The organism is Palleniella intestinalis (assembly GCF_013166595.1).
Lineage (GTDB): Bacteria > Bacteroidota > Bacteroidia > Bacteroidales > Bacteroidaceae > Prevotella > Prevotella intestinalis.
Window position 1 is genome coordinate 1 of record NZ_JABKKG010000002.1, and the last position, 230,686, is coordinate 230,686.

Below are 230,686 nucleotides of genomic sequence, written 5' to 3' on the forward strand. Positions count from 1 at the left end.
TTGCATTGCAGGTTAATCTTTAATGGGAAGGTTCCTCCTTCTGTGTATAAGAGAACCCTGTCGCTACGCTCCGGAACCTCTTATACACAGAAGGAGGGGGACTCATATGCAGTCAAGAAATTGCACTTCTATCTTGAATGTATACCATTTATTGCTTTGCGAGAATTGAAAATTTCCTCTTGAGCATACCAAAAGAGTAAAATCCGTAATTCTCGCACACTTCAACAACTACCTGTTTTCCTGAGAGTTACATATTTCACAAAGTACAACGGACACGAAAACAGCACCAAAAGTTACCTTTGCGACAAAAAAAAGGTAACGTACAAACATACAAAAGGTATGAAAACAACAAGTAAAACATTACCTTTCATCATAAAATCTGATACAACCCATCTGCAAACCTGGCAAAACGGGAAAAACAACACACGCCGGTTCGTTAATTTAACCAATTTTGATTATAAAACTCATACCATACAACCGGTCTGCGGAAGCGGAGTTTCGCAAGCGGCGCGTTTCGTCACACCCGTATGCTTCAAAACAGGATGCGAATCAACGAAACGCAACAACAGCAATGACAAATCGCCCATGAGAAACAAATGGTAACCATTTGCCATGCGATTCGTTACCATTCGCATTGCGATTTGTTACTATCTGTCGCACTGACCAAATGCTTTTCATATTGTTTCTTTGTTCCGCAAGATAGCTGCAAATTCGCCAAGACTAACATAAAAAACTTGGGAAAATTCTGCACATTTTTCTTGTCTTTGGGAAAACTTGGGAAATTCGCAACCTTCCTGCACAACCAAACGCTTGCTTCCCAGCACCGTAAAACGATGACTCTTTGTTTATGCCACGTATGGAGAAAAAACGGCATGCACAACACTCGTGCCATAAACCTGCACCGTAAAATACACAGTCTTCAAAAAATCTGAAAATCAGCATTTTGAGCACATCCCCAAAACCGCAGCACGAAACACTGAAAACCTTTCAACCTGAACACTTTTTCCCAAGATTCCCAAGATTCCCAAGTTTTAAATGTACCCATACACCATGCTGTTTCAGTCCCCTATATTATATATACCTATTTAATATATATATTATAAATAAAAAAAATATATAGTCACAGAAAAAACTTGGGAACTTGGGAAAAATCCGGTCGTTTTTTTTGTTTCTTGGGAAACTTGGGATTTTTCCACAACCTGACCGTTACATTTCCACAGAAAACAAAACGCACAGAATCCGCAGCGCAAGGTCACCACCCCGGCATAAAAAAACATCCCAAAGGCAACAAAACGACAGGCAAAGCATTACCTTCGACTGCACAATCCATACAAACCACCTGCAAATCAGACACAAACGGCATAGAAGCATGAATTTAACCAAATTTAACCACAAAACTCTTGCAATTTCAAAAGAGACACAAAGGTATTTTTTTGAGCACAAATATTGAAATCTCCCACCTTATGATTTGCAGATTCCAACATTTTTTAGTAACTTTGCACTCGAATTTCGCATACAGATTTTTAAATGATCAGACTGGACAAACATATCGAAATACTTCTCTTGGACAACGACTGTGTCATTGTTCCCGGGCTTGGTGGCTTCATGGCTCACCATGTATGTGCACGGTATGACGCAGAGACACAGTCTTTTCTACCACCTTTGAGGCAACTTGGGTTCAATTCCCAGCTGCAAATAAACGACTCCCTCCTCGCGCAATCCTATATAGAAGCGTATGACATCAGTTATCCGGAGGCCTTGCGTCGCATCGAAGACGAAGTGACCGAGTTGCAGCAAAAGATACGCAACGAAGGCAAATGCGAGCTCAACGACATCGGAGTGCTCACGCTTAACGAGAATGGGAAAATAGAGTTTGAGCCTTGTGAGGCAGGAATATTGACACCTGAACTTTACGGACTCAACACCATAGACATAGCCCCTCTTCGTACAACAGCAACAGTTGGACAGAGCGAAGAAACTCATGTAGGCATACCTCACCAAGAGCCGAAACCGGCACCTCAGTTGGCTGTAGCACAAGATATTGCAAGACCAGCAGTTGAAGAGAACGAATTGGAGGAGTCTGCAACAGAGCGCACTATATCAATACGCGTCAGCACTCTCAAGCATGTTGGCACTATAGCTGCAACAATCCTCGCACTACTTGTCTTCTCACTGCCTGTAGGACAGACATCCAAACCTACTGTGTCCGAAAGTTACATGGACACAGGGATTCTCTACAATATCCTGCCTAAGCAGATGCGCAATGCTGACAGCGCAGACAAGAGCGTCATGCAGTACGAGGTAAAGCCTGTAAACAAAGAGGAAATGATTGATACAGAATCAATCGAACAGGCATCGGCTCCTGCTGCAGAGACAGAAATTGAACAACAGTTTTTCAGCATTGTACTTGCAAGCCGTGTGCCGGAAGACAATGCCCATGACTTTGTGAAGCAATTAAGAAAACAAGGCTTTGACAAAGCAGAAATGATAACTCGCAAGAATGGGGCAAAAGTCATCTACGGACGCTTCTCTTCCGAGAAAGAGGCTTTGGACTCACTGCGTAACCTACGTAACCAATCCGAACATTTCAACGATGGATGGGTTATGGAGTTCTAACGAAGTGATAGGCAGTGCTTTATGGCTTTAAGCACAGTCATATATGTGTGCCCCGACAGTAGTGTATCACTTTTACTGCTGACACATACTTTTTTATAATCAAAACAAATATTTTTCAGATGAAGCGCGTACGTTGCCCCAAATGCGATAATTACATAATCTTTGACGAGACGAAATACGAGGACGGCCAGCAACTGGTTTTCCAATGCTCGGAATGTGGCAAGCAGTTTGCCATTCGTATGGGAGTGTCCAAACTGCAAAGGACGCAACGTGACGCAAATCCGGAAGAAGAGGCTGAAAAGACTGAATACGGCTCTATTCATGTCATTGAGAATGTGTTCGGATATAAGCAAGTTATCCCACTGCACCTTGGTGATAATATCATAGGAAAGTATGCAAAAGGAAATGACATCCACTGCCCCGTGGAGACAAGCGACCCTTCAATGGATCTTCACCATTGCGTGCTGAACATCTCGCGCAATAAAAAGGGCGAGCTGAAATATATCCTCCGTGACGGTCCGTCAAACACAGGCACCTTTGTTGACAATGACATCCTCGGTGACAGGGAACGACGCGTGATTGACCATGGGACGTTGTTCACATGCGGTGCCACAAGCATTATTCTTCACATAAATGACAATGAAGAATAGATTTTCTATAATTATATTTTCATTGTTGTTGCTCTCCTCCTGCGGAATAGACAACAACATTAAGAAGGGCGAGGCTTTCCTCGCTCTTGGCGAATATTATGACGCAGGAGAACAGTTCAAGAAAGCTTATTCCAAAACTCCGCCAAAAGAGCGTGCAAAGCGTGGTATGCTCGCACTGAAGATGGCTCACTGCTATGAGCGCATCAATGCCTCACAGAAAGCTGTTGGCGCATACCGTAATGCTGTGAGATACAACACCGCAACAATCGACGACCACCTTAGCCTTGGCAGACAGATGCTGAAAGTCGGCGACTACAAAAATGCTGCCATCGAGCTGCAGATGGTTCTCGATTCCATGCCGAACAATGTCTTGGCAAAGAACGGTTTGCTCTCTGCCAAAATGGCACCGCAATGGAAGAAGGAAGGCTCTCGGTACATTGTAAAGAAGCAGGACATTTTCAATTCAAGACGTGCAGACTTTTCACCGATGCTCGCCGGTGACCAATATGACCAGCTTTACTTTACCTCTACACGTAATGACGCTGAAGGAGACGAACTTAGCGGCATTACCGGAACAAAAGCCGGAGATATTTTTGTATCACAAAAAGACGACAAAGGGAAATGGTCAAGACCGGAAGCTGTCACCGGAGGGATAAACACAGAATATGATGAGGGCACATGTTCCTTCTCGCCTGACGGCAGGGAAATGTACATCACCCAGTGTCTCAATGACGGAGAATACCCACGTTATGCACAAATAGCCAAGTCAAACCGCTCTGATGCCGCATGGGGCAAAGCCACTGTCGTTGAACTGACAAAGGACACATTGTCAAGTTTTGCCCACCCCACATTGTCACCGGACGGTAATTGGATTTATTTCGTAAGCGACATGCCGGGAGGACAGGGAGGATTGGACATTTGGCGTGCACGCATTACAGCAGCAGGATTTGGCGGAGTGGAGAACCTCGGGCCACAGATCAACACTCCCGGGAACGAGATGTTCCCGGCATTCCGCCCTAACGGCGATTTTTATTTCTCTTCCGACGGACTGCCGGGAATGGGAGGACTGGACATTTATTATGCCACTACTGACACGAATGGAAAGCTAAAGATTGAGCATCCTGGCTACCCCTTGAACTCCAACGGTGACGATTTCGGCATGACATTTGAAGGATTGCAGAACAAAGGCTACTTCTCATCCAATCGTGCTGACCTTGGACGTGGCTGGGACAAAATTTACTCTTTCGAGAATCCGGAGATAATACAGACTGTAAAGGGCTGGGTATACGAGAATGACGGATATGAACTTCCGAAAGCTCTTGTCTACATGGTAGGCAACGATGGTACTAACCTGAAACTTAATGTAAAAGGGGATGGTTCTTTCGAGCAAAAGATTAATCCGGATGTTGATTATATATTCCTTGCCACTTGCCCGGGATTCCTTAATCATAAAGAGGAACTAAGAGTACAGAAAGTGGAAGAATCTGAGGAATATACCTTACAGTTCCCACTGCCGAACATCGGCATCCCTACACTTATCAATAACATAAACTACGAGTTTGACAAAGCAACACTGACACCGGAGTCCACAGAAGCTCTTGACAAACTTGTGGATTTGCTGAACGAAAATCCAAACATAACGATAGAACTCTCCGCCCATTGCGACTACCGTGGTTCGGATGCGTATAACAAAACCCTGTCACAGAAACGTGCGGAATCGGTATGTTCTTATCTCAAGTCCAAAGGTATTGCAGCTGACCGCCTTTCTCCACGCGGCTACGGCAAGGAGAAACCGAAGGTCATACGCAAGAAACTCACAGAGACATACAAATGGCTGAAAGAGGACGACAAACTCACCCGGGAGTTTATTGAAAAGCTCCCGAAAGACCAGCAGGAGATTGCCAACCAGCTGAACCGACGTACAGAGTTCGTAGTTCTCCGCACAACCTACGGCATGTTTGACGAGAAAGGTAACCTGAAACCTCTTCCAAAGAAAAAGAAAACAGAAGAGAACGGAACTGACACAGAGTTCTTTGACATAGAATGACTTTCGTCTGGAAAAACAATAGCCACAGCTTATAATTTAGGAATAATATAAAAGTGGTGTTCAACATTCTTTCTTAGTGATAGAATTGTTGAACACCACTTCTTTTTATCTGTATATAGTAAGAAAGAATAGATTTGCGAAAATATGCAAGCGCATTGCTCATGGTTTTCCAATTACCAAATGACTACGTTTTTGTATAATTCCCATATTCTACAGTAACTGCCGTGCAAAGTGTGGCGGAGCCACAACCCTTACGGTAACCGCGGGCTTCAGCCCTGCGGGCAGTGAATAGTCCATACATAACGTGTGGCAGCGCCACACTCCTTTATGGTTCATCTTCGCACAAGTGTATGAAAATGGGTTGTTGAGGTTCGTGCTGCCTGTGTGGGTTAGGCATAAAGGAGTGTGGTTCCACCACACAGCGTTTGAGCTGTTTTACAGTCCTCACGGCTGAAGCCGGAGGTTACCGTAAGGGCTGTGGCTCCGCCACACTTTGCATGGAGATGTTGACAATAAGGCAGGAGTGTTTTCGCAAATCAATTTTGTTTGACTATAATCCTTGCATTTGCTATTCACTCAAACAAGCATTATCATACTCGAGCAACTTGCTTTACCCCTTTTACGACACGGAGCTTTTTCATCAGTTGCTCAAGGCGGCTTGTATCATCAATGTTAACGACAATGGTTCCTGCAAAAAGCCCATCATGGCTGTCAATATTGATAGAACGCATCAATATACGCTCTTCCTTTGAGATTACGGACGTGATGTTTGACACAATGCCTATGTCATCATTACCTATCACACGCAGCGTAATGGCATACTGTCCACATCCTTTGCCACTCCACTGTGCATCAACAATACGATAACCGAAACGACGGCGCAGCTCCGGTGCATTAGGGCAGTCACAACGGTGAATCTTTATGCCACCGGAAACAGTGACAAAGCCGAACACATCATCGCCGTAGATAGGACGACAGCAGCTTGCAAGAGTATAATCCAAGCCTTTTTGGCTCTGATCTATTACAAGCACGTCGGAACGTGAGCCCTCTATACCGCTTCTATTTGATGTCGCACCTATGATATATTCGTCAGTCAATTTAAAATCAGCAGCAGAACGATGGTCAGGGTCTGCACGCTCCTCACCGACCAAAGATGTTTGAACCGGTTTTGGATTTTTCAGCAGAGCATATTTTTCTATAACCTCCTGCATGTCAAGTAATCCCTCACCTACCTGACGATAGAACTCCGCAACCTCTTTTATGCCGAGTTTCTTCACAAGCTGCTGTATGACAGCCTCGTCAAAGTCCAGTTTTCTGTTCTTCAACCTGCGCTCCACCATTTCCTTTGTTATGGCGATTTCCTTGACAACAGTCTCCTTCAGTGCAAGCCTTATCTTGGACTTGGCACGTGAGGTGTGGGCAATCTGGAGCCATTCGCGCTTTGGACGCTGCTGTACATTTGTGACGATCTGCACTTGGTCACCGGAACGAAGTTCGTAGCGCATGTTCTGCACTTTGCCATTGACCTTCGCACCTGTACAGTGGCATCCGACTTTGGAATGGATGCAGAAGGCAAAATCAAGAACAGTAGAACCTGCTGCCAACTTAAAGAGGTCGCCCTTTGGAGTAAAAACATATATCTCTTCATCCTTCAGCGATTTCCGGAAGAAATCCATAACCTCCAAATCATCCCCGGCTTCCATTGCAGCGCGAATGGAAGCAAGCCATTCATCCATGCCACCGCCTTCTTTCACTCCTTTGTAGCGCCAATGGGCAGCAAGACCATGCTCGGCAATGTCATCCATACGTTCGGTACGTATCTGAACCTCCACCCACTTGTTTTCCGGACCAAGAACAGTTATGTGCAGTGACTCATAACCATTGGACTTTGGCACTGACAGCCAGTCTCTAAGGCGTTTGGGGTTAGGCTGATACATATCGGTTATGATACTGTAAACCTGCCAGCACTCCATTTTCTCCTTCTCAGGCTTTGAATCAAGGATTATCCTTATGGCAAAAAGGTCATAGACACCCTCAAACGGACACTTCTGCTTCTTCATCTTCTGCCAAATGGAATGAATGGACTTTGTCCTGCCCTTGATATGGAATTTCAGTCCCTGCGCCTCAAGTTTCTCTTGTATAGGCACTATGAAATTCTGTATATAAGCATCACGCTGCTTCTTCGTCTCGTTAAGTTTGTCCTTGATATGGTAGTATGCATCGCTCTCAAGATATTTCAAAGAAAGGTCCTCCAGTTCGGACTTCAACTTGTAAAGTCCGAGTTTGTGCGCCAAGGGAGCATACAGATAGTTTGCTTCCTCAGCAGCCTTTTGCCGCGCATTCGCATCCGGACAGCACTTAAGGTTACGCATAAGATTCACCCTGTCGGCTATCATCACAAGGATTACACGCATGTCCTCTGCAAAAGAAAGCAGAAGATTGCGGAAATTCTCGGACTCTATTGTCGGTGTCTTCTCATAAAGGGACTGAATACGGATTATACCACTAATTATGTCTGACACACCTGCGCCATATTTGTCAAGAATATCCTCCTGTGTGGCATAACCATTAAGGACACTCCTGTAAAGCATTATCGCTATGACTCCGTCACGCTTAAGCCCAATCTCGTCTATGGCAATAACCGCCGTCTGCAACGAGTGCAGGATAGGATTAAGATGAAAGACATCACGCTCCACCCTACCATCCTCCAAAGACTGCAGAACCTGATGGCGTATATTGTGCTCGTCATCCTGATGCAGGAAACAGCCAACCTTCTCCTTCAACTGCTCGAGAAGAATGGCTATTTCCTGCCTTTCTGCTTCTGTAAAACTGAGTTTTTCCTCCATAACATTACAAATTATTTTTTCACGCACCAAACATCGGAAACATTCTTCTTACCATAACAAGCTCTATCATATCTGACATGACTTGCATACAGAAATAGACATGCAATTCCCAACGTTGCTGCGTTTGCGGTACAAAAATAATAAAATTTGTTATTACCCATGTATTTTTTTATTATTTCTTTTTTGATTTAAAATAAATTCACTAATTTTGTAGCAACGATAAAAACCAAACTATGACATGCCTTGTACAAAACAGCAATACCATTGCCATGTTTTATCCCATTGAAATCGTATAATATCTATAAAAACCATAAATCTAAAAAACATGTTATCAGAAAAAGATTTGCAACAACTTGCCTCCAAAGGCATCACACCTGAGAAACTCGAACAGCAACTCAATGAATTCAAGACCGGCTTCCCTTTCCTAAAACTTGAAGGCTCCGCAGTAATCGGAAAAGGAATCGTCGCTCCGTCTACTGACGAAGTAAAGACCTACGTGCAGGCATGGAACGACTATAAGGCGGAAGGAAAGAAGATTGTGAAGTTCGTTCCTGCATCCGGCGCCGCTTCACGAATGTTCAAGGATATGTTCGCTTTTGCTGACGCTGACTATGATGTGCCGACAACAGATTTCGAAAAGAAATACTTCGACAACATCGAAAACTTCGCATTCTACGATGCACTTGACGCACTTCTCAAAGAACAGAAGGGCAAAGGAGTCAAAGAACTTATCGCAGAAGGAGACTATAAGTCTGTTGCAAAAGGCATGCTTGCAAAAGACGGACTCAACTACGGGCAGTTGCCAAAAGGCATGCTGTTGTTCCATAAATACGATGAAGGCGCACGCACTCCTATGGAAGAGCATCTTGTGGAAGGCGCACTCTATGCTGCATCAAACGGCGAAGCGAATGTGCATTTCACTGTCTCCGGCGAGCATCTTGATTTCTTTAAGCAGAAAGTGGCAGACAAGGCTGACTATTATGCTGAGAAATACGGCATAAAGTACGACATCTCATTCTCAGAACAGAAGGCTTCAACAGACACTGTCGCTGCTAATCCTGACGGCACTCCATTCCGCAACGAAGACGGAAGCCTGTTGTTCCGTCCGGGTGGACATGGTGCTCTCATCGAGAATCTCAACGACATCTCTGCCGATGTTATTTTCGTTAAGAACATCGACAATGTAGTACCTGACCGCCTTAAGCCTGAAACAGTGGAATGGAAACAGGTGATTGCAGGTGTACTTGTGACATTGCAGAAGCAGGCATTCGAATATCTCAATATCCTTGACTCAGGAAAGTACGACCACGACAAACTTATTGAAATTGTCAAATTCGTACAGAACGACCTGTGCTGCCGCAAATTGGACATCAAAGAGCTTGAGGATGCAGACCTTGTAATCTATCTCCGCAAGAAACTCAACCGCCCGATGCGAGTGGCAGGCATGGTAAAGAATGTCGGTGAGCCTGGTGGCGGTCCGTTCCTCGCATACAATCAGGACGGAACTTACTCACTGCAAATCCTTGAGTCAAGCCAAATTGACAAGAAGAACGAGCAGTACATGAAGTACTTCTCCGAAGGCACACACTTCAATCCGGTTGACCTCGTTTGCGCAGTGAAGGACTACAAAGGCAACGCTTTCAATCTTCCTGACTATGTTGACCGCACAACAGGCTTCATCTCTTCCAAGTCAAAGAACGGCAAAGAGCTCCAGGCACTTGAACTTCCGGGACTGTGGAACGGCGCAATGTCCGACTGGAACACCGTCTTTGTTGAAGTGCCACTCGGCACTTTCAACCCTGTGAAGACTGTCAATGACCTTCTCCGCGACCAGCACCAGTAAACATCTGCTTTGCTGAATACATAGCAAATAACAACATACAAGAGGCTGTCCGATAATGTTTTGCGTCGGGCAGTCTCTTACTTTATTTGTGCCCTTAGGTTATTATTCCCATCAATAAGCAAACCATAAGCAACTATTGGCATAACAAAAGGTAACGCTTTACATAACAAAGTGTTACCTTTTATTGGCTAAAGTGTTACCTTTTACAGAACAAAGTGCCACACTTTACTTTTTCGTTCCTCAAACTGCATTTAAAAGTGAAAACGCATCGGTAATACAGAAAAATTCTGTACTTTTGCACACGCTAAACTTTTCAAAGAACTTTCTTACCGCAAACTCACATAAACAACATATATCAAAATGAGAAATACAAGTAGTTTTTGCCGATCACTCTTGCGCGGAGCAGGTCAAGTGATGTTCATGGACAATGTAAACACCGGAACATTGTTTCTTGCAGGAATCATAATCGGTTCATGGATGTACGGAACTGTCATTGTGGCTGTTGGCGCAATGGTCGGGCTCATAGCATCAACCATACCGGCATATCTTCTTCGCAAAGGAGAAGAGGATGCAGACCAAGGTCTTTGCGGATACAATGGAGTACTCATCGGATGTGCCCTGCCTACGTTCTTTGGCAGCACTCCATTTATGTGGGCTTCACTCATTATCCTTTCTGCAATCTCCCCGTGGCTCAGAGAATTGATGAATAAGTATCTGAAAAATTTCGGCATCAATGCTCTCACCTTTCCTTTCATTCTGTTGACCTGGCTCTCTTTCTGCTTTGCCTTGCCACCTGTAACTACTGTATCGGCAGAACCTATACAAGACCTGACCGTATCCAATCTTGCAGAAGCATTGATGAATGGTGTTTCCCAAGTCTTCCTCATCAACTCCTATGTCTGTGGCGCTCTCTTCCTTTTAGGATTGCTCATTGCTGATTGGCGTGCAGCGGTATGGTGCACCTTCGGTTCGGCAGCCGGAATGGCAATGGCTTTTGCCTTCCAACAAGACCCAACAGCCATAACAAACGGACTTTACGGTTTCAATCCGGCTCTGACAGCCATTGCCTTGGGAACTGTTTTCCACAAAAGTACAATGGTTACGATTGTCGGAATTATCATAACTTTTTTCATACAAATAGCCCTTGTACACCTGCTCTCACCAATCGGCATTCCGGGACTGACAGCACCGTTTTGCATTGCGACATGGATTATCCAGATAATCACGAGCAAGACTAAATGAGAAAAATAAGGTTTGTACAAAACAATGCGTCAGACCTGATATCCTTATACTACATTTACATAAGTTTACCACAAAATTATGATGACAGAGACAGATCCCAAAAAGACAACTCGTGCCTATGCATTTGAAATGTGGATGCAGGCGCCAATGCCTATGGTCACATTCTTTAAGACATTGAATGTGACACGATTGTACAAATTAAGCAAAAAGCAGAACTTGAAATTCAACATGCTGATGTGCTGGTGTATCGGACGGGCGGCAAGCCAAATAAAGGAGTTTTTCATGCTACCTGTTGACAACAAGCTAATGCTGTTTGACACACTCGCAGTGAATACTATTGTCATGAACAAAGATGGAGAAGTAAGTTCGTGTGATATTCCGTTGTCAGACACTCTGCAAAAGTTCAATGAAGATTACCTCCGACTGACCAAACAGGTACATGACTCATGTACTAACCACGACCTTATGGAGAGTATGGTGATTGGGACTTCCGCATTAGCCCAATATGAAATAGACGGTGCCGTAGGCATGTACAGTGGCGTTTTCAATAATCCTTTTATGATTTGGGGCAAATACAGTCGTGGATTGTTCCGTACAAAATTGACAGTCTCATTCCAATTCCATCACACACAAATGGATGGAGCGCACGCCGCACGCTTCCTGGACTTGCTTCAAAAGGAGATTAACAGTCTATAAAAAATTATTGGTGTCGTCCGGCAAAAAAATCATAATAAGCAATAAAACTCATGTATATCAGCAGTTTACGAGGTTGTCCTTCATAATGGGCTTGTCTTGGAACCCACAGACGCAATTCTCCGCACAGAGATAAAAGTCCCGCAGATTATGCGGATTTTCACGGATATTCTCAACTATTTGTGTCATTTGGTAAAGAACATAAAAAGCAGTAAAGCTCTTGCATATCAACATATATGTCGTTGGCTTGTTCTCGTAAACCTTGCATCAATTTTTCATGACATGAGGTGATATTTATTTTGCCGGACACCAACAAAAAATGCAGGAGTGAATTCTATAAAGAACCACTCCTGCATTTTTTAATATATTTATAACAGTATTAAAATCAATCGTAATCCGTAGGTTTATTACTTTGCATAAGCAACAGAGCGAGTCTCACGGATAACAGTAATCTTCACCTGTCCCGGATATGTCATCTCTGTCTGGATCTTATTTGCGATATCACCGGACAATGCTTCGGTCTCTGCATCGGTCATCTTGTCTGCACCAACAATGACACGAAGTTCGCGACCGGCCTGAATAGCATAGGTCTTTGTTACACCGGGATAAGACATTGCAATAGCTTCAAGGTCATTGAGACGCTTGATGTAAGCCTCCACAATCTCACGGCGAGCACCTGGGCGAGCGCCTGAGATAGCGTCACAAACCTGCACAATCGGAGCAAGGAGGGTCTGCATCTCCATCTCGTCATGGTGAGCACCAATGGCATTACAGATGTCCGGTTTCTCCTTGTATTTCTCTGCAACCTTTGCGCCATAAAGAGCATGCGGCATCTCGTTCTCCTCATCAGGCACTTTACCGATATCGTGAAGGAGACCGGCACGCTTTGCTTTCTTAGGATTAAGTCCTAACTCACTTGCCATGACAGCACAAAGATTGGCTGTCTCACGGGCGTGCTGCAGAAGGTTTTGTCCATAAGAAGAGCGGTACTTCATCTTTCCGACTATACGCACAAGTTCAGGATGCAAGCCATGGATGCCAAGGTCTATTGTTGTACGCTTACCAGTCTCAACAATCTCATTGTCAAGTTGCTTCTTGACCTTAGCCACAACTTCCTCGATACGTGCAGGATGGATTCGACCGTCAGCGACAAGTTGATGCAGGGCGAGACGGCAAACCTCACGACGGATAGGGTCGAATGCAGAGATTACAATAGCCTCCGGTGTGTCGTCAACGACAATTTCCACACCACACGCTGCTTCAAGAGCGCGGATATTGCGGCCTTCACGTCCGATAATACGGCCCTTAACCTCATCATTGTCAATATGGAAGACAGACACACTGTTCTCTATGGCTGTTTCCGTAGCTGTACGCTGGATTGTCTGGATGACAATCTTGCGTGCCTGCTGGTTTGCATTGAGCTTTGCCTCCTCGACAATGTCGTTGATGTATGCCTGCGCGTCAAGGCGTGCCTTGTCCTTCAGAGTCTCAACAAGGCGTGCTTTAGCCTCATCGGCAGAAAGTCCGGAAATCTGCTCAAGCTTGTACAGTTCCTGTTCCTCCATCTTCTGAAGCTCTTCTGCCTTGAGTGCCACCAAGCCACGTTCATTATCAAGCTTTTTCGCCTCATTGTCAAGCTCTTGGCTCTTACGGTTCAAGTCTCCCTGCTGCCGATTAAGCTCCTGCTCACGCTGACGCACACGCTGTTCGCTCTGCTGGAGTTTTTGGTTACGGTGCTGTGTTTCCTTCTCAAGTTCATTTTTCTTGTTGAGAAACTTCGCTTTAACTTCAAGGAGTTTTTTCTCCTTCAATACTTCCGCCTCTTTTTCGGCAGTAGCAATCATCTCACCATACTTGCCTTTGAGGATGTATCGGAAAATGATGTATCCAACGCTTATTCCCACAATCAATGCGGCAACAGCTGTTATAATAATTGGAATTAGCATATTAATTTATATTTATAATAAAAAAAATCGATGTTACTACTCTTCTTTCAGAGCATTATTTATCTCCACGGAGAGTTTCTTGATGGTCTCCAAGAATGGCGTAACATCATTGCGTTTTGCCTCTCGCTCATAACGAAGTGCTATGTCAACAAGAGCCATATAGAGTATCTCTTTCTCACTCTTAAGTCCCTTGTAGTAATTTGTGTAATTACCGACAACTTCCGTTATAAGCAAAGCAAGGTGACGATACATTTCTTCATCCTGACGGTCAATCTTCACCGCCATGTCTGTATCGTATATATGCAATCTTATATTCAGTTTATTCTCTTCAACCATAACTTTATCAATATTTATCACTGTCCGTCTTGCTGTTCAGTAAGCAGGGTTATGCACCTGTCTACGTCACGGATGAGTTTATTGACATGTTTGCGTGCTGTCTCCAAGTCTCCATCGCCGATTTCTATGATACGGGCAGCCTTCAGCATATCATAGTCATGCATGGAAGCATTGGCAAGCACCTCCATCTCCTTGACATATTTCTCCTGAGCGGCAAACTGTCTCTTCATGTCATTAAGTTCCTGCCGCATCTCTTTGTACTTGAGGAGCAACTGCCTAATGAGTAAAGAAAAGTCTTGTATTTCCTGCTCAGAATATGCCATTGGGATAAATATTTATTTTTGCAAATTTTGTCATTTAACACAATTATATTAATCTACCTGTCTGCAAAAGTTCAACTGCACTTATTGGTCCTTTGCCGCAGACTCTTTCTTAGCGAGCATTATAAGTTGGAATGCAAAGGCAGAAATCCACTGTTCAGAGAAGCCAAGCCGCTTTGAAAGATTACGGAGTTCCATCACAGTCTTCATTGTTGCAGGATCATTGTAGTCATTCTTCGTAAAAACCTCATTGACAGTTTTTTCCGTCATAGTACGCAACGTTCCCTTAAAGAACGAAGGAAGGCGCAACTTGAACTTCATGACATTGCCCAAAAGCATCATCAACTCTTGCGTAAGCGTCTGAAACTGCACAAGGTAAACTTGCACATCCTGCATCTTACGGCAGTTTTTCTTTACACTTTGGTCTACCTCTTTATAGAACATTTCATCCAAGCCGTACATGTCTGTAAGCATTTTGCGGCAACGCACACGTTCGCCCACACCAAGTTTGTTGTTCACTGTCGCGACTTTAAGTGTCGACTTGAAAACCCTGAGGTCAGGAAGCATTGCCAGATTGGTTATTCCGGCATTTGCAGCAATAGACGCTTGGAAATAAACCCTTATAAGAGTCATGAAATCTTCCATTCCCGGCTCTTTGTCATCATGTTTCTTTCCAAAAAGTTTATCTAAAAATCCCATTTTTATCTTGTTATTTAAGTGATTCGAGAGCAAAATTAGTCATTTTTTGTGGATTACACAAGAAAAAGAACGCATTTCATTAAAATGGAAGCTAAAAATTTGCCTATTTCCTGTTTTTTATGTAAATTTGCACTGAATTATATTATTGACACATAAACTAACAGCATCTAAAAACATGGCTAATTTTCATAGGGTACATTCAAACAGCAGTACAATAGTTCTGATCGCCATCACACTAATGGACATTGTGTTGGCAAACATCACGTATTGGTGCATTTTTGACATTGAGAAAATTCTTGTCCCACAAGAAATAATAACCGACAGCGTTAGTGGTGCTCTTTATGTAACAATGGCAGCTATAATAAGTTTGTCTTTCTACAGCACAATAATCCATGTCAGACGCATTGACATCACAAGCGTTATCCTACGCGTAACACGCTTGACATTGACACAGACACTTGCGATTATAGTCATATTCCACCTTGCACTTCACAAGCCTGACCATATCTTAAGTTTCGCGGCATCATATGCTATAATATATTTTTCAATAACACTTCTTGCACGTCTGCTTGAACGCATTTTGCTCAACAAGATAAGACGTTCAGGACATAATCTCCGTTCTGTTGTGTTCGTTGGCAGTGACCCAGCAAACCTTGACATATACCTGCAGATGAAGGAATTGTCATCCATCGGCTATGATGTCAAAGGATATTACAGCAACAACGAGATAAAGACTGCACCTGAGCGATTCAAGAAACTTGGCACAAGAAGCGAATTGGTCAAAGCCATGCGTGAAGGATGCACACCATTCACATCGGACACGCTAATGTGCTCTCTGTCCACAACAGACGACAGAGATGATGTTAACACTATCATACATTATTGTGACAAGCATATCATCCAATTCTACCTTGTACCACGAATATACTCAAACCTGAGCCTACACCTCTCGCCGGTAGCATTTGGTGATTACACATTGTTCACGAATCATACGAACAACATCAACCGCCTTGACAACCGCATCATAAAAAGAGCATTCGACTTAGTGTTCTCTTCCATAGCATGCATATTCCTCCTGCCAGTAATACCTGTTGTGTGGGCTTTCATAAGGATACAGAGTCCAGGTCCATTGTTCTTCAAGCAGGAGCGTACCGGTATGGACGGGAAAACATTCCTATTGTACAAGTTCCGTTCTATGCATGTCAACAAGGACGCCGACCGCATTCAGGCGACAAAGGACGACCCAAGAAAATTTGCTTTTGGCAATTTCATGCGCAAAACAAACATTGACGAGTTACCACAGTTCATAAATGTGCTTAAAGGAGACATGAGCATTGTCGGTCCACGCCCACACATGCTTCTGCATACAGAAATGTACTCTGCCGTAATTTCACAATACATGGTACGCCATTTCTCCAAGCCTGGAATCACAGGATGGGCACAAGTGACAGGCTACCGTGGTGAGACAAAAGAGCTGTGGCAGATGGAAGAACGCGTAAAGCGAGACATTTGGTATAACGAGAACTGGTCTTTCAAACTTGACATAGAAATCATATTCAGAACAGCATGGTCTATAATACACCCGGACAAACATGCATATTGATATGTTAGAAATAAAAATTATATAATATAAGGTACATTATTCAAATGAAAGGTATTGTATTAGCCGGAGGCTCCGGCACACGCCTCTATCCTATTACAAAAGGTATCAGCAAACAGCTGATACCGATTTTTGACAAACCGATGATTTATTATCCTATCTCTGTGTTGATGAACGCCGGGATTCGGGAAATTCTCATTATTTCCACCCCACATGACCTCCCTGGGTTCAAGCGCCTGCTTGGTGACGGTCACGACATCGGTGTTGAACTCACATACGCAGAGCAACCATCCCCGGATGGTCTTGCACAAGCATTCATCATCGGTGAACAATTCATAGGCAAAGATAGTGTATGCCTTGTACTTGGCGACAACATATTCCATGGAACCGGTTTCACAAAGGTGCTGGAACAGAGTGTGGAAAATGTCGAAAGAGACGGCAAAGCTACAGTGTTCGGCTATTGGGTCAACGACCCGGAACGCTATGGAGTGGCAGAGTTTGATGCCAACGGTGATTGCCTATCCATAGAAGAGAAACCGAAAGCCCCAAAATCGAACTATGCTGTTGTGGGACTTTATTTCTACCCCAACTCTGTTGTGGAAATAGCAAAGAGCATAAAACCTTCCGCACGCGGAGAACTTGAAATCACAACTGTCAACCAGACATACCTTGAGCAGAAGGCTCTTAAAGTGCAAACACTCCCACGTGGCTTTGCTTGGCTGGACACCGGCACACACGACTCCCTTGCAGAAGCTTCAACATTCATAGAAGTAATCGAAAAGAGACAAGGTCTTAAGATCGCATGCTTGGAAGAAATCGCATTCCGGAACAAATGGATTTCCGCTGACGAACTCCGTACCATCGCTTCCCCTATGGCAAAAAACGATTACGGAAAATATCTCTTAAATCTACTCAAATAAGCTCTCCTATATAAACACATAATAAACCATATGGAAGAAAATACAGTACAAAACCCTACAAACAATATCATTACAGAGGCAGAGGAGAACTCCACGTTTAACCTACAGAGTATACTTGCCATCTTTATCCTCAACTGGCAATGGTTCGTTCTGTCTGTCGTAATATGCTTTGCCGCCGGTATCGTATATATAAAGTATCAGGCACCAATATACCAAACAAATACTAAAATATTCATACAGGACAACAACAGCAAGTCTGCCGGCACCCTTGATGTAGAGAACCTTGGCTTGATTTCAAACTCCAGCGGTCTCAACAATGAAATGGAAATCCTATCATCCCATTCCATTGCTCTCAACGCCGTCAAGAAGCTGAAACTGTACACAACTTACAAAATTGACGGAAAATTCAGAGACCAACTGGTATATGGTAGCCAACCATTCATTGTTGACCTTGATGCAGCCTCTATTGACAAACTTACCTCCCCTATCAGTTTGGAGATAAAGTTTAAGAATGGAAACTACATCATTACAGGTCAATATACAGGTAAAAACCAGCAAGGGCAAGTAGGTCCACATTCTATCAATACCACCATAAACTCCATTCCTGCCCAGATTCCAACTGCAGCCGGCACTATAAGGATTACTAAAAACCCGAACAGTGAATGGAGTTGGGGAAGCAAGTCTTTGCATGTAACAATAAATTCCCCAAAAGCTGTTGCTGACGTATATTCCAAACTAATAGCAGTAGCACCAGTTGGAAAGGCATCATCAATAGTGCTCATCACACTGAATGACGAGTCTCCGAAAAGAGCCATGGACTATCTCAGCCAATTGGTTAAGAGTTATAATGAAGAAGCTAATGCGGACAAGAACACAATTGCAATCCGTACTGAAGAATTCATTAACAGCCGCTTGGAAAAAATAAGTGCAGAACTTGGAGAGACAGAAAGCCAGCTGGAAAACTTCAAACGCCAGAACCAGGTTTTCGAGGTCAATACAAATGCTTCTAACGCGATGTCGCTGACAACAAACTATGAGCAGCAATTGGCAGACATATCCACACAAATCTCTTTGCTCAACAGCATCAAGGATTATATGGGTATGCCACAAAACAAGTACCAGACATTGCCTTCAAATGTAGGACTTAGCGACCAAACAGCATCAGCACTCATAAGCCAATACAACCAGGTGGCACTTGAGCGCAGCCGTCTTATGCGTACCGCAAGCGAGAACAGTCCTACAGTAGCCCCACTCACAGATCAGCTCAACACTCTTACAGCAAGTATCAGCAACGCAATCCAGCAGGCAAAGAAAAACCTGCAGATACAGAATAATGCCTTAAAGTCACAACTTGCAAAATACAATGCGCAGGTACAGGCATCACCTACTCAAGAGCGTATTCTCAACAAAATCGGAAGACAACAGGAAGTCAGCTCCGGATTGTACCTGATGCTCCTCCAAAAGCGTGAGGAGAACTCTATCTCACTTGCTGCAACTGCAAACAAAGGAAAGATAATTGACGAACCGAGCCTTGTAGGAAAGATTGCGCCTAAAGAAAACAATATCATGCTTATGGCAATTGTTCTCGGTATCGCAATACCGTTTGGCATATTACTCCTCATACAGCTGATGCGTTACAAGATATCAGTGCGCGATGATGTTGAGAAACTTACCAAGCTTCCTATCGCCGGTGACATTCCAATCGCAAGTGAGGCAGTCAAGACAAAAGCCGGTATCGTTGTGCATGAGAACACAAACAATATGATTACCGAGGTGTTCCGAAGCCTGCGTACAAACATACTCTTTACCATAAAGGAAACAGAGAAAGTCATCATGGTAACATCAAGTACAGCCGGTGAAGGAAAGACATTCATAGCATCTAACCTTGGAGTAAGCCTTGCGCTCCTTGGCAAGAAAGTTGTCATCGTGGGTCTTGATGTCCGTAAACCACGACTCGCCGAACTCTTCGGAGTAAAGGACAAAGTACACGGCATCACACCGTTGCTTACAAAGAGCATTGTCACTGAACAGGATGTAAAAGGTAATATCCTGAACTCCGGAGTAAACGGAAATCTTGATGTACTCTTTGCCGGTCCTATCCCACCGAACCCGGCAGAGTTGGTGACAAGAGAATCTCTTGACACTGTCTTTGAACACCTCAAGGATCTCTATGACTATATCATTGTGGATACTCCGCCATTTGGTATCGTTACTGACACATTAAGTATTGCCCGTGTCGCTGACGCAACATTATGTGTCTGCCGTGCAGAGTACACTCCAAAGGCAGCCTTCGGTTATATAAACCAATTGGCAACAGAGAAGAAACTCACAAATATGTCCATAGCTATCAACTGTATTGACTTCACAAAGAAAACACACAGTTATACATACGGCTACGGCAAGTATGGAAAATACGGAAGCTATGGCAAGTATGGACATTACGGACACTATGGAAGCTACGGCAATTATGCAAGCAGCCACTACAGTTCTCCGAATGACAATTCCATAAAGAAATAATCCGACACAAACCATACAATATGGTGTCCCTATACAAGGAAAATGTAGAGGGACACCTTTATTTTGGCAGCTGCAGGAAACCAAACTTACTGAAAAGCAAACCACCAACCAGACAAGAGAGAACAAATACATCAGAAACAATATTGACAATCAATCAGTATCTGAAAAAAACATATGACATATGACAATCGCTATCGATTTTGACGGAACAATCGTAACACACGAATACCCCAACATTGGTGAAGAACAGCCTTTTGCAATAGAGACACTGAAGATGCTCATTGCTGACAAGCACCGCCTGATATTATGGACAGTACGTGAGGGAGAACTTCTTGATGAAGCCATACAATGGTGCAGGGAAAGAGGAGTTGAGTTCTGGGCAGTAAACAGAGATTACCCGGAAGAGGAGCGTGAGAAGAACGATATCTATTCACGCAAACTGAAAGTTGACATGTTCATTGATGACCGCAACGTCGGAGGGCTTCCTGATTGGGGAACAATCTACCAGATGATTAAAGAGAACAAGACCTACAACGACATCATGTTCGAGACAACACAAAACGATCCTTATCAGCAAAATCCCAATGATAAGCCCAAGAAAAAATGGTGGCAGTTCTGAACTGTAGAATCAGTTCTAAATTATAGGTGTCCGGTAAAACGCAAAATATATCTCTGATTGTGTACGCAATGGCCGGATATTTCTGTACAGAGAACCGCGTTAGCGGTGGCAAGAGAGTAGCCGTGGGCGTACCCACGGAAGACTTGTAGGAGAAAGTTTTGGCGGTTTTGTTTTTCAACTCAGCCCTTTCCCTATTATGTAACGTTCATGGGAGATACTCAATTTTGAGCATCTCCCATGAACGTTTTTATGAAGCAATTTGATTATTCGATTGTATGCAGACAGCCATAAAGTTACATCGGCTGTGCACGGACACGTGACAGAGTTTCAGGTGTCATCTGCAAATACGATGCAATGAACACCAACGGAGCACGCAAAGCAACCTGTGGCATCAGTTTGCAGAAGCGCACATACCTGCCATGCGCAGTCTCAAATCTTACAAGGTCAGCATGAATCTGGGAATTTATAAGAGATTCCTCAAGGATTTTCCTGTACAAGATTTGAATATTATTATTATGCAGAGCCACATGCTCAAGACTCTTCTTTGGCATAGCGAATATATATGTGTTCTCAAGAGCCGTAAGTTCCTGTTGTGTAGGAATCTCCTCAAACAAACTTTGAATACTCATGCATATTGTACCATCCACCCCGAAATGCTCCGTCACCTCCTTGTTATTCTTAACATAATGTTGACGCACAAGTCCCTGATGTATGTAATATATATATTTACATACTTCACCAGTCGAAAGGATTTTCTTGCCCTTTGGAAAATTCATAGGCACAAGTATATTCTCCAGTTCGTCCAGCTCATCGTGAGTCATGGTACTGTACTTACGCGCCAGTTCACGTGCCACATCTCTGGTAGCAATAATTTGTTGCTTCATAGTGTTAATCCCTGTTAGTTTTAATTTTGTTATTAGTATTCAAACATTGCCATTAGCTCTTATATATATATATTACCTTATGTTTATCATCCATTTGATTTCATGCACAAGCTATTACAACCATTCTCGTTATTCAACAGTGTCAGAATTCTATCAATCAAGCTTCAATACTGCGAGGAAGGCCTTCTGTGGCACCTCCACATTACCAATCTGCTTCATACGCTTCTTTCCTTTCTTCTGCTTCTCCAACAGTTTGCGCTTTCGGGAGACATCTCCGCCATAGCACTTTGCAGTAACATCCTTCCTGACACACTTTATTGTTTCGCGTGCCACGATTTTTGCACCGATAGCTGCCTGAATGGCAATGTCAAACTGCTGACGCGGAATCAGTTCCTTCAGCTTTTCACACATACGCCTTCCCAATCCCACGGCATTGTCCACATGTGTCAAGGCAGAAAGAGCGTCAACACTCTCACCATTCAGCAATATGTCCAACTTAGCAAGTTTTGAAGGCCTGAAGCCATCGATGTGGTAATCAAACGAAGCATATCCCTTCGAGATAGACTTCAGTTTGTCATAGAAATCAATAACTATCTCACCCAATGGAAGATGGAAATGAATCTCTACACGGTTGCCGGATATGTATTCCTGCTTTATGAGTTCGCCACGCTTGTCAAGACAAAGCGTCATTATAGGACCTATATAAGCGGTATCCGTGATTATTGTCGCATATATATAAGGCTCCTCGATATGGTCTATCGACATCAAGTCCGGAAGTCCGGAAGGATTGTGCACCTCTTTCTGCTCGCCATGCTTGTCATACACCATGTACGACACGTTAGGCACAGTGGTGATAACATCCATGTTGAACTCACGGTCAAGGCGTTCCTGCACAATCTCCATGTGGAGAAGCCCGAGGAAGCCGCAACGGAATCCGAAGCCAAGTGCCACGGATGACTCCGGCATGAATGTCAATGATGCATCGTTAAGCTGCAGTTTCTCAAGCGAAGCGCGAAGATTCTCATAATCAGAAGGGTCTATCGGATAGACACCGGCAAAAACCATGGACTTCACTTCCTGGAAACCGGAGATTGCCTTACTGCAAGGATTGTCTATGTGAGTGATAGTGTCACCCACCTGAACCTCCTTTGCATTCTTTATACCGCTTATAATATAACCTACCTCGCCCGTCGTCAGCTGCTTTTTAGGCATCATGTTCATCTTCAATACTCCGACCTCATCAGCCACATATTCCATGCCTGTATTGAAGAACTTCACCTTATCACCTTTCTTTATAGAACCGTTCTCTATCTTGAAATAAGCGATAATTCCACGGAAAGAGTTGAACACTGAGTCGAAAATCAAGGCTTGCAATGGCGCATCCTTATCACCTTCCGGTGCCGGCACACGCTCCACGACAGCGTCAAGCACTTCTTTCACGCCTTCCCCTGTCTTTCCTGATGCCCGGAGTATATCCTCCCTCTTGCATCCTATCAGCTCTATGATTTCATCCTCGACCTCGTCAGGCATAGCTGACGGCATGTCAATCTTGTTGATTACAGGAATAATCTCCAAATCCTGCTCGATAGCCATGTACAGGTTTGAGATTGTCTGTGCCTGAACGCCTTGTGTCGCATCGACAACAAGCAAGGCTCCCTCACAGGCAGCTATCGAACGGCTCACTTCGTAAGAGAAATCGACATGCCCCGGAGTGTCTATCAGATTGAGTACATACTGTCCTTTCTCAAAGTCAGGGTGTTCATTCTCATACCCATACTCCATCTGTATGGCATGGCTCTTGATTGTTATGCCGCGTTCCTGCTCCAAATCCATATCGTCCAACATCTGCCCTTGCGTCACCTCTATGGTTTTTGTATACTCCAGCAGACGGTCTGCCAGTGTGCTTTTACCGTGGTCTATATGGGCTATGATACAGAAATTTCTTATGTGTTTCATATATTTATGTTGGATAATGACAAAATTATGCTGTGTGTCTGAAAAACACGTTCTTACAATCCACCTCGGAAGGACAAAGCCCAATAAGGCGAATAATACACTGCAAATTTACAAATAAAAAATGATTTTTGTCAATCTTATTAATATTTTTTACGAAATAAATTGCGCAAATTGAAATAAAAGACGTAACTTTGCAACCAATTTTGTGGAATGGGTGCTTGGTAACCCCATTTAAATAAAAACAAGAACATGAAAAAAAACAATTCACAGGTGAGCCTGCTCTTTATGCTTTTCAGCATGCTTTTCACCGTATGCCTCATCGCAGCCAACCTTTTCGAGACAAAGCAAATACAGTTTTTCAACCACAGCCAGACGGGAGGGCTCATCATCTTCCCCATCAGCTACATCATCAATGATGTGGTCTGCGAGGTCTGGGGCTACAGCAAGGCACGCATCCTGATATGGCTTGGCTTCCTGATGAACTTCTTCTTCGTCTCAGCAGGAGCATTATGCGACTGGCTTCCCGGTGCAGACTACTGGACAGGCGAAGAAGGATTCCATGCCATCTTCGGCCTTGCCCCACGCATAGCGGCGGCTTCCTTCGCGGCATTCATCTGCGGTTCGTTCGTCAACGCTTATGTCATGTCCAAGATGAAGATTTGGAATCAAGGGCGAAACTTCTCGCTGCGTGCCATTCTCAGCACTGTTTTCGGTGAGAGTGTCGATTCTCTGATATTCTTCCCGCTGGCACTCTACGGAGTTGTCCCTACCGAAGAGTTGCCATGGCTCATGTGCTATCAGGTTCTGTTGAAGACAGGCTATGAAATCATCGTGCTTCCGCTGACAATCCGCATAGTGCGTTGGGTCAAGAGATATGAGAAAGAAGACATCTATGACAACGACATAACTTACAACATATTCAAGGTGTTCTGATAGCGCATTGTATACACTGACATTCCATTCCATATAACAAGGCAAAAACGAAAGGTTACTTTTCACCATGCAAAGTGTTACTGTTGACATCCTAAAAGGTAACACTTCGCAATGTAAAAGGTAGCCTTTCGCAATGCCACTTGACACTATTTTGCAAAACATTAATTATCAAGCATTTATATATTCACCACAAAATATATCCTGAACATGACAGAAACGCTTCTCCACTGTTGCTGCGCACCATGCTCATCAGCCATCATCGAATGGATGATGCAACACGATGTGCGCCCTACCCTGTACTATTGCAACCCGAACATCTACCCAGAAGAGGAATACATGATACGCAAAAACGAACTGACCCGATATGCCAAGGAACTCGGGCTCAGAGTGATTGACGACGACCATCTTCCGGAATGGGAAGGATGGGAACTATACCATAAGGGCTGGCTCGATGCCATCTGCGGACTTGAGCATGAGCCGGAACGCGGCAAACGATGCCTGAAATGTTTCAAAATCCGTTTGCTTCGCGCCGCTGAAATCGCTAAGAAAGAAGGATTTGAGATATTCACCACAACCCTTGCTTCAAGCCGTTGGAAAAGTCTTGACCAGATAAACGAAGCCGGACTGTGGGCAGCCGAACAGGTGAACAATGCTGCAAAAACAGAACAAGAGAAAGTTACCTTTGACACTCACAACTGGCGCAAAGGCGGATTGCAGGAGCGCCGCAACCAACTGCTTAAAGAAATCGGCTTCTACAACCAGCTCTATTGCGGATGCGAGTTCAGCCTTGAAGCCATGAAGAAAAAGTTTGCAGGAAACGAATGCTGCGGAAAAGAGACCCCATCCCAAAGCAATATGCCTGAATAAGAAAGCATTTGCCGGCGTTTTGTATCACAATTCCTGATACAGAACGCCGGCAAATTATTTAACGTGAGTTCGACGAATTTGCTGTATCTGATAAAAAGCGAAACGCTATAAAAAGCACCGTGAAACGGTGTTTTGATAGCGTTTTTCTCCACTCTGCCGGATAGTTGCAAATTCGTCAAACTCACGTTATTTAGAAAGAATAGTTGAATCCGAGGGAAAGATACTCCTTCAACTGGAAATATCCGTAGTCATCATCACGCTTTGTACTATCATCAAACCTTGGATAGACAAAGAGCTTCGTGGAGATGAATCGCGAAACTTGCAACGTCACAGTGTTCTCCCACTCCACCTGACTGCGCTTGTACGACGTAAAACCATAAAGGCGTGTCTGCCATTTCACCATTTTCGAGAACTGCCATGTCAGGTCTGCAGTAAGCGTGGAACCGTAGTCCCACTGCGAGTGCTTGCCCACCTTCACGTCGTCCACCAAATCATGAACACCGTTTCTCAATGCGCAGTCGAGACGGTCATAATATTTCAGGTTGGCAGAAACTGGAGAAATATTGAACGTTCCCGTCAGTTTATTGTTGCACCATGCGACTTTGTAGTCCATACCAAGGGAGAGGTTAAGGTTCAACGGTGAAAGGAAGTCGGAATACACCGTCTCATCATTGTTCTTGAATCCACGCGTGAACTGTGTCTGCGCTATCATCTGCAATGTATAGTACCAACGTTTCGTTGCCTGCACGCCAAGTTTGGATGTAAGACGGATAAGGTCTTCACTGCTTTTGTACTTATGCACAGAATCCTCACGTGACGACTGCATGCCAAGCTTCATTTCCAACTTATTGTCCCACTTCACTTTATCCTTGTCATTATAGTTGGCTTGCAATGTCACAGCTCCAATCATGGCATAGTTCGACTCACCTCCCTTATGCCAGTTGTCTGAGACATAATTCTGGAGGAACTGCAACGAGTAGTCACCAAAGAAAGTCCAGAAATTCGGTCTCACGACAAACAAGTCGACATTTCCTGCACCAACTGACGGCTCGGCATTGTCATTCTCCGTAGGCTTGAACACTTCGTCATCCTCAGCCTGATGCGTGAAATCAACATCCTTGCGCACAGGAGCTGTCGGCGAGAAAACTATCCCGCCATCTTTGCGCAACTTGCCTTCACTGTCCCTGACGAGTTCAGGATGTGCAAGATAAGTCCTCATCATCAGAGTGTCATAGGACATGGCAAGAGAGTCTTTGCCGTCCAAGGCAAAAATACGGTGGGCGACATCATAATAGTATGTCACCGGAAAGAGCTTCCTTTGGGCACAGACATCGGCACAAAGAAGCATCAGCAGCAGGAAAAGGAATTGTTTTTTGTACATTTATTCAAAATTATGAGTGCAAAGGTACTAATTTTAATTAATATTAGAGAATTAAGAATTGAGTTTTTTGGATAATTAGTTCTATTTTTGTAAATTTGCACGAATTTTATCTTATAGATAATGGAAGGCAGCATGCCGTAACGTTAAAATGATAATGCTGTGCACAGACAAAGGTTTTCATGGTGGACGGCATGGATATTTTCTGAAACAATAAAAAACAATCAAAAATAACAATGGACAAAAACACTATCACAGGATTTGTGCTTATTGCGGCTGTGCTCATCGGTTTCGGATGGTACAACCAGCCTTCGGCGGAACAGATTGCCGAGGCAGCACGACAGGATTCTATCGCAAAGGTTGAGAAGCTGAAAGCAGAAAACCTCAAGAAAGCGGCTGACGCAGCGGCACTGAAAGCAAAGGAGGTTGCGGACAGCGACACAACGGCTCTGTTCTACAAAGCCCTCCACGGCACAGCCAAGGATGTCACCCTGAAGAACAGCAAACTCGAGCTTACTCTCTCCACACAGGGGGCTGTTGTAAGAAAGGCCGTCATCAAGAATTTCAAGGACAAGGACGGCAACAAGGATGTCACTCTCTTTGAGGGCAAGGACCAGCAGCTGAAATACATGTTTGAGGGCAAAGAGCAGAACATCAACACTGCAGAACTGTTCTTCACACCTTCACAGGTGACAGACAGCACAGTGACATTCACTGCCGAAGCAGCTCCGGGCAAGGAGATTGTCATAGCTTACCAGCTTGGCAAAGACTATCTGCTCCACTCACAGCTCCGTGTCATCGGCATGTCGGGAATGTTCTCTCCTTCAACGAAATATATGGACATCGAATGGACAGAGCGTTGCAAGCAGCAGGAGAAAGGCTTTATTTTTGAGAACCGCTATGCTTCTCTGACATATCATTTCACAGACGGCGGCACTGACTATCTCAACGAGACCAGCGAGAAAGTCGACGAGCCTATTGAGGAGGCTACAGACTGGGTGGCATTCAAGAACCAGTTCTTCTCTGCTGTGATGATTGCACGTGACAATTATCAGGAGAACGCACTCATGTCAAGCGTCCCGCACGAGAAGGGCGGCGGTTATCTCAAGGATTATACAGCACGCCTGAAGACACAGTTTGACCCGACCGGAACACGCGCTTCCGAATTTGAGTTCTACTATGGGCCAAATGATTTCCGCCTGCTTCAGGATGTTGAGAAGGAATCCACTTTCGACAAAGACCTCGAACTGGAGCGACTTGTCTACCTCGGATGGCCACTCTTCCGCATCATCAACCGCTGGTTCACACTCTATGTCTTTGACTGGCTCACAGCACTCAACATACCAATGGGTATTGTGATCATCCTTATCACTCTGATTCTCAAAGCCATCACTTTCCCTATGGTGAAGAAGAGCTACATGTCCTCTGCAAAGATGCGTGTGCTGCGCCCTATCCTGAATGAGAAGACAAAGCACCTCAACAAGCCTGAGGACCAGATGAAGAAGCAGCAGGAAATGATGCTCCTCCAGCAGAAATACGGAGTGAGCATGATGTCAGGCTGTCTTCCTATGCTCATACAGATGCCTATCTGGATTGCGATGTTCAACTTTGTCCCTAACGCCATACAGCTTCGCGGACAGTCATTCCTGTGGATAGACGACCTTTCCACTTATGACCCAATCATCGAATGGCATACCAACCTGTGGCTTATCGGCGACCACCTTTCGCTGACATGTATCCTCTTCTGTATCGCAAACCTTGTCTACTCTTGGTTTACAATGCAGCAACAGAAGGACCAGATGATTGGCACTCCGGAACAAATGCAGTCTATGAAGATGATGCAGTACATGATGTTCCTCATGCCACTGATGTTCTTCTTCATGTTCAACGACTACTCTTCCGGCTTGAACTTCTACTATTTCGTGTCACTGTTCTGCTCCGCAGTAATCATGTTCGTGCTCCGCAAGACAACCGACGACGAGAAACTTCTTGAAAGACTTCAGGCAAAATACAAGGAGAATGAGGCTAATCCGAAGAAACTCGGCGGACTTGCCGGCAGACTGCAGAAGATGCAGGAGCAGCAGGCAGAACTCGAGCGCAAACGCCAGGAATTAAGAAACAAACGAATGGGAAAATGATAAAGACATTAATCACAGCAGCATTGTTTGCCATGACAGCGACAACAGCAAACGCAGACATCATAGGAAAGGTGGATGCCAAGACTTTGGGGACAAAGGTCATGACACCGGAGGCATTGTGGGCTATGGGCAGAATCTCTGCCTCTGCTCCCTCCCCTGACGGCAAATGGGTTGTCTATCAAGTGGGCTACTATTCCGTAAAGGAGAACAAAAGCCACCATGTGCTGTACATAATCAGTACTGACGGTGGCAATGCAACGCTCCTCACAGTATCTGCAGACAACGAGACCGACCCGGCATGGATTGAGGGAGGAAAGCGAATTGCGTTCCTTTCCAACAATGGTGGCAGTTCACAGCTTTGGTCAATGAACCCTGACGGCACTGACCGCAAGAAACTGACAAACGACAAACTTGACATCGAAGGTTACAAGTTCTCCCCTGACGGAAACAAGGTTATACTTGTAAAGTCTCTGCCTTACAATGACATCATACAGCCTAAGCACAAGGATTTGCCAAAGGCTTCCGGCATGGTCATCGATGACCTCAACTACCGTCATTGGGATCATTATGTGACTTCCAATGCACATCCGTTTGTTGCTGATGTCATTGCCCGGCAGACTATCGGCGAAGGCAAGGACATCCTTGAAGGAGAGCCTTACGAGTGTCCAATGGCACCATTCGGAGGTGTGGAGCAACTCAACTGGAGCCCTGACTCAAAATCCATCGCATATACATGCAGGAAAAAGACAGGACGCGACTATGCCATCTCCACAGACTCAGACATCTACCTTTATGACACAACAACGGGCACAACAAAGAACCTGTGCAAGTCTGCGGGATTCAAGCAGCCGGAGGTTGATGCCACAAAGACAATGGCGACACAGGAGATAAACTCCGAAAAATATGCTGATGAGAACATGGGATATGACACAAACCCTGCATTCTCTCCTAACGGCAAATACGTTGCATGGCAGTCCATGGCACGCGACGGATATGAGTCCGACCGCAACCGACTCTGCATCCTTGAACTTGCCACCGGCAAGAAAAGCTATGTCACAGAATCATTTGATTCCAATGTGGATGATTTCTGCTGGAACGCTGACTCACGCACATTATATTATATAGGTGTATGGCACGGATGTGTAAACCTGTACAGGACAGACCTCAACGGTAAGGTTGTGCAACTCACAGATGACAAGATGGACTTCGGCTCTGTCAAGATGATAAAGTCAAGACTTCTCATGAACCGCCACAGCATGTCACAAGGTGACGAGCTTTACATCGTCACTCCGGGCAAGAACATCAAGTCAACGGCTATCTGCCAGTTGACACACGAGAACACAGATTTCTACAAACAGCTGGAATTCGGTGAGGTTGAGCCACGCTGGTCAAAGACGACCGACGGAAAGGACATGCTTTCATGGATTATCCTTCCTCCGAACTTTGACCCGAACAAGAAGTACCCAACACTGCTGTTCTGCGAGGGTGGTCCTCAAAGCCCTGTCAGCCAGTTCTGGTCTTACCGTTGGAACTTCCAGATTATGGCAGCAAACGGCTATATCATCGTAGCTCCAAACCGTCGCGGTCTGCCGGGATTCGGTCAGGAATGGCTGGAGGAAATCTCCGGTGACTGGACAGGTCAGTGCATGAAAGACTATCTCACTGCCATTGATGACGCCTGCACACTGCCGTACGTTGACAAAGACCGTCTCGGCTGTGTGGGAGCAAGTTTCGGAGGATTCTCTGTCTATTGGCTTGCAGGTCATCATGACAAGCGTTTCAAAGCGTTCATTTCACATGACGGAGCTTTCAACCTTGAGTCCATGTACACTGACACAGAGGAAGCCTGGTTCTCAAACTGGGAGTATGACGACGCACCTTGGAACCGCGACATGACAGCACGCGCAAAAAGGACTTACAACAATTCCCCTCACAAGTTTGTAGACAAATGGGACACACCTATCCTCTGCATACAAGGCGAGATGGACTATCGCATCAACACAAATCAGGGACTTGGCGCATTCAACGCTGCACGCATGCGCGGCATTCCAGCCCAACTGCTTGTTTTCCCTGACGAGAATCACTGGGTACTTAAACCACAGAACGGCATTCTTTGGCAGAGAACATTCTTTGGTTGGTTAAACAAATGGTTAAAAGATTAATTGAACAATGGAAAATACAGAAGAGAAAAAGGAGTCATTGAACTTCATCGAACAGATAGTAAAGAAAGACCTTGCAGAAGGAAAGAACGGCGGACGCTTACAGACTCGCTTCCCGCCGGAGCCAAACGGCTACCTGCACATCGGTCACGCCAAAGCAATTGCCATGGATTTCGGTGTGGCACAGAAATTCGGCGGTGTATGCAATCTCCGTATGGATGACACAAATCCGCAGAAAGAGGATACCGAATACGTTGAGGCTATAAAGAGAGACATCGAATGGCTCGGCTTCAAATGGGGAAAACTTGTTTATGCTTCTGATTATTTCCAGGAGCTGTGGGACTTTGCCGTATGGTGCATAAAGACCGGCAAGGCTTATGTTGACGAGCAGTCCGCCGAGACTATCGCTGCGCAGAAAGGCACACCGACAACTCCGGGTACAAACTCTCCTTTCCGTGACCGCCCTGTGGAGGAAAGCCTGAAACTCTTTGAAGAGATGAACAGCGGCAATATGGAACCGGGCAAAATGGTGCTGCGTGCAAAGATAGACATGACATCACCAAACATGCACTTCCGCGACCCGTTCATGTACCGTGTGCTCAACATGGAGCACTGGCGCACAGGAAACAAGTGGAATGCCTACCCTATGTATGATTTCACTCACGGACAGTCAGACTATCTTGAAGGCGTGACACACTCAATCTGTACACTTGAGTTTGTTCCTCACCGTGACCTCTACGACCTCTTCGTCACTTGGATTAAGGAATGGAAGGGCGAGACCGACAACATCGAGGACAACCGCCCACGCCAGTTTGAGTTCAACAAACTGAATCTCAACTACACTCTGATGTCAAAGCGCAACCTCCTTATCCTTACAAAAGAAGGTGTCGTGAACGGATGGGACGACCCTCGCATGCCGACAATCTGCGGTATACGACGCCGTGGCTACTCTCCTGAATCAATACTTAAATTCATTGACTCCATCGGATATACAACATTCGACGCTCTCAATGACATAAAACTCATGGAAGCTGCCGCACGTGCAGACCTTAACGAGCGTGCCACACGAGTGTCCTGCGTACTCGACCCGGTGAAAGTCATCATCGAAAACTATCCTGAAGGACAGTCCGAAGAGTTGGAAGTAGTGAACAATCCGGAGCGTCCGGAGGACGGCACACACACAATAACATTCTCACGTGAGCTTTGGATAGAGCGCGACGACTTCAAGGCTGAGCCGGACAAAAAATTCTTCCGTATGTACCCTGGCAAGGAAACACGACTGAAAGGTGCGTATATCCTCAACTGCACAGGTTTCAAGGCAAACGAGAACGGCGATGTTGAAGAGATTTACTGCACTTATGACCCTGATTCCAAGGCTGGCACTCCGGGTGCAGACCGCAAGGTAAAAGGTACAATCCACTGGGTAAGCTGCGCACATTGCGTACCGGCAGAAGTTCGCAACTATGAGTGCCTGTGGACTTGTGAGAATCCGCGTGATGCAATCAAGCTGTACGAGAAAGAGAACGGCGTGCGTGGCATCGATGCAATGCGTCCGTTCATCAACCCGAACTCACTCAGCATCAACAAGAATGCCTACATCGAGAAGTTCGCACAGGGACTCCCGGCACTGTCATACTTGCAGTTTAACCGTATCGGCTACTTTAATGTCGACACAGACTCCACCGCAGAACATCTTGTGTTCAACTCAACAGTAGGACTTAAGGAGAACAAGAGAAAGTAATCCATAACTTATACAATCAGAAACATTTCATACTATGACTGAAATATTCGGATTTCTCTTAGACCAGTTGAACTATCTCAATGTGTTCATCCTGATGACCATTGAGAGCACGTTCATCCCATTCCCTTCCGAGATTGTCCTCCCTCCGGCAGCATACAACGCCCATGCGACAGGTGAGCAGAATGTATTTCTTCTCATCCTTGTCGCTACGGCAGGCGCGGACACCGGTGCGGCAATAAACTATTTCCTGTCACTCTATCTTGGCAGACCGATGATTTACGCTTTTGCCAACAGCAAATGGGGACATCGCTGCCTACTCAACGAAGAGAAGATACAGAAAGCAGAAAAATACTTTGACGAGCATGGAGTGTTCGCCACACTTACTGGACGACTCGTTCCCGTAGTGCGCCAGCTCATCTCCATTCCTGCAGGACTTGCAAGGATGAACTTCTTCAAGTTTATCCTCTTCACCACCATCGGAGCAGGAATATGGAACTGCATTCTCGCCGGTATAGGATGGTACCTGCAGACTATCGTGCCAAAGGACCAGCTTATGGACAAAGTCAATGAGTACAGTGAACATATCAAGATAGCAATCCTCGGCATCATTGTCATTGCCGCTTGCTATTTCATGGTTAAGAAGCTGCTCAAAAAGAAAAACTAAAACCAATAACTTATGAACAACCTGTCAAATCTCAACCCGAAAGATTTCAAGACAGAAATCAACGGAAAGAAAACCGAGCTGTATATCCTGCGCAATGTCAAAGGATATGAGTGTGCCATAACAAATTATGGCGGAGCCATCGTCTCACTCATGGTTCCTGACAAAGAAGGTCAGATAGCCGATGTCATACAGGGACACGACAACATCAAGGATGTCATCAACTCTGCCGAACCTTATCTCTCAACACTCATCGGACGCTTTGGCAACCGCATCTGCAAAGGTCGTTTCACACTCAATGGCAAGGATTACCAGCTTGCCATAAACAACGGACCAAACGCTCTCCACGGCGGACCGACCGGCTACCATGCACAAGTGTGGGACGCCATACAGATGAACGAACAGACTCTTGTCCTCAAACTCAATTCTCCATACGGAGACGAGGGATTCACAGGAGAGATGAGCATCACTGTCGAGTACACATGGACTGACGACAATGAGCTGATACTGGATTACATGGCGACAACAAACAAGAAGACAATCGTCAATCTCACGCACCACGCTTTCTTCTCCCTTGCCGGTGTCGCTAACCCTACACCGACAATCGACGACCTTCTCTGTGAGGTGAACGCTGACTTCTATCTCCCTACCGACGAGACATCCATCCCTACCGGAGAGATTCTCAAAGTCGAGGGCACACCGTTCGACTTCCGCACACAGAAGCCTGTCGGACAGGACATCGACGCTGACGATGAACAGATAAAGTACGGCAACGGCTACGACCACTGCTTCGTGCTCAACAAGAAGGAAGTCGGAGAGCTCTCTTTTGCTGCACGCATCGTCGAACCGAACAGCGGAAGAACAATGGAGTGCTGGACAACAGAACCGGGAGTGCAGATGTACACCGACAACTATGCCACAGGCTATGCCATACAGCACGGATGCACAGCACCGCGCCGCTCGGCCATCTGCTTTGAGGCACAGCATTTCCCTGACTCACCAAACCGCCCGTATTTCCCACCGGTGGTACTCAACCCGGGTGAGGAGTACACACAGCGTACCGTCTACAAGTTCGGAACACTGTAAGAAAACAAACATAACATGGACAAAAGCTGCCATAAGTTTATTTGGCATCTTTTGTCCATTTCAAGAACTACAATATTCACTAACAAAACATCACCTAACTTTTGAAACTTATGGAAATAGATTACATCAGAAGCCGCTTCATCAAGCATTTTGACGGACAAACAGGCAACATCTACGCATCACCGGGACGCATCAACCTCATCGGTGAGCATACTGACTATAATGGAGGATTCGTATTCCCGGGCGCAGTAAACTACTGCATCATGGCGGAAGTCCGCCCAAACGGCACAAACAAGGTACTCGCCTACTCCATCGACCTGAAGGATCGCGTAGAATTTGACATCGACGACCCTAAAGGACCAAGCGCAACTTGGGCACGATTCATTTACGGCATGTGTCGTGAGATGAAAGCGCTCGGCGTGGATGTGAAAGGCTTCAACACAGCCTTCGCAGGCGACATCCCACTCGGTGCCGGCATGTCCTCTTCTGCTGCTCTCGAAAGCTGCTTTGCCTACGCACTCAACGACCTGTTCGGCGACAACAAAGTATCAAAGTGGGACATGGTACTTGCCGGACAGGCAACAGAGCACAAATACATCGGATGCAACTGTGGCATCATGGACCAGTTTGCCAGTGTGTTCGGACAGGAAGGCAAGCTCATGCGCCTTGACTGCGACAGCCGTGAGTTTGAATATTTCCCATTCAACCCTGAAAAGGCAGGATACAAGGTTGTGCTTCTCAACTCACGAGTAAAGCACGAACTTAGCGGCAGCCCATACAACGACCGCCGTAACTCTTGCGAGAATGTGGTGAAAGCCGTAAACGAGAAATTCACGGAACTCAATGCAAAAACTCTCCGCAACTGCACATGGGAGCATCTTGACGCTGTCCGCGACATCGTCTCTGCCGAGGACATCAAGCGCGCCACCTTCGTGCTTGGCGAAAAAGACCGCGTCCTCGGAGTGTGCGACGCTTTGGAGAAAGGTGACTACGAGGAAGTGGGACGACTCATGTACCTCACACACGACGGACTGTCCAAAGAGTACGAGGTCAGCTGCGAGGAACTCGACTATCTCAACGACATAGCACGTGAGTGTGGCGTGACCGGCAGCCGCATCATGGGCGGTGGCTTCGGAGGCTGCACAATAAACCTCCTGAAGACAGACCTTTATGACAACTTCATAAAGACAGCAAAGGAGAAATTCTCCGCAAAATACGGACATGAGCCTGTCGTCATCGACGTTGTCATTGGCAACGGCTCACGGAAAGTATGCTAAGAATCAGCAGAACCACAGCCTGTCAAGATGCAAAAGCACATCTTCGGCTGGTCATATAAAACCGGAAACTTCGCCTGCAACAGCAACATTGCAGGCGAAGTTTTTTTTCACGAACAATGCACACCGCCCAAGACACCCCCTCGCAGACAATGCATTAAGTCTGCGCAATGTTTATTGATGCTTTACCATAAAATGGCATGTTTTTAGTTAAGAAACCATAATTATGACCGCGTAAATTCGCAGATCTTATTATTTCTTATTACCTTTGCACTCGCTTTTGAGAAAGCAACGTATGGCAAGCTATTGCAGCAAGTCATTTCCACACGGGCGAGTCTCATACGACCAGCTCCCTCGGAACTCCCCCAGGGCTTGATCGCAGCAAGGGTACTTGGTTGTAGCGGTGCGATGTGAGTAGCTCGTCCACCCGCCTCTTTAGCTCAGTTGGCCAGAGCACGTGATTTGTAATCTCGGGGTCGTTGGTTCGAATCCGACAAGAGGCTCACAAAAAGGAATCATCTCTGCGAGGTGATTCCTTTTTTAGTTAAAGATACACCACTATTCACATACAAAAAAGAGAAACATTTTGCTAACAAAGCCAGAATACATACAGCTTAAGGCGTACGCGCGCCTGCATGGCACCATCATGGGACTGCTGTGGATTGCCAGTTTTGCGTGCTTCGTGGGAAGCATCTCCGAGCCGTTCCTGTCCTTCTTATTCAATTTCACCATCATCTTCATCCCATTCCTCGCAGCTTCCTTCGTGCGCCACTACCGCGACAGAGTGTTGGGAGGAATGCTCAGTTTCCGACGCGCCTACTGCTACTCACTGCTGATTTTCTTCTATGCAACGCTGCTGCTTGCCATAGCACAGTGGGCATACTTTGAGTTCCTTGACCAGGGCAGGATGCTCGCAAGCATGACAAGGACAATAGGCACGCCGGAATTCGCACCAGTTCTTGAAGCATACAAAGTGTCCAAAGAGGAAGTCCTTGCACAGCTGCACATCCTCTCCGAGACACGCCCGATAGACTTTGCATTCACGTTCATGTGGATGAACATCTTTTTCGGTGTAATCCTCAGCTGGTTCATCGCACTGTTCACCAAAAGAAGCGTGGCAAGAACCAACTAACAGTAACACAGCCTTTGCCGTGAGCAAGAATGAATCCTCTCCTCTTAAAGGTACGGCACAAAAAAACATAACAAGAAAATGAATCTTTCCGTCATCATACCACTCTTCAACGAAGAAGAGTCACTACCGGAACTGCATGCGTGGATAGCTCGTGTATGCAACGAAAACAAATTGTCCTATGAAGTGATATTCGTCAACGACGGGTCGACAGACCGTTCATGGGATGTCATCGAGCGGCTTGCCGCCAACAACCCTGAGGTGCGCGGCATAAAGTTCCGCCGCAACTACGGCAAATCTCCTGCCCTCTTCTGCGGATTCGACCGGGCAGAAGGCGATGTGGTCATAACCATGGATGCCGACTTGCAGGATTCCCCTGACGAGATACCGGAACTCTACCGCATGATAAAGGAGGAAGGCTACGACCTTGTCAGCGGATTCAAGATGAACCGCTCAAAGGGCGACCCGCTGTCCAAAACCATCCCGACAAAGCTCTTCAACGCCACCGCACGGAAAGTGTCAGGCATACACAACCTCCACGACTTCAACTGCGGACTGAAGGCGTACCGCAAGGAGGTGGTGAAGAACATTGAGGTTTACGGCGAAATGCACCGCTACATCCCTTACCTCGCCAAGAATGCCGGCTTCACAAGAATAGGCGAAAAACTCGTGCATCATCAGGCGCGCAAATACGGCACATCAAAGTTCATGGGCTGGAACCGCTTTGTCAACGGCTACCTCGACCTTATGACACTGTGGTTTCTCTCAGCCTTCGGCCGCAAGCCGATGCACGTGTTCGGATTCCTCGGCTCCCTGATGTTCTTCATAGGATTCGTAGCAGTTGTGTTGCTTGGCGCCGACAAACTTTACTGCCTCTCGGCAGGCATTCCGCAGCGGCTCATCACCGACTCGCCTTATTTCTTCATCTCCCTGACAATGATGATTATCGGCACACAGCTTTTCCTTGCCGGATTCTTAGGCGACCTCATCTCCCGCACATCGCAGGGACGCAATGACTACCTGATAGAGAAAACTGTATAAGCGGCCGTGCCGTACAGCGGAACTTCCATAAACAAAAACAAACCCGTGAAAAGGAAACTTCTCATATTCTTGACAGCACTCTCCGCACTCACTGCAATAGCACAGACGACGGAGGAGGCTACAGACAAAAAAGCTCCCTTCCTCGAAAGCATTTCCGTGGGCATCGACCTCATGGGACCGATAAGGCGCGCGATGAGTGACCGAGGGGAATACCAGGCCACTGTACAAGCCCACATAAAGGGATTGTTCCTGCCTACCGTAGAGGTGGGCTACGGCACAGCGGACAGATACGACGCCGACACGTACACTTCCTACAAGACAAAAGCTCCGTTCGGACGCATAGGATGCGACTTCAACATCCTGAAAAACCGCCACGACGACTATCGGCTGACTGTCGGCATGCGCTACGGCATAACGTCCTTTGACTACGATACGACACTGCCAAACGACGAAGAGCACACATCCTTCACAACCACTGCCGAAAAATGCACACTGCAGTGGGCGGAAATCGTCTTCGGTGCCGATGCGAAAGTGTGGGGAGCGCTCCACATGGGATGGTCACTGCGCTACCGCCGCAAACTGAGCTGCTCTGACTACACAAACATCCCGCTCTACGCACCGGGCTACGGACGAGGCACGGAATCATCACGCTGGATGGCATTGTACAACATAAGCATGCAATTCTGACATTACAGACCATAAAAACCTAAGCAAAACATTGGACAAGAACAAACGACTCCTATGGCAGCTGCCGGCGCTCGCACTCCTCATCGTCGGCACAGTCATCATCATACGACAGCAGCAGACCATGCCTTATCAGCACGATAAAGGCATGGTCTTCGGCACATTCTACAGCATAACCTACCAGCACGACAAAAACCTGAAGAAAGAGATAGAGGCTGAACTCCGGAAAGTGGACAACTCACTTTCCACCTTCAACAAACGCTCCGTAATCTCTGCCATAAACCGCAACGAACGTGTGGCAATAGACCAAATGTTCCTCAACGTGTTCGACCTTGCGAAACAAATAAGCAAAGACACCGACGGGGCGTTCGACATAACCGTGGCGCCATTGGTCAACGCGTGGGGATTCGGCTTCAAGAACGACTGCCCGCCTACAAAAGAGACAATCGACTCACTGCGCCGGTTCGTGGGCTTCGAGAAAGTATCACTCATAGGGAAAAGCATCAGGAAAAGCAACCCTGACATAATGCTTGACTGCTCCGCCATAGCGAAGGGCTACGGCTCGGATGTCGTGGCACGCTACCTGACCGCCTTGGGAATAAAGAACTTCATGGTGGAAATAGGCGGCGAGATTGTCGCAAAAGGCATCTCACCGAAACGCCTGCCGTGGAAAATCGGCGTGGAGAAGCCTGTCGACGACTCACTCGCACAGAAGAAAGAACTGCAGACCGTGCTCGACATAACAGACATTGCCATGGCGACATCCGGCAATTACCGCAACTTCTACTACAAGGACGGAAAGAAATACGCACACACCATCGACCCAAAGACGGGCTATCCCGTACAGCACAGCATACTCTCCGCCACCGTCCTGTGCAAAGAATGCGCACGCGCCGATGCCTACGCGACATCATTCATGGTCATGGGACTGGAGAAGGCAAAGGCGGTGCTTGCACGCCACAGCGACATGAAGGCGTACATCATCTATGACGACAACGGCAAATACAAGGTGTGGAAATCCGAGGGACTTTGACTTTTAGTTAACAGCGCAAAATGCTGACAGCACTGACAATATATGACAAACTCAGGGAGTTGCCCCTCTTCCAAGGAATGAGTGGCAGCGACTTTCAGGACATCGTGGCACGTGTCCGCTTTGGCTTCCGGCGTTACTCGCGAAACACGATAGTGGCAAACAGCGGCGACCGCTGCGACGGCCTGCTCTTCCTGCTTGACGGGGAAGTGGAAATGATCTCCACCTCCGCCAACCGCTCCTACCGTGTGACAGAGTTCATCATGACGCCCGAAGTCCTCGAGCCGGAACGCGCGTTCGGGCTGCAGCAACATTACCTGCGCACATACAGGGCGCGCTCAATATGCCATGTCCTGCACATCGGCAAGGACGACACTCTGCTCCTCTCGTCCGAATTCATGGTCTTCCGCCTGAACATTCTGAACATCATCTCCACACAGTCACAACGGTTCCAAAAGGAATTATGGCGGCACTATCCTGCAAATGACAATGAAAGGGTGATGCGATTCCTCTACGCACACTGCACGAGGAAAACAGGGAAAAAAATCTTCCACATAAAGATGAGACAGCTGGCTGCTGAGACAGGGATGACGCGAAACGAAGTCTCCAAAGCTCTCAATGACCTTGAATCGGCAGGAAAGCTTCTGCTGCAGCGCGGAATCATAAACATCCCAAAAATGGAAGCCATTTGGTTATAAAAACTACTGTTCTCCTTTTGGTGACACTTTACCACATAAAACGCAACCATTATGACAGCAAAAGGTCACGAGTCCTCATGTGAATCGTGACCTTTTGTTTTTGCAAATAATCGGTATCATACCTTTGCAAATAATGATGCAATTATCTCATCGCCCAATAAGTGCCGCCGTTGACAGCCATGCGCACATCATGGACACCCTGCTCATTGAGAGACACATCCATTTGGTTGCCGTCAGGCAATGTCGCCTTTATCGTGCCGTCAGCGTTGAAGCGGAAAAGCTCCGTACGCTTGCCGTCCTCGAGCTGCGACCACGAATCCTCCGCCTTGTCATAGACAAAGACGACAACCTCGCCGTCAGGCTTCGTAATCTCGTACCCGTCCTTCAGCGTCTTCACGGCATAGTACCTTCCGTCCTCGCCCATTACTTTCTTGGTCTTGCCAACATTGCTTGCAAGCGGATTGCTGCCGGACCAGAACTCTATGGTGTTGAAAAGCAGCACATCGGCCACTCCGGCAATGACATAGACAGGAGAGGTAAGTATGAAAATCACCTCATTAAGGAACTTGTTCTTCGTGGCACGCTGGTTCCATGAAGAATACTTGTTGAACAGTGTGAACGAACCAAGGCATGAGCTGAACAGCAAAAGGGAAGCCATGGCAATAGAAGCGAGTTTTAATGTCTTGTGTCTCATAATTTCCTGAATATAAATTGTTTGTGTTACTATGTCATTTACTCAAAACGCTGCAGGCATACCACGGCAGCTGCTTCATGACGGACGGCGGTTTATTCACCGTCATCCTGTGTGCTTGGCGCAAAGCTTCTTACAATCTTCTTGCGCTCCGCGTCAATCTTCACGCGTGATGCCGTATCCCAACTGAAGCGCACATCCTGCCCCAACTCAGCGCGACTGAATTGTCCGGAAGGGAGGGTAAGCAGCTTGGCCTGCTTCACTGCCGAGCCGATCTTTGCCTGCGCACGCACGTCACCTGTGTTCGGGTCAATGTCAGCGATCTTCTTGAATCCGTTGCTGCGGACAGAGATTTTGAAGATTGCGAGGTCGTCAATCTTTACAGACCTGCCGTTAAGCAGCTGCTCCCTGACACATTTCACAAAGTCGATGAGTATTCCCTCGATAGTTCCCGAAGAAAACGGACTGTTGTGCTCTGCCATGTGCATTGCCATTTCATGGATGTTCAAGGTCTCTTTCGGAACCGGGCGCACATACCATAACTTTTCTGTAGTCTCTTCCATGCTGTTAGCCTGATACCATGTGAGTTCAACCATAATTATAAGAATTTAGGGGTTAATAAAAAAAGTTTTTGTGAACTCCAAAATCACGCTTCCAAAGGTACGTGTTTTTTTTGACAATACGCAATTTTTCACCGACTTTTTTCGCGGATTTAACATTGTTTTTCAAAAATCATAGCGATTTGTCGCGGATTTGTCATGTATTTTGTGTTATATGTTTCATACTGTGCAATTTTTTTCCTACGCTGTGAAAATTTTATCGAATGATGTAAGAGATTTGTAGCACGATGTAAGAGGTTTGCTACACGCTGTAAGATGTTTGTAAAAACGCTGTCAGAGATTTGTAAAACGCTGTGGAAATTTTATAATACACTGTCAAAAAAAATTATTGTTGCACGGTAAAATTACCCAAGTTGTTGTAAAATAAAATTCCTATAGCAACTGTTTCGCATCAGATGTGGAGGAGCCACAGCCCTTATGGTAACCGCCTGCTTCAGCCGTGCGGATTAGAGACTATCGCCATTAGTTGTGTGGCAGAGCCACACTCCTTTCTGTCTCAATTCATTGCACATATAAGTCATTATATTTTGTGTTATATGTTCCACGCCGTGCAATTTTTTTTCCACGCCGCCGAAATTTTGTTCCACGCCGCCGAAGCTTCTGTTCCACGCTGCCGAAATTTTGCAGCGCGCCGCCGAAATTTTACAGCGCGCCGCCAGAGATTTGTAGCACGCCGCCAGAGATTTGTCACACGCTTTCATAGGTTTGTCACACGCTGCCAGAAATTTGTCATACAATGTCAGAGATTTATCGCACATTGCCGAAATATATCAAAGTAAGTTCTACGGAATTTCAACTACTAAGCTGATTTTTAATTTTTGCCACAGCACCGTGAAACGGTGGCTCTTCGTTAACCCTGTATGCAGCTTGCTGCATGCAGGGTAATATGTGCGCATGGGCAGCACCGTAAGACGGTGCCTCACACTGAACGATGATTATTGGAGAACATTTATACTATGAGGCACCGTCTTACGGTGCAGGATTGTGAGATGAGTTAACCGCCAATGTCGCTATGCTCCATAGGCGGTTAACAAAGAGTCACCGTTTCACGGTGCTTTAATAGCGTATTTTGTTTCAACGAATAATTGGTATTTCGTCAAACTCATGTTATATTATATCGTACTTACGGTATATCATATCAAACTTACTGTATACCATATCAAACTCACAGTATACCATATCAAACTTACTGTATACAATATCAAACTTACTGTATACCATATCAAACTTACTGTATACAATATCAAACTTACTGTATACAATATCAAACTTGCAGTATACCATATCAAACTTACTGTATACCATGTCAAACTTACTGTATACCATATCAAACTCACAGTATACCATATCAAACTTACAGTATGCCATGTCAAACTTACTGTATATCACGCTGCACTAAAACATTATCCAACACAGCTAAAATGAAATTCTCACGTTGTTTTGCCGGCTTACGAACTGCTTCATGCACAGGAGCATCGTCAGCGGTTATCTTTACAGAGCAGGGAAATAGAATGCACGGAAAGCTCACTATTATCACAGCTAACGTTGCATCTGCCGCAAGTGCGGTGGCGGAAATGCAATGGAAGCCCCCATATAATATAATGTACGCGCGTACATTATATTATATGGGGGCTTCCCACTTATCCCTGCGCCATGGCCCAGTGAGACGCGGCATGCCTGTTGCCGGCCTACTGTGCGAGGAGGCGTGCGAGTACAAAGAAGAAGTCCGAAAGGCGGTTGATGTATGCGAGGACATTTTCATCAAGTTCCACCCCACTGTCGGCAAGGCGCAGGATGCTGCGCTCTGCACGGCGGCAGACTGTACGGCAGATGTGCGCTTGCGAAGAAAGAACCGTGCCGCCGGGGATTATGAACGAGCGCAACGGTGGCAGCTGCTTGTCCATGGCGTCAATGGCTTTTTCAACCGCGAGGACCATTTCCGCTGTCACGATGCACGAAGGATGCAGCGCGGTGGTGCTTGTGTCGGTGGCAAGATAGCCGCCGACGGCAAACAGTTCTTGCTGCACGGTGGCAAGCGTGTCCAAGATGCCGGGAGCGTTCTCCCCTTCCGTGCTGTCCTTGCACAAGGCGGCAAGCATGCCGATGTGTGAGTTCAGTTCGTCGATGGTGCCGTAGCTTTCGAGCCTGTCACAGCATTTCGGCACTCTTTTGCCTCCGACAAGCGATGTTGTGCCTTTGTCTCCTGTTTTTGTATAAATCATAAGCGTTGGTTTTGTTACTCGGATGATTCGGACAATCCGAATGATTAGGATTTACCTGTATCAGTTGCCGTTAAAGAAGATGTAGAGTCCTACCATGACAGCCACGAGGGCTATCCATGAGACGATGACGCTCTTTGAGGTCTTTTCGTCAACCTTCCTCATTGCTTTTGCCTCAATGGCAGTCTTGTCGAAAAGGCTGACCACGATCATCATGACGATGAGCACGCAGAAGAGGATGAAGGAGAGCATCATGAAGTGCATGGCCTCGGTTGCACCGGGGATGATCCAAAGGTAGCATACTCCTGTGGAGATGCAGAAGATGGTGCCGAGGGAGAGCACAAGGTTTGCCGCAAGGGTTGTGCAGCGTTTCCAGAAGACTCCCATGACGAACACGGCAGCCATTGGAGGTGCGATGAACGAGAGGACGGACTGGAATACGTTGAAAAGGTCCATGCCCTTGATGTTGTCGACAGCTATGGTGATGACAATGGAAATCAGCGCGCCAAGGATTGTCACGATGTGGCCTGTGCGAGAAATCTCGGCTTGTGTGGCGTTCGGGTTTACGTTCTTGACGTAAATGTCCATTGTGAACACGGTGGATAGTGCGTTCAGCGAGCTGCCTATCGTTGAGACGAGCGCAGCTGTCAGCACTGCCATGACGAGGCCAACCATTCCCATCGGGAAGAGGTGGAGCACAAGTGTCATGTAGGCGTTGTCAGGTTCTATCGTGGCTGCTCCGAAGAATCCTGTGCGTGCGAGTGCAAAGCAGACGATGCCCGGAACGATGTAGATTGCGACGTCGAGAATCTTGAGCCATCCGGTGAGGTTTGTGCCTTTCTGCCCTTCGTTCAGGTCTTTTGCCGCAAGCACCGGCTGCACCATCGACTGGTCGGTGCACCAGAACCAAAGTCCGGAGATTGGGTAGCCGAGGAGAATCGGCAGCCAATAGTAGCCCGGCAGCTCTTCCTCTGAGCGGAAGAGGTTCCAGTACTCCGATGGCACGATGTCCGGGTCGGCAAGTCTGCTTATGCCGTTCATGAAGCCGCCGTCACCGAGTGCGCATATACCGACAACGGTGAGTGTTGCGGAGACGACGATGAGCAGCACCATCTGATAGACATTGGTGTACGCCACGGCCTTAAGACCGCCGAGTATGGTGAAGAATGCGGAGATTGCGAGGAGAATGAGTGCGGAGAGGTACATCGGGATGCCGAAGACTTGTCGTATGAGGACTCCGCCGGCGAAAAGGGTGAGTGCCAGCCATGAGATGAGGACTGTCACGATGGTGTACCATGCGAGGATGCTGCGTGTGGACTGTCCGAAACGGCGTCCCATGAATTCCGGCAAGGTGTTTATCTTCTCACCAAGGTAGCGTGGGGCGAAGACGAAGGCGAGAAGACCAATGAAGATGAAGGCGTACCAGGCGTAGTTGCCTGACACGATGCCTGTTGTGAAGCCTGCCGAGGCAGAGGCGATAAGCATTGAAGGACCGACGTTGGTTCCCCACATGGAAAAGCCGATGTGGTACCATTTCAAGGAACGTGAGGCAAGAAACTTGCCTTGCCCGTCGCCGGACTTGCGGCTTGCCCACAGTCCGATGGCGATGAGGATGACGAAATATCCGACAAGGATAGCCCAATCAAGAAATTGTAAAGATTCGGAAATCATTTGATAGTGTTTTTATTAGGTTTGGTTATTAGATTTTTTGGTGACCCTCGTGCACGGAAAGAAGATGCAGGCAGATTCCGCACCAAAGATGACGGGACCGGCCTGCAACGTGCACAGTATCATAAGTTTGCATTGTAATCGTTCAACGCCTTGAAGAAGCAGTCGACATTGGCGAGAGGAGTGTGTGGCGGAGTGTCGCATCCTGACGACAGCACCACATGAGGGAACTCGCGGGTGCTCTCCAGCAGTTCCATTGTCTGACGGTACATCTCTTCCGGTGTTGACATCTTGAATGCTGACACCGGGTCAAGATTGCCCATGACGAGTATGTCCTCCGGAGTCTCGCGCGCCACTTGCGCAAGGTCGCACTTGTTGCCGAGGTGCAGGCCGTGTGCGCCTGTCATGACCATGGCTTCTGTGCACTGCCCTGTGTTGCCACAGTTGTGCAGCACGATCATGAAATGCTCGTCCTGCAGCCTGTCGATGATGCGTTTGACATAATTGGAGGAGAATGTCTTGCAGTCGTCGTTGGACATCAGCCCCGCCGCCGGCTCCGCCATCAAAACGCCCTCGACACCGGTGGCTTTCAATGCCGCCACGTATTTGAGAATGAACAGCGTGCATTTCTCCAGCAGTTCGTGGGCTGCCTCCGGGTCGCTGTATATCAGCATCATTATTTCCGACATGTCGTACAGACGACCGGCAAGCGAGAACGGTCCGATACATCCGGCAAAGACCGGACGGTCGGAAATCTCACGGTGGGCTATGACATTGGCTTTGATGTACTCCGGCACGCGCGCGGTGTTCAGTGACGGCACCTCAAGGCGGTGGATGTCCTCCACACTGTTGAGCATGTGGCCTGTGACGGAAGGGATTTCATCCTCAGGGAATATCACCTCCGCACCGAAAGCCTCTGCCTCAACGGTAAGGTCCATGATGACGGAGGCTGCATGTGTGGCATAACGGTCTGCAAGATAGCTCACCGCCTTGCCGTGAATCTCTCCGTTGACCACAGCCTCCTTGACAGTATATCCAAGTTCTTCTATGCCGGGATGTGTCATCACCGGTATCGCAACACGGTCAGGACGCGCGATGATGTCCTGCCGCCATTTTATCATATCAATCATAATCCGTTTTTTCCTTTCTAACAAACAATGAGACCATCAGGACATCAGGCGCTTTGCAAGTGCAACGGCCTCATTGGCATTGGAGCTGTAGCCGTCAGCTCCTATCTCTCGTGCAAACTCCTCGGTGACCGGCGCACCGCCTACCATGACTTTCACCTTTTTGCGGATTCCTGCGGCTTCAAGCGCCGCAAGGCACTCTACCATGTAAGTCATTGTGGTAGTGAGCAATGCGGAAAGACAGAGAATGTCTGCTTCATTGTCGACAACTGCCTTGACGAATGTCTCGGCGTCCACATCGATACCGACATTGATGACCTCGAAGCCCGAGCCTTCAAGCATCGATGCCACAAGATTCTTGCCGATGTCGTGAAGGTCGCCCTTGACTGTGCCGATGACAATCTTGCCGGCCGACTGCACGCCTTCCCCACTCGCTTCCATGATTGGTTTCAGGATGCCAAGGGCTGCTTTCATTGCACGGCCTGCCATGAGGAGGTTAGGCACGAAGGCTTTGCCCTCGGAGAAGCGTTGTCCAACAACGGACATTGCCTCAATCATCTGTGTGTTGATGAGTTCCGCCGGATTAGCGCCTGCTTCGACCGCTTTCTTCGTGGCTTCCACGGCAACAGCTTCCTTTCCTGCGATGATAGCGTCTTTCAGCCCCATCTCCGAAGGCTCGGAAGCGACCGGCTTCTCCTTGGCAGGAGTTTCCATTACCGGTTTTGCTGCAACCACCGGCTTATGCTCCCCTGTCACAGAGGCTTCACCGGGACGATGTCCGCTGACAAAGCAGCCTTCAGCAGGATTGACAAGTTCGGCAATCTTGCGGATGTGCTCATGCGTCGTGCCGCAGCATCCACCGATAAGGTTGACAAGATGTCCGTCAATCATTTTCCACATCTGGCGCCGGAACTCCTGCGGTGTCGTAGGATAGTTTCCTTTGGCATCAGGGAAACCTGCGTTAGGGAATGCTATAATATAATAAGGTGTAGCAGCACCGAGTTCAGCGACGACCGCCGTTGTCATTTCGATGTCAGGATTGCAGTTGACTCCCACAGCAATGACATTGTCGTTCTTCAGCTTGCTGAAATATTCGATGATGTTCTGCCCTATCATGTTTTTGCCGTCGGCAGTGGAGAAATTGGCGCTGATTAGTATAGGCACTGTAACCTCCAACTCTTCCATAGCCTTGCCTGCCGCCTCCAGACCGATTTCAAGGTTGACAAGATCAAACACCGTTTCAAAGATAATGCCGTCGACACCGGCCTTGATGAGGGCTGCCGCCTGTTCTTTGTACGACTCGAAAAGTTCTTGCCGCGTTATCTTTGCGCTTTCAGGCATTGACAGCGTCTCTCGTGTCGGCCCTATCTCGCCAAGCACATAGCGTGGCTTCTCAGGATTGGCTATCGTGAACGCATCGGCAAGTCCGCGCGCAAGATTCACCGCTGCGGTGTTGATTTCCACAACTTTGCCTTCCAGTCCGCACGCCTTCAGGGAAACGCTCTGCGCATTGAATGTGTTTGCCGTTATGACATCTGCACCGGCAAGCAGGAACTTGCGGTAAATGTCAGAAATAATTTCCGGATGTTCTACGCACAGATACTCGTTGCTTTTGACATTCTCCAAACCATATTTCTGTATGGAAGTTCCCATGGCGCCGTCAAACACAAGCATGCGGCTTTCCATTGCCTCTGCAAGTGCAGGTTTGCTTATGGCTGAGGATGCAAGAGTCTTGTCGCTTGGCATTACAATCTGCTTTCCACCAATATGGAGAGGACGAAAACGTGCTGCAGGCTTTTTCTCGGCAAAAGTTGTCATGTCGCCTATATGCAGACACTCATCGGCCTTGCGCTCAACCTCTTTTGTTTGGTATTCCTCAACAATACGCAGTGCCTGCTCCACCTCATCCTCATTATGGAAATCCATTTCAAGATGTATGCCGTCACCACCGACATTGTCAAGCAACGGACGAAGCTGTTCCAAAGTCACCCAGCAAGCCATGATACTCTTGCCTCCGGCGATAATCTTCTTGTAAAGGTCATACCATTTTGGATCTCCGCCCTGAGGCTCACCGACACCAGGAGTCCACTGGATAGCATTGAGTTCCTCGATTTCAAGCAGTGCAGGCAGATGGTGCATAGCGCCCACTCCGTCAAGATGATACAGAGTGTAAGGAATCTTTTGACACTGCTCACGCAGATAAGGCTGCACAAAGCGACGGTAATCATCCTCGGAAATCATTGTGGAGATGTCGCTCTGTATCTTTGTCATCTTGCCCGGTGCCCAAGAAGAGAAATAGCAGAAAGCCATTTCGTCACCTTCACGGATTATGTCATACAGCTCGTCAAACACTTTGAAATACACATCGTTGATAAACTGCAACTGTTCTTCCACGACTTCCGGTTGCATCACCGTATCAAGCAACACCTTGTCAGTACCCTTCAGTGCTGCAAGCACATCAAGTCCCTCCATGAGGTCAGGCATTCCCACATAATAATTGCCGTTTGCCTTGCGTTTGCAGGCTTTCAGCAATTCCTTGTGGATACGCAACTGTTCATTGTTCGGGTCAAATGTCAGTTTGTCACTGAAATTCGGGTTTGGATGAATCCATATTGTGTCCTCACCACCCTCTACACGAGAGCCAAGGATTGATGCCAAGGAACCGGGACCAAGCTGGGTGTTGGCAACAGGCAGCATATCAGCCTTGAGACATGAATGCCCGACATACCAATCAAGGAAGCCTGCGCGCCACTCCGGGTCAAACCAACGCTGGTTGCCGTCCTTTGCCTTTGGTGCTCCGGGAAGTCCGAAAGCACCTGTACCATAATTGTTTCGGGCAGCCTCCGTCAGGTGGATTGGCTGTTCCCCCGAATACGGACCATGTGGGGCAACTCCTTCCTGGAAATGCTCCCACATGTTCACAACTATACCCTTATGATTCCACCAATTAACATAATGTTTTTTGGTTTCCTCAAGATTCTCTTTCCAAGTCTTCATTCTTTATGAAAAATATTTTCTAAAAAGATGGGTATGAAAAATCATTTGCTTAATTTCCCTACCCATCTTTTATTTATCATTATAAATATTTCAACAAACAGTCTACATCATTTATGAATATAGACTATTCATGACATTATTATCTTCATATTTACTTATACAGAGGACCGAAGTTCTCACATGCACGGTAGTCCGCACCTTCCTTATCCATGCCGAAAGCATTCCAACAAGCCGGACGGAAAATGTCCTTATCAGCAATATTGTGCATACATACAGGGATGCGAAGCATTGAACAGAGTGTGATAAGGTCAGCACCGACATGACCATAAACAATGGCACCATGATTTGCTCCCCAGTTGTTCATGACTGAATATACATCCTTGAAAGCATCCTTTGAAGGGTCAAGGCGTGGCGCGAACCATGTTGTCGGCCATGTCGGGTCAGTACGCTTGTCAAGCATGTCATTGACATCCTTGTCAAGTTCCACTGTCCATCCCTCTGCAAGCTGAAGGACAGGACCGAGACCTGCCACGATGTTTACGCGGAGCATGGTCATTGGCATGCCACCCTTGGTAAGGAAATGTGAAGAATAACCGCCGCCACGGAAATAGTCACGGTCAGCAGGCATCCAACTTGTAGCGTTCAGACAGTTCTCCATATCCTGCTCCGTAATCTCCCAATGTGGCTTCATTGTAGGATTACCCTCCGCATCTGTCATCGCACCTGTTGCGTCAAGAGTTGTAGCACCGGAGTTAATAAGATGAATAAAGCCATCAGCTGCAGCACCCTCAGGACGCTTTCCGCTCACACGCTCTACTGCTTCCGGGCTCCAATATGTACGGATGTCAGAGAACATTGCTCCCTTGTTTGTAAGGAGATGTCCGAAAAGCATTGACATACCGTTCAGGAAATCATTCTCCGTTGCAAGAATCTTTGACTCACGCGGACCGTTCCAGTCGAAACTTGTGCAGAGCATTGACTCCGGGAAGTCGAAGTTCGGCTTGTAGTCTGTCCACTGGCGCTGTCCCTGCACACCTGCAGCAATAGCATTATGACCAAGAGCCTCTTCCAAATATCCCATTTCCTTCAGTTTGGCAGAGCCGCACATAAGGTCGCGGATAATCATCATGCACTTTACGGTAAACTCCCAGTCAGCATCCTTTTCCTCACGGTTCTTGCCTTTTCCCTTTCCATTGAAAGTTGTCATCGGTGTGCCCGGGAAGAGAGCACGGTCCTCATTATAGTCATGTCCCTCATTGGTCTTGCAGAATTTCTCAACCCACTGCATGGCTTTCTCAAACTCTTCATGGTCATAAATTCCGTAGTCCACACGACGCAGTATCTCTACAAGTGACACATACTCAGTGCGCATGCCAAAATAATTCTGGAGGAAATCTGCATCAACGATTGAACCGGCAATACCCATGCATGTGTTGCCAAGGCTCAGGTAAGATTTTCCACGCATTGTTGCCACAGCCTGTGCTGCACGTGCAAAACGCAGAATCTTCTCTGCCACATCAGCAGGAATAGTATTGTCAGACAAATCCTGGACATCATGCCCATAGATTCCATAAGCAGGAAGCCCCTTCTGTGCATGTGCAGCAAGTACGGCAGCGAGATATACAGCTCCCGGACGCTCTGTTCCGTTAAAGCCCCAGACAGCCTTTGGGTGTGTAGGATCCATGTCCATTGTCTCAGAGCCATAGCACCAGCATGATGTCACAGTGATTGTTGAGCCGACATTCTCACGCTCAAACTTCTCCTGACAAGCTGCAGCCTCTGCGACACGCCCGATAGTTGTGTCAGAAATGACACACTCCACCGGCGAGCCATCACCGTTCTTAAGATTCTCACTTATAAGTTTTGCCACTGCATTAGCAAGTGCCATTGTCTTTTCTTCAAGACTTTCACGAATGCCACCCTGACGAGCATCAATGGTCGGGCGGATTCCAATTTTAGGATAGTTAGCCATAAATATAATAATTTGTATTTGTTTTGCTTTATAATTTAATTTGTCTCAATAACAATGTTTTGTCATTTCTTCTTTACAGGAATGAACAGCACAAGGGCGAAACCTACGATGAATATTGTCATCGTGCCAAGCACAATGGCAAGGTACTCATGCAATCCGGGATTAGGAAGCCCTATCCAGTTCCATGCCGAAATCCATGCTATGACAGCAAAGCCACAGAGCACACCAATGACAGCATGAATGTTCTTGACCTTTGTCGAAAGATAGCCAAGCAGGAACAGTCCAAGCATTCCGCCGGAGAAGATTGATGACAATTTCCACCATGCATCAAGGATACTGTCCACATTCACCAAAGCAAGGGCAACACATATTCCAAGGACTCCGATAAGGACTGAACCGAGCTTCAGAACCATAAGATGCTCCTTGTCACCAATACCCCGGCTATGGTCATGTCCCTTACGGTGAACGTGCTTGCGCATACGCATCCAATAATCCGTCAGAAGGATTGTCGAACATGATGTCACCGAGGTTGCAACCGTTGACATGCCGGCAGCGAACACACTGGCAATGAGCAGACCTGTCAGACCTGTCGGCAATGAGTGAACCATGAAATAAGGAAAGACATAGTCCGTCTTGCCTGCCGCCTCGAAAGCAGCAACTTGTGCATCCGGGAACACTTTATAGTAACTGAACAAGCAGGTGCCTATCAGAAAGAACAATGCTGACACAGGAATATAAAGCCAACCACCGAAAAGTGCAGCGTTCTTTGCCTCACGCTCTGTCTTTGCCGTATGGTAACGCTGAACATAGTTCTGGTCTATGCCATAGTTCTGGAGATTGATGAACACGCCATAAATCAGGCACACCCAGAAAGTTGAGTGTGAAAGGTCAGTCAAGGAGAATGAGCCCAAAGAGAACTTGTTCCTTCCTGCTTCATCAAGTGTGTCCCACCCTATCTGAATAGCCTGCATCGGCCCTTCCGGCATGGAGAACATCAGCACGCCAAGGCATACCAATGCACCACCTATTAATATAAAGCCCTGAATCGCCTCCGTCCATATCACAGCCTTCATACCGCCAAGCATCGAATAGAAGATGATTGCAATGGAGGTTATGATAATTACGGTACGCAAATCCCATCCCATCAGAATGTTCATAGGCATTGCCAGCAGGAAGAGTATGGAACCCATACGCGCTACCTGTGTCAGCAAATAACATGCCGAAGCATAGATTCTTGCCCATGGACCGAAACGCTCTTCAAGAAAAGCGTAGGCCGACACACTGTCATGGTTCCTGTAAAAAGGCACAAACCATTTTGCCGCTATCCAGCAGGCTATGGGTATGCTTATTCCAAAGACAAACGGGTTCCAGTCCGAAGCATAGGCCTTTCCCGGATTTCCAAGATACGAGATACTTGAAACGAATGTGGAGAAAATACTCATTCCCACAACCCATCCGGGAATACTCCTTCCTGCGTTTGTAAATTCCTTGGCACTGGTGTCCTTGCTGTAAAACAAGCTGCCCATCAGGACTATACCGCCTGTAAATACAAGGAAAACTAAAACATCGATTATGTGCATAGCAAAGATTGTAAGGTTAGTTGTGTATGTGTTTTTATAGTTTCAGTTTGCCATGCTCCATATTCAGTTTTGCAAGGGCTATCGTAACCTTGTCACGCTCCGGTTTGTCAAACTTGTAGAAAGGAGAAGCCACAAAGTCGTCATCAATCACGCCAAGCTGCTGGCAAGCGCACTTCAATCCCTTCAGATAGCTTGAACCATGACGGCCAATAGTATATATGGTGCGGCTTATCTGCATAATGATACTCTGCAGCTCCACAAGTTTCTCCACATCCTTTTCCTTTGCTGCATTGTACATTGCAACATACAGTTCAGGGAACATGTTGGCACCACCGTTGACGCCACCGTTAGCACCCATCATCACACATTCGCCTGTCATCTCCTCAGGACCGCAGAACATCATGAAGTCCGGATTGACCTTGCGTGCCTCATACATGACACTCTGGAAATAAACACCATTGGCGGAAGAGTCCTTCAGACCGACAACCTGCTTCATCTTTGCCAGACGGGCAACTGTCTCCGGAGCGAAATTAACCTTCACATGGGATGGCATGTTGTACAGGAACACAGGAAGAGGAAGCTGTGGCACAAGCTCTTCATAGAACTGAGCCAGCTCAGGTTGTCCTGTCGCAAAATAATACGGAGGGGCAGAGACAAGACCGTCTGCTCCGCATTCCTTTGCTATGTTGGCAAGGTTGACAGCCTCAACGATTGACGTTTCTGTGATACATACAAGTATCGGCAGACGACCGTTGTTTATACGGCATGACTCACGAATCATCTGTTCGCGGACACTGAACGACAATGACTGCTCCTCACCTGTCGTGCCAAGGACAAAAAGACCATGGACACCTCCTGCAATGAGATGCTCTATCAGGCGTTCAAGACTTGGGACATCGACGGTCTCGTTATCAACAAGGGGTGTCACAAGGGGTGGTACAATACCGCTTAGCGGTGTTTTCATCAAATCTATCATAATTCAAATAAGTTAGTTATTGTTATAGTTTGATTGCAAAATTAATAATTTTTTCAAAGAAAAACGCATAATCCACGCTAAATTTGTGTTAATTCAAAAAACTTTTGTACTTTTGCAGAGAAATGAGAATAGATATTATAACAGTATTGCCGCAAATGCTTGAACCGTTCATGAACGAAAGCATCTTGGCAAGAGCACAGAAAAAAGGGCTTGTGGAGATACATGTCCACAACCTTCGTGACTATACACTTGATAAATGGAAGCGTGTTGACGACTATCCGTATGGCGGATTCGCGGGCATGGTAATGCAGATAGAGCCTATCGACCGCTGCATCTCCGCCCTGAAGGCTGAGCGCGACTATGACGAAATCATATTCACATCGCCTGACGGAGAACAGTTCAACCAGCATGTCGCCAACGATTTGTCAATGAAGGAGAACATCATCATCCTTGCAGGACATTACAAGGGAATAGACCAGCGAGTGCGTGACCACCTCATCACACGCGAAATCAGTATAGGCGATTTCGTGCTGACAGGCGGAGAACTGCCTGCCGCCGTCATGGCTGACGCTATCGTCAGACTCATCCCCGGCGTAATCGGGGATGAACAGTCTGCCTTCTCTGACTGTTTTCAGGATGACCTGCTGTCCGCCCCTATCTACACACGCCCTGCCGAATACAAAGGCTGGCGAGTGCCGGACATCCTACTGTCGGGGCATGAGGCGAAAATCAAGGAATGGGAAATGGAGCAGGCTATAGCAAGAACAAAAGCCCTACGCCCTGACCTTTTGAAATAATCCTCCACATCAATTTCATGACAAAAAGGCAAAGTGCATATTGTCAAGACATTAAGTATTATCCTTAAAGAAACAATTCACTAAAATCAAAACATAAAACCTATATCAAATGAACCTAATAGAACGCTTTATTAACTATACCAAATTTGACACTCAGTCGTCAGAAGAGTCGCAGACTGTGCCAAGCACGCCGGAAAAGCAGATGGCATTTGCACGTTATCTTAAAGAGGAACTCGAAAATGAAGGCCTTGATGATGTCGAGATGGACGAAATGGGTTATGTCTACGCAACCCTGCCATCAAACATCAAGAAGGAGGTGCCGACTATCGGTTTCATCGCCCACTACGACACTTCTCCTGACTGTTCAGGTGCTAACATCAAGGCACGCATAGTGGAGAACTATGACGGTGGGGACATCGTGCTTTCTGAAGGCATAGTCTCCTCCCCTGCCAAATTCCCGGAGCTGCTGCAGCATAAGGGCGAAGACCTCATTGTGACAGACGGCACAACACTGCTTGGTGCTGATGACAAGGCGGGCATTGCCGAAATCATTCAGGCAATGGTATGGCTCAAAGAGCATCCGGAAGTGAAGCATGGCAGGATTCGTGTCGCCTTCAACCCTGACGAAGAGATTGGTATGGGTGCACACCATTTTGACGTTGAGAAATTCGGATGCGAGTGGGCATACACCATTGACGGCGGGGACCTTGGCGACCTTGAGTACGAGAATTTCAATGCTGCCGGAGCAAAGGTGACAATAAAAGGTGTCAGCGTGCACCCCGGATATGCAAAGGGCAAGATGCTCAATGCCAACATCATAGCAATGGAATTTGCAAACATGATGCCTGCTGACGAACGCCCTGAGACAACAGAGGGGTACGAAGGCTTCTATCATCTCCTGCACATTGACAGCGGCATTGAATGTGCAAAACTTTCATATATCATCCGCGACCATGACCGGCAGAAATTTGAGGACCGCAAGATTTTCATCAAGAAAGTTGGAGATCAGCTGAACGAGAAATATGGCGAAGGGACTGTCACTGTCGATGTCAACGACCAGTACTACAACATGAAGGAGAAGATCGACCCTCAGATGCATGTCATCGACATTGTGCTCCACGCCATGCAGGAATGTGACGTTCCGCCACGCGTGGAACCTATCCGCGGCGGCACTGACGGTGCACAGCTGTCTTTCAAAGGATTGCCATGCCCTAACATATTCGCAGGTGGCGTGAACTTCCATGGTCCTTACGAGTTTGTTTCCTGCCAGGTAATGGAAAAGGCAATGAACACTATCATCAAGATATGTGAGATAACAGCGGAATATAACGACTAATCCTAATGTCCATAATAGCAGGGCTACGAACTCCGTAAAAAAGCATTCACGAAAGGTAACCTTTTGTTCGGCAAAGGGTTACCTTTTGTATAGTGAAAGGTAACATTTCGCCTTGCCAAGTGTTACCTTTTGCAACACATGCCAACGCCTCACCTTTTGAGACCTATCTGCACGAATGTTTCACAACGAGAGGTTACGTTTGATTTTACCTGCCACCGATATAATTTATAAGACACAAGGCTGTCCGGCAAAATTGCCGGACAGCCTTGTGTCTTATAAATACCTTGTATGTAAAAAGCAAACTTTCAGTCAGTTACACCATAGCATACACAATGTCCATGATACTCTTGCCAAGCTTGTCCGCCTCGTCCATGGAATGGGCTTCAGAGTAAACGCGGATTATCGGCTCAGTGTTTGACTTGCGGAGATGCACCCATTTGTCAGGAAAATCGAGCTTAACACCGTCAATATCATTGACTTGCACATCCTTTTCCTTGGCATATTTCTCCTTCACCTGCACCAAGATGGCATCGACATCAGTGTCAGGAGTAAGGTCGATACGGTTCTTAGCTATGAAATATTCAGGGAATGTGGCACGCAATGCGCTTGCTGAAATGCCTTTATGCGCCAATGAAGAAAGGAAAAGTCCTATTCCTGTCAACGCGTCTCTGCCATAATGGCTGTCCGGATAGATTACACCGCCGTTGCCTTCACCTCCTATCACTGCACCGACTTCCTTCATCTTTGTAGTCACATTGACCTCACCTACTGCCGCAGCTGTGTATGTGCCTCCGTGTGCCTCTGTCACATCACGCAGCGCACGTGTGGAAGAAAGGTTGGAAACGGTATTGAGTGCCGGCAACGATGTGCCTTCCTCTTTTGCGTTTTTCTCCATTTCGGAAAGGATGTAGTCAGCGACAGAGACAAGAGTATATTCTTCACCGAACATTTTTCCGTCCTCACAGATAAATGCAAGACGATCGACATCCGGGTCAACAACTATACCCAAGTCATACTTTCCTGTTTTCATTTCGTCCATAATGCCGGTGAGGTTTTTCTCCAATGGTTCCGGATTATGCCGGAAATCGCCGTCAGCCTCCTTATTGAGGAAAGTGTAGCCTACCCCAAGGCGTTCAAGAAGTTTCGGCAGTATGATACCACCCACAGAGTTGATTGAGTCGACACAAACATTGAATTTTGCCTTCTTGACAGCTTCAACGTCAACAAGTTTCAGGTCAAGCACGCTCTGTATATGGCGTTCATCAAAATTTTCTTCTGTGTATTGTCCAAGATTGTCAACATCAGCGTAGTCAAAGGCCTCTGCTTCCGCTATGGAAAGAACCTCATTACCTTCTGTGGCGTTGAGGAATTCGCCATGACGGTTAAGCAGTTTCAAGGCGTTCCAATGGCGGGGATTGTGGGATGCTGTGATGATGATGCCACCGTCTGCATGTGCCATTGTCACAGCAAGTTCCGTTGTTGGTGTTGATGCAAGTCCGATGTTTATAACATCGAATCCCATTCCCATAAGGGTTCCGCACACAACATTCTTCACCATCTCACCGGAAATGCGCGCGTCTCTTCCGACAACAATCCTGTTTGTAGGCGTATACCTCTCCTCTTCCTGTGTGGATTTGCGTATGAGTGTGGCATAAGCCGAGGTGAACTTCACGATGTCAAGAGGATTAAGAGTATCCCCTGCCGGACCGCCGATTGTTCCACGGATACCGGAAATTGATTTTATCAGTGACATAATTTATTCTTTATCTTCTTTGGAATCTTTTCTTTGGTAAGTTATTTCATAATAGCAAGGATAGACACTTGCCGACGCATACTGGTGCCCCTGTGTGGAAGGAACTATGATGCGCACCTTTGCAATCTCTTCGTCCTCAGAGGTTTGCCTGCCGACATTAATGTAGCGCAACGGCACAAGCCAGCCGCTTGGCGCAGCAGTACCATAAGCAGATGTCATGGCTGTTGCATAAAGACTTGTGAAAGAGCCGGTGAAAGAACCGTAAGAATTTGTCACACTAAGTTCTTCCGGTATGAGACTGACGGAATAACGGCTGTCCGTATTCGTCAGCTGAAGGGTGTCTGTCAGGATGTTATACTCATTGAAACGGCACAAAAGCACTGTTGTCTCACCATTCTTCACTTTTTCACCAGGACCTTTACGCACAATCTGCATATAGATGCCTGTGGACTCAAACAGCACAAACTCATTCTTCGCAGTGTCAGTTTTCTCGCCGTTATTTGTGAAATCAGTCTCGGAAATCACACTAATTGGCTTGTTGAAAACAGATTGTGACACTGATGTGTTTCTTGCAAGGAATTCGGAAATAGCTGCATTTTCCTTCTTCTTCATATCAGCGTAGGTCTCGGTGTCATTACAGCTGAACAACGCAAAGACAGCAACTGCGAAACAGAGATTGTAGAGTAGTTTTCTCATTGAATGATTCTATTAATTAAATGTTTATTCTGCAAAAGTAGCAATAATTTGCGAATAAACATTTAGTTATTATGAATTATTAGTATTTAAATTCAGCAATGGCGTGTCTGACAACTTTTTCTGCCTCCTCAAGAGAGCAAAACAACCTGCCACCGGCAGCGTTCAGATGCCCTCCCCCGTTAAAGAATTGTTCAGACATCTTGTTGCATGGGAAATCATCCACCGACCGCAGGCTGACCCATATAAGGTTGTCCTTTTCCGTATCTTCCCGCAATGATATGGAAAGTTTCATGCCACGAATCTGCAATGGCATATTGACAAGACCTTCCGCGTCACCTTTAACGAAATTGAATTTCTTCAGTTCTGCACGTGATAATGTGAAATACGCACTGTGACCGTCATCAGAAACCACGAATTTCTGCAGTATATGCCCCCACAGACGCATTCGATTCACAGAGAAAGTCCAAAATACATTGCGGTAGATTTTGTCTTTGTTTATGCCATACGAAAGGAGTCTGGCTATGACATTATACACCTCCGGGTCAGCACTGTTGTATGTAAACGCACCGGTGTCTGTCATCATTCCGCAATAAACGCACGTGGCAATCTGTTTGTCTATGCAGCATTTACTATCCACATAATCAAAAGTTTGCCACAATCCGTCCTCCTTATCCTTTTCCAATGCTTCTATAACATGGAAAACCATTTGGGATGTGGAGCACATTTCCGGAGCAGACCATGTCCATGCGGTGTTTATGTTCGGTGAAAGATGATGGTCTATCATTATTTTCTGTGCGCCGGACGAAGAGATTGCTTTTGACATCATCTCGCCTGTCCTTTCTACAGTATTGTAGTCAAGGTAGAAGATTATATCGCAAATCTTCAGCATCATCTCTGCTTTTTCCTGATGCTTGTTAAAGCGAATGATTTCCTGTGTGCCGGGAAGCCATTGCAGGAAATCCGGATATGCGTCAGGAATTATTACGGAAACTTCCTTACCCAGCTTTGAAATATACCTTGCAAGGGCAAGCGAAGAGCCAATGGCGTCACCATCAGGGTTGTGGTGGCAGGTTATAACAATATTCTGAGCTCCGTATATAAGTTTGCGGAGCTCAGAAACATATTCAGTTGTCAGTTTGCTTAATGGTGATGTCTGTTTCAAAATTCAAAATATATTTGTTTCTTAGAACAGTTTGTTTGGGTATGTGCCATCAGCAACAAGTGACGCGATTCTTGCCACTGTGTCAGGACGATCCTCAGCGTATGTCACTCCAAACCATTTTGAAGTGGTGTCAAGAACCTTGCATGTCGCTGTACCTTCATTGATGAGTTTGTTCACCATCAAAGGAATGAAGAACTCAGACTTCAGGTTATCGATGTTGGCAGGGTCAGAGAGGAATTCCTTGAAATACTCTTCAGAATATTCGAAATAGTCAGGAGTGAATCCCCACATATTCATAGAAACCGGAGTGTTTTCATCTATTGTTATCCATTCGCCGTCTTCTTTGTTGTCAGCACGGAATGCCACTTCGCCATTGTCCAGTTTTCCGATTTTGGTACGCTCGACACATGTTGTAAGGTTGCCGTTTTCGTCTTTTGAGCAGATGCCACGTGATACTGTTCCATTTTCAGAAAGAGTGTTTCCGACACGGAAACCAACCATAGCGTATTGCCCCTTTGTCCCCTCAGGAAGTTCTGCAAGGAACTTCCCTATAACCTTGAATGCGTCACGGTTATAGAAATCATCGCAGTTGATTACACAGAAAGGTTCTTTGATGACATCCTTACCCATAAGGACAGCATGGTTAGTGCCCCATGGCTTCTGACGTCCTTCAGGGCAAGTGAATCCCTCAGGCAAAGCATCGATGGATTGGAAACAAAGTTCGCACTTCACCTTTCCTTCGTATTTTGAAAGTATCTGTGTGCGGAACTGCTCCTCAAAGTCCTTGCGGATTACCCATACAATCTTTCCGAATCCGGCTTCTATGGCATCGTAGATACTGTAATCCATGATAGTCTCGCCATTAGGGCCGACACCATCTAACTGTTTCAAACCACCGTAACGGCTGCCCATGCCGGCAGCAAGTAGGAATAATGTAGGTTTCATAATTGTATTTGTTTTTGAGTTATTGTCTATTTGTCAACTTGTCTATTTGTTCGGAGATTATGCCTTTCTAAAAGAATCTGACTTCAGCAATGACTTGCGCACCAACTTGTGCATTAAGCCTGTCCTTGAGCTGTGTGCGCATCATACCGAGTTCTGCCCGCATTGCCGGATTCGTAATTTTCACCATTAATGTCTGGTTCTTTATGAATTTCTCTCCGGTATACCTTGCTACAACCGTTCCCGCAACCTCATCCCATGAATTCATAAGGCGACGTTGCAGCAGAGGGGTTTCAAGCCCTTGTGCACGTAGTATTTCCAGAACGATGTCACTGACGACTTTCTCTTTTTTTCGGAACATGCAAGTATGCTTATTTAAATATTGTATATCGTTTGCTAACACTATTGTCATGACACTTTCCCTTCCGTGACATGGAATATCTTGTGGTCAAGTGTGGTATGGCGCAAGATTTCATCCAAATGGTCGCGGTTTGTATCGGTGATGAAGATCTGCCCGAACTGGTTTCCTGCCACAAGTTTGACTATCTGCTCCACACGGGAAGTGTCAAGTTTGTCAAAGATGTCATCAAGCAGGAGCAATGGGGTTGTGTTGCTTGCTGTTTTACGGAGGAAATCGAACTGTGCCAGTTTCATCGCTATCACGAAAGTCTTTGCCTGTCCTTGGCTTCCCTCACGGCGCAGCGGATAGCCGTCTATCGTCATTTCAAGGTCATCCCTATGAACTCCATGCAAAGAGTATCCTACGGCACGGTCTTTATGCCTGTCACGCCTGATTACGTCCAACAACGGTCCGCGCTGGCAATGGGAGACATATTTCAGTCCGACAGTCTCATGATTTCCCGACGTACGACAATATATCTGCTGGAATAGCGGTGTCAGCCGTTCTATAAAATCATTTCTGAATGTGTAAATGCGTTCTCCCTCTCGCGCCATCTCTTCTTCCCAAAGTCCCAAAAGCGCAGCATCCGGCTCGTCCTCCATTTTCAACAGCGCATTACGCTGCTGCAATGCTGTGCCATAGCGTGTCAAAGCATCCATATATTCAGGTTGGCACTGCGCTATAACGACATCCATGAACCGCCTTCTGTACTCACTGCCTCCGTCTATCATCACCGTGTCACCCGGAGACACTATAATAAGAGGTATTAGCCCGATATGCTGCGAAAGGCGTTTGTACTCTTTTTTATTGCGCTTGAAATGCTTGCGTGTTCCACGCTTCATGCCACAATAAACCTGCTCCTCGTTGCCTTTGTCATCCTCATAAATGCCGTCAAGCATGAAAAATTCCTCATCGTGACGAATAATCTGTGAATCGGCAACTGACGAATGGCTCTTGCAGAATGACAAATAATACACGGCATCCAAGATGTTTGTCTTCCCCATGCCGTTGCTGCCAATCAGACAATTAATATTAGGGGACAATTCAAGTGTTGCCTCCTTAATATTCTTATAATTGATAATTGCCAGCTTCTTAAGTCTCATTCTCAAACAAATTTGACGCAAAGTTAACATTTTTCATGGTAAAAAACAAAAAAAGTAGCATTAAATTTCATTATGTGAGATAATTTCACTAATTTTGCGTCCGAATTGTGGTATATTCCCACAAGATACAAACAGAAAAACGCGATTTCCAACTTTCACAACTACAAGACAAGAAAATAAAAAAAACAAACAATATGGAAAAGAAAACCGAACAGCAGGCTCAGCCTACAGAGTCTCTAACAAAAACAGAAGCATTCGTAGTAAAGTACAAGAAAGTAATTGGCATCAGTTTTGTGGCACTTATCGTGGTTGTCGCAGGCGCAATACTTATGAACACTTTCTACTTCCAGCCACGCCAAGATGAGGCAAGCACTGCCATGGCTAAGGCTCAAGACCTTTTCGCTCAGGAGCAGTACGAGAAAGCCCTGAATGGTGAAGGAAACAACCTTGGTTTCCTGAAAATCGCTGACCAGTACAGCTGCACTGACGCTGGCAACCTTGCAAATCTCTATGCAGGACTTTGCTATGCCAACCTCGGCAAGGCTCAGGAGGCAGAAAAATACCTCAGCGATTACTCGACATCAGATGATGCAATGGTCTCTCCTGCAGCAGTCGGCGCACTTGGCAATGTTTATGCAAAGCTCAACAAGATCGACGATGCAATCTCTGCACTGAAGAAAGCCGCAAAGATGGCAGACTCCGAGTCTGAGACAGGACGCAACCAGTCTCTCTCTCCACAGTTCCTCCTCCAGGCAGGTGAGCTTCTTGAGAGCCAAGGCAAGAAGGCTGACGCCCTTGCCATCTACAAGGACATCAAAGCCAACTATATCAACTCTGCCGTATATCGCGAGATAGACAAGTACATCGAACGTTGCGCAGAGTAAGACATGGCTACACGAAATTTCTCCGATTACGACAAATCCAAAGTACCTAATGCCGAAAACATGTGTTTCGGCATTGTGGTTTCTGAGCGTAATCCGGAAATCACCAACGCCCTTCTTGAGGGAACAGTAACAACGCTTGAAGGATTTGATGCCCTTCCCGAGAATATCCATGTGAAACGTGTGCCGGGAACAATGGAACTTGTCTACGGCGCACACCAGATGACACTGAATGACGGATATGACGCTGTCATAGCATTAGGATGTGTGGTGAAAGGCAAAACCCATTCCTTTGACTGCGTAGTAAACAGCGTCACAGCAGGCTTTGCACAACTGAACGCAACAAGTGCAGTACCTGTAATCTTCGGCATCCTTGCCACAGAAACCATGGAAGACGCAAAGGAAAGAGCAGGCGGCGCACTTGGCAACAAAGGCGAAGAATGTGCCGTAGCAGCAATTAAAATGGCTAAATTCTGATGATATTAAAAGAAATATTAGAAAAATACACATTCAGCGAGATTTTCACAGAACTATGTGAAATGATGCCTGATTTGAATCGTAAGCGTCCTGAGATACAGGAGGCTTACGATTTTTTGTTGGCTCAACAGCCTGTGACTTCAAAAAAGAAGATAACATACCAGCTGATAGAAGCACAGGACAGTGACGATTGCTTCGTAGGAGCCGAAGACCGTTGCTTTGAAGCGCAGTGGAACGTGATTATCGGCAAAGAGGTCATCATTGACGATGATGTTGAAATCTCTTTTTTCGAGATAGCATGCAACGCTTTCCTGTGCATACTTCTCATAGGTTTCAAGCCACGCCGCTTCACGGAACTGAACGAAGAACTGTTGGAAATGCTAAGGTAATGTCCGCTTATTGGCAGCCTTAATAAACAAAAACCGAAAAACAAAAACACCACTATGCTAAAAACACATATTATACTATCCCTGGCTTCCATTCTCACCTTTGCCTCTTGCAATGAGAAGCAGGAAAAGCATGACATCATCGTGCCTGCCCCAAAAGTGGAAACAAAGAAAGGCACACAACAGATGAAAGATGTTCGACAGGAGCGCAATGTGAAATGGCTTGGCAAAGACTATTCCGTCTCTGTAATAAGAACTGCTGACAAAAGCCTCCCACTTATAAAAGATGAGAACGGACAAGAATATTATGACAATGCCATAGACGTGAAAGTCCTGCGTGCTGATGGTACAAAAGCCTTCAACAAAAAATTCACGAAGCAAGACTTTATCCCCTATGCCGGCAACAGCAATATCACAAAAAACGGAGTGCTATTGGGCATCGTATTGGACAAAGTGGAAGACAGCAACCTTGTCTTTGCAGTAAGTGTAGGCTATCCTGATGTGCAAAGCGACACCTTTATCCCTCTTGTCATGAAAATCGGCAGAACAGGAAACATGTCAATAGCCTTGGACACACAGATTGACCACAATGCCGAAATCGGCAGCGAAGACGAAGAGGGAGTATGACATTTCCAGACAACAAGATTGAAATTCAACCATAACAAAACAATTCCGGCTGACAGTCATCTTTAAGGACTGTCAGCCGGAATTTTATTAGTATAGCGAAAGCATCATGCTGTCATTTCTTCCTCACAGGGTCACAAGTGACATCAACACCAAGCTTCTTGAAAATCTTACGGTCAACCTCAGACAACATCACAGTGGTATGCACCTGAGCCCCCTCCAGCTTCGGCAGTTGCTCAAGCGCCAAACGGCAACGCTCGTCACGCGCCGTAAGGGCAGAAAGCACTACAAGAACCTCGTCAGTGTGCAGACGCGGATTGCGCCCTTTCAGGTAATTCATCTTTGTATGCTGTATAGGCTCTATCAAATCCTGTGGGATAAGCTTCACCTCTTTCTCCATTCCTGCAAGATATTTCATTGAATTCAGCAGCAGGGCTGCAGAACATCCAAGCAGTTCCGAAGACTTGGCAGTGATTATTGTACCGTCCTCCAACTCTATTGCAGACGATGTGTGTCCGGTCTGCTCCGCCTTCTCCTTAGCCGCAACGGTAGTCGCACGGTAGGCAGAGTTTATCCCTGCCTGCTTGAACAGCAAAGCAATCTTCTGTACCTCACCAGTAACCTCCTTGCCTTCAGCCATAAGGTTGAGGGCAGCATAGTAACGGCGGATAATCTCCTGCTTTGAAGCCTCACAGCAGACATCATTGTCACTGATGCAGTAGCCCACCATGTTCACACCCATGTCCGTAGGCGACTTGTACGGATTCTCGCCATAAATGCCCTCAAAAAGAGCATTAAGGACAGGGAAGATCTCAATGTCGCGGTTATAATTGATAGCCGTCTTTCCATAAGCCTCAAGATGGAACGGGTCAATCATGTTGACATCATTCAAGTCTGCCGTCGCTGCCTCATAGGCTATGTTCACCGGATGCTTCAAAGGAAGATTCCAAACCGGGAAAGTCTCAAACTTGGCATAGCCGGCGGTGATGCCGCGCTTATGCTCATTGTACAGCTGAGAAAGGCATACCGCCATTTTACCGGAGCCCGGTCCGGGAGCTGTAACTATCACAAGAGGACGTGATGTCTCAACATAATCATTCTTGCCGAACCCCTCATCCGATGCTATAAGATCCACATTGTGAGGGTAACCGTCAATGAGGTGGTGCACATACGATGTGACCCCAATCCTCTTCAGGCGGTTGCGGTAGTCGTCAGCAGCACGCTGACCGTTGTAGTGGGTAATGACCACAGAACCAACAACAAAGCCACGGTTCTGGAATTCAGCACGCAAGCGGAGCACATCCTCATCATAGGTTATGCCGAGGTCTGCACGCACCTTGTTCTTTACAATATCTTCCGCTGATATGACGATGACTATCTCCGCCGCACCGCTCAACTGCTGCAACATGCGCAGTTTGGAGTCCGGCTGGAATCCCGGCAGGACGCGTGATGCATGGTGGTCGTCAAAAAGTTTTCCGCCTAACTCAAGATAGAGCTTGTTGCCAAACTGAGCAATCCTTTCCTTGATATGCTCACTCTGTTTTGTAATGTACTTGTCGTTGTCAAATCCGTATTTCATATCTTTATCCTAAAACTAATTTCAATAAATACGGGATACAAAGTTAAGAATTATTGATGAAAAAGCCAAACCTTTGTATGGCTTTTTAAATATTTTTCATTTCAAAGCCAATACCGTAGAGTCTAACAGCAAACGGGAAATCCGGAATATTCTTTTAAGTTTTTCATCCACACATGGCTGTAGTTCAGGAATTTTATGTAAATTTGCAGTGATATGGCTACATTGCAGAAAAACCTGCCATATACCTGCAAAACATTTCTGAAAAACAAGAATTCAATACTTTCAAAAACAAATATACTATGATTAAAGTTGTTATTTTTGACCTTGGTGGTGTCATTGCCAACCTGAAAACAAAAGAATCATTCATGAAATTTGCCGAAATGGGGCTTCCTTTACCAAAGGAAATGCTCACTAATGACGGACCGCTGAACGGTATTCCAAGCGAAATCCCCCTCCTTGACTACATCCACAAAATGGACAAAGGCGAGATGACAGGCAAAGAATTCCTGCATGCCGTGCAACAACAATGCAATCCCGGCACAAGCTACGAGCAGCTACTCCATGCCTATAACGACCTCATCGAGGTTCCCGTCAACAGACTTGCCTTCCTGAAAGAACTGAGGAAACGGCAGCTGCCATCCTCCACACAAGACAACCACACACAGACCTGCGACGAAAACAACCATGGCTCCCAGTCACTGCAAGTGTTCCTGCTCAGCAACATCGGCGACCTCCATTGGGAGGCTTTTAAGGAAATTTGTGCAGGGCTTGGCATGCCTGCAGAGGAATGCTTCGACCGCATGTACTGTTCCTACCAGTTAGGTATGGCAAAGCCTGACCCACGCATCTTCAGGCATCTCATCGAGGACTCCGGCATCAATCCCGCCGAAGCCCTATACATCGATGATTTCACCGCCAACATTGAAGCAGGAAAGGCAGCAGGACTGCAAACACTGCACATTGACGCAAACACTCTGGATGAACATATTGATGCGATACTCCAACGGCTGGAATAAGCATAAAGACCGGTCATGGACATTAGCATGTGGCTTTTATTCTGCATGTTGTCACTGTGCTCTACCACTAATACGATAGGTGCGCGAGCAACCACTGTTGCCTGGAAATCACTGCGGATCACATGTTGTTTTACCCGAAAAACAGTATATTTTCGCACAAAGAAATTGCATGAGTTTTCCAATATTCTATTTATCATAATCGGAAAAACATTGCTTCTCCTGGCAAAAAGCCATGCTTCGCAATGCCAAGAACTGCATTTCACAGTGCAACAAACAACACTTTACATTGTTAAAGACAACGTTTTACATAGCAAAAGCTGACACTTTGCTGTGTAAAACGTTACCATTTATATCATGAAAGGTAACGAAATGCAGTATTTTTTGTTTACTCAAGTACAACAAAGACAATAACACATTGATTTACAACATAGTAACAGAAATATAAATTCATGCGTTTTTCCGGTCCTCCAGTTCAAAAAGAATCTACACGCGATTCTCAGAGGGCAAATACGCCTTAGGTTTTCTAATTTTTTTCTTTTGCCATTGAGAAATAAGAACTGGCAAAAATCGCTGATGCCATCCTCCATGCCGATTGTCAAAATCAGTATGGAGGAAAGTTCTACCGGACAGCCAATAAAAAACAATGCTTCCCCTTATCAACTGACGTGGGAAAGCATTGTCTTATTCTTTCAATACTTGAAAAGGGAAACTTAGTCCTCTGAAGGGATTATAAGTTTGTAGCCTTTTCCATGGATATTGATGATTTCTATCTGTGGATCATCCTTCAAGTGCTTGCGGAGCTTGGTGATGTAGACATCCATTGAGCGTGCATTGAAATAGTTGTCGTCAATCCAGATTGTCTTCAAGGCAAAGTCACGCTGAAGAATCTCGTTAGCATGGCTGCAAAGCAATGCAAGCAGTTCGTTCTCCTTTGTGGTAAGCTTTGTCTGCTTCTCCCCTATCTGCAGAAGCTGCTTCTGGGTGTCGAAGGTAAAGTTTCCGAGTTTGTAGACAGAAGTGTCTTTGTTCTTCTTGCCACGTACACGGCGGAGGATAGCCTCGACACGGAGCACAAGCTCTTCCATTGAGAATGGTTTCGGGATGTAGTCGTCAGCACCGATCTTGAAGCCCTCAATGATGTCTTCCTTCAACTGTTTTGCAGTCAAGAAGATGATAGGCACATCGACATTTGACTGGCGGATTTCCTGGGCAAGAGTGAATCCGTCTTTCTTAGGCATCATCACATCGAGGATGCAGATGTCAAACTTCTGCTTTGTGAAAGCGCGGTAGCCAGCCTCTCCGTCAGGATACAGTTCTGTAGTGAATCCCTTTGCCTGAAGATACTCACGAAGCAGCATACCGAGGTTCTCATCGTCCTCGCACAGCATAATTTTAATGTTCTCGTCCATAATGATTAAGTTTTATGTTAAACAATCTCTGATTAATTATTTTCTTATATTTGTTGTTTATCCGTCTGCTCTATGTTTGCAGACTCTTTGACCGAAGGGTATGTATGACACATGCCATTGGGAATCATACTATTGGTTATTCATCTATAATCGGGAGCTGTATGACAAACGTTGTCCCTTCGCCAAGCACAGACTCAACGCTTATTTTGCCGTTATGGAGCTCCACTATCTTCTTCACATACGCCAGTCCGAGACCGAATCCTTTGACATCATGGCGGTTGCCGGTGTGGGCGCGGTAGAACTTGTCCCAGATTTTCCTAAGCACCTCTTTCTTCATTCCCAGACCTGTGTCACGGATTGAGAGGTAAAGATGGCTCGCATCATTCCATGTGCGAAGATAGATGTAAAGTGGCTGGTCAGGCTTGGAATACTTCACCGCATTGTCCATCAGGTTGAAGATGGCGTTTGTGAAATGTATTTCGTCGACAAGCAGTGCTGAATCTATTGCCTCAATCTCTGTGTAAATCTTGCCTCCTGTATGCTCGACACGCAGTTGGAATGACTGTGCTGCGTTTTCGACCATCTCGTTAAGGTCAAGTTCCTTTGGCTTGAAAATGGCTTTCTGGCGGTCAAACATTGACATTTGAAGCACTTTCTCAACAAGGAAACGCAGACGTTTTGATTCATCCTGCACCACCCTTCCAAGATGAGACATCATCTGTGGCGATTTCGTTACAGCCTCGTCTCCAAGCATTTGCGCTGCAAGGGAGATGCTTGATATAGGCGTTTTCAGCTCATGGGTCATATTGTTGATGAAATCATTCTTTATTTCTGTGAGTTTCTTTTGACGGAACACAATAAAGATTGTGAATATGAACGTGACGAGCAGTATGCAGGAGAATGCCAATGCGGGTATCATGAATCTCACACTTGAGAAGATATAGCTGCCCATATTAGGGAAATGGATATGCACGACACCCATCTTCTGTTGTGGGTCGTTACGGAACAGAATCTGCGAGTAACTGTTTTCCTCACCATCATCCGTATAGTCAGAACAACGGTAGACTTCACGCCCGTCCTGCGTTGTAACACTGAAATGATACAGTATGTTTATGCCATTGTTCATCAATTCAGCTTTCAGATCCTGGTCAAGCAACTTGAAATTGATACGCTCGCGCAATGGTTTGTCTGAAGCACTGTAGAGGAGTGAGTAAACAACCTCGTCAAGCAATGCCTTCTGATATACATAGCGGTTGCGAATCATCTCCTGCATCGCCTTGGACGCCTGTGATATTGTGCCTTTGTCGTTGCGAAGAATCATCGCCTTAGGCATCTGTGAAGGCTTTGTCGTCACTGTGCTCAACTCAAATGAAGAGAACGGCTTGACAGAGGAAAGCGAGTCACGGCGTGCCTTGCGCTCTATCTCATTGATGTCCTTTTCCAGATAACGCAGAGTCTCATTGAATTCAAGATTACGAGATGCCTGATAGAGGGCGCGGTTGACAGACTCGTCGAATTGCTCCTTCTTCATCTTGACCATCTCCTTCATATACATCACCTGTACATAGATGAGTCCGAGAAACGAGATGCCCATTATCACGGCTATAATCCATATCGTTTTTTTCTTCATCGGTTTTCTTTCACATTTAGATGTATGTTTTATTTACGTCTGCAAAGATATGAATAAAAAAACAAACGAGCAACAGACAAGTTAAATTATTTGTCGCTCGTTTGAAATTATTAACAACAAGTACTGTTTATAGTTCTTATTTTGGAATTATAGAAAATACGTTTTAATTAATATGTTCATTATTATCACACATATTACTTCTCTGTGTCCTTTGGGACGATATACCTTTCACCTGTCTGCTTTGCAATAGCCTTGCGTACAGACTCGGTATAGCCGGGACGCTTCACCGTGGCTCCGATACCATGAGGAGTAAGCTCAAACTTTCCGTCCTTTTCCGGCTTTACTGCCATGTCATTGTATTTGACAATAAGGTATACGGCAAGTTCACGCCATTGGCGCAACATGTCTTGCGCTTCACGCACACTGTAATCATTAAGATACTTTTCACATGCCTGCTCGCCTTTCTCTGCAAGGATTCTCTGTGCTTCATCCTCTATAGCTTTCTGCTGGGAGAAATATTTATTATCAAGACGGTCACGCAGTTCTTTGAGAGAAGGGAACATCATGGAGTAGCGAGGATAAACCATATTGCTCACCCAGTTGCATACCCAATAGGCATTGTCCATAGAGAAATGCAGTGCATCGGCACCCGGAGTGTTGTAACATTCAGGCTGTACCGTCATGGAGCAATAGCAGGGAGTGAACGCAACCATATTCGCATCGTCATTGCCGAACCACAAAATGCCGCCAATCTGGCGCGGAAGCCAGGATCGCATCTGTGCAATAAAGGTGAAACCAGACTGCTGTGTGGAAATCGGACGCTCATTAAAATACTCCACACCATCAACCTTGAAAGACAAAGGTGTAGGACGGTAAGGAGCTGCATACAATCCCTGTCCCGGGTCATTGTCGCAGTCAAGACGCAGTGGTGTGCTTTCGTAATGGTCGCGCATTGACGCTTCAAGGTCTTCAACGCCAAGTTTCTGCTTCGCCTTTATCCATAACGGCATGGGGGTTGCATCCTTATCCTTGCCGAGAGCCCAAGGAAGATATTCGTCGAAACCACCTTCTGCCCAACGGTTGAAGAAGGACCAGACACGTGCATCACAATATCTGCGACCGCCGAAATCAGCCGGAGCATAGGCGTCTGCCCATGAGAACTCACTGTCTTTACCTGAGAACCATCCCTTCTCGCGTGCGAATTTCACGACATCTTTTGAATACATAACATTCTTTTTGTCCTTCATGTCGAACCGACGGATACGGCTCTGGTTGGCATGTGCACAGATAGCATCGTCAGGAATGCGCTGGGCAACCCATACAACACCCTTGGAACCCGGTCCCTTGCCTTGCATTTCCATAATCCAAGCCTCATTAGGGTCACATATTGTAAATGTCTCACCCTCTGAATTGAAGCCATATTTCTCAACAAGAGAGGTCATGACCTTTATCGCCTCGCGTGCTGTCTTGGAACGCTGAAGACCTATGTATATAAGGGAACCGTAGTCAATCAGACCGGTAGAGTCGCACATTTCCTCACGTCCTCCATAAGTTGTCTCGGCAATGGTCACCTGCCATTCGTTGATGTTTCCTATTACATTGTATGTCTCCGGAGCTTCAGGTATCTCACCCCAGTACTTGTTTGTGTCCCAGTCGTATATCTTCCTCATCTCTCCAGGCTTATGCTTGCCGGCAGGATAATGGCAGAGTCCGATGAACATTCCATAGGAATCTGCAGAATAGCTGCATAGCACAGAACCGTCCTTGGAGGCTTTCTTGCCAACGATAAGATTAGTACACGAGAATGAAGAGACAGAGGACACTGTCAATAGTGTCAATAAGATTATGTATTTTTTCATCATTATAGAAAATTAAAGGCATAGAAAAACCTATATTTCCCTATGCCTGTATGTATTGTTTAGAAATAGAATCCCAGACCTACACGTGCTCCTATTGTAGAGAATTTGCCATGGTCTTTGAATGATTGGTCATAGTAAATCGCGGGTTCGATTGTGACATTTTTGTTCACAAAGAAAGCATAACCAATCTCGATTTCGGGAACAAGGTCATTATAGTTGTGTGCATGCTTATATTGTGCGTTCAGACCCAAATACAACCCGTTCTGGATAATATAGTATCTTGCCCCAACGCCTAAGGAAAGGACGGTATTGTCGGACGACTCCTTTGTCTGTGTGGAGAGTCCCGCTTTAGCAAGAACCATCCAGTTGTCAACAATGAAGTAACCTGCTTGTGCCGAGACACCGAATTTCAAGCCACTTGCACCATTGTAACTCACACCAAGACCATCCAATGAAGCGTTGGTATAGAATTTTCCTTCTTCAAACTGTGCACTTGCTGTGAGTGCCATTGCCAGTGCTACAAGCACCATACAGATTTTTTTCATAACTTTAAGTTTATAATGAATACTTATAACTTCCTGAATAAAACATGTCAGTCATTATTACAAGATGTAACGTTCTTGTTCCTCCAACGCAGGAAAGCGACAAGAGAAAAAAGTCCCGCAAGCCCGCCTATAAGATATGATGCTTCAGCATTCAGCCCTATTGCCTGTTTGGAGATGAACAGGAATGTCGTGCATACTACTGTCATGAACACCGCCGGAACAAGACTTATAAGGCAGTTCTTTCCTTTCATCGTTAGATACACGGTAATGGCCCATAGTGTGAACACTGACAATGTCTGGTTTGCCCAACCGAAATATTTCCATATAATGTTGAATCCGTCCTTGTTCTCCATCTGCCATACAAGAAGGGCTATGGTAAGAATGAACATCGGAATGCATATATACAGACGCTTCATCACAGGTTTCTGGTCCATACGGAGAAACTCCGCGATAATCAATCGTGCAGAACGGAGTGCCGTATCACCACTTGTTATCGGCGCTGCAACCACACCAAGGACAGCAAGGATGCCGCCTGCCGCACCCAGCCAGCTATTGCACATTATCATTACCACCTCTGCCGCATTGCCGAATATCTGAGTAATGTTTGATCCTTCCTGCAACTGGCGTTCAACAACGGCTATCTGTTCCAGAGCTGTAGCAGCAAGAACATCACGCCATCCGTCAGCATAGAAGAAATAGCTTGCCACCGTTGCCCATACCAAAGCGATGATTCCCTCGGTAATCATTGCACCATAGAATATCGGACGGCACATCTTCTCAGACTTCACACACCGTGCCATGAGTGGTGTCTGTGTGGCATGGAAACCGCTTATGGCACCACAGGCAATAGTGATGAACAGAGCCGGGAACAATGGATCCGGGTCTTTTATGCCAAGTCTTTCAACACCCATGTTGCCAAGACCGTCCCATATTTCAGGCAATGCCGGAAAATGTACAAACAGCATAATCATCAGTCCTATAGCCATGAATATCAATGCAATGGCAAAGATTGGATAAATCTTGCCTATAATCTTATCCACCGGCATCATTGTGGCAATGACATAGTATGTGAATATCACAACTATCCACAGCAGAAGATTATCAAATGCACCGTCATACACATCTCTACAAAGAGTGGCAAGCAGTGAAGCCGGACTGAGAACGAACACCGCACCTACCATAATCAGAAGCAGGACAGAGAAAACAAGCATCACACGCTTTGCTTTTTGTCCAAGATAAAGCCCTATTATCTCAGGGAGACTGCATCCGCCATTGCGCATTGACATCATGCCTGACAGATAATCGTGCATTGCACCGGCAAAAATACAGCCGAAAACAATCCACAGATAGGCGGCAGGACCATACCATATTCCCATTATCGCTCCGAAAATAGGACCTGTACCGGCAATGTTCAGGAACTGAATCATGAATATCTTCCATCCCGGCAACACAATGTAATCAACACCATCGGCTTTTGTAACAGCAGGTGTCGGACGGTCATCCGGACCGAATGTCTTCTCTACAAAACGTCCGTAGACACAGTAGCCGATGACAAGAAGCAATAAACTGAGAATGAATGTTAGCATAAAAACTGTTCCATGTCCCTTTCTTCCCAAGCCTCAGCTATGGCAAGAAAGAGTGCCGCCCCATAACTCGGGGCGGCTGTCTATTATCTGTTTGTTAGTCAATCATGTCACAACCCATATAAGGAACAAGTGCAGCAGGAATCTTTATGCCGTTCTCTGTCTGGTTGTTCTCCAATATGGCGGCAACAATACGTGGAAGAGCGAGTGCCGAACCATTAAGTGTATGGCACAACTCGGTCTTCTTTGTCTCCGCATTGCGATAGCGGCACTTCAGACGGTTTGCCTGATATGTGTCGAAATTAGATACGGAAGACACCTCCAGCCAACGGTGCTGTGCCTCGGAATAAACCTCAAAGTCATAGCAGATGGCTGATGTGAAAGAAGCGTCACCACCACACAGACGCAGTATGCGGTATGGGAGTTCGAGCTTCTTAAGCAGTCCCTCGACATGCTCAAGCATTTCCTTGTGGCTCTCCTTTGAATGCTGTGGAGTATCGATGCGCACAATCTCTATCTTGGAAAACTCATGCAGACGGTTCAGACCACGCACCTCCTTGCCATAAGAGCCGGCCTCACGGCGGAAACACTGTGTGTATGCGCAGTTCTTTATAGGCAAATCCTTCTCGTCAAGGATGACATCACGGTAGATGTTTGTCACAGGAACCTCCGCTGTAGGGATAAGATAGAGGTCATCAAGATTGCAGTGGTACATCTGTCCTTCCTTGTCAGGAAGCTGTCCTGTGCCATATCCTGAAGCCTGATTGACAACTGTCGGAGGCATAATCTCTGTATATCCGGCCTTTCCGGCTTCGGCAAGGAAGAAGTTGATGAGCGCACGCTGCAGACGCGCTCCCTTTCCTATATACACAGGGAAGCCCGCACCGGTAATCTTAACACCAAGGTCAAAGTCTATGAGATTATACTTCTTTGCGAGATCCCAGTGAGGAAGCTTTGCTTCATCCTTCACAGGATTGCAGTCCCAATTGCCTACTTTGTCCTGTCCGATGACGCACTCTTTGAGATTGGACTTCACAACCCAGTTGTCCTCTGCACATGTTCCTTCCGGAACTTCGTCATAAGGAACGTTAGGAATTGTGCACAGATGAGCGTTCAATTCGTCCTGTGCGGCAGCCTTTTTCTGTTCAAGCTCAGCGGCAACAGCCTTCAGCTTTGCAACCTCAGCCTTTGCCTTTTCAGCTTCCTCCTTCATTCCCTGCTTCATCATCTTGCCAATTTCCGCAGCAAATTTCTTGCTTTCCGCTAATGCAGCATCAAGCTGAGTCTGTGCATCACGGCGCGCTTTGTCTATGTTTATAGCCTTATCGACAGCCTCTTTGGCACCTTTGAAGTTCTTTTTCTCAAGACCGCTGACCACGCGGTCATACTCCTCTGTTATTTGTTTTAATGTAAGCATTGTATTTTATGTTAATCTTTCACACCTTATTTATATGTACCATATTATCTAATCCTGATATGCCGGACACCATTCGTCAGGGTCCGGCATATCGGTTAAAGTCCTTTACCGTGGCATTTCTTGAATTTCTTGCCTGAACCGCAAGGACAAAGGTCATTAGGGCGAGGCATCTTGTCACGCACAACAGGAGTATGGTTCACCTGCTGTTGCTGCTGTACAGCCTGACGCATCTGCTGCTGAGTCTCCGACATCTCGTTCTGTCCCGGATTATCAGCGTCATCCTTTGACTCCTGGAAGCGCTGCTGCCTCTCCTCAGGTGCAGCCTCACGAACCTCTTCCCTGTTCTGCTCCGGCAGCTGTCCTCTCATCAGGATGGATGCCATACGGTCATTCATGTCATTAATCATGTTGTCCCACAACTTCACGCTCTCAAGTTTGAAGACGAGAAGCGGGTCTTTCTGCTCATAGCTTGCATTCTGTGAAGAGTGCTTCAGTTCATCAAGCTGACGCAGATTCTCTTTCCATGCATCATCGATGATACGGAGCATTGTTGTCTTCTCAAACTGCTTGACGATGGAAGCACACTCTGTCTCGTAAGCCTCCTTAAGGTCGCAAGGCAACTGATAGACAAATTTGCCGTCAGTGACAGGCACAACGATTCGTGTATAGATATGTCCCTGCTCCTCATACACAGCCTTTATTGTAGGCCAAGCCTGCTCACGGATGCGTGTTGTCTTACGGTTGAATGACTCCATGGCAGCCTGGAAAGCACGCTCCTCCAGTTCTGCAAACTTTCCTGACTTCAGTTCATCCTCTGTGAACGGACATTCCATGGCAAGAACCTTAAGGAACTGCTCACGGCAACCAACGTAATCGTTGTTCTCTGTGATAGATACGACACGATCCCAGATAAGGTTTGCGATGTCCATTCCTATACGCTCGCCCATAAGAGCATGACGGCGCTTCTCATAGATAACGGTACGCTGCTTGTTCATCACGTCATCATATTCCAACAGACGCTTACGTGTTCCGAAATGATTCTCCTCGACCTTCTTCTGCGCACGCTCGATTGCATTGGTAATCATTGAGCTTTCGATACGCTCACCCTCCTTGAATCCGAGACGGTCCATGACAGATGCGATACGCTCGGAAGCAAAAAGACGCATCAGTTTGTCCTCAAGAGAGACATAGAACACGGAAGAACCCGGATCACCCTGACGACCGGCACGACCTCGAAGCTGACGGTCAACACGACGGCTCTCATGGCGTTCCGTACCGATAATTGCCAGACCACCTGCCGCCTTAACCTCTGCAGAGAGCTTGATGTCGGTACCACGACCTGCCATGTTAGTGGCAATGGTCACCGCACCGAGAAGACGCTCCTCCTGCTTGCCGTCGATAGTGACAAGTCCCTTTGTCGACTGACCTGCGAGAGCGACAATGTCCGCCTCCTTCTGATGCAGTTTCGCATTAAGCACCTGATGCGGTATGTTGCGCATTTTGAGCATACGTGAGAGAAGCTCGGATATTTCAACGGATGTAGTACCCACAAGTACCGGGCGTCCTGCCTCACGCATCTCGACAACCTCGTCTATGACTGCATTGTATTTCTCACGCGCTGTCTTATAGACACGGTCTTCAAGGTCAAAGCGCGCGATAGGGCGGTTTGTAGGAATCTCCACAACATCCAGTTTGTAGATGTCCCAGAACTCACCGGCTTCGGTAGACGCTGTACCGGTCATGCCCGCCAGTTTGTGGTACATGCGGAAATAGTTCTGCAAGGTGATTGTGGCGAAAGTCTGTGTAGCAGCCTCCACTCTCACATGCTCCTTTGCCTCGACAGCCTGATGAAGTCCGTCAGACCAGCGGCGTCCTTCCATGATACGGCCTGTCTGCTCGTCGACAATCTTCACTTGTCCGTCTATGACAACATACTCATCATCCTTGTTGAACATGCAGTAAGCCTTAAGGAGCTGCTGCAGTGTGTGCACACGTTCTGACTGTATGGCATAGTATGCCATCATTGCATCCTTCTTCTCCAAACGCTCCTCCTCAGAGAGATTCTTCTCATTCTCCAGTGCAGAAAGCGCAGAAGTTATGTCAGGAATGACAAAGAGGTCTTCCTGCTTGACCTCTCCTGCAAGCCATGCTGTACCCTTGTCGGTAAGGTCACAGGAGTTCATCTTCTCGTCAACAACGAAGAACAGTGGCTCAACAGCCTCAGGCATCCTGCGGTTGTTGTTCTCCATGTAATGCTCTTCGGTCTTCAGCATACCTGCCTTTATACCTTCCTCGGAGAGATATTTGATAAGCGGCTTGTTCTTTGGAAGAGCCTTATAAGAGCGGTACAATGAGAGGAAACCCTCGTCACAGAGCGCATTGCCCTCGTTTTTCTTGCCCTCCTCAAGAAGTTTTGTGCCTTCAGAGATTTTCGCCTTAGCCTCGGCAAGATACTGTGTGGCAAGCTGACGCTGCACATTCACAAGTCGCTCGACAAGTGGCTGGTACTCTTCGAACATCTGGTCATCGCCCTTTGGCACAGGACCGGAAATGATAAGCGGAGTACGCGCGTCGTCGATGAGCACGGAGTCGACCTCATCGACTATGGCATAGTTGTGGCGGCGCTGCACGAGGTCAGACGGAGAGAGTGCCATATTGTCACGCAGGTAGTCGAAACCGAACTCATTGTTCGTACCGAAAGTGATGTCAGCGTTATAAGCCTTGCGGCGCTCGTCAGAGTTTGGCTGATGCTTGTCTATACAGTCAACGGAAAGACCATGGAACTCGTAGAGAGGACCCATCCACTCGGAGTCACGCTTTGCAAGATAATCATTGACAGTGACCACATGCACACCGTTGCCTGTCAGGGCGTTAAGGAACACAGGGAGCGTAGCGACGAGTGTCTTGCCCTCACCGGTAGCCATCTCGGCAATCTTTCCCTGATGAAGCACTGTACCACCGAAGAGCTGCACATCGTAATGCACCATCTCCCATTTCAGGTCGTTTCCGCCCGCTGTCCAATGGTTGTGGTATATAGCCTTGTCACCGTCGATGGTGACAAAGTCGTTAGCCGAATTGGCAGCAAGCTCACGGTCAAAATCTGTGGCAGTGACGATGGTCTCCTCGTTCTCGGCGAAACGGCGTGCAGTCTCCTTCACAATGGAGAATGCGACAGGCATAACTTCGTTAAGTGCCTCCTCGTAAAGGTCAAGCACCTCCTTGTCCAGTTTGTCAATCTCGTTGAAGATTGGCTCACGCTCATCAATAGGAGTCTGCTCTATAGACGCCTTCAACTGCTCTATCTGTTTCTGCTTCTCCACGCCTTTCTCATGGATAAACAACTGGAGTTCCTTTGTCTTGGCGCGGAGCTGGTCGTTGTCCAGCATCCTGACTTCCTCATACGCCACCTTCACCTTCTCGACGTAAGGCTGTATGAGCTTCATATCGCGTGTCGACTTATTACCGAACAGCGACTGCAAAAATTTTGTAAAGTTCATTTTATGTTTTTTGTTTTTATTTCCGTTTCAACTGTTATCTGGCAACATCCATGCCAATATCAACAATTAGGTGCAAAGTTAACAAAAAAAATCCAAACGGCAAAAACGTCAAAAAGGCAAGCATACATAATTAAATATATTTAAGTTAGTTTTATCCGCCTCAATGTTATGCCACGGCGTGAAGCATGCCACACGGCATGCCAAAGTGGCATGTCCCACCGGAAACATCCACCAGAAAACCGCCTCATGACAGTATGCGCAACAAATCCAGCATTCAACAGCAAAACGTAAAGCAAAACACATATTTCGCTTTACCTAAAACCTAACGTATGTTAAACAACGACAGATTTAGCAAAAGGTTACACTTTACCTTGTAAAAGGTAACGAATTACAAGATCAAAGGTAACACTTTGCATGACAAAAGGCAACCTTTCACTTTGTCACCCGATACGCCTTCATTTTCATCCCACAACGGACAAGGACCGAAAGCGCAAGGAGACGCACCGACATGTCTATCCACTGGATGCCGAAACTGTAAACGACAAGCAGGAGGCAGACACAGATTATCTGCACAAGCCACAACCAATGTATCTTTCTTTTGCACCAGAAACGTATCGCACGCACCGCAAACAGCGGGACAAGCGGATTGAACAAAAGTATCTGTGCATTGAGGCTCACCGTCGGATGTTGCGAGAAAAGCATTGCCACCATCACAATGCTGCACAACGCCAAGCCGCCCTCCAAAACTGCATCATACAACCACAGGTATTTGCCTGTGCGCCATTCGGCAAAAGAAACGACCAAAGTCACCACAAGGAGTATGCCGGCACACTGCACAGGGCTCAACGGAAAACCGCCTTCAACAACCTGAACACCGGCTTCAACAACTTCACTTTCATACTTTACAAAACGTCTTTTATTACCATGTTTATCAATAATATACGCACTATTTGCGGAAGAAAGCATTGAATGTGGCAGGAATTGATATTCCGACATACTAAGCTCCTTGTCGGCACCCACACCAAGAAGCATGTCATTGCCAAGTCTCGCCCACTGCCAATCACCGTTCATGTCATGAATCATCGTGCGGAACGTTGTGCCTTTTGGCACCTCACCGCCATAGACAACCTTGCCGTCGATGCAGGACTCCACGATGTCACGCACACGGGTTGTACAGTTGTCATAGAAATAATTGTAACGATAGATCCTGTTTTCGGGCAGCCAATTCTTGTTCAAGGCTGCAAGCACGCGCAGCTTTTCAGAAGCCGTAAGGTTCAGTTCCTGCTGGACGACGCTGCTTCCGTGATACATATACTCACGCTTGAACGCTTCAAAAGGGCACACACCCATCTCATAATCCGTAAGACCGAACACGAAACGGAGCACAAAAAACGGTTTGTCGAAATTGAACATGCCATAGTTCACGGCAATATCCTCACCCGTCCGGCGGTTCTCGACACGCATTGCAGAATGCCCATAAAGGCTGTACACCTCCTGATGCGGCGAGCACGTCAGAAGATAGATGTGGACAGAATCCGGTTCCACCCCACCCTGCGCAAATCCTTTCGCAGGGACAAAAAGCAGCAGAAAAGCTGCCACAAAAATCGCATATAAATGTTTCACGATGCAAAAATAACTTATATTTCTTATAAAACGTGCATTTATATCCAAAAAAAATGGTAAATTTGCAACAAATTTTGATTTTACATCCTAATTTAAAGGATAATTTAATAATATTTATGAAGAATCTACTCCTTCCGTTCCTGCTCCTCGCCCCTTTGGCGGCAATGGCGCAGAGCGGCACAAACTCACCATACAGCCAGTTCGGTGTCGGAACTCTCAACGACCAAGCCACGGGCTTCAACAAGGGCATGAATGGTGTTGCACAGGGCTTCCGCGATGGAAACCAAGTGAACTACGCCAACCCGGCTTCTTACTCGAACGTTGATTCGCTGACATTCATCTTTGATGTCGGCGCGTCACTGCATGTGACAAACTTCAACGAGAACGGCACTAAGCGCAATGCCTACAACTCAAACTTCGACTATGCCGTCATGGGATTCCGTGCGGCGAAAGGCCTTGGCATCAGCGCCGGCATACTGCCATACTCCAATGTTGGCTACAACTACCACACAAACGGCAAGTCTGTCGGTCCTAACGCACCGGACTTTATGACGACATACAATGGCAGTGGCGGCATCAGGCAGTTCTATGTCGGAGCGGGCTGGCAGACACCTTTGAAAGGTTTGTCAATCGGTGCCAACATCGCGTATGTATGGGGAACGCTGTCAAAGAGTGTTACCGAAACATTTGCAGAGACAAGCAACAGTACGACAAACAGGTACTATAACAGTTCGGCAAGAAGTTACAGGCTTGATGTCGGCTTGCAATACGAGGTAAACATCGACAAAAAGAACGCCGTGACTGTCGGCGCATCGTTCACACCGGGACATAATCTCGGTGGAAGTGCAGACATGAGCCAGATACATACCGACAATTCAACGGGCATTGCGGATACAACGCAATATTCAATAGACAAAGGTCTCTTCCTTCCGACACAGATTAATGCCGGTTTGACATACTCCTATGGCAAGAAGCTGAAAGTCGGAGTCGACTACACTCTCCAGCAATGGGGCAAGAAACAGTTCCCTGACCTTGTGCAAGGCGACTATGTTCTTGCCGACAATATCCTGAAAGACAGACACAAGATAACGCTTGGCGGTGAGTTCGTGAACAACATCATGAGCCGAAAGTATCTTGACAGAGTACGCGTGCGCGCCGGAGTGAGCTACGCAACACCTTACACCACAATCAACGGACATGACGGTCCGAAGGAGCTTTCCGCGTCTATCGGTTTCGGTCTTCCTATCACCAACGCTTGGAACAACCGCTCCATACTCAACATTTCTGCACAATGGTGCAACACATCCGCCAACGGTTTCATCAAGGAGAACACTTTCCGCATCAACCTTGGCATAACATTCAACGAACGCTGGTTCATGAAGTGGAAGCTCGACTAACCCAAACAGAGAACATATTGGAAACAAACACGAACGGGCTATGAAGAGGATATTGTATCTGTCTTTGCTCTTCCCTCTTGTTCTAGCTTGCCAAGGCGAGAAAGAACACACGGCAGCTGCCATCTATGACAAGGACTCCGTGTCCATGATGACAAGCTACGGTGTGAACACTCTCATTTCCGACTCCGGCATAATGAAATACAAGATTGTGGCAGAGGAATGGGAGGTGAACACTGTAAGGAATCCGTCGCGGTGGATCTTCCACAAGGGACTCTTTATGGAACAGTTTGACAAGAAATTCCAAATACAAGCCTTCGTGCAATGCGACACAGCCTACTACTACGACCAGAAACGGCTTTGGGAACTCCGTGGAAGAGTTCGCATACGCACCGCTGACAGTCTACATTTTGCCAGTGAAGAGCTTTTTTGGGATCAAGTAAGCCATGAGTTTTACAGCCACTTGTTCTCCAAGGTTATCACTCCGGAAAGAACAATGCAGGGAACGTATTTCCGCAGCAACGAGAACATGACAAAATACATGGTGACAAACTCAAAAGGCTCGTTTGAAAGTGCAGATATGGGAATGGGAGAAGAAGAGAGCGCACCGGCAGACAACAGCGCAACGCCGGCAGACACCACCATGCAGCCAAAGCGTTTGCAGACAGCTCCTACAAAGAGATCCTCCGCACCACAACCCTGAACAGCCACACATACACAACCAACAAAGACATCTACTAAAGTATAATATATTAAGGTGTACACTTTTTTAATCATCGCAATACTTGTTATAATGCTGTGCTCTGCATTCTTTTCAGGAATGGAGATAGCATTTGTGTCCTCCAACAGGATGTTGCTTGAAATGGACAAGGAACGCGATGCCGTAGCAAGCAAACCTCTTGAGATATTCTACAAGCATCCAAACAATTTCGTGTCGACAATGCTTGTCGGCAACAACATTGCACTTGTACTGTACGGCATACTCTTCGCAAAACTGTTTGACGCAACACTTTTCGCCGGTTTTGAACCGGAGATGAGAGTGTTCCTTGACACGATTGCATCAACGCTTGTAGTGTTGTTCACAGGAGAATTCCTGCCAAAGACAATATTCAAAAGCAACCCAAACTATTTGCTTAAGTTCTTTGCCTATCCTGCATTGTTCTTCTATATAATATTGTGGCCAATATCACGGTTTGCAACAATGCTCAGCCGCATTTGTCTCCGCATTGCAGGAATCAAGATTGAAAGCGGACAGCAGGATGATGTCTTCACAAGAGTAGACCTCGACTACCTCGTACAATCGTCAATCGACCACACGGAAACACCGGAACAGCTGGAGACAGAGGTGGAACTGTTCCAGAACGTGCTTGACTTTTCCGACACAAAGGTAAGGGACTGTATGGTTCCGAGAACTGAAATCACTGCTGTTGACGTGGACTGCACACAGGAGGAACTGATGCAGAAATTCATAGAGAGCGGCAAATCCAAGATTATAGTCTACCATGAGGACATCGACCACATCATAGGCTACATACACTCTTCGGAGATGTTCCGCGCCCCTTCCGAATGGAGGAAGCACCTGCGCGAAATGTCTTTTGTGCCTGAAACAATGGCGGCAAAGAAAATGATGCAGATGTTCCTGCAGGAGAAGAAGAGCATCGGCATTGTCGTTGACGAGTTTGGCGGTACTTCTGGCATTGTATGTCTTGAAGACATTGTGGAAGAAATATTCGGCGAGATAGAAGACGAGCATGACAATTCAAAATATATCGCGAAGAAAATCTCGGACAATGAATATGTCCTCTCCGCACGACTTGAGATAGACAAAGTCAATGAAATGTTCCAGTTGGAACTGCCAAAAAGCGACGAATACATGACCATCGGCGGACTGATTCTGCACGAATACCAAAACTTCCCGAAGCTCAACGAAATCGTGAAGATAGACTCCTACTCTTTCAAGATTGTCAAAAACACCATGACAAAGATTGAGCTTGTACGCCTGAAAGTCGATGATGCAAGAAAAGAGCGGTAAACGGTCACCACTCATAACAAGATTAGTCAAATAAAAGGATTTTGGGTTAAGAAATCCTAATTATTGGCAGGAATCACTACGTTCTTACGCAAAAATGAGTAATTTTGCAACGATTTATCGGCCGATATAGCTCAGTTGGTAGAGCAACGCATTCGTAATGCGTGGGTCACGAGTTCGAGTCTCGTTATCGGCTCAACACTAAAAAATCTAAACTAAACATGAAGATTTCACACATTGAGCATTTGGGCATAGCTGTCCAAAGCATTGAGGAAGCACTTCCTTATTTCACAGACGTTCTCGGACTTGAATGCTACGCTACAGAAGTAGTTGAAGACCAGAAAGTAAAAACAGCTTTCCTCCGCTGCGGAGAGGTAAAACTTGAGCTTCTTGAGCCAACATCTCCGGAATCAACAATACAAAAGTGGCTTGACAAAGGCAACAAAGGTGTGCACCATGTTGCATTCTGCGTTGAAGACGGCGTGGCAAACGCTCTCGCCGAGTGCGACAGCAAGGAGATCCGTCTTATTGACAAAGCTCCACGCAAAGGCGCAGAGAGCCTTAACATAGCTTTCCTTCATCCGAAGTCAACTTGCGGAATCCTGACAGAACTCTGCGAGCACTAATAAAACAGAAACTGCCGTTTCCGACATTTGTGCCAGGAGACGGCATATTCTGTTTATATGAAACATTAATCCGAATTAATTTATTTTACTTATAATAAACATTCACAACAATGTCAGTACAGGTAGAAAAAATAAAGGCGCTGATCGAGAAGCGTGAGAAAGCACGCCTCGGTGGTGGCGAGAAAGCCATTGACAAACAGCATCAGCGTGGAAAATATACGGCTCGTGAGCGTATCGACATGCTCCTTGACGATGGCTCTTTTGAAGAGTATGATATGTTCAAACTCCACCGTTGCACAAATTTCGGCATGGAGAAGAAGCAGTTCCTTGGTGATGGTGTCGTTGTAGGCTCAGGCACAATTGACGGACGCCTTGTCTATGTCTTCGCACAGGACTTCACTGTAAACGGCGGTTCGCTCTCTGAGACAATGGCACAGAAAATCTGCAAGGTCATGGACATGGCAATGAAGATGGGTGCGCCATGTATCGGTATCAATGACTCAGGCGGCGCACGTATCCAGGAGGGCATCAACGCTCTTGCAGGATATGCTGAGATTTTCCAGCGTAACATCGAGGCATCAGGCGTTATCCCGCAGATTTCCGGCATCTTCGGTCCTTGTGCCGGTGGTGCAGTCTACTCCCCTGCCCTCACAGACTTCACTCTGATGATGGAGAACACATCATACATGTTCCTCACCGGTCCTGCCGTCGTAAAGAGCGTAACAGGCGAGAACGTTGACGCAGAACACCTTGGAGGCGCAAGTGTGCACTCAACAAAGTCAGGTGTGACACATTTCACAGCGAAGACAGAGGAAGAGGCTCTTGCCATGATTAAGCAGCTCCTCAGCTACCTCCCTTCCAACAATATGGAGGAGGCTCCGCGTGTAGAGTGCAACGATCCGATTGACCGCATGGATGACATCCTCAACGAAATCATACCGGAGAATCCTAACGAGGCATACGATATGTATAAGGTAATCTCGGCAATCACTGACAACGGTGAGTTCTTCGAGGTACAGCCTAAATACGCAAAGAACATCATTGTCGGCTTCGCACGTTTCAACGGTCAGTCTGTTGGTATCGTTGCTAACCAGCCTTCATCCTATGCAGGTGTGCTTGACTGCAACGCATCACGTAAGGGCGCACGCTTTGTACGCTTCTGCGATGCATTCAATATTCCTATCGTTTCCCTCGTTGATGTTCCGGGCTTCCTTCCGGGTACAGGACAGGAATATAACGCTGTCATCCTCCATGGCGCAAAGCTCCTTTACGCTTACGGAGAGGCTTCAGTGCCAAAGATTACTGTCACTCTGCGCAAATCTTACGGCGGTTCTCATATCGTAATGGGATGCAAGCAGTTGAAGACAGACCTTAACTTCGCTTGGCCTTCTGCTGAGATTGCCGTAATGGGTGCTTCCGGTGCTGTTGCCGTTCTCCAGGCTAAGGGCATCAAGCAGATAAAGGAAGAAGGTGGTGATGTTGCTGCATTCATTGCAGAGAAGGAGAAGGAATACTCTGACCTCTTCCAGAACCCATATCAGGCTGCAAAATATGGCTACATTGACGATGTCATCGAGCCACGCAACACACGTTTCCGCATCTGCCGCGGACTTGCACAGCTTGCCACAAAACGTGAGACACGCCCAAGCAAGAAGCACGGATGCATGCCAACATAATGCTTTTCAGTACGAATATTGTACACATATGGACAATGAAGTGAACGTTGCCATTGCTATGGCACTGTATGAGGCTTTCGGATACTCGTCACACGACGAGGAATCCGGAAAACTCACAATCAACAAGAAAAATTCATTATGGAATTTAAATACACAATTAATGGCAAAAAATACGAAGTAACCGTCGGCACTATCGAAGGTGACAATGTAGAAATCACTGTCAACGGAGAGGCATACAACGTAGAACTTGAGCCAAAGCCACAACCAAAGCCACGCCCTGTAGTAAAGGCTCCGGCACCAAAAGCTGCACCGAAAGCCGAACACGAAGGCCCGAACCTTCAGGATGCGCTGAAAGCACCACTGCCTGGCACAATCATTGACATTCTTGTCAAAGAAGGCGACGAAGTAAAGGAGAACCAGCCACTCGTCATTCTGGAAGCAATGAAGATGAACAACAATCTCGTTGCCGAGCGCGATGGCAAAGTGGCAAAAATCTTTGTAGAAGCAGGCGAGGCTGTCATGGAGAACACTCCACTTGTAGCTTTTGAGTAATCATGGCGCAAGAGTCTCTTTTGACAAACACATAGGCAGTCTTGTTTACAGGAACTGCAAGAACAGAACATTCAGCTTTATTATGAAACGACGGTCATACAAAACAACAATGGCCATCGTGCATAATAAAGCTGATTTTTTTCAATCCTGCAGAAAAATCCATCTGCATTGATTTGAAAATATTGGTGTCACGAAACATATACAACACATTATCATTCATATGTTTCAGTTGTGACAAGCCCCTATCCTCGCATACAGCAACAGGATTTAGCTGTAAAGTGTGGCGGAGCCACAATCCTTACGGCCGCCCGGCTTTAGCCGTGCGGCTATAAACAGAGGAGATCACTTTGTGTGGTGGAACCACACTCTTTTATTGTGGGTGTAAGGAATTGAAACAGAAAGGAGTGTGGCGCTGCCACACAACTAATAGAGATCATCTCTAATCCGCACGGCTGAAGCCGGCGGTTACCATAAGGACTGTGGCTTCGCCACATTTTATGCGAAACATTTCCTATGAAAATGTGATTTCACAACAACTTGTGGAGTTTTACCGGACAGCAATATTTCAAATTATTCGTGTCCGGGGAAAAAGATTTTTATCGGATGCGAACAGCTGTTTTTTATTTACAAAAAGCTGGATTTACCAACATCTAAACTTAATTAATTATAAAACATTCGACGTGAATTATTATTTATGAATAATTTTCAGTAACTTTGCGAGGAAATATTTCGCACAAATTTCTATATGGAAGTCAAAAAAATTCTTTTCATCAACACAGAAACCGTCCCATACGTCCCAGAGAACAAATTATCTGCAATGGGAAAGCTCGTTCCGGAGAAGATACAGAGCAACGGATATGAGATCAGAACCTTTATGCCCAAATGGGGCTGTATCAACGAGCGACGCGGCATGTTGCATGAAGTCATCAGGCTTTCCGGCATGAACATCATCATCGATGACACAGACCACCCACTGATAATCAAAGTAGCGTCAATCCCGGTTTCAAGACTGCAAGTGTATTTCATCGACAATGACGACTATTTCACTCGCAAAGGAATCGAGCACGACGAAAATGGCGAGACCTTCTCTGACAACGGAGAGCGTGCCATATTCTTTGCACGAGGCGTGCTTGAAACTGTAAAGAAGCTGCGCTGGACTCCTGATGTGATACATTGCCAGGGTTGGATGTCCTCCATCGTCCCATTGTTTGTCAAAGAAGCGTACAAAGATGAGCCATGCTTCCGCGACTGCAAAATAGTGTCAAGCCTCTACAAGTCCGACATGACCGGCATCATCGGTGAGAATTTCAAGAATTGCCTGACATTCGGAGACGTCACCAAGGACACTCTCAGCAGTTACAATGAGAATTTCGACCTTCAGGAGCTGGAGAAACTTGCCATAGACTATTCTGACGGCATCATTGAAGCAGATTCTGACATAATTCCGGAACTGAAAACCTATGCACAGGAGAAGAACAAACCGTATCTTTCTTATCCCGGCGAAGATTTCATTGAAAGTTACAAGGCATTCTACAACACTCTGTGATCTGTAAAAAAACAAAGGTGTAGTACAAACGAATCAGAGATAAAGGTATTCCAGTAGCTAATTATCGTCATAACCTAATCCAAAAGAACTGATTAGCAAACAAACAATGAAGAAAAAAGGATTTTTCCATTTTCACGCAACTTTCGGCTCATTGCTCGCCGCCCTCCTGCTTGCGACGGCATGTGATGACACAACAGAAACCCTCGGTTCATCCATAACAAACATAGAGGATGTGATGTCAGTCTCTGACGCTGTTTACAAAGTAACATCACAGAGCGTAAGGGTTGACTCTATCATCGCACGCAGTTCCACACGTGCCCTTGGCATCGTGAAAGACCCTGAGACAGGAACTTACATACAGAGCAACCTCCTGACACAATTCCATGTCATTGAGGATGATTACGAATATGATGAAGACTCCGTGGACACTAAGGCATTGTCTTGCGGAATAACTTTCAACTGTAATGCATTCTATGGAGACTCACTGCAGACTATGAAAGCAACGCTTTATGAGTTGAGTATGGATAAGACACTGGAGGAAGGAAAGACATACTACTCCAACCTTGACCCTATCAAGGACGGCTACATACGCAACGACGGGATAAAAGTGTCTAAAGTGTTCTCAATAGTCAACTGTGATGACTCCGACTCTGTACGGCAGGCAAACAATTACAGCAAATTCATATATTTTGAGCTAAACAAAGAATATACCGACACCAAAGGCAACAAATACACAAACTACGGTGAATATCTCTTGACAAAGTATTTTGAGAGCCCTGACAATTTCAAGAACTCTTACAATTTCATTCATCGTGTATGCCCGGGATTCTATATCAAAATGGATAACGGTCTCGGATGTATGGCATATATCAACTCTGCACAGCTCAGTGCCACTTTTCAGTATGGAACAAACAAAGTGACAAAAATATTCCCTATATATGCCACCGATGAGGTTAAGCAGATTACAGAGGTGATAACCGACACAATAACAACAAAGGAGCTTGTCAAAGACAACAACTGCACTTACATCAAGTCACCGACAGGTATTGCCACACTGCTCACACTTCCTGTTGAGGAAATCTGCAAAGGCCATGAGAACGACTCCATCAACTCCGCAAAGGTGACAATGAGATGCTACAGCAGTAACATGGACAACAAGTACACATTCCAAAAGCCTGCTACACTGCTCATGCTGGAAAAGGATTCACTCACATCATTCTTTACGTCCGGAAAGATTGCGGACAACAGAAAAAGCTACGTAGCCACATATTCAAGCTCGTCAAACGGATATACATTCAACAACATCGGACAGTTGGTAAAAACCATATACAAACGACTTCCTGACGATGCAGTTGCACGAGAGGAATACAAAAGGAAACACCCTAATTGGGACAAAGTGCTCCTTGTGCCGGTAACTGCAAACTATACAACGTATAATTCGACAGCAATCCTCAGCAGTGTAACACCTGACACCTCGCTCTCTACAGCAAAACTTGTCGGTGGTCCGAACAACCCTGATGCAATAGAGATAAGCGTTGTTTACAGCAGATACACAAGATAACAAAGACATTATGGCTGACAATTTCTTGGAAAACCACTACGAAGATTATCTGAAGAAAAAAGCCGAATGGCTGCGCAAGAAAAAACATCTTCCAAAAACCAATAGACAATTAGAGCGCCCGGCAGACGAGGCGCTCTAATTGTGTTTTTATACCTTAATGGTATAAGCAACTGATGAAACCGTAGTATGTAATCATAACCATAATCTCCACGAAAACAACATTTTTCTCTAAACACTGTTCCTTTTAACATCGATTTTTACAATTTATTGTTAATAATCCTTATTTTGTCTTTGCAGTCACAATAATTATGCTTACATTTGCAACACGAGATAAATAACATAATTTCATTAACCTAAAACCAAAACTATTATGAAGAAAAAACTACTCATGCTTTGGGCATTTCTTCTGCCTTTTGTAGGTGGCAGTATGTCTGCACAAGAAGTAACATTGGACTTCACCACAAATGGTTGGGGACTACCTGAAGGTTCTTCAAACAAAGGAACAGAAGCCAAACCATTCACTAACGGCACTTACAGTATTACATTGGAAGCACCTGACGGTTATTATTACAACACCTCAGGCTACCTTATGCTTGGCAAGACAAATGCCACACTTACATTACCGGCATTCAATTTCGATGTGGAAAAAATTGAGGTCGTTGGCACCAGTACAGCTTCTCCATCTGTCAAACAAAACATTTATGTAAATGAAACTGCGGTAAGTACAGAAACTACAGGTGCTCAAAATGTTACCAACACATACGCAATCGACGCAAACTACCAAGCGGCAGGCACAGTGTATGTATTGAAAGTGAATTCCAAGCACAACACACAGATTTCCACAATCAATGTCTACAAGAAGGCTGCTGCCGGAGATGTTGCAGCTCCATCCATTACAGGCGATGCAACAGATTTTGGAAAAGCAACAGTAACATTGGCTTGCGCAACAGAAGGTGCAGTTATCCACTACACAACAAATGGTGACGAGCCAACAGCAGAAAGCAAACTTTATACAGAACCATTCGAGGTAACAGCCACAACTACTGTAAAGGCAATCGCCATCAAGGATGAAAAAGCAAGTTCTGTCATCTCAAAAGAAATCGTTGTCAATCCAATCATTACTACTGTTGCAGAACTTAATGCCGTTGCCGACAAGACAGCATTCCGCTTTGACGGTGAAGCTCTTGTAGTTGCAAAGCAAACAAAGTCCGGTAAGAATGGACCACAGAACTATGTATATATCAAGGATGCTACTGGTGCAAGCCTCGTATATGACAATGGTGGCGAGAAGACTGCAGATGTCCTTGTAGGCAAGACCATCAATGGCGGCTGGACAGGCAAGGTTGCTGTATACAACAAACTGTTTGAGGCAGTACCTGATGCAGCACTTAGTATAAAAGAAGGTGATGCTGTTGAGGTTACTTACGAAGCAGCAGACCTTGCTGATGTCAAGGCTGAGAATATGAACAAGGTCGTTACTCTTAAGGGAGTGACATACACAGTTCCAGACGAAAAGAACAATTTCACTATTGCCAAAGGTGAAGAGAATGTTGCCGGATACAACCAGTTCGCCATTGAAATAGCTGCCCCTGCAGAAGGCAAGACATACGACATCATCGGTGTAATAAGCGTATACAACGACAACATCCAGTTCCAGCCTATCACAATCACTCGTACTCCTGAAATCATAGCAGCAACTATCGAGCCGACAGAAGGCGACATCGCTGCAGCAGTAGCAGCAAAGAAAGCAGAGATCGAAGCTTCTGGTGACAAGATGGGTGACATCACTATCAACCTTGCAAAGGATGCAGCATACATTCTTGGTTCTTCTATCGAAACAGCAGGAAGCCTTATCATCAACGGTAATGGTGCTACTATTGACGCAACAGCAAATGCAGCGGCACTCATATCTCTGACAGGTGGCAAAACCGGAGAGAAAGATTACCTGATGATTGACCAAGTCAAGATTGACGGTGTTACAATCAAGGGAATCAAGGGTTCTATACTCTATGACAACAATGTGAAGATTTGTCTTGTTGACCTCACTGTCAACAACTCTGTACTGGAGTTCGCTACAGAAGCAGTTGACAATGAAGCACTCATCTCATTCAAGGCAGGTGGCGCAAAGGACATCAACATCACTAACTCAACATTCTACGGAAACAATGCTGTTGCTAAGTATTTCGTACGCTACAACAACTCTGCACGCCTTGACCGTTATGGATTCGACACAGCGACAGAGCTCATGGTGATGAACTATCAGAACAACACATTCAATGGTCTTCTCAAGGCTGACGGACAGTGGGGCAACTACAGTGCAATTGCAGGACAGAAGTATGTAAAGTTTGACATTAAGAACAACATTTGGTACAACTGCGGAAATGACATCATCCGCCGTATGGCAGGTGGTCGCTTTAACGGCAGCAACCCTATGGAGTTCGCTAACAACACATATTTCAACGAAGGCGTTGACAAGTCTGAAAGCGAAGCCGGTTATGACAAGAGCGGCTCTATCCTTACAACCGACCCAACATTCAAGGACGCTGCTAACGGTGACTTCACTATCGGCGAAAGCACACAGCAGGCTAAGTTCAAGACCGGTGACCCACGCTGGCTTGTTGACTATGTAGAGACAGGCATCTCTAACATCACAACAGAGAATGACATCAACGCTCCTGTATACAACCTTGCAGGTCAGCGCGTGCTCAACAGCACTAAGGGCATTGTCATCAAGAACGGCAAGAAGTACATGGTAAAATAAGCCAGAAAAGCATAGCCGGCTTTAATGGCAACATACAACAAGAGACTACCCTTTTTCGGGTAGTCTCTTTCTTTTATCCTAAAAATAAGTTAAAATACAGGTTCTCCATATTGAGAAATACTATGCTCATACGTTTATATAAGTGTAAGCGTCGTACGAACTTAAACAATCCGCAAAAATAAACAACACTAATAAAGATTCCTATGAGCATAACAAAACATACACTCTGCCTTGCAGCAGCATTGACATTCTCTGCATTCATTCCTCAAACAGTGGACAACTACGCAGTCGCAACAGCTGCCGGTGCAAATAACATGACAGAGAAAAAAATCCCCGTTGGCAATTTCACGGAAGTGACACTGATAGGCCATTACAAAGTAATCTATACACAAGGCAAACCATGTCAGGTAACGATAAGAGCACCAAGAAACACAGACATCATGAAAGACATCAGTGCAGAAGTAAAAAAAGGCGCACTGACTGTTAGCACAAAACAAATCGCCGGTGTCAGAGTAATCAACAACAACCGCAGAGATTCCATTACAGTCTATGTCACCTCTCCAACACTGACAAAAGTAGCACTCATCGGCAGCGGAGACTTCATTTCCAATAAGCCTATCGACGCTGACAGATTGCAGATTGCACTCCACGGCAGTGGCGACATAAAGTTCAATACTATCAGCTGCAACAGCATCAATGCAAGCCTTAACGGCAGTGGAGACATTTCAATGAAAAAGGTGGAGACCGGCACAAAAGCCACCATCACACTTAACGGCTCAGGAGATTTTGATATAGACCGCCTTACAACTGTCAATGCCAGCGTTTCTCTCAATGGTTCCGGAGACATGGACATCAAAAACCTCGAATGCAACAACGCAAGCATCAACCTCAACGGCACCGGTGACATGAAAATCGCAGCCGTAACAACACAGAACGCAAACACACAACTGCATGGCAGCGGCAGTCTCTCCGTCCATCTCCTGCAATGCGAGAATCTTAACTCCGGTATGACAGGAACAGGCGACATAACTTTGTCCGGCACTACAAACACCTATCGCAAAACAAAAAGCAAAATGGGAGACATACACGACAGCAGACTGAAATACAACAGAATCACCAATTCCCAAAACAATAAGAGTGCCAGAACTACAAGAACTCCACATTCTCCAGGAAAAATAGAGGCACAGCCATAAACAGAAAACAAGGAACACCCTGCAGTAGCTCACACGGATAATACTTACCCACAAGGAACAAGAAACAAGCATGAACCAAAAAGAGTTTGAGGAAATAGCCGGTGCCCTGCGACAAGAAGCGTTGAAGACAAGCATGCACTTCCTGCATGCCAACGATGCTGACGATGTCGCACAAGACACTATGCTGAAACTGTGGGCTATACACAACGACCTTCATGGCAAGGAACATGCCATGCGACTTACCGCAACCGTCGCAAAACACCTCACCATCGACACTCTGCGCCATACCCAACGCACCTCAACCATTATGGTCACAATGGATAAGCGCACCGGAGAGGACACCACGGAATGGCAACCACCTGACACAAAAGCTATCTCTCCACACCGCAAACTCGAAATCAAGGAGGACGAACAATGGCTGCTTGAACGCATTGCCGCACTGCCTGACAGAGAAATGCAGGTGATGAGGATGAGACAGACAGAGATGAAGTCCAACGACGAGATAGCAGCCATCATGGGCATAACCTCAGCCTCCGTGGCGACAATGCTGTCATCTGCCCGAAGAAAGATATTCGAAGAACTTAAAAAGCGTAACCGACAATGAAGATAACCGACAAGAACATAGCACAATTCCTACAGAAATACATGGACGGACAGACTTCCGTCGATGAGGAACGCATGCTTGCTGATTACTTCAGAAAGCATGGCGGCCGACCCGCTCCTGAAGGCATTGACAGCGAGGACTGGCAAGTGTACCGTGAAATGTTTGCCATGTTTGAACCCAAACTGCAAGCCGGCAGCCTCCGCAAACGACACCTGATTGCCGCCTCCGTCACCTTTCTGCTTGCTTTCGGCACGTGGCAATGGTTTTACGATGACTCTGCCGTACCACAAACCACCGGCAACACACCGGTCATAGCCTTTGCCGAGACAAGCGACAGCACAGCAACAGAAGCGACAAACGACACACTGAGAATGGAAGTTTCCCCGACCACACTGCCCACAACCAAACCGGTTTTGCGCAAAAGGATTGACAGAAACCGCTATCGCGACACTCCCCCACCTCCACGCACTTATCTGGCACAGGCATCCGAGCCTGCCGACAGCACCACTGCCATTGACCTTGAAGAGGCAGCACGCCAAGCGGACCTGCTGATGAAAGCCGTCTATGTGCAGCAGCAATGTGACATCAACGACATCATGAACCAATATGCCGCCACCGTCGCGAGCATAGACGAGCAAATCGAGGAAGAGGAAGTCTACTACTGACAACACCCATAAGCAATAATAACAAACTGACATGAAACAGATTACAATATTAGCAGCACTCTTAATGACAGCTGCCAATGCCGTAGCGCAAAAGAACATAAACAAGGAAATGGATGCTTTGCTCAACGACAAAAGCATAACGAAAGTCGTGACAAGCAACTATGACGACAGCGACAGAGGCACGTCTATAACGACATACTGCCACTATGCCGAATTGCACATCCCTTCAAAACAGTCGCAGAAGATAAAACGACTGGAAGAGGCATTCGAAGATGACGCCGTCAACGGATACAAATCCTTGTACCAGACTCCACAGATAAGTGCAGAGAAATCCAATGTCGTCTATGGTCCGAACCTTGAACATAGCATCCTTTTCTGTACAAGACCTTCCCACAACTATCGCCTGCTGTTCGTCCATGACAAGAACAATGCCACAAAACGCTATGTCTATGCCATGGTCTGGTATAAGGATGCCGGCGGAACGCGATGCCTGCTCTACCGCATCTATGGCGATAACCCGGCAAAAGTGACAAAACAGCCTACTGTAGTAAAACGCACAATAACCACAACACGTCCCGATGGTTCGTCAACAATGACTATTCTCGATGAGAACGGCATACGCATCATAGGCAGCAACAACAACAGTGTAACCGAAGAAGGCAATCCGGCAGAATACCTCGGTACTTTCTCTATGGTCAACAACACAAGTCCTATCCACAAATTCGGTAACCTCCGCATCGCATTCCTTGAAGCTATCAAGGATCCTGAGCAGAAATCCTTGCAGACTGGTATCGTCATGAACATTGTGGAACTATGCAAGAACCACGGGAAAAAGTTCAGCCAGAACGAGCGCAACACCTGCAAGATAAGCATTAACGAAATGCAGAACATCATGAAAAAGACTAATCCTGACACGTTCCTCAACGGAATGCTTGACGAGGCTTATCAACATTTAGGCAAATAAACACGAAAACTGAAGAACTCTCACGCAAGCCAATAGCTTGCATAACCCAATAGAGATTTTTTTCTTCTCAATCCCGTCTGCTGACGACAGCCCGCGGGACACGCTTTTCATAAATAAGCAAGTGGGCATCGCCGCCCTTCATTTACAGACCGTAAGAGACGGCATCGCTCACTTGCACCTTTATCATTACCAATCAATTATGAACAAATCAATCATATCCGCCCTGCTGATTCTATGTACATTGCCTATCGCAGCACAGACTGCCGGCAAGGAAAAACAGAGCACGACGGACACAACCGGCGTACACTCAAACGTGGAACTCGACGAGGTGGTGGTGAAATCCCAGCGCCAACTGATAAAGAACGAGATTGACCGCACGACCTACAATGTGCAGGCTGACGAGGAATCCAAAGTTAAAACCGTCATGGACATGCTCCGCAAAGTGCCGCTTGTCACTGTCGACGGTCAGGACAACATACAGGTCAACGGCTCTTCCGATTTCAAAATCTTCAAAAACGGCAGACCTGACCCTACCATGACCAAGAACCCGAAGGAGGTTCTCAAAGCCATGCCGGCAACAATGGTGAAGCGCATCGAGGTCATCACCGAACCGGGAGCACGCTATGACGCCGAGGGAATCTCTGCCATCCTCAACATCGTCATGATGGACAACAGCCGTTTCGGTGGCGTTGTCGGCTCCGTAAGCACAGGAATGAATGACCATTACGACCCGCATGCCAACGGATACATAACAGCCCAGACCGGCAAACTCATCCTCTCCGCCAACTACGGCTATCAGCATCAGGGCGAAGCCATGTCCTCTTCCACCTCCGAAAGTGAGACTTACTACAAGGACAGTGGCAACACTATGCACGACACAGGCCGCAGCAACAACAAAGGCGATGTCCATTATGGCAACATCGAAGCAAGCCTTGACCTCGACACGCTGAACCTTCTCACGCTCTCCGTCAGCGGTTTTGCCTATAATATCGGTGTCAACAGCTTCGGCAGCTACCGCATGTCCGACCCTCTCGGCAACACACTCTATGCTTATGACGCCCGGACATGGTCAAACGGAGGCTTCCGTTATCTCGATTTCTCGACACGTTTCGACTATCAGCACAAAACAAAAGTGAAGGACGAAGTGCTGACTTTCTCCTATCTCATGTCATTGGAAAACAACAAAAACCCACTATCTTACGAATACAGCAACGCCATTAATCTGCCTGTCAGCTATACAGGCTACGACTATTTCAGCAAACAGAGATTCGCCGAACATACATTCCAGCTCGACTGGGTGCGTCCGTTTGCAAAGCACCATAAGTTTGAGACCGGCGCGAAATACATCTTCCGACGTAACAAGAGCGACAATTCACAGACATTCTACGGAAATACGCCTCCCACATCCGCCCTCTTCAACCACGACACACATGTCGCCGCACTCTATTTGCAGTATCTCCTGAACCTCGGAAGATGGTCTGCCATGGCAGGACTGCGCTACGAATACAGCCGTGTCAATGTAGATTATCCTGACGGAAGTGCCGAAGGTTTCTCAAAGAACATCTCCGATCTTGTGCCGTCAGCGACAATAAAGTACAAGATTTCCGACTCTGACAACATCAAACTGAGCTACTCCGCAGGCATCAGCCGCCCGGGAATCAGCTACCTGAACCCTGCTGTCACGGAGAGTGTGACAAGCATTTCCTACGGCAACGGCAGCCTTAACAGTTCCAGAAGGCATACCCTCGGACTGACCTACCAGCACACAGGAGCCAAATTCACATACAATGTAGCCCCGTTCCTCCGCTACAGCAACAGTGGCATAGGCAGCATAAAGTACACTGACGGAGACAAAATCGTCAGCACTTATGCCAACAACCTGAAATCCATCTCCTACGGCACAAGGCTCTATGTGCAGTGGACAATCATCGACGGCACAAGCTTCAACATCAACGGACAAGTCGGGAAGAACATCCATGAGAACGAGAACATGCAGCTGAAGATAAGCAAATGGTCAGCCTACTACTATGGCAACCTGCGGCAGAAGCTGCCTTGGAAACTCTTCTTCACACTTGGTGGTGGTGGAAACGTAGGCAAATCACCGAACAGTGTCTATGGATATTACTCCTCAAACTACAATTACTACTACCTTTCCCTTCAGCGTTCATTCCTGAAGGACGACCGCCTGACGGTGAATCTCTCGGCAAGCAACCCGTTCGGAAACAAGTACAGTGACTTCAAGTCGTATGTCACTCAGGGCGACTACTTGTCTGAAAACCACAATTACGGTCCACGCCGCAGCTGCCGCCTGTCCCTCAGCTACCGCTTCGGCAAGTTGAATGCCAGCGTGAAGAAGGCTGACCGCTCAATCAGCAACGATGATGTCGAGGGCGGCGTAAGCAAGAAATAAGCCTTCTCCCCTATTATAAAGAACTCCGTCCCATAACGTGGCATATCGTTATGGGACGGAATTCTTTCTTGTGATTTTCTTTCTGAGTTTTCTAATGTTTTTTCAATCGCAAGGTGGAAAATAACGCTTTTTTTAGCTGAAAATATGCTTCCACGGAGTAAAAGATAAGTTTTTGCTTTGGAAACGGTAACCTTTCACAATGCAGAACGATACGAAAAACACTGCAATTCGTTACCGTTCAGCGTGTTTTTGGTAACCAATTGCAGTGTCTTTATGCATATTTTGCTCTGCTAAAAGTTGCAATTCATTGATTCACAGTTATATAACAAAATACAAAATCCATACGATTTTCCTGACTTTTTTCTGAATTTATTTCTACGCGATTCTCACGAGGCAAAAAAGCGGTGAGTTTTCTAATTCTCGTCCACAACCTGCTGATTCCGTTCCGTCTGCTCTTCCCTCCAATTGACAAGGTAGAGATGTTCCGTGGCACGTGTGAACGCCGTGTACAACCAATGGATGTAGGACGGCGAAAGCATGTCATCGGTCATGTAACCCTGGTCGACATAGACATGCGCCCATTGCCCACCCTGCGCCTTATGGCAAGTGACGGCATAGGCGTACTTTATCTGCAAAGCATTGAAATGCTTGTCCTCCTTCAATGCCTTGAACTTATCCTGCTTGCGTGACATGTCCGCATAATCCTCAAGCACACCGTTAAAGAGCGTTTCCTGCTGCTCGTAGGTCAGTGCAGGAGCCTCACTCTGCAAGGTATCAAGCAGCGTTGTCGCCTGAATCTCCAGCCCGTTATAGTCAGGAAACTCCAGCAGCACATCGGCAAAACGGAAGCCGAAAAGTTCACGACTGTTCCTTACGCGCCGCACCACGCAACGGTCGCCATTGGCAAGGAACGGCGGCAGATTGTCATCCTCCTTCTCTTCCTTTCCCATTTCGGCTTTTATGGTCTCCGTCCAGAAATAGTTGTTCTTCACAATCATCACCGAATCGCCGGATGACAATTCCTCCTCACGGTCAAGCACTTGGTTTCTTATGCCGAGATTGTAGACATTTGCACGCTTGTTGCTGCGCGTTATGACTATCGTCTCGTCCATGCCCACACGGCTGTAGCTCGACCCAAGCGAGTCAATCAGTTCATTTCCCGGACATATTGTTATGTCGGCAAAACCATCAAACCTTATCTTCGGCAGCTGTGTCATGTCATCATGAGTGATAAGGTTGCGCAGCATCGTGGCATTCCACAGTATGCCCGACTCCTGCGATTGGCGCAGCACCTCCGTCAAGTCATAATCGTAGACCGTCAGACCGTAGCCTGCAATGTAGCCGGAAACCAGTGCAGGAGCCTCCTCACAGCCGACAGGCGGCAGCTGTGCAGTGTCGCCTATGAGGACAAGGCGGCAGTTTCTGCCAGAATAGACATAGCGCACAAGGTCGTCAAGCAGGTTGCCTGCCCCGAAAGCCCCACTCACTCCCAACTCCGAAGTGCTGACCATCGAAGCCTCATCAACCATGAAAATTGTGTCCGTATGCATGTTGTCGGCAAGCGTGAACGCATCGGACATGTACGCCCTCTGCCGGTAAATCTTGCGGTGGATGGTGTAGGCATGTGTCGCACCTCCGGCTATTCCCTGCTCGAAAACCTTCGCCGCACGGCCTGTCGGCGCAAGCAGCACAACCTTCTGCTTCATGGCGGTCATGGCACGGACTATGGCGCGGGCGACACTTGTCTTGCCCGTACCGGCAGAGCCGCGCAGCAACATTGCCACATCGGGACTCGCATCAGTCATGAAACGGCTGAAAACCGCCACCGCCATGCCCTGCCCCGCTGTCGGCGAGAAAGGCAGGCAGCTTTCTATCTGGTATGCCCATTCTTGTTCAATCATGATTGCAAAATTACTTAAAATTTATCACTATACCAAAAATTCATGAGTCTTCTTGTGCCATTTGTGGCCAAAAATAAGTACCTTTGCATTTATGAAGCAACCACGAACAATCATACGCATCGGACAACAGTCACTCGCATTCATGTCTCCGGAAGGCATTTATGAGCCTTACACCGTGAAGAGCGGCATGTCCATGGCTGCCAATCTGCGCGAGGCTTTCCGTGACAGTGAGACACTGACGGATGCTGGCGACAGGGTGCAGGTCCTTATTGATGCCAACATATTGCTCATTCCGATGGAGGAATACGATGAGAGCCTGACAGAAATCTTTTACAACCATACTTTCCCGGAAAGCACGACAGCCAACGGACTGAACATCAGTTCCGGAAGGGCTATTGTCAGTCATGTCATGCCGGAGCTAAACTGTGTCGCCGTTTTCGCCATGAACAAGGACTTGAAGATGGTCATCAGCGACCATTTCAGTGACGTTCGCATAGCACCGCTGCTTGCACCGGTATGGCAGCATCTGCACCAGCGCAGCTATGTCGGACAGACAAAGAAGCTGTTTGCGTACTTCCACGACCGCCGTTTGGCAGTGTTTGGGTTCAGCAAGAATCGCTTCCGGTTCATGAACGAGTTCCGGGCGACATCAGTAACCGATGCGGCTTATTTCATACTTTATGTATGGCAGCAGCTTGCAATGAACAACAAGAAGGACGAACTCTACATCGTTGGTGACATACAGGAACCGGATGCGCTGCGCGAAGAGTTGCGCAAGTATGTCAGCAACGTTTTCCCAATCAACCCGTCTGCGGAATTCAACCGTGCTCCGGTGACAAAGATTCCGAACGTGGCGTATGATATTGTGACATTTTCCATGAACGCTTAGGAGACAGAGACAATGAGAATAATAACAGGAATTTACAAAGGCAGGAGGTTTGACATTCCTCGCACGTTCAAGGCAAGGCCTACAACGGACTTTGCAAAGGAGAACATCTTCAATGTCATTCAAGGTTATCTTGACCTTGACGGTGCCCTCGCACTTGACCTTTTCGCCGGCACGGGCAGCATCTCTTTGGAGCTTATTTCAAGAGGATGCCGCCAAGTGGTAAGTGTGGAGGCAGACCGTGACCATGCGAATTTCATACGCCAGTGCTTGCAGAAGCTGGACATCGACACGTGCAGTCTTGTGCGTGGCGATGCGTTCCGTTTCCTTAAGTCCTGCCGTCAGCAGTTTGACTTCATCTTTGCCGACCCACCTTATGCGTTGAAGGAACTGCCTGAGATTCCGGATCTTGTGCTTGGCAAAGGGATTCTTGCCGAGGGCGGAATCTTTGTCTTTGAGCATGGGAAACAGTATGATTTCTCCAACCATCCGCGATTCATGGAGCACCGCTCCTATGGCAGTGTGAATTTCACATTGTTCAGATAACAACAAGGACAGTAATGCCAATATTGTCAGCACTGTCAGTATTGTCGATAATGTTTATCCTGCATATTCCCGATGATTGACAACATTACCACAGCCAAGATTCTTGAAGCAGCAGACATCGTCGATGTCGTGTCAGAGTTCGTCACACTGCGCAAGGCAGGCGCGAACTACAAGGGTCTGTGCCCTTTCCATGACGACAAGACACCGTCGTTCTCGGTGTCGCCTGCACGCAACTACTGCCACTGTTTCTCATGTGGCAAGGGAGGCACGCCGGTGGGCTTCATCATGGAGCATGAGCAGATGACTTACCCCGAGGCATTGCGCTGGCTGGCAAAGAAATACCATATTGAGATAAAGGAGCGCGAACTCACCAATGAAGAGAAACTTCAGGAGAGTGAGCGTGAATCAATGTTCATTGTCAATGAATGGACGGCAAAATACTATCATGACATCCTGCACAATGATGCCGACGGCAGAGCAGTAGGCATGCAGTACTTCCGTTCACGAGGATTCCGTGACGACATAATAGAGAAATTCCGCCTTGGCTTCGCCCTTCCTGACCGCCGGGCCATGCCTCGCGAAGCAATAGCAAAGGGTTACAAGGCGCAGTTCCTATTGAAAACAGGACTGTGCTACTCCAAAAACAACGACAATAATCCGTCTAAAGAAATTGACCCCGAATCACTTGTCGACCGTTTTGCAGGCAGGGCGATATTCCCATGGATAGGAATGAGCGGCAAAGTCGTCGCTTTCGGCGGCAGAAAACTTGACAAGGAGACAAAGGGAGTACAACAGAAATATGTCAATTCCCCGGACTCTGACATTTACCACAAAGACCATGAGCTTTACGGTATCTATCAGGCTAAGAAGCAGATAAGCAAGGAGGACCGTGTGTTCATGGTGGAAGGCTACACGGATGTTATCTCCATGCACCAATGTGGCATAGAGAACGTTGTGGCAAACTCCGGCACGGCGCTGTCCATTCATCAGATTCACATGCTTCACCGCCTTACAAAGAACATCGTACTGCTCTACGACGGTGACGCAGCGGGTATCAAAGCGGCAATGCGAGGTACAGACATGCTGCTCTCGGAAGGCATGAACATCAAGGTGCTCGCCCTCCCTGACGGCGACGACCCTGACTCTTTTGCAAATAAACATACACCGGAGGAGTTCCGGGAGTATGTGGAACGCAACCAGACTGACTTCATCCAGTTCAAGACAGATGTGCTGATGAAGGACGCAACTGACCCGGTGAGACGTTCTGATGTCATCTCCTCTATAATAAAGAGTGTCTCTGTCATCCCTGACCCGATTATCCGTGCAGCATATCTTCAGGATTGTGCGACACGACTCCGCATGGATGAGAAGACCTTGCTCACAAAGATGAACAGGTTTATCAGTGACGACATCAAGGAGCGTGACAAGAGAAGGGAGCGTGAACGGTCTGCCACCACCCAACAAACAGAGCCGACTCAGAACGTGCCTGTCGGCAATGACATTCCGCCGGAAGACCTTCCTGACGAGGCTTTCGCCCCGGCTGCACCAAAGACTCCTGTAAAGAAAAGCAGTGTTTCGGAGTCCATTGAACGCCTGATAATGCAGGCTGTCGTGCGCCATGGCGACAAGATAATCCTTGATGATGTGGAGACAGAGGATGGCGGCACTGTATCATTGAACGTTGCACAGTTTGTCTACTACAACCTGACATCAGAGGATCTGTCGTTCTCCAACCCACTCTACAACAGGATGCTGGAGGAAATCGTCTGCAACGCTGCACAGGAAGAGTTCTGCTCCTCAACGTTTTTCACGAAACATCCCGACATAGAGATAAGCAAGACCGCCACCGATTTGGTCATGGAGCGTTATACTCTCTCAAAAAGTCTTGAACTGAAATACACGAAAGAGGGACTCCGCAGCCATGTCGAAAGACTCCTTTTGGAGTTCCGCCGTGACATTGTGGATGCCAGACTGGATGAGCTGCTCCGGCAGATAAAGGCTTTCGGCAACGATATGGAGAAGGCTTCGGAACTTCTGGCGGAATACAGTGAGCAGAAACAGTTGTCTGCCGCCATAGCGAAACAGCTCGGCAACAACATCAGATAACCAACACTCTGACAAATGTCACACATTTTTTCATATATAGAAGACACAACAATATGGATAATAAACGAACATCAGTGATTATCGCTGACGCAGAATACATTGACAGCGTGGCTTTCAACCTCATTGTCAACTTTGAAAGAATGATAGGCCGCCACATTCCACAGGCGGATATGGCGCAATGGGTTGAGTGCATAGCCATGGATGGCGGCGTGCGCCGTACCAAAGAAAGCGGTGAGGAGCATGCCAACAAAGAGCTTCCCGAATGCAGTGTCATCCTTGTTCATGACAAGAAGAATGACGAAATGAACAATTTCAACCCCGGAAAGTTCACCACCGAACTCAATGGGCAGGCTTTCAAAGGCGACCTCGGAGAGTTTGCCTTCAACGCTGTGTGTGCGGAAGAGGGGATGGAAACCATGTCAAAATATGACATTCTCACAGACATCCTTGCCGCAATGGTCGACGAGCCGCAGGTCAAGAACGTCATGGTCATCCCAGACCTTGACTCAAACGACAACGGAGTGATGGAGCGTCTGCTGCCCGTCCTTCGCCATATAGACCGCGAATGTCCTGAAAAGCGAGTGACATTGTTTGCCATGCAGCCACTCAGCGGTGTCCCTTGCCGCACGGAAATCCTTGGCTACTCCCTTATGGCAGCCCTCGGAATACGCGCCGATGAGATAAAAGACTGACCGTCTGCATATACAATAACCGGCAAGTACTATCCACTTAAGTACATGCCGGTCAATTATTTTACCCTATATAGTTCAAGAAAGCATCAACTTGCTGTGCCAAAGCCTCTTCCTGTTCTTGTGTCAGAATCATGTTGCCATGAGTCCATGCCTCAACTCCCAATACGATTCCGGTCTGCGGTTCCTTCATGACATCCGCATCGATGAACGGCAATGTCAGAAGCTCTGTCAGTCTTGCACGACAGTTGGCTGTAGCCGAACCACCACCGGCACCGCTCAATGCCACTTTCTTCTTGTTGATGGCAAGCGGAGAAGTGTGGTCATCCGCAGCAACGGGACGTGAAAGCCAGTCGATGAGATTCTTCAGATGACCGGGATAACCGGAGTTGTATTCCGGTGAGAATATCCACAATCCGTCAGCTTCCGCTATCTTTCTGCGAACCTCAGCGACAGCGTCGGGAGCAGGAAACTCAATGTCTTGGTTCATCATGGGCAGTCCGGAGTAGTCCAAATATTCCACAACGGCACGTCCGGCAATGAGTTGTTCCGCACGGTTCGCAAGTTTTCTATTGAACGATTCCTTACGCAGTGAACCTATTATGAACAATAGCTTTTTCATTTTTGCACTGCTTTTTCATTATTCAGCATAGAGGCGATAACCTACGCTTCTCATCACTTCAGGAACGGGTCGATGACCGACAGAAGATCAGCCTTTGACATCGCTCCGCTCTGCCGCCATAGCATCTCATTGTTTCGGAACAACATCAGTGTCGGCACCGAACGTATCTGATACTCACCGGCAATGTCACCTTGCTGGTCAACATCCATTTTTATGATACGTATACGGTCGCCAAGCACTTCCTTAACCTGCTCCAGAATCGGATGCATCATCTTACATGGCTGACACCATGTGGCAAAAAAATCTACCAAAACGAGTTGGTTGCCTGAAATTACGTCTTTGAATGTTTCCATACTCGATAAATTTTAATGTTAGTAAAACAATTACATGCCTTGGGTAAATCACATTACCTGTCAGGCTTTGAGTGACTCTTTGTCTGTAGTTCACAGTGCAAAGATACCGCAATTTCCTTGAAATACAATCCCGGCTTAAATGAAAATAATATTTTTTTAGGTAAAATAATACGGGTCACATGGTTGGATATTCCATGTGACCCGTACATAATATTGTCGTTAATTAAATAGCTATCAGCCTTTTACAGTTTGCACTTTACAGCGATTGTAGGATTCCAGTACATCTTAGAGTTGTCTGAATAGAAGCCACTATAGAACTCCATCTCGGTACCGATAGAGATTGGGCACTTCTTGAGTCCCTTGATTGAATTGAGGTTAAACCACAACTGTGGCTCAGAGATGAACACAAGTTTGCCATGGCCGTTAGCCTGCTCGTCACGCCAGAAGTCGAACACACCGGCGAAAGTCAGCGCATCGTGAGCGAAAGTGGTGCTCCATACGCCCGTAAACTGGCAGGATGGGAACGCATGGTTGTAAGTTCCTTTGAAGAACTGCTTATACATGACCTGAAGAGAGAGGGTCTTCTTGTAGTCAGCAGAGTGCATGTTGTAGGCTGCACCAAGGAGGGCTGCCTGCTGATAGCGTGCCGAGAATGATTTCTTTGAGCAGAGACCGCCGTCGTACTCGATATGGGCAGCGAAGCCTTTCTTGCCGATGTTGAACTCACGGCTCAACTCCACATAAGCTCCGGCAGCACCGTCGTTATAGAAATCCATATCAATGAAGTAGAACCATGTACCGAGTCCGTCAGCAGAGAACTGCTCAAATGTGCCGGTAACCTTCGGACGCTCAGCCTGCTCATCAGGATAAACATTGCGACCAAAGTCATAGTGAAGCTGGAGATTACCCTGCGCCATACCAGCAATGGCAGAAAGCAACATGCATGTTGCCAAAACAATCTTTTTCATTTTTTTGTTTGTTAAATACCTATACGTTTATAACGTGAATTATAAAATATGGGTGCAAAATTACAAAAATAATATTAAATATAGAATAAAAAACACGAAAATGTGCAGTAATTCCGATAAAATTGTTAATTTTGCATGAAAAGGCGGATGATTGGCTGAAGCACACATATATATTAATTACTAATGCACGCCAAAAACAAGCTGTGCTAACAAGCCAAAACACTTAACCGCCGGCAACATCAAACTACTAATAATATGAACTACTACGAGATTGGCAAGACAGGCATGAAGGTTTCTGCACTGTCTTTCGGAGCATCATCGCTCGGCAGCGTTTTCCGTGAAACAAAGCTGGAAGAGTCGCTTGACGCTGTATACACAGCAATAGACTGTGGCATGAATTTCATTGATGTCTCTCCATATTATGGGCACTATAAGGCAGAAACCGTGCTCGGTCAGGCATTAAAGAACATCCCACGTGACAAGTATTACCTTTCTACAAAGGTCGGAAGATACGGCGTAGACGGAAAGAACACATGGGATTATTCGGCAGAGCGTGTCACACGCAGCGTGTATGAAAGCTTGGAGCGACTGAACATCGACCATATCGACCTCATCAATGTACACGACATAGAGTTCCAGGGCGACCTTCCTGGCGGCTTGCAGAAGATTGTCGACGAGACTCTCCCTGCACTTGTGAAACTGCGCGACGAGGGTGTTGTGGGTCATGTCGGCATAACAGACCTGCAGCCGGAGAACATCAAGTGGGTCATCGAGCACTGTCCGGAGGGCACAGTGGAGGCAACTTTGTGCTTCTGCCACTATTCCCTGAACGATGAACTGCTGAACGACTACTTTGATTTCTTTGAACAGCACAATGTCGGCATAATCAACGCTTCTCCTTTGTCAATGGGACTCCTCTCTTCACGCGGCGTTCCTGCATGGCATCCTGCACCAAAGTCGCTTGTGGATGCTTGCCAAAAGGCTGTCGCCCATGTCAATGAGAAAGGCTACCCTATCGAGAAACTCGCCATACAGTATGCCATCAGCAACCCTCGCATAGCAACAACACTGTTCTCTTCCGCCAACCCTGCGAACGTGAAGAAGAACTGGGAATATGCCGAAGCTCCAATCGATTGGGAGCTTGTCAAGGAGGTTCAGGACATCATTGGTGACCAGATGCGCGTAAGATGGAAAAATTCATAAGTGAGGCAGAATGCCGTGAGAGATACTATCTGACGGACAAGAAACCCGTAATCATCGATGCCCATTCCCATTTGTGGCTTTGGCAGCATACTGTTGTCAACGGCAAGCGGATAGAACAGTTGCCGAACGGCAGGAGTTCGTTCATGGGCAATGAGGTACAGATGATGAATCCGTGGATGCGTGACAACTACAATTCCGCCGAGAAATTCCTTGCCAACATGGACTTTGCACAGGTTGAAGGAGCGGTTGTGACACAAGAATTCATCGACGGACTGCAGAATGACTATCTCGAGTATGTCGGCAGACGCTGGCAGGACAGGTTCTTCGTGTTCGGAATGTGCGAGTTCCGCAAGCCGGGCTTCCTGATTGAGGCGCAGGTTCTTCTGCGCCGCGGATTCAAAGGCATAAAGCTTCCGGCAGCAAGACTGGTCGATGACCATATCAACATACGGTTCGACACGGAGGAGTTCATGCAGATGTTCCGGCTCATGGAGGAAAATGGCATGGTTCTTGCTATCGAACTTGGTGAAGGAACATGCCAAAACGAGCAGCTGGAGACTGTCATCAAGGAATGCCCTAACCTTAAAATCGTTCTCGGACATTTCTGTATGGTCAACCGAAAAGACTGGCAGAAGCAGATGGCGCTGTGCTCCCACAAGAATGTCTTCACTGACATGGGCGGCATAACGTGGCTGTTCAATGATGAGTACTACCCGTATCCTTCCGCCATCAGCGCCGTAAAGGAAGCTGCGGACTTGGTGGGCATGGACAAAATCCTGTGGGGCTCGGACTATCCGCGCACCATTTCGAACATAACCTACCGCCAATCGTATGACTGGATATTGAAATCCACAGAACTGACCGACACGGAGAAACGCATGATTCTCGGTGAAAACGCAAGGAAAGTGTACGGCTTTGACAATCTGCCGGTATTGCCTTATGTTCCGAGCATGAGCGAGTAGCAGCATTTATCCTGCATTAACAAACCAATAATAAACAATTAAAAATCAGCATATTCACAGAATATCAGAAAGTAAAACATACAAACAACAAAGATGAAAGCAATTCAGATTCCCGGACTTCAGCAAATGGCTGTTGTCGAACTGCCTAAACCGGAGGCAAAGGCAGGTGAGGTACTTCTCAAGATGGAGTATGTAGGTTTTTGCGGTTCAGACTTGAACACATTCCTCGGCCGCAACACTATGGCAAAAGAAAATGTAATTCCGGGCCACGAGATAGGTGCTGTAATAGAAGCTGTCGGTGAGGGCTGTCCTGACACACTGCAGCCGGGCATGGTCGTGACCGTCAACCCATACACAAACTGCGGCCACTGCGCATCATGCCGTAACGGACGCGTGAATGCCTGCCAGCATAACGAGACTCTCGGCGTGCAGCGTGACGGAGCAATGCGCGAGTACATGGCACTCCCTTGGCAGAAGATTATTCCGGTGAAGGGCGTGAACACACGCGACGCCGCTCTCATAGAGCCGATGTCAGTAGGTTTCCACGCTGTCGACCGTGGTCAGGTGACTGACATCGACACTGTTGTCGTGTTCGGCTGCGGCATGGTAGGACTCGGTGCCGTTGTGCGTGCCGTACAGCGCGGCGCAACAGTAATTGCCGTCGACCTTTCTGCCGAGAAACTGCAGATAGCCAAGGATCTTGGCGCAAAGTACGGCATAAACTCCAAGGAGGAGAACCTGCTCGAGAAAGTCATGGAGTACACCGACGGCTACGGTGCTGACTGCGTGATCGAGGCTGTAGGCTCACCAATCACCTACACCGGAGCCATCGACATCGTCAGCTTTACAGGCCGTGTGGTCTGCATAGGCTATGCAAAGAGCGGTGTGGAGTTCCAGACAAAGTACTTCGTACAGAAGGAACTTGACATCCGCGGCTCACGCAACGCCAACCCAAGCGACTTCCGTGCAGTGCAGAAATATCTGGAAAACGCCAACATTCCGATGGACCGCTTCGTGTCAGGAGTCTATACTCCGGAGACAGCAAAGGACGGCATGGAGGCATGGGCGGCAGCACCGGCACAGGTGTTCCGCATCCTCGTGGACTTCAGATAATAAGACTCTCATCCATAGAGAAAAAGGAGAATCCCCCTCAACAATATGGATTTCCCCTTTTTCTCTTCAGATATTATCCGTAATTTCGCAACTATAAAGAAGGTTACGTATAGATTGCGGAGACGGTTACGGTCGTCGTTAACATCAAAGGCGGACGGAGTCTGTCAAGGCAAAAAAGACAGAAAAGTTATGAAAAAGATTACATTCATTGCATTGTCAGTCCTTGTTCTGATAAGCAGTTGCAGCTCCTACACAGCTACAGGAGCCGGTTTCGGCGGAGTCATAGGCTCAGCAATCGGAGGCATTGCCGGTGGCTATCATGGTCGTGATGTAGGCACACTTGTCGGTATGGCAGCAGGTGCGGCAACCGGTGCTGCCATTGAGAATGCCAAAGAACAGCAGTACAGGAATCGTGTGGCTACGGCTGTGGAGAACGACGGTGTCTATTACGACGGCAACAACAATGGCTATGGCTCTTCTTCACGACGTTACGGCACTCCGAATAATGACGCAAAGTCAAGGCGCATAAAGAGATACCATGACAATGTGGAACGCAGAGGAACACACAAATCCACCTACTCCACCAAGGAACACCACAACGGACAAAGCAACGGGTTCCGCCTTGAACCTACGGATGACAGACGTCTGACGGAACAGAATGCGACCACCACGGAGCCGGAGAACGACTCCGGATACTCCAGCACGGCAAAATACGATGACCGTATTGAATTGGAATGATGCATCAAACCAAAAGGTAAAAAGCTGAGGCCATACCCCTCCGCTTTTTGCCTTTTGTTGTTTATATCCAAGCCACAAACCCATTTCGCCCCTGCACTCCTTTTATCTGTCTATCAACCACCTATACACCTGACCAACTATGGAAGACAAATACGAAAACATGATTATCGAGACAGCGGAAAAAGTGTTCAACTCCATGGAACCGCGCGTCTCCCCACGGCAACTGAAACAGCTTCACGACGCTTACGAATTCGCATACAACGCCCACAAGGAGCAACGCAGGAAAAGCGGAGAACCGTACATCATCCACCCAATCTCCGTCGCTCTAATTGCAGCAAAAGAACTGATGCTTGACACAAACTCCGTCACAGCATCATTCCTTCACGACATTGTCGAGGACACTCCGTACACCATCGACGACATACGCGAGCGTTTTGGCGATGATGTCGCCTTCCTTGTCGATGCTGTAACCAAGCGCAAGAAATCAAAATACAAATTCTCCAAGCAGGTAGACAACTACCAGCAACTGCTCTCGTCCATGCAGTTTGACATCCGCGCACTTATGGTGAAAATCGCCGACCGCCTGCATAACATGCGCACACTGTCGTCCATGCGCCCGGACAAACAGATGAAGATTGCCGGTGAGACGGACTATTTCTATGCCCCTTTGGCAAACCGCCTCGGTCTCTTTGATGTAAAGACCGACCTTGAAAACCTTTCATTCAAGTACCGCTGCGGCATGGAATACACAGACATCGTCCTCAAACTTGACAAGGACAAGAAGGACAACAGTGCACGCCTGAAACTCTTTACGGACGACATCGAGGCGATACTCCATGAGGCAGGCATCGATGCAAAGGCCACCGTCTATTGGAGAGCACCATACTCTTTATGGAGACGCATGAAAGCCGCTAACAAGGATTTCATACACCTTGACAACCGGTACTATATCCGCGTGACATTCTCCGGATGCAACGGTAGGGAATTGTCTGAAAAAACAATATGCCTGTACATCTACTCCCTGCTCACAAACAAATACAACGAGAAGCCGGGCTCATTCCAAAACCTCATTGACCAGGGCAAGGAGAACTCCTACAAGTCCATCAATGTCATGCTGTTATCACACGAAGGTATATGGGAGGACGTGCAAATCTGCTCCGACAAAATGGTCGAAGCATCACGGTTCGGATGCATGGCGGAGGTGGCGGAACGCGCCGAGACACGCAACTGCGGAAACAATGTGTCACTGCAGAATGTACGCAAATGGATAGAGAAATTCCGCAAAATCCTTAAAGAGATTGCCGCAGAATCACAGACACAGGGATTTATCGAAAGCATAAAGTCGTCACTTTACTATGATGACGTCCTCGCATTCACACCAAAGGGAGAAGCCATAATACTCCCGAAGGGTTCGACCGCTCTCGACTTCGCATTCGAACTGCACACAGACATCGGACTGCATGCCAAATACGCCCGCATAAACAGCAAACTCATGTCCGTGCGTACTGTGCTCAACCGTGGCGATGTCGTGGAAATCGGAACGGAAGACGATGCACTGCCAAAGGCAGAATGGATGCAATATGTGCAGAGCTACAAGGCGAAACGCAGCCTACGCTCCTATTTCTCCGAAGAACTTGCAAAGCAACAGTACCAGCGATGCACATGCTGCCTGCCACTGCCGGGAGGAGAGACAATCGGATTCCGTGAGGAAGACAACTCCATCACGCTCCACAAACGCAACTGCCCAGAGGCTATACGGCTCGCATCAAAGTTCGGTGACAACATCATTTACATGGAATTCGACGAAAGCCCCGACAGGCAGTATCCTGTGACCATCTACATCAAGGCAATCGACCGCTATCACCTGTTCATCGACATACTGTCGAAAATCACCAACGACCTGCACCTGTTCATCGACTCGCTGAAGACAGAGACCAATGACGACATAACGGACCTCACCGTGACATTCTACGTCCATTCTGTCCGCGAACTCAACTCTGCCATACAATCCCTATACAGCATCCCTGGAGTAGATGAGGTGCGACGAGTGCAGAACCTGTAAATCATAACCTACACCAAGGACAATAATCCATCCGCCACCCTATCATGAGTGGCGGATTTTTAATGCTACTATATTCAAACAAAATTGAATTGCAAAACACACATGCCGTATTGTAAACATTTCCATGCAAAGTGTGGCGGAGCCACAACCCTTACGGTAACCTCCGGCTTTAGCCGTGAGGATTGCAAAGCGGCTCAAACGCTGTGTGGTGGAACCACACTCCCTTATGCCGGAAACACACCATGAATAATGAACTTGCTGATTTCACAAACCAATTCTGTATGACTATAACCTTATATGCACCGCCTGAGATCAGGCAGAAAAATCTCTTGTACAAAAGAAAACTCACAGCGTTCTTGCCCAAAAATACTCGCGTAAAAACAAAAAAGATTCTGTAAGTTGTGAAAATCGTAAAATTTTACAATCTTGCCAACTTTTTGTTACTCAGTATGTTATACATTTGTAAGCATTTCTTGGCATCATCTATTATTGCAAAAGGTTACACTTGACTTTGTGAAGTGTTACCTTTCGTAATATAGAAGGTAACATTTCGCAATGCCAAAAGCTACCTTTCTTGTGCTTTTTGGACAGAAAAGCACAAGAAAACTGCCAATACCGGCATTTTCAAACGCCACAAAAGACTGTTTCAAACAGCTTTCTTCCTATTATGATAAATAGGACATTGGAAAACTCACACATATTTTTCAGAGATTTTTCAACATGCACAACTCCTGTCGCCAACCACAAAAACTGCTATCGGCGGTGCCAAAGCGCGAGTGCAACAATGAAAAACACTTCCGACAGCAAGCATTTTTCAAGACAGAAAAAGCAAACACTGTATGTAATAAGTTTTACAATACGTTGCAAGCACTACATTCATAATACAAAAAAACTCCCACAGCCGTTTGCTTATGGGAGCTTTTATCACAAAGAAACGAGATTCCTCTTACCAGTTGCAATGGACAGACTCACGGATATAGCGATCGTAAATCGCAGCGACACCGTCCATTTGCTCCTGTGTCAGTCCGGGAAGTTCGGCAGCCCTCACATTGGACAGCACTTGCTCACGCTTGCTCGCACCAGGAATGACAGTGCTCACAGCATCGTGCATCAGAATCCAGCGCAACGCATACGGAATAAGGTCATCAGTGTGGAACAACTTCTTCAGCTCCTCCACTGCCAGCAAGCCGAGTTCATAATCCACACCGGAGAAAGTCTCGCCCTTGTCGAACGCCTCACCGTTTCGGTTATAACTGCGATGATCCTCCTTGCCGAACACTGTCTCCTTTGTGTATCTGCCCGTAAGCAGTCCGCTTGCCAAAGGCACACGAGCCAGAATGCCCACATCATTTGCCTTTGCCGCTGGGAACAATTCATCCAATGGTTTCAGGCGGAACATGTTGAAAATCACCTCCATGGCAGAGATTGGATATTCCATGGCCTGCAAGCCTTCGCAAACCTTCTCTATGCTGACACCGTAGTGGCTGATTTTCCCTTTCTGCACCATCCTGTCCATACCCGCAAACAGTTCGTCCTTCCGGTACACGGATGTCGGAGGACAATGGAGAAGCACAAGGTCCAATTGCTCGACGCCCATGCGCTTCAGGCTGCCGTCAACGAACTGCTCCATGTTTTCCGCAGTGTAGCCCTCGGCTGTGTGAGGATTCAATCCTCTGCCGCACTTGGTGACAACAAAGAAGCGGTCCTTGTGGGTTGCAATGAACTTGCCGATAGCAAGCTCACTGTTGCCACCATTGTAAATATCGGCAGTGTCAATCAGGTTGATGCCACTCTCAAGGCTTGCCTCCAGGATTCTTTGCGCTTCCTCCTCGTTGAAAGGCTCGCCCCACTTTGTGCCAAGCTGCCATGTGCCAAGGCCTATTTCGCTGACCATGCGATCTGTTTTGCCAAATCTTCTTTGATTCATAATTTTTTCCTTTATTATTAATGTATGCTGTATTCAGACTTTTCCTTCATCAAAGAGTTTCTCATACAGTGAAAGCGAACGACTGCAGGTCGTCTATCATCTTGCTTTGGATTTCATTCTCATGCCAAGGCATCCCGTCTATCAATGACAGTCTCTTGATGGCTTGGATGCCACGTTCCTTCAGCTCGGATGAGATTGAGCCGGTTATCTTTATCTGCGCAAAAGCAGTGGCGTAAGTGACAATGTCACTTTGAACCATATTCATCTCTGCCATCATGTCTGACGACATTTCTTTAACTACCTCTGCATCAAGAGTGTCTGCCGCGACATACGTCATCCCCAATGCCTCTTCAATGAATTTCCGCGGAAAAGCGTCAAAGTCAAAATCAGGCATTTTCCTTATGTATTCATATATGCTGAACAATGTGTCATGTCCCTCGTCACTACCGAATGGGGCTTCCTCGTCACATTCCGAATAATAGAATTCCTCACGGAAATGCTCGGCAAATCGCGGATGAGAAGTCTTCGGGGTCAGTCCGTACTCTTCATTGTCAAGATACAATCTGTTGGTAAAATCAAAGTTTTCGTCCTCAACATAGCCTTTATTTATCTTTGAGCGGATAATCTTTTCTGCTTCCTTCCGGCACTCTTCCTCTGTGTCAAATTCCTTCAAACCGAATGTTCCGATACTGCCACATCTGCCATAGCCTACAGCAAAACTGCAACCACTATAATCTATCCACCAAAACTTATGTGTCTTGTCGTCTTTATACACAAAACCTCTTTTCATATCGCTCTTGTTTTTTAAAATTAGTTATCATAGGTAATGAAACAACTGTTTCGTTAGAACAAGTACAAAGGTAACAAAAAAAACGGACAAACAATAATTTTGGAAGTCTTTTTATGCCAAAGAATCATATATTATGAGGTTTTCGCCCAAAGGGACTGACAGACACTGCCAAAGTGGCAGACTGTGGCACACTTTATCTGTTGGCACGGTCATTGTAACTTTATAGGCAGCGGGGCATTCTAAAACACAAGCTCACGCAAAAACAAGAACGAAAGTATAAACATTAAAAATATAAAGAAAGGAAACAAATTATGGGAAAGATTATCGGTATTGACCTCGGAACAACAAACTCCTGTGTCTCTGTATTTGAAGGCAACGAGCCTGTCGTTATCGCAAACAGCGAAGGCAAGCGCACAACACCTTCAATTGTAGGCTTCGCGGAGAACGGCGAGCGCAAGGTGGGCGACCCTGCAAAGCGTCAGGCTATCACAAACCCAAAGAACACAGTATACTCTATCAAGCGTTTCATGGGTGAGACTTATGAGCAGTCTGCAAAAGAGGCTGCACGCATGCCTTACTCTGTAGTCAATGAAGGTGGCGTGCCACGCGTTGACATCGACGGCAAGAAATATACTCCACAGGAGATTTCTGCAATAGTTCTTCAGAAAATGAAGAAGACTGCTGAGGATTACCTCGGACAGGAAGTGACAGAGGCTGTCATCACCGTACCGGCTTATTTCTCAGACTCACAGCGTCAGGCTACAAAGGAGGCAGGTCAGATTGCAGGTCTGAACGTTAAGCGTATCGTCAACGAGCCAACAGCAGCAGCTCTTGCTTACGGTGTTGACAAGGCTAACAAGGACATGAAGATTGCTGTGTTCGACCTCGGTGGCGGCACATTCGATATCTCAATCCTTGAGTTCGGCGGCGGTGTGTTTGAGGTTCTCTCAACAAATGGTGACACTCACCTCGGCGGTGATGATTTCGACCATGTAATCATCGAATGGCTTGCCAACGGTTTCAAGGCTGACGAGGGCATCGACCTCACAAAGGATCCAATGGCTATGCAGCGTCTTAAGGAGGCTGCCGAGAAGGCAAAGATTGAGCTTTCAAGCACTACCTCAACAGAAATCAACCTGCCTTACATCTCAGCAGAGGGAGGTGTGCCTAAGCACCTTGTGAAGACTCTCACACGTTCACAGTTCGAGCAGCTGGCTCACTCTCTCATCCAGGCTTGCCTCGTGCCTTGCCAGAACGCAGTGCGCGACGCGAAGATTTCCACTTCCGACATTGACGAGGTTATCCTCGTAGGTGGTTCAAGCCGTATCCCTGCAGTGCAGGAGGTAGTGAAGAACTTCTTCGGCAAAGAGCCTTCAAAGGGCGTCAACCCTGATGAGGTTGTGGCAGTAGGTGCTGCTATCCAGGGTGCTATCCTTGCCGGTGACGCAGGTCAGGACATCGTGCTCCTCGACGTTACACCGTTGACTCTCGGTATCGAGACTATGGGTGGCGTGATGACAAAGCTCATTGACGCTAACTCCACAATCCCTTGCAAGAAGAGCGAAGTGTTCTCTACCGCAGCTGACAACCAGACAGCCGTAACAATCCATGTTCTTCAGGGTGAGCGCCCGATGGCATCACAGAACAAGTCCATCGGTAACTTCAACCTCGAAGGTATCGCACCGGCACGCCGTGGTGTTCCACAGATTGAGGTGACATTCGACATCGATGCCAACGGTATCCTCTCTGTGTCTGCAAAGGACAAGGCGACAGGCAAGGAGCAGTCTATCCGCATCGAAGCTTCATCCGGTCTTTCAAAGGAGGACATCGAGCGCATGAAGGCAGAAGCAGAGGCTAATGCTGACGCAGACAAGAAGGAGCGTGAGAAGATTGACAAGCTCAATCAGGCTGACTCCATGATTTTCCAGACAGAGAACATGCTCAAGGAGCAGGGTGACAAACTTCCTGCTGATGTGAAGTCAGAGATGGAGGCAGCTATCCAGAAGCTCAAGGATGCTCACAAGACTCAGGATGTCGCTGCTATCGACACAGCAATCGCAGAGCTTAACGCTGTCGCACAGAAGATGTACCAGGCCGGTGCTCAGGCAGGTCCACAAGCCGGTCCTGACATGAACGGCGGCTTCAATGGCGGTGCTCAGAACAACAACGCCGGCTCCAACTCTTCTGACGCTCAGGACGCTGATTTTGAGGAGGTGAAGTAAGAGTAATAGCATATAACAACAGAAAAGGAGTATAACATTCTAAGTTACACTCCTTTTCTGTTGTTATATGTAAATAAACACTATATTATCGTTATGCCATATTTTATCTTTATATTAGCAAACAACTACATCAACACAATCAATATAATCGGAGGCTGCATCTGCTGATTGCACCACCTTGATTATCTTGATGTCCGAAGCTATATCCGGAATGAGTGTGCGCTTGATGTTCTCAATGTATGTCACTGTTTCGTTTCCGCAGAATTTTATGTAAGAAAGCTTGTAATTGTAGACTCGTGTGACAACATTCTGCGGCATGTCATCAACGAAAATACCGACACGCTTTACTGAAGATTCTGGAGACGACATAGCGGAATTATCTGCCCTGTCAGGAAGTGTCCCACAATAGGATGGTAATTGTTTAATATACAATGGATTATTCCTGTCAAATACAAGTTCTACAACATCCTGATTCAACTCTGATATATCATGTATGATTCGTGCTTTTCCCATAACTTATACAACTCCATCTGTTTATAAATAAAACTCCTTCATAACCTCCTGATACCACTCACTCCGTGAACCATCGGCATTCAGGAGACAGAATGTCTCTTCAACAAGTTCACAGCGCATTCCTTTCTTGAACACAAGGATGAAACGTTTCGGCTGTTTGCGTGGCACTGTCTTTATGGCATAGCAGTGCTTCATGCTGAACCCTGTTATCAGACATTCGGCTGTGAACCGCTTGAGAGCTTCCACCGGTATGCTTACGGAGAACACTCCACCGTCTTCCAGCAATGAATATGCACCGCTGACAAGGTCATGGAAGGAAAGGCTTGAAGTATGCCGTGCCCTTGTCCTCCCTTCATCCGGATTCTCAAAGCTATCATCATAGTACGGAGGATTGCTCACAATGCAGTCAAAGACAGGCTTTTCCTGCCCATGCCACAAATTCTCGTCAGAAGAAAACTTGCTGAAATCCCCTTTCACAAGCGTTAGTCTGTCAGCAAACGGAGAAGCTGCGAAATTGTCATAAGCATCCAAATATGCATTATCGTCAATTTCTATCGCCGTCACTTGCGCATCAGGAAAACGCTGCGCAAACATCAATGAAACAACACCTGTCCCTGCACCGATGTCAAGCACTCTACTACCACCTTCGCCCAAAGTGCCGAGAAGCACTCCGTCAGTTCCAACCTTCATCGCCGCACGAGGCTGACGGACAGTAAATTGCTTGAATTGAAAATAATCATTACTCATTTAGAATAACAGTTTTGATAAATACGAATGAACAGCAAACCATGCATCGGACAACTGCATTTTAACAGTCTGCTTACTATAAGTAACTATGAAAAGCCTTAATTATTGTAATAATTAAAGAAAACTTTCGATTGTTCTAAGATTTTTTAGTAATTTTGCAAACTCAATAGCCTAAAAATTAAGGACAAAGAAAAAACAACCAACTTACGAATTCTGACAAAGATTATATGAACGAGAACTCACAAATACAAATGATTGCCGACTACGAAGGCGACATCGAGACATTATTTGACATAAATTTTGACGGAGTTATCCCAATCCTTGCCACAAGAAATATCGTGATGTTTCCTGGGGTAATCTGCCCTATCCTTATCGGACGTGAACAGAGTGTCGGTCTCATTGATGCGATGAGAGCGAACCCTAACCGCATATTCGCAGTGTTCTGCCAACGCAATTCCGACGTGGAGATTCCGTCAAAAGAGGATGTGTACACTACCGGAGTATATGCCAAACTGGTGAAAGTCATCGACCTGCCGGGAAACCAAAAGACAGCTATCGTGCAAGGCCTCAGCCGTTGCAAGCTTGATGATTTCTATTACACACCGGCATATTTTGAAGGCAAAGTAAGTGCAATGCCGGAATTGCTGCCGGAAACAAACGACACAGAATTCAGCACTGCAGTAAAGACCATGCGCCGCAGTATGGAGGAGTACATACAGAAAAACGATGAATTCCCTAACGAGTCTGCTTTCGCACTGCAAAACATCTCCAACAACATCCTTGTCACAAATTTCTCTGCAACCAACCTCCCTATTGCCATTACCGAGAAGATGGGACTTCTGGAGACGCAAAGTATCAAGGAGCGCTTGTTCAACCTCCTGAGAATCCTCAGTCGTGAAATACAGTTCCTTGACCTGAAACTCAACATTCAGAACAAGACCCACGAAGACATTGACGAGCAGCAGCGCGAATATTTCCTTCACCAGCAGATGCGCAACATCCGCGAAGAACTCGGTGGCAGCGAAGGCTCGCCTGAAAAAAAAGCACTGAAGGACAAAGCTGCAGCACAGAAATGGACTGAAGAGGTCAAGAAGGTTTTTGAAAGGGAATATGACAAGCTGGATAACTACAATCCTCAGTCTCCTGATTACCAGATTCAGCTGACTTATCTCCAGACATTCGTGTCCCTGCCATGGGGTGAGAAGACCGTCGACAACCTCGACCTGAAGCATGCTGAGAAAGTCCTGAACTCTGACCACTATGCCATGGAGAAGGTTAAGGAGAGAATCCTTGAATTCCTTGCTGTCATGAAGCTCCGTTCCATGGCACGCCAGAACAATGAGGAAATAAGGCACAAGTCACAGATCATCTGCCTCTTCGGCCCTCCGGGAGTAGGAAAGACTTCACTCGGCAAGTCCATTGCCAAAGCTATCAACCGAAAATACGCACGCATCTCTTTGGGCGGAATGCACGACGAGAGCGAGATTCGCGGTCATCGCCGCACATACATCGGAGCTATGCCGGGACGCATCATCAAGGCACTGCAGAAGGTTGGCTCGTCAAATCCTGTGTTCATCCTTGACGAGATTGACAAAGTAACACAGAAGACAATAAACGGCGACCCGACATCCGCACTCCTTGAAGTGCTTGACCCGGAACAAAACTCCACATTCCACGACAATTATCTTGATGTGGACTATGACCTCTCCGACGTGCTGTTCATTTGTACGGCAAACGACCTCGGCACTCTCCCGAAACCATTGCTTGACCGTATGGAAATCATAGAACTCACAGGTTATACCACAGAGGAGAAGTATGAGATTGCAAAGCGTCATCTTGTCAAGCGCGACAAGCAGGACAACGGATTTGCAGGAAAGGCATACAAAGACCTGAAATTTGACAAGAAGGCACTCATCAGAATAATAGAGCAATACACACGCGAAAGCGGTGTGCGCCAGCTTGACCGCCAAATCAACAAGGTGCTGCGCAAACTTGCTGTGGAGATGCTTACCCAAAAAAGCGAAGAGACCGGATTGGAGAAGATACAGGTTGACGACATTGAGAAATATCTCGGCAAACCATTGGTTACACGCGAAATCTATCAGGGCAACAACTACGCCGGAGTCGTTACGGGACTTGCATGGACAAGTGTAGGTGGAGAAATCCTCTTCATCGAGACCTCCCTGTCCAAAGGCAAGGCAGGAAAGCTGACATTGACGGGAAACCTTGGTGATGTCATGAAAGAGTCTGCCGTTCTCGCACTCGAATACTGTAAGGCTCACTCCGACCTACTGAACATCGACTACCGCATTTTCGACAACTACAACATCCACATCCATGTTCCCGAGGGTGCTACCCCAAAGGACGGTCCGTCAGCCGGCATCACCATCGCCACTTCCATCGCTTCAGCACTGACACAGCGCAAAGTGCGCAAGAACACGGCAATGACCGGTGAGATTACCCTACGCGGACGTGTCCTCCCTGTCGGAGGAATAAAGGAAAAGATTCTTGCAGCAAAGCGCGCAGGCATCACCGACATTCTCCTATGCCACGAAAACAGGAAGGACATTGAAGAGATTGCCGATTTCTACCTTACCGGCCTGGAGTTCCATTATGTGGAGAATGTCAAGGACGTTTGGGATTTCGCTCTTACAGATGAAAAGGTTGACAATGCTATAGAGTTCACCATCGAACCTGAAAAAGACAAGACACAGACGGCATAAGCCTGATGTGTCTTGCCATATAAATAAAGATTATCACATGAAATTCAAATTAGAATATACTGACAACGCTTCGGACGCAAGAGCGGGAACCATAACAACTGCTCACGGAGAGATAAAGACTCCTATCTTCATGCCCGTCGGCACATGCGGTGCCGTAAAGGGCGTACATTTCTCGGAGCTTCGTGAACAGGTGAAGGCACAGATTATCCTCGGCAACACTTACCACCTCTATCTCCGCCCGGGGCTTGACATACTGCGAAAGGCAGGCGGTCTGCACGGATTCAACGGTTGGGAGCGACCAATACTGACTGACTCGGGAGGCTTTCAGGTCTTCTCGCTCACAGGCATAAGAAAGCTGAAAGAGGAAGGATGCACCTTCCAGTCGCACATCGACGGCTCACGCCACATCTTCACTCCTGAGAATGTCATGGACACAGAGCGCATCATCGGTGCGGACATCATGATGGCATTTGACGAATGCGCACCGGGAGAGGCAGACTTTGAGTATGCAAAGAAATCCATGCAGATGACCCACCGCTGGCTTGACCGTTGCCTGAAACGCTTCAATGAGACCGAGCCTCTCTACGGATACGAGCAGACACTCATGCCTATCGTACAGGGATGCAAATATCCGGAACTGCGCCGCGAGTCAGCGAAATTCATCGCGGACAAAGGCGCAGACGCCAATGCTATCGGCGGACTTGCCGTAGGCGAACCTACCGAAATCATGTACGAGATGATTGAGGTTGTCAATGAAATACTGCCAAAGGACAAGCCACGCTATCTCATGGGTGTCGGCACTCCGCAAAACATTCTTGAAGCCATAGAACGCGGTGTCGACATGTTCGACTGCGTGATGCCTACACGCAACGGGCGTAATGCAATGCTATTCACATACGAAGGCACAATGAACATGAAGAACAAGAAATGGGAGGACGATTTCTCACCGATAGACCCTGACGGATGCGACGTTGACAGGATTTACACAAAGGCATATCTGCATCATCTGTTCAAGGCACAAGAGCTCCTTGCCATGCAGATTGCATCAATACACAATCTCGCATTCTACCTTCGCCTCGTCACTGACGCACGCGAACATATAATAAAAGGTGATTTCACGCAATGGAAAAACTCCGTAATCTACAATCTCGGCTTAAGAAGATAAACCTGCCCACCATAAACCAAAGGGCAATCAGAGGACTATTGGGGCTGAAACGTCTCGACACTTACATCATCAGTAAGTTCATCGGAACGTATTTCTTCTCAATACTCCTCATCATCTCCATTTCCATTGTCTTCGATTTCAACGAGAACCTTTCCAAGTTCACGCAATACCACGCACCATGGCAAGCCATAGTCTTTGACTACTATGCCAACTTCGTGCCGTATTTCGCAAACCTCTTCTCACCGCTCTTCTGCTTCATTGCCGTAATCTTCTTTACGTCAAAACTGGCAGGCAACTCGGAAATAATCGCCATCATTGCAGCAGGAGTGAGCTTCAAGCGACTGATGCGCCCCTACATGATTTCATGTGTGCTGATAAGCACCATGTCATTCTATCTCGCTTCTTATGTCATACCGAAAGGAAATGTCGTGCGGCAGAATTTCGAGTCCATGTACAAGAACAACAAGAAGAACACCTCCGCCGACAATGTGCAGTTGCAGGTGGACAAAGGTGTCATCGCGTACATAAAGCATTACGACAACATCCACAAGACCGGATTCGGCTTCTGCCTTGACAAGTTTGAGAACAAAAAGCTTGTCTCCCACATGACAGCATCCAGCATCCAGTACGACACACTCGCAAACGCCAAATACCATTGGAAAGCAACAAACTGGAAAATCCGTGAGATGAAAGGCATGAGGGAATATATCACCAGTGGCAATGCCTTGGACACGCTGATACAGATGGAGCCGATAGACCTCGTGTTCTCCAAAGGACAGCAGGAGACATTTACCTCCCCACAACTCAAAGAGTACATCAACAAGCAGATTGACCGTGGTTCCAAGAACATCGTGCAGTACGAAGTGGAGTACCACAAGCGAATAGCCTCATCCTTTGCCTCATTCATTCTCACCATTATCGGTGTCTCCCTATCCTCACGCAAGCGCAAAGGCGGCATGGGCATGTACCTCGGCATCGGTCTGGCACTCAGTTTCATATACATCATGCTGCAAACCATCAGCGCAACATTCGCCATAAATGCCGGTGCACCTCCTGCCCTCGCAGCATGGATGCCTAACTTCATCTTTGGCGCAGTGGCGTATTTCTGCTACAAGCATGCACCGAAATAAAATATTTGAATAATTTCAAAGTCAACCTGTGCAAAAAGACTCTTTGAACCGCAACTTTAACCCACACAAAATAGCCGTATCATTATTCAGTATTGAGTATGATACGGCTATTTTTGTGTATTGCAGTTACAATTAGCAATTTTCATAAATAACAATATGAAAGTAAACAAACTTATTATATTAAAATATGCAAGGTAAAAGCCCGATTTTACTTTACACAAAAACTAACAAAACCTTAAATAAAAGATAGTTTCGCAAAAGGTAACACTTTATATTGCAAAAGGTAAAGTATTGCATGATGAAAGGTAACACTTTGCATAGTCAGAAGTAACCTTTCATTATGTCATTTGCCATACCATGAAAAACACTGGGTTATAGGACAACAGACAAAAAGATTTTATCACATCAATATATTCCCATTCTTGATGTCCGAGAAAAGCAAAACATTTAATACGCACATATTCGCGTTTTATTGTGTTTAACATTCTTATTTAAGCAATATTAACCGTTTTAAGAAACAAAAATTTGGATTATTGCAGAAAAAACCGTAAATTTGCAGACGATTTCGGTATATATCCCGTTATTTTATAATTACATAGAGAATATCAAACCTAAAAACAAGCGCCTATAGACCAATATCTACTTAAATAATAAAAATTTAAGAAGAATGAACAATTCAGACAGTGTTGCATCCCTGTCTGCTCTCACTGATGAGCAGCTTGCAATAGCATACATAAATGGTAATAACAGCGCTTTTGACTTGTTGCTCGAACGTAACAAGACAAAACTTTTCTCGTACATACTTTTTGTGGTACGCAGCCGTGACATTGCCGACGACATCTTTCAGGACACTTTCGTGAAAGTCATCATCAGATTGCAGCGTGGAGAGTACAAGCCTTCAGGCAAATTCAGTGCGTGGCTTACACGCATTGCCCATAATGTCATCATGGACAGGTTTCGTTCGCAACAAAACAACTCGACGATTGATGTCGACAACGAGAATGATATGGCGAAAGTGGAGGGTGATGCCCTCACAAACGATTCTGTCGAAAACTATTTTGTGACGGAGCAGATACTCACAGATGTCAAGCATCTCATGAACCGTCTTCCGCCTCTTCAGCGCGAAGTGGTTTTCATGCGCTATTTCCAAGAGATGTCCTTCAAGGAGATTGCCGAGGTGACCGGCGTCAGCATAAACACTTCCCTCGGGCGTATGCACTACGCGGTGAACAACTTGCGTAAGATGATAAAAACCAACAAGATGGAGTTACACGTTGTGTAGCTCCATCTTGTTACCATTACTGTTTCTCAAAGCTTCTCCTGTCATCTCTATAAGAGTTTTTTTGCTCGAAGAACCCAAAGAAAGAAAAAAATTTCCTTACAAACGCAACCCACACAAGGGCGAAGCGGATTCTTTTAATTCTTTAATTTCTTAGAGAAAACAATCATCTTCGAGAAACAATCATTCCTTATAGCGGTCTCCCCAACAGTTCACCATATTCTGATACAGTTTCTCCTCCGCAGGACTATGCTGTCCATGCCAGAAACGCGAATCCTGCAACTCATCGGGCAGGAACTGCTGACGTACAAAATGACCGGGATAATCATGCGAATACTTGTATCCGTCACTGTAACCAAGCTCCGCCATCAGCTTCGTAGGAGCATTGCGCAGATGAAGCGGGACAGGAAGATTGCCCGTCTCACGCACAACACCCAAAGCTGTGTTTATACCATTATATGCGGAATTGCTCTTCGGAGAAGTGGCAAGGTAGACCACAGCCTCGGCAAGCGGAATGCGTCCCTCGGGCCATCCTATCTTCATCACAGCGTCAAAAGCAGCATTGGCAAGAAGAAGGGCATTGGGATTTGCAAGTCCGATATCCTCGGAAGCCGAAATAATCAGTCTGCGTGCTATGAACTGAGGGTCTTCCCCACCCTCAATCATCCTTGCCATCCAATAAAGAGCCGCATCAGGGTCACTGCCGCGAATGCTCTTAATGAATGCCGAGATGATGTCATAGTGCATCTCGCCGTCCTTGTCATAAGCCAAAGGATTCTGCTGAAGGCGCATGGCAACCAGTTCGTCAGTGATGACCACCTCACCTTTGCCTTCCGACTCTACAACAAGTTCAAGAATGTTAAGCAGTTTGCGGGCGTCACCACCACTGTATCTTAGCAACGCACCACTCTCACGTATCTCTATATTCTTCTGTGAAAGCACAACATCCTCATGGACAGCACGTTCAAGAAGTTCCAGCAAATCATCTTTCTCTAAAGACTTGAGCACATACAACTGGCAGCGTGAAAGCAACGGGCGGATAACCTCAAACGAAGGATTCTCCGTTGTAGCACCAATAAGCGTGACAGTGCCCTTCTCCACAGCACCAAGCAGAGAGTCCTGCTGTGACTTGGAGAAACGATGGATTTCATCTATGAACAGTATCGGACTGGAAGTCTGGAAGAATCTGTTTGACTCCGCCTTCTGTATGACCTCTCGCACATCTTTCACACCACTTGTAACGGCACTCAGTGTATAGAACGGCACCTCCATCTGGTTTGCCACAATCTGCGCCAACGTTGTCTTGCCCACACCAGGAGGTCCCCACAAAAGGAAAGATGAGACACGCCGTGCCTCAATCATGTTCCTAAGCACCGCCCCTTTGCCGACAAGATGCTTCTGACCTATATACTGTTCTAAAGTGCGCGGACGCATACGTTCTGCTAAAGGCTGACTCATTTCTGTTTTTTTGTTCTTGTTATCTTACCTTTTGCAAAATTAAGAAATAAACACGAATTAACAAAAAATATAATCCAAAATCTTGCAAATACATTATTAAAGTCTTACCTTTGCACCCAAATTCAATAAAACAGAAAAACATATATGACGAAAAACAACAATCAGGAAGGAATCTCTTCACTTGCAAACGTGACAAAAGGCAACGCCTGGGACTTGCAGGAAAACGATGTCGTGCGCCTATGGCAAGCAGCAGAGAAAGAAGAGGACATCCGTGAAAGCGGACGCCATTATATGGACATACTCCGTGGTGCGTTTGAACTTGAAGAACTAAAAATCGACAAACCGGAGATAATAAAGAAATATGAGGCACGCGGCATGACCGTCGCTGAACTGCCTTATGGAGAGGGCACAAAGAAGTGGGGCATAAAGAAGCGTGCCATAAACCGTGTCACTGACCTTTCCTATGAGAATATCACACATATCTCCGCAGCAAAGCTCATTGAGGTGCTCGAACGCAATTTCGGTGGAGGTTGGGACTCTCTCTCACAGGGAATACGCGACATCATCGAACACGGATTCGACATCAGCACAACAACCCTTCCAAAGGAGCGCCTGAAGAAGAAAGGCGGAATGTACGAAATGAAGGTCGATGACGGATTCGAGGTTCTCGAAATAGAAAAAGGCACATGGGTGGAAGCAATCTTTGCCAAAGCAAAACCTAAAGTCGAGAAACATTCCAGTTTGCTTGATAGCACAAACAGTTTCGGTCTCAGAGATGAAGACAGCGAAGACGAGGATGGCGATCTACCGGAAGACACATATAACATGCCTGACGAGGATGACGACATTGACGAGGATGCTCTTACAGCAGAGAGCTATCGCACAACAATCGATGCTAAACCGGAAGATCTTGACATCACTGTCGACGATCTTGATGATGAGGAATATTAAAACAGCATACTACAAAATTTCATGATTGTAAAATGATTAGGGGTGGACACAAGTTTTTGTGCTCACCCCTAATCGTTTCCCATATTTATCTCTATACGCACAAGATATAAACAATTTCATAGTAAAAAAACTGAAATATTCTTATGCCAATGAAAAAAAAATGAGTATATTTGCAGGAAATAACCTAAACGCTAACATGACTATGAAAAAAAGAGTAATCGAATGTGTGCCTAACTTCAGTGAAGGAAGGGACAAGGCTGTCATCGATAGCATTGTCGGTGCCATAGCAAGGATTGACGGTGTCAGGGTGCTTGATGTTGACCCAGGCGAAGCTACAAACCGTACTGTCGTCACTTTCGTAGGCAGTCCCGAGGCCGTTGTGGAAGGTGCTTTCCAAGGTGTCGCGCGAGCCGGGCAGCTGATTGACATGCGCAAGCACAAGGGTGCTCACCCACGTATCGGGGCAACGGATGTGTTGCCTTTGGTGCCTGTTTCCGGCGTTACGCTTGAAGAATGTGCGGAAATGGCAAAGGCTTTGGCGAAGAGAATCGCCGATGAACTTAATATTCCCACCTATTGTTATGAGGCTGCGGCGGCCACACCTGAGCGCAAGAACCTTGCGGTTGTGCGCAAAGGAGAATATGAGGCGTTGGCGGAAAGGGTTATGACCGGCGGAGAAGGCCCGGACTTCGGCGCACGTCCTTACGATGAGATGATGGCACGGAGTGGTGCGACCATTGTCGGCGCACGTGAGTTCCTTATCGCAGTAAACTTTAATCTGAACACAACGTCCACACGGCGTGCCAACGCCATTGCTTTTGATGTCCGTGAGAAAGGGCGTCCGAAAAGGACAGGCCCGAAGGTCACTGACAAGGCAGTGCTTGACGAGAATGGCAGGAAAGTGATGATTCCGGGAACATTGCCTGGAACGAAAGCCATAGGCTGGTATATCGAGGAATATGGCATCGCGCAGGTTTCGATGAACATCACGGACATAAACGCCACCCCACTCCATGTGGCTTTTGACGAAGTGTGCCGTGCTGCCAACGAGCGCGGTGTCCGTGTGACAGGAACGGAGATTGTGGGGCTTGTCCCGCGACGCACACTGATTGAAGCCGGCAAGTATTTTCTTAGGAAGCAGCAGCGCTCCGCAGGTGTTTCCGACGAAGAGATTATACGCATCGCCATAAAATCCATGGGACTTGATGAGCTTTATCCTTTCAAGCCGGAGGAGAAAATCATAGAGGACATGGTCAGCGAAAAGCATGCCAAAGGCCTTGTTGGCATGACTTGCAGGGCTTTCGCCTATGAGACGGCAAGCGAGTCGCCTGCTCCCGGTGGTGGTTCTATCTCTGCTTACATGGGAGCATTGGCAGCAGCTTTGGGCACTATGGTTGCCAATCTGTCAGCACACAAGCCCGGTTGGGACGATGAATGGGAGCAGTTTGGCAATGCTGCCGAGGAGGGACAGACATTGCTCAAAGAGCTGTTGGCATTGGTTGATGAGGACACGGCCGCCTTCAACAGGATTATGGCTGCACTGAAAATGCCGAAGAGTACTCCGGAGGACATCACGTTGCGCAACGAGGCTTTGCAGTCTGCCACGCTTTATGCCACCGAGGTTCCGCTCCGCACCATGAAAACTGCTGCAAGAGTTTTCCCATTGCTGAAGGCTATGGCTGAGAACGGTAACCCGAACTCTGTCAGTGATGCCGGTGTTGGTGCGTTGGCGGCACGTAGTGCTGTGCTTGGCGCAAGGCTTAATGTGAGGATTAATGCTTCCGGATTGGATGACCGCAATCGCGCACAGGCGCTTATCGAAGAAGCGGAGGTTATTGCTTGCAAGGCTGTTGAGGCAGAAGCGGAGGTTTTAAGCATTGCCGAAAGGAAAATTCAATGGCATTAAAGACCTTAAAAGTCCTCCCCTCCATCCCCTAAAACATACTACCTAAAACCTAATAACACTATGACTTTAGAAGATTTCAGAAAAGACCTGATGGCAGGAATCCCACAGGAACTGCCTGCACCAAAAGCATACGACACTGCCGTCAACCATGCACCACGGCGCAAAGACATACTCACTCCTGAACAAAAGGAACTTGCTCTGCGCAATGCACTGCGCTATTTTGAGCCACGCCACCATGCGGTTCTTGCACCGGAGTTTGCTGAGGAGCTGCACCGTTATGGACGAATCTATATGTATCGCTTCCGTCCTGACTATGAAATGTATGCACGCCCTATCAGCGATTATCCCGCAAAGAGCCGCAAAGCAGCTGCTATCATGATGATGATACAGAACAATCTTGACCCTGCGGTGGCACAGCATCCGCACGAACTGATTACCTACGGAGGCAATGGGGCGGTGTTCCAGAACTGGGCGCAGTATCGTCTAGTGATGAAATATCTGTCGGAGATGACTGATGAACAAACACTTGTGATGTATTCAGGGCACCCACTCGGACTATTCCCGTCACACAGCAATGCACCGAGGGTTGTCGTTACAAACGGTATGGTCATACCAAACTACTCAAAACCTGATGATTGGGAGCGCATGAACGCCATGGGTGTCTCACAATACGGCCAGATGACTGCCGGCTCGTATATGTACATCGGGCCGCAGGGCATAGTCCACGGCACGACAATCACTGTGCTTAACGCTGCAAGAAAACTTGGAGGAACGCCTGCCGGCAAACTCTTTGTCACTGCCGGACTTGGCGGAATGTCGGGCGCACAGCCAAAGGCCGGCAACATAGCGGGCGTGGTGAGCATCACTGCCGAAATAAATCCGAAGGCTGTGGAGAAGCGCAAGGCACAGGGCTGGGTGGACGAAGTGCACACTTCCCTTGACGAACTCATCCCAAGAGCATTGAAAGCGGTTGAGAATAAGGAGGTTGTCTCACTGGCTTATCAAGGCAATATCGTAGATCTTTGGGAGCGTTTGGCAGCTGACGGTATACATGTTGACCTTGGCAGTGACCAGACATCACTGCATAATCCGTGGGCAGGCGGTTATTATCCTGCGGGACTCTCCTATGAGGAAAGCCGGAAGATGATGGCTGATGCCCCGCAACTGTTCAAGGAAAAGGTGCAGGAGTCATTGCGTCGTCAGGTTGCTGCAATCAACAAATTGGCAGACAGAGGCATGTATTTCTTCGACTATGGCAACGCATTCCTATTGGAGTCATCACGAGCAGGAGCCGATGTGGTGGACGATACGAAACCGGGCGGTTTCCGTTATCCGTCCTACGTGCAGGACATCATGGGGCCGATGTTCTTTGATTACGGTTTCGGACCGTTCCGTTGGGTGTGCTCTTCAGGCAAACCCGAAGACCTTGCTGTCACCGACCGCTTGGCGGGCGAGGTGCTGGAGGATATGGCAAAGACCTGCACCGACGACATACGAGGACAGTTGGAGGACAATTTGCATTGGATTCGTAAGGCGGAGGAGAACCATCTCGTTGTCGGTTCGCAGGCACGCATACTCTATGCTGACGCAGAAGGTCGCATGAGAATCGCCCGAGCCTTCAACGATGCCATTGCGAAGGGTGAGCTTACTGCACCTGTTGTACTTGGGCGTGACCACCATGATGTGTCGGGAACAGACTCACCTTATCGTGAGACATCAAACATTTATGACGGTTCAAACCTCTGTGCCGACATGGCTATACAGAATGTCATAGGCGATTCGTTCCGTGGCGCGACATGGGTTAGCATCCATAATGGCGGCGGTGTCGGCTGGGGCGAAGTGATAAACGGCGGCTTCGGTATGGTCATTGACGGTTCGAAGCAGTCTCGTGAATGCATTGACCGCATGCTCTTCTGGGATGTGAACAACGGCATCGCACGCCGTTCATGGGCACGTAACAATGGTGCTATGGACGCCATAAAGCGCGAGATGCAGCGAACTCCTGACCTGAAAGTCACACTGCCAAACATCGCCGATGACGAACTTATCAGAGAAAGCCTGAAAAGATTCTAATAACAACAAGGACAGTACCGACATTACTGCCAGTAATGACAATAACGCCAGTATTGACAGGACTGACAATACTGACCAAAACCCTTTCACCTTTAACCCCAAAAACCTACTATCATGACCCACTACATAACATCCGAGAGACTAACTCTCGACCGCATAGAAGAGATTATCGAGAAGCAGATGCGCATCGAACTGAGCGACGATGCCCGTGCACGCATCACGAAATGCCGTGAATACCTGAACGCCAAGTCCTACGAACCGGATAAACCGATCTATGGAATCACCACCGGTTTCGGTTCTCTTTGCAACATCTCCATAGCCGAAGACCAACTGGCGGACTTACAGAAAAACCTTGTGATGTCCCACGCCTGCAATGTCGGCGAAGAGGTTCAACCGGAGATTGTCCGCCTGATGCTCTTCCTGAAAGTACAATCGCTGAGCTACGGACATTCCGGTGTGCAGCTGGCAACAGTGGAACGCCTCGTGGATTTCTACAACAACGACATGCTGCCGATAGTCTATAAACTCGGCTCTCTTGGCGCTTCCGGTGACCTTGCACCATTGGCAAACCTTTCTCTCCCACTCCTCGGACTGGGTGAGGTTGACCTTAAAGGCAAACGAATGGCAGCTGCCGACGCACTGAAAGAGCTTAAACTTGAACCACTTACACTGCGTTCCAAGGAGGGATTGGCACTCCTTAACGGCACACAATTCATGTCTGCCCATGCCGTTTGGGCACTGATAAATGCCAAACGACTGAGCAAAATGGCTGACAAAATCGGCGCTCTCTCACTCGATGCCTTTGACGGACGCATCGAACCGTTCTATCCGCAGATTCAGAACATCCGCCCGCACAACGGGCAGATAAAGACCGGTGAGGCTGTGCGCCATTACCTTGAGGGCAGCGAACTTATCAAACAGCCGAAAAAGCATGTCCAGGATCCATACTCTTTCCGTTGCATGCCACAGGTGCATGGGGCGGTAAAGGACACCATTGACCACGTGGAGCGTGTCATCGAAGCTGAGATTAACGCTGTAACCGACAACCCTACTCTCTTCCCGGATGAGGATATGATTATCTCGGCAGGCAACTTCCATGGCGAACCTATTGCATTGCCTATGGACTTCCTGACAATAGCAATGGCTGAGTTGGCGAACATCTCCGAACGCCGCATCTATCGACTTATCTCCGGAGCGCGTGAACTGCCGTCGTTCCTTGTGGCAAAACCGGGCGTGAACAGCGGTTTCATGATTCCGCAATATGCAGCTGCATCCATTATAAACAGAAACAAAGTGCTTTGCTGGCCTGCTTCCTGCGACTCCATTCCGTCATCCCAGGGACAGGAGGACCATGTTTCCATGGGTGCGAACTCCGCCACAAAACTGGTGGAAATAATAAAGAATGTAAGAGCCGTGCTTGCCATCGAACTGTTCAATGCTGCACAAGCACTTGAGTTCCGCCGTCCGTTGAAGACTTCTCCTGTACTTGAAGAAATGGTTGCAGACTACCGCAAAGAAGTGCCGTTCATAGAGAATGACACGGTGATGTATCCATTGATTAACACCTCCATTGAGTTCATAGACCGTCAACGCCCATAACTTCTCAAAGAGAAACATTGCTCGAAGAAAATAAAGAGGAAAAAGAAACTGCTTCGCCTCTGCATGGTACTATCAAAGCTGCTAAAGAAAAATTATTTCCTTTCTTTGAATTCTTCGAGCAATACCTTTCTTGGAGAAACAAAAAAACTTAGAACAAAATGACGCTGTTTACAAATATTGGTGCTCTCGTCGGAATAGATGAGAGCACTATGGATAGAAAACAAGGCACTGAGATGAACAGTCTCGGCATCTTGCACGATGCTTGGCTGCTTGTTGACGGAGAGCGGATTGTAGATTATGGTGAGATGTCTTCCTTGGAGAGAAGCACTGAAATTAGCGATAAACAGATAACAGATGTCCGCGGAGGATGGATTTTCCCATCCTTCTGCGACTCGCATACACATATTGTCTATGCAGGAAACCGTGCTACGGAATGGCTTGACAAGATTAACGGACTCAGTTATGAAGAGATTGGCAGACGCGGTGGTGGCATACTCAACTCCGCTGATTTGCTGCATAATACCACCGAAGAGGAACTTTACAATCAGGCAATGACCCGCGTCGATGAGATGATTTGCAAAGGCACAGGTGCCATTGAAATAAAAAGCGGATACGGCCTCAACACCGAGGATGAACTGAAAATGCTGCGTGTCATACGGCGCATAAAGCAGACCACAAAGGCAGAAATCAAAAGCACCTTCCTTGGTGCGCATGCCGTGGGGCGAAAATATGCCGGCAGACAGAGCGAATATGTTGACCTTGTATGCAACGAGATGATTCCTGAAGTGGGACGCCAACAATTGGCGGACTATGTGGATGTGTTCTGCGACAAAGGTTATTTCACTCCCGAAGAGACGGAAAGAATACTTGAAGTTGCGGAGAAATACGGACTTGTGCCTAAGATTCATGCCAACGAACTGGCAGTTTCGGGCGGCGTGCAGGTGGGAGTGAAGCACAATGCGCTATCCGTTGACCATCTCGAAAACACTACTTCGGTGGAATTCAATGCGTTAAAAGGCACGCGCACCATGCCGACATTACTGCCGGGCTGCTCATTCTTCTCCAATCTCCCTTATGCCGACGCAAAGACAATGATAGCGATGGGCTTGGGCGTCGCCCTCGCCTCCGACTATAATCCGGGCTCTTCCCCATCCGGTGACATGCGTTTCGTGGCTTCGTTAGCCTGCATCCGGATGCGCCTAACACCGGAACAAGCCTTGAACGCCACAACAATCAACGGCGCATACGCTATGGGACTTAGCTCCACAGTCGGAACAATAACACTGGGAAAACTCGCAAACTTCTACATCACAGCCCCACTCCCCTCACTCGAATTCTACCTTTATGCCCACCACACTCCCCTCATCCGTGAAGTGTACCTTAAAGGAGAAAGATATCAGTGGACGCAATAGTCCATTCCTTTATGCTGTCATTTCTTGAATTAAGTTAGTCAACAGAATCAAACAATACAGGTTTGTTGACTAACTTAATCAGCTGTTGTAAATCAATTGATGTCTGTCCATATTCCGAGACAATAAAGTTCTCAAGCATTCCAAATTAATGCTGCTTGAAAAGATAGGCATTCATGCTTGTCCATAGCTTGTAAAAACTCTCGTTTGCATGACTTTTCTGCAACCAACACATCCTCTAAAATACATTGCCCTGATGCACTGAAACAGCAGAAAAACTCGCAATCATAATAGTTATTACAATATTTTACATCTGTTAATAGTAGGAAAAAATTAACAACAAGAATTCTTGTTGTTTGAAATCCTTTTGCATCAAAAACGGAAAAACAACGCTCAATTTTGTCTTTTTCGACAGTTTTCCACCTCACTTTACACATTCCACATGATAAAGTAGTACTTTTTGCATGGCAAAATTATACCTTTCACACTGCAAAATGCCACTTTTCCCAATCTTTTTCATGTCAAAAAGATTGACAAGCCAAGTACCTTCAAACATAACAACTTGATATCCCCCTCATTATATCTCAAAGCTATTTTCTCAATATTTCTAACTTTACTCGCAAACTTTCAAGAAAATGTTAAAATCACTACATACCAAACCGTTTAACGCTTGGTACAAGCAAACTTTAATTTGTTTTTCCATACCCTATTTTCTGTAAAGAAGTTGTTTAAACTAACGTGAGTTATATGACGAAAGTCCCCCTACGCCATTTTATTACAGTCTTAATCCTTGTTGTAATGGAATATACTCTGTAAGTGGCTAATCCAAGAATTCAATTACTGACAGATGATATGTCTTAATCCTTGTTGTAATGGAATATACTCTGTAAGTTGTAAAAACAAAGATGCATTAGGAAAACCTATAATGGTCTTAATCCTTGTTGTAATGGAATATACTCTGTAAGAACAACGTTAGCGAACTTAACGTTAAAGTGTTGAAAGGTCTTAATCCTTGTTGTAATGGAATATACTCTGTAAGCGGTGAAACTATCTGGAGAGTAGATGGTGAAGCAAAATAGTCTTAATCCTTGTTGTAATGGAATATACTCTGTAAGTGCTGTAGCAATAAAAGGTATACCAAAACACCCTATGCTGTCTTAATCCTTGTTGTAATGGAATATACTCTGTAAGTCCTAGCAAGATCACATTCTACCAACTCCATGATCCTAGTCTTAATCCTTGTTGTAATGGAATATACTCTGTAAGTAACTTAATTTATTTAACTATGAAAAAATTAGAAAAGAAGTCTTAATCCTTGTTGTAATGGAATATACTCTGTAAGAGGTTGTTGAGAGAACCTCAAAGACAACAGGCGATGCGTCTTAATCCTTGTTGTAATGGAATATACTCTGTAAGTCTTTCTTGCAAACGGTCTTTGAAATATTTATATAAAAGTCTTAATCCTTGTTGTAATGGAATATACTCTGTAAGAATTTGCTGAGGTTGCCAAAGACGGTAATCCAGAGGTCTTAATCCTTGTTGTAATGGAATATACTCTGTAAGTAAACATTTTATTAACCATTTAACAATTATCTGTCTTAATCCTTGTTGTAATGGAATATACTCTGTAAGCTCTTCTTCACCTATGGAACAAAAACAGGAGCTGTAGTCTTAATCCTTGTTGTAATGGAATATACTCTGTAAGTGGTAGGCAACTCTGCGGAAAATATAAAGCGCACTCTTGTCTTAATCCTTGTTGTAATGGAATATACTCTGTAAGCGGTATGGAAAAAACGACAATGATAGCTGGCATGATTGTGTCTTAATCCTTGTTGTAATGGAATATACTCTGTAAGCAGTTTGCTGAGGTTGCTAAGGATGGCAATCCTGAGGTCTTAATCCTTGTTGTAATGGAATATACTCTGTAAGACAACGTTAGCGAACTTAACGTTAAAGTTTTAAAAATTAGTCTTAATCCTTGTTGTAATGGAATATACTCTGTAAGAACTAAAGTTGAAATCGTTGGCGAAAGCCAAAGGCAAAGTCTTAATCCTTGTTGTAATGGAATATACTCTGTAAGTTATGGCAAAAGAATTCATTGCCGATGCAGGTAAAACTGTCTTAATCCTTGTTGTAATGGAATATACTCTGTAAGTCGCCTTTATGAATGTCGTGGGTGGCATGGAGGGTCTTAATCCTTGTTGTAATGGAATATACTCTGTAAGGCAAGGCAAACAGAGGGTCTCTAATAAGAATCATTGGTCTTAATCCTTGTTGTAATGGAATATACTCTGTAAGAGCAAATATCACAAGTCCCTGAGTATCAACTCTATTTTCTTCACATCGGCTCTATTTCATCTGATTTCAGATGAAAATATGTACCTTAATGTGCTGCAAAGTTACGAAAAAAAGTCAAAGAACACTTCACTTAGAACAAAAAAATCAGAAGAAGAGTGTATTTTTACTATGTGTTATAATGTCAACTTCTATATTCTTCCCTATTATTTTCATCATCTTCAGATAATCTGTTGATACCGGCAGTATGATTATGCTATCATGATTGTCATAGGCTTCCTGGACTGCGGCAAGGTCATTTTTTATCATGGAGCAAGTCTCGACAGACGTTTCCGCCAAGAATATTGATCTTTGTATGCGTGTGCATCCATGCCGTTGCAGGTATTTGCTTACCAGGCGGCGCACTTTATCATTTTCAATATCGTACATTACGAAGAAGAGCATTCTGTTTGGCGTTTTCTTTATTTTATCGGTTATTCCCAAAATTCGCTTGACGCGCATTTGCAGGTCTTCAAGTCCGGCATATTCTATTTCAATGTTGGCATCAAGAGTTTGTCCGCCTTCCTTCAGTTGTGCCGCCTGAAGTTTCCTCATGCGTTCCACGAAGGACAATGGTGGTTTCTTTTTTCGTGGCATAGACTGAATGGAAATTCGTTTTTACTTGTTTGTGTCTTACAATATTCGTCTATATTTTTTCCACAATGAACGATTCCACCACATCTGCCATCAAGGCATTCGCTCCAGGGTCTGTACCAGTTCGTGGGGATTGCACCACACTGAAGCCATGCTTTCCGAAGAACAGATTGATTTCTGCCTGCTTGACACCTATTTTGAATCTTAGTTTCTTGCCATAGTTTATGTTTATGACATCTGTTATGGCAACTCCTTTGTCTGTCACATAAAGTTTGAGGTCGTCCATAATTTCTTCCAACTCAGCAGGGACATACGCCGGTACCTTCTGCTTCTTTATTTTTGCGTTTGGGTTAAGCGTCTTGCGTATCAATTCCAATGCGTCGTCATGAATGTTTTTCGAGGAAGTATCCTTTGTTCTTTGTGATGCCTGTTCCTTGGTTGACTTCTCCACATCATGTTTCAGCTGCAATGCCAGTCCCACATCTTTTTCCACATCAATGATGTCTTCAAGCCTCACCGCTGTGCATTGCGGGTTAATGTAGATATTGCAGTCTTCGCTTATGAAGCATGCCCGTGTCACGTCGCATGTCCTTGTGTCAACGACTTGTTGCAGACCGTATTGCGAAGAGAAGCGTTCGACAAACGTTTTGTAAAATATCTTATATATTGATGCGTCATAGCATCTTGATGCCAGACGCATCATCACTTTCAGTCCATCTCCGCTTGGGGAAGCGAAACACAAATACACTCTGTCGTCAATGCTCAGCCGTTTGCGCAAGTCCTCCAATACTATGCCTTTGTCTGACAAATGGTCTATATCGATGATGAAATATTCCGTGTAGGCAAAATTTTCAGTCTTGCGGTAGGCCGGATTGAACATTGCGCACACGAAATATGGTAGTTGCTGCTTGAGGGTCGCATACTGTGCAGCATTAAGTTCCTTTACTATCCGAAGTTGGCGTAATCTTGTCGAGATGGCAGGTTTCGGATGCCTGATTGCGTCACACAGATATTTGACCGTAACTTTCTGCAGCAAGTCGGTGGTGCTTTTTATATTGGTGCCGATTGAAATCATAGTCAATTGTATTTTTTGAATAATTGTGCAAGACTTTGTGCATACAAGCTGATTTGCGTGAGACGGCTGCGTTGCAGTTTGTCATTCTCTACAACTTCGTCAAGAAAATCATTAATTGACTGGATGAGTATACGACGTCCCAGAGCTTCCAACCAGTATGAACCATCCTCTCGGACAGAATAGTGTTCGTCAGTTATGGCATATTGAGACAACAGTGAGAATACGACATAGTCAATCCACACACGGTAAAGTTCTATCACGTCATAGACCAACACCGGGCGATTGTAGTCATCACGATGCATGATACCTATATATGGATCAACGCCTGCCTTTATTAAGGCACCTTCAATTTTTCCATACAGCAGTCCATAGCCATAGTTCAGCAAGGCATTGGCTGCGTCCATTGCAGGGTTCTGGCTGCGTTTGGCAAAGCGGTATTCTTCCGGAAGAAAAAGGTTTATTGTATCAAAGTATATTTTTGATGCGACACCTTCCCATCCACGTAATGTAGGCGAGATGTCGGAAACTATTTCACCTTGCAGAAGGGAAATCTTTGTGCGATAATCCTCCAAGCGGTTCACTGCTTTGTTAACTATATTCTGTTTCACTTGGGTATCGGCAGGCAGCATTAGCAACATCGCTTGCTGGTTTTCTATCTTGCGGATAACAATATTCTTTATCCATTCCACCGAGTCCGGGGAGAAAGTAAAGGCAAGCTGCCCTTTACGTATGGTTGAAATGGAGCCGTATTTGGGACTCCATACACGTGCAATTGTCTTGCCGGACTTGTCCATGAACAGCACCTCTATTTCATTCTCCACGGCAAGCATTACTGCATCACTGGTAATCTGGGCTCCTCGACTTATTTGAATTGACTTTATGCCAATTGCCGGTATTCGTTGCTTGCCATCTGAATTTATGATGACAAATCCTTCATTGTCCCGACTGAGGGATGTTCCAAAACTGTTTATAATCAATTCCATAACTATATATTTATCACATGATGTAGAAATCGTCCACGACATACAGGTCTTTGCTTGCGCGTGTCATGGCAGTGTAAATCCATTGGTAGACATAAGGTTTTGGCTGCAGAGGCAGATTTCTTGGAATGTTCAGATAAACATTTTCCCACTCTCCGCCTTGTGACTTATGGCAGGTCAGCACATAGCCGAAAACACAGCGCAGGGCATTGAGGAAGTTATCTTTCTGCATATGTTCCCTGAACTCTTTAGAGTTTAGCGCGATGCCCATTGCTTTCATGCGTATGAAGAAATCCACAAAAAGTTCCTTTTGCTGCTCTTGGAACAAATTTGTCTGGTTAGAATAGACAATGTCTGCAATCATCAGCTGAGAGAAAACTTTTTTAGTGAAGAGTTCTTTGACTGACACCATTACGAATGTCAGTCCTGCGCGATGTACTTCCTTACCAATTTCTACGATTTGGACAATGTCACCATTCATCAGTCCTGAGAGCAAGTTGTTTTGTGTGACAAGCAAGATGTCATCTACAGCAATGGTAGATTGCATTATTCCTAAGGAAGGTCTTATTAATTTTGTCGCTATGTCACACTGTCGGTTAGAGAATGTAATCATCGTAGAGGCATTGCATCCATTCTTCTTGATGTCGTTTATGTAGAGCTGCATCAATTCTGACGAATTGTTTACCAAGTGTATGTTTTTGCATCCTCTCAGTGGAAACTTCGCCCATTTCCAAGGTTGTGGGGCGAAAAACAGGCGGCGGAGTTTTTGGGCAGCAACGACAATGTCATTGCCCTTTGCCTGACGCACAATTTCTGTAAGTTCTGTCCCATCCGCATCAATACCAAACGTAGAGCTGAAGTACTGTGCCGTAAGGGCAGGAGAGAACCTTTGATTTACAGGAGGAAGCTGGCAGGCATCCCCGATGAATATGTATTTCCCATCGGTGTCGTATTGCAGCAAGTCGTTCAACAAGCGTCCGTTGCCAAACATTGCTTGCTCGGCATTTTTTGTTTCTGCATCAGAAATCATGGAAGCCTCATCCACAATATATATGTTTTGGTTATCAGATGTTATCCGTGATGGCTCAAACATCAGCAACAGTTGTCCTGTTTTGTCTACATTCGCTGTTTTGCGTTCATGTAAAACTTGGTCTATATCCTGATTGAAACCGGAATATTCGTAAACCAATCCATGTACCGTGCTTGTGTTCTTGTCTGTTTTGTTGGCAAGAATTTTTGCAGCCCTGCCTGTTGATGCCAGAAGGACATAATTGCAGTCTTTTTCGTTCAATTTGTTTATCAACTCCTTTACCAGTGTGGTTTTTCCTGTGCCTGCATATCCTTTCAGGATGAAAACCTTGTCATTAGAGTCTACAAATCTCAATAGCCTTGCCAAAGCGTTGCTTTGACCGGGCATGAGTTCTATATGCTTATTTTCCATATTCTCTGAATCTCTTGAAGTGAAACTCTATTCTTTTGGAGCCATCAGGTAAGGTTTCTGCAACACGGTAGGTTGTTGAAGAGATACATTTTATACCATACTCATTCAACTTTGAAACAATTTGGAATGTCAGGCACATCTCGCCCATGATGTGTACCGTAACCGTGTTGTCTTTTGCCAGAGTCAGTATCTCTGCAATCTTTGTGTCTGCTAGTTCGGAAATGACATGTTCGTCAGCGAACGGGTCTACATTTGGGAATGGTATATCGATGCATTTGCCGTACTCCATGGCAGAAGCCAATTGTTCTTCCGACCATTTTGATGAAGGATGGTTGGACAAATTGATGAGAAGATTTGGTTTGTCAGTTGAATCTTCACTATTGTTATCGCCATACAGTTCGGCAATAATCTTATCCAGATAATCTTTGATGTTTCTTGTCAACTTGTCCACCGATTGTGGGTTTGAACGCATTCCCGAGTGATTGAAGTCATTGCGCAATCCTGTCAAATGGCAAAAATGGCGAGCCAAAGAGTCTGTCACTTTCTCATCACCATCCACTTTCTCGAATAGTTCCAACAACTTTGGATCGTTTATATGATTTTCTTTGTTTTCTCCTTTTACAACAAAGACGGAATTCACTGCGGGTCTCAGCTTATCATCATCAACAGGGATGTTATGACGTTCACAGAAGAATGTGACAACTCCTTCCTGCAGTTCTGTTATCGCGGGTTGGTACATTCCTTTATCAAGACACCATTTTGCAGCCTGCAGACAATTTTTTGAATTTTGCTCAGGTACAAAACCGTTTAACGAGGTTTTGATTTTATCCATTACGGGATTCAATGGCTGTATGAAAGTGCTGCTGATGGCCTCGGAGCTTTTCAGCAATTTCTTTAGCGTCGCTGCATTATAAATGGAAACTCCCCTACAAAATTTCATTTCGTCAACAAATGTGTCCAAGCTCTTTACAAAGGCATTCAGATTCCTTGCCGACTCATCATTATGGTTATTCCTCAGTATTGGGCTGATTTGGTGCTTGCTAAGTTCAACAAGCCGGCTGACGCTTCCATTCTCAAGAAAATCAGCTGCGGCATGAGTCCAATTCTGCAACACAGACAGTGGAAGAAGGTCTACAATCGGTGCTTCATCATCAGTACGTGACTCGTAGTTGCCGTATGAAATGCCTTTTACAGTGATATTCTTCAGGAACTTTGCATAATTTCCCAACACAAGGACAAGCATGGGCAGGTAACGGAAGGCATGAGTCAAGTCAAAATAGACTTCATCCTCATCTTTAAGGAGATCATAGACAGTCTTGAATATTTCCCACATTTCAGATTCGTCCTTTCCGTCAACAATGGCAACAGCATTTACATGAACCGGCAAACCCATATCTGCGATGACATCATGAAGTCCTTTGTATGATTCATTACGATTTTTTCTGAAGTTGCACCTTTCGTTTCCCCTGACAATCCAATTTGCTTCCTTGGCCTTGTTTGTCAACAAGATACAAACAACACAGTCTTCCGTCCACGACTTGACATCATGGTATTCAAGCATTGCTTGCTGGATAAACCTTGTTTCGGAAGAAAGGAAATCATCCTTCTTATACTTGCATTTCTCATAAAAACCTGTTCCAAGAACAGATAAGAAAATTTTTCTCGCCATATTGTGTGTTATGCTTTTATTCCTGTTATAATTTTGTCAAAACGTTCCGGAATCTGTTCCAATGCGGTTTTTCCCTTTTTCCCACAAATCACATTCAATTTCGCTTCCCGTGCTTTCTCGCCTATATCTGTTGATATTGGATAGTATGAGACAAGCACACTGTATGATTTATCACTACCATAGTTCTGGCGTATTATACCCATCTTGTTGATATTGTCTTGAGTGACATACCCCGACTTGCATTCAACGAAAAGGAATTTGTTACCTATGTTTACAAGTATGTCTATTTCGTTTTTGTCAAGATTCCTTAAGGAGTCGTCTCTCGGTTGAAAAGTCACACTTGTCCATATTTCATATTTGTTCTCTCCACATTGGCTTATAGCATCGGCTACCAGTGTTTCCCACCATCGGCCCTCAAACATGAGTTTTTTTGCTTTAAGATGGTTGATGTCTAATAAGACTGTTCCGCCCTTTTGAATACGGATTGAAGTTGGAGATGAGTCACAATGTATGACACCATCATCATAATGGCTTGGTAATTGGTTTGCACGATACATGTCACCAAGTCTCCTAAATATTATGCGGTGTTGCTTCACAAACTCCATTATCGTATTGGAGACTGACACTGTGGCATCATCATGTTGATATACCTCACAGTTTTTCAGTATTTGGCCCTGCAAAGCAAATATTGTCTTGCTGTCAACCTTACAGTGGAGTTTCTCTGACTGATAGGTACGGAGGTCTATGCAGTCATCTGAGTTTGTGTATATTATACGAGAGTCGTATCGTTGAGCGACAATAAATGCACCCAATGCCATGATTTTTGTTCCGCCTGTGACATTATACATTATCTCATCCGTTGCCTCTGTTTTTGTGTGTATTTCTTCACAAACACCGATAATGGAGTTGATGTCAAAAGCATCGACACTGCTGATGATTTTACATTTTATGTCATGCAACTCCAGCACACCTTTCAGCCTTTTGGCGATGTTTATGTTTTGGTTCGTGCCAACCACAAACACTTTGTCGGGCAGGAACTCCATTATTGGATAATAAGTCGGCAGGCTTTCCTTGCCAAGTAACGTTATGTGGATTTTCATTGTTTGTTATCTGTTATTGTCAGTTTTACAAAGCCTAATAAAGAGCAGATGGATGTAACACGTCGTGATTTTGGGAAACAATACTCTTGGTATCGATTATAGTGAGGTCTTGCTTGTGATATTACGTCATCGAAATATTCACTACATTCTGTCCATGCTCCGGTAATGAACCGCCAACCGCAGCCATGACCTATGCGAAGGACACACGACTTGCCATCCTCGCATTCTTCAACACTTGATAAAATCCTCTTACATTTGGCTATATACTTACTTACACTGTCAGACTCATCTTGCTCATCATTTTCCCGTTCTTTCCAATACTCTATCTCTGATCCAAGAAGTTTTTTTGTATAATTATTGATTGTGCGGAACAGCTCCGGCAGAGATGACATTCCATCAGGAAGAGCCCCCACATAATACTTGCAATGCTCATATTTCGGCAAGTCAAGTTTCATATCAAAAGTGGATTCGTCTTCATCAACCAACACCTCTACAAGCTGTGGTTTGGACTGGTCATAATAATCTTGGGTCCTACGTTCATTGATGTTCACCATACGTCGGACACTCGTCATTAAACCACCAAATATGGCATCGCCAACATGGAGAAACCTGAATATATTTTCTTTTGCTTCCTTGCCAAACAGCTCATCTTCCGCAACATGGTTTTTGTTATACTTGGGATTTCTCTGTAAATAAGCATCGATTTGTACTTGCTCCTTATCTTGCAGAATCTGTGCCAAAACGGCAGTCCGTATTGCCCCTTTGATAGAACTTCCGGGTATGTACGGTCTGCCCATTCCATCATGTATGAACTCTTTTAGTTGATTTTCGACATTCCCGCCATAGTCAATAGTGCGAGTATAGTCATCTACAACAGCTTGTGGAGCATATTTGGCAACAAGTTCCGAAACTGGTCTTTGACGCTCTATATAGATTATCCATTCGTTTACATGCTCAGTACCTATGACCTGCATTAATTTCTTTGCATCAATAACCGCAAGAACATCATACCCTTCCAAATCCTTTGCCTTGAAAAAATCAAGGTCTTTCGTTAAGACTTCACCGGAACCAATATGCACAGCAGTCAATGTCTCAATTTTTATTTTACTCATAACGCTATTTGATTTTCAAGGTTAACGCTCTACCGCTACGGTATACTGGATGGATTCTAATGTCGTTCCAGTCAGGACGGAGGTCAACAAGTTTTCCAACAAGAGGCTTTGTTGTCTCGAAAACAGAACCTTCACCAAATGCATAGACCATTTTTTTCCGCAAATGGCGGAATTCCTCAACACTGCTTCCTGCCATGTATCCACCTCTAAGCAGAAGAGAATAGCGAGGTGAGCCGTCAAGCAGTCCATCAAGCTCATCTTCTGTCGGGATGAAAAGGGATAAGGACATTCTTCTTTTTGCATCTTTAGGTTCACCGAAAGAGAACAATTCGTTTGCTATCTCCACCTCAAATTTTCCTCCACCAATATTTTTGTCGGTGCCAATTCCATTTTCTCCTAATTGGACAAACAGTTGTGAGATTAGTTTCAGCACATGCTCTTTAGCATCAGTGAGGCAGTACAGTCCGGCATCCTTATTGAAATAATTCCACTCAAAATAGAATGGCTCTGCATCTTTAGTTCCATCACGCGAGACACTTACACGCTGCATGACCTGGGAATTGGACAACGGCTCTATACATTCATCTTTGGGAACAATAAAGACTCCTTGTATTTGACTTTTTGATATGCATGGTGTGGCACCGGTTACTATCTGTTTCCACAAATTCTGCTCGACATACTTTACTTTCTTAAGCTTTTTTCTGAACTCGCTCTCTTCTGCGTCTTCTACAACGACATTCAATAGTCCCTGTGGTTTGGGAAGAAAAAAAATGTCTCTATAAAAGGGAAACGCAGAACTCATTGAAAAAGATGTAAGGAAATCCTCCACGTTGCCGGACATTCCAGTCTCAACCCCAACAGCAGCCAAGGCTGACGACAGGGTGTCCGAATGCAACTCAGATGCGGAACTATCATAATTCTCCCTGCCGGTACCAATATGGAGTGGCGAGAGATTGTACATTTTTATAATTGATAGTTGAGTCATAATCAATAGGTTTTCTCTTTCGGTGTTTCCCAGTCTTTGAATTTAACATGACCATATCCTCGTGAACCACACCCCCCAAGGTAGTCGTCTTCCAAAAGTTTGACAGCTTGTTCCAATGTCTGTTTCAGGGATTCTTCGTTGTCATCATCGAATATGTTAAGCACCATGTTCAATTTAAATTTCGCACCGGCAGGTACACGTTCAAACGTTCTTGGCGTTGCTTTAGCAGTGATTCTATTGATAGCCACTTCTGTCTTACTTTCTGTATAAGGAAGATCCGTATTCATTATTTCATCACCATTGATGAGTTCTGCATCTCTGACTATCAATCTAGAAGGATGGCCTTCTTTTTCACCGCCGGATACGCCAAACAATGCTCCGGATTTTGATTGCGCATTATTGTTTGGATTGCCATTGTTTGTTTCTCCGTTATACAGTTCTATCAATGAACGCATTTTGCCCTTCAATGAGCTTCCCGGAATGTATGGTTTGTTGTCAATAGGGTTGCGGACAACAAAGTTGTCTGGTCCTCCGATATTCAAAGCTGCATTTGTACCACCGATATGCAAACCAGTCTTAACCTCTATAATACCTTTATAAACAAGTTTTTTAATCAATCTTTTCATAGTTGTGTCGTTTTTTATTTTCCACCATTAGCCTTATGGTATGCCAGAATGGCTTCCATTAAATTGCAGAAATTGATGTATGACTTCTCATCGTCAACATCATTGTATACTTTGTCAAAAACCTTTTTGAAAAGCCCTAATCCTTTGTTGCCATTGCTTCTTCCATAAGCATATGCAACTTTAGGTCGTAGCAGGAAGAATGATGCTTTTTCCTTATCAAATCCTCCCATCTGAATGCGTTTTATCTCACCATATACATTGCGGATTTGAGAATTTGTAAGTCCATTTGTCGCCATGGCTTTACCCATTTCTTCTGCAAAGTCAGGTAATTCTTTTGTGGCACCGTCCTGTATCCATCTTTTAATGCAGACTTCCTTCTCTCTAAGCGAGTCATTTGCAGCCTTCAACAGTTGTTGGGCCTCATCGTATGACTTTTTCCCATAATTTGTTGTTTTTGAATTTGCCATATTAGTTTATATTTGATTTGTTTGACCTTATTTCCAATTCTGCCCATCTACAGGCCATTGCCCATAATTCTAAAGGATGGTACGAACTGTTTATGTTCTTCCCGTTGAGTTTATTACAACCGCAACACACTTCAGATTTGCAGTTGTCGATCAATAACTTTGCAATGCTGTTTTTCATGCGTTCCTTCATTCTGCTTAAATCATAAGTGAGCATCCAATAGGTTTTTATATTTTGTATGCAATGTTCTTTTATTTCGGCATTCATCCAATGGTTAAGAACTTTCGATATGAATGATTTTGGCATGTCACCTTTGTTTATTGCGGAAGAGATGGCTTCTTTCAGAGATTTCACATACGGATATTCCTCCTCGAAATTCATTGCCATCCCAAGAAAAGAAATGGCTCCCTTGGATTTGTTATTACATACGTGAGATTTTGCATTAGCTTCTTCCTGCGCACTCATTTCCGCACCCTTAATTATCGGGAATTTGTCATCAATAAACGAGATTCCGCCGGAAATCGAGAATGCAGGATTTTCGCAAGTGAAATGCTTGAAATCCTTATGAATTTTTTCAGCCATATCAATCATCACACTCCAATCACCCACGACAAACAAATCATCGCCACCACTATATATAATATAGGAATGGTCAGGATCAACTTCTCTCCATATTGAATTAAGGTATCCGGAGAAGAAGTAGTCAAAAGAACTGCTGAGTGCGGACATTCGTGGCAAAATTGAACGTTCCGGAGATATTCCTTGCTGAAAAATAGTTCCCAGGTTATCAACATCCATACGTAAGACACCTAATCTGTGGAATGATTCCATAGAGGCTTTCTTGCACAAATCCTCAAAGACATCACATTTTATATTTGTTCCTCCATAATAATCAAATTTATTGATGATACTGCACATGCTGCTTCTTACAATGTTTGTATTGTCATTGAAGGAAACAACAGTGACGGTCTTGCCCTTTAGTATTGCAATCTCCTTGTCTAATTTTTCTTGTTTGATGAAATAGTAATGCATCCCAAGATTTAGAGGGTTTAGGTGACATTCGTTATTCCATGTCTGGATTTCATCTTCCACAATAACCATAACACTCAGATTCTTGAGCGTTTGCCCCAGCTCTATCTGCAGTTTGGTTATCTCACGAATAGGCGAAAGACCTTTTGCACTATATATTTTTTCTGTGTTTGAAAATGTTTCACCTGTACAAAGATCTGTCATTCCATTTCCGGCTGTCATGAATGGATTGAAAAAGGAGTGATACTGTTCAGCGATGACATGCTTGAATTTGGAAACCTTCTTTGCGTCTTTCTTAAGAAACAGTTGTCCCCACACATCACCGAGAGCGTTCTGCCCAGTGTGAGTTAAAGATTCTTTTGACAGTTCAACAAAATCTATTGCCAAAAATAACGACAGTTTATGAGTGGCAAACAATTTTTCCTCTATGCTACTCACAACGGCACTTAATTTGTTTTTAATATATTCTGTATTTGGAGCCAACAGATAGAAACCTCCTCCGGAATTATATATGACATTAGCTTGTGGCAAGTCCAATTCCTTCCTTATGTATCTTACGACTGCATCTGACAATATGCGCAGATAAAAAGAGCGCCCTTTAAGATTCTTGCTCGCATATTTAGAAGCTACTTGATACAAATATGATTGTATTCCACTCAAATCTGCTCCAATAAACAAGAATGAACTATCACTACTCTCGCCGGATTCCATAAGTTCATACAAGCACATGGATAAGGCTGCAGAAGATTTGAGTAAATCATAAATGCTGACATCATTATAACCTTCAAGTCCAACAGGAATATTGGATGCGTACTTGCTGAGTAATGTAAGTATATTCTCGCCAAAAACTGTAAGATTCTCAGTAGATATTTCCAACAATTGCTTAGACAGCATTCTTAACAAAGCTTCATTCACATTATATACGCTCTGTTTGTTTGGAAAATTATTTTTGGTCAAAGAAATTGGAGCAGGATTAATATGCCACAATGCATCATGTCGCATTGCTGATATTGTTTCCAATATGGAACTCAATCCATTATGGGGGCAAAGGGCAGGAGGCATGGACTTTTCTCCTAAACCAAGGGATAACATTTGTGCTTTGTCGATTATATTAGAATATTTCGCCAATACATCATCAGAGCAAAATTTCTTTTGCAAATCCCTGAAAGCCTCATGATGCAATAATGCTGCAAGGTAAATATTTTCTTTTATATTATTCATTGTATCTTATTACTATTTGGTTTATCGAATCTTTTTATCATACCAAAGCCTATGCTTACTCCCTTTCCAAGACCAATATAGTCAGGCAAAGACACATTTGTCTTGAACATCATATCAAAGCCCATCATCTTGACTCCCTTGAACCTGTATTCTCTATGAGAATCTACAGACAATATCTTTACAGTGACTTGGTCTCCAAAATGCATATCAATTCCTTTTGCAAAAGACAGAATATTACCGATTAATATATTTTCCAGCATTGCATATTTTTCTATCACGCTTTCAATTTTGCTATATTTCTCATAGTTGCTTTGGTTCAAAGGCAAATATTTTCGTATACTGTAATAAAACTCATCTGCCCAAGTTTGTACATTAACATCATAAGCCTCCACTTTATCTGTCTCTAATGATATATCCCTCTTGCCGAGCTTTACTGTTGAAAAGGTACTGTTAAAGAAATTGGATAATCTCTCGATACCATCACCTAGAAATATTATTCCCGCATTACCACTGATTCGTTTATATTGTACCAATGGATAACGATACCTAAAGTTGTCATCTGTATGATTATGAAACAGCAAGTCTGCGTCTTTAATCGTATTAATGACAAGTCCACGGAAAAGAGGGACTTCATAAAACATAATAGGGGTTTTGAACGTTAATTTGAATATTTTGATTTTGTTCATAGTATATAGCAAATTCGAGACATGAAAATTATTGGTCAGCCTGTGATGCATAGATGTTTTTATGCAAGTTAGCCAACAAAACAAACAATATGGTATTCAATGTTTCCATATGCATTTGATTTTGTTGACTAGCTTATATTTGCACTCCTTTAGTGTTTTCCATTATAGAACTCTATGAATGCGGCGGTGCAATACTCATGATCGGCTGCAGAGGCGGTCTCGCGCACACTGTGCATGGCAAGCACCGGATTACCCATGTCCACACCACGGAGAGGGAGAGAGGATGCGAGGATGTTGCCCAAGGTTGAGCCTCCGGCGACATCACTGTGGTTAACAAACCGCTGGCAAGGCACACCGGCATGCTCACATATCTGCTGGAAAACGGCAGCAGAGACGGCATCGCTAGCATATTTCTGTGACGCATTGAACTTGATGACAGGACCTCCGCCAAGCACAGGATGGTTTGTCGGGTCGTATTTCTCCGAGTAGTTAGGATGCCATGCGTGAGCATTGTCCGCACTTATCATGAAGGCATGCTCAACAGCACGGTACATATCCTCCGCTGTTCCTCCCTGAGCGAAGACAAGACGCTCAATGAGCGACATGAGGAACGGACTGCCTGCCCCCTGCTTTGTCTGCGAACCGGTCTCCTCATTGTCAAAGACGGCAAGGACTTTTGTCACTTCCGGCACTGTGTCGCAAGAGCTTATCAGGGCTTCCATACCGGCATGAACCATGGAAAGGTCATCAAGACGGCCTGCGGAAATCAGTTCATTGTGCATTCCGAAAAGGCATGCCGGAGTAGTATCGTAAAGATAAAGGTCGAAATCAAGGATGTCTTTCGGTTCTACCTGTGGCGTACCGTCCTGTCGTGTGGCATTAAGTTCGTCGCAGACTGCCTTCATAAGCATACCGCCACGCTCCAATTCGTCATTGACAAATCCCATTAACGGGAGCATATCCTTCTGTTTTGACAGTTTCACACCGTCATTCACCTGACGGTTGAAGTGTATGGCGAGGTTGGAAATCTGCAGAAGCGGACGCTTGATGTGCAACAGTCTTGTCTCTGGATTAAGGGCATCGGATGTGCGGAGTATCACTCTTCCTGCAAGCGACAATGGACGGTCAAACCATGTTGACATAATAGCACCGCCGTAAAGTTCGGTGTTCAGCTTCACCATTCCTCCCTCGCAACGAATCTCGGCATTAGGCTTTATGCGGAATGTAGGAGAATCGCTGTGCGCACATATCATCCTGAAGCCCGCGTCGCCTATGTTCCGGCTGCCTATATGGAAAGCGAATACAGCGGAATCGTTCTTTGTCAGATACAGTTTGTCACCCGGTTTGACAGCCGGCATGCGGTCTTTGGCATCCACACGGATGTAACCGCAACGGTCAAGCGTGTCGCAAACATTCTTAACTGCAAGGAAATTAACGGGAGAGGCGTCAAGAAACGCCAAGAGTTTTTCTGTGTACATAGTGTTCTTTTTGTGTTAGCAAAGTTTTGGACTTAAAAAACTTTCAGAGCATTTTGGGGCTTCAAGAACCCGGAAAAACTTCAGAGTCCTTAAAGCCCCAAAACTCTTTACTGCATGATATACTGCAGAGCGTAAAGATATATCACACTTGCCGGAATGGCAAGCAATGAAGAATCAAAGCGGTCAAGCATTCCTCCATGTCCCGGAAGGATATTGCCGGAATCCTTAATGCCTATCGTGCGCTTGATGAGTGACTCCACCAAGTCGCCCCATGTGCCGAAAACCGCGACAACAATGCCAAGGCCTATCCATTTCGCAATATGCGATGACAGCGGCATCGGGTCAACGTATGATGCCGGTATATAGGAGAAATACCCAACGAGAGCCGCTGCTATAATGACGAATACTCCTCCACCGATGCTGCCTTCCCATGACTTTGCCGGAGAGATGCGCGGGAACAGCTTGTGTTTTCCGAACAGTGACCCCGAGCAATAGGCTCCGGTGTCGTTCACCCACAAGAAGACAAACACGCTCAATGGCAAGAGGTACTGATACTCCACGTATCCGTCAACATTCTGAAAGGCAAGTACATTGATTGTGGAGAATGGCAATGCAATGTACATCTGCCCCATCATTGTGTACGCCCAGTCAGCCAACGGATTTGGATTGCCTGTGTACAGTTCGCTGACAAGCAGATAAATGATTGTCAGAAGATAAGGTATGAACACCTCCGCCGTGGACATTCCGCTGACAAAAGCGGAAGTCGCAAGGAAGAGGAACACACCTGCTGCGGTGGAGATGAACCGATTGACGGAGACATTCTCCACATTGTCATTGACAAGCCCCGTATATTCCCAGACAGACATTCCCGTTATCAGGGTGAACAGGAACACCATCGATGTAGGCTTTAGAAAGCAAGTGACAAGGGCGGCTACAAAGAAGACACCCGTTATGGCCCTCACTATCAGATTTTTCTGTTTTTCACTCATAGCATTAAGGTTATTTATACGCATCACGCGTCCTTTGGAGTTGTGTCTGTAATCACGTCATCTGCCTGTGGATTGCTTTCAAGGGCAGGAGCAGAAGTGTCAGCAGTTTCAGCCTCATCATCAGAAGAGAGCAACTCTTCTGAGCGTGAAGCCCACTGTCGTTTGCCAAAGATGCGCTCAACATCCTCTGCAAAAATAACCTCCCTGTCTATCAGCAACTGTGCCAAGGCATTATGCCCCTCACTGTATTTCTCCAACAGTTTCTTTGCACGGGCATACTGTTCACCAATCATCTTCTGCACCTCCTCGTCTATAAGTCGTGCGGTTGTGTCAGAATATGGCTTGGAGAATGAGTACTGCTCCTGATTATAGTAGCACAGATTAGGCAGGGCGTCGCTCATACCTGCATACGCCACCATAGAATATGCTGCCTTTGTGGAACGCTCAAGGTCATTCATCGCACCGGTAGAGATTCTTCCAAGGAACACATCCTCTGCCGCACGGCCGCCAAGAAGTGCACAGATTTCGTCCAGCATAGCCTCCTTTGTCGTTATCTGACGTTCCTCAGGGAGATACCATGCAGCACCGAGAGCCCTTCCGCGCGGTACGATTGTAACCTTGACAAGTGGGTTTGCATACTGGCAGAACCAGCTGATTGTGGCATGGCCTGCCTCATGGTAGGCGATGGCCTTCTTCTCTTCCGCAGTCATAACCTTGGTCTTTTTCTCCAGACCACCGATGATACGGTCGACGGCAGCAAGGAAATCCTGCTGTGTGACAGCCTTCTTGTCAGCACGGGCAGCTATCAGGGCAGCCTCATTGCAGACATTTGCGATGTCCGCACCCGAGAATCCCGGTGTCTGACGGGCAAGAAGCTCAATGTCAAGGTCTTTGTCTATCTTGACAGGGCGCAAGTGAACCTTGAAGATTGCCTTACGCTCGTTGAGGTCAGGCAACTCGACATGAATCTCACGGTCAAAGCGTCCGGCACGCAAAAGTGCCTTGTCAAGCATGTCGACACGGTTTGTCGCTGCAAGAATTATCACACCGGAGTTTGTACCAAAGCCATCCATCTCGGTTAGAAGGGCATTGAGGGTGTTCTCACGCTCATCGTTTCCGCCCATTCCAGGATGATTGGAACGTGCACGCCCGACAGCGTCAATCTCATCAATGAAGATGATGCTTGGGGCCTTTGCCTTTGCCTTGTTGAACAAATCGCGCACTCGGGATGCACCGACACCCACGAACATCTCCACAAAGTCAGAACCTGACATTGAGAAGAATGGCACTCCGGCCTCTCCGGCAACAGCCTTGGCAAGGAGAGTCTTGCCTGTTCCCGGAGGTCCCACAAGCAATGCACCCTTAGGAATCTTGCCTCCGAGGTCGGTGTATTTCTTAGGATTCTTCAGGAACTCAACGATTTCCTGCACCTCCTGCTTGGCACCCTCCTGACCTGCAACATCCTTGAATGTTATGTCATGAGGGTTGTCCTTTCCGTACTCCTGCGCCTTGCTCTTGCCGACATTGAAGATACTGCTTCCGCCGGCAGAGCCTCCCCCACCGAAACCGCCACTCATGCGGCGGATGATGAATATCCATATCGCAATGAAGAATATTGTCGGAGCCAATGAGAGGAGCACATCAAGAAAACCATTGTGGCTAACCTCATATTCAAGGTTGCCGTTGAAATGCTTCTGTGCCTGCTGAGCATCAAGGAATTTCTCCACCTGGTCAACGGAACCGAAGTTCACATTCACATAAGGATTGACACCCACCTGCTTGGCGCCGGCATGGAACACCTGACGGACATGCTCCGCCTTAACATACATTTTCAGTGAAGACTCACTCTTGTTAACAACAACCTTGGAGGCATAACCGTGGCTTACAAACTGCTTGAAGTCACTGTATGACGCTTCCGTGGAAGACTGTTTCCCTATATTTCCACCACCGGTGAAAAAGATATAGGCAAGTATGACGATGATAATCGCATACAGCCAATTTAGATTAAACCGAGGCATTTTCGGACCTTTAGGCATATTGTCCGGTCCGAAGCCCCCTGCTGGTGATTTTGCCATAGTCGAACTTTGTCCGAAATAGTTTTTTCTTTTTTAATAATATAATGTGTATTGCTTCAGTAAACGCCATGAAACACATGTCATTCATGGCACTGCATAAAAAGCAGCCTTGGATTAATCCACATCAGGAATCACTTCCGACGGAGCGTCAGCCCACAAGTGCTCCAAATCATAATGCTCGCGTGTCTCAGGCACAAATATGTGAACCATGATGTCAACATAGTCCATCGCCACCCAGACACAGTTCTCCAGTCCGGCAGTCTTTATCGGCTTCTCTTTCAGGTCCACACGCATCTTCTCCTCTATGTTGTCGGAAATAGCCTCAACCTGTGAAGGAGAACCGCCCTCACAGACAACAAATGCCTTTGTTATGCAGCCGTCAATCTCCGAAAGGTCTATCACTGTTATTCCACGGCCCTTTTTGTCCTGTATAGCCCCAACTGCTTTGTCTACTAATGTCTTTATTTCTTCTGTCATATTTGCTTATTTATAATATGTGATTTCTTTGCCTGCAAAGGTACACTATTTCTATTGAATAAGCACCGTAGAAGCTCTTTTTTTGTGTTTTTTTATGTAATATCGAAGAAAATCGCATGTTTTTCAAAAAAAATCCGCAAAAAATTTGGTGGTTTCAAAAAAACTCCGTACCTTTGCACTCGCAATTGAGAAACACAGTTGCAGTGCTAAGAGAAGCACACAAAATTGGGGTATGGTGTAATGGTAACACTGCAGATTCTGGTCCTGCCTTTTCTGGTTCGAGTCCGGATACCCCAACAAAGAAAAACCGAGATTCTTTTGAATCTCGGTTTTTCTTTTTCTACACCTACCCCCTATAGTATTCCAAACCAGGGAACACATATCACAACAGATACTTCCATACGACATTTCACAATTTAGCCACATTTCTTTAGACTATACAAAAAAAAGGAATGCTTAAAACCAAATGATTTATGGTTTTAAGCATTCCTTTTGGTGATCCGAGCGGGCCTTGTGAGAGTGGTGTTATCTTGTTGATTTTCAATTTGTTGGTTGATATAATTGAGAAGCAATGTACCACGGTTTGTACCACATTTTCCGCTCTATTTTGGAGGGCAAAATTGCCCTGATTTATCACTACCTGCGAGAGCATCACAAAATTAACACTTATTATCCGAATATTTGCCAAATAAACAATATTTAACTATTAAAAATTGTGGTTCTCATACTTGAACGCCTGTTTTCGGGCAAAAGTTCGGTGCTGTGGACGGGTGTCCGGGAGCCTCAAAAAAGGTGGCGAAAAAGGTGGCGCACACTGACCGAAAAAGTGGCGGAAAAGGTGTCTGTAAAAGTGTCCCCAAAGGTGTCCCCATAAGTGTCCGAAAGAGTGTCCCCAAGAGTGTATGTAAGTGTGTCTGTATCAGTGGCGGTAAATGTGTCGGAACGGGTGTCTGAAATGGTGGCGGCAGAAGTGGCGGATAAGGTGTCGGTCAAGGTGACGGCAAAGGTGGCGCATATCAGCCGAAATCCGTACTGTTTTTCCCACTTGCTTCCCAGTCTGAAAAATCCCACCGCAGGGAGAAGATTATGCCTGCCCTCCTGATTTTCTCCCTTAAAGAAAATTTCACGGAGCAGTCCTGTGTCGATACCGTCTCCACAACGACCGTAATCCTCTCCAGCCGAGCAGAAGCAGCCAACAAATCATACGCCATACCAAAGACACAATCCGGCAGGCAAGACGTATAATCATTACAAGCGACCATCGGATAAAGCGGAGCAATAATCCTGCGACTATCGCAACGGGCAATAGATATATCATCAATAGAAGTGCGAACATGGTGAGAGATATTATGATGTTCAGATAGTCTGATAATGCCATTTCAACATCATCAAACTATCGCCCGAAGTAATGCTCCGAGTATGTAAATATACTAAATTTCAATGACTTATGCAAATTTTCAAGCCATTATTTTAGTACATATTCATCTGATTTTCACATCATTTCATGCTCTGATACAAGCCATATCACTGTATATGATAATGTGATTGTCGTGACAGCAACAGCAGTCACTATCCGATAACGACAGTATGTGATAATAAGAGTGTATGATACATAGGGCAAATCATTATTCTTTGATTGAGTACCGATGTTCCAAGTTGTCAGATAAAAAGATTATGTTCGGAATTTGTGCGCGGTCAACCGAAGTGAGCTAACTTCGCCGCGCGAAGCGAGGTCGGGAGTGCATCAGGGCACTCGTGCCAAAGGTGCAGAATTTGTTAAGCAAGTTGTACTTTTCCCCGGATAAAACGGAGTTTTACCGAAGAAAAGTAACTTGCCACCCTGTCGGGCGGAGAAAATCAGCTCGCAACTCGCCGATTTTTAATCACTGGAAAATATGGAAAAGAGAACCAACAGAATAGAGATTCTATTTACCGACACCGAACTTGAACGGCTCAAAGTCCGCTCAAAGGAATTCAGGAGCATAAGCTCGTATATCCGTGCCGCACTTGTGGAGTTTTCCGACAAGGACGCGAAAGACCGTATGCAAGCCGTGGAAGAGATGGCCTCGCTCTGCCGGAGATTCAAGGACGAACTTGGCTGGGCCGGCGGCAATCTCAACCAGGCAATGAAACGCGCCAACGAACTTTCCGTAGCCGGATTGTTGAGCGAGACATATTATAAAGAGGTACTGATACCTTCCATAGATGGCTTGAAGAAGACTATGGATAAAATCATAGCCGAACACTCCGATGTAGTAAGCAAGATAATACGCAGTGTACTGAAGAACGGATAATCCGAACATCTGATGCAACTATAACCGAATTATCATATAGCCCCGGTTCCTTATACTCATATAATCCCAAACCGTGATTTTATCTTAATCATATATTCACATGATAGCGACAATACTTCCTTCAAGCACCTGCTTCCATGCAGTCGGATATAATGAACGCAAGGTAGCCAAAGGCTCGGCACATCTGCTGGAAATGAAAAATTTTGATGCGGTCGAAATGTTGGGACACCATACCCCCGACGACCTCGTCGCCTATCTTGAAAATTACTCTTCCAAAAATCCGAGAATCAAGAAAGCGCAGTTCCACATGGCGTTTTCATGCCGGGGACACGAAAAGACGGAACAGGAACTTCTGGACTTCGCCCATGAATATCTCCGGGAGATGGGATATGGAGAAGAAGGACAGCCCCTGCTGGTTTACGGACATACCGATACTGACAACACACATATACATATAATAACATCGCGTGTGGCACCGGACGGTCGCAAGATAGACCATAACCATGAACGGGTAAGGTCGCAACGTGTGGTCGAGCGGTTGCTTGGAAACGACATTAACGAGAAAGCACACAGGGATATGGAAGAAGCCTTGTCTTATAAATTCGCATCCATCACACAGTTCAAGGCTCTTATGAACTCGCTCGGTTATGAGTGTTACGACAATGAGGGAGTGGTATCCATAAAACGTGGCGGTGCCGTGTGTCTTAAAATACCGCTGGAGGAAATCAGCTCACATTACCGTTCAACGACATTCGACCGCCAGCGCAGGAGACAGCTCCGCGCCATATTCGCCAAATACCGAGACCTGACCGCCAACAAGAAAGAACTCGCCGATGAACTGAAAAGGAAATTCGGTATCGAGCTTGTGTTTTTCGGAAAGAAAGATTCTCCATACGGCTATATGATAATCGACCATAACAAGAAAGCTGTCATCAACGGAGGCAAGATATATCCGATAAAGGAGCTGCTGGATTTTGCGACACCTGATGAACGGTTCGCAAGAATAGACTCACAAATCGACGCCCAGTTAGCAAATGATCCAAAAATCACCATCGGCGAGCTTAACGACATACTGAGCCGCCAGTACAAAGCCTATGTGAAACAAGGGCAGATATGGCGAGGCAGAGACAGCCGTCCTCTCCGTTCCCATATGTGGGAGGCTCTGAGACGCAACAACCGTATTCAATGGGTGGAGTCATTCGCTCCGGCAACGGAAGCGGAGCGGGACTTTCTCTGTTCGATCGGAAAGGTGACTGTGCCCCACATGGTGGAAATCAACGGGACAAGGACAACACAATACAATAATCGGCTGTCAGATCTGAGAAGCATATTTGACAGCAGCACAGGTTATATACACCGTCAGACACTCCGCAGTGCAGGATTTACAATCCGGGATATTGAGGGAGAAATGTATGCCTTTGACATGAAAGCCCGCGTCCTTATAAATCTTGAAAACGAGGGCTTCGATATAAGACGGCTCCAGTTTGTCAAGAATCCCGTCGAGGACAAAAAACAAAACGCGGCCGTCAGACGAAAGCCCGGTTCCGGAATAAGGAAGCCGCATGACGTGGAGTCAGGTCAAGGCCAGAACAGGGAATGGGAAGTAGGCTACAAAGGGGACTATGACAGGATAGATGATGAGTCCTCGATAAAACGATAGGTAATTCCGTGACTTTTATCCGATGGCCTTTTTACCGCCATTTTAATTAGAAACGTCATTTGGAGTCTGTTAATGTAATCTTTCTTGGGGTTATGTCAGGAATATGTATTAATTTTGAGCAGTGAAAGAAGTTTTCTACATATCGGCTTTGATAATTGCAATCATTGGGGCTATTATTATAGTCCGATGGTTTGCTCGTTTCATATCAAGACGGTTAAATCCCTGGCTTTCTACATTACTAACTCTTATTGTTACCGGTTTGCTAATTATATTTTTGATAATGTGCATTTTCACTGTCAGCATGAGCTTGGGGCCAACAAATCCAAATATCTTATAGCCGAGTTTTGTTGATATTAAACCGTAGCAGTAGAATATACATAGGTCGCTTATGTAGCAAAATACATAACCTAAACTCCTAATTTGCCGCGAGTATATGACTGCCACAAAAGCATTATATCGCTGACTTCTGCATAATTATTATGTTGAATTAATTTACATATGTGAGTAGCTGAGGAAATTATAGGTGAATACCATTCTTTGTTATCATCGTCATTTAGCGTAATGAGAGTAGTTAAGAATGGGATAGCTTGAGCATATTCATTTAGGACAAGATACGAATAGGCAAATAATTCAGTCCGTGCAACCGAACTACCATAAAAACGGATTTGACAATTCAATACGGCATTGACAACATCAATTATTGAATTTAGATGAGATAGCTTATCATTATACACCCGGCAAATTTCATCTAAAGAAGTATCTATCTCGGTATATTCCCATTCTCCAATCACATCACCCAAAGAAAGATCTATATAATCAAATTTTATGTATAATGGTTGAATGAAATATCTAATAGAAAATGTATTAGATTGGAAACGATTTGGTTCTACACAAAACCCCGCTACCATCAAAAAATTATTATGATTGAGGAATTTATAAGCAATTTGTTTATGATGATGTAAAGATAGCTTATTTGCTATCTTTAATGCCACATTTGAAATCCGAGAATTACGCATATTACTTGGTCTTGAGTGCAAATATAGTAATAATTCTGGTATATATCTTCTTCCATATCAAGCAATTTTCAGTGGTTACCCTTAATAGAAAGAGGAAAGGCATCCTATGCAATCACTATTTCCTGAGAATGGGGTATGAACTCCTTGCCGACTATGCTACTATAATGTGCTTACGGCTTGCGCTTCTCGTTTGAGCTATTATCAAGAAAACATCAGTCGTCTTATAAAACTAATGGCTTTCCCGTGACTTCTATCCGGTGACAATGTGTGCGTGATAGCCACTATATTACACGCTCAGATAGCCATTTCAACACAATATCGCATTATCCGATGATGAAAACTGTTCGGAATTTCGGGTTTAGCAATCGGCCCATGATAATTTTGCTCAAAAACCAACCGACAGTTTCTATCAATGGAATCAACCTGTATAATCACATTCGCCAATCAGAAAGGCGGAGTCGGCAAGACAACGCTGTGCGCCCTTTTCGCAAGCTACCTTGTGTCAAGGGGGCACAGCGTGACCGTGTTCGACACCGATCCGCAGCAGTCCATCGTCAAGAAACGCACAGCGGACACCGCCACCTATGCAGGAGTGCCGCTGCCTTATAACATATATCCTTTCAGCATGAGCAACGAGCCGGCTCTTATCGCGCTGATCGAGAACCTGCACAACTCAGCCGCCGTGGACTTCGCTCTGTTTGACTCGGCAGGCAGTCTCAACGACCAGGCGTTGCTGGCACTTTTCGCCAATACGGATTATTTGCTGACTCCGTTCCACTATGACAATCTGACCGTACCCTCCACCGCTATATTTGTCGCCATGATAGTCGAATTGAGACGAAGCATCGGAAATGCCATGAAAACGGTACACTATGTAATACCCAATCTTGAAGAACAGGGTGTCGGCACCAAAGAGGAAAAGGAGTTATGGAAGCTCGTGAACAAGAAGCTGAGCGAACACGTGCGTATAGCACCGACCGTTTATAAACGCCAGACACTACGCCGTTTCAGCACAATCTCCGGCATGGACGACCAGATGCTCGTAGTTTCACCGGCCTTCGACCATATTTACAATGACATATTCGGCATACCAAATACAGAAGAAGAATGAACCAGGACACCCCATACCCCAAACTGAACGACCTGCTCGGAGGACTCGGCAACCTTGTTCCCGGAGCGGAGACCATGCCACCGGCACCGGAACAGCATACCGTTCCCGAACCTGAGCCGTCGCCCGACAATGACGATGACTGGGAGCTTTTCAGAAAGAACCTTGCCCTGTATAATTTCAGGGAGAAAAAAGATGACCGCATGATATGCAAGCTCGACCGCGACCTTGCGGACTCCCTCGATGCCTGCGACATCGACCGCAAATGCCGCTCCGATATTGTGAACGCAATAGTCAGGACTTTTGTAAACCGGTATCTTGACAGGCTTCGGCAATTCAGGAAAAACAACAGGTCATTACTCGGCAACACATAAAAACTTACTGGATATGAGAACAATCAAATGGTCTTATGATATGCTCCGCACACTGCGTGAGATGTATCCGCACGACACGAATACACGGATAGCAGCAGCTATCGGTGTGGGTACGAGGTGTGTGGTGGCGAAAGCAGCCGAACTCGGACTTGAAAAGGAACGTGACATCAGACGCAAGGAAGCTGAGAGAATCCTGATGGAGAATTACCGCACTCATTCCCAGTCCGAACTGTCACGCCTGACAGGATTGAGTCTCCGCACCGTCAAACGCATGGCCGGACGTTTGGGACTGAAACGCGATGCCGATGATGCCTCACGGTTCATTTCCTCCAGACGCAAGGAAATAATACGTCGTGAGAGACTGCGCCTGAGGATAGGACTTGCCCCGATAACCAATGTCAAGGTCACAGGCAACCGCCGACGAGCCATCTTACGCAACCGGCTCAAACAATACGGATATGTGGTCATGCGAGGCAATGACACCGTATTTTTCAGTCCTGACATGGCACGCTGTTCAAGACACGAGGACAGAGGCGCATCCCTCGGCCTTACTTTTCTCCCCTTGCCGCAACAACAATCATTCACAACAAAAATAATCTGATAATCATGTTCGGAACTATTTTTACCTGCCTGACAGCCGTACTCATATTATATTATGCAGTCCTTGTCTGTATGGATCTTTTCATAAAGCCTACGGGAGCCGCCGATGAATCCGGCACACCCGATGAAGCTGAGATCGACATATCCGATGAAGCAAACTCATTCAAGGCAATCGAAATCAAGCGCGGTCAACAGAGTGCCAAGAAGCCGGTCAAGGCTCCGGCCGAGAAACCGACCCTCTCCAAGCCGCTGATGACAAATTATCTTCCGGTTGAACAGCTTGCAAGAAAAGCCCGCAACATAACCAGTTCTGAAGATGCCTCCCTCGCCGGCCTCGGAGAAATCATCATCAAATGTGAATCCGCTGCTTGACATCAACTGACTTGCCGCTAACCATATTCGTATAACCCGATACCTCTCTCTCCAACCGATGCCTTTATTGAACTAAGTTGTCTTTACTGCCCGACACTGCCTTTAACGCCCTGCATTGCCTTTAACGCCCGATAACCTTTTCAAGAACTTATCAATCAGCGTATATGCAGAAAATCAAATCAAAGTGTCAGCGTGCTATCTCACGCCTCGGCAACTCAGCCTTCGCCCGTAAGGGTATGCTTGCTATGGGCGCGGTGATGCTCACCGTGTCCGACATGATGGCCGCCAGCAAGGGTGCGGCAGGCTTCACCAAAGCCACACAGGAGGTAAGCTCCTACCAGACCCCTGTCTCCAATCTCATGAAGGCGATCGCCGCAGTGATTGTCCTCGTGGGTGCCTTCAACGTCTATTTCAAGATGCAGAACGGCGACCAGGATGTCAAGAAGACCATCATGCTCACCATCGGCGGCTGTATCGCCTTCATCGCACTGAGCGAGGCTCTTCCGCTCTTCTTCAAGTAAGCAACCGCAGATCCATACAGTCATGGCGATATACAACGACGGCTATCCGGTTTACAAAGGGTTACAGAAACCATTGGAGTTCATGGGAATACGCGGACGTTTCCTGACATTGGCGGCTGCCGCCATAGGAGTGTCCTTCGTGGGGTTCATAGTGTTCTCCATAGCATTGGGAAAGCTCGCGGGGTTTATCGCCATGCTTGTAATGGCCGCCGCAGGGCTGGTGACAATATATGTCAAGCAGCGCGGCGGACTGCACAACAAGCGGAAAGACCGTGGAATCTTTATCTATCACAATTTATTCAAGCACTGAATGGCAAAGGAAAACAAAAAAGTCTTCGACGGGATATACGCCCAGTTGGAGGAAACGGACGGTAATGTGGTGCTGTTCGACGCAAAGGGGGCCCCCTCTGTCATTTTTGAAATGACAAACCCTGTTCTCCGGCTGTGTACCGACTCGGAGCGGTACATGGTATTTCAGGACGTGCTGGCTAACATCGTCCAGACGCTCGGCGAGGGCTATGCCTTGCAGAAGCAGGACATATTCTGCCGCCAGCGTTACCACCGCGACGTGCCCGAAGACGCCGAGTTCCTGACCCGGAGTTATTTCAATTACTTCGAGGGCCGTGAGTTCACTGAAATCACAACCTATCTGATAGTGACACAGGAGGCGCAGCGCGGACAGTTCGTGCAATACGACCCCAAGAAATGGCTCGACTTCCATTCAAAGGTCGCCAAAGTTGACGACATCCTTACCGAGAAAGGGATAAGCCACCGCAAGCTGACAAAGCCGGAGGTCAACGAGTACCTGCACCGCTTCATGGCGTTCCATTTCCAGCACGGCCCATTCTCCATGACAAATTTCAAGGCTTCCGACGAATACCTGCGGACAGGCAGCCGCATTATCCGCTCATATCCCCTTGTGGATATTGACGAAATAAATCTCCCCTCGGTAGTGAAGCCATATACCGAGATGAGTGTCAACGGTTATCCCGTGGCTACCGATGTGTTCTCATTTCTTGCCGAAGTGCCCCACGCCGACTGTGTGGTGTTCAATCAGGTGGTGCAGATACCGGGACAGCGGAAGCTGCTCAGAAAACTGCAAGGTAAGGCGAAACGTCACGGCTCCATGCCCGATCCGAGCAACAAGATAGCGAAAGCCGACATTGAGGAAGTTCTCAACATCCTCGCCGTTGACTCTTCCCTTCTTGTCAACACCAATTTCAACATCATCGTGAGCTGTCCTCCCGACAAGGTTACACCGGTCACATCGTTTCTTGAGACCAAACTCTACGAGTGCGGCATAATGCCGTCACGAACAGCCTACAACCAGCTGGAACTGTTCATCAACTCCTTTCCGGGCTGTGCCTACGGCTTCAATCCCGACTATGACCTGTTCCTCACACTGTCGGACTCGGCACTGTGCCTTTTCTTCAAGGAACACCTCAAAGGGTGCGAGGACACGCCTCTCACCACATTCTACACCGACCGTCAGGGACTCCCGGTGTGCATAGACATAACCGGCAAGGAGGGCAAGGTGAAGATGACCGACAACGCCAACTTCTTCTGCATCGGGCCAAGCGGCAGCGGCAAATCCTTCCACATGAACAGTGTGGTAAGGCAGCTGTTGGAGCAGAACACCGATGTCGTGATGGTCGATACCGGCGACTCCTACGAGGGTATTTGCGGCTATTTCGGCGGCACATATATCTCATACTCAAAGGAGAAGCCTATCTCGATGAACCCGTTTAAGGTGACACGCGAGGAATATGAGCAGAACTTCGGGGAGAAGAAGAATTTTCTCAAATCGCTGATATTCCTGATTTTCAAAGGCAACGAGGCTCCTTCAAAAATTGAGGATATGCTTGTCAACCAGGCCATAGTGGAATATTACGAGGCATATTTCAATCCGTTCACCTCATTTTCCGACACGGAGCGCGAGGGCTTGCGCCAGAAATTGCTTGTGGCAGCCAAGATGGAGGACGACTACGAGAAGTTCGCCACCGATATGCGTGACATCGAGGAACAGATAAACGCCCCTGAACCGGAGACCAAGACAACCGTCCGCGCCCTCATACTCCCTTCGGAGGAACGGCGCAACAAGATTATCCGCCAGTGCCGGGCACTGAGGGCCATGATTGTTGACCGTGCCACTACCGAGGCGGAGAAAGAGAAAGCTGCCTCAAAGATTGAGGTATATAAGAAAGAGCTGCACGAGACCTCGATGCTGATGAAGATTGACAAGCAGATAGACCACATGGAGGAGCAGAAACGCCGCCTCAAAGTGCCGTCGCTCTCCTTCAACACCTACTACGAGTTCGCCCTTGAACGGATACCGCAGATCACATCGCTGGAGAAGATACATTTCGACATACGAGACTTTGCCGCTATCCTCAAACAGTTCTACCGTGGTGGAGAGCTGGAGGTGACGCTCAACTCCGACCTTGACACCAATCTTTTTGACGAGCGTTTCATTGTCTTTGAAATCGACAAGATTAAGGATGACCCCGTGCTTTTCCCGATCATAGTGCTGATAATCATGGACGTGTTTCTCCAGAAAATGCGTATCAAGAAAGGACGCAAGGCCCTGATAATCGAGGAGGCATGGAAAGCGATAGCCTCGCCCACTATGGCGGAGTACATAAAGTTCCTGTATAAGACCGTCCGCAAGTTCCACGGCATAGTCGGTGTGGTGACACAGGAGCTTAACGATGTAATTGATTCTCCCATCGTAAAGGAGGCGATAATCAACAACTCCGATGTGAAGATATTGCTCGACCAGTCGAAGTTCAAGGACAGGTACAACGACATAGCGGCCATACTCGGACTGACACCTATTCAGAAGCAGCAGATATTCACAGTCAACGCCCTCAATAACAAGGAGGGACGCAACTACTTCAAAGAGGTGTGGATATGCCGCGGCCAGAACTCCGATGTCTATGGCGTCGAGGAGCCGCCGGAGTGTTACTGGGCCTACACCACCGAGCGGGCCGAGAAAGAGGCTCTGAAAATATATCTCCGTCATTACGGCACCATGCAGGAGGCGATAACCAATATCGAGGCCGACCGCAAGAGAGCCGGAATATCCAAATATCTTGATTTTGCCCGTAAGGTCAACCAACAACAGAAAGTAATGTCGCTATGGTAAATCCAAAATATAATTCACAATACGTCATGCGTAATATCATGCTGATTATCTGCGTGGCATGCTTTTTCGGCACTGCCTCGGCATGGAAAGTGGTGATTGACCCGTACTGTCTGAAAGCGGTGACAACCAATCTCGCATCGCAGAAAGCCATCGAGGATCAGCACAACAAGAGACTCGACTCCATATCCGCCAAGCAGAACAAGCTGGAGCAATACACCGTGAGCATGGCGACCATCACCGAACTCTACAAGGTGACTATGGAGAATATCTCAGGCTTCGGCACCGAGAGCAAATATTATGTGGAGATAGGACTGTGCGCCTTCGACATAGTCAAGAGCGTGCCGGAGTTGGTAAAGACGGTGAGCAAGGCCAAGTTCACAAACAAGGCACTATGCCTTAACGAACTCGGCAACCTCACAGCCCAGACGCAGCAGCTTGTGGCCGACTTCATCAACATAGTCAACAACGGCAAGGTTCAGAATCCCCTCAAAGGCCAGGCTACCGCCGCGACCAAGAGCGACGGATACAATTTCCTTGACCGCTACGACCGGCTGACGGTAGCCAACAGGATATACACCGACCTTCTCGAAATCCGCTACAAGGTTCAGGCTATGATGGCTATGGCTCAGTACGCCACAAAAGATGACCTGTTTTTTGCAATAGACCCTGAGGGCTGGGCCAACATGAAAGTCATGCAGAATCAGGTAGGTATGCTGATACTCAACTGGAACGGACTGCGGATTATAAAATGACGGAGCCATGACGATACGGAAACTTACAATCATAGCTCTGGTGGCCCTGCTTCTTCCCTTAAAGTCATTTGCCTTCGACTTTCCGAAAGACCTGCCGACATTTGAAGCTCTGATGGCTCTGCACAAAGCCGTAAAGAAAGATGAAGACCAGGCGTTGGCACGCATAGCCACGAGCTTCGGGGAGCAATCGCTTGTCACCAAAGGCGCGGAGAAGTTCAATGATGTACGCTCGACGCTCGACACCAAGCTCAACAACGCATACTCATACGTGGTACTCGCCGCTGCCATATCCTCGACCGCCAGCTCACTCTATCTGCTGACAAAGGAATACAAGGACTTTACGGTAAACACCTACAAGTATGTGACCAAAAAGCCCTTTGTCGCGTGGTACTATGCCGACGCCAACCTTGCCATAGCACGCGAGATAAAGCACGCCCAGAAACTATACGCTACCGTGGCCGCCTCCGGCATAAACCTCATGAAAGCCTCGATGGACGAGAAGATGAACCTTGTCATGTCGCTGAAGGACACCATAGAGAACGCCCGGCGGATTATCGACAACGCCAACCTGTGGTGCTACCTCATGACAAACTGCGGCTGGAAGCCTGACTACATCTGGGAGATACTAACCTCCGATGTCAAGGACGAGATCGTGGGAGCGGTAATCAACAAGTGGAACCAATAAACATATACCGATCATGAAATTCAGAACTATCACCGCATTATCGCTTGCCCTGCTCATTGCGGCACTCCCGGCGGCAGTGTCGGCCAAGACACCCACAATCCATGACGACCAGAAAGAGAAACAATGGCTCTCGATGGAGAACGGGCCGTGGGACTTCGCTCCCGACTGGTACTATTATTTCCTGCACAAGAATTATTCCGGCGCGGAAATGTACTGGAAGTGGGCCGGCTTCAAATCCGGCTACCGCGTCCGCTTCAAGGAGGAGAAATCGAATGTCAAACGCATCATGCCCGTGCGTGTCACGGCTGAAGAGACCCAGCGGCAGAAACTCTCTAAGGTGGAGAAGGAGCGTGCATACGTCGAATCGCTCTACAAGGAGGAACTGGCACGCGAGGCTGACCGGGCTGTCGATGTCGTCTATTCAATCTACAAGGACGAGATCTGCCGTATGCAGGACTGTATCGCCGACGGGCTTCTATATTGCCTTAACAAGAGCAAGGGGAAGATGAAGTATCAGGTTGACGAGCTGTCACGGCAGAACGAGATAATCTGCGCCAATATCGCCTATATCCATAAACAGGGTGTCGGCTACGGGCTGGAGAACGCAAAGCGTCAGCAGGCATACGAGGAGGCAAAGGCCGAGATGGGAAAACTGGTGTCGCGCACCGCCCGCCTTGCGGCTGTGGCCGCCACCCACTACTAACATTAACCTGACTAATTGAAAACTATATGACTTTATTATCAATACTCTGCACAATGGGGCTTCCGGCTATCGACCAGAGCCTCGACAAGCTGCTTGTGGCGATGGAGGCGTTTCCGAATGTAGCGATTTTAGGCGACACAATCAGCTTCGCCCGTATGCTCGGACTGCTGCTCGCCCTGTGCGTAGGCTCTTACGAGTGCTGGATGATGATGCTCGGACGCCGAGGAATGGACATAATGAAGCTGCTACGCATCATAGGCATATCAATGTGCATATCATCTTCATCGTGGATATGCTCGGCTCTCCAGATGCCCGGCAAGTCTTTGGAAGCAACCACTAAGTCAATGGCTATGGCGAAGAACAAGGAAGTCGCGGCACTGGAGCTGAAAGTGGCCCAGAAGCAAGGCGAGTATCTTGAACGCCTCCGGGCAGTGCAGGATTCAATATCCACGGCGAAACAGGTGGCCGCCATAGGCGAGGACGCGAACTGGTGGGACAAACTCGTCTATAACGTGGAAAACCTCGGCGAGACCATCAACAACTACGCCCAGCGTGCGGCGGTGGCCGCTGAGACAAAGGTAAGCGAGTGGATAAACGACGTGATACGCTTTGTCGGCGAGCTGATTTTCCAGATGTCTTACTACGGCATACTTGTGGCGCAGAGGATATTCATAGCGATAATGATTGTGTTCTGCCCCATAATGTTCGCCCTGTCACTCGCTCCGCCGTGGAACTCGGCATGGAGCCAATGGATGTCAAAATTCCTCTCCCTCACGTTATGGGGCTTCGTGACATATATGTGCCTTTACTACATAGACTTCATACTGATGTATAATCTTCAGGAGGATCTGGTGGCCTACAACCACCTGTTGCACGGTGCTGTCAACTCATGGGAGCAGATAGGCGCGCTCGGTTTGCAGGGCATAGGCTCCAACTGTATGTACGCTATGGGTATGCTTGTCGGGGCCTATATCATACGCTTCGTTCCCGAAGTCGCCTCATGGCTCATACCCGGCGGTGTCAGTAGCGGTGCCGCTTCTCCCTCAGGCAGTGTTGCTATGGGCGCGGCGATGATGGGCGGCTCGGCGGCTCTCAAAGCTACCAACGTGACCCGCAATGTGGCCGGTTCAATCGGCGCACAGGCAGGAAGAAATCTGAAACACACCCCTTAATCAGACAAACAAGATTATCATGCTGATAAAATCCCTTGAACAGAAAACACGGCTCGCAATGATGACGGTAATGGCAACCATAATAGGTTGCGCCGCCATCTGCGGGTTCACCGTGTGGCGTTGCGTGTCGCTCGTGACCGAGGAGCGCAAGCAGATATATATTCTTGACGGCGACATACCGTTCCTTGCCGAGCGTGCCGGACTTGAAGCCAATTTCATCATGGAGGCGAAAGCGCATATCCAGCTCTTCCACCAGTATTTTTTCAATCTCCCTCCCGACAACGACTATATCAAGTGGACTGTCGGCAAGGCCATGTATATGGCAGACGGCACAGCCCTGAAGCAGAAGCAGGCCCTTGACGAAAACGGCTTTTACTCCGACATCATATCATCTTCGGCTGTCTGCACCATAATCTGCGACTCTATCCAGTTCGACGAGCATACACGCAAGTTCAGCTACTACGGGACGCAGATTATCAAGAGGCGCACGCGCGATCTAAAACGCACCATGCTCACCACCGGCTATGTGGAGAATGTGCCACGTACACAGAACAATCCCCACGGACTGATGATAACCAACTGGCGTACTCTTGAAAACAAAGACCTTGACTATTAAAACCTGACTTATGAAATCACTCAGACAAACTTTCAGCGACAACCGGAGGAAAGCGCATGGCGCAATACGCTCATGGCTCCGGCCGAAGATGGGTGCCATAGGCACACGCTACCGTCTGGCCGCCCGGATCAGAAAGGCCAATTCATGGGCCACGCGACACCCTCGCCGGACTTTCGGCTATGTCGTCGGCTCCCTGCTGATGATACTCGTGTGCGACATCATAGTGACCGGGGCGCGGATGGAATCACAGGAGCCGGAGCTGCAATCCATCGCCAAGGTCGAGCCTATCTTCAGCGGCTTCCGCACCATTCAGGCAAACAAGGAGGCGCAACGCCGGCGGCTCATGGAGATAACAGGCGACGGTCAGGCGGTAAAGCATGAGCTTGACTCCCTTATCGCCATTCCACGCAAGAGCCATGCCGACTCAATAGGCATAATACGCCGGTACAGGCAGCTTGAACAGATTGTAAAATCCCTCAAACTTAACGATAACAATGAAAAAAATTAATTTCAGACAACCGAAGTATATCTTCCCTGCGGTGATATTCGTGCCGCTGTGCGCGCTGATATATTTCGCTATGGAGACTTTCGGCGGCGGTGGGGACGACCCTCAGGCCGTGGCGACAGACCGTATAAATTCCACTCTGCCGGAGGCCAACGCCGAGGCTCCCGGTGACAAGATGTTCGAGATGTCACGCCGCTTTGGTGACGAGGACGCCTTTACCGCCGTGGGCGCGCTCGGCGAGGAACAGGAGGAACGCGAGGCTCTGGAACACGGCTACACCGAGGACGAGCTGAACCGTCTCGACGCGGCCGAGGCTGAGCGTATCCGTCAGCAGCAGGAGCTGGAGGAACTGGAGCGTTCCCTTGCTGAATCGCGCCGGCATATCAACTCATACGCTTACGGTGACGGCTACAATCCTGCCGACTATGAACCTGCCGTTGACCCTCGCAGCGAATATGCACGCGACCTTGAGGCGATACAGCAGCGCAGCTATGAGCGTCAGAAAGCTATCGAGGCCGGACTTGGCATAGGACAGCCTGACCCGGAGGAAACAATGCGTAAACACCGGGCCGACTCCATAGCAAGGGCGCGGGAGATAGAGCGTGAGAAAAACCGACCCTTGCTGGTGCTTAAATCAAGGGAGACAAATGCCGACAAGTTCAATACCGTGGGGAGTTCGGCCGATAATGTCGATGCTCCGCTTATCCGTGCCATGATCGACAAGACAACAAAGGCGCACGAGGGCACGAGGCTACGCTTCAAGTTGCTCGATGATGTGACCATACATGATGTGAGGCTTGCCAAGGGCACATATCTGTACGGCACTGTCACAGGCTTCGGCCAACAGCGTGTCCGCGCCGCCATCACTTCAATTCTTGTAGGCGGAAAGTTCCTGAAAGTGAACCTTTCGGTGTTCGACAACGACGGCATGGAGGGCTTCTATGTCCCGGAGTCCGCTTTCCGCGATTTTATGAAAGAGGCGGGAGCCAGCACAGTGCAGCAGAATATCAGCTTTGAGTCCGAGAGCGGTTACGGCTCCGGAATATCCGGCGAGGCCATCGCTTTGCAGGCTCTCCAGAATATGTATAACTCGGCAACTTCCGCTGTATCGGCCAATATCCGCAAGAACAAGGCGAAAATCAAATACAACACAATCGTTTACCTTATCAATTCAGACGAAGCATATTAAACGGTAATCAACCAACCCATTATGAAAGATAAAATTATTGCAGCGACCCTCGCGCTATGCGCCGTCGCAATCCCGGCGACAGCCAAAGAGAAGATCCTTGTCAACTCGGAAGTGACAACCCATATCGTCATGCCTGAGAATATCAAGATGGTGGACTTATCCACCACAAAGATTATCGGCAACCAGTGTGCCGACAACATCGTGCGTATCAAGCCGTTCATCGAAGCTGACTCCGTTCCCACCTCCTACCGCGAGGGTGAGCTGATGGGTACTCTCACACTCATCGGCGAGCGGCATCTGGCACAGTACGATGTGGTATATACCACCGCACCCTCGCGTGCCGCCTCTATCCACCGTGTGCCATACGCCGGATTGGACTCATACATCAATCCGGAAGTATCCATGCCTCAGTCGGAAATGGCACGTTACGCCTGGGCCGTATATGGCAGCGGTCGAAAATACAATCAGGTGGTCTCCAGAGCCAACGGCATGAAGGCGATTGTCAACAACATCTATTCGATAGGCGATTATTTCTTCATCGACTATTCCCTTCAGAACAGCACGAAGATAGCATACGACATCGCCGAGGTGCGCGTGAAGCTCACCGACAAGAAGGAGGTCAAGGCCACAAACTCTCAGACGGTGGAGCTGTCGCCGGTATATTCGCTGAACCTTGCCAAGAAGTTCAAAAAGAACTACCGCAACGTGCTTGTGCTCGACAAGCTGACTTTCCCGGACGAGAAGGTGCTCCGCATCGAAATATCGGAGAATCAGATAAGCGGACGTGTCATAACCCTTACCGTGGAGTATGACGATATTCTCAACGCCGACGGCTTCGACTCCGATATACTCAAAAATCTGCCGTTCAACTATTCACCCCATATCTACAAATAATCCGGTACTATGAAAAAGATACTGTTCGCAATCATCTGTGCGGTGGCTTCTCTCACGGCCACCGCTCAGGAAAACAAGATAGCCGTCAACGCCGGCTTCCTGTTCCCGTCAACTCTCAACGCCACCGTTGGCTACGAGAGGTCGTTCACCTATGGCAACGCCGTGGAGGTCTATGGCGAGATTGGCAATCACTGGAAATCGGGCGAGGGTCAGTTTTGGAAGGGGTACTATTGGGACGGCGGTATAATCTACAAACACCGTCTGCACCGTTACAAGAACGGCAGCTTCCGTGTCCGCTTCGGCCCTCAGTTCGGAGCTGTGGAAAGAAAGTTTTTCATCGGTATCGAGGGAGGCTTTGAATACAACTATGTGTTTCAGAACGGATGCGAGTTCTCGATCATACAGAAGAATAATGTGAATTTCCTGCATGGTGACACGTTCCGCAACGGCCTCATGCTCGGATTCAAGATACCATTCTAATCCCTTTCCCCCATGGCTTTTGAAGAAACAAAGGAACAGCAACAGATGTATAACTACTTCCGTAGCTGTATCTATATATTCCTGATCATCGAGATTGTGATGAACCTGCCTATCACAGCTGACAACCGCGTGACGCAGTTCATACTCGACCTGCTCGGACGCTTCAAGGTGTTCAACTCCGTGGCCGGGTGCAAGGTTGCCGAACTTGTCTGCATCTGTGTGGTATGTATCGGCACCAAAGCGAAAAAGGCGTTGAAGTTCAACCTGAAGACTATGGTGGTATATCCGGTGCTTGCAGGTCTCACTCTCGTGGGACTGTGCTTCATCTTCCATCACGGCACATGGGGTATGTCGCTCTTCGGCTTCCCTGCAAGCCGTGTCCTGTATGCCTTCTGCTCGGTGGTCGGCACGATGCTCGTACACCAGGGACTCGACGGTATCGCCAAGTATTACAACCACAAGGTCGGCGAGGACAGGTTTAATTTCGAGAATGAATCGTTTGAACAGTCCCGTCAGGAGGTCAATACCCCTTATTCTGTGAACATCCCGATGATATTCTACTGGAAAAAGCGTATGCACAACGGCTACATCAACATTATCAATCCGTTCCGTGGCACTATTGTTTTGGGTACTCCCGGCTCCGGAAAGTCTTTCGGCATCATAGATCCGTTCATAAGGCAGCACGCAAGAAAGGGCTTCGCCATGATGGTATATGATTATAAGTTCCCGACGCTTGCCAAGACGCTTTTCTATCAGTATTGCAAGAATTTACACTACGGGAATCTGCCAAATGGCTGCGGTTTCCGTATAGTCAATTTTACCGATGTGGAGTATTCCAACCGTATCAACCCCATCCAGCGTAAATACATTCCCGACCTCGCGGCGGCTTCGGAGACGGCGGCCACGCTTCTTGCCTCGCTCAACAAGGGCGGTGGCGAGAAAAAGGGCGGCTCGGAGGCTTTCTTCACCAACTCGGCAGAGAACTTCCTCGCGGCGATCATATATTTCTTTGTTAATTTCCACCCGACAGGTTTTCTGAAAGGGAAAAAACTGAAACGCTATATATCGCACGAGGGCAAGAAATTGGAGCTTGTGATACGCAACTGGGACGATTTCAACGCTCTGGACGAGAACGGCGAGGTCATGCTTGACTTCGTGAATGAGAACGGGCGCGACGTATCCACCGACGAGGACAAGATGTTTGTTGACCTTAACGGATTCTCCTATATCGACCGTATGGGTAAGCTGATACTGATTGACCGCTGCTGGTATGAGGACGAGAACGGAAATGAGGTTGAGCCGGACACTATCACAGGTGAATTTTCGGATATGCCTCATGTGCTGTCGTTCCTCGGACGCAAGTATTCCGAGGTGTTCGACATTCTGATGATGGACGATAAGATAGCCTCGCTGATGGCTCCTTTCAAGTCCGCTTACGAGAACAAAGCCAACGACCAGCTTGAAGGTATGGTGGGTACTCTCCGCGTAAATGCCGCACGGCTTGTATCCCCTGAAGCCTATTGGGTGTTCACCGGCGATGATTTTGACTTGAAAATTTCCGACCCGGTGAGTCCGAGCTATCTTGTGATTGCCAACGACCCCGAAAAGGAACAGGTCATCGGCTCTCTGAACGCTCTGGTGCTTAACCGTCTGATAACACGTGTCAATTCCAAAGGCAATATACCTGTCAGTATCATCGTTGACGAGCTTCCCACGCTGTACTTCCACAAGATTGACCGACTAATCGGCACGGCGCGAAGCAACAAGGTTGCCGTGACTCTCGGTTTTCAGGAGCTTCCGCAGTTGGAGGCTGACTACGGCAAGGTGGGTATGCAGAAGATTATCACGACCTGCGGCAACATATTCATGGGTGCGGCACGAAACAAGGAGACTCTTGAATGGGCGCAGAATGATGTTTTCGGCAAGGCAAAGCAGACATCGACCTCAATCACCATAAACGACCAGAAAATCTCCACCTCCATTTCCGAGAAGATGGACTATCTCGTTCCGGCGGCGAAAATCGCAGACATGGCTACGGGCTGGCTTGCAGGTCAGGCGGCACGTGACTTCACGGCCACCGATGAAAAGATGCTGTCACATTTCGACATCGAGGACTCCGAGGAGTTCAAGACCACCAAGTATTTCTGCAAGACGCACTTTGATATGGCACGTATCAAGGAGGAAGAATCCAACTATGTGGAGCTGCCTAAAATCTATTCTTTCGACAGTGAGCGAGAGAAGGAGATTATGCTCAACCGCAATTTCAAGCGTGTTAACCAGGAGGTGGCCGATATGGTGAAGGAGCTTCTCGGCACTGAATAACAAATCACTTATCATGGAAACTACCGCCATAATATCCGTACCTCTCTCGCTACGCTTATCTGGAAGTGCGTTGAAGATTATCGCTATCCTCTCGATGATGGCCGACCATTGCGCCTACTTCCTTATGGAGCCGGACTCTCCCATGTATGACTTGTTGCGATGTATCGGCAGGATAGCGTTCCCTGTGTTCGCTTTCCTTGCCGCCGAGGGGTTCGCACATAGCCGCGACCGTATGAGATATTTTCTGATACTGTTGCTTGCAGGTGCAGTCAGTGAATTGCCGTGGTATCTGCTCAACGGTGCGGACGGCACACATAATGTCATGTTCACTCTCTCCCTCGGAGTTGTGGCACTCGCCATATTCGACCGTATGTGCGAACATGGGCCGCTGTCGTTCATAGGTGTGGCCGCTATCGCTGTTCTGGCATGGTGGCTCGGAACGGATTATGACTGGCGCGGTGTTCTGATGATAGCGGTGTTCTACATTCTCCGGCACCAGACTATGCGTCCGTGGCTGGAGCGTTCATCGACACATTTTCCCTCGCAGGCTATTCTTCAGATTATATTCACGTTTCCTTTGATGGCTCACTACGGCATCGCCGGTGCATTGCTCGCCTCCGGAATAATCTTCCTGTATGACGGCACCCGTGGCTTTATACGAAGCAAACCGGCCAAATACAGCTTCTACGCCATTTACCCGGCACATCTGATGTTGATTTGGTTATGTGGTTGACTACTGACCTTTAGTAATATCTTTGCAAAAGGCACTATCTGTTATTTGTATAATAATACGGATAGTGCCTTTTGATTCAATCTATTACATGAAGCATACATGAGTATGACCTTTGCAAAGTCTTTGTAAGAGTCTGAAAAATAAAGAAGTGATGTATTGTCGGCTATTATCGGCTATTCAATATCGCCTTGTTCATTACATGAAATTACATGACTCATCCCCAACTGGGTATATAAGCAATATCACGTCTGTTAGTCCCTTCGGGTGTTCCAACTTTAATCAAGCCTTGCGCCAATGCTTCCTTTATGACAATAGACACCAAGGGATAATTCTTTTCATCAACACCCAATCTTTCGCGTAATGATTTGTTTGTGAGCATTTCATTCGCCAAATACTTTAAGCAAGCATGTTGATAGCAAGCCTGCACACGTTCTTCCTTTGAGGTCTGTGACCATGTTTTGTATGCTGATAAAATTATTGTTGTACGAATATCAGATACGCGATACTTAATAGGCGGAAGTTGGTATTTTTCTATTGCAGAAAGGGCCTTGTCCATACCACTGCCTTTTTCCTCGCAAAATCCCATTCGGCGCATTATATCTGCAAGTTCTTCGTTGCGCGACTGATATTCATCTATAAAGCGGTCTGTGCTTATAAGTGGTTGACCCGGTGACGATATTTCGACTCTATCAGAATAAATCTCAATCATAGGGAAGCCAAGTACGGAAAAATCCTGATGAATTATCATATTTGCTGAGACTTCTCTTATCGCTATTTCAGGATACATTCTGACATCTTCACGTAATGCTTTGCCAATCTCTTCGTTTGCTGGCAGTTGACCATTTACCCAGTCAATCATTTTTGGAAAACAAACGGCATAACCTTGTTCAAAGCCCTGTTCCCTGACAGTCTCAACTTTGCTTTTCCCGTTATATACAATTACACGCATAGCCTTACGGTAAAGATTATCAAAGTCACGTAAGTCTTTTGCAAGCAGTATCGCGCCTAATTCAGTAATGCCATATCCTGTAAGTGTAGCGATAATGAATTTTTCTGAAATAAAACGGTCGATGATACTATCTACTGTTTGGGGCATAGGTATCTTCAACCGATCATAATATGTCTCCACGCTGAGTAATCGGGTAATATCAGCGGAGCTTCCACATTCTTTTACAACAGTCTTATCCAGAGTCTTACTGCGATTTTTTCTCCATAGTTTTGCTTCTTTCTCCGGATAGCCTATAAGAGGTTTTGTAAGTGAGCCTACACGAATATAGGCCGTATTCAAAAAAGTTACCGGACGTTCAGTTGCGGCTGGGATACGATAAAGAGAGATGTGCTCTTCCTCATAATCAAACTCAAAGCACTCAATGTCAATTCTTGGATTAAGACGGTTGAGGAGCCACATTTCAAGTTCCTCATTACCTTTCTTATGGCGTTTTGCCTTAAATGATGTACCAACGATTTTGTGGGTGCCATCCTCGACTCCGAACACAAGATATCCGAATGGTTTGTTTAGAAGAGCAGCACTGTTAGATAACGCCGACAGTCTTTGACCTATCTCTTCTTCCGAATGAAAATTATGCTTGAACTCAACCCATTCCGTTTCTTGAGGAAGCGAAACAAGTTTATCAAGAAGCTGCGTAAGTCCCAATGTATTCATACTACAAAGTTAATAATTTTAATCGAGCCATGCTATATTTTTATTGAGAGTCAACGCTTTTAGCACATTATAGCATTTTCAATACGCTTATCACAGCACGGATATAGCCCGGATCTTCAGCGTAGCCAATCTTTTTCAGCCACAGCAGATAATTTCCTCCCTTATATCGGTACTGTACTTTTGTGTAGTAGGCTTTGACTGATTCAGTCCAATGGTTGAACTCGTAGTATTTACCTGTGCGTGGATTTGTAAGCCCGAAAAGGTTGTGCTTGTTGCGGCATACCGGAGATTTGAACCAGCCTGTTTCAAGTATTGCCTGTGCCAAAACTATTTTCGGATATTTTATGCCGTTCTTTTCAATCTCGGCAATCAGATTTGGAATGGTCAGATCCGGGAGTCCGGAACTGACCGGTGCTTGCCGGAAATGTGACTTTGATGTGGTGACAATGCTTGCAGATAGCGTTTGTGGCATATTTTTTACGCCAATAACCGTTTCCGGGATTGATGATATTTGAGGCAATATACTATCACTCTTATTATCAGTGTTATAAACTTCTCTATTGTGCATTTCAACCGTCACGGGAGAATCTTTTGTAACGGTGTAAAACTGGGCTGCGGCATACTGTGAACAGAAAACTGCACAGGCAATCGCAACAAAAATGTTCGGAATTTCAAATTTAGCAATCATGTGGGGATAATTTTGAGGTCGACAAGCGGTTACGCCGCAAATTTATAACCTCTAATTCATTGACATGGAAATTCCGAACAAAAATCAGCAGGACACGCTCCCTTATGAAAAACTCGCCCTTTTGGGTATCGACAGGGAGAAAGCTGATATGCTTCCGCAGGACGTGAAGCAAAAACTGATGCAGGGGGAGGTCACGCCTCTTTTGCAGGTGTCTATCGACACCGGGAATGGCATGGTTATCTCATTACCCCTCAAACTTCAGCTCGCAGCCGACAAGGACGGCAACCCCACGCTGATCGCATATCCCGTGCAGCGTGAACTGTCTGTTGACAGAAACAACGAGCTTCGCCTGTCGCAACAGGAACTTGACGCACTGCGCCGTGGCGACGTGTTGCAGAAAGCCATCGACATCAACGGCGAGAAGACTCAGCAGTATCTCCAGCTCGACCCGGAAACGAAGTCAATCATCCACCGCCGCATAACCGAGGTGCAGATTGAGCAAAAGTTGAAGGACATGGAAAAGGTCAACGACATCGAGCTTGGCTCCCAACAGAAACAGCAGGCACGCGAAGGCAAACCGGTGGAACTGTCGGTAGGCGGCGAAAAGGTATCGGTTGGCATCGACCTCAAGGAACCTCAGGGCTTCAAGATCGTAAAAGGCGACCTCAAGGAGTGGGAGCGTCAGCAGAAATTCCGTTATGACGAGCAGCACCCCGAATATCTCGGTCTGGTAATGACCGACAAGAACCGCTGGGAGTACCGGAAAGTTGTCGAGCATGACTCTAAGGAACGTGCCATCAGCCTCGACCCCACGCAGAAAGAGGAACGCAAATCCGGTCTCAAACGCTGACGCACATGGCAGCTTCAAGAAAAAAAGAGCCGGGCCAACTCTCCGTAATGGATCAGTTCGACCGCATGAAAGAGAAACACCCCGACGCCTTGCTACTTTTCCGCACCGGCAGCACATACGAAATCTACCGTCAGGACGCGAAAAAGGTGTCGGAAATTCTCGGTACACCAGTCTCCACGCGTACAGTCGGCAAAGAAAAGAATGTCGATGTGGCATCTTTCCCACATGAAGCACTCGACACTTATCTGCCACGGCTTGTAAGAGCCGGAATGAGAGTGGCTATATGCGAGCAGCTTGAAGAACCCAAGCAGAAGAAAAAGGAGCAGGAGGCGAAGCACGGGGAGACTACATCACAACAACCCATTAACAAAGAATCCGATATGCCAAGAAAAAAGAAAGAGAAGACTCCCCAGGAGGAGCTTGTAAAGACCACAAAGAGCGCGGTCGATGAAACGACCCCGAAAGAGAAAAAATCAGAATCCCAATCCGCCACCCAGGGCGAAGCCGCCGAGCGCAAGCCCCGTGAGCCTCAGATGGTGACGGTCAACGGCGACAAGGTGACACACGGCCACGCATACCAGAGCAAGACCAACCCGGAGGACTGGTATTTCACCGCCAAGATCAACGGCGAACAACTGAAGCCTCAGAAGATGGATCCGGCTGACCTCGTCGCCTATAAGGAGAAGGAACTCACCGTGCCGCAGCTAATGGAACGCTACTATCCCACGAAACTTATGCCGAGGGTGCCGGATGTAGCCTATCAAGTGGCAAATGTGCTGCCCGGACCCGGCGGAAACCTGACCATAGACAAGTTCAATGTCTATAAGGAGACCGACGAGACCCGCGCTGACTACGGCAAGTATAAGTTCTACGCACAGGTGGGAGACAAGAAGATGTCAACAACCGCCTCACGCGAGGACCTGAACGCATACTTTGACCGTGTGGCAACTCCCGGACAGCTTGTGGAGCGCAACTTCGGCGACCGTCTGCACCTGCAATCCCACTACGAGCAGTTCAGGCTCCCGGAGGGCATCGACCCCAAGGGTATCCGTGTCGCAAAGGACAAGGAAGATGGAAAGTGGAAGGTGTCGGCCGACCTCGGCGACGGACGTGGACGCACTTCCCGTCAGGAGCTGTCCTTCGACGACGGCTATTCGCTTTTCAAGACGAAGACCGCCACACGCGAGCAGATAGCCGCAAAATATCTCACTGAGGAGATAAGCACCAAACTCGCCGCTCCGCTATCTATGGAGAAATCAGCCTCCATGAAAATGTAAAACCGTTTCCCCACAACACTTAAAAGAATACCACTATGGCAAAATTAGAATATGACGAACTTGTGCAGCTCCTTCAGGACGGTACAATAGGCTTCCTCCGCTTCATGCTTGAAAGCGATAATGCGGAGTCCTACCTCGAATGGTGCGAGCTTCATGGCATCGAACCCTCTGAGGAATCCGCCGAGTTCTACTACGACGAGACCGAGATTGACATGATGGAGCGTCAGCTGATAGATGACGAGGATTATGGCATCTGGAACTAACGGCGCGTCCAACAGTTCAGGCCAGCAGGCTCTCGACCGCTTCGCCCAGATGATGATCGAGCGTATGGAGAAGATGAAGGGCTCGGACTGGGAGAAGGGCTGGATTGGCGGAGCCTCCTCCGCCGGCCTGCCCCAGAACATCATGGGGCGCAACTACTCCGGCTCAAACTCCTTCTTTCTCCAGTTGCACACTGCGGCGCAAGGCTACGAGCTTCCAGTGTTCCTCACATTCAAGCAGGCACACAACTTCAAGGCCCATGTCCTCAAAGGAGAGAAAGCCTTTCCGGTGATATACTGGGACATGATGGTGCGAGACAAGGACGGCAAGAGAATATCCTCCGACGAGTACCGCGCCATGAGCCGTGACGAGCGGAAAAATCTTGACGTGATACCCTTTGTCAAGGCGTTCCCTGTTTACAACATCGACCAGACCAATTTCCGTGAGGCACAGCCTGAGAGGGTGCAGAAACTACTCGACCGCTTCAAGGTACCTGAAATGCGCGACACTCATGGTATGTACGCCCACGGCGCACTCGACCGCATGGTTGCCGAGCAGACATGGCTCTGTCCCATACAGGCCGACCGCAAGGAGAAAGGCGCGTACTATTCCCCCTCGCGTGATATTGTGGTGATTCCCATGAAGCAGCAGTTCAACAAGGGCGCGACTCCTGAGGACATATACCGCGACGGCATGGAGTTCTACTCGACCATGCTACACGAAATGACGCACTCCACCATGACTCCCGAAAGACTCAACCGTGAGGCGGGCGCGAAGTTCGGCGACCCGAAATATGCGAAAGAGGAACTGGTGGCGGAGCTTACTGCGGCCATGATAAGCCACTCCATGGGCTTCGACTCAAGAGTCACTGACAACTCGGCGGCCTACCTCGATTCATGGATTGGGGCACTCCGTCAGGAGCCGAAGTTCATCGTGTCCGTGATGGCCGATGTCAACAAGGCTTCGGAAATGATACTCGACCGTGTGGACGCACAGCGCATATCGCTCGGTGAACAGCCTTATCTGGCGAAGAACGACCCTCTGATGGCTCCTTTGGAGGACGAGATATGCCCGTTCAGGAACGCCGCCATAATCAAGACCCGCTCCGGCGACTTCGCCCTGCGTGCCTCATACAACGGCGTCGATCTCGGCATGAAGCCCATCGAGCGTTCAACCGCGAGAATGTATTTCCAGCTCACCGACCAACGCGAGAAAGACATATTCCTCGGAAGCGCGATACGCAAGAATTATGAATCGGAGATTGCAGGCATCGACCGCCGCGCCTCCAAGTCACTCTCAATCGTCTGAAGCTATGGCACCGGCTGACTATAAAGTTAAGTTCAAAGAACTTAAATCGCGTGTTGGTATTGATGATGTCGCCTATTCGCTCGGCTACCGCCTCGACCGCAAGGCAGGTGTGGGCCGGTACATCGAGCTTGTGCTGGGCGAGGGACGCGACAAGCGCGACACAATCATCGTCAGCAACCGCCGCGACAAGGCTTCGCAGACTTTCTTCCGGCGTGACGGCTCAAAGGGCGACGTGGTGTCGTTCATACGCGAGAATCTTTCATCTTTCAATGTTATCGGGCTTACCGAATGGCAGAAGATAGCGAAAGTGATGGCGCAGTTCGCCAATATGCCGGAGCCGGATTATGACCGCGACAGGGATTATGTACGCTCGGCATCCGCGCCTCAGGTGTTCGACCCTTCGCGCTACCGTGTCAAGGAACTGGACGCGGCCAATATCCCCCGGCTGTTCGCACAGCGCGGACTGTCGGCAGATACGGTCAAGGCTCTCGCCCCGTTCATTTCCCTTGTGTCTGACAGACGCAACGAGAATTTCAACGGCTACAATATTGGCTTCCCCTACACGGAAGCCGGGAGTGACAAGACTGTGGGATATGAGATCCGCGGCGTGAGCGGTTACAAGTCAAAGGCCGCCGGCACCAATTCCTCCACGGCGGCGTGGGTGGCCGACCTGTCGCACGGCAACAACGGTCTCGTGCGTCATGTGTTCTTTTGTGAATCCGCCTTTGACGCTATGGCTTTTTTCCAGCTGAACCGGCCCCGGTTAGGCGAGGATATCGCCCTTGTCTCCCTCGGCGGCACGTTCTCCGACCGTCAGGTACTGGGCGTGATGGAGCGTTTTCCAAACGCCCGTGCCTACGACTGCTTCGACAACGACCTTGCCGGACGCATCAACGGACTCCGCCTCATGGCTCTTGTCGAGGACATTCCACTCAAAATCACCAAGACACCGGAGGGCTTGATGGTGGAGGCCAAAGGCAAGAGTTTTCCGGTGTCACCCGACCGCTCCGCCTACACTCAGTTTGAGCCGCATATCTCCGTGCGTTACCGCATGGGGCAGTGGCAGCCTCCTAAGGACTTCAAGGACTGGAACGACTGCCTGTTGGGTAAACGCTCATCAATCAAGATACTCCCTACCAAACATGACCGTGACGATAACCTCGCCGAGCAACGCGCTTCCGGCTTAAAAATATGACTGACCGATGAAGACTATCAAACCGAAAACAGCCCTGCTCGCACTATCCCTCCTTGTCATTCCTGGAGCGGACATGATGGCGCAACAGACCGACCCGACGCTCACGGCGGCGGTGATAGCGCAGACTGTGGAGCTTAACAATATCCACAAGAAGCGTAAGTCAACCCAGGAGAAGATCATTGCGGCTGAAGCCGCCGTGACAGTAGCCCTCGACCGCGTTCACTCCGTGGAGAACAAGATGCTTGAGTATCTTTCCAACGCCCAGGGTGCCATGCAGAATCTCTACCAGATAAAGCGTGCCGGTGAACTGGTGCTTACGGAGATACCCAAGAACTGTGATCTGTTGCGTAAATCGGTACCGGGGCATCTTAAAGGCACGGCCATAGCGGTGCTGGTGTCCGATGAGCTGACTGACGCGGCAACCCAGATGGCTGCGCTCTATCCTTTCATGAAACAGCTTGTTACCTCCGGAAGTTACACGGCGACCGGTGCAGACGGCAACAAGGAGTCATCGACCCTTGGGTCGCTCTCGGAGGAACGGAGAGAGAACCACAAGGTGAACCTGCTCAACTCTGCCGAGCGGTACTATGTGGCAAACGAGGTGGTGACACGTCTGGAGACAATCAACACCGACCTGTGGCTGCTGGCGTGGCAGATACGCACTCTCTCATGGAACGACCTGTGGTTCTCGCTCGACCCCGACGGCTGGGCCTCGGTGATGTCGGGAAAGGCTATCGCGGAGACCCTTGTGTGGGAGTGGAACACGATAAAATACAGATAAACGAACTATCAACAACATTTTTTACATGGATACAGAAACAAAGATTATCGGCCGTTGCCCTGTGTGCGGCGGCAATGTGGTGAAGACCTGCAAGGGCTACCGCTGTGAGAACAACACCGGGGAGGACGGCAAGTGCGGACTCTTCATCAACGGTGTTATCGGCAACCGCAAGATGGCGGATGCCGAGGTCGCGGAACTGCTGGAGAAGCGTAGCATACTGCTCGACGGCTTCGCCACAAAGGAGTGGAAGACTTTTCCGACCGTGCTTGTCATGGCGGCTGACGGCTCTATCAATATGGAGTCGGTGGTGGCACGCTGCCCCCGTTGCGGCGGCGAGATCCGCGTGGGCGCAAAGGCGTTCAACTGCTCGAACTATCATCAGGAGGGCGATCCCTGCGGTTTCGTGATATGGCGCAACATAGGCGGCCACTTGATGACTCTCGATGACGTGAGCGAGATATGCGCCGACGGCGTTACCTCGCATGAAGTGGAAATGTACGGTGAGAACGGCGCGGTATATCGCCGTAAACTCGGTCTGTCTCCCGACAAACTAAAGGTAATAAAGGTATGAGGCCGGGAATGAAACTCGCGGTGCTTGTGGCATCCTGCATCATCATGTGGGGAGGGATAGCCCTCCTGTTCCATTTCTGCAACCGTCCTGACAAGCGGGCCGCAGGCGTGGCCGAGACTGCCCTGTATGCTTCGGTTGACAATCCGGAATCTGTGAAGATTGTTGCCATCAGCGAACCTGACAGCGTTTTCGGACGCAATTATGTCAATGATGATGAGAAAATGGCTATCGCCGTGTCGATGATGAAGGTCAACGAGAGGGTGATGGCGCAGACCGACGGACTGCGAGACCTTGACTTCGAGGACAGTGCGGTCACGGAGCTTGTCAACCGCCAGATGTCGGCGATGGGCGCGCTCCGCTCCATTGCGGGCTTCGAGGCCCCCGATGCACCGAAAAAGCCTTTCTCCGGATGGAAAGTGAAGATTGAGTACGAGGCCGTGTCGGAAAGCGGATCTCCATACCGGTCGGAATACTGGTTCATCCTCGACCGCGATGCCCGGTGTGTCGTCAATTCCTTTGAGATACCACTTCTATAATCATTATTCCCCAACTCTAAAAACGATTGATACAATGAAAGAAATTATAGATCAGATCCAGACCCTCGCCGCTTCCTTCCTGAAAGATGCCACCGCGCAGCTCGACAAGGGCAACAAGGCCGCTGGGCTTCGCGCCAGGCGTGCATCCCTCGATATGGAGCCGTTGTTAAAACGCTTCCGCAAGCTGTCGCTGGAAGCCGCCAACAACAAGGCTGAATAATCCGCTCTCGATAGGACAATTTCTTTGCTGTCAAAAACCGGGACTCCCTGTGCGTGAGCATGGGGAGTTCTATTTTTCTATGCTAATTTTTTGTTGCATATAATATGATACAAAACGAATACAAATAAAGAAGAATTACTATCCCCCAACTTATTATCTTAAATTTACGCTTATTCATAATTGGTAGGCTCATATATTCAGCCTCATATCGTAGTTCTTTTTTATCGCTGCGGTTTATCAAAAGGATAAAAAAGCGAACTATATATAACGCTACTATTATCCAAGCTAAATTATAACTGTCAAATAAATAAAGTGAAGATGTTATTAATGCGAGTAATATAGAACCTTCAAAAATTCCACCAATACGCGGATTATACAGTTTATTATTGTTGCTAACATTAAAGCCCATGCTCATAACAGCAAAAGTCTTTGTTTTGGCGATTAAGTTCATCAAATTATGTATGCTCCTGCCTATATTGTTGAAGAACCCATCTCGCTTGCACCATCTTCGGATGTATGTATAACTATCTTCAAACAGCCCACTTCGGAACTCACATCTGAGTCTGTTTTGCCGTGCTTCTTTGATGATTGACAACACTTCTTGATTGTTTCCTGAATGTATAAGAGTCATCAGATATAGTAAGCGGTCAGGGTCGTGGTACATCATGCTTTCATCCGGAACGAATGAATCAGCATCAGGATTAAGCAATAAGAAACGTTCTATTTCAGTATTCGCTTCATTAAAAACGCGCTCATAAAACTGGCGAATATCAATATTGTCAAAATCACGTCTATCTTCAAAAACAGCAATGTCTGTCAATACTTGACCTGATAAAGCATATGCGCCTTTACCACGCAGACTCAGCGGCTCGCTTATATTTTCATTCGCTTCCCATATTTCCCACCAAAGATCATCGGCGTACATAGGCTTTACCTCAAGCCTTGCCTCTTCAAGACTAAAATACAAGCAGAAAAAATATCCATTCTCAACTTTGAAATTGATATAGGAACTCTGGCGGAAGCCATGTTCACGGCCTACGTCACGTCTTGTAGTATCAAGCATCTTTTGTAGTTCCTTACTTGTCATTTCTCAACCTAAATATTTAACCGTCAATATAATCAAGATAGCAATAACAACCAGGCCCAAGCAGCCATTGGCAAAAGCGTTATCGTTATATGCAAGAGGATCCTTTTTATCGCTGTTGCATAGCTTTTTATACGACACATCTTTTCTGCGACAAATAATCCGCAGAAAGAAATATCGCATCCCGGCACCTATATGTCGTGCTATCGCACTGATTATCGACTGCATAATTTCTTCCATTATCTGACTCCGAGTTTAATTAGTAAAATTGTAAGGGCTACACCTATCAACGCCGGAATCAGGCTGTTTTCCCACAATATTCTATTTCGTATCTTTCTATTCTCATTATATTTTGCCCTGTTCAACAAACATTTTCCATCGCTACTTTCCTCAATAGCACTTATATACTCATATTTTTTTTCCGGTTAAGTCGTTTAATCGTATAAAAGCTGCCTTATCATGTTCATGCTCAAGAACAAGATAACGATATGACATAATACCACGCGCCATCATCCATTCAAAATAGAACCCTTGAATTTTATCCCCATGAATAAAACTTATAATCATCAATCCAAAGTGATGAATTGTTTGACAATGTAACTCGACGGCAATAATAATGTATTCCATCGTTGCCAATTATCAGTCGATTCGGATGTTTAACAATGCCCCATATCGGGAAGGCCAAAATCATGATGAAAACCATTATGAAAATAAACAATCCAACAGCTCCCTTATCTCCAAATGGAAATGTGTCAAGACTGATCCATAGACATATAAAAGGGCATAGTAATATGCCATAGAAAATATATGCCAGCCAACTATCTTTGAAAATATATCCGTCAGTTTTCATTGTCTTAAGGTATTTAAGATAATAATTTGACCATTTGGCTTTTCAGTTTCTTATATCTGGAGTAGAAGCCAAAACGAATAAATAGGAAAAACACACTTGCAAACAATATGAAAACTGTCACAATCAGCATTGTATCTCCGACCAACCCGTGTGCTATAATCTCGTAAAAGGCAGTGGCTCCAATGGCTAATATTCCTATTGCAAACAGGCTCATAAAGATGACTGTGAGTATGCTTGGCCCAATTTCAAGATGTACCTCGCAACTACTTTCATTTACAGGAGATATTGAGGTTTTTGCCATAGGTGCAGGAGATGATTGTAAGTCCGAATTGCGGATAACACAAAAGCCATTGGTCCAAACCGAACCTCTATACTCAAAGCCCTTTACAAAACTGTGCCGTGTTATCACTGCTGATGTAGGACGAAAAGTCACTTTATCCATGAAATCAATAATCTCATGGATATTTTTATTGACAACTATTTCTTGTTTGAATATGGGTATAGGCATATCGGTCTTACTTTTCGCGTTTGAATTTGATGGTTTTCCGAGCATAGCGTTTGGGATATTTGACCTTGACTATTTTGGGCTTTTCATAACCTTCGGCTGTAATCCGTAGAGTGGCTTCTTTTAATGGTTCTCCATTTTTGTCTTGCAGCTCCGTAACCTCATTCCAATATATGCGAATTACGTTTTTATCTTCAATCTCATAACAATCAATATAGTCCTCACATCCATCGCCATCTTCATCGAGGTAAACACGTTCTACTGTGATGTCCATGTAACTTATTGGCTTTTTATTTTCGTCAATAATCTGCAAATCAAGCATATTCTCCCGGTCAACCGGAGCGGCAACGGCACCAATCACAACCACTTCTCCCGTAAGTTGTGATTCGTCACTATTTAATGTTATTTCTAATGGGTTGCTATCCATAACTATTACTCTTTGTTTTTTATACCCTACATACGATATTTCCAAAGAGTCACCCTTACAAACCTCTATACGGAAATTGCCATCAATATCCGTATAGGCACCAATTCCTGTTCGTGGGTTTATAATTGTTGCACCAATCATAGGCTCTCTTGATATGGCGCCGTTTTGTAAGGTATCTCCATCAAGAACAACACCTTTGGCTACAATAGTGTCAGTCATTGTTTGAGTTGCCACATATCCCTTTGTAAAAGGAGGGTCTGGCGTCTGGGATTGCACAGTGAATGGGGCGAGCATGGCTATAGCTCCTGCCGATATTCCGGCAAGATTAATCAACTTCCCGGCAAGTTGACGCTTGTGGAGTTGCTGTTCCAGATACTGCACTTCAGCCTCGCACTTGGGGCATGTGCCGAGGCAGTCACCTTTGTAACGACATTCCGACGTCACATACTCAATATCGTTCGCTTCGGCTATCTGCCGCCGAATCTCTTTCAAAATCTTGCAGGTCTGTTTTCCTCGTGCCATATGTTTATTTTTTTTTGTATTCTGTTTTCATATAATTCTGCCAACGAACTGAATCTCCGGAATATATCCTGTTGCGGTCAAAAACACACCAAGAACCGCCAATGTCTCTTTTTTCAAAAGTTTCCACATCAGCTCCTTCAATAATAGAATCCGTGAAAAAAACATGGGATTTGTCCTTACCATAATTGAAATCACTGCCACTATTAACTATGCGCAATGGTGTGAAACTCTCAACATCAACATCCTTAAGTTGTCTCGTGCCATGCCAAACGTGTTTTTTGTCGCGATACCAGATATGAGCAATATGCTTAAATGTTGACGCATCAGCATCTGGTAAAATTTCAAAATCAGAATCGTAAATTGTATATCCATCAGAATACATCATTTGTCCAACTTTTTCAAGTTTCTTGTAATCCTTAACTTTGGTAGGGATATGTTCATTATATACCCGGTTTTTATCCTGCCCTACATAGTAGTCCACTTCTGTAAATGAACCGGGATCAGCCCCAAAGACTACTTTGTCCTCGAAATATACTTGTTTGGCATCGGCTGAATAGCTACCGGACCCTGCTATCCCGGCTTTTATAGGATGGAAACTTTCGGGGTCGGCTAACTTGACGGATGTCGCTGAGGGTAAGTAATACCCCATTTTACTATCTTTAGCCCATTTTGTATCCCAATTATCATTGTCTCCTAACACCTTGAAAGTTGCTTTATCAACTACTTTTAGAGGTTTGCCCTCCCAATAAAAGTCATTTTTATCTTCTACAAGAGCATATGAGTGAACCTTAAATGTGTTAGGATCGGCACCGGGTATAATTTCACCTTCACCGGTATAGACATAACGTTTGTCAGCGGCAAAACCTTTTTTTAATGTACGGAAAGTACGCCCATCGGAATTTGTGATTATGTTTCCTCGAAAGAAAGCGTGATTTTTGTCACGGCCATAGCAATCATCAATAGCCTCAAATGATTTTGGGTCTGCATCGACATTTTTCACATTATGGCCACTGCCTTCGTTCCATGAGTGGAATGTTACGATAGTCCCATCATTCTTATATCCCACTTCACATCCTGTTAGCAGTAGGCTTACGCATAAGATTATAAGTGCTGAAATTTTCATTAGAAATACTTTCATTGTATGTACTGACGGATTTGATAGGTGAATAGATCGAATTTGGAGTAGCCGAGTGCGGAGAGAGCCTTGCGGCTTTCCTCACGGTCGGCATCGGTATTGTAGTCAGGTATAAGCGGTAGTCGTATCATGCAGTCTTTCTGACGGCCAGCCTCAGAAATCAAGCGCAAATTAGAAAGCAAACGCAAATTATCCTTACCCGTGTATTGACGGTAAATATCCGCGTCCAAATCCTTTATGTCGATAATCCAAGAATCTATTACCGTGAGTAGAGCCTCAATATTTTCTTGCGGCACATTAAGGGACGTTTCCAATGTCAGCCGCCATGACGGGCCACACAACTCACGGAAACGGCGGATAAAATCAGGTCGTAATGCAGGTTCTCCACCGCCGAAAGTCACACCACCGTTGGTGGCGATGAAATATAGTTCATCAATCCTGATCTCATCATAAAGTGACTGCGGAGTGTATTCCTTGAAACGGTTACTGTAGCCGAGCGATTGCGGATTGAGGCAGTAGCGGCAGCGGAGCGGACAGCAGTGGAAAGCGACAAGCGTTGTCACACCATCGCCATCGGTGGAGAGGCGATGACGGGAGAGTCCAATTATTTTTGCTCGGTCGGGAGGCATTGCTATCGAATCGGCATAAGAGCCTGTTGCAAAGTTAATAAGAATATTTGACATTAGGGTGGTTAGCACGCATAAAAATCGCCGTTATATCCTGACAGATGATGATTTATGAATAAAAAGGTACTGGAGGCGGCAACTTATCTTTGATTACTTGCGGCTTCTGCGTCCGTTGGTTTTTCGCTACGAAGTAACGGCGGGCGGTGACGCCGGCAAGCGACCGCCTCCGGCTTGGCTGCATGAAAAAATCCGGCAGCCTTCCACGATTTGTGCCAAATCGGGTATTCCGTATTTTTTCACTTGCCACACTTGCCTTGCGCCCCCTGTGCCCTCCGTCTTGATTGTATCGAAAAAATCCCCCGGACGCGAGAAGCCACAAGGCTTCAAACAAAAGGGAAAAAAACAAAAAAACTCAAACATCTAAAACCCTCAAATTATGGAAGCAACAGCAATTCAGACCAACACCGCAAACGTACAGGAAGCCACAATCTCCCTCGCTCTCATTCAGCCGAGCAACTACAACCCCCGTAAGAATTTCGACGAGCAGAGCCTCACCGAACTCGCTGACTCTATCAGCCGTCAAGGTATTCTCCACGCGATAGGTGTACGACCAATCGCCGGCACTGACCGCTACGAAATCGTGTATGGCGAGCGAAGATACCGCGCCTCCCTCATCGCAGGGAAAGAGGACATCAAGGCAACAGTCTATACCGACCTTTCCGATGATGAAGCCGAACAAAATGCTATTGCGGAGAACCTGCACCGCCAGGACATCACGCCTATGGAAGAAGCCGAGACGTTAAAGGCTGCAATCGACAGCGGACGCTACGACTATGCCACACTCGCCACGCAGATAGGCAAGAGCGAGACCTATATCCGCACCCGAATAAAACTCACAACCCTCATACCCGAAATCGCACGGCTGATTGACACCGAGGAAATCACGGTGGCAGTGGCAACCGAGATAAGCCGTTACGGAGTTGACATACAGACCGATGTTTACAACTCCCACCTCAAAGACGGAGTGACCTGCAATAATTGGCGTGGTATGAACGCCTCCAATGTGGCTCGGCTCATAGAAAAGAACTACACAACCGACCTAAGCCGTTACCGCTTCGACAAATCGGCGTGTGCCTCATGCCCTTTCAACACCATAAATCTTCTGCTGTTCTGCGAGGACGGCTGTGAGGGCAACTGCTCCAATCCCTCTTGTCTTCGTGAGAAGCACATCGGCTATCTCACCGACAAGGCGGTTGATATGCTGAACGAACATCCCACCGCCAATTTCTGCCACTCGGAGTATGACCGCAACGAGAGGGTGAACGCACTGCTGACTGAAATGGGCTATGACATCGAAAAACTCGGTGGCTATCTGACACCTTACCCCTTTGAACCTATCGCACCCCAATCCGACCGCTTCGACACCGAGGAAGAATATGCCGAGGCAGTAAAGGCATACGAGGGCAAAGTGGAGGCGCATAGGGAAAAGTGTGCCGAACTCACAGCAAAAGCCGAGGCAGGAGAAATCACACTATACATCACAATCGGGCGAAATGATGTGACGCTCGGATATATGGCTACCCCGGCCAAGCCGAGTGAGGACTGCAACAATCCGAAAGCCGAAATCGCCAAGTTGGAGGCAAAGGACAAACGCAACAAGGAGATAGCCGTGGAGCGTACAATCGAGGACACGAAGAAGAAAATCCTCGAAGCCGACATCACCGAAACTAAATTCTCGCAGGACGAGGACAAGATGATATATTTCTTCCTGCTCTCATCGCTCCGCAAAGAGCATTACGAAGCCGTCGGACTGACCGACCGCAAGTCTCAATATGTTCTCAACGACAGCGAGAAAATGACAATCATCGCCAATCTCAACGCCAAGACAAAGGCGATAATCCGCAGGGATTTTCTAATTGACAATTTCAAGGGTGCGTATCGTGACAACGCCATTGCCGACCTCCTGCTTTCTTTCGCCAAGAAGCACATGCCGGAAGAACTCGCCAACATCGAAGCCGAGTATAACGAGATTTACGAGAAGCGACACCAACGTATCGAGGAACGCAAGGCTCTACTCGCCAAAGATACCGAACCCGAAGCAACTGAGCCGGAAGCCGAGAACGCACCCGAAGAAGAACCTATGCCGGAGGCAGAACCCACTACGGCAGAAGCCACTCCCGACACCACCGAGGTAGAGACCGAGGTTGCACCGGAAGCCGAGAACGCGCCCCAAGAAGAACCTATGCAGGAAGCTGAACCCTCCACGGAAGAAGCCACTCCCGACATTTCCGAGGCAGAGACCGAGGCTATCCAATACGAACCAACGGAAGAAGAAGCCGAGGCGATACTTACCGAAGAAGAAAGGTACTGCGAAGAAGCTGTTGCATAAAGCGACAAGCACCTATGTTTGAGCAAGCCACCCCATGCCGAGAGGCGCGGGGCGGCTTTTGCTCGTCCCCTCCCAAAAGCCGCCTCTTTGGAAAACAACAAAGCCCCCGACTCACGCCGGGAGCTTATTGTCTTAGTCCACGGAGCTGTTATCACATAAAATGTTTGAGAACCCAATTAATAATACGCCATCGAGTGGTGACTATTTTGAGTGTTTTCTTATGGGATATAGCGTTAATAATCTTATTGGTAACTTTATCTAGCGGCATAACCCAAAACAAACCTTCTCCCTTTGCCATTCTTGTGTTGACAAGTCCTGGGCGTATCTCAGTAACTACAACAGTAGTTCCCTTTGATTTTTGCTGGAGTGATTTTGTATAGTTTATCTGAAATGCTTTTGATGCACTGTAAGACGGAGCCATGGGAGTCGGTTGCAATCCTCCAACGGAGGTTATGGTAACGAGATGTCCTGATTTTTGGTCCTCAAAAATTTTGTAGATTGAGTCAATCGCATTAGTCCATCCATTCACATTCACTGAGAGGGTTGCGAGTTCAGTTGACAATTCCAATTTTGGATTGAGTTCTCCAACTCCGGCACAAATTATTGCCATATCCAGATGTCCAAATTTCGACATTATTTTTTCAGCATAAAATCAAACGAAGACAAGTCTGCAATATCACACTGAAAGGCAACAGTATTGTCCGTATTGTCTTGAATTTGTTTTTGTAGGATTTCATTCCGTCTGCCGGTAATGGCAACAATATTACCCGTTGTGGAGTAATGCTTCCACAACTCATATCCTATGCCTGATGTCGCACCTATGATAAGAATATTCATTTCTATAATGTCAGTTTAGGAATAATCAAATCAATGCACTGCCATGTTTGATTATTTACAACTGACTCCAATATGCAGGGAGTTAAACGTCTATCAATAGTAAAATTAGCAATAAAATTTGAGATACGATCTATTGCAGCTTATAAATAATTCTCGTTACAGTTGAAAAATTATGTTTATAGTTGTCTGTGGAGACTGGTAGATTCGCAAGCCGTGGCGACAGGAGCGTGAGGCAGTGCGCCGGGCGTATTGCCTCTCACAACCTTATCACCACCGCTTGCTCCCAAATGATGTGATAATTTAGGCGATAAGCCGTGTCAGTGGCTCGCGGATCCAAAGGCACGGCACATCGCCTTGTGGTGTTTACCGGTTGCCCGACTGATTCCGTGTTTCACACCGATTCAGCTTCGGGCAGTTCTGATTTTGGATATGATGTCCGGCAGAAGCCGGAGGCGGCTACAACGCCAGAGCAAAGCGAGGGCAAGCCTTCGCTCGACTCTCGCGCTGCCGCCTGTCTTTAGAACAGCTGTCTGCAAACGAAGACTGAGGCCGCTTCAAGGCTGACACTTTGAAACGGCAAAGGTCAACGGTGGCCGGTTCTTTCCCTTGAAGATTTTGAGCCTCGGCAGGGACAGGCGTTTTGGCGTGCGAATTTACTGCGTCCTGGAGGAACGTCAAGTGACGCTGCGCTTGTGGTCGGCGTCCGCACTCGTGAGCCTCCGCAAATTCTTCTCGTGCCTCAAACAATTTGGGTATCCCTCGCTTGCCACTGACTACACACTTGCCTTATCCTCCCTTATGGCCGCAGTTGTGGGACTGCACGAAAAACGGCCAGCCCTGCCGGAGAAGCTCAAAGAGCTTCAAACAAAAGGGAAAAAATTAACTCAAAATCAAAAAACAATGGCAAAATTCAGAGTAAGAACAGAGTACATATTCACTGGCTTCTTCGACATAGAGGCTGAAAACGCGGCACAGGCAAGGGAGTATGTTGAAAAACACTGCGGATTGGTTATAGGCAGTGACATACATTCCACATTACCTGATGATGAAGTAAACTGGGAGTTCCCGGTTCACCCTGACACAAAAATTGGCGAGACCACAAGAATTAAACCGTAGTAAAACACTCAAACATCAAAAGACTATGCACAGCACTATTTATCAAATCAGCACCGAGCCGATAGCCGAGAACGACTATCTGAACATCGACCGTATAGTGGCAGGAGAAAACGCCTCTATATCCTATGTATGTGAAAACTCCGAGGACGGACGCAAGTTTGACATCCGTTTTCTTCTTGAACATATCCTGCCGAAAGCTATGTTTACGCCCACTGATGAAAACGCCCTTTCCTACAATGGTGGCTTCGCAATATGGCGCAAATCCTATTTCGACAACATCAAGGCTATATCTGCAGAGCTTACCCCTGCAAACGTGATGAAATGGAACGGACCAATCGGACAACTGAAAAAAGCCATTATCAATCCGCTTGGCGTTGACGCTCTTTTCGTGACCGAGTTCTACGGCGGTGCTGGCACGGCTGAACGCTCCGCAGACCTAATGGATATTATCGCCCGACTGAAAAAGGGCGATAGACTATACATCGGGGCAATATTAGGGTATCACAACTAAAAACATACAGTCATGGAGTTCTTTATCGAGCCTATCCCCACATGGGCGTTATGCTATCTAATCAACGGAGACCCCACAGGGTTGACTGACGATGAAATTGCGATGATTGACAAATGGTATGCCGACAACAAAGTGCAGACCGTCACTACCGCTTCGGAAGTCGAGGGAGAGTGCCACCCATATTTCTCTCATTTCCCTGCTTTCGGACTACCTGCCGAGGTCACTGACTGCCATGTGATGACCTTGTAGCCATTATCTCACAAAAATCAAACGATTATACAAATCACACGGATATGAAATACGAAGATGTGTCAGCGATACTATATCGCAATCATGGAGCTTTCGACATCACCACTCCCTTTGGCACTCAACGCCGACGCTTGTTCCTCTCTACTGAAAGTAAGGTATGTGAGTTTGCTAAACGCTCTCGCAGGAGAGGCTATCCCATACCCCCAAACGACATCAAATCTTGGCTGTCTATCTCAAAAGTGACAAAGCCGACAACGAATATAGTAGCCAAATTCCAACGCTACGCCTCGCGTGCAACTTTCCCGTCTGCATTTGTTCGCAAGTGTCTTGAAGCTGACCCGACAAAGGACTGCTACGAGAACCACCTTACCACCGGCACTCGCATCGACGGAGAGATAATATCCCTTGACGCTATCTCCAGATATAGCTATTGGGCGGTGGACCAGTTCAGAAAGGCTCTCAAAGAACGGCGCAACTTTAATTCCGGAACATTCACTTTCCGTGGTTATGACGGTTCCCTATGGATAGAGGTCAAGGATAAGGACGATAACAATAACTACTATAAAGCCGGAGATATTGCCGCAGGCTTCAGTAAAGAGTATCGTGGCTGTGCCAACGGATATTACTATGCCCTGATTGATGATGAACATTTTATAGGGATTGATATAGACTGAATTATAAACAGCACCCTGCAATCCTTATGGAGAGCAGGGTACATAAAACCGAAAGATATGACGACAACCGAACTCAATTACAAGGGCACGGACTATACCTGCCGTATCGTGACAAGCAACGAGGGCGAGAGCCTTATCATCGGTGGGCTGGAATTGCTTGACGCACTTATGCCTTATCCAATCACCGACAAATGCGACGGCTTCGCCGATAAGGAAGCGGAGCGTGTCGATGAAGAAATCTTCTTTTATACTTCCGAAAGTGATTTGAAGCTGCCGGACAACGAACTTGTCGCAATCCTCAGCGAGAGCAACCCCGATTGGTTTGACTGAAACACAATCGGCTTCCAATTCCGGAATGTCACAGCGACCACCGAGCCGTCCTGCAACCACGCGGGGCGGCTTTTGCTCGTCCCCTCCCAAAAGCCGCGTCTTTGGAAAGCTACAAAGCCCCCGACATCACGCCTGGAGCTTATAGTCTTAGTATGATTAGCTGTTATCTGCGAAATAATTCCGGCTATAATTTGTTGGGGTGAAAAAAAATAACTAATTTTGTGGTCACCATGCGGCAGTAATAATATACATACCAACACGAGTTAGGAATCCTGTAGCTCTCTCATGCTACGAGGAGGTATTAAAAGGTGCGTTCCGACAACGCATCTAATGCTGTATATTATTGCTTAATCAAATGAACATTATAAATTTAGGAATTCTTGCTCACATTGATGCAGGAAAAACTTCCGTAACCGAGAATCTGCTGTTTGCCAGTGGAGCAACGGAAAAGTGCGGCCGTGTGGATAATGGTGACACCATAACAGACTCTATGGATATAGAGAAACGTAGAGGAATTACTGTCCGGGCTTCTACGACATCTATTATCTGGAATGGTGTGAAATGCAATATCATTGACACTCCGGGACACATGGATTTTATTGCGGAAGTGGAGCGGACATTCAAAATGCTTGATGGAGCAGTCCTCATCTTATCCGCAAAGGAAGGCATACAAGCGCAAACAAAGTTGCTGTTCAATACTTTACAGAAGCTGCAAATCCCGACAATTATATTTATCAATAAAATTGACCGTGCCGGTGTGAATTTGGAGCGTTTGTATCTGGATATAAAAACAAATCTGTCGCAAGATGTCCTGCTTATGCAAACTGTTGTCGATGGATTGGTTTATCCGGTTTGCTCAAAAACATATATAAAGGAAGAATACAAAGAATTTGTATGCAACCATGACGACGATATATTGGAACGATATTTGGCGGATAGCGAAATTTCACCGGCTGATTATTGGAATACGATAATCGCTCTTGTTGCAAAAGCCAAAGTCTATCCGGTGCTACATGGATCAGCGATGTTCAATATCGGTATCAATGAGTTGATGGACGCCATCACTTCTTTTATACTTCCTCCGGCATCAGTCTCAAACAGACTTTCAGCTTATCTCTATAAGATAGAGCATGACCCCAAAGGACATAAAAGAAGTTTTCTAAAAATAATTGACGGAAGTCTGAGACTTCGAGACGTTGTAAGAATCAACGATTCGGAAAAATTCATCAAGATTAAAAATCTGAAAACTATTTATCAGGGCAGAGAGATAAATGTTGATGAAGTGGGTGCCAATGATATCGCGATTGTAGAAGATATGGAAGATTTTCGAATCGGAGATTATTTAGGGGCTGAACCTTGTTTGATTCAAGGATTATCCCATCAGCATCCCGCTCTCAAATCCTCCGTCCGACCGGACAAGCCCGAAGAGAGAAGCAAGGTGATATCCGCTCTGAATACATTGTGGATTGAGGACCCGTCTTTGTCCTTTTCCATAAACTCTTATAGTGATGAATTGGAAATCTCGTTATATGGTTTGACCCAAAAGGAAATCATACAGACATTGCTGGAAGAACGATTTTCCGTAAAGGTTCATTTTCATGAGATCAAGACTATCTACAAAGAACGACCTGTAAAAAAGGTCAATAAGATTATTCAGATCGAAGTGCCACCCAATCCTTATTGGGCCACAATAGGATTGACTCTTGAACCCTTGCCGTTAGGAACAGGGTTGCAGATCGAAAGTGACATCTCCTATGGTTATCTGAACCATTCTTTTCAAAATGCCGTTTTTGAAGGGATTCGTATGTCGTGCCAATCAGGGTTACATGGATGGGAAGTGACAGATCTGAAAGTAACTTTTACTCAAGCCGAGTATTATAGCCCGGTAAGTACACCTGCTGATTTCAGACAGCTGACCCCTTATGTCTTCAGGCTGGCTTTGCAACAGTCAGGTGTGGACATTCTCGAACCGATGCTCTGTTTTGAGTTGCAGATACCCCAGGAGGCAAGTTCCAAAGCTATTACAGATTTGCAAAAAATGATGTCTGAGATTGAGGACATCAGTTGCAATAATGGGTGGTGTCATATTAAAGGGAAAGTTCCATTAAATACAAGTAAAGACTATGCCTCAGAAGTAAGTTCATACACTAAGGGCTTAGGTGTTTTTATGGTTAAGCCATGCGGGTATCAAATAACAAAAGGCGGTTATTCTGATAATATCCGCATGAACGAAAAAGATAAACTTTTATTCATGTTCCAAAAATCAATGTCATCAAAATAATGGAGCGGTCAGGAAATTAATATAAGACGCCGTGGCGACAGGAGCGTGAGGCAGTGCGCCGGGCGTATTGCCTCACACAACCTTATCACCACCGCTTGCTCCCAGATGATGTGATAATTCAGGCGATAAGCCGTGTCAGTGGCCCGCGGATCCACAGACACGGCACATCGCCTTGTGCTGTTTACCGGTTGCCCGGCTGATTCCGTGCTGCACACCGATTCAGCTTCGGGCAATTCTGATATTGGATATGATGTCCGGCTTCAGCCGGAAACGGCGACAACGCCAGAGCAAAGCGAGGGCAAGCCTTCGCCCGACTCTCGCGTTGTCGCCTCTCTTTGGAACACCAGTCTGCAAACGATGACTTCGGCCGCTTCAAGGCTGGCACTTTGAAACGGCAACGGTCAAAGGTGGCCGGTTCTTTCCCTTGAAGATTTTGAGCCTCGGCAGGGACAGGCGTTTTGGCGTGCGAAGTTACTGCGTCCGGGTGGAACGTCAAGTGACGCTGCGCTTGTGGTCGGCGTCCGCACTCGTGAGCCTCCACATTTTTTCTCCCTCAAATCCGAAAAAATGGGTATCCCTCGCTTGCCGCTGACTACACACTTGCCTTATCCTCCCTTTTGGCCGCAGTTGTGGGACTGCACGAAAAACGGCCAGCCCTGCCGGAGAAGCTCAAAGAGCTTCAAACAAAAGGGAAAAAATTAACTCAAACGCTCAAACATCAAATGACTATGCGAGTAAAAAGAATGAAAGTAGCGGAGGGCAGACGGCTCAATATCGGGCAGTTCCCCAATTTCCACCGCTCCGGCTCCATTAGGGGCATGAAAAAACTCTATTATGGCGAGAACTGCCTTTTGGTACGCTGTGGCAACTACATCTACAACGTGACCTCCGAACCCTCAATCTACAATCAGGCAACAATCTAAATCATAAGAATATGGAAAATTATAACGGAATAGCAATATCCAAGAACGACAAGGAATTTGTCGTGGCGTTTGACAACTTTGTCAACGGCAAAATGCAATCCGCAACCAACACAGGAAAGGCACTCGCCACAATACACCGCTATTTGCAGTCGCAGGCTTTCAAGGTGTGCGTGGCATATTTCCGTCAGCTCGCCGTCAACTACCGAACCGGTTATTATGACGAGCGAAACGAAATGGCAGCCCGGAGAGCGGCGATGATGTACGACACACTGATGAACGGCCATGAAATCTATGACCCCGAATATAAAAAACTAAAAGATAAAAGCGTATGAACGACACCGATTTTCCCGAATACGGACGCCAGTGCGAGTTGCTGACACCGTGGCGAGGCTACCACCGTGGCACAATCGTAGGACTGAGCGGCTACCGCTTCATCATCGAGGTAAGCAGTGGCGCGAGGATTGAACTTTACGAAGATGAAATTGAATTTGACTGACTATGAACAGACTGTTGACACCGAAATTTGAGGAAGCCATAAAGGACTATCCTCTGTACTCGCAGGACGGCAAGGCGAGAGCCGCAGTGTGCGTGGCGATATTCACTATCGGAAATATCCGTTGGTTTGTGCTTGAAGGAGGCAAAGAGGGAGACGATACAATCCTTTACTGCATAGTGGTCGGACTCGGCGAAGATGAATACGGCTATGTGTCGCTCAACGAACTTGCCGATGTCGAACTTGACTACCGCAAACAAGGCTTCGGCATTATCCGAGTAATACAAATGCCGTATTTCACCCCATGCCCCATAGGGCAGATAAGCGATGAGAGGCTTCAAGACTTCTTGAACCGCCTCTATGATTGACCGAACACGTCAGCCGTGGTGTTGTTCCACGGCTGACATTACCGAAAAATTCGGTCTGCCACCTCCATGCCGGACGTGGCAGACATAAACGTGTACTGACATGATTTTACAAACCATAATCCAAGTTGCCGCACAATGCGGCTGGAGCGTGACCGCCAATGTGAGAGACGGCAACATCACCTCTTTCGATTTCCGGCGGAATACCGAGAGCGGAGTGCCGTTCTGCTTCTCAGCCGACATGACCGATAGCAAACCGGATTCGCTTGTGGACGACATACTGTCGTTCATCGACGCTTTCCAACCCGACATCTTCGCGCGGCAGTGGTGCCGGATTTCGGGTGCCGGAGAGAGCCGCTATGCCCAGACACTCTCCGACATGGACGGCATACGCACCCAGGCATGGCTACTCGCCATCGACCTCTCCGAAGCCTTCTCCGCTCCGTGCCCCTCACCGTGGTATCTCTGGAACTGACAGTGCCGTTTACCGTTTCTTCCGTTTTCTTCCCCGCTTGACCTGCGGGTGGTCGAGCAGGAAGATTATATCGCTTCCGAGTATCAGCCTGTGCCAGCCGTTTTCCGAGCGGCGGTATGGGAGTACCGGGGGCGATTGCCTCATGTATTCGTAAATCGTCGTATGACTTATGCCGAGCAGTTTTCTTGCCGCCATCACCGAATACAGCAAATCGGGGACTATCCTTTGAAAATCAGGGCGCATGGCTTTTCTCCCCACTTTCCATCACCGCGTGCCGGCGGTATTCGTTTATGAAAACTTCGGCGGCTTCCACTGCCATTTCTGCGGAGACGCTGATATGTTCTGGCCACCGTGCAAGACGGTTCTCCGGCGTGACTATATCCGACAGCCGTATGTCGTGATAATACAGCGCGACCGCAAGGTCATATTTCCGCTGTTCCCAGTCTATGGGTGTGGGTTTTACGTTGTCTTTCATTTTTCCATGTTCTTTTGAGTGTTTATCCTGAATGTCTTTCCTCGCAGGGCGACGAAATTGAACATCTCCTTGAAGCGGTCGTATATCCTCTCGCCATAGACATCCTGTATCTGGTCAATCGTGAAGTTGGTGGTGGCATGGGTAAACTGGTGGTAGCGGTTGTCGTAGCGTGACTGGAAGATGTACTGCATAACATTCTCGAAGTTGCCGTACCTTCCTGTCGGCACTGTCTCGCTGCCAAGTTCGTCAAACGCCTGTCTCGGACTGTCGATATACTGCCTGATACCCCGGTAGCCTCCGTATATTGACTCATCGGCGTAAGCGGCGCATACATCAATCACGTTGTCTATCCGGAAATAATACCGGTTGCCCTCGATGTGCGGCCTCACAAGGGAGCAGAACTCCCTGATGATTTTCAGCATGGTGGATTTGCCCGTTCCGATGTCGCCCCAGATAAGCAGCCCCTTGTCCGGGTCAAGGTTGCCATCATAGTCCATCACCGCCCAGTGAACGATGTCGTTGTATGCCGGTTTCATTTCTTCCCTCACTGTGAAGCCCGGGCAGACGGCAACCGCACACTGCATGAAAAGCGTCTTGTATTCGCTAATCCTCGATAAGTCCACAGTTCGGTTTGACCGGCGTTCTGCGGCCTCTCTGATTTCCCTGACGGCTTCCGCCGGGTTTATTTTCTTGGGGTTTGCCATTGTTCCGTTCTCGTTCTAATCGGGCGCGGGCCCAGTTGAAAAAATGATCCTTGCACTCTTGCACGGTCAGATGGTTCTTTTTCTTGATCCTGCACTCTTGAAAAAAGTCAGGCAGCATATCTTCAAGTATTTTCCTTTCGCAGTGCAAGGCTCCGGCTATTTCGTCGAGCGAAGCCGTATCCTTTGAAAAAATTTCAAAAACTTCTCCTTCACGCGCGGGGGAGAGAGAATTTTTATTTATATTATTATCTATATAATATATGTCCCCAAAGGTGTCCCCAACAGTGTCGGAAGAAGTGTCCCCATTTGTGGGGGATTGAGCTTCTGAAGAAGCCCCGATAGCCGCTGTATCCTGTGAAGCCATGATTGAAAAGCCGGGTATCTGATCCATGACAAGCACCGTGTATAGTGTCGCGTTGCCTATTTCAAGTCTCCGTATCCACTTCTGCGCTTCAAAAATCCTCATGTATCTTCCTACTGTGTCTTTGTCCGCTCCGATTGAGGCGGCCAGTTTTCGTGTCGAGGCTACGAACTGACCGGGCAGGATGTCTATTGTTGTGCCTTTTATGGGGTATGTGCCTTTGGCTCTCAGCACGCGAAAAAGTATCTCCAGCCAGAGATGTACCATCCGGCTCTCGGAGTAGAGCCATTCCTCGTTGCGGAGATAGTGCATTACGGGTATCCATGAACGGTTCATTTCGGCTGTTTATATTCTTGGGGTACATATATATGGGAGTTGGTGCGTGAGCCTCAGGCTTTTCCACATGAAGTGTCAACATCGCGGTCTGTCACATAGAGTTCATTCGGGAACACCACACATCCGGCAATCCTCTCTATCTCTTTCTTGCAGAAGGAGGGTATGCAGCAGCATCCGGCTTTCCAGTTGTAGAATGTCTTGCGTTTGATGCCTTCTCCGCAGGCTCTTACTACCGCTGTCACGAAAAAACGGTGGTCTGTATGGGGTAATGTGGCGAGATAGTCGTTAAGGCACTTGGAGTCAATCTCCTTGATCTGTTGTGTAGTCATAATTTCGTCCTTTAAGATTAAATGAATCAGGTCTGCCGTTTTTTTTCAAGTGTTGCGTATCCGGCTCGCGCCCTCACATCGTAAAGAGAGAGGAAAAAACGCCGTCCGTTACGCTCCGCTTTAAGTGATCCGTCGTGTATGGCATCGCGCACACGCTGGTCTGAACAGTGCATTATCTCGGCTGCCTCACGCACGGTTATCTTCCTGTCAGGAGGCATTGGTGCGGTGATGTTCCGCTTTATCTCTTCAAGGGTGTTCTCAATCCTCGTGAGCCTCATTGTTATGCGCCGGTCTTCACTCATAGTCGTATCCGTTTATAAGCTGTTTGACATTTTTTCTGTTAGCAACCATTAGCTATATTTAGAAAAATGATTATCTTTGCGATTAGAAATAATTAATCTAAATTAGGTAGTTGCAATAACACTAACAAACTAATCGTGCTAAATGATTGTTTGAAGTGTTATTATTGGAAATACCTAATCAAATTTATTAGAAAATATAAACGCAAGTTTATGGACAGCATAAGAGAAAGAGTGAGACAGGCGATGGAATGGCTGAAAGACAACAGGCTGTTCAACTCCAACCGTGCCATTGCGGAAAAGATGGGCTACAATCCAAGTGTCGTATCTCAGGTGATAACCGGCAAATCCAACGTGTCGGAACGCTTTGTCAAGAGCCTTTGCAGCATATATCCACTCCTGAGTTTTGAATGGATATGGAGCGGGAATGGAAACATGATACAGGAGACAGCTGCACGGCAGCAGGAGTCGGATCCTGAGCCTCCGCAGTTTGACCGCTTCTCGTATATCCTTGCTGACATGGCGGAGATAATAAAGAACATGACCGCCTTCATGGGGCCGATGAATAACCGGCTTGAACGACTGGAAAAACGGATTGATGAACAGGCAAAGGAGATTGAGCGGCTACGCTCTGAACTGTCAGCAAAAGAGAAAGCCGCCACCTCCCGGAAGAAGTGACGGCTGTGTCTGTGTTACGACAGATATTATTTGAGTTTACCGAAGCCCTGTATGACGCTCGTCTGAAGCACCTGGGCGTATTTCTCGGTCATTGTCACGTTGGAATGGGCGAGCATCTTGCTCACAGTCTCGATGCCCACGCCCTTTGTCAACGCCCACGTCGCAAACGTGTGGCGGCCGACGTGCATTGTCAGGTTGATGTGCAGCTTGGCAAGATTGGCGATTATCTTCAGCTGGTCGTTGCATTTCTGGTTGCTCATCAGATTGAGGTCGTAATTATACTTTTTCAGTATGGCTATCGCCTTAGGCAACAGCACAATCGTATAGGGCATACCGGTTTTCATACGCTTGTCGCGTATGCAGTAGTCATCGCCCTGCCTGAACACGTCCGACTTCTTTATCTTCACGAGGTCGGAGTATGCCAGCCCCGTGTAGCACGAGAAAATGAACATATCGCGCACTTTCTCCGTCATGCCGTAGAGTTCGAGGGCTTCCACACGGTCACGTTCCTCTTCGGTAAGGAATTTTATACCCTCCGACTTTCCTCGGGAAATCCTCATGCCGTCGTAGGGGTTGGACTCCAGCTTCTCAAACTGTATCGCCTCCACGATATAGGGCTTGAGGCGTTTGTGATAGCCATGAACCGATGCCTGGGCTGTCACACGCTTGCGTATGAAATCGTCCCATAGTCTGATATTCTTCGGGGTGAGGTCGCTGAAAAAGCGTATCAGCCCGAAGTCGCGCAGGCAGTTGAGCATGACCTTGTGCTGCTTGCGTGTTGACTCCGTGACAGGGCGCATGTCGATACGTTCCTCCAGCCAGTCGAGGAAACTTGCCGACGAACCCTGCAACTTTGTTTTCTTGACCTTTTTGAGAAGCGACAGGTCGTATTCGCCCTTTGTCGAAGCTATGGACGACATCTTCTCATGGATACCGTCATAGACACGGCGTATCTGTTCGTTCAGATGGTCGGCCTGAGGGTGGTTGACTACCTCCTTGCCGCTCCACTGCTGTTTTAGGACAGCGACGCCGGTGGAGAGACGGACGCGCTCACGGTTGTACGACACCTCAATCTCAACGGTGCCGGGGTTGACGGCCGATGCCTTCTTGCGGCGGTCGAAAACAATCTTAATCTGTGGTATTCCTGCCATAAGTAAAAGATTTTAAGAATGATACATTAAAATTTCTCGTGATGTGGTACACGAAAAAGCGTGTACCACAAATTCCGGGAAATGTACCACACGTGTACCACATACCATTCCAACGCATACGGCAACGAGGCTGTTGCACGCCCCGAATCTTTTGGAAACATTTAGCACAAAATAGCAAATATCAGAGAGTTGGCACTCTGAACAGGCTCCGGTCGCTATGGCAAGACCGGGGCAGGAGACAATGGCTGATATTTGATGGAAAAGCTGGTACATTTGTGGTACTTTTTTGTGGTACATCCACGAAATTTGTACCAAAGATAATGTGCTAATTCCGAACTAACAAATGCTAACTTTGGCTATCGGCAGGAATTATTGTTTGTGCTAAATCTTTCTAAATCAAGATTTTATAAAATTGCTAACACTTGCACATCAGTCACTTACAGGCATGAAAAAAGGGCCACATAATTGTGACCCTTCTGTGATCCGCTTGGGGCTCGAACCCAAGACCCCAACATTAAAAGTGTTGTGCTCTACCAACTGAGCTAGCGGATCTCCGTATCTACTTTGTTTTCAAAAGCGAGTGCAAAGATACACATAAAAAATGAAATGAGGAAATATTTGGAGATAAAATGCATTTTTGTTAGATAATATTAACAAAAATGAGCTATACAAACAGAAATATCAGTGATAATGGCTGATAATTGCCTGTATAGCCTCATTTTTTGTTTGCCGTTTTTTCAATTATTATTTTGCAACAAATTTCTTTCCGTCAATAATCATTATACCATTCCATGCGCCATTGACTTTCTGCCCATTGATGTTGAACATCATGCCTGCTCCTGTTGTGCTGCCATTGCACGGTTTGCCTATTGCTGTGGTATGGATGGGAGATAATGCAATATATACAAGATAGGATTCGCCTGATTTCTTTGTCAATTTGTATTCGCCTATGGATTCAAGCCTTTCTGTCACAATGTTTGTTGCGTCAATCCCGATGCTTTTCTTTGTATCGCCATGCGCAAGGTACAGGCTCTTTCCCTCGGAACTGACAAAGTAAAGAGTCATGACCATTGGCTCGTATATGGAGAATGTCACGCTTGCAGAAGAGCCCATTTTCAGGGCGTTGCTGTATGTCACACCGTCAATCGTGGCAGACCCCTTGCTGTTTGACAAGTCACCTACGATGACAAATCCGCTTTTCGTCCCTTCCGCCATTAGTTCAGCGACAGGGCCGCCCTTTGCAACAGTCGGTGGGGTGTCCGGATTGTCACCGCCATCCTCTCCTCCTTCGCCGGTGTCCGGTGATGCTGTTTCGCCGAGAATGCTTATTATTCCGTCTTTGTAGTTGGTGATAGCAGCCTTTAGTGCTGTGTTAACATCATGGTTAGCATCGTCAACACTGTTGTCAAATGTCCATTTCAAGTCGCCGCCGTCACATCTGCCTGCGTATGCCATGGCGTCTGCCATTGCTTCTTCAGGCGTCAGAGGGGAGACGCTGTACATGGTTTCCGCTGTGTCAAAGTTTGAGTAATGGTATGCCATGTCCGTCTTTGGAGCCTCGCTCTCAGGCACTTTCTCCTTGCGGTCGCTTACCAGCCACGCATCGTAGTCTGTTGGAAATTCGTTTTGGTAAACAACGCGTTTCGCGCCTGTAATATAATTATTGTATGCTTTTGTCACGCCGCCTGTCTGTCCGGAGAATGTTCCGTGCGCACCGTTCCATTTGTCAGTGCCTTGTCCGGATGTCATCATAGGGCGCGGACAGTTGCGGAAATAGTTGCCTTCGACGAATGCCGATGTTTCGGTTGTGTTGCCCAAGCCATATACAGAGACACCGTCATAATAATTATTGTAGACATGAGCCGTGGCATAATGCAGTCGTGGACAGCGCGAGTCGGTGTGGTCAAACCAGTTGTGCGCCACGGTCAGGTAGTATGTGGGTACAGTTTCCTTTGAGCCGCCGCAGCCCATCACTTTGCCGCTGTCCCAAAAATGACAGTAGCTTACTGTGATGTTTGTGGAATTATACTTCATGTCTATGGAACCATCACCCTTCACCTGGTCGGCATCAGACCCCGGAGAACCATAGAAGAAGTCACAGTTGTGAATCCAGATGTTGGAATTGTCAGTGTCCATGGACGCTCCGTCATCTCCATAAAGCATAATCCCAAGGTTTCGGATTTCCACACCGCGTGTGCGCTTCATGGTCACACCGTAGCCATAGAACGATGCATCATTGCCAACACCCTCGATTGTTATGTCCGTGAAGCGGCGCTCGTTGCTGTTAGAACCTGTGATTGACACGAAATTCCCGTCTTTCAGTCCGGCGATGTCAGTGGACTTCACTTGACCTACCCACCTTATGATGAGCGGCGTATGGTCATATCCTTTGCCGACAGCCTCAAGAATGTTGCATATTCCTGTTACAGTCTTAGTTGTCCCCTTGCTGTCAGTCTTTACGGTTGTCGTCACAGTATTGGCAGTCTGTGCTGTGACATATAGAATTTTCGCGCCCACTTTTGGTGTGCCGTCCATGTTGTAGCCACCGGGACAGAAAGTGGTGCGTGCATCCCCGTTGCCACCGGCAAACGCCCAGCCCTCTCTCGTGTGTGCCTTGACTTCTATTGGCCCGCTGCTGTTTTCAGCCATTACGGCCCCGTCTTTGTCAAGGGCTTTGATGAACAGCGAGTAGTTTCCAGCCTTCAGTCCGGGAATGTCAGCACGCCAATGTCCAGCATATTGTCGTATGAGAGGGTTGTCAGCCTTGGCATTTTCGATGCCTTCTCCCGAATAAACCACCTCATAACTTGCAGCGTCCTCCACTGCGTTCCATTCCGCGATGGCGGTTTCCAGCCAGCCATAGGCTTTCTTGATTGTAATGCTTTGGGCATTCAGTGCAGCAAACACCATGAACAGTGCGGCAACCGCCGCCAATCTTTTTTGTTTTAGCATAGTGTGATTTTTTTTGTTTTGTTAGGTTGTTTTCTTGCTGCAAAGTTACATGATATGCGTATGTTTTATGGTGCAAAAAACGCTAAACAGGGTGCATTTTTCGCTTTTTACACCTTTTTTGCGGCAATAATGCGTAGTTTTTGCAATATTCAGCATTATAATGTGAAAAACGAAATGACAAGAAATCAATGTATAATACGAAATCAATGTGTATTATCTTTGAATGCGGAAGGGGACACGCCTTCCACAGCCTTGAACACACGACTGAAATATTTAGGGTCAGAGAATCCGCATCTGTATGCCACTTCCGACACAGTCATGTTGGTGGTTAGCAGCAGATTTTTTGCGCATTCTATCCTGTAATGGCGCAGATAGTCCACAGGACTTACCCCTGTCAGTTGCTTGAAACGGGCACGGAACGCCGCAACACTCATACCGACATGTCCGGCAATTTCCGGCACAGACAGTTTTTCGTCGTCAATGCGGCTGTTGACATACAGCCTTACGCATTCGAGGATGTTGTCCTCTGCCTTTTGCAGTTCCGGTGCGACGTTGTTGATAAAGTCAACACGCATCTTGATGTTTTCCATGCGTGTGCGCAGCTTTACCCGCAAATGGTAGATGTATGCCCATACTCCGGCCGCAGTCCCGATTACCAGCGCCAGAAGCAGGATGTACATCAGTGTCGCCCACGGTGTCTCCCAGAATGTTGGTTGGACATGGATATGGAGTGTGCGGACATTGTCAGTCCAAGCGCCTGTATTGTCTGTGCTCTTAATCTGCAACCTGTGCCACCCTGCATTGAGGTTCATCAGTGACAGTTGCGCGTTGTTTCCGTGTATGGTCCAGCGCGATGTGATGTCTGCCCGTGAGGCATATCTCACGTATTTGTTGCCTGACGGCAGGAGCGCAGATATTGTCATGGTTATGTCACGCTCGGCACTGCTTAGTTTGAGTGTGTCGGTGAAATCGAAATCCGTGTTTCTTGGGCTGCCGCAGACGCTAAGTTCTGTCACGGCAATCCTTGGCATCGCGGTCTTCGAACGAGTGGAAATGTCCCATAGTGCTATGCCGTTGTTTGTACCGGTCATCATTGTGTCATTGGCAAGCGTGACAATGCTTGATGCGGACAATAACGAGTTTTCATTGTCGCATGGGAAAGGGCGGTTGCCAAAAGCCTTGCGGTCTTTCTGCAGGCATGAGATGCTGTTGGTGTACGCTATCCATAGGCGGTTTTGCTTGTCTTCCGATATTGCCAGTGGCATGTCGGAAGGAGCTCCGTTGCGTGTGGCGATTGTTGTGAAAGGAATGCTGTCGCTCAGGAGGTTTGCAGAGGCGGTGTGGCATATTCCGGATGTTGGCGAGACGATGTACAGGCGTTTCCGGCTGTCTTCAAAGAGAGACATGATTACATTGTTGCACAGACTGTTAGGCTTGTTGTTTCCTCTGCGATTGTGGAAGGCTTTCACGACAGAGGGGTTTCTTGGGTCTGTGGCAAAGGTTATAAGACCGTTGCTTGTACCAACTGCCATAAGTCCGTTGTGCAGGCATAGCAATGCCCTGATGTTGTTGGAACGGAAATCGGACGGGAAGCCCTGCACTTTGCGGAACGTGGCATAGGGTACTGGCGGATTTTCCAACAGGAACAGTCCTTGGCTGTATGTGCCTACCCACAGTCGTCCTTCATGGTCGGTGGCAAGTGAGAAGATGTCATCGGCGGGCAAATAAGAATGTTTGCCACCTTCAGAATGGTAGTGCCGGACATCAAAACCGCCATTGTCCTTTGGCATAAAACAGTAAAGCCCTTTGTTTTTGGTGCCTATCCATACGAAACCGTTCTTTGTTTCTGCCATGGAATAGACGGTAGGGAAAGACGCAAGGGTTCTGCTTATGCTGCCGTTTGTGGAAACATAGCCGGACAATTTGCCATGAATGTCGTATATCATGAGCCTGTCATTGTCAGTGCTGCGCCATATACGCTGACGGTTGTCACGGTAAAGGAAGCGTGTGGCAGAGCCGTCTGCACGGTGGTTTATGGTCTGATTGCAGGACGATAATCGTTCGATGTCGTTTGGTTCGTTGAACAGCCAGAGGTTGTTTTCCGAATCAATGAACGAGCGTCCTACTTGCGGTTGGTAGAGTTTGCCGTCGGTTCTTGTTATTCTTTCAAGTTGTTGGGTGGCATTGTCATACATGCACAGCCCGTCGTTCTGTGCCATCAGCACGATGTTGCCATTAGGAAGGGAGTGAAAAAACCAGCTGTCGCGCTTGTTCTTGTATGCCCCTTTCGTCGGAGGCAGCAGGTGTCTTGCCGTTTGTTTTGCAGGGTCAGCCAGTATTATGCCGGGCTTGTCGGTCACAACCCAGTATCTGCCATGATTGTCACGCTTGATGCGCAGAGTTTTTCCGACACCTGAAGCATAGCGGATGACCGTCCATTTGCCTTTACGGCAAATAAGAATGCCGGAGGAAGTTGCAAGTGCTATCTCTCCATCGTCATGCGATATGGAGCGTTGTATGGTCCACCGGCCGGCCGGTAATGTCACATTGCGTAGTCGTGGTGTGCAGTTAGCGAGAGGGATGCCACGTTTTATGCCGTCAACGGTCTTTACTGTTCCGTTTTTTGCTACAATATAATGTTTCCCTTTCGGTCCTTCTTCCATGGAGATAAAGCTGCCGGGAATATGGAAAAGTTTCTTTTTGCCGGGTGAAGAGCCGCAGTCGGTGATTGTTATGCCACGCTCGCTGATTATCCATGTATGTCCGTAGCTGTCCACTTTTATGCTTGTCACTTGCCCGCCACATAGCCTCCATTTTGACGTGGGTGAGAAAATCATGGGCGCTTGCTTGTTGCCTGCCGTGCAGTGTATGGCTATGCAGTCTTGACTTTGCAGCCACACATCGTTCCCTTTGCAGATGATTCGTTTGATTTCGGGTGTGCTTCCAATACGCTTTTTTATTTCCCTGCCAATATCAATGAAGGTGGATTTGCGCACATCGAACATGTATGGGTGGTGGTACGAACGGCACCATACATTGCCAAATGCGTCAATGCGTGCTTCATCAAATCGGTCATCGCCATTTGTGGAACTTTCGCACAGTGTCGGACAGAATGCTATAAACCGTGCACCGTCATACCTGTAAAGTCCATTCCATGACGACATCCAGACGAATCCCCTTTGGTCTTGGCAGATGCCTGTGACCTTATTGTGGCGGAAACCGTCAGAATCACCGAAAGTATGGATAGAGACACTTTCATTTTCAGCATGTATGATTGTGTATGCCAGCATAATAAATGCAGCACAAAGCAGGCGTTTCATGGAATGGCTGTTAGGTGGAGGCTGTTAGGTGCAAAGGGAAATGGGTTCCGCAAGCAAGCGTTTGTGCAGCTTACGGAACCCATTTTTGTCATGTTTTTATGTTTCAAAAGATTACAGAACCTTCTTGTAAAGCTCGATAATCTCAGCTTCTGTCACATCGCGTGGGTTGCCCGGAGTGCAGACATCAGTGATTGCCTGTGCTGCAAGTGCAGGAATGTCTTCCTCCTTGATTCCGAGTTCTGTGAGAGTCTGAGGAATTCCTACACGGATAGAAAGAGCCTTGACAGCGTCCACGGCAGCCTTAGCTGCCTCTTCAGGTGTCATTCCGTCTGTATTTACGCCCATTGTCTTTGCTATGATACCGAACTTCTCAATGCACTCAGGCATGTTGAACTCCATGATTGTAGGAAGGAGAAGCGCATTGGCAACACCATGAGGTATGTCGTGGAGTGAACCCATTGGGTGAGCCATGCCATGGACAAGTCCGAGACCAACATTAGAGAATGCCTGTGCTGCAATGTACTGTGCGAGTGCCATTCCCTCACGTCCGACAGGATTTGTTGGCTCATCGACAGCAATAGGAAGGTTTTCAGCAATCATCTTGATAGCCTGAAGCTCATACATGTCGGACATTACCCATGCTCCCTTTGTGATATAGCCTTCAATAGCGTGTGTGAGAGCGTCCATACCTGTTGCTGCTGTAAGTCCCTTTGGAAGAGAATACATCAGTTCCGGGTCAACGATAGCCACGGCAGGGATATCGTTAGGGTCTACGCATACCATTTTTGCCTGACGCTCCTCATCAATGATGACATAGTTGATTGTCACCTCCGCGCCTGTACCTGCAGTGGTAGGGAGTGCGATGATAGGCACGCTCTTCTTCTTGGTTGGAGCGCAGCCTTCGAGGCTTACGATATCTGAGAACTCCGGGTTGTTGGCAACAATGCCGATACCTTTAGCTGTGTCCATGGAAGAACCGCCACCAATAGCGATTATACAGTCCGCCCCGGAAGCCTTGAATGCCTCAACACCCTGCTTTACGTTTGTAACAGTAGGGTTAGGCTTGATTTCAGAGTAAATCTCATAAGGGAAATTCACATCATCAAGCACCTCTGTCACCTTCGCTGTTGTGCCAACCTTGATAAGTCCTTTGTCAGAACAAACAAGGGCTTTTTTCAGTCCCATGCGGTTAAGTACTTCCGGGAGTTCCTTGCGGCATCCCGCACCGAAGTATGAAACTTCGTTAAGAATGAATCTCTGTGCCATAAATGTTTTTTGTTAGTTTGATTTTTATTTAATGTTTGAGTTTTTGTCGAGGTTGTCGGTACTGTCAATATTGTCAATACAGTCGGTACTGTCTATTTGCATATTATTGTCACCTGACACATACCGTTTCCAGTATGTCAGGATTATCGTTGTCAACGGCAAAGCTATTATAAGCCCTATGAATCCAAGCAGAGAGCCCCATACTGACAATGACAGAAGCAGTATGGCAGGGTTCATTCCCATAGCCTTGCCCATTACCCTTGGAGTGACAATCATGTCTATTATTATCTGCACTATTGCGAATATTGCAACGGCAGAAGCGAAAATCACCCAAAAGTTCTGTCCTGTGTCAGCAGCCTTCATCAGGGCAAGGAATGCTGTCGGGATAAGCGCAAAGGTGTGCAGATATGGCACAAGGTCAAGTATGCCTATAAGGATGCCGAGACCTATGGCCATAGGAAATCCGATGATAGTGAATCCGATGCAGAAAAGTATGCCCATTATCAGTGCCACAAGCGATTGTCCACGTACATAGCTGTTCATCGCTACAGAGACATCGCGTATGAGCGACCGTACAAAAGGACGGTTGTTTGCAGGAAACATATTTACGCATGCGTCCGTAAGTTTCTCATAATCAAGAAGTATGAAAAACATATAGAGCAATGTTATACATGAGCCCACGAAACTCTTTATGAATGTGAATGTCTCTGTCACGACATCGATCACCCCCGGAGCAGTGTGCTTTACAATATCACTGAAATTCTTAGAGAGGAAGAACTTGTCAATCTCTGCACGGTAAGTCACGAACAGTTCATTCAATGCCTCAGGAATACTGTCAATATGTGCGCGCTGGTGAATGTAGCTTGTAGCTATCTCTCCAAGCCTCTGAAACTGTTCAATCATTGGAGGAATGATGGCAAGAGTCACTCCTGTCAGTACCACGGCAACGATAATGACCGTTATGATTATTGCCAATGCGCGGATGCGGATACGCATGACGCGCTCCACAAAGGTGACAATGGGAAACAGCAGATATGCCAATCCCCATGCCACGAAGAACGGGAGCAGCACACTGCTGAGATAGTTGACAATAAGGAACACTGCCACAACAGCAATAGCTGTGATCACCCAGCGGATAAAGCGGTCAAATGTTATTTCGCTTTGAATCATTTTGTGTCGGATGTTTCTGAGGTTTTATGTTAATCAGCAACTATTGCAAATAACTTCCAACAGTTACTTAATCGCGTATTCTCACGGCATTAGTGGCAATGTCATATACATCACTTGTGCTATTTCACTTGTATGACAAGGTATTTGCTTGTCGACCAGAAAAGCTCCGGATTGGTTATGCGCAGGACATATTGCTTTGACGCATCCGGCTGCAGTGTGTATGATGTTGACGGATGTGAGGTAAGGAGCTTAGCAGACTTTGAGTAAAGCTTGATTTCTTTGTCCACACGCACATCTATTTTCGTGAAATAGTTCTTGTTGAAATTAGCGCGAAGCACCTTGCCTTTCTCAAGTATACGGTTCTCTGCAAGCTCTTTCTTTGTTCCGAACACATACCATGCAGTGTTCAGCTGCTTGTCCTGGTTGGATATGGTTGCAGACTTGGTTGCAGACTCGTTCCTCAGTTCCTCAACATCATTGTTGAGTGAGGAGACAGCCAAATCAAGCACCTCTATCCGCAAATCCTTTGCGTGGAGCTCTGTGCGGAGAGTCTCAAGCTGCTTGTTCTTCTCCTCAAGTTGTGCTGTGAGGTTCTCGATGGTCTTCTTCAGCTGCTCGGCGGCAATGCTTCCTTCACGCGCTTGTTTCTGGAGTTTTGCAATCAGTTCGCGGTTGTGCTGCATCTGCTGCGCAATGAACTCTATGTCAGAACGTATCTGCTCCTTGCGGCTCGTAGCTTCGCCGTCCTTTATGACAGTCACACGGTCTTCAGCGATGCTTATCTGGCGGAATCCCTCCTGTATCTCATTCAGGGTTCCAAGCATATCGTTTATTTCATTGTTTTTCTGTTCTATTACACGCTGCAGGGAGTCTCTTGACTCAGTGTTGTCAGACTGTTGCTTCTGTGTGTTCTCGCATGCTGTAAAGCACATAAGGCAGAATGCCAAGTATATAATTTTCTTCATAGCTGTATTTGTTTTTATTAGTCGTTGGTAGTCTCTGTGTTTTTATGCCTGTCCTTGTTATGTTTTGACTTTACAGGCTCTGCGCCTGCCAAGATTATCACGATCTCACCTTTTGGAGGTGTTGCTGTGAAATGTGCGATGACTTCCGCCAAAGAGCCGCGCACGGACTCTTCATGAATCTTGCTTATCTCGCGGCAGACACTCACCTGACGGTTCTCGCCGTAGAATTCTGCAAACTGCTGCAATGTCTTCAGCAGGCGGTAAGGCGATTCGTAGAAGATCATTGTGCGCTCTTCCCTACTGAGCTGCTCAAGCCTTGTCTGCCTTCCTTTTTTCTGAGGCAGGAACCCTTCGAAGCAGAACTTGTCACACGGCAGTCCCGAACTGACCAATGCCGGCACGAAAGCTGTCGCCCCCGGCAGCGTCTGCACCTCTATCCCTGCTGCGACAGCCTCACGGACGAGGAAGAATCCCGGGTCGGAGATTCCCGGAGTGCCTGCATCTGTGACAAGGCATATTGTCTGCCCGGCCTTCAGGCGTTCCACAATGGAGGCTGATGTGCCATGCTCATTGAACTTATGGTGTGCAAGAAGAGGCTTGTGTATGTCATAGTGTTTCAGGAGAATACCCGATGTACGGGTGTCCTCGGCAAGGATCACATCAGCCTCTTTCAGCAAACGCACTGCGCGGAATGTCATATCCTCCAAATTTCCCACTGGTGTGGGGACAAGATAAAGTGTTCCCATAACTGTGTACAAAAATACTCCTAAATTCCGATATAAGCAATAAAAAGTGTATATTTCTTTGGAATTTTAAATTTTCTTTGTAATTTTGCGTTGAATTTCATCCTACACTTTTGCTGCCATGGCAGCCAAGGACAAAGTGCCAACAGCTTGCATGGCTTAATACACATAATTATTATATAACAAACAGGTCAATGACTAATAACATACAAGGTGAGCTGCGCCGTCATGGGCGCATAGAGATCGTTTGCGGTTCAATGTTTTCCGGAAAGACAGAGGAGCTCATACGCCGCATGAAGCGTGCGAAATTTGCAAAACAGAAAGTGGAAATATTCAAACCGGCGATAGACACCCGCTATAGTGAAGCTGACGTTGTCAGCCACGACAATACCACCATCACTTCCACTCCGGTTGAGTCATCAGGGTCTATACTGCTGCTTACGAGTGACATTGATGTTGTGGGCATTGACGAGGCGCAGTTCTTTGATGACGGTCTTATTGATGTTTGCAACGAGCTTGCCAACAGAGGAGTGCGGGTCATCTGTGCCGGTCTTGACATGGATTTCAAGGGAGTTCCCTTCGGACCCATGCCGGGGCTTATGGCTGTTGCTGACGATGTGACGAAGGTGCATGCCATCTGCGTGCACTGCGGCTCACTCGCCTATGTAAGCCACCGCATAGTGGAGGGAGACAAACGCGTGCTCCTTGGTGAGACAGGTGAGTATGAGCCACTGTGCAGGAAATGCTACGAGAAAGCAAAGCAACGTATGGCAGGAAAATGATTTGGTGACATTTTCTCTTTGTCATGCTGCTTGAAAGAGCACAAACGCCGGGAGTGACACACTTATCACACCGCCCCACTCCACCACATGATATAACACACTGAAATTCAGAACAGTACACATTACAAAACAAAAGGTAACGATTCGCTGTGTGAATCGTTACCTTTTAATGTGTCAAGTGTTACCTTTCATCAGCCAAAAGGTCACACTTTGGTTTGTTGATATATATAATGCCCTCTTTGGTTCAATATTTCGGGCTAAATGAGAGGCATTCCTGCCTCTGTGCATTCGCGACGCATTTCATCGGGCCATATTGACGCCTGTATCTCACCTATGTGCGCCTTATGGAGCATCAGCATACAGAGACGGCTCTGCCCTATTCCCCCTCCGACACTAAGCGGCAGTTTGCCCTCAAGCAGAAGATTATGGAAATACAGCCCTTGCCTGTCTTCCTTTCCCTCCGCCTCCAGTTGGCGCAACAGTGCTGTCTTGTCCACGCGGATGCCCATTGACGACAGTTCGACAGCATGCTCAAGGAGCGGATACCAAATAAGTATGTCACCGTTCAAGCCTATTGTGCCATTTTCAGCCACAGTCGACCAGTCGTCGTAATCAGGAGCACGGCCATCATGCTTCTCGCCGTTGGAAAGTTTTCCGCCGATTCCTATGATGAACACTGCGCCATATTCCTTTGTCACCTTGTCTTCACGCTCTTTGGGTGAAAGCTCCGGATACATACGCAAAAGCTCTTCAGCATGGACGAAGTGGATTTTCTCCGGAAGGAAAGGCTCAAGTTGCGGGTACCACTCGCAGGCAAGATACTCGGTGCGACGTATTGCACCGTAGATGCGCTCCACAATCTCGCGAAGGTACGCCTGTGTGCGTTGCCCCTCATTGATGACCGCCTCCCAGTCCCATTGGTCGACATAGAGCGAATGCAGGTTGTCCAGTTCTTCGTCAGCGCGTATCGCGTTCATGTCTGTATATATTCCGTACCCGGGGGCGATATTGTCCTCCGCAAGTTTCATGCGCTTCCACTTGGCAAGGGAATGCACAACCTCAGCCTTTGCATCACCAAGCTCTTTGACAGGGAATGTCACAGCACGCTCAACGCCATTCAAATCGTCATTGATGCCCAACCCCTTTAACACAAAAAGTGGTGCAGTGACACGGCGCAGGCGCAACTCTGTGCTGAGGTTCTGCTGGAAAAACTCCTTTATGAGTTTTATGCCCTGTTCTGTCTGTACCGTGTCCAAAAGAGCCTTGTATCCTGACGGCTTAATCAATTTACTCATTACCTATTATGTTTTGAATGCTTTGTTCTTTTGGTGCAAAGTTATAAATAATATTTTATATTTGCAACTTTTTGTCAATAAAATTTATCATTCTGCATCATATTTACAAAAATCATCCAATTTTGGCTTTCATTTTGCATATAGTAAAAAGAGGTTAATAAACTATAAAATAGCATTCTCCAAGATGATAAAAACACAGAATTTCAAGAAAAAGCACTAATTTTGCAATGATGATGGCCTGGTAGCTTAGTTGAATAGAGCGCAGGATTCCGGTTCCTGAGGTCCTGGGTTTGAGTCCCAGCCGGGTCACTCCTTTATATAAGTAATTATTGCAAATTACTTCATATTTAAGTATTCTTTGTATTAAACCTTTTTCTTTTTGTCGCTTAGTGCACTCGCTTCGCTAATGCTTTGCGCACTAATCGCCTAAAAAATGATGTCGTTTTAGTATAAATTAATTTTCAGCAGTTACTTATTATGTCTGACTTTCATGCGAGGTCAAATTGTATAATGTCACGAATTATTTGGTGGCAAAATTTGGAAAATCAAAAAAAATATGCTACTTTTGCAATCCGAATTATGGAAGAAGCAAAAGTAGCATATCTTATAAAACATGGGTTTGAAGAGTTCTGCCCAAAGGTCGCACTGTTCGATATGGACGGTGTGCTTTACGATTCCATGCCTAACCATGCCAAGGCATGGCGTGAGTCTATGGCAAGTTACGGTCTTGAAATGAGTGAGGAGGAAGCCTATGCCTTTGAGGGCATGCGTGGCTTCGAGACCATCAAGATTGTAGCAGGAAAGCAATGGAACAGGGAAATTTCCGATGAGGAGTCCGTGGAGATGTACCGCGTGAAGTCCGACTGCTATTCTGCATGCCCCACAGCTCCCATGATGAGAGGCACTTATGGGCTTCAGCAGGAGATGCGCCGCCTTGGTCTGGACATTGGAGTTGTGACAGGCAGTGGGCAGATGTCACTGCTTGAGCGTGTCAAGGCTGACTACAAAGGACTTGTGAATACAGATGTTTTTGTTACAGCCCTGAACATAAAAAAGGGGAAGCCTGCCCCAGACCCTTATCTGAAAGGCATGCAACTTGCCGGAACAAAGCCGTGGGAGACTATAGTTGTCGAGAATGCACCGCTTGGAGTTCGGGCAGGCGTAGCAGCCGGAGCATTTACCATAGCGGTGAATACGGGTCCTTTGCCGGACGAAATGCTTCTTGATGAAGGGGCTGACTTGCTTTTCCATTCCATGGATGAGTTCCGCAATGAATTGCGCAGAATACTCTCTCCGTGCAAAAACTCCTGAAAACGATGATTCCAAACCATGGGGAATACCCATGCTCTTGGATAATAACAAATGTCTAACCTTAAAATCAAAAGATTATGACACCTCACAACGGTGCCCAAATGGGCGATTTCGCCAAGACAGTGCTTATGCCTGGCGATCCACTTAGGTCAAAATTCATTGCAGAGGAATTCCTTGAGAATCCTCGGCTTGTAAATGAAGTGCGCAATATTCTCGGCTACACAGGCACATACAAAGGGATTCCTGTGTCTGTCATGGCTTCAGGCATGGGCATGCCTTCGATAGGCATCTATTCGTATGAGCTTTACCAATACTACGGCGTAGAGAACATTGTACGCATCGGTTCTGCAGGTTCTTATGTTGAAAGGTTGAATGTCCGTGACGTTGTCCTTGCCGACAGCGCTTACAGCGACTCGACTTTCGCGCTGAAGACAAGTGGCGCAACGGAGAAAACAATGTATCCGAGCAAAGAACTGAATGCCATAATCATGAACAAGGCTGACGAGCTTGGCATAAACTGCAAGAAGGCTGTGGTACATTCAAGCGACGCCTTCTACACTGCTCCAAATGTCGGCGGTTGGCAGGATATTCGCGAACAGACCGGTACGGAGTGTGTGGAGATGGAGAGTTTCGCACTCTTCCATAATGCTGACATGCTGAACAAGCGCGCTGCATGCATACTAACGATTTCCGATTCTTTCTGTACAAATGAGGTTCTATCGGCGGAAGACCGTCAGAATTCTTTCCGTGAGATGATGCGTCTTGCATTGGAATCTGCAATAGCATTCTGAACAAACAGTCCATATTTATAATTATTTTGGTGTCCGCTAAACATATACAACACATTATCATTCATCTGTTTCAGTTGTGGCAAGCCCCTATCCTCGCATACAGCAACAGGATTTCGCTGCAAAGTGTGGCGGAGCCACATCTTATGCGAAACACTTCATATGAAAATTTGATTTCACAACAACTTGTAGAGTTTTAAGACACCAATAATTTCTGATAATATAAAGACAGAACAAGCCGGCAGATATATTTTGTGGGATATTGTAATGACAGTATCGTTATAATGTTTCTGAAATTTATCTGCCGGCTTTTTGTATACAGATTTGACATAACCGGTTGTCGAATAGTATTAAAAGAACAATGCCACCAAATGGAAATTATACCCATTTGGTGGCATTGCACACGTATGTCCACAAACGATTCTTTCCCGAATCAGTTCACAGGAACGCTGACAGTTGCTGATTTGACGCCGCTTGCCTTCGCAGTGAACTTCACTGTTCCAGCCTTGTTGCCGGAACGCACGATAGCAGTGGCAGCACCGCTGAAGAGTTTCATCTCCGGCTTGTGGAACGGCAGCAGACATTTCGCATCACCGTTTGCTGTCGCCTCAAATGCTCCGCAGCCCTCGACAGAGAACTTCACAAAACGCTCATCGGTAGGAACGATATTGCCGTCCTTGTCGGCCACCTGCACTGTGACATACAGCAAGTCCTCGCCATCGGCAGCCAATGATTTGCGGTTTGTGGTAAGCACGATGTGGTGAGGCTTGCCTGCTGTCCGCATTGTTTTCTCTGCCGCCTTGCGTCCCTCTTTGTCGTACGCCACAACCTTCACTTCTCCCGGAGTATAGACCGTCTCCATCCACATCAGACGGTAACGGTTCTGCCATGTGGAGTTGTTCTTTTCCCTCACGCCCTGGCTCTTTCCGTTGATGAAAAGTTCAGCCTTAGGATAACTGGTGTAGACCATTATCGGAGTGACTTCACCCTCACGTCCTTTCCAATTCCAATGAGGAAGGATGTGGAGTGTGTTGTCCTTCTTGTTCCATTGTGAGCGATAGAGATAATAACGGTCCTTTGGCAGTGAAGCAAGGTCAATCATTCCGAACATAGAACTATGGTTAGGCCATGCGTCCGTGTCATAAGGAGAAGGCTCACCAAGGTAGTCGAAGCCTGTCCAGACAAACTGTCCGAGCACCCAATCGTGGTCATCGTCGCGCGCAAAGTCTATGTCGGGAATGTTCGACCATGAGCAAGTTTCATTGTCATAGCTTGAACATTGGTTGTCAGGATGTGTCTCAGTGTGGCGGGCATTAGCCCCCGGCATCACCAAAGGGAAGTGGTAAACGCCGCGAGAGGACACCGTTGAGGCTGTCTCCGAGCCAAGAACCATCTGCTGCGGCATGCGTCTGTAGATGTCCTCATAGAACTGTGGCTTGTAGTTGAAAGACGGAATGTCAAGCGCAGCAGCAAAACCATTGTCGAGGACAGACCTTATCTGGTCCATGCCGCAAGTCACAGGGCGTGTCGGGTCAAGCTTGTGGACAAGGTTCTGAAGCATCACCAACTCATTCATTCCCACCGGTCCCCACTGTGAAGGCACCTCATTGCCTATCGACCACATGACTACGGAAGGGTGGTTGCGGTACTGTTCCACCATGTTTGTGATGTCACGTTCCGCCCATTCGTTGAACACTGCGCCATAGCCGTTAGGCGATTTCGGACGGAATCCCCAATCGTCAAACGGCTCAATCATGAGCATCATGCCCATCTCGTCACACAGTTCCACAAGTTCAGGGGCAGGCATATTGTGCGAAGTGCGTATGGCATTGACACCAATATCCTGCAACATCTCTATCTGATGACGCAAAGCCGACTTGTTGACCGCTGCTCCCAAAGGGCCGAGGTCATGATGATTGTTCACTCCCTTGAACTTAGTATGCTCGCCATTGAGGAAGAAACCTTTTGCAGGGATATAATCTATATTCCTGATACCGAAGCGAGTATCGTAGGTATCGACAATCTTTCCGCCTACCGAAAGAGTAGTGCGGGCAGTGTAGAGTGCAGGACTTTCCGTTCCCCAAAGCATCGGTTTCTCCACAAGAAAGTTTTGTGCGAAGTCCTGTCCGCGTGCTATATAGGTGGAAGAGTCTGATGCCACCTCTTTTCCGTCAGGAGAGATGATGACTGTTTTCACACCGACAGCGTCGCCATAAGGCCATTTCTTGAATTGGCGTGTGCCTTCAATCTTCATGCGAAGGCTGACAGTTGCATAATCATTGCACACTTTCGGTGTGGTGACATAAGTGCCCCAGGTTGGAATATGAACCTTGTCTGTCGTGACAACATGCACATTGCGGTAGATTCCCGCTCCCGGATACCAGCGTGACTGACCGTCCTTGTTCTCGCAGGAAACCTCCAGTTGGTTGCTGCCAGGCTTCACTGTGCCGTCGACAGTGCAATAGAAAGAGTTGTAGCCGTAAGGCCAGGACGCCACATCCTTGCCGTTCAGCTTCACCCGGGCATTGCTCATGACACCGTCAAAGACAAGTGTGACAGTCTTGCCTGCGGTGTCCGGAACCTCAAAACTCGTGCGATAGACACCTTTCCCGATAAAAGGCAGGCCGCCCGTCCTGCCGGTTTTCTCGGTAGCCTCCTTCTCTCCGTTCTGCTCAACGGCAACGACTTGCAGGTCGTTCTTGCGGTCAAAAGGGCCGTAAATCGCCCAATCGTGGGGCACGGAGACTGTTTCCGCACTTTTGGCATTGAACACTTCCCCTTTCGAGAACTGCCAATTCTTCTTCAATGTCTGCACACTGCGCTGCGCATAGGCAGTCTCGCTGCAGCAGAAAGCTGTCAAGACTGACAGCATAATTATTTTTGAATCCATATCTATTAAATGTTTTTTATCGGTTAATCTTTTTTCTGTCCTTTGAAATGAGCAGTCCCGGCGTGGACGCATCAACATGTTGCCCATGCAGGTTATACCACCTGATGGCTTCATTGTTGCCTTTTTTAGTAATGCCATCTATCCCCGTCCCACTGCTACCATACGAACATAGCGTATGGAATGCTGACGATGCGCGACCGGTTGTTGGGTCAAAAAGCGAAGCATTGTACCACCCTGAAAGATTTGTATTGTAAGGATTGTACTCCATCCACCACCAAAGCAAACCGTTGACAGACTTATGCTTCTCCACAGTTGCAACCAAGTCTTGCGTGAATTTCATCTGACCGGCGTCAGAGATAGGCCAAATCGACGTGTGGTCAATAATATCATTATATGGAACCTGCCATTTCAGACCATATCCGGTCTCCACTATCATTATATTCTTTGCAGTGAATTCCGTCTCAAGAGCCGTAAGAGCCTTGTCCAACTGTGTCATGTCACCATGCCAAAAAGGGTAATAGCTGAGTCCGATGACATCATAATCTACGTTCATTTCCTGCATCTTACGGTAGAAATTTGTCATCACGTCAATCTGCAAAACTCTCTCAGTGTGCAAGACAATCTTTGCCGAAGGGACAACTTCGCGGCACGCTTCTATGGCACGGGAAAGGAGCTTGCCGAAGCGGTCCCAGTTGGCATTGCTGCCCATAAACGCCTTTTTAGGAGATGTAGTGCCAAGTTTGCCCCACAGCATACCATAGCTTATTTCGTTACCCGGCTGAATAAAAGCCGGAGTAACACCGGCTTCCTTCAGTGTGAGCAGTGACTCTTTGGTGTATTCATAAATCTTGTCACAAAGTTGTTCATCATTCATATTCTCCCATTCTATAGGAATCCATTGCTTTGCCGGGTCTGCCCATGTGTCGGAATAATGGAAGTCAAGCATCAGGCGGTGTCCTGCATTGACGATGTCCTGACACAACGGCAGAACAAAACCTATGTCTTGGCACGCATTCGAATCGTACCTCGTATCTGCATTATTATCATTTGCATGAAGCTCCTTATATTTTTTAGGGTTTACGAAAAGACGCACACGCATCGTATTCATACCCTCTTCATGACACCACGGCAGGAAATCCACAACGGCACTCCCTTCATGGTCAAAGTATTTTGCCCCGGCATTCACATAATCAGGGAGGAGGGATATGTCCCCACCCACATAACGTTCCTGAGCTTGTACAGACGTTGCCACGAAGAGCAGCCCTGCCAAGAGTTTCTTAATGGACATTCTCATTGTCTTATCTTTAATTATAAAGCAAAATCTCCAACACAAAAAACATGATTGGCAATCTTACTTTTCGCTTTTCTTTATACAGTTTTGTTATGATCAGGTAAATATTTTACAAATATAGCAATTATTTGGAACATTACAAAACAAATCCAAGAAAAAGATTACTATTCACACTTCTTGCCTCGCAGAAATGCCTTTATAAAGCAAAAAAACGATATATTCATGTCCTTGTTTGGGACAAAAACATCACAACCTCAACCTAACCAAACATGTATATACAAAAAAAGCAAACCGAAATGGTTTGCTTTCCTTAGTTGCGGAGGCCCGACTCGAACGAACGACCTCCAGGTTATGAGCCTGGCGAGCTACCAACTGCTCCACTCCGCGATATAGATTCTGAAAACCATCGATAACGTTGATGTTAACATTGTTTTCAAAAGCGAGTGCAAAGGTACACATTTTTTGTGAACTATGCAAATATTTTTCCAATTATTTTCTACAAAAAGTCAAAAAGGCTTATTATGCTGCATATTTTCAGGCAATAATTTGGCTATATGGAATAAAATTTCTACTTTTGCACAGAATTGAGTGATGTGCAATAAATATTAACTTGCAAGCACCTATACCTATTTATTATATGTCAGTATCAAAAACAAGACAGCATTTTGTTAATGTCGCGCGGCAGCTTTTCGCCAAGAATGGTCTTGGGAACACGACCATGAACGACATAGCCCTTGAAGCAGGAAAGGGGCGCAGGACTCTGTACACTTATTTTGAGAGCAAGGAGGAGGTTTACTCCGCCGTCATTGAGTATGAGTTGGAGCGTCTTTCTGAGCAGCTTGACCAAGTTGCGGAAAAAAGGATGCGCCCTCAGGAGAAGATTATAGAGCTGATTTACACCCATCTTCACATGATACGTGAGACAGTTGTCCGCAACGGCAATCTTCGTGCAGAGTTCTTCCGCAACATTTGGATGGTGGAGAAAGTCAGGAAGAATTTTGATGATGACGAGATAGAATTGTTCCGCAAGGTCTATGCAGCCGGAAAGGAAGCCGGAGAGTTTGAAATAGACGATGTCGAACTGACAGCAGCCATAACACATTATTGCATCAAAGGACTTGAGGTTCCATACATTTACGGACGTTTGGGAAAAGGTGTCACAGACATCAGCACCCGTCCGCTTGTGGCAAAATTTGTATATGGAGCATTAGGCAAGAGCAAAGAATTTTAGAATTAAAAGACAAATAGTTCGAAGAACGAAACTAAAAATATTAAAAACACAACAATTTATTATGGGATTATTATCAGGAAAGACAGCCCTCATCACAGGTGCTGCGCGCGGTATCGGCAAAGCCATCGCGCTTAAGTTTGCAGAAGAAGGAGCAAACATCGCATTTACAGACCTCGTACTTAACGACGACATGGCAGCCGGACTTGAAGCCACACGCAAAGAAATCGAGGCTGTTGGTGTAAAGTGCAATGCTTATGCCGGCAATGCTGCTGACTTTGAGGAGACAGAGGCTCTCGTCAAGAAGGTAAAGGAAGAGATGGGCTCAATTGATATTCTTGTCAACAATGCCGGCATCACCAAGGACGGTCTTATGCTCCGCATGACAGAGGCTCAGTGGGATGCTGTCATCAATGTGAACCTGAAGTCCGCGTTCAATTTCATCCATGCCTGCACCCCAATCATGATGCGTCAGAAGGGCGGTTCTATCATCAACATGGCTTCTGTCGTAGGTGTTCACGGTAACGCAGGACAGTGCAACTATGCTGCATCAAAGGCCGGTCTTATAGCCCTTGCAAAGTCTATCGCACAGGAAATGGGTGCAAAGGGTATTCGTGCCAATGCCATTGCTCCGGGCTTCATCGAGACAGCAATGACAGCACAGCTGCCTGACGAGGTTCGCAAGGAATGGGCTAAGAAGATTCCTCTCCGCCGTGCGGGACAGGTTGACGACATCGCAAACACAGCTGTCTATCTTGCTTCCGACCTCTCAAGCTATGTCAGCGGACAGGTTATCCAGGTTGACGGTGGCATGAACATGTAATGCGTGTAGTATACGAAGACAACCACATCATTGTGGTATATAAAGAAAGTGGGGAGATTGTCCAGGGCGATAAGACCGGCGATGTTCCCCTTTCGGATATTGTCAAAGGATATATCAAGGAGAAGTACCAAAAGCCGGGAAATGTTTTTCTCGGCGTGGTACATCGCCTTGACCGTCCTGTTTATGGCCTTGTCCTCTTTGCACGCACGTCAAAAGCCCTTCCGCGCCTTAACAAGATGTTCCAAAACAAAGAAGGCGAGGAAGGAGTAAAAAAGACCTATTGGGCTATTGTGCCTAAAGCGGAGGAAAAGAAAAGCAAGAACGCAGAGGTTTTGCCTGATGGTTTCACGCGGCTTACCCATTGGCTGTCAAGGAACGAAAAGCAAAACAAAAGCTACGCCTATGACAGCGAGAGGCATGACACGAAGAAAGCCATTCTCGAATATAAAATCATCGGCAGTTCCGACAGATACCAGTTGGTGGAGATACGACTGCTTACAGGACGCCACCACCAAATCAGATGCCAACTTGCGAAAATAGGTCTTCCTATAAAAGGAGACTTGAAATATGGCGCACCGCGCTCTAACCCCAACGGCAGCATATCATTGCTAAGCCGCAAAATGGAATTCATACACCCTGTATCGAAAGAGCCTATCTCTATCACCGCTCCTTTGCCTGACGACAAACTATGGAAGGCAGTAGAGCCGTAAAACAGGATTTAGTAATAACATACAATAAAAGCAAATGGGCAAATCTGCATGATAGAAGAATTTTTCGTTTGCCTATATCAAAAACAGCTTTGCCCATTTGCTTGACCAACGTAATAAAACAAGGTATCAGTTTTGAGAAAATCATTCTATTGGCTGATTGGCATTGCAGCATCACCATTCGTTATATTTCTACTACTGACATTGCTGCTTTATTGTCCTCCTGTCCAAAAGTGGGCGGTAGGCATAGCTACTGAGTATGCGTCTGACGCCACCGACATGGAAATATCCATTGAAGATGTACGGTTGCGTTTTCCTTTGGACCTCAAACTCAATGGGGTAAGAGCCCTGCATAGGAATGACTCTCTGCCACAAGTGAAAGACACACTTATTGACGCACAGGGAATACTATGCGACATACAGTTACGTCCATTGTTCGATGGAAAAATAGAGGTTGATGCCCTGCAATTTGACAATGTCACACTCAACACTAATGGATTCATCTCCGACTGCCGCGTGAAGGGCAAAGTCGGAAGAATGCATGTAACCTCCCATGGCATAGACCTTAAGAATGATTCTGTCCTTATAAACAAAGCACGGATGACAGGTGCCGACCTTGACATCTGCCTCTCGGACACAGCGAAAGAGGACACCACAAAATCAGAAACACCTTGGCTTGTAAAAGTAAAATCCCTTGACATTGCCAAATCAAAGGTAAAAGTGCATCTTCCCGGTGACACACTGAACATCACTGCCGGAATAGGTGCCTTCAACATCAAAGACGGAGCATTCGACCTGAAGAATTCCGAATACAAACTTGCTTCTGCCACACTTGCTGACAGCAAATTACAGTATGACAACAGATTTGAGACAAAGGTTAAAGGACTTGACTACAATCATATTGACATAAGCAAACTTAACATAAGCATTGCTAATCTGTTATTCAAACAAAACGAAAAAGACTATAACCTTGCACTGCTTGTAAGAGACAGCCACCTTTATGAGAAATCAGGACTGACAATCAAGTCGTTAAAAGGGAAAATCAGCCTTGACACAACCGCTGTCCACATCAACGATTTGGCACTCACGACTCCCTACTCTACAATAACAGGAAACACCGACTTTGATTTTACAACCTTCAACACATCAAACCCAGGAAAGACAAGTGCATGCCTTGACGCATCACTCGGAAAGGAAGATGTGATGATATTTGCTGCAGCATATCTTCCTAAAGACATCAAGCGCCTGTGGCCGACAAAACCGGCAACTGTCAAAGGTTGCATCGATGGTAATATGAAGCGCATGGAGATTAATGACATTGTCGTCAATATTCCGACATTGATGTCCGGAACATTGACGGGCACTCTCCGCAACCTTGATAATACAGACAAACTTTCCGCCAAAGCCAGTCTGAAAGTCCAAGCACCAGGCAACAATGGCAGCATTGCCGGCACTGTCGCTTACGACATGCGCAGCGAGGCATATAGTGCAAACCTTGACATCCGCAGACTCAACCTTAACAAATACCTGCCAAAGCACGGGCTTGGCAGGATGTCAGGCACAGTACGCATCAACGGAAACGGTACAGACATATATTCCAAAAGAACCAAAATCAATGCCATGGCTAAGATTCATGGCTTCCGCTATGGGCAATACGACCTGGGCGGAGCCTCTGCGTCCATGTCCTTAAAGAATGGCATAGCACATGCTGAGATACACACACCATCTGAAATACTCAACACAGACCTTGTCCTTGACGCACAAATGATTAAGAAGGGCGTAAAGGGCAATATCGCCGGCGAGGTGAAGAACATAGACATGTATGCCTTACGCCTTGTTGACACTCCATTGTCAACATCGATGAAGGCTTCCCTTGCTCTCTCAAGTGACATGAAGGACAACCATGCCATCAACGGAACTATATACAATTTCACACTGAAAGACTCTGCCAAGGTACACTATGCCTACAACATAAACCTCGACGCATTTACCCGACGTGACACAACACATACCCATTTTGACTGCGGGGACCTTATATTCAAGACTGATTTCAGCCTTGGATACAAGAAACTCATGAATCTCGGCAATGCCCTTGCCAACGAAGTGAAATCACAAATCAGCAACCGTGTCATTGACGAAATAGCATTACGCAGCAAACTCCCAAAAGGCAGACTATATGCAAGAGCAGACAAAGACAATCCTATCGCACGCATGCTCAATGGGCTTGGCTATTCTTTCGCCTCTGTTTACGCAGACATGGATATGTGCCCTATAAAAGGCATAAACGGAGAAATGCAGCTTGACACACTTATCGTTGGTGGCATGCAACTTGACGACATACACCTTGAACTGCAGTCCGAGCAAGACAAAATGGACTACAAGCTCATTGTACAAAACGGCAAAGACAATCCACAATATTCATTCAAGGCTGACACTCATGGTGCCTTGCGTCCGAACAGCCTGACACTGTCAATGGCTCTTGACGACAAAGCCAGCAGAAGAGGACTTGACATAGGGCTCTCTGCAATGATGACAGAAGATGGCATCAAAGTTGCCATTGACAGTGACGAGCCAATACTTGGATACAGAAAGTTCAAAGTCAACAAGGACAACTACATAGCTTTCAGAAATGACATGCGTGTATCTGCAAAGGTACAGTTGCATGACAACGCAAACACAGGTATACAGATTTATACAGACGATGAGAATACGACGGCACTGCAAGACGTTACCATGTCTGTGACCAATCTCAACCTTGCTGACATCATCTCCGTCATACCATACATGCCGGACATCAAAGGCACTGCCAACGGTGACTACCATATCATCCTTAACAAGGAGGACATGTCTATATCTGCAAATATGGACATCCGCCAATTCACCTATGAAGGTTACAACCTCGGCAACCTGTCTACGGAACTGGTGTATATGCCTTTGAGCGATGGTTCACACCATATAGACGGCGTGCTCTACAAAGACAACAATGAAGTGGCTTCCGTACAAGGTGCCTACCATTTCATCAATGGCGGCGACCGCATTGATGCAGAAATAGACATGAAAGAA

The 230,686-nt window shown here is 46.8% G+C and carries 196 protein-coding genes, 6 tRNA genes, 2 pseudogenes and 1 CRISPR repeat array (1 of these 205 cut by a window edge); of the genes and pseudogenes, 120 read left to right on the top strand and 84 right to left on the bottom strand.

Features of this window, described 5'->3' with window-relative positions:
* Nucleotides 1-339 precede the first annotated feature (339 nt).
* From HPS57_RS02430 to porE, 5 genes are all read left to right on the top strand, one after another.
* A complete protein-coding gene (locus HPS57_RS02430) occupies nt 340-603 on the top strand; it encodes a hypothetical protein (RefSeq protein WP_172179877.1) in 264 nt (87 codons plus the stop codon).
* A 530-nt stretch (nt 604-1,133) separates the two neighbouring features.
* Nucleotides 1,134-1,373: a hypothetical protein gene (locus HPS57_RS02435; protein ID WP_172179879.1), complete on the top strand. Its 240-nt coding sequence runs from the start codon at nt 1,134-1,136 to the stop codon at nt 1,371-1,373.
* Between the two features lie 154 nt (nt 1,374-1,527).
* Nucleotides 1,528-2,616, top strand: coding sequence for an HU domain-containing protein (locus HPS57_RS02440; RefSeq protein WP_172179881.1), 1,089 nt, complete (start codon nt 1,528-1,530; stop codon nt 2,614-2,616).
* A gap of 119 nt (nt 2,617-2,735) precedes the next feature.
* On the top strand, nt 2,736-3,266 hold the full coding sequence (locus tag HPS57_RS02445; protein WP_172179883.1) for an FHA domain-containing protein: 531 nt from the start codon (nt 2,736-2,738) through the stop codon (nt 3,264-3,266).
* Nucleotides 3,256-5,313, top strand: coding sequence for a PorE family type IX secretion system protein (gene porE, locus HPS57_RS02450; RefSeq protein ID WP_172179885.1), 2,058 nt, complete (start codon nt 3,256-3,258; stop codon nt 5,311-5,313). Before HPS57_RS02445 ends, porE begins: the two co-directional genes overlap by 11 nt.
* A 590-nt stretch (nt 5,314-5,903) precedes the next feature.
* Here the strand turns inward: porE and HPS57_RS02455 are convergent.
* Complete coding sequence (locus HPS57_RS02455; RefSeq protein WP_172179887.1) at nt 5,904-8,159, bottom strand: RelA/SpoT family protein; 2,256 nt, start codon at nt 8,157-8,159, stop codon at nt 5,904-5,906.
* Between the two features lie 325 nt (nt 8,160-8,484).
* On the opposite strand from HPS57_RS02455, the gene HPS57_RS02460 reads away from it, so the two are divergent.
* The 3 genes from HPS57_RS02460 (at nt 8,485) to HPS57_RS02470 (ending at nt 11,940) form a co-directional block, all read left to right on the top strand.
* On the top strand, nt 8,485-10,002 hold the full coding sequence (locus HPS57_RS02460) for a DUF4301 family protein (RefSeq protein WP_172179889.1): 1,518 nt from the start codon (nt 8,485-8,487) through the stop codon (nt 10,000-10,002).
* A 360-nt stretch (nt 10,003-10,362) separates the two neighbouring features.
* Nucleotides 10,363-11,244, top strand: a complete 882-nt coding sequence (locus tag HPS57_RS02465) for an urea transporter (protein ID WP_172179891.1) — start codon at nt 10,363-10,365, stop codon at nt 11,242-11,244.
* Between the two features lie 81 nt (nt 11,245-11,325).
* Complete coding sequence (locus tag HPS57_RS02470; protein WP_172180614.1) at nt 11,326-11,940, top strand: CatA-like O-acetyltransferase, family 2; 615 nt, start codon at nt 11,326-11,328, stop codon at nt 11,938-11,940.
* Between the two features lie 404 nt (nt 11,941-12,344).
* Here HPS57_RS02470 and rny read toward each other — a convergent pair whose 3' ends face one another.
* From rny to HPS57_RS02490, 4 genes are all read right to left on the bottom strand, one after another.
* The gene (rny, locus tag HPS57_RS02475) at nt 12,345-13,883 is read right to left on the bottom strand and encodes a ribonuclease Y (RefSeq protein WP_172179893.1); all 1,539 of its coding nucleotides are present in this window, start codon (nt 13,881-13,883) and stop codon (nt 12,345-12,347) included.
* 36 nt (nt 13,884-13,919) lie between these two features.
* Nucleotides 13,920-14,219 (bottom strand): cell division protein ZapA, encoded by a 300-nt coding sequence (locus tag HPS57_RS02480; protein WP_172179895.1) that lies wholly within the window; start codon nt 14,217-14,219, stop codon nt 13,920-13,922.
* 17 nt (nt 14,220-14,236) lie between these two features.
* Nucleotides 14,237-14,542 (bottom strand): coiled-coil domain-containing protein, encoded by a 306-nt coding sequence (locus tag HPS57_RS02485; RefSeq protein WP_172179897.1) that lies wholly within the window; start codon nt 14,540-14,542, stop codon nt 14,237-14,239.
* A gap of 81 nt (nt 14,543-14,623) precedes the next feature.
* Complete coding sequence (locus tag HPS57_RS02490) at nt 14,624-15,238, bottom strand: DUF8491 family protein (protein WP_172179899.1); 615 nt, start codon at nt 15,236-15,238, stop codon at nt 14,624-14,626.
* Nucleotides 15,239-15,476: 238 nt separating this feature from the next.
* Here HPS57_RS02490 and HPS57_RS02495 point away from each other — a divergent pair, with 238 nt between their 5' ends.
* The 4 genes from HPS57_RS02495 (at nt 15,477) to HPS57_RS02510 (ending at nt 20,894) form a co-directional block, all read left to right on the top strand.
* Nucleotides 15,477-16,841 (top strand): exopolysaccharide biosynthesis polyprenyl glycosylphosphotransferase, encoded by a 1,365-nt coding sequence (locus HPS57_RS02495; RefSeq protein WP_253946459.1) that lies wholly within the window; start codon nt 15,477-15,479, stop codon nt 16,839-16,841.
* A gap of 44 nt (nt 16,842-16,885) precedes the next feature.
* On the top strand, nt 16,886-17,758 hold the full coding sequence (rfbA, locus tag HPS57_RS02500) for a glucose-1-phosphate thymidylyltransferase RfbA (protein WP_172179913.1): 873 nt from the start codon (nt 16,886-16,888) through the stop codon (nt 17,756-17,758).
* 30 nt (nt 17,759-17,788) lie between these two features.
* Nucleotides 17,789-20,275 carry a GumC family protein gene (locus tag HPS57_RS02505; RefSeq protein ID WP_172179915.1) on the top strand — a complete coding sequence of 829 codons (2,487 nt, stop codon included), beginning with the start codon at nt 17,789-17,791 and terminating at the stop codon, nt 20,273-20,275.
* Between the two features lie 181 nt (nt 20,276-20,456).
* Nucleotides 20,457-20,894: a BT0820 family HAD-type phosphatase gene (locus tag HPS57_RS02510; RefSeq protein WP_172179917.1), complete on the top strand. Its 438-nt coding sequence runs from the start codon at nt 20,457-20,459 to the stop codon at nt 20,892-20,894.
* A 293-nt stretch (nt 20,895-21,187) separates the two neighbouring features.
* Here HPS57_RS02510 and HPS57_RS02515 read toward each other — a convergent pair whose 3' ends face one another.
* Nucleotides 21,188-21,778, bottom strand: coding sequence for a Crp/Fnr family transcriptional regulator (locus HPS57_RS02515; RefSeq protein WP_135939876.1), 591 nt, complete (start codon nt 21,776-21,778; stop codon nt 21,188-21,190).
* Nucleotides 21,779-21,931: 153 nt separating this feature from the next.
* Nucleotides 21,932-23,734, bottom strand: coding sequence for a translation elongation factor 4 (gene lepA, locus HPS57_RS02520; RefSeq protein WP_172179919.1), 1,803 nt, complete (start codon nt 23,732-23,734; stop codon nt 21,932-21,934).
* Between the two features lie 249 nt (nt 23,735-23,983).
* Here lepA and HPS57_RS02525 point away from each other — a divergent pair, with 249 nt between their 5' ends.
* A complete protein-coding gene (locus HPS57_RS02525) occupies nt 23,984-24,667 on the top strand; it encodes a queuosine precursor transporter (RefSeq protein WP_172179921.1) in 684 nt (227 codons plus the stop codon).
* Between the two features lie 207 nt (nt 24,668-24,874).
* On the top strand, nt 24,875-25,534 hold the full coding sequence (locus tag HPS57_RS02530) for an epoxyqueuosine reductase QueH (protein WP_172179923.1): 660 nt from the start codon (nt 24,875-24,877) through the stop codon (nt 25,532-25,534).
* A 190-nt stretch (nt 25,535-25,724) separates the two neighbouring features.
* Here the strand turns inward: HPS57_RS02530 and HPS57_RS02535 are convergent, their stop codons facing one another.
* Nucleotides 25,725-26,915, bottom strand: a complete 1,191-nt coding sequence (locus tag HPS57_RS02535) for a DUF3078 domain-containing protein (RefSeq protein WP_172179925.1) — start codon at nt 26,913-26,915, stop codon at nt 25,725-25,727.
* 233 nt (nt 26,916-27,148) lie between these two features.
* Between HPS57_RS02535 and yidC the strand changes: the two genes are divergently transcribed.
* The 12 genes from yidC (at nt 27,149) to HPS57_RS02595 (ending at nt 40,553) form a co-directional block, all read left to right on the top strand.
* On the top strand, nt 27,149-29,050 hold the full coding sequence (gene yidC, locus HPS57_RS02540) for a membrane protein insertase YidC (RefSeq protein WP_172179927.1): 1,902 nt from the start codon (nt 27,149-27,151) through the stop codon (nt 29,048-29,050).
* Complete coding sequence (gene dpp5 / locus HPS57_RS02545; protein WP_172179929.1) at nt 29,047-31,212, top strand: dipeptidyl-peptidase Dpp5; 2,166 nt, start codon at nt 29,047-29,049, stop codon at nt 31,210-31,212. Before yidC ends, dpp5 begins: the two co-directional genes overlap by 4 nt.
* Before the next feature lie 7 nt (nt 31,213-31,219).
* Complete coding sequence (locus HPS57_RS02550) at nt 31,220-32,950, top strand: glutamine--tRNA ligase/YqeY domain fusion protein (protein WP_135939956.1); 1,731 nt, start codon at nt 31,220-31,222, stop codon at nt 32,948-32,950.
* A gap of 34 nt (nt 32,951-32,984) precedes the next feature.
* Nucleotides 32,985-33,614, top strand: a complete 630-nt coding sequence (locus HPS57_RS02555) for a DedA family protein (protein WP_172179931.1) — start codon at nt 32,985-32,987, stop codon at nt 33,612-33,614.
* Nucleotides 33,615-33,626: 12 nt separating this feature from the next.
* Complete coding sequence (locus HPS57_RS02560; RefSeq protein ID WP_172179933.1) at nt 33,627-34,697, top strand: aldose epimerase family protein; 1,071 nt, start codon at nt 33,627-33,629, stop codon at nt 34,695-34,697.
* Between the two features lie 110 nt (nt 34,698-34,807).
* Nucleotides 34,808-35,974 (top strand): galactokinase, encoded by a 1,167-nt coding sequence (gene galK / locus HPS57_RS02565; protein WP_172180616.1) that lies wholly within the window; start codon nt 34,808-34,810, stop codon nt 35,972-35,974.
* 426 nt (nt 35,975-36,400) lie between these two features.
* Nucleotides 36,401-36,474 (top strand) — tRNA-Thr (locus tag HPS57_RS02570).
* A gap of 83 nt (nt 36,475-36,557) precedes the next feature.
* Nucleotides 36,558-37,103 (top strand): DUF4199 domain-containing protein, encoded by a 546-nt coding sequence (locus HPS57_RS02575; RefSeq protein WP_172179935.1) that lies wholly within the window; start codon nt 36,558-36,560, stop codon nt 37,101-37,103.
* Nucleotides 37,104-37,181: 78 nt separating this feature from the next.
* The gene (locus HPS57_RS02580; RefSeq protein ID WP_172179937.1) at nt 37,182-38,141 is read left to right on the top strand and encodes a glycosyltransferase family 2 protein; all 960 of its coding nucleotides are present in this window, start codon (nt 37,182-37,184) and stop codon (nt 38,139-38,141) included.
* Between the two features lie 45 nt (nt 38,142-38,186).
* Nucleotides 38,187-38,828, top strand: coding sequence for a DUF6048 family protein (locus tag HPS57_RS02585; RefSeq protein ID WP_172179939.1), 642 nt, complete (start codon nt 38,187-38,189; stop codon nt 38,826-38,828).
* Nucleotides 38,829-38,859: 31 nt separating this feature from the next.
* Entirely contained in the window at nt 38,860-39,858 is a 999-nt protein-coding gene (locus tag HPS57_RS02590; protein ID WP_253946442.1) for an FAD:protein FMN transferase, read from the top strand.
* A 20-nt stretch (nt 39,859-39,878) separates the two neighbouring features.
* Complete coding sequence (locus tag HPS57_RS02595) at nt 39,879-40,553, top strand: Crp/Fnr family transcriptional regulator (protein ID WP_172179941.1); 675 nt, start codon at nt 39,879-39,881, stop codon at nt 40,551-40,553.
* 142 nt (nt 40,554-40,695) lie between these two features.
* Here the strand turns inward: HPS57_RS02595 and HPS57_RS02600 are convergent, their stop codons facing one another.
* From HPS57_RS02600 to HPS57_RS02650, 10 genes and pseudogenes are all read right to left on the bottom strand, one after another.
* Nucleotides 40,696-41,247: a DUF3332 domain-containing protein gene (locus tag HPS57_RS02600; protein ID WP_172179943.1), complete on the bottom strand. Its 552-nt coding sequence runs from the start codon at nt 41,245-41,247 to the stop codon at nt 40,696-40,698.
* Nucleotides 41,248-41,339: 92 nt separating this feature from the next.
* Nucleotides 41,340-41,840, bottom strand: coding sequence for an HU family DNA-binding protein (locus tag HPS57_RS02605; protein ID WP_172179945.1), 501 nt, complete (start codon nt 41,838-41,840; stop codon nt 41,340-41,342).
* Nucleotides 41,841-42,310: 470 nt separating this feature from the next.
* The gene (locus tag HPS57_RS02610; protein WP_172179947.1) at nt 42,311-42,565 is read right to left on the bottom strand and encodes a hypothetical protein; all 255 of its coding nucleotides are present in this window, start codon (nt 42,563-42,565) and stop codon (nt 42,311-42,313) included.
* Between the two features lie 987 nt (nt 42,566-43,552).
* Nucleotides 43,553-44,086, bottom strand: coding sequence for a cob(I)yrinic acid a,c-diamide adenosyltransferase (locus HPS57_RS02615; RefSeq protein ID WP_172179949.1), 534 nt, complete (start codon nt 44,084-44,086; stop codon nt 43,553-43,555).
* A gap of 60 nt (nt 44,087-44,146) precedes the next feature.
* Entirely contained in the window at nt 44,147-45,754 is a 1,608-nt protein-coding gene (locus HPS57_RS02620; RefSeq protein ID WP_172179951.1) for a sodium:solute symporter family transporter, read from the bottom strand.
* Between the two features lie 119 nt (nt 45,755-45,873).
* Nucleotides 45,874-46,881 carry a uroporphyrinogen decarboxylase family protein gene (locus tag HPS57_RS02625; protein WP_172179953.1) on the bottom strand — a complete coding sequence of 336 codons (1,008 nt, stop codon included), beginning with the start codon at nt 46,879-46,881 and terminating at the stop codon, nt 45,874-45,876.
* A gap of 36 nt (nt 46,882-46,917) precedes the next feature.
* Nucleotides 46,918-49,680 (bottom strand): annotated as a pseudogene (locus tag HPS57_RS14300) (homocysteine S-methyltransferase family protein); the annotation flags it as partial.
* A gap of 346 nt (nt 49,681-50,026) precedes the next feature.
* Nucleotides 50,027-51,847 (bottom strand): L-fucose isomerase, encoded by a 1,821-nt coding sequence (gene fucI / locus HPS57_RS02640; RefSeq protein WP_135939943.1) that lies wholly within the window; start codon nt 51,845-51,847, stop codon nt 50,027-50,029.
* A gap of 62 nt (nt 51,848-51,909) precedes the next feature.
* Nucleotides 51,910-53,427 (bottom strand): sodium:solute symporter family protein, encoded by a 1,518-nt coding sequence (locus HPS57_RS02645; RefSeq protein WP_135939942.1) that lies wholly within the window; start codon nt 53,425-53,427, stop codon nt 51,910-51,912.
* 34 nt (nt 53,428-53,461) lie between these two features.
* Nucleotides 53,462-54,403 carry a dihydrodipicolinate synthase family protein gene (locus HPS57_RS02650; protein ID WP_135939941.1) on the bottom strand — a complete coding sequence of 314 codons (942 nt, stop codon included), beginning with the start codon at nt 54,401-54,403 and terminating at the stop codon, nt 53,462-53,464.
* A 122-nt stretch (nt 54,404-54,525) separates the two neighbouring features.
* On the opposite strand from HPS57_RS02650, the gene trmD reads away from it, so the two are divergent.
* Together trmD and pepT are read left to right on the top strand one after the other, a co-directional pair.
* Nucleotides 54,526-55,200 carry a tRNA (guanosine(37)-N1)-methyltransferase TrmD gene (gene trmD / locus HPS57_RS02655; RefSeq protein ID WP_135939940.1) on the top strand — a complete coding sequence of 225 codons (675 nt, stop codon included), beginning with the start codon at nt 54,526-54,528 and terminating at the stop codon, nt 55,198-55,200.
* A 109-nt stretch (nt 55,201-55,309) separates the two neighbouring features.
* Nucleotides 55,310-56,536, top strand: a complete 1,227-nt coding sequence (gene pepT / locus HPS57_RS02660) for a peptidase T (protein ID WP_172179955.1) — start codon at nt 55,310-55,312, stop codon at nt 56,534-56,536.
* Between the two features lie 313 nt (nt 56,537-56,849).
* Here pepT and glmM read toward each other — a convergent pair whose 3' ends face one another.
* From glmM to recF, 6 genes are all read right to left on the bottom strand, one after another.
* Nucleotides 56,850-58,289, bottom strand: coding sequence for a phosphoglucosamine mutase (glmM, locus tag HPS57_RS02665; protein ID WP_172179957.1), 1,440 nt, complete (start codon nt 58,287-58,289; stop codon nt 56,850-56,852).
* A gap of 3 nt (nt 58,290-58,292) precedes the next feature.
* Nucleotides 58,293-58,985 carry a BamK family beta-barrel-assembly machinery protein gene (gene bamK / locus HPS57_RS02670; protein ID WP_135939937.1) on the bottom strand — a complete coding sequence of 231 codons (693 nt, stop codon included), beginning with the start codon at nt 58,983-58,985 and terminating at the stop codon, nt 58,293-58,295.
* Between the two features lie 79 nt (nt 58,986-59,064).
* Nucleotides 59,065-60,147 (bottom strand): DHH family phosphoesterase, encoded by a 1,083-nt coding sequence (locus tag HPS57_RS02675; RefSeq protein ID WP_253946445.1) that lies wholly within the window; start codon nt 60,145-60,147, stop codon nt 59,065-59,067.
* A gap of 21 nt (nt 60,148-60,168) precedes the next feature.
* Complete coding sequence (locus HPS57_RS02680; RefSeq protein ID WP_172179959.1) at nt 60,169-61,092, bottom strand: sugar phosphate nucleotidyltransferase; 924 nt, start codon at nt 61,090-61,092, stop codon at nt 60,169-60,171.
* Between the two features lie 67 nt (nt 61,093-61,159).
* Nucleotides 61,160-61,450 (bottom strand): DciA family protein, encoded by a 291-nt coding sequence (locus tag HPS57_RS02685; protein ID WP_172179961.1) that lies wholly within the window; start codon nt 61,448-61,450, stop codon nt 61,160-61,162.
* A gap of 47 nt (nt 61,451-61,497) precedes the next feature.
* Nucleotides 61,498-62,592: a DNA replication/repair protein RecF gene (gene recF, locus HPS57_RS02690; protein ID WP_172179963.1), complete on the bottom strand. Its 1,095-nt coding sequence runs from the start codon at nt 62,590-62,592 to the stop codon at nt 61,498-61,500.
* A 194-nt stretch (nt 62,593-62,786) separates the two neighbouring features.
* Between recF and HPS57_RS02695 the strand changes: the two genes are divergently transcribed.
* The 4 genes from HPS57_RS02695 to HPS57_RS02710 are packed head-to-tail and all read left to right on the top strand — an operon-like array spanning nt 62,787 to nt 64,963.
* A complete protein-coding gene (locus HPS57_RS02695) occupies nt 62,787-63,476 on the top strand; it encodes a tetratricopeptide repeat protein (protein WP_172179965.1) in 690 nt (229 codons plus the stop codon).
* A 3-nt stretch (nt 63,477-63,479) separates the two neighbouring features.
* Nucleotides 63,480-63,950, top strand: coding sequence for a 6,7-dimethyl-8-ribityllumazine synthase (ribH, locus tag HPS57_RS02700; RefSeq protein ID WP_135939932.1), 471 nt, complete (start codon nt 63,480-63,482; stop codon nt 63,948-63,950).
* Nucleotides 63,950-64,339, top strand: a complete 390-nt coding sequence (locus HPS57_RS02705; protein WP_172179967.1) for a hypothetical protein — start codon at nt 63,950-63,952, stop codon at nt 64,337-64,339. Before ribH ends, HPS57_RS02705 begins: the two co-directional genes overlap by 1 nt.
* Nucleotides 64,340-64,393: 54 nt before the next feature.
* Nucleotides 64,394-64,963: a DUF4738 domain-containing protein gene (locus HPS57_RS02710; protein ID WP_172179969.1), complete on the top strand. Its 570-nt coding sequence runs from the start codon at nt 64,394-64,396 to the stop codon at nt 64,961-64,963.
* A gap of 112 nt (nt 64,964-65,075) precedes the next feature.
* Here HPS57_RS02710 and HPS57_RS02715 read toward each other — a convergent pair whose 3' ends face one another.
* Complete coding sequence (locus tag HPS57_RS02715) at nt 65,076-66,539, bottom strand: DUF1846 domain-containing protein (protein WP_172179971.1); 1,464 nt, start codon at nt 66,537-66,539, stop codon at nt 65,076-65,078.
* Between the two features lie 299 nt (nt 66,540-66,838).
* Between HPS57_RS02715 and HPS57_RS02720 the strand changes: the two genes are divergently transcribed.
* Nucleotides 66,839-67,555 carry an HAD family hydrolase gene (locus HPS57_RS02720; RefSeq protein WP_172179973.1) on the top strand — a complete coding sequence of 239 codons (717 nt, stop codon included), beginning with the start codon at nt 66,839-66,841 and terminating at the stop codon, nt 67,553-67,555.
* A gap of 710 nt (nt 67,556-68,265) precedes the next feature.
* On the opposite strand, the gene rprY is transcribed toward HPS57_RS02720, so the two are convergent.
* From rprY to HPS57_RS02760, 8 genes are all read right to left on the bottom strand, one after another.
* Nucleotides 68,266-68,964, bottom strand: coding sequence for a response regulator transcription factor RprY (rprY, locus tag HPS57_RS02725; protein WP_135939927.1), 699 nt, complete (start codon nt 68,962-68,964; stop codon nt 68,266-68,268).
* 136 nt (nt 68,965-69,100) lie between these two features.
* Nucleotides 69,101-70,594 carry a sensor histidine kinase gene (locus HPS57_RS02730; protein WP_172179975.1) on the bottom strand — a complete coding sequence of 498 codons (1,494 nt, stop codon included), beginning with the start codon at nt 70,592-70,594 and terminating at the stop codon, nt 69,101-69,103.
* A gap of 194 nt (nt 70,595-70,788) precedes the next feature.
* A complete protein-coding gene (locus HPS57_RS02735) occupies nt 70,789-72,456 on the bottom strand; it encodes a dipeptidase (RefSeq protein WP_172179977.1) in 1,668 nt (555 codons plus the stop codon).
* A 56-nt stretch (nt 72,457-72,512) separates the two neighbouring features.
* Nucleotides 72,513-72,998 carry an outer membrane protein gene (locus HPS57_RS02740; protein WP_172179979.1) on the bottom strand — a complete coding sequence of 162 codons (486 nt, stop codon included), beginning with the start codon at nt 72,996-72,998 and terminating at the stop codon, nt 72,513-72,515.
* Nucleotides 72,999-73,045: 47 nt separating this feature from the next.
* Complete coding sequence (locus tag HPS57_RS02745; RefSeq protein WP_172179981.1) at nt 73,046-74,584, bottom strand: carbon starvation CstA family protein; 1,539 nt, start codon at nt 74,582-74,584, stop codon at nt 73,046-73,048.
* A 94-nt stretch (nt 74,585-74,678) separates the two neighbouring features.
* The gene (gene serS / locus HPS57_RS02750) at nt 74,679-75,998 is read right to left on the bottom strand and encodes a serine--tRNA ligase (RefSeq protein WP_172179983.1); all 1,320 of its coding nucleotides are present in this window, start codon (nt 75,996-75,998) and stop codon (nt 74,679-74,681) included.
* A 95-nt stretch (nt 75,999-76,093) separates the two neighbouring features.
* Nucleotides 76,094-79,495: a preprotein translocase subunit SecA gene (gene secA / locus HPS57_RS02755; protein ID WP_172179985.1), complete on the bottom strand. Its 3,402-nt coding sequence runs from the start codon at nt 79,493-79,495 to the stop codon at nt 76,094-76,096.
* A 432-nt stretch (nt 79,496-79,927) separates the two neighbouring features.
* Entirely contained in the window at nt 79,928-81,118 is a 1,191-nt protein-coding gene (locus HPS57_RS02760; RefSeq protein ID WP_172179987.1) for an Lnb N-terminal periplasmic domain-containing protein, read from the bottom strand.
* A gap of 116 nt (nt 81,119-81,234) precedes the next feature.
* On the opposite strand from HPS57_RS02760, the gene bamG reads away from it, so the two are divergent.
* The 16 genes from bamG (at nt 81,235) to HPS57_RS02840 (ending at nt 99,099) form a co-directional block, all read left to right on the top strand.
* Nucleotides 81,235-82,515 carry a BamG family beta-barrel-assembly machinery protein gene (gene bamG / locus HPS57_RS02765; RefSeq protein ID WP_172179989.1) on the top strand — a complete coding sequence of 427 codons (1,281 nt, stop codon included), beginning with the start codon at nt 81,235-81,237 and terminating at the stop codon, nt 82,513-82,515.
* A gap of 40 nt (nt 82,516-82,555) precedes the next feature.
* Nucleotides 82,556-83,215, top strand: a complete 660-nt coding sequence (locus HPS57_RS02770; RefSeq protein WP_172179991.1) for an LptA/OstA family protein — start codon at nt 82,556-82,558, stop codon at nt 83,213-83,215.
* A 54-nt stretch (nt 83,216-83,269) separates the two neighbouring features.
* A complete protein-coding gene (locus HPS57_RS02775; RefSeq protein WP_172179993.1) occupies nt 83,270-84,544 on the top strand; it encodes a hemolysin family protein in 1,275 nt (424 codons plus the stop codon).
* Between the two features lie 120 nt (nt 84,545-84,664).
* Nucleotides 84,665-84,737 (top strand) — tRNA-Thr (locus HPS57_RS02780).
* Between the two features lie 25 nt (nt 84,738-84,762).
* A complete protein-coding gene (gene mce, locus HPS57_RS02785; RefSeq protein ID WP_172179995.1) occupies nt 84,763-85,167 on the top strand; it encodes a methylmalonyl-CoA epimerase in 405 nt (134 codons plus the stop codon).
* Nucleotides 85,168-85,277: 110 nt separating this feature from the next.
* Nucleotides 85,278-86,843, top strand: coding sequence for an acyl-CoA carboxylase subunit beta (locus HPS57_RS02790; RefSeq protein WP_135939915.1), 1,566 nt, complete (start codon nt 85,278-85,280; stop codon nt 86,841-86,843).
* Between the two features lie 138 nt (nt 86,844-86,981).
* The gene (locus tag HPS57_RS02795) at nt 86,982-87,395 is read left to right on the top strand and encodes an acyl-CoA carboxylase biotin carboxyl carrier protein subunit (RefSeq protein WP_216653364.1); all 414 of its coding nucleotides are present in this window, start codon (nt 86,982-86,984) and stop codon (nt 87,393-87,395) included.
* Between the two features lie 745 nt (nt 87,396-88,140).
* Nucleotides 88,141-88,941: a glycogen/starch synthase gene (locus HPS57_RS02800; protein WP_172179997.1), complete on the top strand. Its 801-nt coding sequence runs from the start codon at nt 88,141-88,143 to the stop codon at nt 88,939-88,941.
* 106 nt (nt 88,942-89,047) lie between these two features.
* Nucleotides 89,048-90,502, top strand: coding sequence for a DUF4270 domain-containing protein (locus tag HPS57_RS02805; protein ID WP_172179999.1), 1,455 nt, complete (start codon nt 89,048-89,050; stop codon nt 90,500-90,502).
* A gap of 10 nt (nt 90,503-90,512) precedes the next feature.
* Nucleotides 90,513-90,641 carry a dehydrogenase gene (locus HPS57_RS02810; RefSeq protein ID WP_135939911.1) on the top strand — a complete coding sequence of 43 codons (129 nt, stop codon included), beginning with the start codon at nt 90,513-90,515 and terminating at the stop codon, nt 90,639-90,641.
* 231 nt (nt 90,642-90,872) lie between these two features.
* A complete protein-coding gene (locus HPS57_RS02815) occupies nt 90,873-93,263 on the top strand; it encodes a chitobiase/beta-hexosaminidase C-terminal domain-containing protein (RefSeq protein ID WP_172180001.1) in 2,391 nt (796 codons plus the stop codon).
* A gap of 203 nt (nt 93,264-93,466) precedes the next feature.
* Entirely contained in the window at nt 93,467-94,456 is a 990-nt protein-coding gene (locus tag HPS57_RS02820; protein WP_172180003.1) for a head GIN domain-containing protein, read from the top strand.
* Nucleotides 94,457-94,526: 70 nt separating this feature from the next.
* Nucleotides 94,527-95,060: an RNA polymerase sigma factor gene (locus HPS57_RS02825; protein WP_172180005.1), complete on the top strand. Its 534-nt coding sequence runs from the start codon at nt 94,527-94,529 to the stop codon at nt 95,058-95,060.
* Nucleotides 95,057-95,725: a PG0215 family putative anti-sigma factor gene (locus tag HPS57_RS02830; protein WP_172180007.1), complete on the top strand. Its 669-nt coding sequence runs from the start codon at nt 95,057-95,059 to the stop codon at nt 95,723-95,725. The genes HPS57_RS02825 and HPS57_RS02830 overlap by 4 nt, the downstream gene beginning before the upstream one ends.
* A gap of 31 nt (nt 95,726-95,756) precedes the next feature.
* Complete coding sequence (locus HPS57_RS02835) at nt 95,757-96,689, top strand: hypothetical protein (protein ID WP_172180009.1); 933 nt, start codon at nt 95,757-95,759, stop codon at nt 96,687-96,689.
* Nucleotides 96,690-96,888: 199 nt separating this feature from the next.
* Nucleotides 96,889-99,099 (top strand): outer membrane beta-barrel family protein, encoded by a 2,211-nt coding sequence (locus tag HPS57_RS02840; RefSeq protein ID WP_172180011.1) that lies wholly within the window; start codon nt 96,889-96,891, stop codon nt 99,097-99,099.
* Between the two features lie 413 nt (nt 99,100-99,512).
* Here HPS57_RS02840 and HPS57_RS02845 read toward each other — a convergent pair whose 3' ends face one another.
* Nucleotides 99,513-101,000 carry an ATP-dependent DNA helicase gene (locus HPS57_RS02845; RefSeq protein WP_172180013.1) on the bottom strand — a complete coding sequence of 496 codons (1,488 nt, stop codon included), beginning with the start codon at nt 100,998-101,000 and terminating at the stop codon, nt 99,513-99,515.
* Nucleotides 101,001-101,091: 91 nt separating this feature from the next.
* On the opposite strand from HPS57_RS02845, the gene HPS57_RS02850 reads away from it, so the two are divergent.
* The 4 genes from HPS57_RS02850 to HPS57_RS02865 all read left to right on the top strand — a co-directional run bounded on the left by HPS57_RS02850 (nt 101,092) and on the right by HPS57_RS02865 (nt 105,230).
* Nucleotides 101,092-101,889, top strand: coding sequence for a DUF3822 family protein (locus HPS57_RS02850; RefSeq protein ID WP_172180015.1), 798 nt, complete (start codon nt 101,092-101,094; stop codon nt 101,887-101,889).
* A 12-nt stretch (nt 101,890-101,901) separates the two neighbouring features.
* Nucleotides 101,902-102,432 carry an RsmD family RNA methyltransferase gene (locus HPS57_RS02855; protein ID WP_172180017.1) on the top strand — a complete coding sequence of 177 codons (531 nt, stop codon included), beginning with the start codon at nt 101,902-101,904 and terminating at the stop codon, nt 102,430-102,432.
* A gap of 72 nt (nt 102,433-102,504) precedes the next feature.
* A complete protein-coding gene (gene dnaG, locus HPS57_RS02860) occupies nt 102,505-104,538 on the top strand; it encodes a DNA primase (protein WP_172180019.1) in 2,034 nt (677 codons plus the stop codon).
* 53 nt (nt 104,539-104,591) lie between these two features.
* Entirely contained in the window at nt 104,592-105,230 is a 639-nt protein-coding gene (locus HPS57_RS02865) for a DUF6621 family protein (RefSeq protein ID WP_172180021.1), read from the top strand.
* Between the two features lie 61 nt (nt 105,231-105,291).
* On the opposite strand, the gene HPS57_RS02870 is transcribed toward HPS57_RS02865, so the two are convergent.
* The 3 genes from HPS57_RS02870 to HPS57_RS02880 form a co-directional block, all read right to left on the bottom strand.
* The gene (locus tag HPS57_RS02870; protein WP_172180023.1) at nt 105,292-105,849 is read right to left on the bottom strand and encodes an NADPH-dependent FMN reductase; all 558 of its coding nucleotides are present in this window, start codon (nt 105,847-105,849) and stop codon (nt 105,292-105,294) included.
* 53 nt (nt 105,850-105,902) lie between these two features.
* Complete coding sequence (trxA, locus tag HPS57_RS02875) at nt 105,903-106,202, bottom strand: thioredoxin (RefSeq protein ID WP_172180025.1); 300 nt, start codon at nt 106,200-106,202, stop codon at nt 105,903-105,905.
* Between the two features lie 242 nt (nt 106,203-106,444).
* Complete coding sequence (locus HPS57_RS02880; RefSeq protein WP_172180027.1) at nt 106,445-107,170, bottom strand: DUF5020 family protein; 726 nt, start codon at nt 107,168-107,170, stop codon at nt 106,445-106,447.
* A gap of 255 nt (nt 107,171-107,425) precedes the next feature.
* Here HPS57_RS02880 and HPS57_RS02885 point away from each other — a divergent pair, with 255 nt between their 5' ends.
* The 5 genes from HPS57_RS02885 (at nt 107,426) to HPS57_RS02905 (ending at nt 113,248) form a co-directional block, all read left to right on the top strand.
* On the top strand, nt 107,426-108,373 hold the full coding sequence (locus HPS57_RS02885) for an aldo/keto reductase (RefSeq protein ID WP_172180029.1): 948 nt from the start codon (nt 107,426-107,428) through the stop codon (nt 108,371-108,373).
* Nucleotides 108,358-109,335: an amidohydrolase family protein gene (locus HPS57_RS02890; RefSeq protein ID WP_172180031.1), complete on the top strand. Its 978-nt coding sequence runs from the start codon at nt 108,358-108,360 to the stop codon at nt 109,333-109,335. Before HPS57_RS02885 ends, HPS57_RS02890 begins: the two co-directional genes overlap by 16 nt.
* A gap of 93 nt (nt 109,336-109,428) precedes the next feature.
* Entirely contained in the window at nt 109,429-110,448 is a 1,020-nt protein-coding gene (locus HPS57_RS02895; protein ID WP_172180033.1) for a zinc-binding alcohol dehydrogenase family protein, read from the top strand.
* 189 nt (nt 110,449-110,637) lie between these two features.
* Nucleotides 110,638-111,186 (top strand): YMGG-like glycine zipper-containing protein, encoded by a 549-nt coding sequence (locus HPS57_RS02900; protein WP_172180035.1) that lies wholly within the window; start codon nt 110,638-110,640, stop codon nt 111,184-111,186.
* 139 nt (nt 111,187-111,325) lie between these two features.
* Complete coding sequence (locus tag HPS57_RS02905) at nt 111,326-113,248, top strand: RelA/SpoT family protein (RefSeq protein WP_172180037.1); 1,923 nt, start codon at nt 111,326-111,328, stop codon at nt 113,246-113,248.
* A 946-nt stretch (nt 113,249-114,194) separates the two neighbouring features.
* On the opposite strand, the gene HPS57_RS02910 is transcribed toward HPS57_RS02905, so the two are convergent.
* Nucleotides 114,195-115,175 (bottom strand): aldo/keto reductase, encoded by a 981-nt coding sequence (locus tag HPS57_RS02910; RefSeq protein WP_172180039.1) that lies wholly within the window; start codon nt 115,173-115,175, stop codon nt 114,195-114,197.
* 61 nt (nt 115,176-115,236) lie between these two features.
* Nucleotides 115,237-115,965, bottom strand: a complete 729-nt coding sequence (locus HPS57_RS02915; RefSeq protein WP_172180041.1) for a WGR domain-containing protein — start codon at nt 115,963-115,965, stop codon at nt 115,237-115,239.
* A gap of 311 nt (nt 115,966-116,276) precedes the next feature.
* Here HPS57_RS02915 and dnaK point away from each other — a divergent pair, with 311 nt between their 5' ends.
* Nucleotides 116,277-118,187, top strand: a complete 1,911-nt coding sequence (gene dnaK / locus HPS57_RS02920; protein ID WP_172180043.1) for a molecular chaperone DnaK — start codon at nt 116,277-116,279, stop codon at nt 118,185-118,187.
* Nucleotides 118,188-118,301: 114 nt separating this feature from the next.
* Here the strand turns inward: dnaK and HPS57_RS02925 are convergent, their stop codons facing one another.
* Together HPS57_RS02925 and HPS57_RS02930 are read right to left on the bottom strand one after the other, a co-directional pair.
* The gene (locus HPS57_RS02925) at nt 118,302-118,700 is read right to left on the bottom strand and encodes a beta/alpha barrel domain-containing protein (protein ID WP_172180045.1); all 399 of its coding nucleotides are present in this window, start codon (nt 118,698-118,700) and stop codon (nt 118,302-118,304) included.
* 21 nt (nt 118,701-118,721) lie between these two features.
* The gene (locus tag HPS57_RS02930) at nt 118,722-119,447 is read right to left on the bottom strand and encodes a tRNA1(Val) (adenine(37)-N6)-methyltransferase (protein WP_172180047.1); all 726 of its coding nucleotides are present in this window, start codon (nt 119,445-119,447) and stop codon (nt 118,722-118,724) included.
* Nucleotides 119,448-119,674: 227 nt separating this feature from the next.
* Here HPS57_RS02930 and lon point away from each other — a divergent pair, with 227 nt between their 5' ends.
* The 4 genes from lon to HPS57_RS02950 all read left to right on the top strand — a co-directional run bounded on the left by lon (nt 119,675) and on the right by HPS57_RS02950 (nt 125,747).
* Nucleotides 119,675-122,170, top strand: a complete 2,496-nt coding sequence (gene lon / locus HPS57_RS02935) for an endopeptidase La (protein WP_172180049.1) — start codon at nt 119,675-119,677, stop codon at nt 122,168-122,170.
* A gap of 37 nt (nt 122,171-122,207) precedes the next feature.
* On the top strand, nt 122,208-123,335 hold the full coding sequence (gene tgt / locus HPS57_RS02940; RefSeq protein ID WP_135939885.1) for a tRNA guanosine(34) transglycosylase Tgt: 1,128 nt from the start codon (nt 122,208-122,210) through the stop codon (nt 123,333-123,335).
* Nucleotides 123,293-124,465, top strand: coding sequence for an LptF/LptG family permease (locus tag HPS57_RS02945; RefSeq protein ID WP_172180051.1), 1,173 nt, complete (start codon nt 123,293-123,295; stop codon nt 124,463-124,465). Before tgt ends, HPS57_RS02945 begins: the two co-directional genes overlap by 43 nt.
* Nucleotides 124,466-125,132: 667 nt before the next feature.
* The gene (locus HPS57_RS02950; protein WP_172180053.1) at nt 125,133-125,747 is read left to right on the top strand and encodes an RNA polymerase sigma factor; all 615 of its coding nucleotides are present in this window, start codon (nt 125,133-125,135) and stop codon (nt 125,745-125,747) included.
* Between the two features lie 180 nt (nt 125,748-125,927).
* Here the strand turns inward: HPS57_RS02950 and HPS57_RS02955 are convergent, their stop codons facing one another.
* A complete protein-coding gene (locus tag HPS57_RS02955; protein WP_172180055.1) occupies nt 125,928-127,202 on the bottom strand; it encodes a replication-associated recombination protein A in 1,275 nt (424 codons plus the stop codon).
* 144 nt (nt 127,203-127,346) lie between these two features.
* Between HPS57_RS02955 and HPS57_RS02960 the strand changes: the two genes are divergently transcribed.
* The 5 genes from HPS57_RS02960 to hutI all read left to right on the top strand — a co-directional run bounded on the left by HPS57_RS02960 (nt 127,347) and on the right by hutI (nt 135,143).
* Nucleotides 127,347-128,153, top strand: coding sequence for a hypothetical protein (locus HPS57_RS02960; protein WP_172180057.1), 807 nt, complete (start codon nt 127,347-127,349; stop codon nt 128,151-128,153).
* A gap of 202 nt (nt 128,154-128,355) precedes the next feature.
* On the top strand, nt 128,356-130,059 hold the full coding sequence (gene ftcD / locus HPS57_RS02965; RefSeq protein WP_172180059.1) for a glutamate formimidoyltransferase: 1,704 nt from the start codon (nt 128,356-128,358) through the stop codon (nt 130,057-130,059).
* A gap of 60 nt (nt 130,060-130,119) precedes the next feature.
* Nucleotides 130,120-132,132: a urocanate hydratase gene (gene hutU, locus HPS57_RS02970; protein WP_172180061.1), complete on the top strand. Its 2,013-nt coding sequence runs from the start codon at nt 130,120-130,122 to the stop codon at nt 132,130-132,132.
* A 114-nt stretch (nt 132,133-132,246) separates the two neighbouring features.
* Nucleotides 132,247-133,731, top strand: a complete 1,485-nt coding sequence (gene hutH, locus HPS57_RS02975) for a histidine ammonia-lyase (protein ID WP_172180063.1) — start codon at nt 132,247-132,249, stop codon at nt 133,729-133,731.
* Between the two features lie 158 nt (nt 133,732-133,889).
* The gene (gene hutI / locus HPS57_RS02980) at nt 133,890-135,143 is read left to right on the top strand and encodes an imidazolonepropionase (protein ID WP_172180065.1); all 1,254 of its coding nucleotides are present in this window, start codon (nt 133,890-133,892) and stop codon (nt 135,141-135,143) included.
* A gap of 777 nt (nt 135,144-135,920) precedes the next feature.
* A CRISPR array of direct repeats spans nt 135,921-137,438; the repeat unit is 37 nt; unit sequence GTCTTAATCCTTGTTGTAATGGAATATACTCTGTAAG.
* Nucleotides 137,439-137,582: 144 nt separating this feature from the next.
* Here hutI and cas2 read toward each other — a convergent pair.
* The 16 genes from cas2 to rsfS form a co-directional block, all read right to left on the bottom strand.
* Complete coding sequence (cas2, locus tag HPS57_RS02985) at nt 137,583-138,071, bottom strand: CRISPR-associated endonuclease Cas2 (protein WP_172180067.1); 489 nt, start codon at nt 138,069-138,071, stop codon at nt 137,583-137,585.
* 49 nt (nt 138,072-138,120) lie between these two features.
* On the bottom strand, nt 138,121-139,143 hold the full coding sequence (locus HPS57_RS02990; protein ID WP_172180069.1) for a CRISPR-associated primase-polymerase type B: 1,023 nt from the start codon (nt 139,141-139,143) through the stop codon (nt 138,121-138,123).
* 2 nt (nt 139,144-139,145) lie between these two features.
* Entirely contained in the window at nt 139,146-140,126 is a 981-nt protein-coding gene (gene cas1 / locus HPS57_RS02995) for a CRISPR-associated endonuclease Cas1 (RefSeq protein ID WP_172180071.1), read from the bottom strand.
* 13 nt (nt 140,127-140,139) lie between these two features.
* The gene (locus HPS57_RS03000) at nt 140,140-141,564 is read right to left on the bottom strand and encodes an ATP-dependent DNA helicase (protein WP_172180073.1); all 1,425 of its coding nucleotides are present in this window, start codon (nt 141,562-141,564) and stop codon (nt 140,140-140,142) included.
* The gene (gene csx2, locus HPS57_RS03005) at nt 141,554-143,233 is read right to left on the bottom strand and encodes a TIGR02221 family CRISPR-associated protein (protein ID WP_172180075.1); all 1,680 of its coding nucleotides are present in this window, start codon (nt 143,231-143,233) and stop codon (nt 141,554-141,556) included. Before csx2 ends, HPS57_RS03000 begins: the two co-directional genes overlap by 11 nt.
* Nucleotides 143,234-143,241: 8 nt before the next feature.
* Nucleotides 143,242-144,333: an HFX_2341 family transcriptional regulator domain-containing protein gene (locus HPS57_RS03010; RefSeq protein ID WP_172180077.1), complete on the bottom strand. Its 1,092-nt coding sequence runs from the start codon at nt 144,331-144,333 to the stop codon at nt 143,242-143,244.
* Entirely contained in the window at nt 144,330-145,445 is a 1,116-nt protein-coding gene (gene csm5 / locus HPS57_RS03015) for a type III-A CRISPR-associated RAMP protein Csm5 (protein WP_172180079.1), read from the bottom strand. The genes HPS57_RS03010 and csm5 overlap by 4 nt, the downstream gene beginning before the upstream one ends.
* A 4-nt stretch (nt 145,446-145,449) precedes the next feature.
* Nucleotides 145,450-146,430: a type III-A CRISPR-associated RAMP protein Csm4 gene (csm4, locus tag HPS57_RS03020; RefSeq protein ID WP_172180081.1), complete on the bottom strand. Its 981-nt coding sequence runs from the start codon at nt 146,428-146,430 to the stop codon at nt 145,450-145,452.
* A 2-nt stretch (nt 146,431-146,432) separates the two neighbouring features.
* Complete coding sequence (csm3, locus tag HPS57_RS03025) at nt 146,433-147,056, bottom strand: type III-A CRISPR-associated RAMP protein Csm3 (RefSeq protein ID WP_172180083.1); 624 nt, start codon at nt 147,054-147,056, stop codon at nt 146,433-146,435.
* 14 nt (nt 147,057-147,070) lie between these two features.
* Nucleotides 147,071-147,523, bottom strand: a complete 453-nt coding sequence (csm2, locus tag HPS57_RS03030) for a type III-A CRISPR-associated protein Csm2 (protein ID WP_172180085.1) — start codon at nt 147,521-147,523, stop codon at nt 147,071-147,073.
* A gap of 1 nt (nt 147,524) precedes the next feature.
* On the bottom strand, nt 147,525-149,771 hold the full coding sequence (gene cas10 / locus HPS57_RS03035; RefSeq protein ID WP_172180087.1) for a type III-A CRISPR-associated protein Cas10/Csm1: 2,247 nt from the start codon (nt 149,769-149,771) through the stop codon (nt 147,525-147,527).
* Entirely contained in the window at nt 149,768-150,457 is a 690-nt protein-coding gene (locus tag HPS57_RS03040; RefSeq protein ID WP_172180089.1) for a CRISPR-associated endonuclease Cas6, read from the bottom strand. Before HPS57_RS03040 ends, cas10 begins: the two co-directional genes overlap by 4 nt.
* 149 nt (nt 150,458-150,606) lie before the next feature.
* Entirely contained in the window at nt 150,607-151,935 is a 1,329-nt protein-coding gene (locus HPS57_RS03045) for a M18 family aminopeptidase (RefSeq protein ID WP_172180091.1), read from the bottom strand.
* A 107-nt stretch (nt 151,936-152,042) separates the two neighbouring features.
* Entirely contained in the window at nt 152,043-152,924 is an 882-nt protein-coding gene (locus tag HPS57_RS03050) for a phosphatidate cytidylyltransferase (RefSeq protein WP_172180093.1), read from the bottom strand.
* Nucleotides 152,925-152,947: 23 nt separating this feature from the next.
* Nucleotides 152,948-154,999, bottom strand: a complete 2,052-nt coding sequence (ftsH, locus tag HPS57_RS03055; protein ID WP_172180095.1) for an ATP-dependent zinc metalloprotease FtsH — start codon at nt 154,997-154,999, stop codon at nt 152,948-152,950.
* A gap of 114 nt (nt 155,000-155,113) precedes the next feature.
* The gene (rsfS, locus tag HPS57_RS03060; RefSeq protein WP_172180097.1) at nt 155,114-155,476 is read right to left on the bottom strand and encodes a ribosome silencing factor; all 363 of its coding nucleotides are present in this window, start codon (nt 155,474-155,476) and stop codon (nt 155,114-155,116) included.
* A gap of 226 nt (nt 155,477-155,702) precedes the next feature.
* On the opposite strand from rsfS, the gene HPS57_RS03065 reads away from it, so the two are divergent.
* The 3 genes from HPS57_RS03065 to HPS57_RS03075 all read left to right on the top strand — a co-directional run bounded on the left by HPS57_RS03065 (nt 155,703) and on the right by HPS57_RS03075 (nt 159,430).
* A tRNA-Gln gene (locus HPS57_RS03065) sits at nt 155,703-155,773 on the top strand.
* 1,598 nt (nt 155,774-157,371) lie between these two features.
* Complete coding sequence (locus tag HPS57_RS03070; RefSeq protein WP_016277697.1) at nt 157,372-157,770, top strand: hypothetical protein; 399 nt, start codon at nt 157,372-157,374, stop codon at nt 157,768-157,770.
* 100 nt (nt 157,771-157,870) lie between these two features.
* The gene (locus HPS57_RS03075) at nt 157,871-159,430 is read left to right on the top strand and encodes a relaxase/mobilization nuclease domain-containing protein (RefSeq protein ID WP_016277696.1); all 1,560 of its coding nucleotides are present in this window, start codon (nt 157,871-157,873) and stop codon (nt 159,428-159,430) included.
* Between the two features lie 407 nt (nt 159,431-159,837).
* On the opposite strand, the gene HPS57_RS03080 is transcribed toward HPS57_RS03075, so the two are convergent.
* A complete protein-coding gene (locus tag HPS57_RS03080; RefSeq protein WP_136410199.1) occupies nt 159,838-160,422 on the bottom strand; it encodes a hypothetical protein in 585 nt (194 codons plus the stop codon).
* A 436-nt stretch (nt 160,423-160,858) separates the two neighbouring features.
* On the opposite strand from HPS57_RS03080, the gene HPS57_RS03085 reads away from it, so the two are divergent.
* The 18 genes from HPS57_RS03085 (at nt 160,859) to HPS57_RS03170 (ending at nt 176,617) form a co-directional block, all read left to right on the top strand.
* The gene (locus HPS57_RS03085) at nt 160,859-161,557 is read left to right on the top strand and encodes a ParA family protein (RefSeq protein ID WP_016277694.1); all 699 of its coding nucleotides are present in this window, start codon (nt 160,859-160,861) and stop codon (nt 161,555-161,557) included.
* Nucleotides 161,554-161,928, top strand: coding sequence for a hypothetical protein (locus HPS57_RS03090; protein ID WP_016277693.1), 375 nt, complete (start codon nt 161,554-161,556; stop codon nt 161,926-161,928). Before HPS57_RS03085 ends, HPS57_RS03090 begins: the two co-directional genes overlap by 4 nt.
* A gap of 13 nt (nt 161,929-161,941) precedes the next feature.
* A complete protein-coding gene (locus tag HPS57_RS03095) occupies nt 161,942-162,529 on the top strand; it encodes a hypothetical protein (RefSeq protein WP_016277692.1) in 588 nt (195 codons plus the stop codon).
* A gap of 5 nt (nt 162,530-162,534) precedes the next feature.
* Entirely contained in the window at nt 162,535-162,900 is a 366-nt protein-coding gene (locus HPS57_RS03100; protein WP_016277691.1) for a hypothetical protein, read from the top strand.
* A 164-nt stretch (nt 162,901-163,064) separates the two neighbouring features.
* Nucleotides 163,065-163,421: a DUF4134 domain-containing protein gene (locus HPS57_RS03105; protein ID WP_016277690.1), complete on the top strand. Its 357-nt coding sequence runs from the start codon at nt 163,065-163,067 to the stop codon at nt 163,419-163,421.
* Between the two features lie 22 nt (nt 163,422-163,443).
* A complete protein-coding gene (locus HPS57_RS03110) occupies nt 163,444-163,731 on the top strand; it encodes a DUF4133 domain-containing protein (protein ID WP_032942047.1) in 288 nt (95 codons plus the stop codon).
* The gene (locus tag HPS57_RS03115; protein WP_172180099.1) at nt 163,732-166,566 is read left to right on the top strand and encodes a TraG family conjugative transposon ATPase; all 2,835 of its coding nucleotides are present in this window, start codon (nt 163,732-163,734) and stop codon (nt 166,564-166,566) included.
* 38 nt (nt 166,567-166,604) lie between these two features.
* The gene (locus HPS57_RS03120) at nt 166,605-167,318 is read left to right on the top strand and encodes a hypothetical protein (RefSeq protein WP_290430996.1); all 714 of its coding nucleotides are present in this window, start codon (nt 166,605-166,607) and stop codon (nt 167,316-167,318) included.
* 7 nt (nt 167,319-167,325) lie between these two features.
* Entirely contained in the window at nt 167,326-168,003 is a 678-nt protein-coding gene (locus HPS57_RS03125; protein WP_172180101.1) for a hypothetical protein, read from the top strand.
* A gap of 13 nt (nt 168,004-168,016) precedes the next feature.
* Nucleotides 168,017-168,706 carry a DUF5045 domain-containing protein gene (locus HPS57_RS03130; RefSeq protein ID WP_172180103.1) on the top strand — a complete coding sequence of 230 codons (690 nt, stop codon included), beginning with the start codon at nt 168,017-168,019 and terminating at the stop codon, nt 168,704-168,706.
* Between the two features lie 26 nt (nt 168,707-168,732).
* Complete coding sequence (locus HPS57_RS03135; RefSeq protein WP_136415562.1) at nt 168,733-169,878, top strand: TraJ family protein; 1,146 nt, start codon at nt 168,733-168,735, stop codon at nt 169,876-169,878.
* Between the two features lie 19 nt (nt 169,879-169,897).
* Entirely contained in the window at nt 169,898-170,494 is a 597-nt protein-coding gene (traK, locus tag HPS57_RS03140; protein WP_103983131.1) for a conjugative transposon protein TraK, read from the top strand.
* 10 nt (nt 170,495-170,504) lie between these two features.
* The gene (locus tag HPS57_RS03145) at nt 170,505-171,002 is read left to right on the top strand and encodes a hypothetical protein (RefSeq protein WP_123398955.1); all 498 of its coding nucleotides are present in this window, start codon (nt 170,505-170,507) and stop codon (nt 171,000-171,002) included.
* Nucleotides 170,989-172,188 (top strand): conjugative transposon protein TraM, encoded by a 1,200-nt coding sequence (locus HPS57_RS03150; protein WP_172180105.1) that lies wholly within the window; start codon nt 170,989-170,991, stop codon nt 172,186-172,188. The genes HPS57_RS03145 and HPS57_RS03150 overlap by 14 nt, the downstream gene beginning before the upstream one ends.
* 21 nt (nt 172,189-172,209) lie before the next feature.
* A complete protein-coding gene (traN, locus tag HPS57_RS03155) occupies nt 172,210-173,082 on the top strand; it encodes a conjugative transposon protein TraN (protein WP_172180107.1) in 873 nt (290 codons plus the stop codon).
* A gap of 9 nt (nt 173,083-173,091) precedes the next feature.
* Nucleotides 173,092-173,562, top strand: a complete 471-nt coding sequence (locus HPS57_RS03160; RefSeq protein WP_103983128.1) for a hypothetical protein — start codon at nt 173,092-173,094, stop codon at nt 173,560-173,562.
* Nucleotides 173,563-173,574: 12 nt separating this feature from the next.
* Complete coding sequence (locus HPS57_RS03165; RefSeq protein ID WP_123550297.1) at nt 173,575-175,884, top strand: type IV secretory system conjugative DNA transfer family protein; 2,310 nt, start codon at nt 173,575-173,577, stop codon at nt 175,882-175,884.
* 13 nt (nt 175,885-175,897) lie between these two features.
* Nucleotides 175,898-176,617 carry a TraX family protein gene (locus tag HPS57_RS03170; protein WP_172180109.1) on the top strand — a complete coding sequence of 240 codons (720 nt, stop codon included), beginning with the start codon at nt 175,898-175,900 and terminating at the stop codon, nt 176,615-176,617.
* A 214-nt stretch (nt 176,618-176,831) separates the two neighbouring features.
* On the opposite strand, the gene HPS57_RS03175 is transcribed toward HPS57_RS03170, so the two are convergent.
* Both HPS57_RS03175 and HPS57_RS03180 read right to left on the bottom strand, forming a co-directional pair.
* The gene (locus HPS57_RS03175) at nt 176,832-178,280 is read right to left on the bottom strand and encodes an RNA-binding domain-containing protein (protein ID WP_136410206.1); all 1,449 of its coding nucleotides are present in this window, start codon (nt 178,278-178,280) and stop codon (nt 176,832-176,834) included.
* A gap of 67 nt (nt 178,281-178,347) precedes the next feature.
* Complete coding sequence (locus HPS57_RS03180; protein ID WP_136410207.1) at nt 178,348-178,968, bottom strand: glucosaminidase domain-containing protein; 621 nt, start codon at nt 178,966-178,968, stop codon at nt 178,348-178,350.
* A gap of 64 nt (nt 178,969-179,032) precedes the next feature.
* Between HPS57_RS03180 and HPS57_RS03185 the strand changes: the two genes are divergently transcribed.
* From HPS57_RS03185 to HPS57_RS03225, 9 genes are read left to right on the top strand one after another with little or no spacing between them, the layout of a single operon-like run.
* Nucleotides 179,033-179,818 carry a DUF4099 domain-containing protein gene (locus HPS57_RS03185; RefSeq protein ID WP_123397115.1) on the top strand — a complete coding sequence of 262 codons (786 nt, stop codon included), beginning with the start codon at nt 179,033-179,035 and terminating at the stop codon, nt 179,816-179,818.
* Between the two features lie 5 nt (nt 179,819-179,823).
* Nucleotides 179,824-181,095, top strand: coding sequence for a MutS N-terminal domain-containing protein (locus HPS57_RS03190; protein ID WP_172180111.1), 1,272 nt, complete (start codon nt 179,824-179,826; stop codon nt 181,093-181,095).
* Between the two features lie 35 nt (nt 181,096-181,130).
* Nucleotides 181,131-181,358: a hypothetical protein gene (locus HPS57_RS03195; protein ID WP_123398943.1), complete on the top strand. Its 228-nt coding sequence runs from the start codon at nt 181,131-181,133 to the stop codon at nt 181,356-181,358.
* Nucleotides 181,342-182,664: an ArdC family protein gene (locus HPS57_RS03200; protein ID WP_172180115.1), complete on the top strand. Its 1,323-nt coding sequence runs from the start codon at nt 181,342-181,344 to the stop codon at nt 182,662-182,664. The genes HPS57_RS03195 and HPS57_RS03200 overlap by 17 nt, the downstream gene beginning before the upstream one ends.
* A gap of 4 nt (nt 182,665-182,668) precedes the next feature.
* Nucleotides 182,669-183,859, top strand: coding sequence for a toprim domain-containing protein (locus HPS57_RS03205; protein ID WP_123398941.1), 1,191 nt, complete (start codon nt 182,669-182,671; stop codon nt 183,857-183,859).
* Between the two features lie 7 nt (nt 183,860-183,866).
* The gene (locus HPS57_RS03210; protein WP_172180118.1) at nt 183,867-184,640 is read left to right on the top strand and encodes a hypothetical protein; all 774 of its coding nucleotides are present in this window, start codon (nt 183,867-183,869) and stop codon (nt 184,638-184,640) included.
* 25 nt (nt 184,641-184,665) lie between these two features.
* Nucleotides 184,666-185,211, top strand: a complete 546-nt coding sequence (locus HPS57_RS03215; RefSeq protein WP_172180120.1) for a topoisomerase C-terminal repeat-containing protein — start codon at nt 184,666-184,668, stop codon at nt 185,209-185,211.
* Nucleotides 185,208-185,747 (top strand): hypothetical protein, encoded by a 540-nt coding sequence (locus HPS57_RS03220; RefSeq protein ID WP_172180122.1) that lies wholly within the window; start codon nt 185,208-185,210, stop codon nt 185,745-185,747. Before HPS57_RS03215 ends, HPS57_RS03220 begins: the two co-directional genes overlap by 4 nt.
* Before the next feature lie 34 nt (nt 185,748-185,781).
* A complete protein-coding gene (locus HPS57_RS03225; RefSeq protein WP_172180124.1) occupies nt 185,782-185,967 on the top strand; it encodes a BF3379 family histone-like protein in 186 nt (61 codons plus the stop codon).
* 82 nt (nt 185,968-186,049) lie between these two features.
* Here the strand turns inward: HPS57_RS03225 and HPS57_RS03230 are convergent, their stop codons facing one another.
* The 5 genes from HPS57_RS03230 to HPS57_RS03250 form a co-directional block, all read right to left on the bottom strand.
* Nucleotides 186,050-187,054: a hypothetical protein gene (locus tag HPS57_RS03230; RefSeq protein ID WP_172180126.1), complete on the bottom strand. Its 1,005-nt coding sequence runs from the start codon at nt 187,052-187,054 to the stop codon at nt 186,050-186,052.
* Between the two features lie 860 nt (nt 187,055-187,914).
* The gene (locus HPS57_RS03235; RefSeq protein WP_172180128.1) at nt 187,915-188,454 is read right to left on the bottom strand and encodes a hypothetical protein; all 540 of its coding nucleotides are present in this window, start codon (nt 188,452-188,454) and stop codon (nt 187,915-187,917) included.
* The gene (locus tag HPS57_RS03240) at nt 188,417-189,355 is read right to left on the bottom strand and encodes a carboxypeptidase-like regulatory domain-containing protein (RefSeq protein ID WP_172180130.1); all 939 of its coding nucleotides are present in this window, start codon (nt 189,353-189,355) and stop codon (nt 188,417-188,419) included. The genes HPS57_RS03235 and HPS57_RS03240 overlap by 38 nt, the downstream gene beginning before the upstream one ends.
* A gap of 4 nt (nt 189,356-189,359) precedes the next feature.
* Nucleotides 189,360-190,493, bottom strand: coding sequence for a DKNYY domain-containing protein (locus tag HPS57_RS03245; protein WP_172180132.1), 1,134 nt, complete (start codon nt 190,491-190,493; stop codon nt 189,360-189,362).
* Nucleotides 190,490-191,119, bottom strand: a complete 630-nt coding sequence (locus HPS57_RS03250; RefSeq protein WP_172180628.1) for a radical SAM protein — start codon at nt 191,117-191,119, stop codon at nt 190,490-190,492. Before HPS57_RS03250 ends, HPS57_RS03245 begins: the two co-directional genes overlap by 4 nt.
* A 433-nt stretch (nt 191,120-191,552) precedes the next feature.
* Between HPS57_RS03250 and HPS57_RS03255 the strand changes: the two genes are divergently transcribed.
* A complete protein-coding gene (locus HPS57_RS03255) occupies nt 191,553-193,505 on the top strand; it encodes a ParB/RepB/Spo0J family partition protein (RefSeq protein ID WP_123398934.1) in 1,953 nt (650 codons plus the stop codon).
* 151 nt (nt 193,506-193,656) lie between these two features.
* On the opposite strand, the pseudogene HPS57_RS03260 reads toward HPS57_RS03255, so the two are convergent.
* Nucleotides 193,657-194,342: pseudogene (locus HPS57_RS03260) on the bottom strand (SDR family NAD(P)-dependent oxidoreductase).
* A gap of 320 nt (nt 194,343-194,662) precedes the next feature.
* Here HPS57_RS03260 and HPS57_RS03270 point away from each other — a divergent pair.
* The 12 genes from HPS57_RS03270 (at nt 194,663) to HPS57_RS03325 (ending at nt 201,759) form a co-directional block, all read left to right on the top strand.
* Nucleotides 194,663-194,863, top strand: coding sequence for a hypothetical protein (locus HPS57_RS03270; protein ID WP_172180136.1), 201 nt, complete (start codon nt 194,663-194,665; stop codon nt 194,861-194,863).
* A 379-nt stretch (nt 194,864-195,242) separates the two neighbouring features.
* The gene (locus tag HPS57_RS03275; RefSeq protein ID WP_123397215.1) at nt 195,243-195,458 is read left to right on the top strand and encodes a hypothetical protein; all 216 of its coding nucleotides are present in this window, start codon (nt 195,243-195,245) and stop codon (nt 195,456-195,458) included.
* Between the two features lie 25 nt (nt 195,459-195,483).
* Complete coding sequence (locus HPS57_RS03280; RefSeq protein WP_123397132.1) at nt 195,484-195,969, top strand: hypothetical protein; 486 nt, start codon at nt 195,484-195,486, stop codon at nt 195,967-195,969.
* Nucleotides 195,970-195,981: 12 nt separating this feature from the next.
* Nucleotides 195,982-196,218, top strand: a complete 237-nt coding sequence (locus HPS57_RS03285) for a DUF6926 domain-containing protein (RefSeq protein WP_123397133.1) — start codon at nt 195,982-195,984, stop codon at nt 196,216-196,218.
* 44 nt (nt 196,219-196,262) lie between these two features.
* Nucleotides 196,263-196,892, top strand: a complete 630-nt coding sequence (locus HPS57_RS03290) for a hypothetical protein (protein WP_123397134.1) — start codon at nt 196,263-196,265, stop codon at nt 196,890-196,892.
* 57 nt (nt 196,893-196,949) lie between these two features.
* Nucleotides 196,950-197,222 carry a hypothetical protein gene (locus tag HPS57_RS03295; protein WP_123397135.1) on the top strand — a complete coding sequence of 91 codons (273 nt, stop codon included), beginning with the start codon at nt 196,950-196,952 and terminating at the stop codon, nt 197,220-197,222.
* Nucleotides 197,223-197,577: 355 nt separating this feature from the next.
* Nucleotides 197,578-199,503, top strand: a complete 1,926-nt coding sequence (gene tet(Q) / locus HPS57_RS03300; RefSeq protein WP_123397136.1) for a tetracycline resistance ribosomal protection protein Tet(Q) — start codon at nt 197,578-197,580, stop codon at nt 199,501-199,503.
* A gap of 728 nt (nt 199,504-200,231) precedes the next feature.
* Complete coding sequence (locus HPS57_RS03305) at nt 200,232-200,426, top strand: hypothetical protein (protein WP_104404126.1); 195 nt, start codon at nt 200,232-200,234, stop codon at nt 200,424-200,426.
* An 11-nt stretch (nt 200,427-200,437) separates the two neighbouring features.
* Entirely contained in the window at nt 200,438-200,758 is a 321-nt protein-coding gene (locus HPS57_RS03310; RefSeq protein ID WP_123397137.1) for a sulfide:quinone reductase, read from the top strand.
* Nucleotides 200,755-200,922, top strand: a complete 168-nt coding sequence (locus tag HPS57_RS03315) for a glyoxalase (RefSeq protein WP_123397138.1) — start codon at nt 200,755-200,757, stop codon at nt 200,920-200,922. The genes HPS57_RS03310 and HPS57_RS03315 overlap by 4 nt, the downstream gene beginning before the upstream one ends.
* Before the next feature lie 2 nt (nt 200,923-200,924).
* A complete protein-coding gene (locus tag HPS57_RS03320) occupies nt 200,925-201,287 on the top strand; it encodes a hypothetical protein (RefSeq protein ID WP_123397139.1) in 363 nt (120 codons plus the stop codon).
* A gap of 100 nt (nt 201,288-201,387) precedes the next feature.
* Nucleotides 201,388-201,759 carry a hypothetical protein gene (locus HPS57_RS03325; RefSeq protein ID WP_123397140.1) on the top strand — a complete coding sequence of 124 codons (372 nt, stop codon included), beginning with the start codon at nt 201,388-201,390 and terminating at the stop codon, nt 201,757-201,759.
* Nucleotides 201,760-201,991: 232 nt separating this feature from the next.
* Here HPS57_RS03325 and HPS57_RS03330 read toward each other — a convergent pair whose 3' ends face one another.
* The 5 genes from HPS57_RS03330 to HPS57_RS03350 are packed head-to-tail and all read right to left on the bottom strand — an operon-like array spanning nt 201,992 to nt 204,266.
* Nucleotides 201,992-202,234 (bottom strand): hypothetical protein, encoded by a 243-nt coding sequence (locus HPS57_RS03330; RefSeq protein ID WP_123397141.1) that lies wholly within the window; start codon nt 202,232-202,234, stop codon nt 201,992-201,994.
* The gene (locus HPS57_RS03335; protein ID WP_172180138.1) at nt 202,231-202,857 is read right to left on the bottom strand and encodes a P-loop NTPase family protein; all 627 of its coding nucleotides are present in this window, start codon (nt 202,855-202,857) and stop codon (nt 202,231-202,233) included. The genes HPS57_RS03330 and HPS57_RS03335 overlap by 4 nt, the downstream gene beginning before the upstream one ends.
* Nucleotides 202,838-203,635: a DUF7833 domain-containing protein gene (locus HPS57_RS03340; protein ID WP_123397143.1), complete on the bottom strand. Its 798-nt coding sequence runs from the start codon at nt 203,633-203,635 to the stop codon at nt 202,838-202,840. The genes HPS57_RS03335 and HPS57_RS03340 overlap by 20 nt, the downstream gene beginning before the upstream one ends.
* A gap of 53 nt (nt 203,636-203,688) precedes the next feature.
* The gene (locus HPS57_RS03345) at nt 203,689-203,964 is read right to left on the bottom strand and encodes a hypothetical protein (RefSeq protein WP_123397144.1); all 276 of its coding nucleotides are present in this window, start codon (nt 203,962-203,964) and stop codon (nt 203,689-203,691) included.
* Between the two features lie 26 nt (nt 203,965-203,990).
* Entirely contained in the window at nt 203,991-204,266 is a 276-nt protein-coding gene (locus tag HPS57_RS03350) for an excisionase family DNA-binding protein (protein ID WP_104404123.1), read from the bottom strand.
* A gap of 210 nt (nt 204,267-204,476) precedes the next feature.
* Here HPS57_RS03350 and HPS57_RS03355 point away from each other — a divergent pair, with 210 nt between their 5' ends.
* Nucleotides 204,477-204,941: a hypothetical protein gene (locus HPS57_RS03355; RefSeq protein ID WP_135471738.1), complete on the top strand. Its 465-nt coding sequence runs from the start codon at nt 204,477-204,479 to the stop codon at nt 204,939-204,941.
* Between the two features lie 26 nt (nt 204,942-204,967).
* On the opposite strand, the gene HPS57_RS03360 is transcribed toward HPS57_RS03355, so the two are convergent.
* The 8 genes from HPS57_RS03360 to rsmI form a co-directional block, all read right to left on the bottom strand.
* Nucleotides 204,968-206,092, bottom strand: a complete 1,125-nt coding sequence (locus HPS57_RS03360; protein WP_123397146.1) for a site-specific integrase — start codon at nt 206,090-206,092, stop codon at nt 204,968-204,970.
* A gap of 479 nt (nt 206,093-206,571) precedes the next feature.
* A tRNA-Lys gene (locus tag HPS57_RS03365) sits at nt 206,572-206,644 on the bottom strand.
* Nucleotides 206,645-206,836: 192 nt separating this feature from the next.
* Nucleotides 206,837-209,044, bottom strand: coding sequence for a pectate lyase family protein (locus HPS57_RS03370; RefSeq protein WP_172180140.1), 2,208 nt, complete (start codon nt 209,042-209,044; stop codon nt 206,837-206,839).
* A 203-nt stretch (nt 209,045-209,247) separates the two neighbouring features.
* Nucleotides 209,248-212,364 (bottom strand): AraC family transcriptional regulator, encoded by a 3,117-nt coding sequence (locus HPS57_RS03375; RefSeq protein WP_172180142.1) that lies wholly within the window; start codon nt 212,362-212,364, stop codon nt 209,248-209,250.
* A 111-nt stretch (nt 212,365-212,475) separates the two neighbouring features.
* Nucleotides 212,476-213,630: a lactaldehyde reductase gene (gene fucO, locus HPS57_RS03380; protein WP_172180144.1), complete on the bottom strand. Its 1,155-nt coding sequence runs from the start codon at nt 213,628-213,630 to the stop codon at nt 212,476-212,478.
* Between the two features lie 24 nt (nt 213,631-213,654).
* Nucleotides 213,655-214,797 carry an AI-2E family transporter gene (locus HPS57_RS03385; protein WP_172180631.1) on the bottom strand — a complete coding sequence of 381 codons (1,143 nt, stop codon included), beginning with the start codon at nt 214,795-214,797 and terminating at the stop codon, nt 213,655-213,657.
* A 122-nt stretch (nt 214,798-214,919) separates the two neighbouring features.
* Nucleotides 214,920-215,765: a Cbp1 family collagen-binding glycoprotein adhesin gene (locus HPS57_RS03390; protein WP_172180146.1), complete on the bottom strand. Its 846-nt coding sequence runs from the start codon at nt 215,763-215,765 to the stop codon at nt 214,920-214,922.
* A gap of 17 nt (nt 215,766-215,782) precedes the next feature.
* Nucleotides 215,783-216,511, bottom strand: a complete 729-nt coding sequence (gene rsmI / locus HPS57_RS03395; RefSeq protein WP_172180148.1) for a 16S rRNA (cytidine(1402)-2'-O)-methyltransferase — start codon at nt 216,509-216,511, stop codon at nt 215,783-215,785.
* Nucleotides 216,512-216,702: 191 nt separating this feature from the next.
* On the opposite strand from rsmI, the gene HPS57_RS03400 reads away from it, so the two are divergent.
* Nucleotides 216,703-217,290 (top strand): thymidine kinase, encoded by a 588-nt coding sequence (locus HPS57_RS03400; RefSeq protein ID WP_172180150.1) that lies wholly within the window; start codon nt 216,703-216,705, stop codon nt 217,288-217,290.
* Nucleotides 217,291-217,547: 257 nt separating this feature from the next.
* Here HPS57_RS03400 and asnA read toward each other — a convergent pair whose 3' ends face one another.
* Entirely contained in the window at nt 217,548-218,585 is a 1,038-nt protein-coding gene (gene asnA, locus HPS57_RS03405; RefSeq protein ID WP_172180152.1) for an aspartate--ammonia ligase, read from the bottom strand.
* 235 nt (nt 218,586-218,820) lie between these two features.
* Between asnA and HPS57_RS03410 the strand changes: the two genes are divergently transcribed.
* From HPS57_RS03410 to deoD, 3 genes are all read left to right on the top strand, one after another.
* Nucleotides 218,821-218,894: transfer RNA gene (locus HPS57_RS03410), tRNA-Arg, on the top strand.
* A gap of 270 nt (nt 218,895-219,164) precedes the next feature.
* Nucleotides 219,165-219,896: an inorganic diphosphatase gene (locus HPS57_RS03415; RefSeq protein WP_172180155.1), complete on the top strand. Its 732-nt coding sequence runs from the start codon at nt 219,165-219,167 to the stop codon at nt 219,894-219,896.
* A 77-nt stretch (nt 219,897-219,973) separates the two neighbouring features.
* On the top strand, nt 219,974-220,687 hold the full coding sequence (gene deoD / locus HPS57_RS03420; protein ID WP_216653366.1) for a purine-nucleoside phosphorylase: 714 nt from the start codon (nt 219,974-219,976) through the stop codon (nt 220,685-220,687).
* A gap of 430 nt (nt 220,688-221,117) precedes the next feature.
* Here deoD and HPS57_RS03425 read toward each other — a convergent pair whose 3' ends face one another.
* From HPS57_RS03425 to HPS57_RS03435, 3 genes are all read right to left on the bottom strand, one after another.
* Nucleotides 221,118-223,574 (bottom strand): glycoside hydrolase family 2 TIM barrel-domain containing protein, encoded by a 2,457-nt coding sequence (locus HPS57_RS03425; protein ID WP_172180157.1) that lies wholly within the window; start codon nt 223,572-223,574, stop codon nt 221,118-221,120.
* A 16-nt stretch (nt 223,575-223,590) separates the two neighbouring features.
* Nucleotides 223,591-224,868 carry a glycosyl hydrolase 53 family protein gene (locus HPS57_RS03430; protein WP_172180160.1) on the bottom strand — a complete coding sequence of 426 codons (1,278 nt, stop codon included), beginning with the start codon at nt 224,866-224,868 and terminating at the stop codon, nt 223,591-223,593.
* 311 nt (nt 224,869-225,179) lie between these two features.
* Nucleotides 225,180-225,252 (bottom strand) — tRNA-Met (locus HPS57_RS03435).
* Nucleotides 225,253-225,502: 250 nt separating this feature from the next.
* Between HPS57_RS03435 and HPS57_RS03440 the strand changes: the two genes are divergently transcribed.
* The 4 genes from HPS57_RS03440 to HPS57_RS03455 all read left to right on the top strand — a co-directional run.
* Nucleotides 225,503-226,096 (top strand): TetR/AcrR family transcriptional regulator, encoded by a 594-nt coding sequence (locus HPS57_RS03440; protein ID WP_172180162.1) that lies wholly within the window; start codon nt 225,503-225,505, stop codon nt 226,094-226,096.
* A 61-nt stretch (nt 226,097-226,157) separates the two neighbouring features.
* Complete coding sequence (gene fabG / locus HPS57_RS03445; protein ID WP_135939350.1) at nt 226,158-226,916, top strand: 3-oxoacyl-[acyl-carrier-protein] reductase; 759 nt, start codon at nt 226,158-226,160, stop codon at nt 226,914-226,916.
* Nucleotides 226,916-227,626: an RluA family pseudouridine synthase gene (locus HPS57_RS03450; RefSeq protein ID WP_135939351.1), complete on the top strand. Its 711-nt coding sequence runs from the start codon at nt 226,916-226,918 to the stop codon at nt 227,624-227,626. The genes fabG and HPS57_RS03450 overlap by 1 nt, the downstream gene beginning before the upstream one ends.
* 132 nt (nt 227,627-227,758) lie before the next feature.
* A protein-coding gene (locus tag HPS57_RS03455) for a translocation/assembly module TamB domain-containing protein (RefSeq protein WP_172180164.1) crosses the window boundary here: on the top strand, nt 227,759-230,686 show its 5' portion. Its footprint extends 1,596 nt past the window's final position; the window shows 2,928 of its 4,524 coding nt (coding positions 1-2,928); the start codon lies at nt 227,759-227,761; its stop codon lies beyond the right edge, outside the window.

Bases quoted from the DNA above. Each gene is read 5' to 3' on its own strand.
- HPS57_RS02430 (WP_172179877.1), top strand. From the start codon at position 340: ATGAAAACAACAAGTAAAACATTACCTTTCATCATAAAATCTGATACA.
- HPS57_RS02440 (WP_172179881.1), top strand. From the start codon at position 1,528: ATGATCAGACTGGACAAACATATCGAAATACTTCTCTTGGACAACGAC.
- HPS57_RS02445 (WP_172179883.1), top strand. From the start codon at position 2,736: ATGAAGCGCGTACGTTGCCCCAAATGCGATAATTACATAATCTTTGAC.
- porE (WP_172179885.1), top strand. From the start codon at position 3,256: ATGAAGAATAGATTTTCTATAATTATATTTTCATTGTTGTTGCTCTCC.
- HPS57_RS02455 (WP_172179887.1), bottom strand. From the start codon at position 8,159: ATGGAGGAAAAACTCAGTTTTACAGAAGCAGAAAGGCAGGAAATAGCC.
- HPS57_RS02460 (WP_172179889.1), top strand. From the start codon at position 8,485: ATGTTATCAGAAAAAGATTTGCAACAACTTGCCTCCAAAGGCATCACA.
- HPS57_RS02465 (WP_172179891.1), top strand. From the start codon at position 10,363: ATGAGAAATACAAGTAGTTTTTGCCGATCACTCTTGCGCGGAGCAGGT.
- HPS57_RS02470 (WP_172180614.1), top strand. From the start codon at position 11,326: ATGACAGAGACAGATCCCAAAAAGACAACTCGTGCCTATGCATTTGAA.
- rny (WP_172179893.1), bottom strand. From the start codon at position 13,883: ATGCTAATTCCAATTATTATAACAGCTGTTGCCGCATTGATTGTGGGA.
- HPS57_RS02480 (WP_172179895.1), bottom strand. From the start codon at position 14,219: ATGGTTGAAGAGAATAAACTGAATATAAGATTGCATATATACGATACA.
- HPS57_RS02485 (WP_172179897.1), bottom strand. From the start codon at position 14,542: ATGGCATATTCTGAGCAGGAAATACAAGACTTTTCTTTACTCATTAGG.
- HPS57_RS02490 (WP_172179899.1), bottom strand. From the start codon at position 15,238: ATGGGATTTTTAGATAAACTTTTTGGAAAGAAACATGATGACAAAGAG.
- HPS57_RS02495 (WP_253946459.1), top strand. From the start codon at position 15,477: ATGGACATTGTGTTGGCAAACATCACGTATTGGTGCATTTTTGACATT.
- rfbA (WP_172179913.1), top strand. From the start codon at position 16,886: ATGAAAGGTATTGTATTAGCCGGAGGCTCCGGCACACGCCTCTATCCT.
- HPS57_RS02505 (WP_172179915.1), top strand. From the start codon at position 17,789: ATGGAAGAAAATACAGTACAAAACCCTACAAACAATATCATTACAGAG.
- HPS57_RS02510 (WP_172179917.1), top strand. From the start codon at position 20,457: ATGACAATCGCTATCGATTTTGACGGAACAATCGTAACACACGAATAC.
- HPS57_RS02515 (WP_135939876.1), bottom strand. From the start codon at position 21,778: ATGAAGCAACAAATTATTGCTACCAGAGATGTGGCACGTGAACTGGCG.
- lepA (WP_172179919.1), bottom strand. From the start codon at position 23,734: ATGAAACACATAAGAAATTTCTGTATCATAGCCCATATAGACCACGGT.
- HPS57_RS02525 (WP_172179921.1), top strand. From the start codon at position 23,984: ATGAAAAAAAACAATTCACAGGTGAGCCTGCTCTTTATGCTTTTCAGC.
- HPS57_RS02530 (WP_172179923.1), top strand. From the start codon at position 24,875: ATGACAGAAACGCTTCTCCACTGTTGCTGCGCACCATGCTCATCAGCC.
- HPS57_RS02535 (WP_172179925.1), bottom strand. From the start codon at position 26,915: ATGTACAAAAAACAATTCCTTTTCCTGCTGCTGATGCTTCTTTGTGCC.
- yidC (WP_172179927.1), top strand. From the start codon at position 27,149: ATGGACAAAAACACTATCACAGGATTTGTGCTTATTGCGGCTGTGCTC.
- dpp5 (WP_172179929.1), top strand. From the start codon at position 29,047: ATGATAAAGACATTAATCACAGCAGCATTGTTTGCCATGACAGCGACA.
- HPS57_RS02550 (WP_135939956.1), top strand. From the start codon at position 31,220: ATGGAAAATACAGAAGAGAAAAAGGAGTCATTGAACTTCATCGAACAG.
- HPS57_RS02555 (WP_172179931.1), top strand. From the start codon at position 32,985: ATGACTGAAATATTCGGATTTCTCTTAGACCAGTTGAACTATCTCAAT.
- HPS57_RS02560 (WP_172179933.1), top strand. From the start codon at position 33,627: ATGAACAACCTGTCAAATCTCAACCCGAAAGATTTCAAGACAGAAATC.
- galK (WP_172180616.1), top strand. From the start codon at position 34,808: ATGGAAATAGATTACATCAGAAGCCGCTTCATCAAGCATTTTGACGGA.
- HPS57_RS02580 (WP_172179937.1), top strand. From the start codon at position 37,182: ATGAATCTTTCCGTCATCATACCACTCTTCAACGAAGAAGAGTCACTA.
- HPS57_RS02595 (WP_172179941.1), top strand. From the start codon at position 39,879: ATGCTGACAGCACTGACAATATATGACAAACTCAGGGAGTTGCCCCTC.
- HPS57_RS02600 (WP_172179943.1), bottom strand. From the start codon at position 41,247: ATGAGACACAAGACATTAAAACTCGCTTCTATTGCCATGGCTTCCCTT.
- HPS57_RS02605 (WP_172179945.1), bottom strand. From the start codon at position 41,840: ATGGTTGAACTCACATGGTATCAGGCTAACAGCATGGAAGAGACTACA.
- HPS57_RS02610 (WP_172179947.1), bottom strand. From the start codon at position 42,565: ATGAAAGCGTGTGACAAATCTCTGGCGGCGTGCTACAAATCTCTGGCG.
- HPS57_RS02615 (WP_172179949.1), bottom strand. From the start codon at position 44,086: ATGATTTATACAAAAACAGGAGACAAAGGCACAACATCGCTTGTCGGA.
- HPS57_RS02620 (WP_172179951.1), bottom strand. From the start codon at position 45,754: ATGATTTCCGAATCTTTACAATTTCTTGATTGGGCTATCCTTGTCGGA.
- HPS57_RS02625 (WP_172179953.1), bottom strand. From the start codon at position 46,881: ATGATTGATATGATAAAATGGCGGCAGGACATCATCGCGCGTCCTGAC.
- fucI (WP_135939943.1), bottom strand. From the start codon at position 51,847: ATGGCTAACTATCCTAAAATTGGAATCCGCCCGACCATTGATGCTCGT.
- HPS57_RS02645 (WP_135939942.1), bottom strand. From the start codon at position 53,427: ATGCACATAATCGATGTTTTAGTTTTCCTTGTATTTACAGGCGGTATA.
- HPS57_RS02650 (WP_135939941.1), bottom strand. From the start codon at position 54,403: ATGATAGATTTGATGAAAACACCGCTAAGCGGTATTGTACCACCCCTT.
- trmD (WP_135939940.1), top strand. From the start codon at position 54,526: ATGAGAATAGATATTATAACAGTATTGCCGCAAATGCTTGAACCGTTC.
- pepT (WP_172179955.1), top strand. From the start codon at position 55,310: ATGAACCTAATAGAACGCTTTATTAACTATACCAAATTTGACACTCAG.
- glmM (WP_172179957.1), bottom strand. From the start codon at position 58,289: ATGTCACTGATAAAATCAATTTCCGGTATCCGTGGAACAATCGGCGGT.
- bamK (WP_135939937.1), bottom strand. From the start codon at position 58,985: ATGAGAAAACTACTCTACAATCTCTGTTTCGCAGTTGCTGTCTTTGCG.
- HPS57_RS02680 (WP_172179959.1), bottom strand. From the start codon at position 61,092: ATGAAACCTACATTATTCCTACTTGCTGCCGGCATGGGCAGCCGTTAC.
- HPS57_RS02685 (WP_172179961.1), bottom strand. From the start codon at position 61,450: ATGTTCCGAAAAAAAGAGAAAGTCGTCAGTGACATCGTTCTGGAAATA.
- recF (WP_172179963.1), bottom strand. From the start codon at position 62,592: ATGAGACTTAAGAAGCTGGCAATTATCAATTATAAGAATATTAAGGAG.
- HPS57_RS02695 (WP_172179965.1), top strand. From the start codon at position 62,787: ATGGAAAAGAAAACCGAACAGCAGGCTCAGCCTACAGAGTCTCTAACA.
- ribH (WP_135939932.1), top strand. From the start codon at position 63,480: ATGGCTACACGAAATTTCTCCGATTACGACAAATCCAAAGTACCTAAT.
- HPS57_RS02705 (WP_172179967.1), top strand. From the start codon at position 63,950: ATGATATTAAAAGAAATATTAGAAAAATACACATTCAGCGAGATTTTC.
- HPS57_RS02710 (WP_172179969.1), top strand. From the start codon at position 64,394: ATGCTAAAAACACATATTATACTATCCCTGGCTTCCATTCTCACCTTT.
- HPS57_RS02715 (WP_172179971.1), bottom strand. From the start codon at position 66,539: ATGAAATACGGATTTGACAACGACAAGTACATTACAAAACAGAGTGAG.
- HPS57_RS02720 (WP_172179973.1), top strand. From the start codon at position 66,839: ATGATTAAAGTTGTTATTTTTGACCTTGGTGGTGTCATTGCCAACCTG.
- rprY (WP_135939927.1), bottom strand. From the start codon at position 68,964: ATGGACGAGAACATTAAAATTATGCTGTGCGAGGACGATGAGAACCTC.
- HPS57_RS02730 (WP_172179975.1), bottom strand. From the start codon at position 70,594: ATGAAGAAAAAAACGATATGGATTATAGCCGTGATAATGGGCATCTCG.
- HPS57_RS02735 (WP_172179977.1), bottom strand. From the start codon at position 72,456: ATGATGAAAAAATACATAATCTTATTGACACTATTGACAGTGTCCTCT.
- HPS57_RS02740 (WP_172179979.1), bottom strand. From the start codon at position 72,998: ATGAAAAAAATCTGTATGGTGCTTGTAGCACTGGCAATGGCACTCACA.
- HPS57_RS02745 (WP_172179981.1), bottom strand. From the start codon at position 74,584: ATGCTAACATTCATTCTCAGTTTATTGCTTCTTGTCATCGGCTACTGT.
- serS (WP_172179983.1), bottom strand. From the start codon at position 75,998: ATGCTTACATTAAAACAAATAACAGAGGAGTATGACCGCGTGGTCAGC.
- secA (WP_172179985.1), bottom strand. From the start codon at position 79,495: ATGAACTTTACAAAATTTTTGCAGTCGCTGTTCGGTAATAAGTCGACA.
- bamG (WP_172179989.1), top strand. From the start codon at position 81,235: ATGAAGAATCTACTCCTTCCGTTCCTGCTCCTCGCCCCTTTGGCGGCA.
- HPS57_RS02770 (WP_172179991.1), top strand. From the start codon at position 82,556: ATGAAGAGGATATTGTATCTGTCTTTGCTCTTCCCTCTTGTTCTAGCT.
- mce (WP_172179995.1), top strand. From the start codon at position 84,763: ATGAAGATTTCACACATTGAGCATTTGGGCATAGCTGTCCAAAGCATT.
- HPS57_RS02790 (WP_135939915.1), top strand. From the start codon at position 85,278: ATGTCAGTACAGGTAGAAAAAATAAAGGCGCTGATCGAGAAGCGTGAG.
- HPS57_RS02795 (WP_216653364.1), top strand. From the start codon at position 86,982: ATGGAATTTAAATACACAATTAATGGCAAAAAATACGAAGTAACCGTC.
- HPS57_RS02800 (WP_172179997.1), top strand. From the start codon at position 88,141: ATGGAAGTCAAAAAAATTCTTTTCATCAACACAGAAACCGTCCCATAC.
- HPS57_RS02805 (WP_172179999.1), top strand. From the start codon at position 89,048: ATGAAGAAAAAAGGATTTTTCCATTTTCACGCAACTTTCGGCTCATTG.
- HPS57_RS02810 (WP_135939911.1), top strand. From the start codon at position 90,513: ATGGCTGACAATTTCTTGGAAAACCACTACGAAGATTATCTGAAGAAA.
- HPS57_RS02815 (WP_172180001.1), top strand. From the start codon at position 90,873: ATGAAGAAAAAACTACTCATGCTTTGGGCATTTCTTCTGCCTTTTGTA.
- HPS57_RS02820 (WP_172180003.1), top strand. From the start codon at position 93,467: ATGAGCATAACAAAACATACACTCTGCCTTGCAGCAGCATTGACATTC.
- HPS57_RS02825 (WP_172180005.1), top strand. From the start codon at position 94,527: ATGAACCAAAAAGAGTTTGAGGAAATAGCCGGTGCCCTGCGACAAGAA.
- HPS57_RS02830 (WP_172180007.1), top strand. From the start codon at position 95,057: ATGAAGATAACCGACAAGAACATAGCACAATTCCTACAGAAATACATG.
- HPS57_RS02835 (WP_172180009.1), top strand. From the start codon at position 95,757: ATGAAACAGATTACAATATTAGCAGCACTCTTAATGACAGCTGCCAAT.
- HPS57_RS02840 (WP_172180011.1), top strand. From the start codon at position 96,889: ATGAACAAATCAATCATATCCGCCCTGCTGATTCTATGTACATTGCCT.
- HPS57_RS02845 (WP_172180013.1), bottom strand. From the start codon at position 101,000: ATGATTGAACAAGAATGGGCATACCAGATAGAAAGCTGCCTGCCTTTC.
- HPS57_RS02850 (WP_172180015.1), top strand. From the start codon at position 101,092: ATGAAGCAACCACGAACAATCATACGCATCGGACAACAGTCACTCGCA.
- HPS57_RS02855 (WP_172180017.1), top strand. From the start codon at position 101,902: ATGAGAATAATAACAGGAATTTACAAAGGCAGGAGGTTTGACATTCCT.
- dnaG (WP_172180019.1), top strand. From the start codon at position 102,505: ATGATTGACAACATTACCACAGCCAAGATTCTTGAAGCAGCAGACATC.
- HPS57_RS02865 (WP_172180021.1), top strand. From the start codon at position 104,592: ATGGATAATAAACGAACATCAGTGATTATCGCTGACGCAGAATACATT.
- HPS57_RS02870 (WP_172180023.1), bottom strand. From the start codon at position 105,849: ATGAAAAAGCTATTGTTCATAATAGGTTCACTGCGTAAGGAATCGTTC.
- trxA (WP_172180025.1), bottom strand. From the start codon at position 106,202: ATGGAAACATTCAAAGACGTAATTTCAGGCAACCAACTCGTTTTGGTA.
- HPS57_RS02880 (WP_172180027.1), bottom strand. From the start codon at position 107,170: ATGAAAAAGATTGTTTTGGCAACATGCATGTTGCTTTCTGCCATTGCT.
- HPS57_RS02885 (WP_172180029.1), top strand. From the start codon at position 107,426: ATGAACTACTACGAGATTGGCAAGACAGGCATGAAGGTTTCTGCACTG.
- HPS57_RS02890 (WP_172180031.1), top strand. From the start codon at position 108,358: ATGGAAAAATTCATAAGTGAGGCAGAATGCCGTGAGAGATACTATCTG.
- HPS57_RS02895 (WP_172180033.1), top strand. From the start codon at position 109,429: ATGAAAGCAATTCAGATTCCCGGACTTCAGCAAATGGCTGTTGTCGAA.
- HPS57_RS02900 (WP_172180035.1), top strand. From the start codon at position 110,638: ATGAAAAAGATTACATTCATTGCATTGTCAGTCCTTGTTCTGATAAGC.
- HPS57_RS02905 (WP_172180037.1), top strand. From the start codon at position 111,326: ATGGAAGACAAATACGAAAACATGATTATCGAGACAGCGGAAAAAGTG.
- HPS57_RS02910 (WP_172180039.1), bottom strand. From the start codon at position 115,175: ATGAATCAAAGAAGATTTGGCAAAACAGATCGCATGGTCAGCGAAATA.
- HPS57_RS02915 (WP_172180041.1), bottom strand. From the start codon at position 115,965: ATGAAAAGAGGTTTTGTGTATAAAGACGACAAGACACATAAGTTTTGG.
- dnaK (WP_172180043.1), top strand. From the start codon at position 116,277: ATGGGAAAGATTATCGGTATTGACCTCGGAACAACAAACTCCTGTGTC.
- HPS57_RS02925 (WP_172180045.1), bottom strand. From the start codon at position 118,700: ATGGGAAAAGCACGAATCATACATGATATATCAGAGTTGAATCAGGAT.
- HPS57_RS02930 (WP_172180047.1), bottom strand. From the start codon at position 119,447: ATGAGTAATGATTATTTTCAATTCAAGCAATTTACTGTCCGTCAGCCT.
- lon (WP_172180049.1), top strand. From the start codon at position 119,675: ATGAACGAGAACTCACAAATACAAATGATTGCCGACTACGAAGGCGAC.
- tgt (WP_135939885.1), top strand. From the start codon at position 122,208: ATGAAATTCAAATTAGAATATACTGACAACGCTTCGGACGCAAGAGCG.
- HPS57_RS02945 (WP_172180051.1), top strand. From the start codon at position 123,293: ATGGAAAAACTCCGTAATCTACAATCTCGGCTTAAGAAGATAAACCTG.
- HPS57_RS02950 (WP_172180053.1), top strand. From the start codon at position 125,133: ATGAACAATTCAGACAGTGTTGCATCCCTGTCTGCTCTCACTGATGAG.
- HPS57_RS02955 (WP_172180055.1), bottom strand. From the start codon at position 127,202: ATGAGTCAGCCTTTAGCAGAACGTATGCGTCCGCGCACTTTAGAACAG.
- HPS57_RS02960 (WP_172180057.1), top strand. From the start codon at position 127,347: ATGACGAAAAACAACAATCAGGAAGGAATCTCTTCACTTGCAAACGTG.
- ftcD (WP_172180059.1), top strand. From the start codon at position 128,356: ATGAAAAAAAGAGTAATCGAATGTGTGCCTAACTTCAGTGAAGGAAGG.
- hutU (WP_172180061.1), top strand. From the start codon at position 130,120: ATGACTTTAGAAGATTTCAGAAAAGACCTGATGGCAGGAATCCCACAG.
- hutH (WP_172180063.1), top strand. From the start codon at position 132,247: ATGACCCACTACATAACATCCGAGAGACTAACTCTCGACCGCATAGAA.
- hutI (WP_172180065.1), top strand. From the start codon at position 133,890: ATGACGCTGTTTACAAATATTGGTGCTCTCGTCGGAATAGATGAGAGC.
- cas2 (WP_172180067.1), bottom strand. From the start codon at position 138,071: ATGCCACGAAAAAAGAAACCACCATTGTCCTTCGTGGAACGCATGAGG.
- HPS57_RS02990 (WP_172180069.1), bottom strand. From the start codon at position 139,143: ATGATTTCAATCGGCACCAATATAAAAAGCACCACCGACTTGCTGCAG.
- cas1 (WP_172180071.1), bottom strand. From the start codon at position 140,126: ATGGAATTGATTATAAACAGTTTTGGAACATCCCTCAGTCGGGACAAT.
- HPS57_RS03000 (WP_172180073.1), bottom strand. From the start codon at position 141,564: ATGGAAAATAAGCATATAGAACTCATGCCCGGTCAAAGCAACGCTTTG.
- csx2 (WP_172180075.1), bottom strand. From the start codon at position 143,233: ATGGCGAGAAAAATTTTCTTATCTGTTCTTGGAACAGGTTTTTATGAG.
- HPS57_RS03010 (WP_172180077.1), bottom strand. From the start codon at position 144,333: ATGAAAATCCACATAACGTTACTTGGCAAGGAAAGCCTGCCGACTTAT.
- csm5 (WP_172180079.1), bottom strand. From the start codon at position 145,445: ATGAGTAAAATAAAAATTGAGACATTGACTGCTGTGCATATTGGTTCC.
- csm4 (WP_172180081.1), bottom strand. From the start codon at position 146,430: ATGACTCAACTATCAATTATAAAAATGTACAATCTCTCGCCACTCCAT.
- csm3 (WP_172180083.1), bottom strand. From the start codon at position 147,056: ATGAAAAGATTGATTAAAAAACTTGTTTATAAAGGTATTATAGAGGTT.
- csm2 (WP_172180085.1), bottom strand. From the start codon at position 147,523: ATGGCAAATTCAAAAACAACAAATTATGGGAAAAAGTCATACGATGAG.
- cas10 (WP_172180087.1), bottom strand. From the start codon at position 149,771: ATGAATAATATAAAAGAAAATATTTACCTTGCAGCATTATTGCATCAT.
- HPS57_RS03040 (WP_172180089.1), bottom strand. From the start codon at position 150,457: ATGAACAAAATCAAAATATTCAAATTAACGTTCAAAACCCCTATTATG.
- HPS57_RS03045 (WP_172180091.1), bottom strand. From the start codon at position 151,935: ATGTACACAGAAAAACTCTTGGCGTTTCTTGACGCCTCTCCCGTTAAT.
- HPS57_RS03050 (WP_172180093.1), bottom strand. From the start codon at position 152,924: ATGAGTGAAAAACAGAAAAATCTGATAGTGAGGGCCATAACGGGTGTC.
- ftsH (WP_172180095.1), bottom strand. From the start codon at position 154,999: ATGGCAAAATCACCAGCAGGGGGCTTCGGACCGGACAATATGCCTAAA.
- rsfS (WP_172180097.1), bottom strand. From the start codon at position 155,476: ATGACAGAAGAAATAAAGACATTAGTAGACAAAGCAGTTGGGGCTATA.
- HPS57_RS03070 (WP_016277697.1), top strand. From the start codon at position 157,372: ATGGAAAAGAGAACCAACAGAATAGAGATTCTATTTACCGACACCGAA.
- HPS57_RS03075 (WP_016277696.1), top strand. From the start codon at position 157,871: ATGATAGCGACAATACTTCCTTCAAGCACCTGCTTCCATGCAGTCGGA.
- HPS57_RS03085 (WP_016277694.1), top strand. From the start codon at position 160,859: ATGGAATCAACCTGTATAATCACATTCGCCAATCAGAAAGGCGGAGTC.
- HPS57_RS03090 (WP_016277693.1), top strand. From the start codon at position 161,554: ATGAACCAGGACACCCCATACCCCAAACTGAACGACCTGCTCGGAGGA.
- HPS57_RS03095 (WP_016277692.1), top strand. From the start codon at position 161,942: ATGAGAACAATCAAATGGTCTTATGATATGCTCCGCACACTGCGTGAG.
- HPS57_RS03100 (WP_016277691.1), top strand. From the start codon at position 162,535: ATGTTCGGAACTATTTTTACCTGCCTGACAGCCGTACTCATATTATAT.
- HPS57_RS03105 (WP_016277690.1), top strand. From the start codon at position 163,065: ATGCAGAAAATCAAATCAAAGTGTCAGCGTGCTATCTCACGCCTCGGC.
- HPS57_RS03110 (WP_032942047.1), top strand. From the start codon at position 163,444: ATGGCGATATACAACGACGGCTATCCGGTTTACAAAGGGTTACAGAAA.
- HPS57_RS03115 (WP_172180099.1), top strand. From the start codon at position 163,732: ATGGCAAAGGAAAACAAAAAAGTCTTCGACGGGATATACGCCCAGTTG.
- HPS57_RS03120 (WP_290430996.1), top strand. From the start codon at position 166,605: ATGCTGATTATCTGCGTGGCATGCTTTTTCGGCACTGCCTCGGCATGG.
- HPS57_RS03125 (WP_172180101.1), top strand. From the start codon at position 167,326: ATGACGATACGGAAACTTACAATCATAGCTCTGGTGGCCCTGCTTCTT.
- HPS57_RS03130 (WP_172180103.1), top strand. From the start codon at position 168,017: ATGAAATTCAGAACTATCACCGCATTATCGCTTGCCCTGCTCATTGCG.
- HPS57_RS03135 (WP_136415562.1), top strand. From the start codon at position 168,733: ATGACTTTATTATCAATACTCTGCACAATGGGGCTTCCGGCTATCGAC.
- traK (WP_103983131.1), top strand. From the start codon at position 169,898: ATGCTGATAAAATCCCTTGAACAGAAAACACGGCTCGCAATGATGACG.
- HPS57_RS03145 (WP_123398955.1), top strand. From the start codon at position 170,505: ATGAAATCACTCAGACAAACTTTCAGCGACAACCGGAGGAAAGCGCAT.
- HPS57_RS03150 (WP_172180105.1), top strand. From the start codon at position 170,989: ATGAAAAAAATTAATTTCAGACAACCGAAGTATATCTTCCCTGCGGTG.
- traN (WP_172180107.1), top strand. From the start codon at position 172,210: ATGAAAGATAAAATTATTGCAGCGACCCTCGCGCTATGCGCCGTCGCA.
- HPS57_RS03160 (WP_103983128.1), top strand. From the start codon at position 173,092: ATGAAAAAGATACTGTTCGCAATCATCTGTGCGGTGGCTTCTCTCACG.
- HPS57_RS03165 (WP_123550297.1), top strand. From the start codon at position 173,575: ATGGCTTTTGAAGAAACAAAGGAACAGCAACAGATGTATAACTACTTC.
- HPS57_RS03170 (WP_172180109.1), top strand. From the start codon at position 175,898: ATGGAAACTACCGCCATAATATCCGTACCTCTCTCGCTACGCTTATCT.
- HPS57_RS03175 (WP_136410206.1), bottom strand. From the start codon at position 178,280: ATGAATACATTGGGACTTACGCAGCTTCTTGATAAACTTGTTTCGCTT.
- HPS57_RS03180 (WP_136410207.1), bottom strand. From the start codon at position 178,968: ATGATTGCTAAATTTGAAATTCCGAACATTTTTGTTGCGATTGCCTGT.
- HPS57_RS03185 (WP_123397115.1), top strand. From the start codon at position 179,033: ATGGAAATTCCGAACAAAAATCAGCAGGACACGCTCCCTTATGAAAAA.
- HPS57_RS03190 (WP_172180111.1), top strand. From the start codon at position 179,824: ATGGCAGCTTCAAGAAAAAAAGAGCCGGGCCAACTCTCCGTAATGGAT.
- HPS57_RS03195 (WP_123398943.1), top strand. From the start codon at position 181,131: ATGGCAAAATTAGAATATGACGAACTTGTGCAGCTCCTTCAGGACGGT.
- HPS57_RS03200 (WP_172180115.1), top strand. From the start codon at position 181,342: ATGGCATCTGGAACTAACGGCGCGTCCAACAGTTCAGGCCAGCAGGCT.
- HPS57_RS03205 (WP_123398941.1), top strand. From the start codon at position 182,669: ATGGCACCGGCTGACTATAAAGTTAAGTTCAAAGAACTTAAATCGCGT.
- HPS57_RS03210 (WP_172180118.1), top strand. From the start codon at position 183,867: ATGAAGACTATCAAACCGAAAACAGCCCTGCTCGCACTATCCCTCCTT.
- HPS57_RS03215 (WP_172180120.1), top strand. From the start codon at position 184,666: ATGGATACAGAAACAAAGATTATCGGCCGTTGCCCTGTGTGCGGCGGC.
- HPS57_RS03220 (WP_172180122.1), top strand. From the start codon at position 185,208: ATGAGGCCGGGAATGAAACTCGCGGTGCTTGTGGCATCCTGCATCATC.
- HPS57_RS03225 (WP_172180124.1), top strand. From the start codon at position 185,782: ATGAAAGAAATTATAGATCAGATCCAGACCCTCGCCGCTTCCTTCCTG.
- HPS57_RS03230 (WP_172180126.1), bottom strand. From the start codon at position 187,054: ATGACAAGTAAGGAACTACAAAAGATGCTTGATACTACAAGACGTGAC.
- HPS57_RS03235 (WP_172180128.1), bottom strand. From the start codon at position 188,454: ATGCTCGGAAAACCATCAAATTCAAACGCGAAAAGTAAGACCGATATG.
- HPS57_RS03240 (WP_172180130.1), bottom strand. From the start codon at position 189,355: ATGGCACGAGGAAAACAGACCTGCAAGATTTTGAAAGAGATTCGGCGG.
- HPS57_RS03245 (WP_172180132.1), bottom strand. From the start codon at position 190,493: ATGAAAGTATTTCTAATGAAAATTTCAGCACTTATAATCTTATGCGTA.
- HPS57_RS03250 (WP_172180628.1), bottom strand. From the start codon at position 191,119: ATGCCTCCCGACCGAGCAAAAATAATTGGACTCTCCCGTCATCGCCTC.
- HPS57_RS03255 (WP_123398934.1), top strand. From the start codon at position 191,553: ATGGAAGCAACAGCAATTCAGACCAACACCGCAAACGTACAGGAAGCC.
- HPS57_RS03275 (WP_123397215.1), top strand. From the start codon at position 195,243: ATGGCAAAATTCAGAGTAAGAACAGAGTACATATTCACTGGCTTCTTC.
- HPS57_RS03280 (WP_123397132.1), top strand. From the start codon at position 195,484: ATGCACAGCACTATTTATCAAATCAGCACCGAGCCGATAGCCGAGAAC.
- HPS57_RS03285 (WP_123397133.1), top strand. From the start codon at position 195,982: ATGGAGTTCTTTATCGAGCCTATCCCCACATGGGCGTTATGCTATCTA.
- HPS57_RS03290 (WP_123397134.1), top strand. From the start codon at position 196,263: ATGAAATACGAAGATGTGTCAGCGATACTATATCGCAATCATGGAGCT.
- HPS57_RS03295 (WP_123397135.1), top strand. From the start codon at position 196,950: ATGACGACAACCGAACTCAATTACAAGGGCACGGACTATACCTGCCGT.
- HPS57_RS03305 (WP_104404126.1), top strand. From the start codon at position 200,232: ATGCGAGTAAAAAGAATGAAAGTAGCGGAGGGCAGACGGCTCAATATC.
- HPS57_RS03310 (WP_123397137.1), top strand. From the start codon at position 200,438: ATGGAAAATTATAACGGAATAGCAATATCCAAGAACGACAAGGAATTT.
- HPS57_RS03315 (WP_123397138.1), top strand. From the start codon at position 200,755: ATGAACGACACCGATTTTCCCGAATACGGACGCCAGTGCGAGTTGCTG.
- HPS57_RS03320 (WP_123397139.1), top strand. From the start codon at position 200,925: ATGAACAGACTGTTGACACCGAAATTTGAGGAAGCCATAAAGGACTAT.
- HPS57_RS03325 (WP_123397140.1), top strand. From the start codon at position 201,388: ATGATTTTACAAACCATAATCCAAGTTGCCGCACAATGCGGCTGGAGC.
- HPS57_RS03330 (WP_123397141.1), bottom strand. From the start codon at position 202,234: ATGAAAGACAACGTAAAACCCACACCCATAGACTGGGAACAGCGGAAA.
- HPS57_RS03340 (WP_123397143.1), bottom strand. From the start codon at position 203,635: ATGAACCGTTCATGGATACCCGTAATGCACTATCTCCGCAACGAGGAA.
- HPS57_RS03345 (WP_123397144.1), bottom strand. From the start codon at position 203,964: ATGACTACACAACAGATCAAGGAGATTGACTCCAAGTGCCTTAACGAC.
- HPS57_RS03350 (WP_104404123.1), bottom strand. From the start codon at position 204,266: ATGAGTGAAGACCGGCGCATAACAATGAGGCTCACGAGGATTGAGAAC.
- HPS57_RS03355 (WP_135471738.1), top strand. From the start codon at position 204,477: ATGGACAGCATAAGAGAAAGAGTGAGACAGGCGATGGAATGGCTGAAA.
- HPS57_RS03360 (WP_123397146.1), bottom strand. From the start codon at position 206,092: ATGGCAGGAATACCACAGATTAAGATTGTTTTCGACCGCCGCAAGAAG.
- HPS57_RS03370 (WP_172180140.1), bottom strand. From the start codon at position 209,044: ATGCTAAAACAAAAAAGATTGGCGGCGGTTGCCGCACTGTTCATGGTG.
- HPS57_RS03375 (WP_172180142.1), bottom strand. From the start codon at position 212,364: ATGAAACGCCTGCTTTGTGCTGCATTTATTATGCTGGCATACACAATC.
- fucO (WP_172180144.1), bottom strand. From the start codon at position 213,630: ATGGCACAGAGATTCATTCTTAACGAAGTTTCATACTTCGGTGCGGGA.
- HPS57_RS03390 (WP_172180146.1), bottom strand. From the start codon at position 215,765: ATGAAGAAAATTATATACTTGGCATTCTGCCTTATGTGCTTTACAGCA.
- rsmI (WP_172180148.1), bottom strand. From the start codon at position 216,511: ATGGGAACACTTTATCTTGTCCCCACACCAGTGGGAAATTTGGAGGAT.
- HPS57_RS03400 (WP_172180150.1), top strand. From the start codon at position 216,703: ATGACTAATAACATACAAGGTGAGCTGCGCCGTCATGGGCGCATAGAG.
- asnA (WP_172180152.1), bottom strand. From the start codon at position 218,585: ATGAGTAAATTGATTAAGCCGTCAGGATACAAGGCTCTTTTGGACACG.
- HPS57_RS03415 (WP_172180155.1), top strand. From the start codon at position 219,165: ATGGAAGAAGCAAAAGTAGCATATCTTATAAAACATGGGTTTGAAGAG.
- deoD (WP_216653366.1), top strand. From the start codon at position 219,974: ATGACACCTCACAACGGTGCCCAAATGGGCGATTTCGCCAAGACAGTG.
- HPS57_RS03425 (WP_172180157.1), bottom strand. From the start codon at position 223,574: ATGGATTCAAAAATAATTATGCTGTCAGTCTTGACAGCTTTCTGCTGC.
- HPS57_RS03430 (WP_172180160.1), bottom strand. From the start codon at position 224,868: ATGAGAATGTCCATTAAGAAACTCTTGGCAGGGCTGCTCTTCGTGGCA.
- HPS57_RS03440 (WP_172180162.1), top strand. From the start codon at position 225,503: ATGTCAGTATCAAAAACAAGACAGCATTTTGTTAATGTCGCGCGGCAG.
- fabG (WP_135939350.1), top strand. From the start codon at position 226,158: ATGGGATTATTATCAGGAAAGACAGCCCTCATCACAGGTGCTGCGCGC.
- HPS57_RS03450 (WP_135939351.1), top strand. From the start codon at position 226,916: ATGCGTGTAGTATACGAAGACAACCACATCATTGTGGTATATAAAGAA.